Source organism: Pseudomonas sp. NA-150 (assembly GCF_044336365.1).
Classification (GTDB): domain Bacteria; phylum Pseudomonadota; class Gammaproteobacteria; order Pseudomonadales; family Pseudomonadaceae; genus Aquipseudomonas.
Genome location: NZ_CP172305.1, coordinates 4,055,001 through 4,283,363, shown reverse-complemented (window position 1 = coordinate 4,283,363; position 228,363 = coordinate 4,055,001). Strand labels below are relative to the sequence as shown.

Annotated in this window: 203 protein-coding genes and 9 pseudogenes (1 of these 212 cut by a window edge); 111 read left to right on the top strand and 101 right to left on the bottom strand. The window is 60.0% G+C overall.

Translation table 11 applies throughout. The annotated features are described in order from the left end of the window. Positions 1–206: 206 nt before the first annotated feature. Positions 207–858: pseudogene (locus ACF0H7_RS20255) on the bottom strand (tyrosine-type recombinase/integrase); the annotation flags it as partial. A 264-nt stretch (positions 859–1,122) separates the two neighbouring features. Between ACF0H7_RS20255 and ACF0H7_RS20250 the strand changes: the two are divergent. Then, positions 1,123–1,548: a hydrogenase gene (locus ACF0H7_RS20250; RefSeq protein ID WP_397448656.1), complete on the top strand. Its 426-nt coding sequence runs from the start codon at positions 1,123–1,125 to the stop codon at positions 1,546–1,548. 294 nt (positions 1,549–1,842) lie between these two features. On the opposite strand, the gene ACF0H7_RS20245 is transcribed toward ACF0H7_RS20250, so the two are convergent. The 10 genes and pseudogenes from ACF0H7_RS20245 to ACF0H7_RS20200 form a co-directional block, all read right to left on the bottom strand. Further along, positions 1,843–2,130 (bottom strand): hypothetical protein, encoded by a 288-nt coding sequence (locus ACF0H7_RS20245; RefSeq protein WP_397448655.1) that lies wholly within the window; start codon positions 2,128–2,130, stop codon positions 1,843–1,845. Positions 2,131–2,250: 120 nt separating this feature from the next. Beyond that, positions 2,251–2,445, bottom strand: a pseudogene (locus tag ACF0H7_RS20240) (DUF4411 family protein); the annotation flags it as partial. 67 nt (positions 2,446–2,512) lie between these two features. Continuing rightward, positions 2,513–2,716, bottom strand: coding sequence for a hypothetical protein (locus ACF0H7_RS20235; protein ID WP_397453962.1), 204 nt, complete (start codon positions 2,714–2,716; stop codon positions 2,513–2,515). A gap of 1,210 nt (positions 2,717–3,926) precedes the next feature. Next, the gene (locus tag ACF0H7_RS20230; protein WP_397448654.1) at positions 3,927–5,522 is read right to left on the bottom strand and encodes a gamma-glutamyltransferase family protein; all 1,596 of its coding nucleotides are present in this window, start codon (positions 5,520–5,522) and stop codon (positions 3,927–3,929) included. Between the two features lie 25 nt (positions 5,523–5,547). Beyond that, complete coding sequence (locus tag ACF0H7_RS20225; protein ID WP_397448653.1) at positions 5,548–6,420, bottom strand: ABC transporter permease; 873 nt, start codon at positions 6,418–6,420, stop codon at positions 5,548–5,550. After that, positions 6,420–7,364, bottom strand: coding sequence for an ABC transporter permease (locus ACF0H7_RS20220; protein WP_397448652.1), 945 nt, complete (start codon positions 7,362–7,364; stop codon positions 6,420–6,422). Before ACF0H7_RS20220 ends, ACF0H7_RS20225 begins: the two co-directional genes overlap by 1 nt. 43 nt (positions 7,365–7,407) lie before the next feature. Beyond that, a complete protein-coding gene (locus tag ACF0H7_RS20215) occupies positions 7,408–8,907 on the bottom strand; it encodes an ABC transporter substrate-binding protein (RefSeq protein ID WP_397448651.1) in 1,500 nt (499 codons plus the stop codon). Beyond that, complete coding sequence (locus ACF0H7_RS20210; protein ID WP_397448650.1) at positions 8,904–10,025, bottom strand: ABC transporter ATP-binding protein; 1,122 nt, start codon at positions 10,023–10,025, stop codon at positions 8,904–8,906. The genes ACF0H7_RS20215 and ACF0H7_RS20210 overlap by 4 nt, the downstream gene beginning before the upstream one ends. Further along, the gene (locus ACF0H7_RS20205; protein ID WP_397448649.1) at positions 10,022–11,029 is read right to left on the bottom strand and encodes an ABC transporter ATP-binding protein; all 1,008 of its coding nucleotides are present in this window, start codon (positions 11,027–11,029) and stop codon (positions 10,022–10,024) included. The genes ACF0H7_RS20210 and ACF0H7_RS20205 overlap by 4 nt, the downstream gene beginning before the upstream one ends. Then, positions 11,026–11,763: a FadR/GntR family transcriptional regulator gene (locus ACF0H7_RS20200; RefSeq protein ID WP_397448648.1), complete on the bottom strand. Its 738-nt coding sequence runs from the start codon at positions 11,761–11,763 to the stop codon at positions 11,026–11,028. The genes ACF0H7_RS20205 and ACF0H7_RS20200 overlap by 4 nt, the downstream gene beginning before the upstream one ends. A 763-nt stretch (positions 11,764–12,526) precedes the next feature. Here ACF0H7_RS20200 and ACF0H7_RS20195 point away from each other — a divergent pair. Both ACF0H7_RS20195 and ACF0H7_RS20190 read left to right on the top strand, forming a co-directional pair. Next, complete coding sequence (locus ACF0H7_RS20195; protein WP_397448647.1) at positions 12,527–13,087, top strand: YSC84-related protein; 561 nt, start codon at positions 12,527–12,529, stop codon at positions 13,085–13,087. 2 nt (positions 13,088–13,089) lie between these two features. Then, positions 13,090–13,245 (top strand): hypothetical protein, encoded by a 156-nt coding sequence (locus ACF0H7_RS20190; RefSeq protein ID WP_397448646.1) that lies wholly within the window; start codon positions 13,090–13,092, stop codon positions 13,243–13,245. Between the two features lie 66 nt (positions 13,246–13,311). Here ACF0H7_RS20190 and ACF0H7_RS20185 read toward each other — a convergent pair whose 3' ends face one another. After that, positions 13,312–13,590: a hypothetical protein gene (locus ACF0H7_RS20185; RefSeq protein WP_397448645.1), complete on the bottom strand. Its 279-nt coding sequence runs from the start codon at positions 13,588–13,590 to the stop codon at positions 13,312–13,314. Between the two features lie 103 nt (positions 13,591–13,693). Further along, positions 13,694–13,897: a hypothetical protein gene (locus ACF0H7_RS20180; RefSeq protein ID WP_397448644.1), complete on the bottom strand. Its 204-nt coding sequence runs from the start codon at positions 13,895–13,897 to the stop codon at positions 13,694–13,696. Positions 13,898–14,197: 300 nt separating this feature from the next. On the opposite strand from ACF0H7_RS20180, the gene ACF0H7_RS20175 reads away from it, so the two are divergent. After that, a complete protein-coding gene (locus ACF0H7_RS20175) occupies positions 14,198–15,061 on the top strand; it encodes an MBL fold metallo-hydrolase (protein ID WP_397448643.1) in 864 nt (287 codons plus the stop codon). A gap of 39 nt (positions 15,062–15,100) precedes the next feature. On the opposite strand, the gene ACF0H7_RS20170 is transcribed toward ACF0H7_RS20175, so the two are convergent. The 4 genes from ACF0H7_RS20170 to ACF0H7_RS20155 form a co-directional block, all read right to left on the bottom strand. Continuing rightward, positions 15,101–17,212, bottom strand: a complete 2,112-nt coding sequence (locus tag ACF0H7_RS20170; RefSeq protein ID WP_397448642.1) for a 3-hydroxyacyl-CoA dehydrogenase NAD-binding domain-containing protein — start codon at positions 17,210–17,212, stop codon at positions 15,101–15,103. Between the two features lie 47 nt (positions 17,213–17,259). After that, on the bottom strand, positions 17,260–19,062 hold the full coding sequence (locus ACF0H7_RS20165; RefSeq protein WP_397448641.1) for an acyl-CoA dehydrogenase: 1,803 nt from the start codon (positions 19,060–19,062) through the stop codon (positions 17,260–17,262). 197 nt (positions 19,063–19,259) lie between these two features. Beyond that, the gene (locus tag ACF0H7_RS20160; protein WP_397448640.1) at positions 19,260–20,630 is read right to left on the bottom strand and encodes a DUF1329 domain-containing protein; all 1,371 of its coding nucleotides are present in this window, start codon (positions 20,628–20,630) and stop codon (positions 19,260–19,262) included. 24 nt (positions 20,631–20,654) lie between these two features. Further along, positions 20,655–22,517 carry a DUF1302 domain-containing protein gene (locus ACF0H7_RS20155; RefSeq protein ID WP_397448639.1) on the bottom strand — a complete coding sequence of 621 codons (1,863 nt, stop codon included), beginning with the start codon at positions 22,515–22,517 and terminating at the stop codon, positions 20,655–20,657. Positions 22,518–22,757: 240 nt separating this feature from the next. Between ACF0H7_RS20155 and ACF0H7_RS20150 the strand changes: the two genes are divergently transcribed. The 8 genes from ACF0H7_RS20150 (at position 22,758) to ACF0H7_RS20115 (ending at position 32,670) form a co-directional block, all read left to right on the top strand. Continuing rightward, positions 22,758–23,882 (top strand): CaiB/BaiF CoA transferase family protein, encoded by a 1,125-nt coding sequence (locus tag ACF0H7_RS20150; protein ID WP_397453960.1) that lies wholly within the window; start codon positions 22,758–22,760, stop codon positions 23,880–23,882. Positions 23,883–24,026: 144 nt separating this feature from the next. Continuing rightward, complete coding sequence (locus tag ACF0H7_RS20145) at positions 24,027–25,214, top strand: lipid-transfer protein (protein WP_397448638.1); 1,188 nt, start codon at positions 24,027–24,029, stop codon at positions 25,212–25,214. A gap of 15 nt (positions 25,215–25,229) precedes the next feature. Continuing rightward, a complete protein-coding gene (locus ACF0H7_RS20140) occupies positions 25,230–25,670 on the top strand; it encodes a MaoC family dehydratase N-terminal domain-containing protein (protein WP_397448637.1) in 441 nt (146 codons plus the stop codon). Positions 25,671–25,680: 10 nt separating this feature from the next. Continuing rightward, positions 25,681–26,100 carry a MaoC/PaaZ C-terminal domain-containing protein gene (locus tag ACF0H7_RS20135; RefSeq protein ID WP_397448636.1) on the top strand — a complete coding sequence of 140 codons (420 nt, stop codon included), beginning with the start codon at positions 25,681–25,683 and terminating at the stop codon, positions 26,098–26,100. A 43-nt stretch (positions 26,101–26,143) separates the two neighbouring features. Next, positions 26,144–26,974, top strand: coding sequence for an SDR family NAD(P)-dependent oxidoreductase (locus ACF0H7_RS20130; protein ID WP_397448635.1), 831 nt, complete (start codon positions 26,144–26,146; stop codon positions 26,972–26,974). Between the two features lie 18 nt (positions 26,975–26,992). Next, the gene (locus ACF0H7_RS20125) at positions 26,993–28,144 is read left to right on the top strand and encodes an acyl-CoA dehydrogenase family protein (RefSeq protein ID WP_397448634.1); all 1,152 of its coding nucleotides are present in this window, start codon (positions 26,993–26,995) and stop codon (positions 28,142–28,144) included. 262 nt (positions 28,145–28,406) lie between these two features. Further along, the gene (locus ACF0H7_RS20120; protein WP_397448633.1) at positions 28,407–29,975 is read left to right on the top strand and encodes a long-chain-fatty-acid--CoA ligase; all 1,569 of its coding nucleotides are present in this window, start codon (positions 28,407–28,409) and stop codon (positions 29,973–29,975) included. A gap of 31 nt (positions 29,976–30,006) precedes the next feature. Then, positions 30,007–32,670: a LuxR C-terminal-related transcriptional regulator gene (locus ACF0H7_RS20115; RefSeq protein ID WP_397448632.1), complete on the top strand. Its 2,664-nt coding sequence runs from the start codon at positions 30,007–30,009 to the stop codon at positions 32,668–32,670. Positions 32,671–32,736: 66 nt separating this feature from the next. On the opposite strand, the gene ACF0H7_RS20110 is transcribed toward ACF0H7_RS20115, so the two are convergent. Both ACF0H7_RS20110 and ACF0H7_RS20105 read right to left on the bottom strand, forming a co-directional pair. Then, complete coding sequence (locus ACF0H7_RS20110; protein WP_397448631.1) at positions 32,737–33,762, bottom strand: DUF1254 domain-containing protein; 1,026 nt, start codon at positions 33,760–33,762, stop codon at positions 32,737–32,739. Positions 33,763–33,795: 33 nt separating this feature from the next. Beyond that, positions 33,796–35,223, bottom strand: a complete 1,428-nt coding sequence (locus tag ACF0H7_RS20105) for a DUF1254 domain-containing protein (RefSeq protein ID WP_397448630.1) — start codon at positions 35,221–35,223, stop codon at positions 33,796–33,798. A 309-nt stretch (positions 35,224–35,532) separates the two neighbouring features. Between ACF0H7_RS20105 and ACF0H7_RS20100 the strand changes: the two genes are divergently transcribed. The 4 genes from ACF0H7_RS20100 to ACF0H7_RS20085 all read left to right on the top strand — a co-directional run bounded on the left by ACF0H7_RS20100 (position 35,533) and on the right by ACF0H7_RS20085 (position 39,178). Further along, on the top strand, positions 35,533–36,864 hold the full coding sequence (locus ACF0H7_RS20100; RefSeq protein ID WP_397448629.1) for an alpha/beta hydrolase: 1,332 nt from the start codon (positions 35,533–35,535) through the stop codon (positions 36,862–36,864). Continuing rightward, the gene (locus tag ACF0H7_RS20095) at positions 36,861–37,265 is read left to right on the top strand and encodes a hypothetical protein (RefSeq protein WP_397448628.1); all 405 of its coding nucleotides are present in this window, start codon (positions 36,861–36,863) and stop codon (positions 37,263–37,265) included. The genes ACF0H7_RS20100 and ACF0H7_RS20095 overlap by 4 nt, the downstream gene beginning before the upstream one ends. Next, entirely contained in the window at positions 37,246–38,334 is a 1,089-nt protein-coding gene (locus ACF0H7_RS20090; RefSeq protein WP_397448627.1) for an alpha/beta fold hydrolase, read from the top strand. The genes ACF0H7_RS20095 and ACF0H7_RS20090 overlap by 20 nt, the downstream gene beginning before the upstream one ends. 73 nt (positions 38,335–38,407) lie before the next feature. Beyond that, the gene (locus ACF0H7_RS20085) at positions 38,408–39,178 is read left to right on the top strand and encodes an SDR family NAD(P)-dependent oxidoreductase (RefSeq protein WP_397448626.1); all 771 of its coding nucleotides are present in this window, start codon (positions 38,408–38,410) and stop codon (positions 39,176–39,178) included. Between the two features lie 73 nt (positions 39,179–39,251). Here the strand turns inward: ACF0H7_RS20085 and ACF0H7_RS20080 are convergent, their stop codons facing one another. After that, entirely contained in the window at positions 39,252–39,521 is a 270-nt protein-coding gene (locus ACF0H7_RS20080; protein ID WP_397448625.1) for a hypothetical protein, read from the bottom strand. A 379-nt stretch (positions 39,522–39,900) separates the two neighbouring features. On the opposite strand from ACF0H7_RS20080, the gene ACF0H7_RS20075 reads away from it, so the two are divergent. The 4 genes from ACF0H7_RS20075 to ACF0H7_RS20060 all read left to right on the top strand — a co-directional run bounded on the left by ACF0H7_RS20075 (position 39,901) and on the right by ACF0H7_RS20060 (position 44,285). Then, entirely contained in the window at positions 39,901–40,455 is a 555-nt protein-coding gene (locus tag ACF0H7_RS20075; RefSeq protein ID WP_397448624.1) for a helix-turn-helix domain-containing protein, read from the top strand. A 73-nt stretch (positions 40,456–40,528) separates the two neighbouring features. Further along, a complete protein-coding gene (locus ACF0H7_RS20070) occupies positions 40,529–41,296 on the top strand; it encodes a gamma-glutamyl-gamma-aminobutyrate hydrolase family protein (protein ID WP_397448623.1) in 768 nt (255 codons plus the stop codon). A 216-nt stretch (positions 41,297–41,512) separates the two neighbouring features. After that, positions 41,513–42,850, top strand: coding sequence for a glutamine synthetase family protein (locus ACF0H7_RS20065; protein WP_397448622.1), 1,338 nt, complete (start codon positions 41,513–41,515; stop codon positions 42,848–42,850). Positions 42,851–42,917: 67 nt separating this feature from the next. Further along, positions 42,918–44,285, top strand: a complete 1,368-nt coding sequence (locus tag ACF0H7_RS20060; RefSeq protein ID WP_397448621.1) for an aspartate aminotransferase family protein — start codon at positions 42,918–42,920, stop codon at positions 44,283–44,285. Positions 44,286–44,423: 138 nt separating this feature from the next. Here ACF0H7_RS20060 and nirD read toward each other — a convergent pair whose 3' ends face one another. Further along, on the bottom strand, positions 44,424–44,819 hold the full coding sequence (gene nirD, locus ACF0H7_RS20055; RefSeq protein ID WP_397448620.1) for a nitrite reductase small subunit NirD: 396 nt from the start codon (positions 44,817–44,819) through the stop codon (positions 44,424–44,426). Beyond that, a complete protein-coding gene (gene nirB / locus ACF0H7_RS20050) occupies positions 44,819–47,395 on the bottom strand; it encodes a nitrite reductase large subunit NirB (RefSeq protein WP_397448619.1) in 2,577 nt (858 codons plus the stop codon). The genes nirD and nirB overlap by 1 nt, the downstream gene beginning before the upstream one ends. Positions 47,396–48,002: 607 nt before the next feature. Between nirB and ACF0H7_RS20045 the strand changes: the two genes are divergently transcribed. The 6 genes from ACF0H7_RS20045 (at position 48,003) to ACF0H7_RS20020 (ending at position 59,297) form a co-directional block, all read left to right on the top strand. Further along, a complete protein-coding gene (locus ACF0H7_RS20045; RefSeq protein ID WP_397448618.1) occupies positions 48,003–51,785 on the top strand; it encodes a molybdopterin-dependent oxidoreductase in 3,783 nt (1,260 codons plus the stop codon). Between the two features lie 107 nt (positions 51,786–51,892). Continuing rightward, positions 51,893–53,329, top strand: a complete 1,437-nt coding sequence (locus ACF0H7_RS20040) for a PAS domain S-box protein (RefSeq protein WP_397448617.1) — start codon at positions 51,893–51,895, stop codon at positions 53,327–53,329. Further along, positions 53,253–55,853, top strand: coding sequence for a response regulator (locus ACF0H7_RS20035; protein WP_397448616.1), 2,601 nt, complete (start codon positions 53,253–53,255; stop codon positions 55,851–55,853). Before ACF0H7_RS20040 ends, ACF0H7_RS20035 begins: the two co-directional genes overlap by 77 nt. A 2-nt stretch (positions 55,854–55,855) precedes the next feature. After that, a complete protein-coding gene (locus ACF0H7_RS20030; RefSeq protein WP_397448615.1) occupies positions 55,856–56,791 on the top strand; it encodes a diguanylate cyclase domain-containing protein in 936 nt (311 codons plus the stop codon). 145 nt (positions 56,792–56,936) lie between these two features. Continuing rightward, the gene (locus ACF0H7_RS20025) at positions 56,937–58,058 is read left to right on the top strand and encodes a DUF2235 domain-containing protein (protein WP_397448614.1); all 1,122 of its coding nucleotides are present in this window, start codon (positions 56,937–56,939) and stop codon (positions 58,056–58,058) included. Positions 58,059–58,235: 177 nt separating this feature from the next. Further along, positions 58,236–59,297, top strand: a complete 1,062-nt coding sequence (locus tag ACF0H7_RS20020) for a HoxN/HupN/NixA family nickel/cobalt transporter (protein WP_397448613.1) — start codon at positions 58,236–58,238, stop codon at positions 59,295–59,297. Here ACF0H7_RS20020 and hypB read toward each other — a convergent pair. The 17 genes from hypB to ACF0H7_RS19935 form a co-directional block, all read right to left on the bottom strand. Beyond that, positions 59,289–60,149, bottom strand: coding sequence for a hydrogenase nickel incorporation protein HypB (gene hypB, locus ACF0H7_RS20015; protein ID WP_397448612.1), 861 nt, complete (start codon positions 60,147–60,149; stop codon positions 59,289–59,291). The two genes, ACF0H7_RS20020 and hypB, sit on opposite strands and share 9 nt — an antisense overlap. Continuing rightward, the gene (locus ACF0H7_RS20010; RefSeq protein ID WP_397448611.1) at positions 60,149–60,490 is read right to left on the bottom strand and encodes a hydrogenase maturation nickel metallochaperone HypA; all 342 of its coding nucleotides are present in this window, start codon (positions 60,488–60,490) and stop codon (positions 60,149–60,151) included. Before ACF0H7_RS20010 ends, hypB begins: the two co-directional genes overlap by 1 nt. Next, positions 60,490–61,587 (bottom strand): hydrogenase expression/formation protein HypE, encoded by a 1,098-nt coding sequence (gene hypE, locus ACF0H7_RS20005; RefSeq protein ID WP_397448610.1) that lies wholly within the window; start codon positions 61,585–61,587, stop codon positions 60,490–60,492. Before hypE ends, ACF0H7_RS20010 begins: the two co-directional genes overlap by 1 nt. Further along, positions 61,584–62,759 carry a hydrogenase formation protein HypD gene (gene hypD, locus ACF0H7_RS20000; protein WP_397448609.1) on the bottom strand — a complete coding sequence of 392 codons (1,176 nt, stop codon included), beginning with the start codon at positions 62,757–62,759 and terminating at the stop codon, positions 61,584–61,586. Before hypD ends, hypE begins: the two co-directional genes overlap by 4 nt. Next, positions 62,756–63,442 carry an SIS domain-containing protein gene (locus tag ACF0H7_RS19995; protein WP_397448608.1) on the bottom strand — a complete coding sequence of 229 codons (687 nt, stop codon included), beginning with the start codon at positions 63,440–63,442 and terminating at the stop codon, positions 62,756–62,758. The genes hypD and ACF0H7_RS19995 overlap by 4 nt, the downstream gene beginning before the upstream one ends. A 10-nt stretch (positions 63,443–63,452) precedes the next feature. Next, a complete protein-coding gene (locus ACF0H7_RS19990) occupies positions 63,453–63,728 on the bottom strand; it encodes a HypC/HybG/HupF family hydrogenase formation chaperone (RefSeq protein ID WP_397448607.1) in 276 nt (91 codons plus the stop codon). Continuing rightward, positions 63,719–66,121, bottom strand: a complete 2,403-nt coding sequence (gene hypF / locus ACF0H7_RS19985) for a carbamoyltransferase HypF (protein WP_397448606.1) — start codon at positions 66,119–66,121, stop codon at positions 63,719–63,721. The genes ACF0H7_RS19990 and hypF overlap by 10 nt, the downstream gene beginning before the upstream one ends. 34 nt (positions 66,122–66,155) lie before the next feature. After that, on the bottom strand, positions 66,156–66,263 hold the full coding sequence (locus tag ACF0H7_RS19980; protein ID WP_397448605.1) for a DUF6893 family small protein: 108 nt from the start codon (positions 66,261–66,263) through the stop codon (positions 66,156–66,158). Beyond that, a complete protein-coding gene (locus tag ACF0H7_RS19975; RefSeq protein WP_397448604.1) occupies positions 66,260–66,805 on the bottom strand; it encodes a hydrogenase maturation protease in 546 nt (181 codons plus the stop codon). The genes ACF0H7_RS19980 and ACF0H7_RS19975 overlap by 4 nt, the downstream gene beginning before the upstream one ends. After that, the gene (locus ACF0H7_RS19970; RefSeq protein ID WP_397448603.1) at positions 66,802–68,151 is read right to left on the bottom strand and encodes a hypothetical protein; all 1,350 of its coding nucleotides are present in this window, start codon (positions 68,149–68,151) and stop codon (positions 66,802–66,804) included. Before ACF0H7_RS19970 ends, ACF0H7_RS19975 begins: the two co-directional genes overlap by 4 nt. Continuing rightward, positions 68,148–68,798, bottom strand: coding sequence for a DUF6084 family protein (locus tag ACF0H7_RS19965; protein WP_397448602.1), 651 nt, complete (start codon positions 68,796–68,798; stop codon positions 68,148–68,150). The genes ACF0H7_RS19970 and ACF0H7_RS19965 overlap by 4 nt, the downstream gene beginning before the upstream one ends. After that, entirely contained in the window at positions 68,791–69,435 is a 645-nt protein-coding gene (locus ACF0H7_RS19960; protein WP_397448601.1) for a DUF5947 family protein, read from the bottom strand. Before ACF0H7_RS19960 ends, ACF0H7_RS19965 begins: the two co-directional genes overlap by 8 nt. A 41-nt stretch (positions 69,436–69,476) precedes the next feature. Beyond that, complete coding sequence (locus ACF0H7_RS19955; RefSeq protein WP_397448600.1) at positions 69,477–70,046, bottom strand: hypothetical protein; 570 nt, start codon at positions 70,044–70,046, stop codon at positions 69,477–69,479. Continuing rightward, positions 70,043–71,890, bottom strand: coding sequence for a nickel-dependent hydrogenase large subunit (locus tag ACF0H7_RS19950; protein ID WP_397448599.1), 1,848 nt, complete (start codon positions 71,888–71,890; stop codon positions 70,043–70,045). The genes ACF0H7_RS19955 and ACF0H7_RS19950 overlap by 4 nt, the downstream gene beginning before the upstream one ends. Positions 71,891–71,920: 30 nt before the next feature. Next, positions 71,921–72,988: a hypothetical protein gene (locus ACF0H7_RS19945; protein ID WP_397448598.1), complete on the bottom strand. Its 1,068-nt coding sequence runs from the start codon at positions 72,986–72,988 to the stop codon at positions 71,921–71,923. A gap of 143 nt (positions 72,989–73,131) precedes the next feature. After that, on the bottom strand, positions 73,132–73,776 hold the full coding sequence (locus ACF0H7_RS19940) for a response regulator transcription factor (protein ID WP_397448597.1): 645 nt from the start codon (positions 73,774–73,776) through the stop codon (positions 73,132–73,134). Continuing rightward, entirely contained in the window at positions 73,766–74,893 is a 1,128-nt protein-coding gene (locus ACF0H7_RS19935; protein WP_397448596.1) for an ATP-binding protein, read from the bottom strand. Before ACF0H7_RS19935 ends, ACF0H7_RS19940 begins: the two co-directional genes overlap by 11 nt. Positions 74,894–75,038: 145 nt before the next feature. Here ACF0H7_RS19935 and ACF0H7_RS19930 point away from each other — a divergent pair, with 145 nt between their 5' ends. Then, entirely contained in the window at positions 75,039–75,473 is a 435-nt protein-coding gene (locus tag ACF0H7_RS19930) for a DUF2231 domain-containing protein (RefSeq protein ID WP_397448595.1), read from the top strand. A gap of 150 nt (positions 75,474–75,623) precedes the next feature. Further along, positions 75,624–76,925 (top strand): MFS transporter, encoded by a 1,302-nt coding sequence (locus ACF0H7_RS19925; protein WP_397448594.1) that lies wholly within the window; start codon positions 75,624–75,626, stop codon positions 76,923–76,925. On the opposite strand, the gene ACF0H7_RS19920 is transcribed toward ACF0H7_RS19925, so the two are convergent. Further along, a complete protein-coding gene (locus tag ACF0H7_RS19920) occupies positions 76,905–78,122 on the bottom strand; it encodes a LysR family transcriptional regulator (RefSeq protein WP_397448593.1) in 1,218 nt (405 codons plus the stop codon). The genes ACF0H7_RS19925 and ACF0H7_RS19920 overlap by 21 nt on opposite strands. A 119-nt stretch (positions 78,123–78,241) precedes the next feature. Here ACF0H7_RS19920 and galB point away from each other — a divergent pair, with 119 nt between their 5' ends. From galB to ACF0H7_RS19890, 6 genes are all read left to right on the top strand, one after another. Beyond that, positions 78,242–78,976, top strand: a complete 735-nt coding sequence (gene galB / locus ACF0H7_RS19915; RefSeq protein WP_397448592.1) for a 4-oxalmesaconate hydratase — start codon at positions 78,242–78,244, stop codon at positions 78,974–78,976. Then, positions 78,973–79,689, top strand: a complete 717-nt coding sequence (locus ACF0H7_RS19910) for a 4-carboxy-4-hydroxy-2-oxoadipate aldolase/oxaloacetate decarboxylase (RefSeq protein ID WP_397448591.1) — start codon at positions 78,973–78,975, stop codon at positions 79,687–79,689. The genes galB and ACF0H7_RS19910 overlap by 4 nt, the downstream gene beginning before the upstream one ends. A 3-nt stretch (positions 79,690–79,692) precedes the next feature. After that, positions 79,693–80,811: a 4-oxalomesaconate tautomerase gene (locus ACF0H7_RS19905; RefSeq protein ID WP_397448590.1), complete on the top strand. Its 1,119-nt coding sequence runs from the start codon at positions 79,693–79,695 to the stop codon at positions 80,809–80,811. Positions 80,812–81,003: 192 nt separating this feature from the next. Beyond that, on the top strand, positions 81,004–81,756 hold the full coding sequence (locus ACF0H7_RS19900) for a 3-oxoacyl-ACP reductase family protein (protein ID WP_397448589.1): 753 nt from the start codon (positions 81,004–81,006) through the stop codon (positions 81,754–81,756). A 70-nt stretch (positions 81,757–81,826) separates the two neighbouring features. Beyond that, positions 81,827–82,423, top strand: a complete 597-nt coding sequence (locus tag ACF0H7_RS19895; protein WP_397448588.1) for a TetR/AcrR family transcriptional regulator — start codon at positions 81,827–81,829, stop codon at positions 82,421–82,423. Positions 82,424–82,663: 240 nt separating this feature from the next. Continuing rightward, positions 82,664–84,019: an epoxide hydrolase family protein gene (locus ACF0H7_RS19890; protein WP_397448587.1), complete on the top strand. Its 1,356-nt coding sequence runs from the start codon at positions 82,664–82,666 to the stop codon at positions 84,017–84,019. Between the two features lie 26 nt (positions 84,020–84,045). On the opposite strand, the pseudogene ACF0H7_RS19885 reads toward ACF0H7_RS19890, so the two are convergent. After that, positions 84,046–84,971, bottom strand: a pseudogene (locus ACF0H7_RS19885) (LysR substrate-binding domain-containing protein). Between the two features lie 124 nt (positions 84,972–85,095). On the opposite strand from ACF0H7_RS19885, the gene ACF0H7_RS19880 reads away from it, so the two are divergent. Further along, a complete protein-coding gene (locus ACF0H7_RS19880; RefSeq protein ID WP_397448586.1) occupies positions 85,096–85,800 on the top strand; it encodes an alpha/beta fold hydrolase in 705 nt (234 codons plus the stop codon). A 91-nt stretch (positions 85,801–85,891) separates the two neighbouring features. Here the strand turns inward: ACF0H7_RS19880 and ACF0H7_RS19875 are convergent, their stop codons facing one another. The 6 genes from ACF0H7_RS19875 to potA form a co-directional block, all read right to left on the bottom strand. Then, entirely contained in the window at positions 85,892–86,281 is a 390-nt protein-coding gene (locus tag ACF0H7_RS19875; protein ID WP_397448585.1) for a c-type cytochrome, read from the bottom strand. Between the two features lie 12 nt (positions 86,282–86,293). After that, positions 86,294–86,605, bottom strand: a complete 312-nt coding sequence (locus ACF0H7_RS19870; RefSeq protein WP_397448584.1) for a cupin domain-containing protein — start codon at positions 86,603–86,605, stop codon at positions 86,294–86,296. A 352-nt stretch (positions 86,606–86,957) separates the two neighbouring features. Beyond that, positions 86,958–88,070: a polyamine ABC transporter substrate-binding protein gene (locus ACF0H7_RS19865; protein WP_397448583.1), complete on the bottom strand. Its 1,113-nt coding sequence runs from the start codon at positions 88,068–88,070 to the stop codon at positions 86,958–86,960. Between the two features lie 194 nt (positions 88,071–88,264). After that, positions 88,265–89,164: an ABC transporter permease subunit gene (locus ACF0H7_RS19860; protein WP_397448582.1), complete on the bottom strand. Its 900-nt coding sequence runs from the start codon at positions 89,162–89,164 to the stop codon at positions 88,265–88,267. Next, on the bottom strand, positions 89,161–90,075 hold the full coding sequence (locus tag ACF0H7_RS19855; RefSeq protein ID WP_397448581.1) for an ABC transporter permease subunit: 915 nt from the start codon (positions 90,073–90,075) through the stop codon (positions 89,161–89,163). Before ACF0H7_RS19855 ends, ACF0H7_RS19860 begins: the two co-directional genes overlap by 4 nt. Continuing rightward, positions 90,072–91,214, bottom strand: coding sequence for a polyamine ABC transporter ATP-binding protein (potA, locus tag ACF0H7_RS19850; RefSeq protein ID WP_397448580.1), 1,143 nt, complete (start codon positions 91,212–91,214; stop codon positions 90,072–90,074). Before potA ends, ACF0H7_RS19855 begins: the two co-directional genes overlap by 4 nt. 545 nt (positions 91,215–91,759) lie before the next feature. On the opposite strand from potA, the gene ACF0H7_RS19845 reads away from it, so the two are divergent. The 4 genes from ACF0H7_RS19845 (at position 91,760) to ACF0H7_RS19830 (ending at position 96,747) form a co-directional block, all read left to right on the top strand. Then, the gene (locus ACF0H7_RS19845) at positions 91,760–93,136 is read left to right on the top strand and encodes a glutamine synthetase family protein (protein ID WP_397448579.1); all 1,377 of its coding nucleotides are present in this window, start codon (positions 91,760–91,762) and stop codon (positions 93,134–93,136) included. 35 nt (positions 93,137–93,171) lie between these two features. Then, a complete protein-coding gene (locus tag ACF0H7_RS19840) occupies positions 93,172–94,659 on the top strand; it encodes an aldehyde dehydrogenase (protein ID WP_397448578.1) in 1,488 nt (495 codons plus the stop codon). Between the two features lie 57 nt (positions 94,660–94,716). Next, positions 94,717–95,997, top strand: a complete 1,281-nt coding sequence (locus tag ACF0H7_RS19835; RefSeq protein ID WP_397448577.1) for an NAD(P)/FAD-dependent oxidoreductase — start codon at positions 94,717–94,719, stop codon at positions 95,995–95,997. Between the two features lie 201 nt (positions 95,998–96,198). Beyond that, positions 96,199–96,747 carry a cupin domain-containing protein gene (locus ACF0H7_RS19830; RefSeq protein ID WP_397448576.1) on the top strand — a complete coding sequence of 183 codons (549 nt, stop codon included), beginning with the start codon at positions 96,199–96,201 and terminating at the stop codon, positions 96,745–96,747. Between the two features lie 252 nt (positions 96,748–96,999). Here the strand turns inward: ACF0H7_RS19830 and ACF0H7_RS19825 are convergent, their stop codons facing one another. From ACF0H7_RS19825 to gspG, 10 genes are all read right to left on the bottom strand, one after another. Next, complete coding sequence (locus tag ACF0H7_RS19825; protein ID WP_397448575.1) at positions 97,000–98,184, bottom strand: type III PLP-dependent enzyme; 1,185 nt, start codon at positions 98,182–98,184, stop codon at positions 97,000–97,002. Then, on the bottom strand, positions 98,181–99,941 hold the full coding sequence (locus tag ACF0H7_RS19820; protein ID WP_397448574.1) for an IucA/IucC family protein: 1,761 nt from the start codon (positions 99,939–99,941) through the stop codon (positions 98,181–98,183). Before ACF0H7_RS19820 ends, ACF0H7_RS19825 begins: the two co-directional genes overlap by 4 nt. Beyond that, positions 99,938–101,080 (bottom strand): MFS transporter, encoded by a 1,143-nt coding sequence (locus tag ACF0H7_RS19815; RefSeq protein ID WP_397448573.1) that lies wholly within the window; start codon positions 101,078–101,080, stop codon positions 99,938–99,940. Before ACF0H7_RS19815 ends, ACF0H7_RS19820 begins: the two co-directional genes overlap by 4 nt. Next, positions 101,080–102,840, bottom strand: coding sequence for an IucA/IucC family protein (locus ACF0H7_RS19810; protein WP_397448572.1), 1,761 nt, complete (start codon positions 102,838–102,840; stop codon positions 101,080–101,082). The genes ACF0H7_RS19815 and ACF0H7_RS19810 overlap by 1 nt, the downstream gene beginning before the upstream one ends. Continuing rightward, the gene (locus tag ACF0H7_RS19805; RefSeq protein ID WP_397448571.1) at positions 102,837–104,036 is read right to left on the bottom strand and encodes an acetyl-CoA carboxylase biotin carboxylase subunit family protein; all 1,200 of its coding nucleotides are present in this window, start codon (positions 104,034–104,036) and stop codon (positions 102,837–102,839) included. The genes ACF0H7_RS19810 and ACF0H7_RS19805 overlap by 4 nt, the downstream gene beginning before the upstream one ends. A gap of 73 nt (positions 104,037–104,109) precedes the next feature. Beyond that, positions 104,110–106,203, bottom strand: a complete 2,094-nt coding sequence (locus tag ACF0H7_RS19800; RefSeq protein ID WP_397448570.1) for a TonB-dependent receptor family protein — start codon at positions 106,201–106,203, stop codon at positions 104,110–104,112. Between the two features lie 15 nt (positions 106,204–106,218). Next, the gene (locus ACF0H7_RS19795) at positions 106,219–106,989 is read right to left on the bottom strand and encodes an HpcH/HpaI aldolase/citrate lyase family protein (RefSeq protein WP_397448569.1); all 771 of its coding nucleotides are present in this window, start codon (positions 106,987–106,989) and stop codon (positions 106,219–106,221) included. Positions 106,990–107,351: 362 nt separating this feature from the next. Further along, the gene (locus ACF0H7_RS19790; protein ID WP_397448568.1) at positions 107,352–108,167 is read right to left on the bottom strand and encodes a gamma-glutamyl-gamma-aminobutyrate hydrolase family protein; all 816 of its coding nucleotides are present in this window, start codon (positions 108,165–108,167) and stop codon (positions 107,352–107,354) included. A 314-nt stretch (positions 108,168–108,481) separates the two neighbouring features. Beyond that, positions 108,482–109,669: a type II secretion system F family protein gene (locus ACF0H7_RS19785; RefSeq protein WP_397448567.1), complete on the bottom strand. Its 1,188-nt coding sequence runs from the start codon at positions 109,667–109,669 to the stop codon at positions 108,482–108,484. 18 nt (positions 109,670–109,687) lie between these two features. Continuing rightward, complete coding sequence (gspG, locus tag ACF0H7_RS19780) at positions 109,688–110,122, bottom strand: type II secretion system major pseudopilin GspG (protein WP_397448566.1); 435 nt, start codon at positions 110,120–110,122, stop codon at positions 109,688–109,690. 195 nt (positions 110,123–110,317) lie between these two features. On the opposite strand from gspG, the gene ACF0H7_RS19775 reads away from it, so the two are divergent. From ACF0H7_RS19775 to ACF0H7_RS19695, 17 genes are all read left to right on the top strand, one after another. Then, on the top strand, positions 110,318–110,926 hold the full coding sequence (locus tag ACF0H7_RS19775; protein ID WP_397448565.1) for a lytic transglycosylase domain-containing protein: 609 nt from the start codon (positions 110,318–110,320) through the stop codon (positions 110,924–110,926). Between the two features lie 192 nt (positions 110,927–111,118). Continuing rightward, positions 111,119–111,766: an SCO family protein gene (locus tag ACF0H7_RS19770; RefSeq protein ID WP_397448564.1), complete on the top strand. Its 648-nt coding sequence runs from the start codon at positions 111,119–111,121 to the stop codon at positions 111,764–111,766. A 360-nt stretch (positions 111,767–112,126) separates the two neighbouring features. Next, positions 112,127–112,660, top strand: coding sequence for a response regulator (locus ACF0H7_RS19765; protein ID WP_397448563.1), 534 nt, complete (start codon positions 112,127–112,129; stop codon positions 112,658–112,660). 84 nt (positions 112,661–112,744) lie between these two features. Further along, complete coding sequence (locus ACF0H7_RS19760) at positions 112,745–114,451, top strand: GspE/PulE family protein (protein ID WP_397448562.1); 1,707 nt, start codon at positions 112,745–112,747, stop codon at positions 114,449–114,451. Further along, on the top strand, positions 114,432–115,235 hold the full coding sequence (locus ACF0H7_RS19755; RefSeq protein ID WP_397448561.1) for a hypothetical protein: 804 nt from the start codon (positions 114,432–114,434) through the stop codon (positions 115,233–115,235). Before ACF0H7_RS19760 ends, ACF0H7_RS19755 begins: the two co-directional genes overlap by 20 nt. After that, on the top strand, positions 115,236–115,781 hold the full coding sequence (locus ACF0H7_RS19750; RefSeq protein WP_397448560.1) for a pilus assembly protein: 546 nt from the start codon (positions 115,236–115,238) through the stop codon (positions 115,779–115,781). After that, the gene (locus ACF0H7_RS19745) at positions 115,768–116,316 is read left to right on the top strand and encodes a pilus assembly protein PilO (protein ID WP_397448559.1); all 549 of its coding nucleotides are present in this window, start codon (positions 115,768–115,770) and stop codon (positions 116,314–116,316) included. The genes ACF0H7_RS19750 and ACF0H7_RS19745 overlap by 14 nt, the downstream gene beginning before the upstream one ends. Further along, positions 116,316–116,843: a hypothetical protein gene (locus tag ACF0H7_RS19740; protein WP_397448558.1), complete on the top strand. Its 528-nt coding sequence runs from the start codon at positions 116,316–116,318 to the stop codon at positions 116,841–116,843. The genes ACF0H7_RS19745 and ACF0H7_RS19740 overlap by 1 nt, the downstream gene beginning before the upstream one ends. Then, on the top strand, positions 116,840–118,672 hold the full coding sequence (locus tag ACF0H7_RS19735) for a secretin N-terminal domain-containing protein (protein WP_397448557.1): 1,833 nt from the start codon (positions 116,840–116,842) through the stop codon (positions 118,670–118,672). The genes ACF0H7_RS19740 and ACF0H7_RS19735 overlap by 4 nt, the downstream gene beginning before the upstream one ends. A gap of 3 nt (positions 118,673–118,675) precedes the next feature. After that, positions 118,676–119,149, top strand: a complete 474-nt coding sequence (locus ACF0H7_RS19730; protein WP_397448556.1) for a type II secretion system protein — start codon at positions 118,676–118,678, stop codon at positions 119,147–119,149. A 4-nt stretch (positions 119,150–119,153) separates the two neighbouring features. Then, complete coding sequence (locus tag ACF0H7_RS19725; RefSeq protein ID WP_397448555.1) at positions 119,154–119,528, top strand: type II secretion system protein; 375 nt, start codon at positions 119,154–119,156, stop codon at positions 119,526–119,528. Then, positions 119,503–120,060, top strand: a complete 558-nt coding sequence (locus ACF0H7_RS19720; protein ID WP_397448554.1) for a type II secretion system protein — start codon at positions 119,503–119,505, stop codon at positions 120,058–120,060. Before ACF0H7_RS19725 ends, ACF0H7_RS19720 begins: the two co-directional genes overlap by 26 nt. 254 nt (positions 120,061–120,314) lie before the next feature. Further along, the gene (locus ACF0H7_RS19715) at positions 120,315–121,775 is read left to right on the top strand and encodes a sensor histidine kinase (protein WP_397448553.1); all 1,461 of its coding nucleotides are present in this window, start codon (positions 120,315–120,317) and stop codon (positions 121,773–121,775) included. A gap of 172 nt (positions 121,776–121,947) precedes the next feature. Continuing rightward, positions 121,948–124,749, top strand: coding sequence for a multicopper oxidase domain-containing protein (locus tag ACF0H7_RS19710; protein ID WP_397448552.1), 2,802 nt, complete (start codon positions 121,948–121,950; stop codon positions 124,747–124,749). 9 nt (positions 124,750–124,758) lie between these two features. Continuing rightward, complete coding sequence (locus ACF0H7_RS19705) at positions 124,759–125,826, top strand: SCO family protein (RefSeq protein WP_397448551.1); 1,068 nt, start codon at positions 124,759–124,761, stop codon at positions 125,824–125,826. Between the two features lie 84 nt (positions 125,827–125,910). Then, complete coding sequence (locus ACF0H7_RS19700; protein ID WP_397453959.1) at positions 125,911–127,380, top strand: sensor histidine kinase; 1,470 nt, start codon at positions 125,911–125,913, stop codon at positions 127,378–127,380. Next, complete coding sequence (locus ACF0H7_RS19695) at positions 127,349–128,776, top strand: sigma-54-dependent transcriptional regulator (protein ID WP_397448550.1); 1,428 nt, start codon at positions 127,349–127,351, stop codon at positions 128,774–128,776. The genes ACF0H7_RS19700 and ACF0H7_RS19695 overlap by 32 nt, the downstream gene beginning before the upstream one ends. A 110-nt stretch (positions 128,777–128,886) precedes the next feature. On the opposite strand, the gene ACF0H7_RS19690 is transcribed toward ACF0H7_RS19695, so the two are convergent. Beyond that, positions 128,887–129,225, bottom strand: coding sequence for a hypothetical protein (locus ACF0H7_RS19690; protein WP_397448549.1), 339 nt, complete (start codon positions 129,223–129,225; stop codon positions 128,887–128,889). 381 nt (positions 129,226–129,606) lie between these two features. Here ACF0H7_RS19690 and ACF0H7_RS19685 point away from each other — a divergent pair, with 381 nt between their 5' ends. Together ACF0H7_RS19685 and ACF0H7_RS19680 are read left to right on the top strand one after the other, a co-directional pair. Further along, positions 129,607–130,230, top strand: a complete 624-nt coding sequence (locus ACF0H7_RS19685) for a transcriptional regulator (protein ID WP_397448548.1) — start codon at positions 129,607–129,609, stop codon at positions 130,228–130,230. Positions 130,231–130,384: 154 nt separating this feature from the next. Further along, positions 130,385–131,353 (top strand): threo-3-hydroxy-L-aspartate ammonia-lyase, encoded by a 969-nt coding sequence (locus ACF0H7_RS19680; protein ID WP_397448547.1) that lies wholly within the window; start codon positions 130,385–130,387, stop codon positions 131,351–131,353. A 486-nt stretch (positions 131,354–131,839) separates the two neighbouring features. On the opposite strand, the gene ACF0H7_RS19675 is transcribed toward ACF0H7_RS19680, so the two are convergent. After that, positions 131,840–132,895: a permease gene (locus ACF0H7_RS19675; protein ID WP_397448546.1), complete on the bottom strand. Its 1,056-nt coding sequence runs from the start codon at positions 132,893–132,895 to the stop codon at positions 131,840–131,842. An 89-nt stretch (positions 132,896–132,984) separates the two neighbouring features. Next, a complete protein-coding gene (gene lysA, locus ACF0H7_RS19670) occupies positions 132,985–134,223 on the bottom strand; it encodes a diaminopimelate decarboxylase (protein ID WP_397448545.1) in 1,239 nt (412 codons plus the stop codon). Between the two features lie 127 nt (positions 134,224–134,350). Here lysA and ACF0H7_RS19665 point away from each other — a divergent pair, with 127 nt between their 5' ends. Then, positions 134,351–135,262 (top strand): LysR family transcriptional regulator, encoded by a 912-nt coding sequence (locus tag ACF0H7_RS19665; protein WP_397448544.1) that lies wholly within the window; start codon positions 134,351–134,353, stop codon positions 135,260–135,262. A 120-nt stretch (positions 135,263–135,382) separates the two neighbouring features. Here ACF0H7_RS19665 and ACF0H7_RS19660 read toward each other — a convergent pair whose 3' ends face one another. Continuing rightward, on the bottom strand, positions 135,383–136,546 hold the full coding sequence (locus ACF0H7_RS19660) for an FAD-dependent oxidoreductase (RefSeq protein ID WP_397448543.1): 1,164 nt from the start codon (positions 136,544–136,546) through the stop codon (positions 135,383–135,385). Positions 136,547–136,693: 147 nt separating this feature from the next. Between ACF0H7_RS19660 and ACF0H7_RS19655 the strand changes: the two genes are divergently transcribed. Continuing rightward, positions 136,694–137,611, top strand: a complete 918-nt coding sequence (locus tag ACF0H7_RS19655; protein WP_397448542.1) for a LysR family transcriptional regulator — start codon at positions 136,694–136,696, stop codon at positions 137,609–137,611. Between the two features lie 516 nt (positions 137,612–138,127). On the opposite strand, the gene ACF0H7_RS19650 is transcribed toward ACF0H7_RS19655, so the two are convergent. The 24 genes and pseudogenes from ACF0H7_RS19650 to tnpB form a co-directional block, all read right to left on the bottom strand. Then, on the bottom strand, positions 138,128–139,270 hold the full coding sequence (locus ACF0H7_RS19650) for a DegT/DnrJ/EryC1/StrS family aminotransferase (RefSeq protein ID WP_397448541.1): 1,143 nt from the start codon (positions 139,268–139,270) through the stop codon (positions 138,128–138,130). Positions 139,271–139,579: 309 nt separating this feature from the next. Then, positions 139,580–140,443, bottom strand: coding sequence for a methyl-accepting chemotaxis protein (locus ACF0H7_RS19645; RefSeq protein ID WP_397453958.1), 864 nt, complete (start codon positions 140,441–140,443; stop codon positions 139,580–139,582). Then, positions 140,435–141,469 (bottom strand): annotated as a pseudogene (locus ACF0H7_RS19640) (methyl-accepting chemotaxis protein); the annotation flags it as partial. The pseudogene ACF0H7_RS19640 and the gene ACF0H7_RS19645, both read right to left, overlap by 9 nt. A 79-nt stretch (positions 141,470–141,548) precedes the next feature. Further along, on the bottom strand, positions 141,549–142,775 hold the full coding sequence (locus ACF0H7_RS19635) for a hypothetical protein (protein ID WP_397448540.1): 1,227 nt from the start codon (positions 142,773–142,775) through the stop codon (positions 141,549–141,551). A 431-nt stretch (positions 142,776–143,206) separates the two neighbouring features. Further along, complete coding sequence (locus tag ACF0H7_RS19630) at positions 143,207–144,166, bottom strand: PDR/VanB family oxidoreductase (protein ID WP_397448539.1); 960 nt, start codon at positions 144,164–144,166, stop codon at positions 143,207–143,209. Next, positions 144,166–144,606, bottom strand: coding sequence for a RidA family protein (locus ACF0H7_RS19625; protein WP_397448538.1), 441 nt, complete (start codon positions 144,604–144,606; stop codon positions 144,166–144,168). The genes ACF0H7_RS19630 and ACF0H7_RS19625 overlap by 1 nt, the downstream gene beginning before the upstream one ends. Further along, positions 144,606–145,625, bottom strand: coding sequence for a Rieske 2Fe-2S domain-containing protein (locus tag ACF0H7_RS19620; RefSeq protein WP_397453957.1), 1,020 nt, complete (start codon positions 145,623–145,625; stop codon positions 144,606–144,608). The genes ACF0H7_RS19625 and ACF0H7_RS19620 overlap by 1 nt, the downstream gene beginning before the upstream one ends. A 31-nt stretch (positions 145,626–145,656) precedes the next feature. After that, positions 145,657–145,878: a recombinase-like helix-turn-helix domain-containing protein gene (locus tag ACF0H7_RS19615; protein WP_397448537.1), complete on the bottom strand. Its 222-nt coding sequence runs from the start codon at positions 145,876–145,878 to the stop codon at positions 145,657–145,659. Position 145,879: 1 nt separating this feature from the next. After that, positions 145,880–146,197, bottom strand: a complete 318-nt coding sequence (locus tag ACF0H7_RS19610; RefSeq protein ID WP_397448536.1) for a hypothetical protein — start codon at positions 146,195–146,197, stop codon at positions 145,880–145,882. Next, the gene (locus tag ACF0H7_RS19605; RefSeq protein ID WP_397448535.1) at positions 146,197–147,171 is read right to left on the bottom strand and encodes a VOC family protein; all 975 of its coding nucleotides are present in this window, start codon (positions 147,169–147,171) and stop codon (positions 146,197–146,199) included. The genes ACF0H7_RS19610 and ACF0H7_RS19605 overlap by 1 nt, the downstream gene beginning before the upstream one ends. Then, a complete protein-coding gene (locus ACF0H7_RS19600; RefSeq protein ID WP_397448534.1) occupies positions 147,168–148,664 on the bottom strand; it encodes an aldehyde dehydrogenase in 1,497 nt (498 codons plus the stop codon). Before ACF0H7_RS19600 ends, ACF0H7_RS19605 begins: the two co-directional genes overlap by 4 nt. A 9-nt stretch (positions 148,665–148,673) precedes the next feature. After that, a complete protein-coding gene (locus ACF0H7_RS19595) occupies positions 148,674–149,477 on the bottom strand; it encodes an aspartate dehydrogenase (protein ID WP_397448533.1) in 804 nt (267 codons plus the stop codon). A 10-nt stretch (positions 149,478–149,487) separates the two neighbouring features. After that, the gene (locus ACF0H7_RS19590; protein WP_397448532.1) at positions 149,488–151,170 is read right to left on the bottom strand and encodes a thiamine pyrophosphate-binding protein; all 1,683 of its coding nucleotides are present in this window, start codon (positions 151,168–151,170) and stop codon (positions 149,488–149,490) included. Then, positions 151,163–151,960 (bottom strand): SDR family oxidoreductase, encoded by a 798-nt coding sequence (locus ACF0H7_RS19585; RefSeq protein ID WP_397448531.1) that lies wholly within the window; start codon positions 151,958–151,960, stop codon positions 151,163–151,165. The genes ACF0H7_RS19590 and ACF0H7_RS19585 overlap by 8 nt, the downstream gene beginning before the upstream one ends. Position 151,961: 1 nt before the next feature. Then, the gene (locus ACF0H7_RS19580; RefSeq protein WP_397448530.1) at positions 151,962–152,789 is read right to left on the bottom strand and encodes an IclR family transcriptional regulator; all 828 of its coding nucleotides are present in this window, start codon (positions 152,787–152,789) and stop codon (positions 151,962–151,964) included. Next, entirely contained in the window at positions 152,786–153,667 is an 882-nt protein-coding gene (locus ACF0H7_RS19575; protein WP_397448529.1) for an alpha/beta fold hydrolase, read from the bottom strand. The genes ACF0H7_RS19580 and ACF0H7_RS19575 overlap by 4 nt, the downstream gene beginning before the upstream one ends. 5 nt (positions 153,668–153,672) lie before the next feature. After that, entirely contained in the window at positions 153,673–154,212 is a 540-nt protein-coding gene (locus ACF0H7_RS19570; RefSeq protein ID WP_397448528.1) for a cupin domain-containing protein, read from the bottom strand. A 30-nt stretch (positions 154,213–154,242) separates the two neighbouring features. Further along, on the bottom strand, positions 154,243–155,007 hold the full coding sequence (locus ACF0H7_RS19565) for an SDR family oxidoreductase (RefSeq protein WP_397448527.1): 765 nt from the start codon (positions 155,005–155,007) through the stop codon (positions 154,243–154,245). Further along, positions 155,007–155,783 (bottom strand): ABC transporter permease, encoded by a 777-nt coding sequence (locus ACF0H7_RS19560; protein WP_397448526.1) that lies wholly within the window; start codon positions 155,781–155,783, stop codon positions 155,007–155,009. The genes ACF0H7_RS19565 and ACF0H7_RS19560 overlap by 1 nt, the downstream gene beginning before the upstream one ends. A 29-nt stretch (positions 155,784–155,812) precedes the next feature. Next, positions 155,813–156,799 (bottom strand): ABC transporter substrate-binding protein, encoded by a 987-nt coding sequence (locus ACF0H7_RS19555; RefSeq protein ID WP_397448525.1) that lies wholly within the window; start codon positions 156,797–156,799, stop codon positions 155,813–155,815. A 40-nt stretch (positions 156,800–156,839) separates the two neighbouring features. Then, positions 156,840–157,667: an ABC transporter ATP-binding protein gene (locus ACF0H7_RS19550; protein WP_397453955.1), complete on the bottom strand. Its 828-nt coding sequence runs from the start codon at positions 157,665–157,667 to the stop codon at positions 156,840–156,842. 548 nt (positions 157,668–158,215) lie between these two features. Further along, a pseudogene (locus ACF0H7_RS19545) lies at positions 158,216–158,356 on the bottom strand (transposase); the annotation flags it as partial. Positions 158,357–158,888: 532 nt separating this feature from the next. Continuing rightward, positions 158,889–159,515 (bottom strand): annotated as a pseudogene (locus tag ACF0H7_RS19540) (transposase); the annotation flags it as partial. Between the two features lie 188 nt (positions 159,516–159,703). Further along, positions 159,704–159,988 carry an IS66 family insertion sequence element accessory protein TnpB gene (gene tnpB / locus ACF0H7_RS19535; protein ID WP_397448524.1) on the bottom strand — a complete coding sequence of 95 codons (285 nt, stop codon included), beginning with the start codon at positions 159,986–159,988 and terminating at the stop codon, positions 159,704–159,706. A 932-nt stretch (positions 159,989–160,920) separates the two neighbouring features. Between tnpB and ACF0H7_RS19530 the strand changes: the two genes are divergently transcribed. Beyond that, entirely contained in the window at positions 160,921–162,732 is a 1,812-nt protein-coding gene (locus ACF0H7_RS19530) for an ABC transporter ATP-binding protein (RefSeq protein WP_397448523.1), read from the top strand. 105 nt (positions 162,733–162,837) lie between these two features. On the opposite strand, the gene ACF0H7_RS19525 is transcribed toward ACF0H7_RS19530, so the two are convergent. Together ACF0H7_RS19525 and rclC are read right to left on the bottom strand one after the other, a co-directional pair. Beyond that, entirely contained in the window at positions 162,838–164,271 is a 1,434-nt protein-coding gene (locus ACF0H7_RS19525) for a catalase (RefSeq protein WP_397448522.1), read from the bottom strand. A 292-nt stretch (positions 164,272–164,563) separates the two neighbouring features. Further along, a complete protein-coding gene (gene rclC, locus ACF0H7_RS19520) occupies positions 164,564–165,136 on the bottom strand; it encodes a reactive chlorine resistance membrane protein RclC (protein WP_397448521.1) in 573 nt (190 codons plus the stop codon). Between the two features lie 274 nt (positions 165,137–165,410). On the opposite strand from rclC, the gene ACF0H7_RS19515 reads away from it, so the two are divergent. Together ACF0H7_RS19515 and ACF0H7_RS19510 are read left to right on the top strand one after the other, a co-directional pair. Beyond that, entirely contained in the window at positions 165,411–166,058 is a 648-nt protein-coding gene (locus tag ACF0H7_RS19515) for an ATP-binding cassette domain-containing protein (protein WP_397448520.1), read from the top strand. Further along, on the top strand, positions 166,058–166,858 hold the full coding sequence (locus ACF0H7_RS19510; RefSeq protein WP_397448519.1) for an ABC transporter permease: 801 nt from the start codon (positions 166,058–166,060) through the stop codon (positions 166,856–166,858). Before ACF0H7_RS19515 ends, ACF0H7_RS19510 begins: the two co-directional genes overlap by 1 nt. Positions 166,859–167,015: 157 nt before the next feature. Here the strand turns inward: ACF0H7_RS19510 and ACF0H7_RS19505 are convergent, their stop codons facing one another. After that, positions 167,016–167,861 carry an oxidoreductase gene (locus ACF0H7_RS19505; RefSeq protein WP_397448518.1) on the bottom strand — a complete coding sequence of 282 codons (846 nt, stop codon included), beginning with the start codon at positions 167,859–167,861 and terminating at the stop codon, positions 167,016–167,018. Between the two features lie 169 nt (positions 167,862–168,030). Between ACF0H7_RS19505 and ACF0H7_RS19500 the strand changes: the two genes are divergently transcribed. Continuing rightward, entirely contained in the window at positions 168,031–168,981 is a 951-nt protein-coding gene (locus ACF0H7_RS19500) for an AraC family transcriptional regulator N-terminal domain-containing protein (protein WP_397448517.1), read from the top strand. A gap of 115 nt (positions 168,982–169,096) precedes the next feature. Then, the gene (locus tag ACF0H7_RS19495; protein ID WP_397448516.1) at positions 169,097–169,858 is read left to right on the top strand and encodes a glycosyltransferase; all 762 of its coding nucleotides are present in this window, start codon (positions 169,097–169,099) and stop codon (positions 169,856–169,858) included. Between the two features lie 97 nt (positions 169,859–169,955). Here the strand turns inward: ACF0H7_RS19495 and ACF0H7_RS19490 are convergent, their stop codons facing one another. Beyond that, the gene (locus ACF0H7_RS19490) at positions 169,956–171,101 is read right to left on the bottom strand and encodes an aldose epimerase family protein (protein ID WP_397448515.1); all 1,146 of its coding nucleotides are present in this window, start codon (positions 171,099–171,101) and stop codon (positions 169,956–169,958) included. Positions 171,102–171,402: 301 nt separating this feature from the next. Between ACF0H7_RS19490 and ACF0H7_RS19485 the strand changes: the two genes are divergently transcribed. The 5 genes from ACF0H7_RS19485 to araH all read left to right on the top strand — a co-directional run bounded on the left by ACF0H7_RS19485 (position 171,403) and on the right by araH (position 176,835). Then, positions 171,403–172,137: a FadR/GntR family transcriptional regulator gene (locus ACF0H7_RS19485; protein WP_397448514.1), complete on the top strand. Its 735-nt coding sequence runs from the start codon at positions 171,403–171,405 to the stop codon at positions 172,135–172,137. 56 nt (positions 172,138–172,193) lie between these two features. Beyond that, positions 172,194–173,072, top strand: coding sequence for an SMP-30/gluconolactonase/LRE family protein (locus ACF0H7_RS19480; protein ID WP_397448513.1), 879 nt, complete (start codon positions 172,194–172,196; stop codon positions 173,070–173,072). Positions 173,073–173,203: 131 nt separating this feature from the next. Further along, positions 173,204–174,205, top strand: coding sequence for a substrate-binding domain-containing protein (locus tag ACF0H7_RS19475; RefSeq protein WP_397448512.1), 1,002 nt, complete (start codon positions 173,204–173,206; stop codon positions 174,203–174,205). A gap of 92 nt (positions 174,206–174,297) precedes the next feature. Continuing rightward, entirely contained in the window at positions 174,298–175,812 is a 1,515-nt protein-coding gene (araG, locus tag ACF0H7_RS19470) for an L-arabinose ABC transporter ATP-binding protein AraG (RefSeq protein ID WP_397448511.1), read from the top strand. Positions 175,813–175,869: 57 nt separating this feature from the next. After that, on the top strand, positions 175,870–176,835 hold the full coding sequence (gene araH, locus ACF0H7_RS19465) for an L-arabinose ABC transporter permease AraH (protein ID WP_397448510.1): 966 nt from the start codon (positions 175,870–175,872) through the stop codon (positions 176,833–176,835). A gap of 296 nt (positions 176,836–177,131) precedes the next feature. On the opposite strand, the gene ACF0H7_RS19460 is transcribed toward araH, so the two are convergent. Together ACF0H7_RS19460 and ACF0H7_RS19455 are read right to left on the bottom strand one after the other, a co-directional pair. After that, complete coding sequence (locus tag ACF0H7_RS19460) at positions 177,132–178,244, bottom strand: alkene reductase (RefSeq protein ID WP_397448509.1); 1,113 nt, start codon at positions 178,242–178,244, stop codon at positions 177,132–177,134. 116 nt (positions 178,245–178,360) lie between these two features. Further along, positions 178,361–179,269 (bottom strand): LysR family transcriptional regulator, encoded by a 909-nt coding sequence (locus ACF0H7_RS19455; RefSeq protein ID WP_397448508.1) that lies wholly within the window; start codon positions 179,267–179,269, stop codon positions 178,361–178,363. A gap of 227 nt (positions 179,270–179,496) precedes the next feature. Between ACF0H7_RS19455 and mrdA the strand changes: the two genes are divergently transcribed. From mrdA to ACF0H7_RS19440, 3 genes and pseudogenes are all read left to right on the top strand, one after another. Then, the gene (mrdA, locus tag ACF0H7_RS19450; RefSeq protein ID WP_397448507.1) at positions 179,497–181,389 is read left to right on the top strand and encodes a penicillin-binding protein 2; all 1,893 of its coding nucleotides are present in this window, start codon (positions 179,497–179,499) and stop codon (positions 181,387–181,389) included. 460 nt (positions 181,390–181,849) lie between these two features. Beyond that, positions 181,850–182,884, top strand: a pseudogene (locus ACF0H7_RS19445) (cache domain-containing protein); the annotation flags it as partial. 93 nt (positions 182,885–182,977) lie between these two features. Next, positions 182,978–183,742: a methyl-accepting chemotaxis protein gene (locus tag ACF0H7_RS19440; protein WP_397453954.1), complete on the top strand. Its 765-nt coding sequence runs from the start codon at positions 182,978–182,980 to the stop codon at positions 183,740–183,742. Positions 183,743–184,091: 349 nt separating this feature from the next. Here the strand turns inward: ACF0H7_RS19440 and ACF0H7_RS19435 are convergent, their stop codons facing one another. Then, positions 184,092–184,997, bottom strand: coding sequence for an alpha/beta hydrolase (locus ACF0H7_RS19435; protein WP_397448506.1), 906 nt, complete (start codon positions 184,995–184,997; stop codon positions 184,092–184,094). Positions 184,998–185,227: 230 nt separating this feature from the next. On the opposite strand from ACF0H7_RS19435, the gene phnC reads away from it, so the two are divergent. From phnC to phnP, 13 genes are all read left to right on the top strand, one after another. Further along, entirely contained in the window at positions 185,228–186,061 is an 834-nt protein-coding gene (phnC, locus tag ACF0H7_RS19430) for a phosphonate ABC transporter ATP-binding protein (protein WP_397448505.1), read from the top strand. Positions 186,062–186,115: 54 nt separating this feature from the next. After that, positions 186,116–187,120 carry a phosphonate ABC transporter substrate-binding protein gene (phnD, locus tag ACF0H7_RS19425; RefSeq protein ID WP_397448504.1) on the top strand — a complete coding sequence of 335 codons (1,005 nt, stop codon included), beginning with the start codon at positions 186,116–186,118 and terminating at the stop codon, positions 187,118–187,120. A gap of 77 nt (positions 187,121–187,197) precedes the next feature. Next, positions 187,198–187,986, top strand: a complete 789-nt coding sequence (gene phnE / locus ACF0H7_RS19420) for a phosphonate ABC transporter, permease protein PhnE (RefSeq protein WP_397448503.1) — start codon at positions 187,198–187,200, stop codon at positions 187,984–187,986. 33 nt (positions 187,987–188,019) lie between these two features. Beyond that, positions 188,020–188,724 carry a phosphonate metabolism transcriptional regulator PhnF gene (gene phnF, locus ACF0H7_RS19415; protein ID WP_397448502.1) on the top strand — a complete coding sequence of 235 codons (705 nt, stop codon included), beginning with the start codon at positions 188,020–188,022 and terminating at the stop codon, positions 188,722–188,724. Between the two features lie 14 nt (positions 188,725–188,738). Next, complete coding sequence (gene phnG / locus ACF0H7_RS19410) at positions 188,739–189,194, top strand: phosphonate C-P lyase system protein PhnG (protein WP_397448501.1); 456 nt, start codon at positions 188,739–188,741, stop codon at positions 189,192–189,194. After that, a complete protein-coding gene (phnH, locus tag ACF0H7_RS19405) occupies positions 189,194–189,808 on the top strand; it encodes a phosphonate C-P lyase system protein PhnH (RefSeq protein WP_397448500.1) in 615 nt (204 codons plus the stop codon). The genes phnG and phnH overlap by 1 nt, the downstream gene beginning before the upstream one ends. Beyond that, on the top strand, positions 189,808–190,899 hold the full coding sequence (locus ACF0H7_RS19400) for a carbon-phosphorus lyase complex subunit PhnI (protein WP_397448499.1): 1,092 nt from the start codon (positions 189,808–189,810) through the stop codon (positions 190,897–190,899). The genes phnH and ACF0H7_RS19400 overlap by 1 nt, the downstream gene beginning before the upstream one ends. Then, a complete protein-coding gene (locus ACF0H7_RS19395; RefSeq protein ID WP_397448498.1) occupies positions 190,896–191,771 on the top strand; it encodes an alpha-D-ribose 1-methylphosphonate 5-phosphate C-P-lyase PhnJ in 876 nt (291 codons plus the stop codon). Before ACF0H7_RS19400 ends, ACF0H7_RS19395 begins: the two co-directional genes overlap by 4 nt. Next, positions 191,768–192,580, top strand: a complete 813-nt coding sequence (phnK, locus tag ACF0H7_RS19390) for a phosphonate C-P lyase system protein PhnK (protein WP_397448497.1) — start codon at positions 191,768–191,770, stop codon at positions 192,578–192,580. Before ACF0H7_RS19395 ends, phnK begins: the two co-directional genes overlap by 4 nt. Positions 192,581–192,635: 55 nt before the next feature. Continuing rightward, positions 192,636–193,352 (top strand): phosphonate C-P lyase system protein PhnL, encoded by a 717-nt coding sequence (gene phnL / locus ACF0H7_RS19385; protein ID WP_397448496.1) that lies wholly within the window; start codon positions 192,636–192,638, stop codon positions 193,350–193,352. Beyond that, positions 193,346–194,491 carry an alpha-D-ribose 1-methylphosphonate 5-triphosphate diphosphatase gene (locus ACF0H7_RS19380; RefSeq protein ID WP_397448495.1) on the top strand — a complete coding sequence of 382 codons (1,146 nt, stop codon included), beginning with the start codon at positions 193,346–193,348 and terminating at the stop codon, positions 194,489–194,491. The genes phnL and ACF0H7_RS19380 overlap by 7 nt, the downstream gene beginning before the upstream one ends. After that, positions 194,491–195,060 carry a phosphonate metabolism protein/1,5-bisphosphokinase (PRPP-forming) PhnN gene (gene phnN, locus ACF0H7_RS19375; RefSeq protein WP_397448494.1) on the top strand — a complete coding sequence of 190 codons (570 nt, stop codon included), beginning with the start codon at positions 194,491–194,493 and terminating at the stop codon, positions 195,058–195,060. The genes ACF0H7_RS19380 and phnN overlap by 1 nt, the downstream gene beginning before the upstream one ends. Further along, a complete protein-coding gene (gene phnP / locus ACF0H7_RS19370) occupies positions 195,051–195,794 on the top strand; it encodes a phosphonate metabolism protein PhnP (RefSeq protein WP_397448493.1) in 744 nt (247 codons plus the stop codon). Before phnN ends, phnP begins: the two co-directional genes overlap by 10 nt. Positions 195,795–195,876: 82 nt before the next feature. Here phnP and ACF0H7_RS19365 read toward each other — a convergent pair whose 3' ends face one another. Next, the gene (locus tag ACF0H7_RS19365) at positions 195,877–196,785 is read right to left on the bottom strand and encodes a VTT domain-containing protein (protein ID WP_397448492.1); all 909 of its coding nucleotides are present in this window, start codon (positions 196,783–196,785) and stop codon (positions 195,877–195,879) included. 123 nt (positions 196,786–196,908) lie between these two features. Here ACF0H7_RS19365 and ACF0H7_RS19360 point away from each other — a divergent pair, with 123 nt between their 5' ends. From ACF0H7_RS19360 to ACF0H7_RS19345, 4 genes and pseudogenes are all read left to right on the top strand, one after another. After that, complete coding sequence (locus tag ACF0H7_RS19360) at positions 196,909–197,583, top strand: type 1 glutamine amidotransferase domain-containing protein (RefSeq protein WP_397448491.1); 675 nt, start codon at positions 196,909–196,911, stop codon at positions 197,581–197,583. 226 nt (positions 197,584–197,809) lie between these two features. After that, the gene (locus tag ACF0H7_RS19355) at positions 197,810–198,160 is read left to right on the top strand and encodes a hypothetical protein (RefSeq protein WP_397448490.1); all 351 of its coding nucleotides are present in this window, start codon (positions 197,810–197,812) and stop codon (positions 198,158–198,160) included. A 238-nt stretch (positions 198,161–198,398) separates the two neighbouring features. Continuing rightward, a pseudogene (locus ACF0H7_RS19350) lies at positions 198,399–199,124 on the top strand (methyl-accepting chemotaxis protein); the annotation flags it as partial. Positions 199,125–199,136: 12 nt separating this feature from the next. Beyond that, positions 199,137–199,580, top strand: a complete 444-nt coding sequence (locus tag ACF0H7_RS19345) for a CZB domain-containing protein (protein ID WP_397453953.1) — start codon at positions 199,137–199,139, stop codon at positions 199,578–199,580. 108 nt (positions 199,581–199,688) lie between these two features. Here ACF0H7_RS19345 and ACF0H7_RS19340 read toward each other — a convergent pair whose 3' ends face one another. After that, positions 199,689–200,561 carry a LysR family transcriptional regulator gene (locus tag ACF0H7_RS19340; protein ID WP_397448489.1) on the bottom strand — a complete coding sequence of 291 codons (873 nt, stop codon included), beginning with the start codon at positions 200,559–200,561 and terminating at the stop codon, positions 199,689–199,691. A gap of 122 nt (positions 200,562–200,683) precedes the next feature. On the opposite strand from ACF0H7_RS19340, the gene ACF0H7_RS19335 reads away from it, so the two are divergent. The 4 genes from ACF0H7_RS19335 to ACF0H7_RS19320 all read left to right on the top strand — a co-directional run bounded on the left by ACF0H7_RS19335 (position 200,684) and on the right by ACF0H7_RS19320 (position 204,311). Then, positions 200,684–201,856, top strand: a complete 1,173-nt coding sequence (locus tag ACF0H7_RS19335) for a mandelate racemase/muconate lactonizing enzyme family protein (RefSeq protein WP_397448488.1) — start codon at positions 200,684–200,686, stop codon at positions 201,854–201,856. 113 nt (positions 201,857–201,969) lie between these two features. Further along, positions 201,970–203,301, top strand: coding sequence for a C4-dicarboxylate transporter DctA (gene dctA, locus ACF0H7_RS19330; RefSeq protein WP_397448487.1), 1,332 nt, complete (start codon positions 201,970–201,972; stop codon positions 203,299–203,301). 98 nt (positions 203,302–203,399) lie between these two features. Then, positions 203,400–203,735: an SPOR domain-containing protein gene (locus tag ACF0H7_RS19325; protein ID WP_397448486.1), complete on the top strand. Its 336-nt coding sequence runs from the start codon at positions 203,400–203,402 to the stop codon at positions 203,733–203,735. 81 nt (positions 203,736–203,816) lie between these two features. After that, positions 203,817–204,311: a hypothetical protein gene (locus ACF0H7_RS19320; RefSeq protein ID WP_397448485.1), complete on the top strand. Its 495-nt coding sequence runs from the start codon at positions 203,817–203,819 to the stop codon at positions 204,309–204,311. A gap of 104 nt (positions 204,312–204,415) precedes the next feature. Here ACF0H7_RS19320 and ACF0H7_RS19315 read toward each other — a convergent pair whose 3' ends face one another. Further along, positions 204,416–204,733 carry a YqjD family protein gene (locus ACF0H7_RS19315; protein ID WP_397448484.1) on the bottom strand — a complete coding sequence of 106 codons (318 nt, stop codon included), beginning with the start codon at positions 204,731–204,733 and terminating at the stop codon, positions 204,416–204,418. Positions 204,734–204,899: 166 nt separating this feature from the next. Here ACF0H7_RS19315 and ACF0H7_RS19310 point away from each other — a divergent pair, with 166 nt between their 5' ends. Beyond that, positions 204,900–205,154, top strand: a complete 255-nt coding sequence (locus tag ACF0H7_RS19310) for a hypothetical protein (RefSeq protein WP_397448483.1) — start codon at positions 204,900–204,902, stop codon at positions 205,152–205,154. 2 nt (positions 205,155–205,156) lie between these two features. Here ACF0H7_RS19310 and ACF0H7_RS19305 read toward each other — a convergent pair whose 3' ends face one another. Beyond that, a complete protein-coding gene (locus ACF0H7_RS19305) occupies positions 205,157–206,062 on the bottom strand; it encodes a LysR substrate-binding domain-containing protein (protein WP_397448482.1) in 906 nt (301 codons plus the stop codon). An 83-nt stretch (positions 206,063–206,145) separates the two neighbouring features. On the opposite strand from ACF0H7_RS19305, the gene ACF0H7_RS19300 reads away from it, so the two are divergent. Next, the gene (locus tag ACF0H7_RS19300; RefSeq protein WP_397448481.1) at positions 206,146–207,072 is read left to right on the top strand and encodes a carbon-nitrogen hydrolase family protein; all 927 of its coding nucleotides are present in this window, start codon (positions 206,146–206,148) and stop codon (positions 207,070–207,072) included. 9 nt (positions 207,073–207,081) lie between these two features. Here the strand turns inward: ACF0H7_RS19300 and ACF0H7_RS19295 are convergent, their stop codons facing one another. Beyond that, positions 207,082–207,564 (bottom strand): LEA type 2 family protein, encoded by a 483-nt coding sequence (locus ACF0H7_RS19295; protein WP_397448480.1) that lies wholly within the window; start codon positions 207,562–207,564, stop codon positions 207,082–207,084. A gap of 249 nt (positions 207,565–207,813) precedes the next feature. On the opposite strand from ACF0H7_RS19295, the gene ACF0H7_RS19290 reads away from it, so the two are divergent. From ACF0H7_RS19290 to ACF0H7_RS19260, 7 genes are all read left to right on the top strand, one after another. Beyond that, positions 207,814–208,116 (top strand): putative quinol monooxygenase, encoded by a 303-nt coding sequence (locus tag ACF0H7_RS19290; RefSeq protein ID WP_397448479.1) that lies wholly within the window; start codon positions 207,814–207,816, stop codon positions 208,114–208,116. Between the two features lie 100 nt (positions 208,117–208,216). After that, positions 208,217–209,227, top strand: a complete 1,011-nt coding sequence (locus tag ACF0H7_RS19285) for an AraC family transcriptional regulator (RefSeq protein ID WP_397448478.1) — start codon at positions 208,217–208,219, stop codon at positions 209,225–209,227. A gap of 173 nt (positions 209,228–209,400) precedes the next feature. After that, the gene (locus ACF0H7_RS19280) at positions 209,401–209,637 is read left to right on the top strand and encodes a hypothetical protein (RefSeq protein WP_397448477.1); all 237 of its coding nucleotides are present in this window, start codon (positions 209,401–209,403) and stop codon (positions 209,635–209,637) included. A 376-nt stretch (positions 209,638–210,013) separates the two neighbouring features. Further along, positions 210,014–210,823 carry an alpha/beta fold hydrolase gene (locus tag ACF0H7_RS19275; protein WP_397448476.1) on the top strand — a complete coding sequence of 270 codons (810 nt, stop codon included), beginning with the start codon at positions 210,014–210,016 and terminating at the stop codon, positions 210,821–210,823. Further along, complete coding sequence (locus ACF0H7_RS19270) at positions 210,820–211,674, top strand: alpha/beta hydrolase (protein ID WP_397448475.1); 855 nt, start codon at positions 210,820–210,822, stop codon at positions 211,672–211,674. Before ACF0H7_RS19275 ends, ACF0H7_RS19270 begins: the two co-directional genes overlap by 4 nt. Before the next feature lie 127 nt (positions 211,675–211,801). Then, on the top strand, positions 211,802–212,608 hold the full coding sequence (locus ACF0H7_RS19265; protein ID WP_397453952.1) for a DUF4892 domain-containing protein: 807 nt from the start codon (positions 211,802–211,804) through the stop codon (positions 212,606–212,608). A gap of 86 nt (positions 212,609–212,694) precedes the next feature. Beyond that, positions 212,695–213,756, top strand: a complete 1,062-nt coding sequence (locus ACF0H7_RS19260; RefSeq protein ID WP_397448474.1) for an AI-2E family transporter — start codon at positions 212,695–212,697, stop codon at positions 213,754–213,756. Positions 213,757–213,800: 44 nt separating this feature from the next. Here ACF0H7_RS19260 and ACF0H7_RS19255 read toward each other — a convergent pair whose 3' ends face one another. Both ACF0H7_RS19255 and ACF0H7_RS19250 read right to left on the bottom strand, forming a co-directional pair. Then, positions 213,801–214,859 (bottom strand): sensor histidine kinase, encoded by a 1,059-nt coding sequence (locus ACF0H7_RS19255; protein WP_397448473.1) that lies wholly within the window; start codon positions 214,857–214,859, stop codon positions 213,801–213,803. Then, a pseudogene (locus ACF0H7_RS19250) lies at positions 214,856–215,609 on the bottom strand (response regulator). Before ACF0H7_RS19250 ends, ACF0H7_RS19255 begins: the two are co-directional and overlap by 4 nt. A 412-nt stretch (positions 215,610–216,021) precedes the next feature. Here ACF0H7_RS19250 and ACF0H7_RS19245 point away from each other — a divergent pair. From ACF0H7_RS19245 to ACF0H7_RS19235, 3 genes are read left to right on the top strand one after another with little or no spacing between them, the layout of a single operon-like run. Further along, on the top strand, positions 216,022–217,263 hold the full coding sequence (locus tag ACF0H7_RS19245; RefSeq protein WP_397448472.1) for an MFS transporter: 1,242 nt from the start codon (positions 216,022–216,024) through the stop codon (positions 217,261–217,263). Then, complete coding sequence (locus tag ACF0H7_RS19240; protein WP_397448471.1) at positions 217,256–218,914, top strand: thiamine pyrophosphate-binding protein; 1,659 nt, start codon at positions 217,256–217,258, stop codon at positions 218,912–218,914. Before ACF0H7_RS19245 ends, ACF0H7_RS19240 begins: the two co-directional genes overlap by 8 nt. Positions 218,915–218,940: 26 nt before the next feature. Continuing rightward, the gene (locus ACF0H7_RS19235) at positions 218,941–220,521 is read left to right on the top strand and encodes an aldehyde dehydrogenase (NADP(+)) (RefSeq protein ID WP_397448470.1); all 1,581 of its coding nucleotides are present in this window, start codon (positions 218,941–218,943) and stop codon (positions 220,519–220,521) included. On the opposite strand, the gene ACF0H7_RS19230 is transcribed toward ACF0H7_RS19235, so the two are convergent. After that, positions 220,511–221,467 carry a LysR family transcriptional regulator gene (locus ACF0H7_RS19230; RefSeq protein WP_397448469.1) on the bottom strand — a complete coding sequence of 319 codons (957 nt, stop codon included), beginning with the start codon at positions 221,465–221,467 and terminating at the stop codon, positions 220,511–220,513. The genes ACF0H7_RS19235 and ACF0H7_RS19230 overlap by 11 nt on opposite strands. Before the next feature lie 186 nt (positions 221,468–221,653). Then, entirely contained in the window at positions 221,654–221,938 is a 285-nt protein-coding gene (locus ACF0H7_RS19225; RefSeq protein WP_397448468.1) for a hypothetical protein, read from the bottom strand. A gap of 240 nt (positions 221,939–222,178) precedes the next feature. Here ACF0H7_RS19225 and ACF0H7_RS19220 point away from each other — a divergent pair, with 240 nt between their 5' ends. The 5 genes from ACF0H7_RS19220 to ACF0H7_RS19200 form a co-directional block, all read left to right on the top strand. Beyond that, positions 222,179–223,183: a 2-keto-3-deoxygluconate permease gene (locus ACF0H7_RS19220; RefSeq protein WP_397448467.1), complete on the top strand. Its 1,005-nt coding sequence runs from the start codon at positions 222,179–222,181 to the stop codon at positions 223,181–223,183. Then, the gene (locus ACF0H7_RS19215) at positions 223,180–224,436 is read left to right on the top strand and encodes a four-carbon acid sugar kinase family protein (protein WP_397448466.1); all 1,257 of its coding nucleotides are present in this window, start codon (positions 223,180–223,182) and stop codon (positions 224,434–224,436) included. The genes ACF0H7_RS19220 and ACF0H7_RS19215 overlap by 4 nt, the downstream gene beginning before the upstream one ends. Positions 224,437–224,467: 31 nt before the next feature. Continuing rightward, positions 224,468–225,466 (top strand): 4-hydroxythreonine-4-phosphate dehydrogenase PdxA, encoded by a 999-nt coding sequence (pdxA, locus tag ACF0H7_RS19210; RefSeq protein ID WP_397448465.1) that lies wholly within the window; start codon positions 224,468–224,470, stop codon positions 225,464–225,466. Between the two features lie 186 nt (positions 225,467–225,652). Then, the gene (locus ACF0H7_RS19205) at positions 225,653–226,426 is read left to right on the top strand and encodes a DeoR/GlpR family DNA-binding transcription regulator (protein ID WP_397448464.1); all 774 of its coding nucleotides are present in this window, start codon (positions 225,653–225,655) and stop codon (positions 226,424–226,426) included. Between the two features lie 154 nt (positions 226,427–226,580). Then, positions 226,581–228,363, top strand: partial view of an EAL domain-containing protein gene (locus ACF0H7_RS19200; protein WP_397448463.1) — the 5' portion only. It continues 1,130 nt past the right edge of the window; the window shows 1,783 of its 2,913 coding nt (coding positions 1–1,783); its start codon is at positions 226,581–226,583; the stop codon falls past the right edge of the window.

The following is a 228,363-nucleotide window of genomic DNA, read 5'->3' as shown; positions in this document are numbered from 1 at the left end:
CACCGCTGGAGCTCAAGTAAATACTAGCTTATAAAAATCCAGAGTGAAATTTTGGAATCTTTCAAGAAGTATGAAAAAGGAGATGGGGTGCTAGGGGTCGAGTGTTCGAATCACTCCGTCCCGACCATATTTTTCAATGACTTAGGCCGATATTTACCGTATCGGCCTTTTTCATGCACGTGAGTTTTGCGTGACTCGTCGATTTTTCATGCCTGCCTCCGCTTCAGAATCGTCAGCACCGGGCCGCGCGAATCGGTTGCTGATCCCCTGTTCGCAGCTTCAATCAGATGCCCGAGCTCAGCGCCCGAGTAGTGACTGGTGATGCTGCCGTTCTTGTGCCCGAGCAAGGCCTTGCGGTCTTCCTCTGTGACACCCGCCGCTCGAAGGCGACGGCCAAACGTGGGTTTCAAGTCGTGAATCCTGATCGACAGATAGCCAGGGTGAGCGGGGCGAAGGTTTTCCTCCTGCCAGAGTTTCGCCGCGCGGATCCTTGCTTTTCTTCCAGGCTGAATCGTTCATCAGGTGCATTGCGTTGCCCTTGTAGGGGGAAACCCATTCCGTGCTCAGGCCAGCGCTGCTGGTCAACGATCGATTTGGCCACGCTGCTCAGTACTACCAAGCGCTCATCGCCGTTCTTCACTCCAGACTTTTCATGTCTCCCGCCAGAATCAGGAACACACTCGGGCCAAGCTCCGGAACTGAAATCTCCCAATCCCACCTCAGCTTGCAGACCTCTTGTTCGCGACACCCAGTGTTCACCTTGAACAGGGCCATCGTTTGCAGGTGGGCCGGCAACGCTCCGATAAGAATCGACTGCTCTTCCCACGACATCGGGTAGGGCTTGCGACTTCTTCTCTTCCAGCTTCGTCAGCATCGCCTTTACTGCGGCCGTGATGGATTCCATGAATTTGCTCATGACTTTCTCCATTCGTTATTTACCAAACCCTTTCCACCACACCATCGCGCACAGACAGTTGCCTGAGGGCGCCGTGGGATGGGGTGGTGGGGAGAGTTCGGAGCGTGGTACGTCACGCAGGATTGAGCGCTGCGTTTTGTTGGGAACGACTAGAGTTGTTGAGTGCTGAACCTCTAATTCAGCGAATCACGGGAGGCCCCACGGCCATGGTCGACAGTCGCCGTAGATTGCTCTGGCATGGCATGCTTTTGTTCTTCCTGGGACTCTGTACGGGCCTCATCGAACAGCAGTTCAGCAATCCACGTATGGGTCTTGCGGCTCACCTTGAAGGGGTGATGAATGGAATCCTGCTTCTGGCGATAGGTGCTGTTTGGATGGAGGTACATCTCTCCGCACGCAACAAGGCAATCGCATACTGGACCGTGCTTTACGGCACCTATGCAAACTTAGGGGTTACAGCACTCGCTGCCGTTCTGGGAACGGCTGCCATGTCTCCGTTCACTGGCGCAGGACGCGCAGCTGAACATTGGCAGGAGAGCTTAGTGACGGTGGGTTTTGCGAGTGTCGGAGTTGCCATGATTGTTGCTGCGCTGCTCATTCTCTGGGGCTTGCGCCAAACGTCCACTCAGTAAATGACCCGAGCTGAGCCTTTTTATGTGGTTCCCAGGCCCGCTACTGGCGACGGCCTGGGTTTGCTGCATCAGCAGTGTATTGTCGCGAGGGTTGGGCCTATCGGTATTCCAGTTGATGCGCGGTGACATCGACGACCCTGCTGTCTGCTGTCTGCTGTCTGCTGCCTGCCAGGTGACGGATGCATTCGAGCGGGAAGAGGCGGGCTCATCTATTTATGGGTGCGTATCAGGTGGAAGGGAAAACGAAAAGCCCGGCGCCGAGGAAGTGAGCCGGCGACACTGACTATTCAGTCGTTAGGGCTTATTTCCCTGCTGAGTTGAAGCACCGTCCTTCTTGCCACTGGAGGTGTCCATATCCTTTTCCATCATCTCCGCATCAGCGCCGGAGTTGCTGCCCGATGCTTCCTCTCCCTTCTTGGATGCCTTGTCCTCTTTGGATTCGGCTCCACGTGCCTGATTACTCCCTGGTGCCGAGGTTGTCGGGGCGGGAGATCCTGCCGCTGTCTTCTCGGCGGCGAGCGCGACGAACGAACACGATGAGAGCAGACCCGTGAGGACGATCGCAGTAATTTTTCTGTTCATGGTTTGAATCTTCCGCGCAGGGGTGTGCTGCATTGGAAGATCGGGAAAGGGTAAGGTGCTAGCCGCCGGACGAGTGGCGGATACGAAAAGCCCGGCGCTGGACCGGGCTCAAACGTTGGGCTATGGGTTAATTTTATCCCAGCCGGTTTCGAAATCTAGTGCGCACATCATACTGAAGACATCGCAACACTGTGCGCCCAATGCCTTACGTACATCAGGAACTTTTCTATTCTGTCTTTGTGCAGAAGGTTTAGAGGTTTCAAGAGACACAACGCATCGATCTACAGAGCTGGATAGAGCGTACGATATCAAGAATGGATCTCGTAGAGTCTCAACATTTCAGCGCCAGGTGGTGAGCCCCACGATAACCTCCTAAAAAGCCTTAATGGAGAACCCTGCGACTTTCGCCGATCCTGATCCGATCCAGCGCCCGGTTTAACGAATCCAAGGCATCGAGTAGGGCTTTCGCCTCGGCCTCGCGGCCATCCCCCCAAAGGCGTTCAGCCATTTTATTCAGCGCCTGGATGGATCTTTCGATCTCGGTAGCGGTTGCTGTCGTGGTGTCTGTCGGCTGCTTCTTTGGCATTTTTAGATCTTCTGCAACGCTTGGCTTGCTCGCTTGGGTCAAGGCCGTGCTGATTGGCGAAGTTTTTTTGTGACGCTCCACCATTACGGCCTTGAGTGCGTCAACCCTGATTTTGTTGATATCCATCCCCGAATGATCCCTTTCTATTAGCAAACAGTAAATTACTGTTTGCTAATACTTGCCTCATTAGCGAACGCTAATCTGTGAGCTGACAAAGGAGGTGTATGTGAGCCCAATGGTTTACGGCACCGTGCGCAAAATAACCACCCGATGCGGCATGGCCCCTGCGTGACAAGTGGCAGCATCTAAGTGGCGCCGAGGTTTTTTTGTCAATGCTGTGGTATTTCTCTGCCCATTTTGGACTTTCGCATGAAAATGTTGCCTATGCGGGTCGCCGATAGTCATCAGTGAATGGACTTCACTGATGATCTTGGCAGCAACTTCGTAACACTCGGTACGCGTTAAAAGTTCACTATCTCTCTTTAGGTAGCCGGCCTTTGCGGTGGACAGCGCCAATGCTGAGAAGATGCTTCGGATGGCAGCCGTCTGGCATAACATAGGCGAAAAATAATTTCCCGACTCTAGAACAGATGCACTTCGCGCTGCTTTATTGCGGGTGATTCAGTACTGAGCACATGACGCTACATAGCCGAGCCCTCGCCCCACCCGGGCGCGCGGATATCCCTCCCTATTCTGAATACCACCTCTCTCAAGAGGGTCCTGCCGAGATGGATGAGTACTTCCATCGGGTGAGCTACCTCAGCAAGGCGGCAACCTTGGATTACGGCAGTCAATGCCGTGCGTTTGGTTGCAACATAGGTGAACCACAGCGGGTCCACCAGATGTCCTGAAAGGGACGATTGCTTACCAACGCCCATTCAAAAAATGCTGGCGTCAGAGGCCACGCCAGCGGATGGTTATCTTTGGTCTGGAGCCAACCGGGTCGAGAGGGCGGAGTGCCAGATCAGTCGGCTTCAATGAAGCGGATGAATGATTGTTTGTCGTCTACGGTTTTCAGTAGCTTGTACGGTTAAGTCGTTAGCTCAAATCCGGATGCTAGAAGCCCATGCCCAAGGCGCAGTGACAAGTCATAGCCCGCTATGGCGAGGAACAGCAACACAGGATATGGCTTCTGGCGCCGAAGTTGACCAACAGAACTAACCACACAGGCCACTAGCGATTGTATGAAGACGGCGCGCTCAGTAATGAATCAATACACGGCCACCACCCCGTCCTTCCTCGGATCGGTGCCGCCGACATACCCGTGGGCCGTGCGCTGGATGATCTGTGCACCACCAAAGGCAAATACGCCACTCGGTTCTTCCACTACGATGTCATGCCCTTTGGCGCGCAGTTCTTCAACCACCTGTCGATCAAATGAACGCTCCACAGCCACCTTCAGCCCGGATTCGATCCGCCAGCGCGGCGCATCGGCGGCGGCTTGTGGATTCTGTTTGTAGCGCAGGATGCGCATCATCATCTGCAAATGCCCCTGGGCCTGCATCGGGCCGCCCATCAGGCCGAAGGACATCAATGGCGTGCCGTCGGCGTTCATCACGAAGCCCGGAATGATGGTCTGGAAGGGCCGCTTGCCCGGTAATACGCAGTTGACGTGCTCTGGGTCTAGGGTGAAGCCCGCGCCGCGGTTTTGTAGGCTGATGCCAGTGCCTGGCACTACCACGCCAGAACCGAAGCCCATGTAGTTTGACTGGATGAACGAAACCATCATGCCGTTCTCGTCTGCCGTCGACAGGTACACCGTGCCGCCTGCCTTGGGCGAGCCATGCTGCGGGTCAGCGGCCTGTTCATTGACTTGAGCCGCACGCTTCATTAGATACGTCGGGTTCAGAAGATCTTTGGACGTGACACGCATGTGATCGTGGTCGGCAACGTGCTGATTGAGGTCGGCCAGCGCCAGTTTCATCGCCTCCAACACCGGATGCACAGTTTCGACGCAGTCCACCGGATGCTCGCCGACGCCCAGCGCTTCGAGCAGGGTCAGCCCGGCCAGGGTCGCGATGCCTTGGCCGTTAGGCGGCAGCTCATGGACCACCGCGCCGGCGTATGGCACCGACAGGGTGTCGATCCAGTCGACGCGGTGTGTGGCCAGATCGTCGAGGCTCATCACACTGCCATTGGCGTTGGCATGGGCGACGATGGCCTGCGCCAGTTCGCCGCGATAGAACGACTCGCCCTTGGTTTCGGCGATCAGTTCCAGGGTCTTGGCGTGATCCTTGAGCGTGATCTTTTGTCCGGCGGCCGGTGCTTTGCCGTCGGGTAAAAAGCATTCGGCAAAGCCCGGTTGATCCTTCAACAGCTCGGCGCCACGCCGCCACAGCTCGGCAATGATCGGCGTGACCTGATAACCATCCCGGGCATAACCAATGGCAGGACCTGCGAGCGTGGCGAAAGGCAGTTTGCCGTAACGCTCGGACAGCGCGACCCAGGCCGACACTGCCCCCGGCACGGTCACCGAATCCCAGCCACGCTGGGGCATTTCTTTCTGACCTGCGAAATACTCTGGCGTCCAGCCCTGAGGCGAGCGGCCAGATGCATTCAGGCCCTGCAGTGCTTTGCCGTCCCAAACGATGGCAAATGCGTCGCTGCCAATGCCGCAGCCGGTGGGCTCGACCACGGTCAGGACCATGGCCGCGGCAATGGCGGCGTCCACCGCGTTGCCGCCCTGGCGCAGCATGGCCAGGCCGGCCTGGGCTGCCAATGGTTGCGAGCAGGCGACCATGTTGTTGCCCATCACCGGCGAGCGGGCGGACGCATAAGGTTGGCTGTAATCCAGATCATCGAACATGAATTCGTCTCTTCTTGGCTGTTGATTAGCTTTTTGGGTCGAGGGCGTCACGCAGGCCGTCGCCCAACAGGTTGAAGCAGAGCACGGTGATGTAGATCGCTACGCCCGGCGCGATGGACATCCACGGCGCCTGCTCCATGAAGTTTTTTGCGGTGTTGAGCATCGAGCCCCAGGACGGCGAAGGCGGTTGCTGGCCCAGGCCGAGGAATGACAGGCTTGCCTCGGCCAGAATCGCCGAAGCGATGGTCAGCGTCGCTTGCACCACGAGCGGCGATAGCACGTTGGGCAACACGTAACGCACGATGATCCAGCGGTCCGGCAGACCGATGGCGCGAGCGCCTTCCAGGTAATCTTCGTGACGAATCGCCAGCACCTGACCGCGAGTCAGACGCGAGAAGATCGGCATCGCCGACAGGCCGATGGCGATCATCGCGTTGCTCAGACTCGGGCCGAGAAACGCCCCCAGGGCAATCGCCAACACCAGAAATGGACAGGACAGCAGCGCTTCCATAATGCGTGAAATCACGGCGTCCAGCTTGCCGCCGAAATAGCCGGCCAGCAGGCCCAGCGGCACGCCGATCATCATCGCGATGGCCACCGATACACCACCGGCCAGCAACGAACTGCGCGCCCCCCACAACAAGCGCGAGAAAAGGTCGCGGCCCAGCTCATCAGTACCCAGCCAGTGCAACATCGATGGCGCTTTGCGCACGGCGAGGAAGTTCGCTTTCAGCGGGTCGTAGGGCGCGATCCACGGCGCCAGCAGCGCGGTGAGGATGAACACAATCAAGACTGCGGCGCCGAGCACCGCGCCTCTGTTGGCGAGGAACTTCTTCACGAACGGAGAGCGGGTGCGCGGCTTCAGCACCGGCAGAGGCGTCACGGCAATCGAGGTCATCAGGCAGTCCTCAGGCGCGGGTTGATCAGGCGGTAGAGCACGTCGGCGAGCAGGTTCAGCAGCACGAAACCAATCGCTACGCAAAGCACCACGCCTTGCACCACGGCGTAGTCACGATTGAACACGGCGTCGACGATCATCTTGCCGAAACCGGGAATGCTGAACACTTGCTCGGTCAGCACCGCACCGCCCAACAGTTCGCCAAACAGCAACGTGGTCAGGGTGACGATGGGCATCAGGGCATTGCGCAGGGCATGCTTGAGAATCACCGTACGCGGGAACAGCCCCTTGGCCCGTGCGGTGCGCACATAGTCAGCGCGCAGCACTTCAAGCATGGCGCTACGGGTGTGGCGCATCAGCACGCCGGACAGCCCGGCGCCGAGCACGAATGCTGGCAGGATCAGGGTCTTGAGGTTTTGCCCAAGATTTTCATCCATGGGCACAAAGCCGGAGGCAGGCAGCCATTGCAGCTTCACGGCGAAGATCATGATCAACACGATCCCCAGCCAAAAGTGCGGAATGGAAATGCCCGACAGGGCGAATACGTTGGCCCCGTAGTCAACGGCGGTGCCTTTGCGCACCGCTGAAATCACCCCGGTAGGAATACCGATCAGCAAGGCAATGATCAACGCCAGCACTGCCAGCTCGATGGTCACTGGCAGCTTTGAAGCCAGTAGCGTGGTCACCGGTTGTTCGGTGCGCAACGAAGTGCCGAAGTCACCCTGCAACACGTTGCCGACCCAGTGCACATACTGCAGGGGGAGTGGATCGTTGAGCCGGTATTTCTCGCGCAGGTATTCCATCACCGCCGGGTCGCGCTCTTCGCCGGCCATGGCTTGCACTGGGTCACCCGGCAACAGTTTCTGCAGGGTGAAGACAAACAGCGAGACCAGGATCAGTGTCGGGATCGCACTGAGCAACCGGCGCAAAATGAACATCAGCATGGCGAATCCTCGCGGCCGAATTGGTTATGCGAAGGAGCCGTGATCATTTGAAGGCGACGTTGGTCAGGCGAATCAAACCGTCGGGACTCGGCACGAAACCGCTGATGTTGTTGCGCATGGCGATGATCCGTGGGTCGAAATACAGATAGCTGCCCGGTACATCGTCGGCGAGCTGGCGCAGCGCCTGGGAGTACAGCGCCTGACGCTGGGCCTGGTCATTGGTCACGCGGGCCTTGTTCAACAATTCGTCGAGTTTAGGGTCGCAGAAGTGGCTGTCGTTCTGCCCACCCTTGCAGGTCACGAATGGGTGAATATTGCCGTCCGGATCAGGACGGCCTGACCAGGCAATCATGCCGATCTGAAAGTTGCCGGCCTGTTGTTCGCTGAGCAGCGTGGCATATTCAGTGGCAACCAGATTGACCTTGAACCCGGCTTCCTCGGCCATGGACTGGATGATCTGACCGACCTGTTGGGCGATAGGATTGTTGGCCACTTTCAGTTCGACGTTGACCGGCAATTTCACCCCGGCTTCAGCCAGCAGCTTTTTGCTCGCATCAACATCGCGGACCGGAACCGGCAAACTCTTGTCGTAGTAAGGGCTGCTTTTCGGAAACGGCTGGGCGCTCGGTGCATACAGGCCTTCGAACACCACTTGGTTGATCGCATCGCGGTCGATGGCCAGCTCGAATGCCTGGCGCACGCGTTTGTCCTTGCCCACTGGGTTGTTGGCTTTTTCACCATTATTGGTGTTGTACATCAGCTGCATATAACCCAGCCCTGGCGTGCTGAACACCTGCACCTTGCTGTCGGCCTTGGCGGTTTTCACATCGGTGGGCGCCACCCGCTCGATGATGTCCAGGTCACCCGAGCGCAGGTTGGCCAAGCGCACCGAGGTATCGGGAATCGGCAGGTAAATTACCTTGTCGAAGTGGTAAGCCTGCTTGTTCCAGTAGTTGTCGAAACGCTCCAGGACGATGCGGTCCTGCTGCACGCGCTGGACGAACTTGTACGGCCCTGAGCAGACCGGTTTCAAGGTGACATCGCCTGTTGAGGCCTTGGGTGCGAGCATCATCCCGGCGCGGTCGGACAATTGCGAGATCAGTGTGGCGTCCGGTTGCTTGACCTTGATTGCCACGGTCTTGGCATCGATCACATCGACGCTTTCCACTGACGCCAGTTCGCTCTTGCGCAGTGAGTCGGGCAGGGTGCGGGCGCGGTCGAGGTTGAATTTCACGGCGGCAGCATCGAACACTTCACCGTCGTGGAAGGTTACGCCGTCGCGCAGGGTCATGGTCAGGGTCTTGCCGTCTTCGCTCCAGCTCCAGGCGGTGGCCAGTTGCGGCACGTAGGTCAGGTCCGGACTGACATCCACCAGCTTGTCGCACAGTGCGGTGTAAACCAGGCGGCCTGAGTAGGTGCGCGAGCGATGCGGGTCGAGCATGTCCGGGTCATCCTGGATGCCGATGCGCAGGGTGGTTTCGGCGAAGGCAGCATTCGCGGCCAGCAGTAACAGCGTGGTCGTCATCAGGTGGGCGAACTTCATGGCTGACTCTCCAGAGAAAGGGCTTGATGGCTTTTGAACAGACTCAGGCGCTGCGTGTAGGCCGCGCTGGGTGTCGGGACGATCAGTGAACCCGCGCCGGCATTGGCGATTTCGCGCCAGTAATGGCAGGCCACCTGACGCTGCGGTGCGACGGTTTCGAACACCGGTTTAATCTCGCGACACACGGATTTGGCGTGGGGGCAGCGGGTGTGGAAACGGCAACCCGATGGCGGTTTGCTCGGGCTTGGCATGTCGCCGCCCAGCAGCGGGCGCGGGCGACGCAGGTCCGGGTGGCTGACCGGCACCGCGGCCATCAGCGCCTGGGTGTAGGGATGAAACGGCGTCTCGAACAGCGCATTGACCGGCGCCAGCTCGACGATCTCGCCGAGGTACATCACCGCTACGCGATCACTCATGTGGCGGATCACTGCCAGGCCGTGGGCGACGATGACCAGGGTCAGACCGAATTGACGCTTGAGGTCTTCCAGCAGATTGACCACTTGTGCCTGCACCGACACATCCAGCGCCGAGACCGGCTCATCGCCGAGGATCAAACGCGGCTCAGAGGCCAGGGCGCGAGCGATGCCGATGCGCTGGCGTTGACCGCCGGAAAATTCATGGGGAAAACGGCTGCCATGTTCTGGCGCGAGGCCTACGGTGCGCAGCAGTTCGGCGACCTTGTCCTGCCGCGCACTACGACTGTCGTCGCGGTGCAGCCAGATCGGCTCGCCAATGATCGACTCGACGCTCATCCGTGGATTCAGCGACGCGAAGGGGTCCTGAAAGATGATCTGCAGATCGCGGCGAACCCGGCGTAGTTTTTCCGGTGGAAGGTTGCCGAGGTTGCGGCCTTCGTAGATCACGTCACCGGCGGTGGGTTTGAGCAGGTTGAGCAGTACTCGGCCGAGGGTCGATTTACCCGAGCCGGACTCGCCCACCAGCGCCAGGGTTTCGCCCCGACGCACTGCAAGCGACACCTCGTTGACCGCCTGCACGGGTGGTTTCTTGCGTTGGAAAAGACCGGTTTCACTGCTGAAATGTTTGCTCACTGCGATGCTTTCAAGAATCGTCGTGGAGGTCTCAGGCTGCGGTGGCGTGTTGCTGTGCGGCAGGCTCATGCACTGACTCCCAGATGCTGTTCCAGTGGCGCGCGGATGCAGGCGGCGAAGTGGCCGCTGGAGATCTCCAGCAGGGCTGGGCGTTCTTCGCGACAGGCCGCGATGACGAACGGGCAACGGCTGGCAAAGCGGCAGCCCGAAGGCATTTCTGCGGGTGTCGGCACGCGTCCGTTGATAGTGGCCAGGCGTCCTTCGCGCGGGCCGACCGAAGGCATCGAACCCATCAGACCTATGGTGTAGGGGTGCTGTGGATCATCGAACAGGGTCTTCACCGAGCCGCTTTCCACCACGCGACCGGCGTACATCACCATCACCTCGTCGGCGACTTCAGCGACCACAGCCAGATCGTGGGTAATGAGGATCATCGAGGTGCCGGTCTCGGCCTGCAAATTGCCCACCAGCGAAAGGATCTGTGCCTGAATGGTCACGTCCAGCGCGGTGGTCGGCTCGTCGGCGATGATCAGCGCCGGGGCGTTGGCCAAGGCCATGGCGATCATCACGCGCTGGCGCATGCCGCCGGAGAGTTCGTGGGGGTAGGCATCCAGGCGTTGTGTGGCGTCGGGTACGCGCACCTTTTCCAACATCTCCAGGGCCCGTTGCCGCGCAGCGTTGGAAGACAGGCCCTGATGACGGATCACGCTTTCGGCGATCTGCTCGCCGATGGTGAACACCGGGTTGAGCGAGGTCATGGGTTCTTGAAAGATCATCGCCATGCGGTTGCCGCGCATCTCTAGCAAACGCGTATCAGACATGCCCACTATCGGCTCGCCGAGCAGGCTGGAAGCACTGGCGCTGACCGTGGCCGTCTCGGGCAACAGCCCCATCAAGGCCATGGACGTTACGCTTTTGCCACAGCCAGATTCGCCGACGATGGCCAGGGTCTTGCCCGGCTGCACCGAAAATGACACGCCATCGACCACGTTGGCCGGGGCGTCCTTGAAACGCACGATGAGGTCGCGGACGCTCAATACCGGGCGTTGAATGTCTGGCGTCTGCTGACTCATAAACTGGCCTCAAGGTCTTGGTATATAACGTGATCAAGGGCTTGCTGCAGTGCGCGCAGATGTCCGCGCATGGCGGTGGCTGCCTTGACCGGGTCACGGGCTTGAATGGCGCTGACGATGTCGTCGTGGTCGTGGCTGTAGGTGCTCAGGCGATCAGTGCTACGCGCCCGTTGCCGCAGGTCGCGCCAGATCGGATCGAGGCGAATGGCGTCTAGCATTTCGAAAATGTCCAGCATCAGGCGGTTGCCGGCGGCTTCGGCGATGCCACGGTGCAGCGCGCTGTCCCACAGCTCCAGCGCCTCGGCGTCGACCTCACAAGCGTCCTGCTGGTGAGTGGTGCGTTCTGCCAGCCGGCGCAGAATCGCCATCTGTTCGCCGCTGGCGTGGAGGGCCGCCAGGGCCGCCAGAGCTGGTTCCAGATGTAGCCGCGCTTCCATCACCTCGCTGAAATTGGTTCGGCCTGACAATTTGGCAAAACTCATCAACGCGCTGGGCGGGCTAGGGCCGACAAAAGTACCTTTGCCTTGTCGCCGCCAAACATGCCCTTCGGCTTCGAGCACCGCCAGGGCACGGCGAATGGCCCGTCGACCGACGCCAAAATCCACCGCCAGTTCACGCTCGGTAGGCAAGGCCCGCTGGGGGAACGCCGCATACTGGGCAACCATCTGACGCAGGGCGTCCAGGGCCAGCTTCGACGCGTTGTCGTGGGGCGCATCAGTCTCGAACCTTTCCATGATGGTCTCCCGTGACAGGCTGAGAACAGGGGGCAATTTGCAGGGCATACCCGCACTCTGCGAAACAGAAAGGTTTGCAACGGTAGTGCCAATAAACATTGGTTCGATGATGAAATCGCCTGATCAGGCGAGGGGAAGGCTGGGATAACGCTGGGTTGGGCTAAACACCAAAGGTTTAGCCGACGGGTTCACGGTGCAGGAGTACATTGGTTTGGCGATAGGTGAACCAATTTTTATCAGGTGGTGCGCAGATGCCTGATTATGGTTCGGCTGACCTATTAAAGGGCAGAGATTTGTGGGTATTGGACGGTCTGAATCGCCCCGGATTTCGTAGTGTCCCACGTCGACAACCGAGCGCAGACAACCTGACCCGCCCAGGGTCTGCTGGTGGCCTGGTCCAACGGGGTGATGTGGTTCTACGACCCGTCCGCGATTCGAGGCTCTCCACCGCTATGTCCACCCCGACACGCCATTGCCATTGCAGATTAGGCTCTATCCGAAATACGCCTTCACCGTCGGGTTCGCGATGGCTCTTCAGCATGGTCAGAGATTCGTGATTAGCGGCGAACCCGGCTCTTACACAGTGGTCAACACAAGTGATGGCATCGCGACTGCTCAGTGGCCATGGCCCTGCTTCATTCAAGCGAAGCTTGCGATTCACACACTTTAGGGCGCACTCGATAACTGTCAGTAGGTTCGGTTCCTGTCTAGCGCAGGCACGGACTGCTGCTAACATTCAGTTCTCCCTTATCGGAGTACACAAATGACTCAATCAATGCGGTTCTTTCTATCGATCCTCCTTGCGATAGCATCATTGGCATCGACGAGCGTCCTGAATAATGCAGGCGCGGCCACCGCCGAGGACTTGAATGCCGATTCTCGGCAAGCATTGCAAATTCTCTATAAATCCTCCCCACTTGCCGAATCAATCTCGCACAAAGCCAAAGCGGTGCTTATCTTCCCCAAAATCATCAAGGCAGGCCTTGTGTTCGGCGGCAGCTATGGCGAAGGTGAGTTATTGGAGGGCAAGAAAGTAGAGAATTATTACAACTCAGTCACCGGGTCATGGGGGCTGCAGGCGGGGGCCCAATCGTATGGCTATGTGGTTTTTCTGATGAGCGACAAAGCCTTGAAATATGTACGTGAAACCAAGGGCTGGGAAATCGGTGTAGGACCTACTGTTGTCGTGGTTGATGAAGGGATTGCGAAGAACCTGTCCAGCTCGACGCTGAAAGACGACGCGTACGCGTTCATCTTCGACCAGGAAGGGTTAATGGCTGGGGTCAGCATCGAAGGATCGAAAATTTCTCTGATCAAGCGCTAGACTTGCTGAGTGAGCTGAGTGAGCTGAGTGAGCTGAGTGAGCTGAGTGAGCTGTGTGAGATGGATCTTGACCCGGAAATGGCCGAGCGTCTGTCTCGGGCCACGCGGGCTGTAGATCGCTTCGACTTCGATCTAGCCCTGGAATTACTGAACGGCTAAAGCAAGGGGGGCGTTTGGGTTGGAAAGTTCGCCAGGCGAGTGAGCGCCTAAACGCCCACCCATCAACTACTCCGCACTGTTCTCAATGTAATACGAAATATCCTCCCCCAGCTGCGCGTAGCTCTCAACATCATTTTCGAACGTCTTGGCATCTTTCTCCCGATATTCGCCAAGGCCCAGAACGATGGCCTCACGAAAGTTCTCGAAGGATATCGGCGTGCCCAGTTTGTCGAATGCCGACTTAAGTGCTTTGTGAAAGCGTTGTTCATCCAGCGCATGGCCGGTGTGCCAGGTGTCGGTGGCGAGCCACGGCTTCAGCGATGCTGTCAGTTGCTCAATATCCATCGTATCTCCCTGTAAACCCGCCGTGGGTGGCGGGTTGTCCTAAAGTGCCTGCTTGAGCGGCTTCTGACAAGTTCGGCCGCGAGGTTGGGTCGTACGCCCCAATTTACGCCGAATAACTCCCAACCTGCCCCAGGTGACCGTCCTGCACCCCGACAATAATGTGCAGTGGCATTTCCTGCTCTTGCATGGTGGTCACTTCAAAACCGCCCACGATGTGGGGTTGTAGTTCATTCAAACCGGTAGATGCTTCTGCCCGTGCCTGGGCCATTCTGGCGTGGTTTGCTGCGATTTCGTGGAGGGTTGACACGGTACATCTCCCGGTGACTGGCCTAGCGTTTCGCTGGAGTCCTTAAGCGTTGATTGAATGGCTGCCGCGTCAGAATTATGTCGTTCTGGGGCTGCTACTGGCGTGCTGTGCAATCCTTAAGCCATGCGGGGACCTGTCATTGGCACTGCCTTTTCCGATGCGACGAGTGGTTGAGGAAGCACCTGTTTAGAGGGGTTTCCCACCCTTTCAGGGGGGCGTCGAAACGCTGGGGGGACGTTACTGTATCGAGTCTAAAAAGGCGTGCGGCGTGTCGTCGCCTGGTTTCAAGAGGTTATAACGGTGAGCCGTAGACTTTCTGTAGTGTCCCCCAGCCCGCGCAAGCTGGATGGCGGCATGATGTTCGGTGGTACTCCGCGCCAGATTTGGCGGGAGTGGATCAAGCCTGATGAGAATAATCTGATCGATCTCGCGTCCCGCGGTTTGCTGGTGCAAGAGGAGGGCCTGAATGTGTTGGTGCTTGCCGGCTGCGATGGCCTGCTGGCGCCCGCGCCGCGCACCTGCCGTTGCCAGCAGCACCACAAAGGCTTGCTCGATAGCCTTGCGCGGCTCGGCCTGGGCGAGAACGATATCCATGCGGTGGTGCTGACCCACCTTCATGCCATGCTCGGCGCGGAGCTTATCGAGACCTTGAAGGACGGCGATGCTCCGCGCCTGCTGTTTCCGAATGCGCGTTACATAACCAGTGCCCGCCAGTGGTCGCGGGCCCGGCGTCCGCATCCGCTGGACCGCGAGTTGTTCGTCCCGCAGATCCTCTGGCAACTGGAAGACAGCGGGCGCATGGAGTTGCTGGAGACGCCGCAGTGCGAGTCGTTGGGCAGCGGTTGGAGTTTTCATGTGTGTGATGGCTTTACACCGGGGCAATTGCTGCCGGAGATTGCCATGCCGGGTGGCCCGGTGCTGTTCGCCGGCGACCTGGTGCCGGGCGTGCACTGGCTCAAGTTGGACGTGACGTCGGGCTATGATCGCAACGCGGAGTGCCTGATCGGCGAGAAGGAGCGCTTGCTGGATGACCTGGTGGCCAACCGTGGCCGTCTGTTTTTGACCCGCGATCCGGAGCATGCCTTGATCAAGGTGATGCGTGATCGGCAGTCGTGTTATCGGCCTTACGACCATCGGGCGTCGCTCAATCGATTGGACTGCTGAGTGAGTGCAGCCACCGCAATGCCGGTGGCCGCACTCGGGTCAGGCTTTGGCGATGCGTGTTTGGCCAGTCGCGACCAGGCGTTCAAGCAAGGGCGCCGGCTGGAACCACATCTCGCCATAGCTGCCCAGGGCCTGGCGGTAATCTTGGATGCCCGCCAGCAATTTTTCCAGGCCGATCTGTTCGGCGTAGTGCAGGGGGCCGCCGCGCCAGGCCGGGAAGCCATAGCCGTTGATCCACACCAGGTCGATATCGCTGCTGCGTTCGGCGATGCCTTCGTCGAGCAACTGGATGCCTTCGTTGATCAGCATGAACAGGCACCGGTCGTGGATTTCCTGATCGCTGATCGGGCGTCGATTGATGTTCAGTTCCGCCGCCAGGCGTTCGGCGAGTGCCACGACTTCGTAATCGTCTTTGCGCAGGCGACCTTCGTAGCGATAGAAGCCACGCGCGGTTTTCTGGCCATAGTGACCGAGGGCGTAGATTTCGTCGGCGATTTTGCAGTAACTCGGGTCGTGAGCAATTGCATCACGACGCGACTCTCGCACCAGGAAACTGACATCGATACCCGCCAGGTCGTGCATCGCCATCACCCCCATGGCCAGCCCGAGGTCGGTCAATACCTTGTCGATCTGTGCCGGGGTCGCGCCTTCCAGCAACAGGCGATGCGCTTCGCGGGAGTAGGGTTCGAGCATGCGGTTGCCAATAAAGCCGAAGCACACGCCTGATACCACGGCAATCTTGCCGATGCGTTTGGCGATGCTCAGGGTGGTGGCCAATACATCAGCGGCCGTGGCTTTGCCGCGTACCACTTCGAGCAAGCGCATCACGTTGGCCGGACTGAAAAAGTGCAGGCCGATCACATCCTGTGGCCGACGGGTCGCCGCAGCAATGGCGTCGACGTTCAAGGTCGAGGTATTGCTGGCGAGGATCGCGCCGGGTTTGCAGACCTCGTCGAGGGTGCGGAACACCTGCTGCTTGATCGGCAGGCTTTCAAACACCGCTTCGATGACCAGATCGCAGTCGGCGATATCGGCGTAGTCGAGGGTGCCGGTGAGCAACGCCATGCGCTGTTGCAGCTGGGCCTGGGTCAGTTTGCCGCGCTGGAGGCCGGTCTGGTATTGGCTGTGAATCTGCGTCAGGCCGCGCTCGAGTGCATCGGCCTTGAGCTCCAGCAACATGACCGGAATACCGGCATTGGCGAAGTTCATGGCGATGCCGCCACCCATGGTGCCGGCGCCGATCACGGCAACCCGGTTGATTGGACGCACAGCGGTGGTCGCGTCGACACCACGCACTTTACCGGCCTCGCGCTCGGCGAAAAATACATGACGCAGTGCCCTGGATTCGCTGGACGCTTCGGCCGCTTTGAACAGCGCTTGCTCCTCGGCGAGGCCGTCGTTGAGCGACAACGCACAGCTCGCTTCGATGGCCGCCAGCACCCGCGCAGGCGCCTGCTGACCCTTCCAGCGTGGCGCGTTGTGGGCGCGATAGTCAGTAAAAAAATCTGCGGCGAGTTCATGGCCCGGATCAGGTTTCGGCCATGCAGGAAGGGCTGGTGCGGCACTGTGGATCAGCTCGCGGGCGTACTCGCAGGCATCGCCCAACAGGCTGTCATCGGTATTTGTCAGACGATCAATGGCGCCGAGTTCCAGCGCACGAGCGGCGCTGAAAGGTTGCCCACCGGCAATGATCGCCAGCGCGGCTTCAGCGCCGATCAAGCGCGGCAGACGCTGGGTGCCACCGGCACCGGGCAGCAAGCCAAGCTTGATTTCCGGCAGGCCGAGGCGTGCGCCTGGCGCGGCGATGCGATAACCGCAGGCGAGCGCCAGTTCCAGGCCGCCGCCCAAGGCGAATCTGCCGAGGGCGGCAATCACCGGCTTGTCCAGCTGTGACAGGTAGCGCAATAAATCAGGCAGCGAAGGGCTGGCGTGGGAAGCCTCGGTGCCGAATTCGCTGATGTCGGCGCCGGCGCAGAACAGGCCATGCTCGCCGTGGATGATCACTGCCTTCACTGCAGGATCGGCGGCAGCGCGTTCACAGGCGTCGAGGATGGCGGCGCGCAGTCCCTGGCCGAGGGCATTGACCGGTGGCCGGGCCAGACCGATCAGCGCCAGGTTGTCTTCGGTGCGGTAGTTAACCAGTGTGTTCATGGTGATTCCTTGCTGCTTTGATGTAAACGATGAGGTCGGCGACGCGATCAAAACCAGCGGTCGTGCATGTCGAGGCAGACGCGATTGGCGTTCTTCAATAGCCGCGCCTGGCTTCCCAGCGAGGCCAATTCCCAATCCATGAAGTAGCGCGCCGCTTGCAATTTGCCCTGGTAAAAATCGGCTTCGCTGCCCGTGGCGCCGGCCCGTAGTGCTCGGCTGGCGACCAACGCCTGACGCAGCCACAGCCAGCCGACGACCACGCGACCGAAGATATCCAGGTAAGGGGTGGCATTGGCCAGGCCCAGATCGACGTCGGCCGCGACCTGTGCCTGTAGCTCAACAGTCAGTGGTTTGAGCGTGTTCAACGCATTGCCCAGCGCGGCGGCCAGCGGCAGACAGTGGGTATCGACGCTTGCCAGTTGCAAGGTGCCTTGCACGGCGTCGAGGAACAGGCGATAGCCGTCGCCGCCGCGCGGGCCGAGTTTGCGCCCCAGCAGGTCTATCGCCTGAATGCCTTCAGTGCCCTCGTGAATCGGGTTGAGGCGGTTGTCACGGTAGAGTTGTTCCAGCGGATACTCACGGGTGTAGCCCGCACCGCCCAGCACCTGGACGCCGATTTCCGAAGCCAGCAAGCCGTAGCGTGAGGGCCAGGATTTTACCGTCGGCGTCAGCAGGTCGAGCAGTTCGGCGGCGTCGTGGCGCTGCGCTTCGGTCGGTGCCGTGTGGGCGTCCTCGACCAGGCTGCTGGCATACAGACACAGCGCCAGGCTGCCCTCGGCATAGACCTTTTGCTGCAACAGCATGCGCCGGACATCGGCGTGCTGGATGATCTGCACCTGTGGCGCCAGCGGGTCCTTGTTGCTAGCCAGACGTCCTTGCGGCCGCTCGCGGGCATAGTTCAGTGCGTGCAGGTAGCTTTGATAGGCGAGGCTGGCAGCGCCGAGACCGACACCGATGCGCGCTTCGTTCATCATCTGGAACATGTAACCCAGACCTTTGTTCGCTTCGCCCACCAGGTAACCGACGGCACCGCCATGTTCGCCGAAACTGAGCACGGTGGAGGTGGTGTTGCGGTAGCCCATCTTGTGCAGCAAACCGGCCAGCGCTACATCATTGCGCGCGCCAATACTGCCGTCGGCCTCAAGCAAAAACTTCGGCACCAGGAACAGCGAAATGCCTTTGACCCCGGCCGGTGCACCCTCGATCCGCGCCAGTACCATGTGCACGATGTTCTCGGTCAGTGCGTGATCGCCGCCGGAGATAAACATCTTCTGACCAAACACCCGGTAGCTGCCGTCGGCCATGGCGCGGGCGCTGGTGCGCAGGTCGCCGAGTGCGGAACCTTGGCCGGCTTCAGTCAACGCCATGGTGCCGCTGAAACGACCGTCCAGCATCGGCGTGAGGAATTGCTTCTGCAGCGCGGCGCTGGCGAAGCTTTTCACCAGATTGGTCGCGCCGATACTGAGGAAGGAGTAGGCAACGGTGCTGATATTGGCGGCGTTGAAATACGCCATGCAGGCGCGCAGCACCACTTCGGGCAACTGCAGGCCGCCGTCGGCGTAGTCGTGGTGAGCGGCAAGGAAACCGGCCTGGGCAAAGGCATCCCAGGCTGCCTTGGTCTCGGGGATCAGGTGCACGCGCTCGCCATCGAAGGTCGGCTCGTGGCTGTCACCCTTGTGGTTATGCGGGGCAAAAAAGTCGGTGGCGATCTGGCGTGCAGTGTCGAGGGTGGCATCGAACACCGCGCGGTCGTGCTCGGCATAGCGCTCGCGGGTGAGCAGGGCCTGGGTATCCAGCAACTCGTAGAGCTGGAAACTCAGCTCGCGTTCGTTGAGCAGGAGGTCTGTCATGGGACATCTCTTGGGGCGGTAGTCGTGGGGATGGGCCGTTGGCCAGGACTTTTGGCCCAGCCAGGTACAAACCCTCTGTAGGCGCTGCCGCAGGCTGCGATTACTCTAAATCGCGAAGGTCGTTCCGACCTTTTCGCAGCCTTCGGCAGTTCCTACAGCGGGGAGCGCGCAGGAGCCAACGGGGGAGGGCTCGCCGATCAGCGAATGCCGTCAGCGCGTAACGCCGCCGGGGTGAAGTCGCTCATCTTGGCTTGCGCGCCGAAGCTCGTTGCGAGCTTCGATTCGTTGGTCATCGCCAGCACGTTGTAGCGCCCGGCGATCAGGTCGTAGATGCCCATCATCGCGTAGTACGGCGAGCGACTGTGGTAGTCGTTCAGCGCGTAGCCTTCGCCGACCCGCCACAGTTGGCCGCGGCCGTCGTAGTGATCAACCTCGGCCAACTGCCAGGTGTCTTCATCGAAGTACATATCGCGCTTGGCGTAGACATGCCGTTCGCCCGGCCTCAGGGTCGCGACCACGTGCCAGACCCGGTGCAGCTCGTAGCGGGTCAGGTCCTGGTTGATGTGACCAGGCTTGATGATTTCGTCGTACTTGTGTTTCGGCGATTGCAGCTCGTAGTTGTTGTACGGGATGTACAGCTCCTGCTTGCCCACCAGCTTCCAGTCGTAGCGATCCGGCGAGCCGTTCATCAAGTCGGTGTTGTCGGCGGTGCGCATGCCGTCGGAGCCCGAGCCTGGCCCGTCGTAGGAAATCTGCGGCGCACGACGAACGCGGCGTTGACCGGCGTTGTAGACCCAGGCCATGCGCGGGTCCTTGAGCTGGTCGATGGTTTCGTACACCAGCACCACGTTGCCGGCCAGGCGCGAGGGGGCGGTGATTTCCTGCTTATAGAAGTACAGCACGTTCTGGGTTTGTGCCGGGTCGGCGCCATCGGTCTTCTGCGGGAACGCCAGCGAGTCGTTGTACTCGACAATCGCGTAGGAGCCATTGGTTTGCGGCGCAGCCTGAGCGGCCTGACGCACCATGTTGCCGCCGCGATAACGGTTGGTGTGGTTCCAGTAAACCTCGACCCCGCTTTTCGGAATCGGGAACGGGTAGTAACGGGTGTCGGTGAAATTCGCCAGGCCGGTGCCGTCATTGATCAACTGCGTGGTCACCGCACTTTTCTTGGCGATGTCGTAGATATCCGAGGGCAAGGCAGCGGTGCGTTGGCTTTTGTACACCGGGATTTTATAGCTGTCCGGGTAACGCTGGAACATCGCCAATTGGCCGGGCGTCAGCTTGTCTTTGTACTTGTCTACAGTGGCCGCCGTAATCACGAACAGCGGTTTTTCACTGGCGAAGGGGTTGCCGAGAAAACCATTGGCATCCAGCGGCGCCGCGTCGGGCTTGAGGCCGCCGGTCCAGGCCGGGATGCTGCCATCGGCGTTGCCTTCTTTCTGCGCACCCAATGGCGTGAGGGTGGTGCCCAGTTGTGCCGCTTCCTGTGGCGAGACCGCGGCGATCACGCTGGTCGCCAGCAGCGACAGGGCCAGTGCGCTGGTGCGCAGCATTGTTATTGTTTTCATGGGTATTTCCTCTGCCGGTGTGGCTTAGAAGTTCACGCCAACACTGAGGGCGACGTAGTCGCGATCAGTCATGGTGTTGAAGTGCCCGCCGAAGTAGTCCGTGTAACTCAGGCTGGCGGTGTAGGTGTTCTGGTAATCGGCGTTGAGGCCGATGCTGACGGCCTTGTCGCCTTCCTCGAATGTCGGACCGAAGCCGTTGACGTCGTGGGAGAAGGCCATGTTTGGCGACAGGTTGATGCCGGCAATCACGTTGGGATAGTCCAGCTGGCCGCGCAGGCGGTAGCCCCACGAGTTGCTGGTGTAGTAGCCGTGGCTGTTGCATTCCTGCTGCGGGTTGCTGGCGGCCGGGGTGCCCGCGCCAGTGCCGATACACGAAGCATTCGCCGCGCCCGGCAGTTCGCCGGAACCAAACACCGGATTACGCCCGAATCGCAGGTCGGTGCCGTCGGCGCTGCCGATCCCGCTGATGTGGTCGTAGCCCACTTCGCCGATAACGGTCAGGCGATCAGCCCCCAGCACCTGGTTAAACAGCTTGGTCACGGTGACCTGGGCCTGGGTAAACGGCATGCGCTTGTAGCCGTTGATCACCGAACCTGGATTGACACTGTCTTCGCCACTGACGAACACCGGCGAGGTGCGGCTGCCGGCGGCGGCCGAAGTCAGGTCGGAGGTGGTGATCTGCATCGGCATGTTCGGCCGGAAGCTGATCTCACCGCCCACTGACATGTCGGCCAGGGTGGTGGTGAAGCTCAGGCCGTAGAGGCGGATGTCTTCCGGGTAGTCGACGAAATAGTTGGCGGCACGGATCGCCGCGAACTGTCCCAGCGCCGCATTGGCCGCAGCGGGCAGTGCCGGGTTCGGGGCGAAGGTCGAGGTGGTCTGGGTTTCACTGACGAACGGGTTGCGGCTGTGATAATTCAGCGCATAGGCGCCCAGCTCAGTGTCATTCAGCGAAGGCAGCAGCCAGTGCAGCGCCAGGCCGAACTGGCCGCCGTCGCGCGCGTCATGGTCTTTGCCGCGCGGCAGGTAGACGTCGTCGGTACCCGCTGCGATGGCCGCCAGGCCGCCGGTGTTTTTCGCGACACCCGGCGCCAGATCCGCGCCAGCCACTACGTTGCGGTCGTTGCAGCCTTTGGCTATACCATCGATGCCGAAGAAGGTGCCGCAGTTATCGACCACGGTCGGTTTCCACTGCAACTGATAGAAGCCTTCGGCAGTGAGGTTCTCGGTGATGCCTTGGGACAGGTAGAACATCTGCACCGGAACCAGCGCTTCCTTGACCTCGGCGCCTGGGCTGCGCAGAGCGCTGACGTCGACCGGGTTGATCGAGTTGATGCCGTTGGGGATGAAGGTGCTCTCACCCCAGCTCACCACCTGCTTGCCCAAACGCACGTTGCCCGGCAAGTCGGCGATGCTGTAGCGGTGGTAGACAAACGCATCCAGGATCTCAGCGCCTCGGGCACTGGCAGCCTGGTCGCGGCCCTTGTCAGAGATGTTGTAGAAGTGCTGATCGCCGTCTTCTTGCTCGAAGTCGTACCAGTATTTGCCACGCACAAACGCACCGCTGTCGCCGTACTTCAGCTCCAGTTCATGCACGCCCTTGATCACCGTAGAAAAGTTCTCACCGGCCTTGAAATTCTCGCGCCCGTCATCGATCACCCGCGCCGAGCCTTTGCCGTTGAAGCCCTGGGTATTGTTGTTGGAGATGAATTTCGAGTTCGGGCTGGTGGTCGACCAGCTGCCGCCGAAGGTCAGCGAGGAATCGAACTTGCCTGTGACCTCGCCAAGGGTGAAATCGACAGCGTAGGCCGGGGAGCTTGCTGCAACAGCGACGGCTAGCGCCATAAGACTGGGCGGGAATGCCTTGCACAGTGGTGTTCTTGTCATGCGTCGCTCCAAATGCTGGTGCAATGCCAGCAGGGTTTTTTGTAATTGTTATTGCCGGGACAGCGACGCAATCCTAGGGCGGTGCTCGCCGGTTGTTCCCACTCAAGAGGGGTGGAAGGGGGGTGGGGGTGGTTGGGTGAAGGGTGGGCCGGTGGGCGACCCACTCCACAGGAGTAGGTGGGTGGCGCGGCCTGAATGCCTAGAGTGGCGTGGCAACTACCTAATAAGAGAGCACGAGTGATGGGCCCACTAGCCGGTATCAAGGTCATTGAAATGAATGCGATCGGCCCTGCGCCGTTCGCCACGATGTTGCTGGCGGACATGGGGGCCGAGGTGATCCGCATCGACCGGCAGGTGTCGGGATTTTTGAACGGCGACGGCAGCGTCATAGGTCGTGGCCGACGCAGCCTGGGCATTGATCCGCGCAAGCCGGGCGCCACCGACGTGCTGTTGCAACTGATCGACAGCGCCGACGTGTTGGTCGAAGGCTTTCGTCCGGGTGTCATGGAGCGCCTGGGGCTCGGTCCTGACGTGTGCCTGCAACGTAATCCGCGACTGGTGTACGGGCGAATGACCGGCTGGGGCCAGACCGGACCGCTGGCGCAGGTGGCGGGGCACGATTTGAACTACCTGGCCCTGACCGGCGCGTTGCACGCCATGGGCCACGCTGATCGGGAGCCGACACCGCCGCTGCACCTGGCCGGCGACATGGGTGGCGGTGCGATGTTCCTGGCCTTCGGCATCGTCAGTGCGCTGGTGGAAGCGCAGCGCTCCGGCAAGGGCCAAGTGGTGGATGCGGCGATCAGCGACGGCGCGGCTTTGCTGAGCACCCTGTACTACGAAATGAAACAGAGCGGCGAATGGCGCGAACGCGGCAGCAATATCTTCGATGGTGGCGCGCCGTTTTATGGCTGCTACACCTGCGCCGACGGCGGTTTCATCTCGTTGGGAGCGATTGAGCCGCAGTTCTACGCGCTGTTCCTGCAAGTGTGCGAAATCGATGACCCTGCGTTCGAGCGGCAGTGGCAGCGTCAGGAATGGCCGGCACTGCGCGGCAAACTCGAAGCGATGTTCCTGACCCGCAGCCGTGAGCAGTGGTGCCGGTTGCTCGAAGGCACTGACGTGTGCTTCGCCCCGGTGCTGGATTTCAACGAAGCCGCTGACCACCCGCACCACCAGGCGCGTGGCACCTTCATGCACAGCGACGGTGTGCTGCATCCCGCCCCGGCACCGCGCTTGAGCCGGACCCCGGCCGTCGCTGGCAAGGTTGGGAAAAACGGCGAGCAGAGCCTGGAGATCCTGCGCGAGCTGGGCCTGACCCCGGCGCAGATCGCTGAGCTGCGCGCGGTTGGCGCCATCGGCTAAACGCCTTTTCTACCCCACCCCCCACCCCATTTCCACCCGGTGCGGGCGGGGGACAGGTGCAGGTGGTTGCGTGACCATGAACCCTCGAAATTGCTCGCCACGCGGCGACGACCCAAGCCCCGTTAACGCTCGTTGGAGAAAATGATGTCTCAGAAAACTTACGTCGCCGGCGTCGGCATGATTCAGTTCGCCAAGCCAGGTGCCAGCGGGTCTTACATCGAGATGGGCGCCGAGGCCGTGCGTCTGGCGCTCAAGGATGCCGGTCTGGACTTCGGCCTGGTACAACAGGCTTATGCCGGCTACGTCTACGGCGACTCCACCTGCGGCCAGTCGGCACTCTACGAAGTCGGCATGACCGGTATCCCGGTGATCAACGTCAACAACAACTGCGCCAGTGGTTCGACCGCACTGTTCCTCGCGCGTCAGGCAGTCGAGAGCGGTGCGGTGGACTGCGCGCTGGCATTCGGCTTCGAGCAGATGCAACCCGGTGCGTTGAAGAACTTCTGGACCGATCGTCCGTTGACCATGGGCAAAGGCTTCGACGCTGCCGCTGAAGTGTTCCCGGAAGGCGTCGGCATGCCCGGCGCGCTGATGTTCTTCGGCGGTGCCGGTAAAGAGCACATGCAGAAATACGGCACCAAAATGGAAACCTTCGCCGCCATTCGCGCCAAGGCCAGCCGTCACGCGGCCAACAACCCGCTAGCGGTGTTCCGCAAAGTCCTGACCACCGAAGAAGTCATGGCAGATCAGGTGATTTGGGAAGGCGTCATGACCCGTCTGATGGCCTGCCCACCGACCTGCGGTGGCGCAGCAGCGATTATCGTGTCCGAGCGTTTTGCCAAGAAACACGGCTTGCGCACCGACGTGACCATCCTCGCCCAGGCGCTGACCACTGACACGCCAGAAGCCTTCGATCCACCGTCGATGATCAGTATCGTCGGTGTTGGCATGACCGCATCGGCCGCGCACCAGGTCTACGAGAAAGCCGGTGTCGGCCCGGAAGATATCCGCGTCTGCGAACTGCACGACTGCTTCGCCCACAACGAATTGCTGACCTACGAAGGCCTGGGTTTCTGCCCGGTGGGCGGCGCCGAGAAGTTCGTCATGGACGGCGACAACACCTACGGCGGCCAGGTGGTGGTCAACCCGTCGGGCGGCCTGCTGTCCAAGGGGCATCCATTGGGCGCTACCGGTCTGGCGCAGTGCTACGAGCTGACCAACCAATTGCGTGGCAACGCCGACGCGCGTCAGGTCGATGGGCTGCAGCATGCCTTGGCGCACAACCTGGGTCTGGGCGGCGCGGGCGTGGTCACGCTCTACGGTCGCGGCTAAAAGGAGCGCACGGACATGGCAGATAAAAGTCTGATCGGCCGCTCCATCGGCGTCACCACCGCTGAAGTGGAAAAGGGTCGGCTGCGTTTTTTCGCCAAGGCCATTGGCGAAACCGACCCGGTCTACGTTGACGAAGCAGTGGCCCAGGCGGCGGGGTACAGATCCCTGCCGGTGCCGCCGACTTTCCTGATGTGCCTGGAGGGTGAGGGCCGCGATGCGTTGCAGATCGTCGAGGGAGTGCTGGGCTTCGACATCGCGCGGATTCTTCACGCTGAACAGGAGTTCATCTATCACGCGATGGCCTTTGCCGGTGATGTGCTGACCTTCGACACGCGGGTGGCCGACGTTTATGAAAAGAAGAACGGCACCCTGACCTTCGTCGTTCAGGAAACCCGCGTGACCAACCAGGATGGCGAACACATCGCCGATATCCGCTCGTCGCTCGTGCAGCGCTAAGGAGACACGGATGAACATCCCGCTATTCAGTGATGTGCAAGTCGGCGACGCGTTGCCACTGATCAAACTGCGCCCGGTCAACCGCACGATGCTGGCGCTGTACGCCGGCGCCTCCGGTGATCACAACCAGATCCACATCGACATCGATTTTGCCCGCAAGGCGCGGGTGCCCGATGTGTTTGCCCACGGCATGCTCTCGGCGGCCTACCTGGGGCGCCTGCTGACCAGTTGGGTGCCACAGCAGCAGATCCGGCGCTTGGCCATGCGTTTTACCGGCATCACCCAAATCGGCCACATCCCGCACCTCACGGGGCACGTGGCGGAAAAGTTCGAGGTCGACGGCGAAAAGCGCGTCCGCCTGCACATCAAATGCAGCAACCAATATGGCGAAGACAAGCTGGTCGGTGAAGCCGTCGTGGCATTGGCCTGAGCCGCTGTACGCCAACACAATAAGAACTCAAAGGTACTGAATGATGAAAAAGCTTGAAGGCAAAGTCGCGCTGATCACGGGCTCCGGTCGGGGGATCGGTCGCAGCGTGGCATTGAAACTGGCCGCTGACGGCGCGCGCGTGGTGGTCAACGACCTGGACGCCGGCCCGGCCGAAGAAGTGGTCGCGGAAATCCGTAACGCCGGTGGCGAGGCCGTGGCGTGCGTGGGCAGTGTGACGGCGGTGGATTTCGCCGAGCGCTTCGTCAAGACTGCTGTCGATGCGTTTGGCGGCATCGACATCATCGTCAACAACGCCGGCTACACCTGGGACAACGTTATTCAGAAAATGTCGGATGAGCAGTGGTACGCCATCATCGACTGCCACCTGACCGCGCCGTTTCGCATCCTGCGTGCCGCTTACCCGGTGATCAGCGCGGCCGCCAAGGCTGAAGCCGCCGTCGGCAAAGTGGTGCACCGCAAGGTGGTCAACATCTCCTCGATCGCTGCTGCCGGCAATGCCGGGCAGGCGAACTATTCCACGGCCAAGGCCGGCATTCTTGGCATGACCAAGACCATGTCCAAGGAGTGGGGCCGCCATAAAGTCAACGTCAACGCGGTGGCCTACGGTCATATCGAAACGCGCATGACCCAGGCCCTGGCCGGCGACGCGAGCAAGACCGTGAACATCGAAGGCCGCGAGATCAAAGTCGGCATCCAGGCGGCTGCCATTGAGGCCAGCAAGCAGATGTGTCCGCTGGGCCGTCCGGGCACGCCGGACGAAGCCGCTGGCGCCGTCTACCTGTTCTGCATCCCTGAATCCGACTATGTCTCCGGCCAGGTTCTGGTGTGCGGCGGCGGTCTGGGCACAGTCTGACTTCTCGAGGAATACAGCATGCAACTTGAACATTACCGCTCGCCGTGGATGGACGAAGACCTCTCTACGTTCCGTGACAACCTCCGTCGTTTCATCCGCGAGCAATTGGTGCCCCACGAAGACAAGTGGCGTGAGCAGAAGCGCTCCGATCGCTCGGCCTGGCTGGCCTGTGGCGAGATGTGCATGATCCTGCCGGACATGCCCTCCGAGTACGGCGGCGCTGATGGCACCCCGGCGCACTACGCCGTGGCCATGGAAGAGCTGACCTATTCCGGTGTGATGAGTATCGCGCTGAGCATTAACCACATCGTCGGTCACTACATTCTGGCCAGCGGCACCGAAGCGCAGAAGCAGCAGTGGCTGCCGAAAATCGCCTCGGGCGAGTGCATCACCTCGATCGCCATGACCGAACCCGGCACCGGCTCGGACTTGCAGGGCGTGCGCACCCGCGCGGTGAAGAAGGGCGACCACTACGTCATCAGTGGCTCGAAGACCTTTATCAGCAATGGTCAGAATAGCGACATGGTGGTGGTGATCGCCAAGACCGACCTGGAAGCCAAGGGCTCCAAGGGGATCTCGCTGTTCATCGTCGACACCAAGACTCCGGGCTTCATCCGTGGCCAATGCCTGGACAAAATCGGCCTGCCGGGCCAGGACACCTCGGAGATGTTTTTCGACGAGTGTGAAGTGCCGGCGGATTGCCTGATCGGCGAGGTCGAAGGTCAGGGCTTCATTCAATTGATGCAACAACTGCCCTACGAGCGCGCGGAAATCGCCATCCAGGCAGTCGCCGCCATGGAGCGCGCCCTGGCGCTGACCGTGGACTACACCCGCGAGCGCAAGGCGTTCGGCAAGGCGATTCTCGACTTCCAGAACACCCGTTTCACCCTGGCCAACGTCAAAGCCACGGTGACCGCCTCTCGGACCTTCGCCGACCTGATCATCCAGCGCTGGATCGACGGCACACTGGATTCCGCCACGGCTTCGATGGGCAAGTTCTGGCTGACGGACCGTCAATGTGAAGTGATGGACACCTGCCTGCAGTTCTTCGGCGGTTTCGGTTATATGAACGAGTACCCGATCGCCCGTATGTTCGCCGACTCACGTGTCGCGCGGATCTACGGCGGGGCCAACGAAATCCAGCGTGAGCTGGTCGGACGTTCGCTGTAATAGCGAAGGGCTGCGGGCGCCGCTCATCCACGAGAGTGTCGCCCGTGTCGCCAGGGATGGCTTTATTATTGAGTTTTAGGGGTGCGAGGTGTGAGCCAGAGGACGAAAATCCTCAAACTCCGCCGCGAACCGCCGCCCGGTCGGGTGGTTGCCTATGCTTAGGCTTGCAACCGCAGACCCTTTGTATGTGATGTGTCGGCCATGACGCCGCCGTGATCCGCCGCCCGAAACACAGCTAATAAAAACAAGATTGGAGATTCAGATGTATATCACTCAAGGGCTACACCGCCATATGCAGCAGCGTCCCCAGGCGACTGCCATACGTTACCAGGGCCGCAGTGTGACGTTTGCCGAGCTGGGCGCGCGGGTTGCCCGGCTGGCCGGTGCGCTCAAGGCGTTGGGGCTGGCCAGCGGTGATTGCATTGCCATGCTGTCGCGCAATTCGCAGCGCTACATCGAATACAGCCTCGGTGTGCCGTGGGCGGACGGTGTACTGAACCCGGTCAATACCCGTTGGAGCGTGGCTGAGATTGTCTACTCGCTGGACGATTCGCAATCGACCCTGCTGATCGTCGATGACACGTTCAAGGCCATGGGGGAGACGATCGCGGCCCAGTCCAAGAGCATTCGCCAGGTGATTTATGCCGGTGACGGCGAGACGCCGCCGGGGATGCTTTCCTATGAAGCGCTGCTGGCGCACGCCGAGCCCGTCGAAGATGCGCGTCGCAGTGGCGATGCGTTGCTCGGGTTGTTCTATACCGGGGGCACCACCGGTTTCCCGAAAGGGGTGATGATCAGTCAGAACAACCTGGCATTCGCCTCGCTGGCTTCGCTGTCCAGAGGCTTTTTTGGCAAAGACGCGATCTTCTTGCATGCGATGCCGATGTTCCACCTGGCCGACTTTTCTGCCATGTACGGCCTGCTGGTCACCGGTGGCGTTCACGTGGTGCTGCCGGCGTTCAGCGGTGAGGCGGCGATGCAGGCCATCGTCGAAGAAGGTGTCGGCGAATTGATGCTGGCGCCGACCATGATTCAAATGCTGCTCGATGCCCGCGAAGCCAACCCGGTGTTGTCCGATGCCGACCTGTCCTCAATCACCCGCATTGTTTACGGCGCTTCGCCGATTTCCAAGGCGCTGCTGGATCGCGCCTGCGAGGCGTTCCCGGCTGCGCAGTTTATCCAGGGTTACGGCATGACCGAGCTGACCACGGGCGGCACCATGCTCGACGCCGAATATCACTGCGTCGAGCATCAGCTCAGTGGCAAGATGTACTCCGCCGGTCGCCCGATCACCTGCGTGGAACTGAAAATCATCGACGCAGAAGGCCGTGAAGTGCCCCACGGCACAGTGGGCGAAATCATCGTGCGCGGGCCGAATGTGATGCTGGGCTACTGGAACAATCCGCAGGCCACGGCGCAAGCCCTGAAAGAAGGCTGGATGCACACTGGTGATGGCGCGTACATGGACGACGACGGTTTCGTCTATATCGTTGATCGGCTCAAGGACATGATCGTCAGCGGCGGCGAGAACATCTATTGTGCGGAAGTCGAGAACGCTATCGCCAGTCATCCAGCGGTCGCGCAATGCGCGGCTATTGGTATTCCGTCCGACAAGTGGGGCGAGACGGTGCATGCGATTGTTGTGCTCAAGCCGAACAGCCATGCCACTCAGGACGAAATCGTTGAACTCTGCCGCTCACGGATCGCCGGTTATAAGTGTCCACGAAGTGTAGAGTTTCGCGAGGCGATGCCGCTGTCCAGCGTCGGCAAGATCTTGAAGCATGAACTGCGCAAGCCGTTCTGGGCCCACCACGGCCGTAATATTGCGTAATTGGACGCTAACCACGAAGTGACTCACCCGCATGAACTTACCCTCGTTGCTGCTCTCCACCAAATTTGTCCCGCCGCGGATTGGCAGTCAGGCGATCAGCCGCGAGCATTTGCTTGAGAAGCTGCACCTGGGGCAGGACAACCGGCTGCTGTTGATCACCGGCAGCGCCGGCTTTGGCAAAACCACCTTGCTTGCCCAGTGGCGGCAGATGTTGATCAAGGACGGCGCGCTGGTCACCTGGCTGTCGTTATCCAGCGACGACGCCGGGTTCGAGAGTTTTTGCAGCAACCTGTTCGGCTCATTGAACCAGGCGGGGCTGCCGTTCGAGGAAAACCTGTTGTTGCTGAGCGGGTCGCAGGCGATTGCTTCGCTGTTGATCAATGCCTTTGCCAAAGTGGACGGCGAGCTGTTCCTGATTATTGACGATTTCCATCACGCGACTGATGCGCGCATCGCCCAGTTGCTGCAAGCCGTGGTGGAGGGCGCACCCCACAACCTGCATGTGACGTTGTCCTCGCGAACTACCCCGCCGTTGCTGTTGGGGCGGTTACGCGCCATGGGTGCCTTGTGCGAGATAGAAAGCGCCGAATTGGCGTTCGATTTTCAGGAATCGCTGGCCTTTCTCAAGGCCCACCTGAGCGAGGGCCTTGATCTGGATGGCGCACACGCCATTCATGAACGGACCGATGGCTGGCCCATCGGCTTGCAGCTGATTTCCATCGCGCTGAAGGGCAATTCGAAGAAGCTGGCCAAGGGCATGGGGCTGCTGCCCAGTCGCTCCGAGCTGTCGGCGTATCTCTCCGAAGACGTGGTGGCGGGATTGCCGGTGGAGCTTTTCGAGTTCTTGCAGAAAATCTCGATCCTGCGCCGCTTCAACTCTGGGGTGGCCGCCTATATCACTGAAACGCCACAGGCGGCGGCGCTGATCGCTTCCATTGAAGAGCGCAACCTGTTTATCCAGCCGGTCGATCTGCCAGGCAATTGCCAGTGGTATCGCCTGCATCCTCTGTTCATCGACTTTCTCCAGCAGCGTTTATTGGCCTCCGATACGGATGTCGCCAGCCTGCACCGACGGGCCACCGAATGGTTCGAGCGAGCGGGGCTGGTCCAGGAATCCTTGCGCCATGCGCTGCTGTGTGAAGACCTCGACGGGGTCGTGCAGATACTCGGCCGGGTACAACCTTCCCATCGCAGCATCAGTCACCTGAGCCAGTTCATGCGCTGGCTTGACCAAGTGCCGCTGAACCTGTTGGTCGAGCAGCCGTCGTTGTTGCTCATGGGCATCTGGGCGGCCGTGCTGACGTTGTTGAGCGACAAGGCGCGCGCCTGGATCGCGGCCTTTGAAAGCGTGCCGCAGGCGCCACTGTGGACCCCGCAATTACTGCTGATCAAAGCCTCGATGGCCCTGCAGCGCGATGACATCACCGGATGCCTGGACGGGCTCGGGCAAGTCGATGCGTCGGTGCTGGGGCATCCGTTTCTCGAGCAAATACACGCCGGGTTGTCCATTACCTGCCTGAGTTTGATGGGGCAGCACGCCCAGGCGCGTCATGTGTTTAACGCCCGCACTGCGCGCTGCCTGCGTTCGAGTAACGATGAGCTGGCGCTGATGGGCATCGTCACCGTGGCCAACGCCGCGCTGCTGGAAGGTAAGGTGCTGGAAGCCGAGCGCATCGGCACGCCGGTGCTGGCCCAGGCCGAGAAGAGCCACGGCCGCCGCTCGGTCAGCGCCAGCAGCAGTGCCGCGATCATGGCCGAGGTCTATTACGAACTGGACCGGGTCGACGATGCCCGGCAAGCGCTGGCCAATCGGCTGGACATTCTGCGCTTTTCCGCGCCGAGCTACATGATCGGTGCCGCCCTCTGTTACGCGCGTTTGCAGGGCTTGCAAGACTCACCGCGTGCGGCGCTGGATTATCTGGAGCAAAAGGTCGAGCACTTCCGCGGCCTGGAACTGGATCGCGGGGTGGCCACCATGTTGGCCGAGCAACTGCGCATCGTGTTGGCTTGCGGTGATTGGCGCCATGCCGAGACATTACAGGTTGCCTTGGACGAACTGGTCCGCAAGCACCGCGATGCGACGCCTTGCGATGCCGAAATCATGACCCTTGCGGCTTTTTCCCAAGTCCGTCTGGCGCTGGCCCGACAGCAGCCCGAGGCGGCGTTGCAGGCGCTGGACATTGCCGACCACCGAGCCAGTGAATTTGCCAGAGGCCAGTGGCGGGTCAAGGTCGATGTGCTGCGGGCGATGGCCCTGGACGCGTTGGGACGAGACAGCGAGGCCATGGAAAGCCTGAGCGCGGCGGTTGCCTGTGGTTATCGGTTTGGGCTGGTGCGGACTTTGCTCGACGAGGGCGAACCGGTGCTGAGGCTGCTGCGACGCCTGGACCTGGAAGAGGGCGCAGCGGTGAGTGACTATTGCCGCAGCTTGTTGGCCGAGGTTTCTCCACTGCCCGCTGTCGCTCTTGCGCCGGCCAGCAGCGGTATTCACTACGAGCAGCTGTTGACCCGGCGCGAGCAAGAGATCCTCGAACTGCTGGAGCAGTCGATGTCGAACAAACGCATCGCCCTGACGCTGAACCTCAGCCTGCAAACGGTGAAATGGAACCTAAAGAATATCTTCGTCAAATTGGCGGTTTCCAGCCGTTATGACGCAATTATCGCCGCGCGAAAACTGAAGGCGCTGGACGCTTGAGCTGATCTGAAAAAGCCCGCTGATCGCGGCGCTGTGCAGCGAATCAGAGGGCTTGAGCGGGGCGCTTCAGTTTATCGGCCGGGCCTCGGGAAAGTTCCAGCTTGCATTCAATAACTCAGCCCGTGGGCGATACAACCGCACCATGTAATTCCAGCCCTGGGCGATCGGCAGACAGTTGCTGCTGTGCGCGTCGCAGCCACCGAACTGCACGGCCACCGCGCCCGTCGAATCGCGCTGGGCGGACAGACTGTTCAGGGTATAGGCGTTGAACGCATTGGGCTCGAAGTAACCCTTGGCGTTGTAGACGCTGATCGACCAGAACGCATCCACCGGCACGTCTTTCACCGTGAGGCGGTACGGGGTCTTGCCGTCGTCGTCTTTCGGGGTGACGGTCAGGTACATCGCGTCTTTCTGCGGATTGCCGCCCCAGGCCGTGGCCGTGCCAATCAGGTGCCGCACAGGGGAGACCTGCTCGCGACTGCCGAACATGTCTTTGGTATCCGGCAGCGTCGACCCGAGTACCCACAGCGCCTCACGCACGGTTTTTTGACTGACCGGGTCCCACGATGGCACCTCGAAGCTGCCGGTGGCCGCCTGATTAACGGTTATCGCGTCCTGCAAGGCATGGACCTGATCGATGTCTCCTGGCGTGCTCGGGTCCAGCAGCAAGCGCACGCCAATGATCACGTAACGCGTGCCAACCTGTTCGCGAGTAAACCTGTGGCTCCCGGCGCCATACGCCACCGAGCTGACGTAGTGGTCTTCGTCGATGGCCTGCAATGACATGAACCGCTTACCCGCATCTGGCAAGGTAACGGTCACCGGTCCGGCCTCCAGGTCGAAGACGCCTGACGAATAAAGCGTGTCGCGATTAGGGCGCACCACGGTTTGTTTGTCGATGGACATCGGTTCGCGGTGATGAGTGAGCTTGCCGAAGCCACCTTGCTTAACCGCAACGCTGAAATACCGGTCGGTTTCGGCGCGGGTGAAGTTATCGGCGGTGACCTGTATCGGCCCGGTAACAGGCTCGCCCTGCGACAGTGCCGGCAGCGCGAGCAGAAGGGTGGCAGCCCATGGGAGACTGTGTTTCATGGCGATTTCCGTTTGTCGAAGAGTGCTGGCGGGTTAATCAAGGCGTTGCAGTGCGGGGCGTTTCCATTGGCCGTTGATCACGTCCGGTTTTGGCCAATACAGGCGTAGCGCCAGGAAGAACGGGCCTTTGGGGGCGGGCAACCAGTTGCTTTCCAGGTTTTTGCCGGGGGAATCGTGTTGCACATACAGGGTCAATCCTCCGTCCGCGTCGCGCTTGAGATCGGGCAGCATTGGCGAATTGATCAAGTAACGATTTAGCGGGTTGGCGCTTAGCATTCGCGAGGGCAGTTCATAGAGGGTCAGCGACCAGAACGCATTGACCGGCGGCAACTGCCCTGCATCGAAGTGCAGCTGATAACGGTGGTCTGCGGCCTCCAGTTTCTGCCCTTGGCCATCGACGAAATAGGACGGGTACAGCGCCTCTTCTTTGGAGTTGCCATAGATGCCGCGCACCGCCGCAACCATGCGATAGCCATAGTTGTTCTGCAGGAATTCACGGGTGCCGAACACATTGCTGCTGACCAGTTTGCCGGCGTTGGCTTGCTGTTCCAGATCGGCCTCCACCTGCCAACCGTCGGCCATGCCTTGTTCCACAGCCTTACGCAGTTCAGGGGTCAAGGATTGCGCGCTGAAGCTGCCGTGTGGACCGATGCCCAGCTTGGCGAAGCGCGCCATCAAGGCCTGCTCGGAGGGATGCGTCGGGCTCAGGCTCAGCAGGAAATTCAGTTCATGGAAAAACTCCAGTGAGCTGCGTTCCTGATCCGCGCTGAGTGGCACGGGAAAATCGAGTGCGGGCGCGGCGGCGGGTGCAGGCTGCCCGAGAAACGCGGACAGCGGTTGCACGCGATAACCGGCCTGGATCTGTTTGACCTGATCGATATCGGCGGGGTCGCGCAATTGCGTGCGATAGAACACGAAGGCCAGTTCGGTTTCCGAGTGAATCACCGCCTTGATCCCCGCTGGCGTTTCACCTTTCCAGTCGGGACCGGCGAGGAGGAAGTTGCCGGCTTCGTTACCCGTGGCACGACTGCCGACATACGCGAAGTTATGGGTATAGGCATCGACGAACTGCGCCGCGTAGTAACGACCGTTCTCCACGGCGGGCATGCTCAGCACCAACGGTTCGGCGCGTAAGTCCGCGCCCAGTTGCGAGTAGGGGGTGTCCGAATTGGGGGTCTGGATCGCCTTGTCGTCGGGGCTGTAGACCCGTGCGGTGTTATTCAACTGGTTCCACGGACCCTTGTATTCCGGGTTGTTGCGGTCGACGAAGTAGGCGTACTGGATGCGGTAATGGTCAACCATGGGATAACCGTAGACATAAGCGTCGCGCGCAATGCCTCGCGCCTCTTCGGAGGACAGTGCCTGGGCCTGTGCCATTTGGGCCAGTGCCGTGTGGGTCAATGCGCCCAGCAAGCCGAGGGAAAGTACCGTGGTAATGCCAAATACAATGCGCTTCGTCACGCGGTGAGCTCCTGATGAGAGTCGCCGAATCGCTGCCCGTCGACAGCCGGCGATAAGTGTAGATAGCTTCAACGCGCAGCCAACTGAAGGGCGTTGATTCGCGCAGAGTAGGCCAGACAACGCCTGTGCCGATCACCACTCGAAAAGGGTGGTCGGGCGTGCTGTCAGTCGTGGCCTTAGAGCTCGCAAATTGACGGTCCAGGCGGGCGCTTTAAGAGTGGGCGTTGCCCCCTGCTACAGGAGTGGGTGTTCTGCGTGCGGCGAGCGGTAGGCTGCTGGCAGGAGATCAACCAGCGGGAGGTGTGTGGGATGAAGGAGGCAAAAGGCCGTTTGGCCGACGATCAACAGAAACGCGGTAGCCCGTCGGATATCGGCATGCCGCATGTACGGCGGGCGCTTCAGCCGGACCGTGATGCGCGTGTGTTTCTACGTGTGCTGAATCTGGCCACCGGGATACGTCCGGTTGAGAACTACTCGCTACGCCAACTGCGCCAGGTCTGGCGTCTGACCGCCTTCGCGCTGGGCAGCAAACCCTTGGTCGGCACGGTGACAAATCTGGAGATCGAAGGCCCCGGTGGGCCGCTGGCGTTACGACTGTTCAACCCCAGGCCCGCAGGCGAGCCATTGCCGGCTTTTGTCTGGTGCCATGGCGGTGGGTTCATGGTCGGTGGTCTGGATACGGCCGAACCAATTTGTCGCAGCATTGCTCATCAGGCCGGTTGCATCACCATCGCCGTGCGCTATCGGTTGGCGCCCGAGCACAATTTGCTCGCCGGACGAGAGGACTTTCTCGCGGCGCTCGAATGGATCGCCGAACACGGCGCGTCGCTGGGCATCGATACCTCACGGCTAGCGATTGGCGGTGACTCGGCGGGCGGCAATATCAGCGCAGCGGTGGCTCAGGAAGCGTTGCGGCGCGGCGGGCCTGCGTTGTGTCTGCAAGTATTGGCCTACCCGGCGACCGACTTGCTGCAGCAGTTCCCGTCCTATGCCGAGAATGCCAGCGGCTACCTGGTGACCGACACCCTGCTGGAGCGCATTCAGCAATCGGTGGCCGGTTCACTGGAGACCCTCGACCCGACAACACCCTGGCTGTCGCCACGGCGTAATCCGGACTTGCGCGGCCTACCACCGGCCCTGGTGATCAGCGCCGGCTTCGACCCGATTCGTGACGACGGCCTGGACTACAGCGCCCGCTTGCGCGCGGCCGGTGTCAGCGTGGAACTGCTGCATTTCGCCGGGCAGTTTCATGGCTTTCTCAACTTCGACATGGTGCTCGGCGCGGGGCGCGAGGCATTGCAACAGATCAGCGCCGCGCTGGCCGCTGTGTTTCGCAACCAGCCAGCGCCGGACCGCACCCTCGAAATCGCCGAGCAACAAGCCGCCACCGCTTCAGCAATGTGCGTCGCGATGGGCGAGCTGGCGACCGCGTGCCTGGTCACCTCGATGGCCACGGCGGGTTGGAGCGACACCTTGCTGCGCCAGCTGTCACCCAAGGCTGCCCGTGTTTCGCGCCTGCTGCTCGCACCGTGGCTGAGCCCGGCCCGTTTGATGCGGCGCGTCCTGACCGCGCACCTCAACCCGCTGACAGCCGAGCAAACCTATCCGCACCTGATCGATTGCCAAGGAGTTCGACCATGATTTTCTCCAATCCTTTTCAGAGAGTGCGTGAAGCCGTGACCCTGCTCGAAGACGGGATCAATGCACTGGCTGCGCGAAAAATGGAGTCGAAACAGTTCGCCCAGGCGGCCAGTCAGATCGCCAGGGTTTCCCTCGGTGTGCGGCATGTTTTCGAGAAGACCCTGGCCTGTTCTTTCAAGCGCCTGGACATCCCCAGCCGCCGTGATCTTTTCGAGCTGAATTCCTTAGTGCGGCGGGTCGAAGACAAGCTGGACCATCTGCTGCCGCCACACGCCGTGCCGTCACTCGCCCCACGTCCGGCGCGTACCCGACGTCCGCCAGAGCCGCCAGCGAAAGTGGCACTCAAACCGGCCACCAAACGCAAGGTCAAGGAGGTGAAAGATGACGCTCTCCCGTCCTAAGCAGAACAGCGACCCCTCGCTGGCCGACCAACTGTGGACCGAAGTGGAGCGCATGATCCAGCGCAGCCTCAAGGGGCTGAGCTACATCGGTTCGCCGGGTCCAGCGGTGGGCATTACGGCGAAGACGCTGTTGCATCGACGCGGCACGCTGAGCCTGTACCGTTATCACGCCTCCACCGACGAGGTGTATCGGGTGCCGTTGTTGTTCGTGATGGCCACCACCAACAAGGCCTACATCTTCGACCTGGCCAAGCGTCAGAGCCTGATCGAGTTTCTGTTGGCTCGTGGTTACGACGTCTATGTGATGGACTGGAACGCGCCGACCCACGAAGAGCGCCAATTGAAGATCGAGAATTATGTGCTCGATTTCATTCCCGATTGCATTCGCCGGGTGCTGGCCGAGTCGGGCGTGGATCAGGTGACGTTGGTGGGGTATTGCATGGGCGGGGTGCTGTCGAGCATTTACGCGGCACTGAACCCCGATGGCCCGCTGAAAAACCTGGTGTGTTTCACCACGCCGATTGACTGGAAACAGATGGACTGGTCGCGCCGGCTGGCCGATCAGCGATATTTCGAAGTGGATCGGCTGGTGGATGCGGTGGGCATCATTCCCGGGCAGATGATCATCCGCGCCATCGATATGTTGCGGCCCGCCGGGCGCATCGCCGGGCAAATCCGCCTCTGGGACAACATGTGGAACGATGACTACGTCAAAGGCCACCGGATGATGACCCGCTGGGGCGCTGAGACCTTGCCGCTGGCGGGCGAGTATTACCGGCAGATCATCAAGGAACTGGTGTGGCGAAACGGGCTCTGCGACGGCGGCCTGTGCATCGGTGGGCAAGCGGTGGAGCTGGCCAACATCAAGGTGCCGCTGCTGCATGTCATCGCCGAGCACGACACGTTGGTGCCCCCTGCGTGCGCGCAGCCGTTGATAGACATGGTCGGCTCGCAGGACAAACAACAAATGGTCCTGCCGGGTGGCCACGTCAGCTTGGTGGCCGGACCCGCCGCCGTGAAACGCATGTGGCCGGAGCTGGATCAATGGCTGGCGAGCCGATCGGTATGAGCCATTCAGTGTTGCGCGGTCATGGCGATCACTTTCCATTCACAACGATTGATAACAACAACGGAGACACGGCATGAACATCGGGGCACTGCTCAACGGACAACGAATTCTGATCACTGGCGCGTCGTCGGGCCTGGGCAATCACTTCGCCCGGCTGGCGGCGCGCTGCGGTGCCGAGGTGGTGATCGCCGCACGGCGCAAAGAGCGGCTTGAATCACTGGCGGGCGAGTTGCAGGCACTGGGCGCGCAACAGGTCACGGTGATCGAACTGGACGTCGCGCAGGCGGCTTCAGTAACGAACGCCATCGGTACCATCACCGAGACCGGCAAGCCTCTGGATATCCTGGTCAACAATGCCGGTGTCGGGCGAGAAGGCTTTGCCATGAGCCAGAGCATCAAAGAGTTCGACGAGGTGATGGCGACCAATCTGCGCGGTGTATGGCTGATGTCGACCGAGGTCGCACGGGTGTGGAAAGCCGCGGGGCGCGGCGGGGTGATCGTCAACATTGCCTCGATTCAGGCCGAGCGCGTGATGCCCGGCGTCGCCGCGTATTCCGCGTCAAAGGCAGCGGTGGTGCACCTGACCAAGAGCCTGGCGCTGGAGTGGGCGCGTCACGGTATTCGGGTCAACGCGATTGCGCCGGGCTACATCAACACCGAAATGACCCAAGAGACTTGGGACACGCCGCACGGCGCCGCGCTAATCCAGCGCATTCCGATGCGACGGCTCGGCAATCCCGAGGAACTGGACGGTGCGTTGCTGTTGTTGGCGACGCAGGCGTCATCGTGGATGACGGGGTCGGTGGTGACGGTCGATGGCGGGCATGTGGTGTCCGGGCTCTGACCTCAACGCCGAAGCGCGCTGGCTGCAGACACCTTGGGTGGGTCATGCCTTTCCCAGGGTGTGGCTCACCTTTTCAGCCTTGCTCGCGGCGTTTGGCTGGCAGCGGATACACCGGCTCGGTGCGCTTGCCCAATTCTGATCGAATCCGTGAAATCTCCGCGCGGATTTTATCGCGGACTTCTTCCTGGCTGGTGGCCGGTAAAGAGTCATACCAACGTCGTTGGTATTCCCGATCGTTCGCGCGCTGATCCTGTGCGCCCGCGGTCAAAATCATCTCTGCCGTGAAATCGGGAAGCTGCTCCTCCGCGTCGTCGGATAGAGGTCCCTCTGGAAGCAGATCCATTGTTGTTATTGCTCCTGCTCAGGAAGTTTTTTTGTGTGGGTCTGGCGGTACTGACATGGGGGCAAACTTTACCGCAAATGAAAACGATTTGTCGTTTGTAATAGATCTTTTGAGGGTGGTCTGAGCGATTACTCATGCGTAATCGCGATAAATGTTAGCTCAATTCGATTTATCCCGGATCTTTCGTAAAAAAGCCCGTGTTTGAGCCATTGTCGACGAATCAGTTGTCATTACTGCGGCTGCACTAGACCTGAGCAGATTTTGAGAGGGTGACGGTGTCCATGAAAATTTAATCTATTTATTTCATGAAAACTCTCGCATAATAATTCACCAAACGCATCTGCCATCAACCTGATGTAACCGATTTGAGGAAGTGTGAATGAACATGGGCGAGGAGCTTGAAAGCCTGTCGATTCTGATCCGCGACCTGCGTGAGCACAAAAACGTGACGCTGGGTGTATTGTCGGAAAAAATCGGTCGCTCGGTGGGTTTTCTATCGCAAGTGGAGCGCGGGATTTCTCGTCCCACGGTGGCCGACCTGACCGCGATCAGTGAGGCGTTGGGCGTGCCGACCACCTATTTTTACAGCCTGTCCAAACCGCGCGCGGTGTCCTGGGTCACTCGACCGGACGAGCGCCGGACCTTGTATTACGCCGAAGGCATCACCGACGTGCTGGTGTCGCCGAAGATGTCGGCCGGCTTCTCCATGCTTGAAAGCCATCTGGCGCCCGGTGCAACCAGTGGCAAGGGGCATTTGGACGACAGTTCCGAACAGGGCGGCTTTGTGTTGGAGGGCGAGTTGACGGTTTGGCTGGATGAGCAGGCGCCGGTCACGCTGTACCCCAACGACAGCTTCCAATTGCCGGCCCATGCGCCGTTCAAGTACGCGAACCTGTCAGACAAACCTGCGCGGGTGCTGTGGGTGTTTACCTGATTGCGGCTGTGCATCGGCGCAGTGTTCAAGCCTTCTTTTAATGATCTGTTGCTGCTTTTTCGAGGTGACTCTGATGAATTTAAAACCAGTGGTCGGCGTTTCTGCGTGCGTCAAAAACATCGGCCAGTTTGCTTACCATGTCACGGGTGACAAGTACCTGCGCGCGGTGACGCTGGCCGCCAACGGGCTGCCGATGATTCTGCCATCGCTGGCGGAGTTGACGGACATTGAAGCGCTGTTGGCGAACCTGGATGGCCTGCTGCTGACCGGTTCGCCGTCCAACGTCGAGCCCGCGCATTATCAGGGGCCGGACAGCGAAGCCGGCACTGCCCACGATCCGGCCCGGGACGGCACCACGCTGCCGCTGATTCGCGCGGCGGTGGCGGCCGGTGTTCCGCTGCTGGGCATCTGTCGGGGCTTTCAGGAGTTGAACGTTGCCTTCGGTGGCAGTCTGCATCAGAAGGTGCATGAAACCGGTGCGTACATGGACCATCGCGAGGCGGATGATTCGAGCCCTGCGCTGCAGTTTGCCCCGGCTCACGCAATGCATATCCAACCGGGTGGGGTATTTGCCGCCCTTGGTTTGCCAGCGGTTATTCAGGTGAACTCGATCCACTCGCAAGGCATCGACCGCTTGGCGTCGTGCCTGCGGGTCGAGGCTGTGGCACCGGATGGGTTGATCGAAGCGGTCTCGGTACAGGACAGTCTGGCGTTTGCCGTCGGTGTGCAATGGCATCCGGAATGGGAGGTGCTGTCCAACCCGCCGTACCTGAGCATTTTCCAGGCCTTCGGCGATGCCTGTCGCCAGAGGGCTGCGTTGCGTTTGGGTAGGGCTGCCTAAGTTATGTGAAGTGATGTCCCTTGTTCGCGTCTTCACTGTGCTCGTCAATTATTTAAAACGTTTTCATTCATAAATCTGAATATGAGCCAAATCTGTTTGAAAATATTGACGATGTGAAATTTATCAGCTATTTTTTCATGAAATTATCTTAAGAATTATTCATGAGATGGCCTGTCGTCTGACTCGCCGCTCGCCCAAGACTGAAGGATCATTACGATGAACGCCGATTTGTTGGCTGAAGTTCAGGCCTTTCGCCAACGCTATCCCGAGGTGCGCTACGTCGACCTCATTGCCCTCGACATTCCCGGGCACTTTTATGGCAAGCGCTACCCGGTGGAGATGCTTGAGAAAGTCGCGGCGGGCAGTGCGTTGAAGTTGCCGCAGAACTGCGTGTTGCTGGGCGTGCAGGGTGGCTTGTTCAAGATTGGCGATTATTGTTTCCATGATGGCGACCCGGATGTCCTGCGGCGCCTGGTGCCGGGAACGCTGAAGCCGGTGAGCTGGGAAACCCAGCCCATGGGGCAAATGCTGATCACCTCGGACGGCACGGCGGCACCGATTGAGTTCGAGCCGCGTGAAGTGCTGGCCAGTGTGCTGAAGCGCCTACGCGATAAAGGCATTTACCCGGTGGTGGCGTTCGAACTGGAGTTCTACCTGTTCGATAAAAAGTTGAACGACGGCCTGCCGCAATTCCCCCGTGATCAACTGTCCGATGACAGCGACGATCAGCCCAACATGCACATCGAACGCTTGTCTCGCTTCTCGCCGGTGCTCGACGACATGGTCGAGACCGCACGCGAGCAAGGCGTCGACACCACGGTGGTCACCGCCGAAATCGGCCCGGGGCAATTCGAGATCAATTTCAGCCACCTCGACGATGGCCTGAAAGCCGCCGACTGGGCCGCCTTGTTCTGTCGCAGCACCCGCGGCGTGGCGTTGAAACATGGCTACCGGGCCAGCTTTATGGCCAAGCCTTACCTGCAGCATCCGGGCAGTGGCATGCACGTTCACGTAAGCCTGTATGACGAAGCGCGCAACAACCTGCTGACCGCCAACGATCAGCAAGCCTTGCGTCACGCCGTGGCCGGGTGCCTGGATCTACTGCCGCACTGCATGCCGATCTTTGCGCCGAACCAGAATTCCTACCGCCGCCTGGGCGGCACGGTGAACGCGGCCACGCGCGCCAGTTGGGGGTATGAAGATCGCGACGCCTGCATCCGCATTCCGGAATCGGACGCGAAAAATCTGCGCATCGAATATCGCCTGCCGGGCGCCGATGCCAACCCATACCTGGTGCTGGCGGCGATCCTCGTTGGTCTCGAACACGGCCTGGAGCAGCGGCGTGAACCGATCGCGCCGCTGAACGAGGATCGCAACAGCGGCATTGATTTTCCGCTGGACGTGCTGGACGCCGTGCGCGCCATGCACCAGCACCCACAGGTATGCGCCGGCCTGGGCGCCGAGTTCGTCGATGTCTATTGCGCCAACAAGCGCCAGGACCATCAGGCGTTCCTGCAAGACATCAGCACCCGCGAATACCGCTGGTTCCTTTAATTCCGCGTCCCGGTGACAACCAGTCGCCTTCCCAGACAGCGCGCTATACGACGTTACGGAGTCCATCATGAGCAACTCGCAGACCCTGAAATGGCAGTCCCTGAGCAATGACCATCACCTGGCGCCGTTCAGCGATTTCAAGCAGTTGAAGGCCCAAGGCCCGCGGATCATCACCCATGGCAAAGGCGTCTACATCTGGGACAGCGAGGGCAACAAGATTCTCGACGGGATGGCCGGGCTGTGGTGTGTCGCGATCGGTTACGGGCGTGACGAACTGGCCGATGCAGCCAGCAAACAGATGAAGGAACTGGCGTTCTACAACACCTTTTTCATGACCGCTCACCCACCGGTATTGGAGTTGGCCAAGGCCATCGCCGATCTGGCGCCGGCGCACATGAACCACGTGTTCTTCACTGGCTCCGGTTCCGAAGGCAACGACACCGTACTGCGCATGGTGCGTCACTACTGGGCGCTCAAAGGCAAGAAGGACAAGAAAGTCATCATTGGCCGCGTCAACGGTTACCACGGCTCGACGGTGGCCGGTGCCAGCCTGGGCGGCATGTCGGGTATGCATGAGCAGGGCGATCTGCCGATTCCCGGTATCGTGCACATCGCGCAGCCTTACTGGTTCGGCGAGGGCGGCGACATGACCCCCGAGGCATTCGGCATCTGGGCCGCCGAGCAACTGGAGTTGAAAATCCTCGAAGTCGGCGAAGACAATGTCGCGGCCTTCATCGCCGAGCCGATCCAGGGCGCGGGTGGGGTGATCATTCCGCCGGCCAGCTACTGGCCGAAGATCAAAGAAGTCCTCGCCAGGTACGACATCCTGTTCGTCGCTGACGAGGTCATCTGTGGCTTCGGACGCACAGGCGAATGGTTCGGCTCCGACTACTACGACCTCAAGCCAGACCTGATGACCATCGCCAAAGGGCTGACCTCCGGTTACATCCCGATGGGCGGGGTCATCGTCAGCGACAAGGTGGTCGAGGTGCTCAACGAAGGCGGCGACTTCAACCACGGCTTCACTTATTCAGGCCACCCGGTGGCGGCCGCGGTCGCCCTGGAAAACCTGCGGATCCTGCGTGAAGAGGAAATCCTCGAAAAAGTACGTGCGCAGACAGGGCCGTATTTGCAGCAGCGCTTGAGCGAACTGAGCGATCACCCGTTGGTTGGCGAGGTCCGTGGCGTGGGCATGCTCGGCGCCATCGAACTGGTCAAGGACAAGCAGACGCGCGAGCGCTTCAAGGACAAAGGCGTCGGCATGATCTGCCGTGGCCATTGCTTCAACAACGGCCTGATCATGCGCGCGGTGGGCGACACCATGATCATTTCCCCGCCGCTGGTGATCAGCAAGGAAGAGATCGATGAGCTGGTGAGCAAGGCGCGGTTGTGCCTGGATCTGACGTTGGCCGAGCTTGAGGCGAACGTCGCCTGATACGACACAAGACCCCTGTAGGAGCTGCCGAAGGCTGCGATCGGTTTGGGCCGCTCCAATAATTGCTGAAGGTTCTACGAACCTTTTTGCAGCCTTCGGCAGCTCCTACAGGATTGCGGTATCACAATCGCGCAACCGCTAAACCCGCACCACCCCAATCTCCACCGAATCCCCATTCAAGCGCACCGGCCACACCTTGAGTGGCTGCTCCGGGTACTCCACGCACGAGCCGTCGTGCAGACGGAAGTGCTGTTTGAACATCGGCGAAGCCACCACCAACTCGCCACCCATTTCGCCGATCAACCCGCGACCAATCACATTGGCCCCGGATTTCGGGTCGCGGTTGGCCACGGCGTAGAGCTGTTCGCCGTCTGCGGTGTGCGGCAGGTGGAACAGGGCGATTTGCGCGTCATCGAGCAGGGCGACCACGCCGGAATTGGCGATCAGGTCCCAACGGCTGCACAGTGAGCGCCAGTGCGTGTGCGGCTCAATGGCCTGACGTGGCTCGGCAATTGCGCTAGTGGACTGGCCCATCAGAGCACCTCTTCGAAGAGTGGAATAAGGGAAAGTTCGGACGCCTTGACCGGGCGCCGCTGTTCTCGTTCACGGACGAAATGGATATCCGGGTCGGCGCCTTTGTCGTTGACGAAAGTGCGGAAGCGTTTGAGTTTTTCCGGGTCGTTGAGGGTGTTGGCCCATTCGCATTCATAACGGTCGACCACCAGTTGCATCTGCGCTTCCAGTTCATCGGCAAGGTCGAGGCTGTCATCGATGATCACTGCCTTGAGGTAATTCAGGCCGCCTTCCAGGGTTTCGCGCCATACCGAAGTGCGCTGCAATTTGTCGGCGGTGCGGATGTAGAGCATCAGGAATCGATCGATGTAGCGGATCAGCGTTTCATCGTCGAGGTCGGTGGCGAACAGTTCGGCATGGCGCGGACGCATGCCGCCGTTGCCGCACAGATACAGGTTCCAGCCTTTCTCGGTGGCGATGATGCCGACGTCCTTGCTCTGCGCTTCGGCGCACTCGCGGGTGCAACCGGACACCGCGAATTTCAGCTTGTGCGGCGAACGCAGGCCCTTGTAGCGATCCTCGATCCGCAGCGCCATCTTCACGCTGTCTTGCACGCCATAACGGCACCAGGTGCTGCCGACGCAGGACTTCACGGTGCGCGTGGACTTACCGTAGGCGTGGCCGGTTTCGAACCCGGCGGCGATCAGCTCGGCCCAGATGTCCGGCAGTTCGTGCAGTTGCGCGCCGAACAGGTCGATGCGCTGGCCGCCGGTGATCTTGGTGTAGAGGTCATATTTTTTCGCTACGGCACCGATGGCGATCAGGCCGTCCGGGGTCACTTCGCCGCCCGGAATCCGTGGCACCACCGAATAGGTGCCGTTCTTCTGCATGTTGGCCATGAAGGTGTCGTTGGTGTCCTGCAACGGCACCAGCCATGGCTCCTGGATCGGCCGGTTCCAGCATGAGGCGAGGATCGAACCCACCACCGGCTTGCACAGATCGCAGCCGTGTTCACCGCGACCATGGCGCGCGAGCAGGGCGTCGAAGGTTTCGATGCCTTCGATGCGCACCATCGAATACAGCTCCTGACGGGTATAGGAAAAGTGCTCGCAAAGGCTCTTGTCCACCACCACGCCGCGTGCGCTCAACTCATGCTCGAAGACTTGCTTGAGCAGCGCCGAGCAGCCGCCACAACCAGTGCCGGCCTTGGTCTGGCCCTTGAGGCTGGCGAGGTCGCCGCAGCCGCTGTCGATCGCCGAGCAGATCGCGCCTTTGCTGACGTTATGGCACGAGCACACAGTGGCGGCCGCAGGCAGTGCATCGACGCCCAGGGTCGGCGCGCCTTCGCCACGGGGCAGGATCAGGCTGGATGGATCGGCGGGCAGGGCGATGCCGTTCTGCGCATATTGCAGCAGCGTGTCGTAGTAACTGTTGTCGCCCACCAGTACTGCGCCGAGCACGGTTTTGCCGTCGGCGGAGACCACCAGACGCCGGTAGCTGGAGGTGGCTTCGTCGATAAAGCGGTAGCTGCGCGAGCCTGGCAAGGCGCCATGGGCATCGCCGATGGAGCCGACATCGACCCCGAGCAGTTTGAGTTTGGTCGACATGTCGGCGCCGAAGAACGGCTCGGCATCCTGCTCGCACAGTTGTGCGGCGACGTTACGCGCCATCTGATACCCAGGCGCGACCAGGCCGAAGACGCTGCCGTTCCACGCCGCGCATTCGCCGATGGCAAAGATGTCGGCGTCGCTGGTGCGGCAATGCTCGTCGATGGCGATGCCGCCGCGTGGGCCGAGTTCCAGCTTGCACTGGCGGGCCAGCGCGTCCTGCGGACGAATGCCGGCCGAGAACACAATCAAGTCGGTTTCGAGAAACTCGTCGTTGGCGAAATTCATCCGGTAGCGATAGTCCTCGCCGGCGCTGATCGATTGAGTGGCGCGGGATAGGTGCACGCCGACGCCCAGGGTTTCGATGCGCGCCTTCAGCGCCGCGCCGCCAAAATCGTCCAGTTGCACTGGCATCAGGCGTGGGGCGAACTCCACCACGTGGGCTTCGAGACCCAGCGATTTCAGCGCATTGGCCGCTTCCAGACCCAGCAGGCCACCACCGACCACCACGCCACGGCGCGCCTGGTTGGCCGCGGCGCGGATGGTGTCGAGGTCGTCGAGGGTGCGATAGACCAGCCGCGAATTGCCCTCGGCGCCTTCAATCGGTGGCACGAAGGGGTACGAGCCGGTGGCCAGCACCAGGGTGTCGTAGGCGAAGCAGCCGTGGGCGGTGATCACCTCGCGGCGCACGCGGTCGATCTCCAGCACCGGCACGCCGAGGTGCAGCGTCAGGCCGTTTTGCTGATACAGCGAAGCGTCACTCATGGCCAGCGACTCGGCGTCGCGACCGCCGAAGTATTCGGACAGGTGCACGCGGTCGTAGGCGCGCTGGGGTTCCTCACCGAACACATGAATCTGATAGCGATTCAGCGCACCGGCAGCGATCAACTGTTCGACGCAATGGTGACCGACCATGCCGTTGCCAATCACGATCAGGGTCTGCAGCGGGTTAACAGAAGCGGGGTCGAAAGCAGCGACGATGGAATTCATAAGACGTCCCGGCCAAAGCCAATCAGGTTTTTCGAAAGCAAAAAAAAAGCGCCCGGAACCTTTCGGTCCCAGGCGCCTTTGCCTGTTGATTCATGGGTGTCACCGGGCCACGCTGCCGGGTGCACCTGATTAGCCCGTGGCCCTTATTCAGGGCTGGCGATCTTCGTTGATCGACCGGGCGCTCCTGCCAGATGTTCATGGTGGGGCTGGTGAAGCTTATGCAGAGCTTGTGCCAGTTATGCGTGAGTCCCCTGTAGGAGCCGCCGAAGCCTGCGATAACCTCAGGATATTCACCGCTTTTTAGTACCTGTCTCAGCCTTCGGCAGCGCCTACGAAATCTATGCTTGCATCAGGTTTTTGCGTTGGCTTGGTGCGCCGACAGGGGGCGTCGCTTTAAATCCGTGCATCCGCCGTGCTGTTTGATTCGCGGTTTTCAACCGCCACCCCGCTAAAAATCGCCCTATGGCCACTCTGGCGTGTGCTTTGCAAAGCACCTCGCACAGGTAGTCAACGCCGATTGCCATCTTCACGACAAAGGCGCCGTGCAGTCCCCGTTTCGACGGAGGGCTGCAGGGCGCTTTTTTTTGTTCTCGATTAGGGGTGATCCATGGCGAATAAAACAGTGCGCAGCGTGTGTCCTTACTGTGGTGTGGGGTGCGGCATTGTCATGCAGGTCGCCGATAACCGAGTGGTCAAGGTCACCGGCGACACGACCCATCCGAGCAACTTCGGGCGCCTGTGCACCAAGGGCACCACCAGTGGCCAGGCCATCGCCGACTCGGGCCGGATGGAGTACGCGTACCTGCGTCATGAGCGCAGCCGCGACCCGGTGCGCACGCCAATCGACCAGGCGATCAGCGAAACCGCCCGGCGCCTGCGCGGCATCCTCGACCAACATGGCCCGGACGCGCTGGCGTTTTATGTGTCGGGGCAAATGTCGCTGGAGGCGCAATACCTGGCCAACAAATTGGCCAAGGGTTTCGTGCGCACCCCGCACATCGAGTCCAACTCACGGCTGTGCATGGCCAGCGCCGGCAGTGGTTATAAGTTGTCGCTGGGCGCCGATGGGCCGCCGGGCTCTTATGAAGACTTCGACCATGCCGAGCTGTTCTTCGTCATCGGCGCCAACATGGCGGACTGTCACCCGATCCTGTTCCTGCGCATGATGGATCGGGTCAAGGCCGGGGCGAAGTTGATCGTGGTCGATCCGCGCCGCAGTGCGACGGCGGACAAGGCTGGGCTGTTTTTGCAGATCAAGCCGGGCACCGATCTGGCGCTGCTCAATGGCCTGTTGCATCTGCTGTTGAAGAACGGCCATACCGATCCGGCGTTCATTGCCTCGTTTACCGAAGGCTGGGAGGCGATGTCCGAGTTCCTCGATGATTACTCGCCGGAGAAAGTCGCCGCGATCACCGGCATTCCCGAGCACGACATTCGTCAGGCCGCGCAGTGGATCGGCGAAGCGGCCGAGTGGATGAGCTGCTGGACCATGGGCCTCAACCAAAGCACCCACGGCACCTGGAACACCAATGCCCTGTGCAATCTGCACCTGGCCACCGGCGCGATCTGCCGGCCGGGCAGTGGGCCGTTTTCCCTGACCGGCCAACCCAACGCCATGGGTGGGCGCGAGATGGGCTACATGGGCCCCGGCCTGCCGGGACAACGCTCGGTGTTGGTCGACGCTGACCGCGATTTCATCGAAGACCTGTGGGCAATCCCCCACGGCAGCCTGCGCCAGGACGCCGGTGGCGGCACCATCGAGATGTTCGAACAGATGCGCGCCGGCACGATCAAGGCCTGCTGGATCATCTGCACCAACCCAGTGGCCTCGGTGGCCAATCGGCAGGCGGTGATCGAAGCGCTGCAACGGGCCGAGCTGGTGATCGCTCAGGACGCCTATCTGGATACCGAGACCAATCGTTACGCCGACATCCTACTGCCTGGCGCGCTGTGGGCCGAGGCGGAAGGGGTGATGATCAATTCAGAACGCAACCTGACCCTGATGCAGAAAGCCGTGGACGCCCCTGGCGACACGCTGCCCGACTGGCAGATCATCGCGCGGGTGGCCTGTGAAATGGGCTTCGAACAGCACTTCAACTATGCCGACGCCGAGGCGGTGTTCGAGGAAATCAAGCGCGCCTGGAACCCCGCCACCGGCTATGACATCCGCGGTGCCAGCTATCCGCAACTGCGGGAGAAATCGCGCCAATGGCCCTGTGGCGAGGGCGCCGGGGACCGCAATCCGATCCGTTACCTCACGCCCGATAACACTGCGCCGATTGTGTTCCCCACACCGAGTGGCAAGGGCGTGTTCCTCCCGCGCCCGCACATGCCGCCCGCCGAAATGCCCGATCAGGCGTTTCCCTTCGTCCTCAATAGCGGGCGGTTGCAGCATCAGTGGCACACCCTGACCAAGACCGGAAAAGTACCGACGCTGAACAAACTGAACCCCGGACCCTTTATCGAAATTCATCCCGAGGACGCGGCCAGCCTTGGTATTCGTGACAAGGATCAGGTGGAAATACGCTCCCCGCGCGGGCGCGCGGTGCTGCCAGCGGTGGTCAGTGATCGGGTGCGTCAGGGCAATTGTTTTGCGCCGTTTCATTGGAACGATGTGTTCGGTGAGCAACTGGCGATCAACGCGGTGACCAACGACGCCGTTGACCCGATTTCCCGGCAACCGGAACTCAAGTTCTGCGCGGTGGCGTTGCAGCGTGTCGAACTGATCCCCCATCGGACCTTTGCGATTCCGGCGCCGATAGCGATCAGCGATTCTTTGGCAGCCTCTGAGGAACCGGGACTGACCTTGCTCTGGGCCTCGCAAACCGGCAACGCCGAGGCCCTGGCCGAAGCCTATGCCGCGCGTTTGCGCGATGCCGGGCTGGTGGTGGCGCTGAGTGCCATGGCGGATTACCCGGCGAGCCGCTTGAGCCGAGGCGGTAACGTCGCGCTGATCAGCAGTACCTTTGGTGACGGCGATGCTCCAGACAACGGCCAGGCCTTCTGGCAAGCGTTGAGCGATGACAGCTTGCGTCTTGAATCACTGCGTTATGCCGTGCTGGCGCTGGGTGACCCTAATTACGATCAGTTCTGCCAACACGGCAAGCAGCTGGATCAACGCTTGCAGGCGTTGGGCGCGACGCCGTTGCTGGCCCGGGTCGATTGCGATAGCGACTACCAGGCGCCTGCCGATGCCTGGTTGGCCGTTTTGCAGCAGACGCTGGGCGTCGCGCCGTCAGCCACCGAGGCGAGGGCCAACGCTTGGTTGGCCAATGCGGTGGAAACGCCGAGCAAGGCGCGTCCGCACGCGTCACGGTTGCTGACCAATCGTCGACTCAACAGCCGCAGCGCGAACAAGGACACACGCATGTTCGCCCTGGACCTGGCCGATTCCGGCCTGCATTACGAGGCGGGCGATGCCTTGGGCGTGTGGCCGCGCAATTGCCCGGAATTGGTCGGCGAGGTGCTCGGGCTCACCGGGCTGGGCGTCGATACCCCGGTGCGCGTCGGTTCGCTGGGCGAGCTCGCGCTGGGTCAGGCGCTGAGCGAGCACTTTGAAATTGCGCGGCCTAGCCACGAGACGTTGGCCTTTATCGCCGAACGCAGTGCCAATCCGGGCCTCAAACGCCTGCTTGCCAGCGAAAACAAAGCTGAACTGAAAGACTGGTTGTGGGGGCGGCAACTGGCGGATGTGTTACAGGCGTATCCGCTGGTGTGTGACGCCGACGAACTGCTGACCACGCTCAAACGCTTGCAACCCAGGGTGTACTCGATCTCGTCCAGCCCCAAGGCACACCCGCAGGAAGTGCACCTCACGGTTGCTACCGTCCGTTATGGCCAGCGCAAGGGAGTGTCCTCGACCTTCCTCGCCGACCGCGCGCACAGTGCTCAGGTGCCGGTGTTCGTGCAGCCGTCGAAGCACTTTCGACCTCCGGTCGATGGCAACCTGCCGACCATCATGATCGGCCCCGGCACCGGGGTGGCACCGTTTCGTGCCTTTCTGCAAGAGCGACGGATGCGCGGTGATCAGGGCAAGAACTGGTTGTTTTTTGGCGAGCAGCACGCGGTGACTGATTTTTACTACCGTGAAGAGCTGGAAGGCATGCGCGACGATGGGCTGCTGACGCACCTCAGCGTGGCGTTCTCTCGGGATCAGGCGCACAAGATCTATGTCCAGGACCGCATTCGCGAGCAGGGCGCCGAGCTGTGGCGCTGGTTGCAGGACGGGGCGCGTCTGTATGTCTGCGGCGATGCCAGCCAGATGGCCAAGGATGTCGACCAGGCACTGCGCGACGTCGCACGTCAGCAAGGCGGATTGAGTGAGGAGCAGGCCGGCGAACATATCCGCGAGTTAGTCGAGCAAAAACGCTACTTGAGAGATGTTTACTGAGCCATTTGCGACATCCCCGGGATTTTCCGCGCCAATAGTTTGCCGGGTATCGACCTTTGATCCAGACTGCCAGATCAATAATCGATTCTCATCTCGGGAACGCATACGTGGCACAACGGTTTTCGCTGACCTTCCGAATGACGTTGTTCATTTCCATCATGTGCACGTTACTGGTGGGGACCGATATTTGGCGCAGCGTGGCCTCGCGCAAGGTGCAGCTGGCCGAGATGACCACCGCCACGGCAAACCTGGCGCGGGCCATGGCGCAGCACGCCGACGACACCTTCAAGGAAGTCGACACCGTGCTCGGCGGCATCGTCGAACGGGTCGAGCACGACGGTGTATCCCCGACGGCTCTAGAGCGATTGCATCAGCGATTCATTTCACGCCTGGGAGAACTTGAGCAAGTCAGTGGCCTGTTTTTATTCAACAGCGATGGCGACCTGGTCATCAATGCATTGCCAGGGCCTTTAAACAGCCATAACAACGCTGACCGCGAGTATTTTGCCTACCATCGCGATCATACCGATCGCGGCGCGCACCTCTCGCCTCCGGTGCTGAGCCGGACCTCGGGCAAGTGGGTGATCCCGGTGTCACGGCGAATCGACGCCGAGGATGGCAGCTTTGCCGGCGTGGCGTTGGCAGCCATCGATGTTGATTTCTTCCTGCAGTTCTACAACCACCTCGATATCGGCCACGAAGGCGCGGTGGTGCTGGCGTTCAACAATGGTGTGATGGCCGTGCGCAGGCCTTACGAAGAGCGCTTTGTCGGCGCCGGCATGCTCAACACCATGCTGTTCCGCGAACACGTGGCCCAAGGGACGTCCGGGACCTTCTCCACCCAGTCGTCGCAGGACGGTGTGCTGCGCCTCAACAGTTTTCGCAGTTTGCATAACTACCCGTTGTTCGTCGCCGCAGCCCTGTCGCAGGATGAAATCCTCGCCACCTGGTGGACCGATACGCTGTGGCATGCCGGCGGCATCGGTCTGCTGGTGTGCGTGTTAGCGATCTTTGGCTGGCGGCTGATTCGGCAGGTCAACCTGCAAGGCAAAACGGAAAAGGAACTGGCGGCCAGCCTGGAAACCACCCGAGCGATCCTCGACACCGCCGTCAACCCGATCATCACGGTGGACAGCGAAGGGCGGGTGCGCTCGGTCAACCGCGCCGGGCAACGGGAGTTCGGTTACGAGCCACAGGACATCATCGGGCTCAGTGTCCGTGATCTGGTGCCGGATTCGCATCTGCAGGCGTATCAGGAGTACAGCGTGCAGTTCGCCGAGAACGGTTTCACTGACGCGGGCAGCGGCGTGGAATTGGCCGGAATGCGCAAGGATGGGTCGGTGTTTGCCGCGCACGTGTCCACCGGCGCGATGCGCGGAGCGGGCGAGCGGCGCTTTGTCTGCGTGATCACGGATATCTCGGAGCAAAAAAAGCAACGCCAGCGATCTGGCGGCCACCCGCGATCACATGTTGTTGGCCGCCGACATCGCCGAGCTGGGCATCTGGTCATGGAACCTGAGCGACGGCACGGTGCAGTGGAATGACCAAATGTTCGAGATCTATGGTTATTCGCCGGCTGAGGTCGGCACAGCGCTGACCTTCGAGCTGTGGAGCTCGCGGGTTCACCCGGAAGATGTCGACAACGTGAAAAAGGCGATCGATGCGGTGCTGGACGACCGACAAAACTTTCTACCATCCTTTCGCGTAGTACTGCCCGATGGCCGCGTGCGGCATGTGGAGACCGGCGTTCGGGTCCAGCGTGACAGCTGGGGCACCCCGGTGCTGATGACCGGGATCAACCACGACGTCACCGCGCAACACGAACTGCAAGTCAATCTGCGCCGGGCCAAGGAACACGCGGATGCCGCAAGCGCGGCCAAATCCTCGTTTCTGGCCAACATGAGCCACGAGATCCGCACGCCGATGAACGCGGTGCTGGGCATGCTGCACCTGGTATTGTTGACGCCGCTGAACTTGCGCCAGCGCGACTATGTGAACAAGGCGCAGACCGCGGCCAAATCACTGCTCGGCCTGCTCAATGACATCCTCGACTACTCGAAGATCGAGGCCGGCAAACTGCAGCTCGACCCCCATCCCTTCGACCTCGAATCCTTGATGCAGGACCTGAGCGTGGTGTTGGCCGGCAATCAGGGCCAGAAAGAAATCGAAGTGTTGTTCGACCTTGATCCGGCGTTGCCCAGCGCGTTGATCGGCGACAGCCTGCGATTGCAGCAGGTGTTAATCAACCTGGCCGGCAACGCGTTGAAATTCACCTTGAAAGGCCAGGTGATCGTCAGCCTGGAGCGCTTGAGCTACACGGGGTCGACGGTGTGTATCCGGGTGGCGGTGACGGACAGCGGGATCGGTATCAGCCCCGAGCAGCAGGCGCGGATCTTTGACGGGTTCAGTCAGGCCGAAGCCTCGACGTCGCGGCGCTTTGGTGGCTCGGGCCTCGGGCTGGTGATCTGCAAGCGTCTGGTGGGTTTGATGGGCGGCGAGCTGCAGGTGCAAAGCCGACCGGATGTCGGCAGCCGCTTCTGGTTCGACCTGTGGCTGGATATTGATTCGTCGGTGCCGGTGGCCGTCGCTGATGGGCGTCTCGCCGCCGAACCGCCCATGCGCCTGCTGGTGGTCGACGACAACCCGATCGCTGCCGAACTGCTGGTGCGCACGGTGACCGCGCTGGGTTGGCAGGCCGATCTGGTGAGCAGCGGCATCGACGCGGTCACCCGCATCAGTGAAACAGTCAACGAAGGCGAGCGCTATGACGCGGTGTTGATGGACTGGCGTATGCCGGACCTGAGCGGGATGAACGCGGCGAAGCTGATTCGCGAGGTAAAAGGCCGAACCCCGCCGCCGGTGGTGGTGATGATCACCGCCTATGGCCGCGAAATTCTTGCCGAAACCTACGAGCGGGGCGATGCGCCGTTCGCCGGTTTCATCACCAAGCCGGTGACGCCACGGCAACTGACCGAGGTGGTGCTGCGCGCCTTGCACGGTTACGTGGGGCCGACCGAAGGCAAGGTGTTGCCGCGCAAACCCGCGGCACGTCTCAAGGGGCTGCGGCTGTTGGTGGTCGAGGACAACGCGCTGAACCGCCAGGTCATCGAAGAATTGCTCAGGACCGAGGGCGCCCAGGTGCAACTGGCCGATGGCGGGCTGGAAGGGGTGAGGTGCGTGACCCTGGCGCCGCACGCCTTCGACGCGGTGCTGATGGACGTGCAGATGCCAGACATCGACGGCTACGAGGCGACCCGGCGGATTCGGGCCAACCCGCGCTTCGCCACGTTGCCAATCATCGCGATCACCGCCAATGCCTCCGCCATCGACCGCCAAGCCTGCCTGCAGGCGGGCATGAATGGCCATGTCGGCAAACCCATCGATCTGGCGTCGCTGGTCTCGGTGATCCGCACCCAGGTCGACAGCCAGCGGCCACCGATGTTGGCCCACGGCGATTCATCGATGATCACTGAGTCGTTGATCGAAGCGCGTGCCTCCATCGTTGAGCGGCTGGACGGTAATCTGGATTTGATTCGCAGTGTGCTGAGAATTTTTGGTCCCGAAACCGAGAAGCAGCTGTCGAGCCTTGAAGAACAGATCACCAGCCATAATGGGGTGGCGGCGGTGAGCGTGTTGCATGCGATCAAGGGCAGTGCCGGAACCGTGGGTGCCAAGGCGCTTTCCAGCAAAGCCGGGGACCTTGAGCAGGCATTGAACGAAGGCGAGGCGTCGGCGATCACCGAGCGGTTGGCCGCTGGCACCGTCGCAGAGTTGAGGCAACTGCTCAATGCCAGCGTGCAACAACTGATGAGTGCGTTTGCCGAACCGGATGAACAGGACGCATGGGTCGAAGACGAGCTACCGTTGGCCGAGTGGCGCGTTCAGTTGAGCAGCATCCTGACCTTGCTCGATGCGTCCAACCTGCGCGCCATCGCGGCAGCCGAAGCGCTGGCGGCGCGGACACAGCAACAGCGCTCTGCACGATTTGAGCTGTTCCTCAAACAGGTGAGGGCATTGGATTTCACCACGGCGGCACTCAGTGCTCGCGATATGTTGGAGCAACCGTAGCCATGGAACGCATTCTCGAGAGTTGGCTGCTACACGCCAATCGGCGCCCGAAAATCCTGATCGCCGATGACCAACCGACCACCATTCGGGTGCTGCACGAACTGTTTTCCGCGCAGTGTGACGTGTTCATGGCCACCAGCGGCGCACAGGCGCTCAAGGTGTGTCAGGCCGAGTTGCCGGACCTGATCCTGCTGGACGTGGTGATGGATGACATCGACGGGCATGAGGTGTGCCGCCAGCTCAAGGCCGATCCTGCGACCAGCACCATTCCGATCATTTTTATCACGGCGCAGAACCAGGAAGCCGACGAAGTGGTCGCCCTCGGTTTGGGCGCGGTTGACTTCATCACCAAGCCAATCAACTCGGTGATCGTCCGGGCTCGGGTCGGTACTCAACTGACAGTTAAGCTGCAAGGTGATCTGCTGCGCGCCAGTGCGCTGCTGGATGGCCTGACGGGCGTCGGCAACCGGCGCAAGTTCGACGACGACCTGCTGACCAACTGGCGCCAGTGCCTGCGGGAAAAAAACCCGATCTCGCTGGTGTTGCTCGATATCGATTATTTCAAGCGCTACAACGACCATTATGGGCACCAGCGCGGCGATGCTTGCCTGAAGCGAGTGGCGAAAGCCCTGTCCGAAACCCTGCGACGCCCCTATGACAGCGTGGCTCGCTATGGTGGCGAAGAGTTCGCCTGCATCCTGCCCAGGACCGGGCTGGAAGGTGCGCTCGGCATGGCTGAAACGATGCTGGCCAATATCCGTGAACTGGAGATTGAGCATAAGGGCTCGGACATCGATCGGGTAATCACCGCATCGCTGGGCGTCGCCACCCTGACACCCACCACCGGTTCCGGTCCCGAAGCGCTGCTGGCGGCGGCGGATATCCAACTGTACCAGGCCAAACGCAGCGGCCGCGGACGGGTTTGCCCAAAATTGTAGATACCGTCTTGACCCTCTGTGGCAGGTTTGCCTGGCGGCGGCACTGAGACACCGCTTTCGCGAACCTACTTGCTGAATGTCCGCAGCGTGCTGTAATCCCCAATGAAAAACTTGAATCCACCGCTCATTTCATTGGAACGCTGCCATGGCCCGACAGTTAGTGGTTTGCCTCGACGGTACAGGGAATCGGTTCAGTCACTGTCCGACCAACATCATCAGATTGTTGCGCTCGCTGTCGAGCAACCCGGATCAAGTGCTGGCTTACTATGATCAGGGGGTCGGCACCTTTGGCATGAAGGAAACCCTGTTCGACTGGCAGAAAGTGCCGTCGCGGGTGCTCGGCCTGGCGTTCGGCTGGGGCTTTCAGCGCACCATCGAAGGGGCGTATCGCTTCATTGCCGAAAATCTCGCTGCCGGCGATGAACTCTATATTTTCGGGTTTTCCCGGGGTGCCTACGCCGCCAGGGCACTGGCCGCCTTGATTCGCGCGGTCGGGGTGGTGCCGGCGCACCAGGCGCATTTGTTCGACTACGCCTGGGCGATGCTGTTGGCACGAGAGGGGCCGAAAAAAGCGCCGGACTTCGAACTGCAAGCACGCTTTAAAACCACCTTTGGCAAACCGGTGAATGTCCGCTTTCTCGGGCTGTTCGATACCGTCAAGTCAGTGGGTTGGGTCTACGATCCCCTGATCATTCCCTACACCGCCAGTAACGCTATCGTCGAAGTGGTGCGCCATGCGGTGGCGATTGACGAGCGCCGTTGTTTCTTTCGCACTAACTTGTGGGGGGTCAACTCAACCGTCACAACCGACATCAAGGAAGTCTGGTTCCCCGGTGTGCATTCGGACATTGGCGGTGGCTACGCGCCGGAAGAAGCGCAACTGGCCCTGGGCGCGCAGCGCTGGATGCTGGGGGAAGCCATGGCCGCCGGCTTGCACGTTGACTTTGACCAGGCCAAAGAGCAATTGAAAGCCACCCAAAATGTGGTCGGGGATGCCATGGGCCCGATGCACGATTCGATGACCCAGCCCTGGAAAATTGCCGAGTGGGTGCCGCGATTGGTGTGGAACGGTGACGACGCCAAGCGCGAGTGGCGCATCGGACGAATGCCGCCGATTGGAGAGCCCGAACCACGGCATATCGAACCCGGCATCCAGGTGCATCGCTCGGTCCAGCAACGGCTGGATGGCTTGCTGACCTATCGCCCGCCTAACTTGCCGGAGCACTATTCGGTGGTGGATGACGACCCGAGTGTGGCGCAGTTGTAATCGCTGTCGTCACCCTGTGCAGGGCGATGTCCTCTCATCGGGGCAGTGCGCAAACCAAGGTCTTTCGTAGGACGTTTTTGTAAAAAAGTATTACCATCAATCAACGCCTGAAACAGCTCTGTCAAGTCAGTCTGCCGCAGCATTTCCTATGGTTCCTTGCGATCCTTGGAGAGTCTCATGACAACACCAGTGAAGGCCTTGTTCGGTGATGAAAGTGGCCGGCTGAAGCAGAAAATTTCGGCGATCTATGCGCTGCTGATTATCTGCAATGCGGTGGCATGGATATGGGCTTTCACTGCGTTCCATGATTACCCGCTTTTCATGGGCACCAGCCTGCTCGCTTACAGCCTCGGGCTTCGACACGCGGTGGATGCAGACCACATTGCCGCGATCGACAATGTGACCCGAAAACTGATGCAGGCCGGTAAGCGTCCCGTCACCGTAGGGCTGATGTTCTCGCTTGGGCACTCCACCATCGTGGTCCTGGCCTCGGTGGTGATTGCGGCGACGGCCATGGCGATGCAAGACAAGGTGGCCGGGTTCAAGGACGTCGGCGGGTTGATCGGTACCCTGGTGTCCACATCTTTTCTGTTTGCGATTGCTGTGATGAACCTGGTCATCCTGCGCTCGGTGATCCAGACCTTCCGCCGAGTGAAGCGCGGCGAACGTTACGTCGAAGAAGACCTGAACCTGCTGCTGGCCGGCGGCGGCCTGCTGGCGCGCCTGTTCCGTCCGCTGTTTGGGCTGATCACAAAAAGCTGGCACCTGTATTTTCTCGGCTTGCTGTTCGGCCTGGGCTTCGACACCGCGACCGAAGTCGGGCTGCTGGGTATCTCCGCCGCCAGCGCCGCGCAAGGCATGCCGATCTGGTCGATCCTGGTGTTCCCGGTGCTGTTCATGGCGGGCATGACGCTGATCGATACGACGGACAGCATCCTGATGCTCGGCGCCTACGGCTGGGCCTTCGTCAAACCGATCCGCAAGCTGTATTACAACATCACGATCACCTCGGTTTCAGTGCTGATCGCATTGTTGGTCGGGACCATCGAGGGGCTGGGCCTGTTGGTCGAGAGGCTCGAACTGAGGGGTGGATTCTGGGACCTGGTGGGCGCACTGAACGACCACTTCGGCATCATCGGTTACCTGATCATCGGCGTGTTCATCCTGAGCTGGCTGGTGTCGGCGGCGATTTATCGATGGCAGCACATTGAAGACATCAAGGTCGAGAAATCACTTTGATGAGTGTGCTTCGTTCGGCCTTTGCCTGCGCAACCAGGCGTACCAGTCGACCAGCCCCTCGCCGTGGGTGGCGGAGAGCTGCAACACCTCGATGTCGGGGTTGATCCGGCGCGCGTAAGCAATGCAGGCGGCCATGTCAAAATCCACATAGGGCAACAGGTCGATCTTGCTGACGATCATCAGGCTTGAAGCCCTGAACATATGCGGGTATTTGAGCGGTTTGTCGCTGCCTTCGGTGACCGAGAGGATGACCACCTTGGCGCGTTCGCCCAGATCGAACAGGGCAGGGCAGACCAGATTGCCCACATTTTCCACCATGACCAGCGAATGGGCGGCGGGGGCGAGTTGCTCAAGCGCAGCGGCCAGCATCGCGGCTTCCAGGTGGCAGCCGGTGCCGGTATTGATCTGTACCGCGCGACATCCCGTGGCGCGGATACGCTCGGCGTCGAACAGGGTTTCCTGATCACCTTCAACCACACTGATCGACATCTCAGCGGCAAGGTCGCGCAGGGTGTGTTCCAGCAACGTCGTCTTGCCCGCACCCGGGGAACTCACCAGGTTCAGCGCCAGAATGTCGCGTGCGCTCAGCCATTGGCGATTACGCTCGGCCAGGCGGTTGTTCTTGGCCAGTACGGCCTGTTCCAGCTTGACCTGCTTGAGACTGACCGTCTGGCTGTGAGCCTGTGCATGCAGCTGCGCGGCGTCGGCGTCATGGCGGGGCGCTGGATGGGGTTGCTGCATACGGATGTAGGCGCCGTGCAGGTCTTGCTCGGCAACCGGTTGCAGGGTCGCGGTGGTCAGGTCGGTGATTCTCGCTTTGACGCCATTGGAGCAACCACAGGTGGCACACATCAGGCCGCCTCCTCTATTTCTATCGATTTGATCAGAAGCTGGTCGCCGCCTTGGGGGCGTTCCAGGTTAACCGACCCGCAGCTGCAACGTGAAAGCAGGTCGAGCATTTGCACGGGCGCACCGCAATCGCGGCAACGGCTGAGGCCGGGCAGGGTAATAATCTCAAGCGTCGAGCCCTGCAACGGCGTGCCCTCGGTGACCACGTCGAAGCAAAAGCGCAGAGCGTCCGGCATGACGCACGACAAGCGGCCGACCTCCAGCGTGACGCGCAGCACCCGGGCGCCCCCCGCGCGCTCGTTACAGGCCTCGACGATGCTCTGGGTGATGGACAGTTCATGCATCAGCAGATCCTCGGCAGTTGTTCGCCGATCAGCATGTCGACAATGCGTTCGCCGCCGAAGGCCGTGTGCATGATCACGCAACCCACCGGGCCGTCACTGATTTCACCGATGATCGCCGCGTCGATGCCTGCCGGGTGCGCGCGCATCGCGGCCAGTGCAACCTCGGCGTGCGCGGCGGGAATCACTGCCACCAGCTTGCCCTCGTTGGCGAAGTACAGGGGATCAAGGCCGAGAATTTCCGACACCCCCCTGACCGCCTCGCGCACCGGCAGAGTCGGTTCATCGAGGTTGACGCACACATTGGCCGCCTGGGCGAACTCGTTCAACACCGTGGCGATGCCACCGCGCGTGGCATCGCGCAGGCAGTGCACGTCAGGGCAGGCCTTGAGCAGCGCAGCGATCAGGCCGTTCAAGGGCTGGCAGTCGCTCTCGATCGGCACTTCCAGCGCAAGGTCGTCCCGCGCCGAGAGGATGGCCACGCCATGGTCGCCGATGTAGCCATTGACCAGTACCTTGTCGCCGGGCCGGGCACGGGTGGCGGCGATGTTGACGCCGCGCGGAATAACACCAATGCCACTGGTGTTGATAAACAGCTTGTCGACCGCGCCGCGCTCCACCACCTTGGTGTCGCCGGTGACGATCGTTACCCCGGCGACCTCGGCCGCCTTTTGCATGGAGGCGACGATGCGCCGCAAGTCGGCCACGGCAAAACCCTCTTCGAGAATCACTGCACAGGACAGGTACAGGGGCAGGGCGCCAGAAACGGCAAGGTCGTTGACCGTACCGTTGACCGCCAGATCACCGATATTGCCCCCGGCAAAAAACAGCGGATCGACCACGTAAGAATCCGTGGTGAACGCCAGGCGGTCGCCGTTGCTGGCCAGGTCGCTGAGTGCGAAGCGGGCCTGGTCCTCCAGCGGCGCCAGCAGCGGGTTGTTGAAGGTCGCGACGAACACATCATCCACCAGGTCGCGCATGGCCTTGCCACCACTGCCGTGGGCCAGGGTGATGGTGTCGCCGCGCACCTTGCCGCTGCGCTGGCGGATGCGCGGCGGCGAAGGATCGATGGCCAGATCGACGGGTCCCGGTAGGGTCATGTCTGTTGCTCCCTGTGCGGTTGCGTTTCGGCGGCTTCGCGTTTTTTCAGGATGTCGACCAAATCGATGCGGCCGTAGTTGTACACGGCGGCACAGGCGCCTTCGCTGGAAACCATCAATGACCCCAGGGGCATCTCCGGGGTGCAGGCAGTACCGAACACCTTGCATTGCCAGGGCTTGATCACACCCTTGAGGACTTCGCCGCACTGGCAGGCCTTGGGGTCGGCGATTTTCAGGTTGGGGACCGGGTACTTGCGCTCGGCATCGAAGCGGGCATACGCCTCGCGCAGCTTGACGCCCGAATGGTCGATCGAGCCCAGACCGCGCCATTCGAAGAATTCGCGCAACTGGAAGACGGTGTGCACTGCGTCCAGGGCCGGGTTGTTGCCGCCTTCGGGGACCACGCGGCGGTACTGGTTTTCAACCTCGCAGCGGCCCTCGGCCAGTTGCTTGACCACCATCCACAGCGACTGGAGGATATCCAGCGGTTCGAAGCCGCTGATGACCACCGGCTTGTTGTAGTGCCGGGCAATGAATTCATAGGGCTCGCTGCCGATCACCATGCTGACGTGGCCGGGACCGAGGAAGCCGTCCAGGGTCAGCTCCGGTGAGTCGAGGATTGCCTTGATCGTCGGGATGATGGTGATGTGATTGCAGAACACCGAGAAATTGTCGAGGTTCTCGGCGTCGGCGCGCAGGACAGTCAGGGCTGTGGACGGCATCGTGGTTTCGAAGCCCAGGGCGAAGAACACCACCTCGCGGGTCGGGTTGTCGCGGGCGATCTTCAGCGCGTCCATCGGCGAGTAGACCAGACGTACATCGGCGCCCTCTGCCTTGGCCTGCAGCAGGCTCTTTTTCGAGCCGGGCACACGCAGGGCGTCGCCGAAGGTGGCGAAGATGATATTCGGGTGTTGCGCCAAAGCCACGCAATCGTCCACCCGGCCCATTGGCAGGACGCACACTGGGCAGCCGGGGCCGTGTATCAGCTCGATGGCCTCGGGCAGCATCTGTTCGATGCCGTATTTGAAGATCGAGTGGGTGTGCCCGCCGCAGACTTCCATCAGTTGTAGCGGGCGTTGACGGCACGCCGGAATCTGCAGCACCAGTTCCTGGATCTTGGTCAACAGCACTCGAGCCTTGGCCGGGTCGCGGAACTCGTCGACGAATTTCATGAGGAGACCTCCAGGCCGCCGCGCTCATCGGCGAGCAGGGTGTGCACCAGGTCCCAGAGGATGTGGTAGGTGGCGACATGCACTTCCTGGATCCGATGGATGCTGTCGGTGGGCACCACCAGGCAGTGATCGAGGTTGGCCGAACGCGCCATTTCACCGCCATCGCCACCCGCCAGGCCAAGGGTGGTCATGCCCATCTCCCGGGCTTTGGCGTAGGCCTTGAGCAAGTTGCCCGAGTTTCCACTAGTGGAAAACCCGACCAAGCCATCCTCGGGCCTACCCAGCGCGATCAGTTGACGAACGAAGATATGGTCGAAGCCGACATCATTGCCTACGGCGGTCATCATGGCCGGGTCGGCTGTCAGGTTAGTGGCGGTCAAGGCTGGTCTGCCAGCCGTGATTGGGTGTAGGAACTCGACGGTAAAATGCGCGGCGTCACAGGAGGAACCACCGTTACCCATTGCCAGCATTCGTCCTCCGCGCCGGTACACCTCGGCAATGGCGCGGGCGGTCGCCACCACGGCCTGTGCGTTCTCGGCGAAAAAACGTTGTTTCACCTCAACGCTGTGCGCGGCTTTTTGTTGCAGCGATTCGAGCAGGGCCGCATCGACGGCGTCGGCCGCTTGCTTGTCGCCGTGCAAGAAGGGGTACAACCCACGCAGTGGGCTATCAGCTTGGGACATACGTGCCTCGCTATCGCGTGTCTTGCATCAGTTGCAGTTCTTCACTCATTTCACCCAGCGCCTGCAGCAGTTCGAGGGTCTTGAGCGCTTCATCCTCATCGATTCGGCTCATGGCGAAGCCGACGTGGACCAACACCCATTCGCCGACGCAATCGGCGTGGGTGCGACCGTCTCCCACCACGCAGGCGATGTTGATGGCCCGGCGGATGCCGCCAATTTCCACCGTCGCGGTGTCGGTTGCGGCATCGACGATGTCGACGATTTGTCCAGGGATACCTACACACATGGCGGTCGATCCTCCTGTGCAGCAAGGGTTCGCGCCGCGGCGATCGCGGCTTGACCCAGGCTCAGCCCTCCGTCGTTGGCCGGCACGCTTACATGGCGCAGCACCTGTAAACCCAGGGCTTCGAGGCGTGGGACCAGCTCGGCATTCAGCACCGCGTTCTGCAACACGCCGCCCGACAGTGCGATGCGCCCGGCCCAGCAATCGCCGTGTTGCTGCGTCAAGTGTTCGACCATCTGCACCAGTGCCTGCGCCAGTCCGACATGAAAACGCGCGGCGATCACCCCAGGCGTTGTACCGGCGCGCAGATCATTCAGCAGGGCGAGCCACATCGGTGCCGGTTCCAGGTGCAGCAAACCGTCGTTGGTCACGATGGCAAAGGCATAGCCCTGGTTGTCGCGTAACGCCGAGGTGTCGCTGGCGGCCTCCAGCTCGATGGCCGCTTGGCCTTCATAGGTGATTTCCTGACAAACACCGATGGCAGCCGCCACCGCATCGAACAACCGCCCGCAAGAGCTGCTCACAGGGCTGTTGAATCCCGAACCGAGCATGCCGTCCAGAGTGGCCAGCGGTTTGTCCGCCAGCGCCCGGAAATAAGGCAACTCGCCAAATTCGGCCTCCAGCGTTTGCCAGTCCGAGAGACGCCGGAGGTGGGCGAAGGCCATGCGCCAGGGTTGCTGGATGGCCCGTTCGCCGCCGGGCAACGCAACCGGTGACAGGCTGGCGAGGCGCCGATAGCCGCGGTAGTCGGCCAGCAGGAATTCGCCGCCCCACAGCGTACCGTCATCGCCATAGCCGGTGCCGTCGAGGGCGATGCCAAGCACCGGTGGGCTGTCCAGGTCGATGCCATTGTCGGCCAGGCAGGCCGCGATATGCGCGTGGTGATGCTGTACCTCGATCAACGCAAGGTGTTGCGTTGTAGCCCATTCAGCCCCGATCTTGCTCGTCAGGTACTCGGGATGGCAGTCAATTGCCAGCACCTGCGGGTGATGCTCGAACAGGCGCTGGTACAGGGCCAGGGTTTGCCGGTAGGCGATGTTGGCCGTGGCATGGGCCAAATCTCCCAGGTGCGGGGAGAGAAGCGCCTGGCCATCCTTGATCAAACAGAAGCTGTTCTTGAGTTCGCCGCCCAGGGCCAAAATCGCCGGCGCGGCGCGAAAACCTGCGGGCAGCTTCAGCGGCGTGGGCGCATAGCCCCGAGCTCGACGCAACAGCACCGGGGCGTCGAGCATCAGCCTGCTCACTGAGTCATCGAGGCGGTTGACGATTTCCCGGTCGTGCAACAGCAGTGCGTCGGCGATTTCACCCAGGCGTTCACGCGCCTCATCGTTGCCAATACACTGCGGCTCTTCGCTGCGGTTGCCACTGGTCAGCACGATGGGTGCGTCCAGGCCATCCATCAGCAGATGGTGCAGGGGCGAATAGGGCAGCATGAAGCCGTAGCAGGATTGTCTGGGCGCCACGCCGTCGGCCAGTCGCTCGGGCCCTTCGATGGTCAGCAGGACAATGGGCGCAGCCGGCTGCTGAAGCAGGGCTGTTTCTGCCGGGTTCGGGTTGCAGTAACGGCGGATCATCAGCGTATCGCGCGCCATCAGGGCGAAGGGCTTGTGCGCGCGCCGTTTGCGTTGACGAAGGCGATCGACCGCGCCGGCATTGGACGCATCGCAGGCCAGGTGCACGCCACCGATGCCTTTGATGGCTACGATATACCCGGCTTGCAGCAAGCGTCGGGTCGCTGTGATCGGGTCACCGCTGCAATCGACCGACTCTCCGGGGGCAGCCTCCAGCCATAGGTGCGGCCCGCAGTCAGGGCAGGCATTGGGTTGTGCGTGGAAGCGCCGGTCGGCCGGGTCCTGATACTCGGCCAGACAGGCCGGACACATGACGAATGCACCCATACTGGTCGTGTCGCGATCATAGGGAATGGCGCGAATGATCGACATGCGTGGCCCGCAATGGGTGCAGTTGGTAAAGGCATAGCCGTGGCGGCGATTGGCAGGATTACGCACGTCGCTCAAACAGGCTGCACAGGTCGCCGCGTCGGCCACGACGGCGGTATGCACGCTACCGGTCGAACTGTTGACGATACGAAAATCGCTTATCGGCGATTGACCGGGTAACGCGGTGGTCTCGACCGCATCAATTCGCGAAAGCGGTGGGGCTTCTTCAAGCAGGCGCGCGAGGAACCGCGCGCTGGCCGAGGGCTCGCCCCAGATATGGATCAAGACTCCCTCAGCGTCGTTGCGCACGTCTCCACGCAGGCCGCAATCACGCGCAATACGCCAGACGGTAGGGCGGAAACCCACGCCTTGCACCAGCCCTCTGACGCGGATCGCTTTACCACCCCAGGCGGCGGTGTGCGACACAGGGTCATGCTGTTCGCCTGCGATTGACATGGTTGTCTCCCAGTCCCGAACCTTGCGACCGAGATCACATGTTGCGAATTTTGATATAGCGTTTTAGGTCGTGCAGGTTCACCCACACCAACGCGACGATCGCCACTATCACCAGAAGCCAGAAAATCGTCCATCCACTCATATCAACCCTCCCGGAGCTGTCGCACTCCTGGTTTTGTCTTGCAAAAAAGAGGGGCTGCCTGCCACTAGATCGCTTAGCAGCGCGAGCACTTCGGCGACCGCTTTTTCGATGGCCTGTGCAACCGCATCACTCAACCCCATGTGCCCCTGTTCGCCCCCCAGGTACTGCGGCTGGCAACCGACTATCCATACACGCGGGTGCCGCTGTCCCAGCGATGCAATGAACCGCAGGACGCTGGCCGGGTCCATGCCATGGGGCGTCATCAGCGGCTCATCAGACGTCCGGGCGGAGACTTCCTCTACGTCAGGCTCGATCAGATAAAGCGTGCCCGGCGCTTCACCACGGTCCACCGTGTCGATCAAGATCAACACATCGAAAACGTCGTCCATCAGGGTATAACTCAGGTCCAGGCCACGGATGCCGAAGTCCACTACGTCGACCCCAGCGGGGAAGGTTTTCTGGCTCAGTCGTTGGGCCACTTCACAGCCAAAGGCGTCATCGCCCATGAAGACATTGCCGATACCGGCCACCAGTATTTTCATCGCGGCGTCCTCGTGGGTGGCTCGGGTTCCAGTGCTTGAATTTCTTCGGGCGAGAAGAAGAAGCGGTGCCCGGGCATCCGTTGCAGGCCCCACTCACGGCCGGGATCATCATCCACCGTGACCGCCACATGCACCCGATCCTCGAAGTCCCGCTCAATGGCTTCGATCACCGCAGTTTTACCCGCGAGCACCAGGTCCATGGTGTCGCCGCCACCCTTGGGTTGCAGACGTACCCGATCACCGACCCGTAGCGGCGTGCCGCTGTTGCGGTCATACACCAGGCGCGGGGCAATGGGCTGGGCCTCACGCAAGACCCCGTGCAGACGCATGAAGCTGTCGCCGTCCAGCGCCTCGGTGCGTGCCAGCAATGCCGCCGTGCGTGGGTCAAGGGCCGCCATTTCGCGTTTTTCCGCATCGGACATGGCCAGAATCCGCAAGCTGAGAATTTCGTCGATTTCGGTGGAATCGAAAAACTCACCGGGACTTTCCGGGGCGACTTGTGGGTAGTCGTAAAGAATGATTGGCGATGAGAGCAGGGTGTCGTGGTCGCCTGGCTCCCCTATCAACACCGGGTAGGTACCCTGATTGTCGCAACTGGCGGCGGCGTCCTGAAGTGTCGCTGGCGGGTCCATCAGGCTGACAAAGCTGCCGTCCTGCACTGCGAGGAGGGTGTGGGTGGACGCGAAGCTATAGAGGCTCGCGTGCTCACGGTCAGTCACGCTGGCAGGGTCCATCTGCGTATGGTTTTCGATGCCCACTGTCAGTCGGTAGGTCTGCTCGCCCAGGGGTTCGAGTATGAGTGCTACACAGCCCTCGACCGCGCACTGATTGCGCCAAAGCACACCCTGCAATACGCCCTCGTTGTGCAGCGGCGCCCGCTCATGCTGCCCTTCGAAAGCGAACGGGAAACGGCGTTCGGCGACCAGCAGTTCGCTCAATAGACAGTCGGCGACCCGAAGGTCGCGCTCCACCGCTTCCTGCCAGCAATGAAACTCTCGGTCACCCAGGCTCAGCGAGGGCACAGGGTTGAAGTGGGCGTCGTCGAGCCCTTGCCCGTCGATAGGTTCAGCCGTTGACCCCGGTTGCAATTGGCCGACTTCGCGTGCCAGAGGGTGCAAAAAGCGTACGCGCACCTCCAGTCGGGTACCGAGGTGGCCCTGCACCAGGCACTGGGTCTGCATGTGCCAGGGTTCGGCACCTTCGGTGGCATCGTAATAGACCTTTGGGTAGATGCCGCCGAAGGTCCAGCGCTGGCGGTTTTTCGCCGAGGTGGAACGGTAGGGGTAGAGGACATAGCCCTCATAGAGGACTGCATCAACCACAGGCTGCAACTGTGTCATGTTCATGAGGCGGCCCTCTTGACGTCGGCCAACAGGCTGAGCAGCGCCTCGTCGAACCCTGGATGTCCACACTGGCGCTTGTAGTCGTACAGGGCTTCGAACACCTGGCGGTTCACGCGCAACCAGCTCTGGTTGGGATAGTAGAGGTCCATCATGTCCTTCCAGACCTGCACCGGCAGGGCGTAGCGGGCTTCTTCATTCCAGGAGATCAGGTCCATCTCCAGCGCACCTTCGTCGTTGCGATAGAACACCGTCCCCGAATACAACAACAGCAGCGGCACTACGCCCTGATCCAGGCCGTGGAAGTATTTGGTTGCGGCGAGGTTGAAATCAAAGCTGCACGGCACCGGCAGGTTGATCTGGCTGCACTCGCCGGAAAACGCCGGGACCACAACGCTCGCGTGGGTCCAGAGCAGGCTGCGCAAGGTCTGGCTCCAGCGCGACGGCTCGCCGAACAGATCGCTCAGTCGGGCCTGCTCGGCCGGGTCGTAATGCCGTCGGGTGGTCTCGATGCGGATCTGGCACTGCAGCGAAATGCTCTGGATCGGCACGGGGCATCCACGCTGTTGGATGGCTATCGCCAGTTGCAGGGTAGGGGCGGCGGCATACTTGTCGGGTGTGGCGCCCTGGACGGTGAAATTCAACTCAGGCATCGACATGGCCTCCTGAGCCTGTTTCACGGCGCAGGCGCTCAAAAAAACGCAGCTGCATCGCCTGGACTTCCTGGCCTCCGGCCAAACCGTGCCAATGAGTGCGAATCAAACCGACCAACTCATAGCAGCGGTCAATCGGAACGCGGTAGTACTCGCGCGCGCCTTGCATGCGGTTGGCGAGCAAGGCTTCGACGTCTTGTTGCAGTTCGTTGAGGACGGGGTTGGCGTCGGCCAGTTGGCCCCAGCTCTGAAGGGAAAGTGTTGATTCGGTGGCGCCGGCGGGCCCAGGGTAAAGGGCCAGCACTCTCGACTGGGTTGAGCTGCGCACGAAGAAGGCCAGGTTGATCGGAATCAGCAAGGCGTCCCATTGGCCATCGGTGATGTCGAAACGCTGCAGACGCGTCACTCTCCGAGGCACTCGGCGGTAGCGGCGTGCGTCGGGGCTGTCGAACAACAGTGCGCAACCCTGGCAGGCGCAGAGCAGTCGGCGGGTGTCCGGCTCGATGAGATGATCATGGTCACTCGCAATCTCGGCGTAGCACAACTCGCAGTGCTCCACCGGCTTGCGCTCGATGCCGAGGAAGCCCTTGAGCGAGGTCACCCAGTCATCTGGTTGCTGTACGCTGACCACTGTCATCGTTTGGCCCTCGATAGGCGTGCGTTCCTACTGTAAAGCGCTCACTCGCCGGCCACCTCTGGCTGGTTGACCCAGATCAGTGGGACAAAGCCGGCATGGGCGCTCAGGGTGTCCAGCCCCTCGATCACTAACTCGTCGGCATCGGGAACCATCTCCAGCAGCACCTCTTCGATTTCCTGGCGCAGAACCGCAGCCGTTGGCAATACACCGTTCGGGTCAGTGGCACTGACCCTGATCCGCACCACCTTGCCCTCCACCCCTATGAGGTCGGCGCGCACATTCTTCACGCCTAGGTGCGGATGCAGGCGCTCGACCGCTTTGCGCGCACGGGTCTCCAAGTCCTCGGGGTGCAGATCGTGCAGCAGTAGCAATCCGCGCACGCGTGGGTTGGCCGTGAAGCGTGGCAGCAACGTATCGGCCGGCTGGCTACCGGTGTCGCGAACGATGTCCAGCAAGTCAGCCAGGCCCAGGCTGTGCAGCCGGATCACCACCCGCAGCAGCTCCTGGGCGGCGTTCCGCGCGGCGGGGTCTGCAAGCTGGTCCAGTGCGCTCAGCAGCGTTTGCAGACGCGCCACTTGCTCATCGAGCTCCTGCTGTCGGAAGTCGTTCACGGTGTCGATTCCTGGTCATCGGTCTCCAGTGGCTGACCGAAACCGCCGTTGAAGGGCGCGTGAATCATCTTCAGGGTTTTGCCGTTACCCAGGTACATATGGACGCCGCAAGGCAAGCACGGATCGAAACTGCGCACGGCGCGCATGATGTCAATGCCCTTGAAATTGTCAGGGCCGTTTTCTTCGAATATCGGCGTGTTCTGTACAGCGTCCTCATAGGGGCCGGGTGTGCCGTAGATATCCCGGGGGCTGGCATTCCAGGGGGTCGGCGGGTAGGGATGGTAATTGGCGATCTTGCCGTTTCTGATCACCAAGTGATGGGAAAGCACCCCGCGAACGGCTTCGTGGAACCCGCAGCCGATGGCTGAGTCAGGGACCGTGAATTCGGTCCAGGTTTTGGTGTGACCGGCCTGCAGCTCGCCCAGCGCCTTCTCGACAAAATGCAGGGCGCAGCACGCGGCATAGACCTGGAAGTAAGTCCGGGCGCGATCGCGCTCAATGGCGTTACTCCACTTGGGCACGTGCCACTCGAACTCCACTTCGGGCTTGAGCGCGGTTTGTGGCAGGTACATTTTGACGCTCTTGCCGGTCGACTTGATGTAGCCGATGTCGACCAGCCCGGCCAGTGCCGTGGCCCATAACCGGGCCAGCGCTCCACCGCCAGTGTCCAGCGCCAAGTGTTCGCCGGTGCGTTTGTCCAGCCAGCGCGGCGACATGACCCAGGAATACTTGTCATCGAAATTGCGCTTTTGCGGGCGCGGCACGGTGGTCTGGTTCCAGGGGTGGTTGATGTCCACTACATTGCCCAACGGGTCGCGCTCGACCAGCCGCGTGCGGTTTTCCCAGCTTTCGTAGTAGGAACTGCCGAGCAGGATGCGCATCTGCAAGTTGATTTCCACGAGATCAGTCGTCACCAGCTCGCCGTCGACCACGACACCCGGCGTGACGAACATGGCCCGTCCCCAACTGGTCATGTGCCGGTACTGATAGTCGCAGTGGTCGGGGTCGTTAAACGATCCCCAGCAGCCAAGCAGGATGCGTCGCCGGCCGACTTCCTCGTAACCGGGCAGGGCTTCGTAGAAGAAATCGAAAATGTCGTCATGCAACGGCAAGCAGCGCTTCATGAACTCGCAGTACTTCATCAGCCGTGTCAGGTAGTCGGTGAACAGCTGTACCGTCGGCACGGTGCCGACACCGCCGGGGTAGATGGTGGAGGGGTGAACGTGGCGCCCCTCCATCAGGCAGATCATTTCGCGGGTGTAGCGCGAGACCATCAGCGTTTCGCGATAGAACTCGCCTTCGAACGGGTTGAGCGCGGTCATGATGTCGGCGATGGTCGCGTAGCCGTGTTTGTCGGCATTCGGTGCCGGGGTGTGCAGTGCTTGCTGCCAGACGCCGGGGTTGGTTTCCTGGACCATCTTCGCGCAGAAATCGACCATCAACAGATTGTCCTGGAAGATGTTGTGGTCGAACATGTATTCGGCCGCTTCACCCAGGTTGATGATCCACTCGGCGATGGCCGGAGGCCTGATGCCATACGCCATGTTCTGCGCATAGACCGAACACACGCAGTGGTTGTCCCCGCAGATGCCGCAGATACGGCTGGTGATGAAGTGCGCGTCGCGCGGGTCCTTGCCCTTCATGAACACCGAATAACCGCGAAAAATCGATGAGGTGCTGTGGCACTCGGCGACCTCGCGGTTCTCGAAGTCGATTTTGGTGTAGATGCCCAGGCTGCCGACAATCCGGGTAATCGGGTCCCAATTCATCGATATCAAGGTGCCGGGTTTCTTTTCGGTCGTACCGGTGGGCTGCGTGGCAATGCCATTCTCGGTGATCGCCATGGGATATTCCTCCTGGCTCAGTGCTTTGGCCTAGCGACGAATTTCTGGGGGTGGGTCGGTGGTCAATTCCGGCCGGTTATGGCGCCATTTCGGTTCTTTGTTGAGGGTGTCGGTGGTGAAACCGCGCAACCACTTGACCAACTTGCCGTAGGGCCTGACCAGATTGGACGAGAACACCGCACCCGGCGGCTCGTCCATGAACGGCATGAACTTGTCGGGAAAGCCCGGCATGGTGCAGCCGATGCAAATACCGCCGACATTTGGGCAACCGCCAATGCCATCCATCCAGCCGCGTTTGGGGACATTGCATTGCACCACCGGCCCCCAGCAGCCCAGCTTGACAAGGCACTCCGGCTGGCCGTACTCCTTGGCGAAAGTGGCCTGCTCGTAGTAGCCCGCACGGTCGCAACCTTCGTGCACCGTCTTGCCGAACAACCAGGTCGGCCGGCCCGCATCGTCCAGCGGAATCATCGGCGCGACGCCGGCGAGTTGGCGAAGCAGATACAGCAGCGTTTCCATGAAATTGTCCGGCTGCACCGGGCACCCCGGGACATTCACCACCGGCAAGCCGGCCTTGGATTTCCACTTCCAGCCCAGGTAATCGTTGACACCCATGCAGCCGGTGACATTGCCCTGCATGGCGTGGATGCCGCCATAGGTTGCGCAGGTGCCGCAGGCCACCACCGCCAATGCCTTGGGTGACAAGCGATCCAGCCATTCGGGAATGGTGATCGGCTCACCGGTCTGCGGGTCGTTGCCCATATAGGCCCAGTAACCGTCACCACTGAGGTTTTCGTTGGGGATGGAACCCTCCATCACCAGCACGAAATCGATCTCGCCACGCGCGGCCTGGTGCCAGTATTGCATCAACTCCTCGCCCACCTCGTAACACAGGTCGGGGTTGTGCAGGTGTACCTTGGGCAAGCCCGGAATTGCCCCCAGCACCACGTCTTCGATGCTGGGCAGGGTGGCGGCGGTGATCGAGATCGAATCGCCATCACAGCTCATGCCATCGTTGATCCAGATGATGTGGACTTCTTTGAGGTCGGGTTTGCGTTGCGTCTTGCGTCCGTAGGGGACGCTGCTCATCTCAGCCATGATTGGCCTCCTGATTGCACGCATTCATGCCTTGCAGGATTCGGTCGATCGCAAAGCAGGGGGCGCGATCTGACCGGGCTACAATCTTGGGACTGTAATCCAGAGACCAGGGTGTGGCTAAGCGTGCGGCTACCTAGGGAATGCTACCCAGGGAGAGGGGGCGGGCACAGGTGCAGTTCGTGAATGCCGCACAGCACCGCCATGGTGATGAGTTCCGCCGTCGAGTGCGCATGCATTTTTAGCATGAGGTGCTCGCGGTGATGTTCGACGGTGCGCGGGCTGATCATCAGGTCCCGGGCAATTTTCTTGTTCGGAAGGTCCGATACCACCAGGGCGAAGACTTGCTGTTCACGCGGCGACAGGTTGCTGAAACGCTGCTGCACCAGGGCCTGTTCACGGGCTAGCCTGCGGTCGTTGAGGTCTTTTTCCAGGGCAAGCTGGACGCTGGCCATCAGGTCTTTTTCGCTGAAAGGTTTTTCCAGAAAATCGATGGCACCGCACTTGAGCGCGGTCACTGCGGTGCTGGCGTTGCCATGGCCGGTAATGAAAATGATCGGCAGGCGCACCTGCATTTCTTTCAATCGCCTCTGCAACTCCAGGCCACCCATGCCCGGCATGCGCAGATCGGTGATCAGGCAACCGGGCTGCTGGGGGTCGAAGCTGTCAAGAAAGGCATTGGCGCCCGTATACATGCGCACCTCAAGTCCGGCGACGCTGAGGGTGCGCTTCAGTGCGGCGAGAAACAGTCGATCGTCATCGACCACATGGATGACCTGATCAGTCGTCATGGTCATCACCTTGAAGGACCGGCAGGGTGAAGTGCAGCGTAGCTCCGACGGTGGTAGTGGCATCCGCCCACAGCGTGCCGCCATGGGCCTCGATGATGGTGCGACTGATAGACAGGCCCAAGCCCATGCCAGTGCATTTGGAAGTATAAAACGGAGTGAAAATACGTTCGATTTGTTTATGGTCGATGCCTGGGCCCGTGTCTGCCACGCTGACCTGAATCTGTCCCGTGGGTTGCTCACGTGCTTTGATCATCAAACGGTGGCCAATGCCGCCCTGTTCGCGCATTGCTTCAATACTGTTATGCGCGAGGTTCACTAACACCTGACCGATCTGAACCGGTTCGACTCTCACGTAGTGCATGCCTCGCTGGATATCCAATTGCAGATCTATTTCACTGTCTCTGGCGTCGACTTCTATCAGCGTCGACACCTCTTGGAGCAGGGACAGGAACGTGCAATCGGTGTAGATATCACTGTCGTTTTGCAAAAAGCCGCGCAGGTGACGAACCACGCCACTGGCAAAAACGGCAGCCTCCTTGGCTTGAATCACCGCGGCCATGAACTCCGGTGTCTGGGCGTCGTTGGCGATCAACAGTCGCAATGCAACTTCGCAGTTGAGCACCACGGTTCCCAGGGGCTGATTCAGCTCGTGCGCGAGGCTCGAAGCCAGCTCACCCGCGGTGTTCAGCCGTGCCAGTCGGGTCAGTTGCGATTGCAGGCTGCGCAGCTTACGTGCCGACTCCTGCTCACCGGATACATCGATCATGGCGGTGCGAAAACACTGGGTGTGGTGCGAGGGATCAGCCACGTTGTCGCTTTTGAGCCACAACGTCGCAATCCGTCCCTGGCGGTTTTTCACCCTTAATTTGTGACTGATGCAGCTGTCGGTAGTTCCCAGCTTGCTGAGGTGAGCATGAAACTCATACTTGTCGGCGCTCAACACCCAGCGCGCGAACGGTTTTCCCGCCAGCCAGTGTGCGTCCCAACCCAGTAACGTGGCGCCCGTCTGGTTGATCGTGCGAATGCAGCCGGCGGTGTCCAGCAACACGTAGCCAATCGGCGCATGTTCGAACAAATCCTGGTAGTCAAACGTCGGTGGCAGCAGTGGGTTCGACATAGGGTGTACGCTTTAGGGGCGCCGAGATACGGTATCCGTCGCTGTTTGGCTAACCTTACAATTGTAGACGCCTGGCAGCGCCAAGCGTGCAGCCGTCCCGACAGGGCTAAACTGCCCCGGCGCTGGTCTGGAATGAGGGTTCACCATGCGTTGGCCGCGACACGTTCTGGGTCTTCCTCTGCACCCGATGCTGGTGCATTTCCCACTGGTGCTGTGGCTTGGCGTTCCATTCTTCGACGGGCTTGCGCTATGGCGAGGCGCATCAACCTGGTGGGGGATTGCGCTGGGCGCCACGGCGGTCGGTGCAGCGTTTGGCCTGTTTGCCCTGATTACCGGCCTGATGGAATACATTCACCTGTCCGAAACTGGTAACAATGACGTCCGTCTCGCGGCCCGCCATGGTGTGCGCACGACCTTGGTATGGTGTGTGATGAGCCTGAAACTGTTGGTCGTCAGCCTGTCAGAGAGCGGCTCCGGGCTGATTCTGATGTGTCTGGTGATTGACGTTTCGGCATGCGGGTTGTTACTGCAAGGGGCTTTCTTAGGCACCGAAATAACCTACGGCAGGTACAAGCCCTGAGTGACCGAACAGGGCCGATGAATCTCCATCCCCGATTTCAAACCGCATTAACAAAACCGATACCTCCATAAAACCTTCGCGCCCTGCCTGTTACGCTTGATGGATAGGATGAGCCCAAAGAATTCCTCCTATAAAAACAACAGGTGATTTATGCGACTTGGCTGGTATTCCGATTTGTCTGTGGGTGAACGGCGCACCTACTGGGCCTGTTTTGGCGGGTTCACCCTTGATTCGATGGATTCGACCATTTACGCGCTGGTAATGCCGGTGCTGCTGACCATCCTCGGCCTCAGTAAGTCCGACGCCGGAATACTCGGTTCCGTGGCGTTGATTGGCAGCGCCGTTGGCGGTTGGGGCGCCGGGATGCTGGCTGACCGTTATGGCCGAATCAAAGTCATGCAACTGACGGTCGTCTGGGTTGCCACCTTCACGTTTATGGCCGCTTTTTGCAGCAGCTTCTGGGCCTTTCTGCCGATCCGCTTTCTGCAAGGCATCGGCTACGGCGGCGAAGCGGTGGTGGGCGCGGTGTTGATCAGTGAAGCGATCAAACCTGCCTTGCGCGGTCGAGTGGCGGCGTCGGTGCAAAGCGGTTATGCCGTGGGTTACGCTATTTCCCTGGCGGCCATGCCGATCGTGTTTTACCTGTTGCCTGAGCAAGTCGCCTGGCGTGCGTTCTTCGCCATTGGCTTACTGCCGGCGCTGTTGGTCTGGTTCATCCGCCGTTTGGTCCCGGAGTCGGACCTGTTCAACAAGGCCAGCAGCCGTTCGAAGAAGATCGACGTGCGGCGGATCTTCAGCGCCGAGCACCGTCGCATTACTGTGATAAGTACCATTCTGGCCACCGGGATCTTCGGCGGCGCCTACATCATGATCACCTGGCTGCCGACCTACATGCGCCTGGAGCTTGGCCTGCCGGTGGCTTCGACTTCAGGTTACCTGGCAGTAAACATTCTCGGTTCGCTGGTAGGGCCGTTCGTCTATGGCCTGATCAGCGACAAGATCGGCCGCGGCAAGACGTTCATGCTGTTCCTCTGCTGCCAGGCGGTGGTGGTGTCGGTGTACATGTTCGCCCACATCGACCTGAACATTCTGTTGTTGCTGGGCTTTTTCCTCGGCGCATTCCAGGGTGGTTTGGCGTCAGGTTTGCCGCTGGCATTTTCCGAACTGTATCCGACGCATATTCGCGCCAACGGTGCCGGTTTCTGCACCAGCTTCGGCCGTGGTCTGGGCTCGATCATGCCGGCCACCGTCGGTTTCGCCTCCGGGCATATCGGCCTGGGCGCGGCGATGGGCAGCATTGCCATCGGTTCGTACCTGATCGGCTTTATCGCCGCGTTGTGCCTGCCTGACGCCACCGGTATTGACTTGGCTGAGGTCGATGCGCAGTCCGCCGAGTCGTACACCAAGGACGTCGAGCAGGCGCCAGCCCATTCAGCCGTTGGCTTGCACTGATCGATCGTTGATGACCTGGCGGATCTCGGCCATCAGCGCCTTGGCCGCCGGGGAGTGCAAGCCACCCACTCGATACGTCAAACCGATCGGGCGGTGGGTCCGGGGCAGTTGCACCTGCAATTGCTGCAGCTCGCCGGAGGTGATTTCGTGCAGCAGTTGATGGGCCGACACCGCCGCGATCATCTCCGAGTCCAGCAGCAAGCCCCTGATCATCGCCAGGTCGCCGGTTTCCACCACCGGCTCCGGGGCGGCGATGCCCAATTGCGCAAACAGCTCGTCGAGCAAACGCCTGGCCGGCGACCCGGCACGCGGCAGCACCCAACGCGCGCGCTCCAGATCGGCAATGTCCAGCGCGCGCCCTGACAACGGGTGACCCTTGCGCGCCAGGACCACCATGTCTTCGGTCAACAACTCCTCACCCTGCAAGTCACTGGCGAATTCGTGGGGGCGTAGCGCACCGAAAATAAAGTCCACATCACCGGCGCGCAGCTCGGTGGCGAGCAAATCGAACGGGCTTTCGTTGGTGGCGATGCGGATATTCGGATGCGCCGCCGTCAGCCGGATAATCGCCTTCGGCAAAATGCTGCTGCGGCCCAGGGGCAGGGCGCCGATGGTCACTGCGCCCAACAACGAGCCGCGCAAGGCCGCGACGTCGCCATCGATATGCCGCAGCTCGTTCAACGCCCGGCGGATGGGCAACAGGATGTCGCTGCTGGCGCGGGTCGGTTGCAAGCCACGCGACGAGCGCTCGAACAACACGCAGCCGCTGCCACTCTCCAACACCTTCAATGCGGTGCTCACCGCCGGTTGGGTCAGGCCGAAGGTGGTGGCCACGGTCTGCATGTGCCGGGTTTCGCAGAGTTTGATAAACAGCGCCAGCCGTCGCGCGTTCAACAGGTACAAGGGTTCCGCCGCATGCCCGGCGACATTGCCCAGCAGCCGTGGCACCTGCGCCAGTTCCTCCAGCGCCCGCCGAGCCCGGGGCAGCACGTGTTTGCCGTATTCGGTGAGCAACATGCCGCCGGCGTGACGCTCGAACAGCGGCACTTCCAGCCGTTGTTCCAGATCACGAATCGAGCGGGTCACCACCGACTGCGCGCGGTACAGCGCCTCCGACGCGCGGGACACACTGCCATGCTCGGCCACGCGCACAAACGCACGGATGTGCAGCAGGTTGGGGAGTTCGTCGATGATCATCGGGGCGGCGGCTCACGCAGTGATAAGTAAAAAGTATACCTGCCTTAGCTGAATGAATTACCGCGAAAAAAGCCCGCATGACAGCATCGTCGAAACAATGACAACCAGAGGGTTTCTTCATGACGGGTTCCAGCAAATCGGCATTGATCGTCAGCGCACATTCTGCGGATTTCGTCTGGCGCGCAGGTGGCGCGATTGCCCTGCACACCAAACAGGGCTACGCGGTACACATCGTCTGCCTGTCGTTCGGTGAGCGCGGTGAGTCGGCCAAGCTGTGGCGCAAGGGCGAAATGACCGAACAACGGGTCAAGGACGCACGCCGCGAAGAAGCCCAGGCCGCCGCCGACATTCTCGGCGCCACTGTGGAATTCTTCGACATCGGCGACTACCCGATGCGCGCCGACAAAGACACGATTTTCCGACTCGCCGATGTCTACCGTCGCGTGCAACCGGAATTCGTCCTCAGCCATTCGCTGAAAGACCCGTACAACTACGACCACCCGCTGGCCACCCACATGGCCCAGGAAGCGCGGATCATCGCCCAGGCCGAAGGCTACAAGCCCGGCGAAAAAATTATCGGCGCGCCACCGGTGTACTGCTTCGAGCCACACCAGCCGGAACAGTGCGACTGGCGCCCCGACGTGCTGCTGGATATCACCGAGGTGTGGGACACCAAGTATCAGGCGATCCAGTGCATGGCCGGCCAGGAACACCTGTGGGAGTACTACACCCGCGTGGCCCAGCAGCGTGGCGTGCAGGCCAAGCGCAACGTCGGCATTACCTCGAGCAAAAACATCCAGTACGCCGAGGGCTACCAGAGCATCTTCCCGCGTGTGACGGAGAACCTGGCATGAGCTACGTCATCGGCCAGACCGGCATCTGCGTGCGCAGCATCCAGCGCGCCAATCCCGACGTGATCGACGAACTGGCGCGCTACGGCGTCGCCACCGTCCACGAGTCCCAAGGCCGCAAAGGCCTGCTCGGCCCCGACCTGCGTCCGATTCAGCAAGACCACGGCATCAGCGGCTCGGCGGTCACGGTATTGGTGTCCCCCGGCGACAACTGGATGTTCCACGTTGCGGTCGAACAATGCCAACCCGGTGACATCCTGGTGGTCACCCCCAGCTCACCGTGCATCGACGGCTACTTCGGCGACCTGCTGGCCACCTCGCTGCAATCACGCGGTGTGCGCGGGCTGATCATCGACGCCGGGGTGCGCGACACCCGCACCCTGCGCGAAATGGGCTTTTCGGTCTGGTCCCGCGCGGTCTACGCCCAAGGCACCGTCAAGGAAACCCTCGGCTCGGTCAACGTGCCGATCATCTGCGGCGGCCAACTGATCAACCCCGGCGACGTGGTCGTGGCCGACGACGACGGCGTGGTCATCGTCCGCCGCAACGACGCACAGCAGGTGGTCGAAGCCAGCCGCAAACGCGCCGCGCTGGAAGAAGAAAAACGCCTGCGCATGGCCAACGGCGAACTCGGCCTGGATATCTACAAGATGCGTGAACGACTGGCCGAAAAAGGGTTACGGTATGTCGATACATTGGAGTCATTAGAGGACTGATACGTGCGTCAGACGCAGATTCGTTGCATGCAGATCCGGGGCGGCACTTCCAAAGGCGTGTACTTCCTCGCCGCCGACCTGCCCACCGATTCGCACCTGCGCGACCGCGTCCTCCTCGCCGCCCTGGGCTCCCCCGACGATCGCCAGATCGACGGCCTCGGCGGCGGCAACACCCTCACCAGCAAAGTCGCCATCGTCCAGCCGTCAACCCGCGAAGACGCCGATGTCGACTACCTGTTCGCCCAGGTGCTGCTCAACGAAGCCCGCGTCGACTACGGCCAACCCTGCGGCAACCTCCTCGCTGGCGTCGGCCCCTTCGCCCTCGAATGCGGCCTGGTGCCCATCACCGACGACCTGACGTCGGTCCGCATCCACATGACCAACACCGGCCAAATCGCCATCGCCACCGTGCAAACGCCTGAAGGCGAAGTGCGCTACGACGGCGACACGCGGGTCGATGGCGTGCCGGGCAGCCATGCCCCGATCCTCATCGAATTCAAAGACATTGCCGGGTCCAGTTGTGGCGCTCTTCTGCCGACAGGAACTGCTCGCAATGTCATCGATGGCGTGGAGGTGACCTGCATCGACAACGGCATGCCAGTGGTGCTGATGCGCGCTACGGACGTTGGATGCACTGGCTATGAAAGCCCGGCTGAGCTGGAGGCGGATGAGGTTTTGAAGGGGAGGGTGGAGGCGATTCGGCTGCAGGCTGGAGTGATGATGAACCTCGGCGATGTGAGGGAACGGAGCGTGCCGAAGATGTGTTTGGTGGCGCCGCCCCGGGATGGCGGGGCGGTGTCGACGCGGACGTTTATACCGCATCGGTGCCATAGCTCGATTGGGGTGTTTGGGGCGGTCAGTGTGGCTACGGCGTGTTTGGTTGAAGGGTCGGTTCTGAATGGTCTGGCGGTTTTGCCAGAGGGTGATTGCAAGACGTTGTTTGTAGAGCATCCGACGGGGGCGTTGACAGTGCAGATGCAACTCGACAAGGGCGTAGTGGTTCGTTCTGGCTTGGTTAGGACGGCGCGGGTTTTGGCGTATGGGCAGGTATGTATTCCGAGGAGCATTTGGGTAGGGGTACAGGAACAGTGTCAATCAGTTAGAACGAGCGCTCCCTCGTAGGAGCTGACGAAGGCTGCGATAAAGCCAGAACACACACCGTTTTTTCGCCAATCCAGCCGGGATACGCGAAAAAATACGAGGGCCTAGGTTTAGCGGATTAAAAAATCTATAATCAGGTTGATAATTCTTCAGATGTTGGGTAGATTTTTCAGGATATATTAGATTAATTAATCCACAAAGAGAATCTAACCCATGTCCATCATCCCAACCCGTTTCGCAAACAAAATAGCCCTCGTCACTGGCGGTTCACGCGGTATCGGTGCCGCTATCGTCCGGCGCCTGGCTCAAGAGGGCGCGGCTGTGGCGTTCACCTATGCAGCGTCGACGACCAAGGCCGATGCGTTGGTCGCCAGTATTCAGGCAGAAGGTGGCAGGGCGTTGGCGATCAAGGCCGACAGCAAAAGCGCGTCGGACATCGAACGCGCGGTGGCGACCACCGTCGAGCAGTTCGGCGCGCTGAATATTCTGGTCAACAACGCCGGCATCCTGGGCCTGGGCTCCGTGGATGATTTCAGTCTCGAAGCCTTTGACGAAATGTACGCCGTCAACGTGCGCGCTGCGTTTGTCGCGGCCAAGGCCTGCTCTCGGGTGATGACCCGCGGCGACCGAATCATTGCCATCGGCAGTGTCACGGCAGAGCGCTCCGGGTTCCCGGGTTCCAGTGCTTATTCGATGACGAAGGCGGCGATGGTCGGTATGATTCGCGGCCTCGCGCTGGATTTCGCGTCGCGTGGGATCACGGTCAACAACATCCAGCCTGGCCCCGTCGCCACCGACATGAACCCCGAGGATTCACCGTACATGGATAAGATTCTCGGCCTTCTACCGGTTGGCCGCCTGGGCATGCCAGAGGAGATCGCGTCCATGGCGGCCTATTTAGCGAGTGACGAGGCGAGTTTCGTCACCGGGTCGAGCCTGACCATCGACGGTGGTTATCTGGCCTGACTGCGCGGACGGCCAAGCACCCGGCTGCTCAACCCCGACAGCTTCACTTTGAATCGCCCCGAGGCACGCAATGGCAAGACCGAGACAATTCGACCGTGACCAAGCGTTGCTGCAGGCGATCAAGGTGTTCTGTGACAAAGGCTTCGCGGCCGCGTCCACCGAAGAACTGATGAACGCCATGGGTTTGAGTCGGCAAAGCATGTACAACGCGTTTGGCGACAAACGCCAGTTGTACCTGCACGCCATGCAGCAGTATCAGGCCAACAGTGTCAGTGATCTTATCTGGCGATTGAGCAAGGACGCGACGCCGCTGGAGTCCTTGCGCAACACACTCTTGTCGTTCGCTTCGCGGGCGGAAAGGGAAGGCACGGCAGGCTGCATGGGCGTCAATGCCGTCTGCGAATTCGGCCTCTCCGACGACGAGGTCAACCAACTCACCGACAGCAGCGCCAGAACCCTGCGCTCAGCGCTCGAACGCACCTTGCGCGACGCGGTGGAGCAACAGCAGATCGCCGCACACACCGACATCCCGGGCGCCTGCATTTTTTTGCTGTCGACCCTCAGCGGCATGAAAGTCAGCGCCAAGGCAGGCGCCAGCGTCGAGCAGTTGCAGGCGATAGCCGGTTTTGCAATTCAGGGACTGACGCCAGTTGAATGGGTCGATTGAGCGCGGGTTACATCTTGCCTATGCCAGTCATTTGAGCCGGCGGCCCGAAAATCCGAAATCCCCCAGCCTTTCTGCACTACAGTTCACATACGCAAGCGCAACGCAGCCCCTCCAGGAATCAACCACAGCACCCCCTCACACCGCGCGCCCTGCGCCCTGCGCCGACTATGGCCGCCGATGCCTGATGAAATCGGGTTGCCATTCATTGGTAACCTGGCGTCTTCGCCACTCGGAGTCTGTATGTCAAATAACCACCCACCCGAATCGCCGTCTCGCCGTCTTTTCGTGGGCATGGCCGCAACGACGCTTGCCGCTGGCTCGTTGAGTCGGCTGGCATTTGCAGAGTCCAATCAAGCGATCACTTCGGTTGCCCAGGCGAAGGGCGGCGACAAGACGGCGGTGCGCCCATTGCGGGTGCATGTGCCGGAGTCACAGTTGGTCGATTTGCGCCGGCGGATCAAGGCGACGAGGTGGCCGGAGCAGGAGACGATTGCTGATGATTCGCAGGGCGTGCCGTTGGCGATGGTTCAGGCGCTCGCGCGGCAGTGGGCGACGGGGTATGACTGGCGCAAGTGCGAGGCCAGGCTGAATGCGTTGCCGCAGTTCGTGACCGAGATCGATGGGTTGGACATTCATTTCATCCACGTTCGTTCAAAGCATGCAGACGCGATGCCGCTGATCGTCACCCACGGTTGGCCCGGTTCGGTGATCGAGATGTTCAAGATCATCGATCCGCTAAGCAATCCCACGGCCCATGGCGCCAGTGCGGCGGATGCTTTCCATCTGGTGATTCCGTCGTTGCCCGGCTATGGCTTTTCCGGCAAACCCACCACCACGGGTTGGGGGCCGGAGCGTACGGCGCGGGCCTGGGTCGAGCTGATGAAGCGCCTTGGCTACACCCGATTTGCCGCGCAGGGTGGTGATTTGGGTGGGGTGGTGACCAATGTGATGGGTAAGCAGGCCGCGCCGGAGTTGTTGGGCATTCACGTGAACTTTCCGGCGACGATTCCTGCCGAGATTGCCAAGGCGCTGCAAGCCGGAGATCCCACACCGGCCGGTCTAGGGGAAGAGGAAAAGCACGCCTACGAGCAACTGAGCAGCGCCGCCAAAAAGCGCCGCGCCTATGCATTGGAAATGGGTACACGCCCGCAAACGCTCGTCGGACTGACGGATTCACCTGTTGGGTTGGCGAGTTGGTTGCTGGATCACGGCGACGGTTATGTCCAGCCGGCGGCGGCACTGACTTCAGCGGTGTTCGGCAAAGTGGTGAATGGAGAATCCGCGGGCGAGTTGACCCTCAATGACCTGCTCGACGACTTCACGCTTTACTGGTTGACCAACACCGGAGTGTCCTCGGCGCGCTTTTACTGGGAGTCGCATTTCAACTTCCTGGCCGCCGCCGACGTGTCGATCCCGGCAGCGGTGAGTGTCTTTCCGCGCGAGAATTACCAGGCGCCGCGCAGTTGGACGGAGCAGGCGTATCACAACCTGATTTATTACAACCGGACCGATAAAGGTGGGCACTTTGCAGCCTGGGAGCAGCCGCAGTTGTTTGCGCAGGAGGTGCGCGCTGGGTTGAGGTCGTTGCGTAAGTAGCGGACGCCATCGTTATGATGTTCCTATCACCGGCCCTCAAGTAGCGCCAGAAACTCGTGCTTTTGCATCCCGCGTTCAACCAGCTCATCCGCCCGCGCCAGAAATCGCTTGAGCAGTGCCGAGGTATTCGATTTGTTGTAGCCCATCATCAGGTCGATGGTTGGCACTTCTCCCTCCAGCGGTCGCGCAACAACCGACGGAATCAGCATGTTTTGCACATACAGCGGAAGCAGGGTAATCCCGCCGGTGGAGGCCACCAGTGACATGCCGCCGGATACGTTTTCCGCGTCGTAGGCAGGCCTCAGCGTGATCCCCGCTTTGGCTGCGTAGTCGTCGATGACAGCCTTCAGCACCGGTGCGATTCGCGCCGGGCTGATGAAGGTTTCGCGGGCCAGGTCCTGGGGGATATGGCCTTGCGCGCCGCGAGGGGGTGGTCGCTGGGCAGGATTGCGATCAGCGGTTCCTTGATCAGAAAGTTATAGGCGAGGCCGGTGGTCTGTGGTTCGTGCCGAAGCAGGGCGACGTCGACTTTGCCCTGCATCAACGCATCGGCGAGTTCGGGTGAGGATTTGGTCGAGAGGGTGATTTCGACGTCGGGCGCTTCTTCGCGCAGGATGCGCAGCGTCTCTGACAACCAGACGACTTCTTGTCCGGCGAGAAAGCCTACGACAAATCCCGGCTTTTCCGGCTGCTCGGCACGACGTGCTGCTTCGCAGGCGATTTCGATTTGCATCAATGCCATGCGTGCATGATCGAGGAACACCCGGCCGGCCGGGGTGAGGGCGATCCCACGCGCCTTGCGCTCCAGCAGCTTGACCCCGACTTCCAGTTCGAGGTCGCGGATTTGTCGGCTGAGCGAAGGCTGTGCGGTGTAGAGTCGTTTCTCGGCAGCAGTGGTCAGGCTGCCTTCTTCGGCGACGGCAATGAAGTAGCGTAAATGCCGTAGTTCCATGTTCGCTCACCTATACTTTTAAAGCATGCCTCGAGCATACAAAGTCTTGGTTGTGGTCTCAAGGGAAGAGCAACGTATGTCTCGAGGACAACACTCATGTTGTCCCTTACAAGGTGCACTTTATATGTCTACGCAACGCAAACCGAGCATCGTGTTCGTTCACGGCATCTGGGCCGATGGCTCGTCCTTCAGCAAACTGATTCCGGCGCTGCAGGCCGAAGGCTACGAGGTGATCGCGGCTCAGTATGGCCTCGACACCCTCGCCGCCGATGTCGCGGGTGTCATCAGCACGTTGGCCCGGGTCAGCAGCCCGGCGATTCTGGTCGGTCATTCCTACGGCGGTACGCTGATCACCGCCGCCGGGGCAGATCCGCGGGTGGCCGGGTTGGTCTACATCGCAGCACTGGCGCCGGACGCTGACGAAACGTCGCAGAGCCTGCAAGCCAAGTTCCCGGTTACCGAGGTGTTTTCCCACATCGAGGTCACCGACGGTCGCGTTTGGGTGAAACCAGAAGGCGTCGCGTGTTTTGCCGGGGATTTGTCTGAGGCGGAGCAAAAGCTGGTCTGGGCTACCCACGCCGCGCCCGCCGCAGATTTGTTCGGGCAACAGGCTGAAGGCACGGCCTGGCGCTCAAAACCAAGTTGGTACATCGTGGCCAACGACGACCAGACTGTTCACCCCGAGCTGCAACGCTTTGTTGCCAAACGCATGGGTGCTACCACGGTCGAGACCAACAGCAGCCACGTGCCAATGCTGTCCCAGCCTGAGTTTGTGCTGGAGGTGATTCGTAAAGCTGCACAGTCGGTTCAGGAGGCCATGACCGCGTAAAAAGTAGCGAAAAGCGGGACAGGTTTATTCCAGGAGCTGTGCAGTAGCCCTTATCAATAAACCTGTCCCCATCGATTTGCCTCGCAATGCCTTACTTCGCCTGAAATGTCTGCAGATAAGCCAACAGATTGGCGATTTTTTCCGGATCGCTGAGCCCCCAGAAACTCATGCGAGTCCCGGGTACCACGGCACTGGGGTCCTGGACGTAGGCGGTCAGCGTTTCTCGGTTCCAGACAATGGATGAGGCTTTCATGGCGTCTGAGTATTGGTAGTCTGTGGTGCTACCGGCCTGGCGCCCGAAAATACCATTGAGCTGCGGGCCGAAAGAGCTCCGCGCGTTCCGGCCGATGTAATGGCAACTGCTGCACAGTTTTTTGAACAGCATCGCTCCCGCTTCGGCATCACCCTCCGCGTGTGCCTGAACGCTGAGTAATCCTGCGCTCAACACCAGGGCGGCGGTCAGTACGGCAATTTTGATCATGGTGGGTTTCCGTCAGACGCTGCCTTCGCTTTCCACCACCAATATCCGCGCCTGGCCTATCGGGTGGGCGACGTGCGCGGTGCCCACGGAGGCATAAAAAATGTCGCCGGTTTCCAGCACGGTTGAGCGCTCGACGCCGTTTTCCTTGTAGTGCATTTCCACACGGCCATCGAGCACGGCGAACACCTCTTGTCCGTCATTCACATGCCACTTGTAGGGCTGGTCGGTCCAGTGCAGGCGGGTGGTGATCCCGTTCATGTTGGCGATATCAAGCGCGGCCCAGGCACGGTCGCCGGTGAAGGCCTTGCTGCGGATGATGTTCATGAGGGCCGTTTGGGTGAGGGAATGAGGCAGGTAGATTACTGGATGAGACCGAATGATCATACTGCGATAGCAGGGTATGTTTGATGATGTGCCGGGGCAGGCGCCGAGTGAGGTGTTCAGGTTTCATCGGCGGTGATTTTGGCAATGGGTTTTGCGGCGTCTGATGGTCAGTCTTCGCCAACGTGTTGGCGAAGGCTATCTGACAGGCGAACCAAAAAAAGCGCCCGAAGGCGCTATAAAAATCCCACCCGTACCGAGGAAGGCCAGGCAGGCCCGTTCTTTCCCCCGTGGCGTTGGTAAGTCGCCACAAGAACGGATTTCCGAATCGCGTCCTATATGAGCGCGATATAAATCATTTACCCAACTTGACCCGCGTCCACCCCCGCGTCATCAAGCGTTGGGTGGCAATCGGCATGTCCGGTATCGCGTACAAGGTCGCCATCACTTCCTGCTGCGGATATAAGCCTGGATCGTTGCGGATCGACTCGTCCACCAACGGTGTAGCCGCCGAGTTGGCGTTGCTGTAGCCGACGCTGTTGGTGATTTCGGCCATGACGTCCGGGCGCATCAGGAAGTTCATGAACTTGTACGCACCTTCGACGTTGCCGGCGTCGCGTGGGATGGCGACCATGTCGTAGAAGCTGCCGGCGCCTTCTTTGGGGATGCTGTAGCTGACGTTGACCTTATCACCGGCTTCGACAGCGCGAGCCTTGGCCTGGTAGATGTCACCCGAATAACCGACCGCGACGCAGAGGTTGCCGTTGGCCAGGTCGGAGATGTACTTGGACGAATGGAAGTACGCCACCGAGGGGCGGATTTTCATGAACAGCGCTTCGGCTTCGGCGATCTGTTGCGGGTTTTGCGAGTTCACCGGGTAGCCGAGGTAGTGCAGCGCCAGTGGCAGCATTTCCGTCGGTGAGTCGAGGAAGCTGATGCCACACGACTTCAGTTTCTCTGCGTTTTCCGGTTTGAACAGCAGGTCCCAGGAGTTGATCGGTGCATCCTTGCCCAGTACTTGTTTGACCTTTTCCGGGTTGTAGCCGATGCCGATCGAGCCCCACATATAAGGGAAGGCGTAACCGTTGTCGGGGTCGCTGGCGGCGGCGTTTTTCAACAGCACCGGGTTGAGGTTTTTCCAGTTGGGCATTTTTGACTTGTCCAGTGGCTGGTAGACCCCGGCCTTGATTTGCTTGGCCAGAAAGCTGTTGGAGGGCACGACAATGTCGTACCCGGACTTGCCTGCGAGCAACCTGGCTTCAAGGGTTTCATTGCTGTCGAACACGTCGTAGACGACGGTGATCCCGGTTTCGTCTTCGAACTGCTTGACCGTGTTCGGGGCAATGTAATCGGACCAGTTGTAGACCCGCAGGACCTTGTCATTGGCCAAGGCGCAGTTATTGATTGCGCTGAACAAGGACACGCCCAGTACAGAGACGGCAAGGACGGTCCTGCCAAACATTTTCATGCGTACCACTCCATTTCTTTTAACGTCCAGCTACAGGCTGTGTGAAAACTGCTGCGCTCGGCATAACTGCGTTAAAAACAGGCTCGGAATGCTCATTTAGGTCCCTAAACTCCGCTTCCTCGCCTATTTTTGCCTTGTCCTGCCTTCGCTCGCTACGTTCTCACACAGCCTGTACAAGGGTGAAGCACAGCCGCTTATGCGGCTGCACCTACCAATTGCGGTTTGACGACTTTCTTCTCAGGCTGCGAATACGCTTCGTTGGCCATCGATTCCATGGCGTCCTGAATCGCACGTTTGCGGGCGGCTTCTGCGCGGCGGCCGAAGTACCAGATCATGAAAGTCACCAGCGACACGGTCAGCAGGATCAGGCTGGCGATGGCGTTGATTTCTGGTTTCACGCCCAGTCGCACGGCGGAGAACACTTCCATCGGCAACGTAGTCGAGCCAGGGCCGGAAACGAAGCTGGCGAGTACCAGGTCGTCGAGCGACAAAGCGAAGGACATCATGCCGCCGGCCGCCAGTGACGGCGCGATCATCGGTACGGTGATCAGGGCGAAGACTTTCCACGGGCGGGCGCCGAGGTCCATCGCCGCTTCTTCGATCGACATGTCCAGTTCACGCAAGCGTGACGACACCACCACCGCGACATAGGCCGAACAGAAGGTGGTGTGGGCAATCCAGATGGTCAGCAGGCCACGCTCTTGCGGCCAGCCGATGATCTGCGCCATGGCGATGAACAACAGCAGCAACGACAGACCGGTGATCACTTCCGGCATCACCAGCGGCGCGGTGACCAGGCCACCGAACAGCGTGCGGCCCTTGAAGCGGGTAACGCGGGTCAGCACGAACGCCGCCAGCGTACCCAGTGCCACGGCGGAGATGGCGGTGTAGAACGCCACTTCCAGCGAGCGCACCACGGAGCCCATCAGTTGTTTGTTGTCCAGCAGGCCGGCGTACCAATGCACCGACCAGCCACCCCAGACCGTCACCAGTTTCGAGGCGTTGAACGAGTAGATCACCAGGATCAGCATCGGCAGGTAGATAAACAGCAGGCCGAGGATCAGCATCATTCTTGAAAATCCGAAACGCTTCATGCCCGTCCCTCCATCTCTTTGGCTTGGCTGCGACTGAAGAGCAAGATCGGTACGATCAGGATCGCCAGCATGATCACCGCCAGGGCCGAGGCCACCGGCCAGTCACGGTTGTTGAAGAACTCTTGCCACAGCACGCGGCCGATCATCAGGGTTTCCGGGCCGCCCAGCAGTTCAGGAATCACGAACTCACCGACCACCGGAATGAACACCAGCATGCAGCCGGCGATGATGCCGTTGCGCGCCATCGGCACGGTGATTTTCCAGAAGCTGTTGAAGGTACTGGAACCGAGGTCCGATGCCGCTTCCAACAGGCTTGGATCGTGCTTGACCAGGTTGGCGTACAGCGGCAACACCATGAACGGCAGGTAGGCGTAGACCACACCGATATAAACAGCGGTGTTGGTATTGAGGATTTCAATCGGGCTGGACGTCAGCCCCGTCCACATCAGGAATGCGTTGAGCAGACCGTTGTTGCTGAGGATGCCCATCCACGCATAGACGCGGATCAGGATCGCGGTCCAGGTCGGCATCATGATCAACAGCAGCAGCACGGTTTGCGCTTCCTTGCGCGATTTGGAGATGGCGTAGGCCATTGGGAAACCGATCACCAGGCACATCAACGTGCTGAAAAACGCCACTTTCAATGAGCCGAAGTAAGCCGAGATATACAGCTCATCTTCGCCCAGCATCCCGTAGTTGCTCAGGTTCAGCAGCAGCTGGAATTTCTGCTCGACGAAGCTGTAGATCTCGGTATACGGCGGGATCGCCAGCGCAGCTTCGGCGAAGCTGATCTTGATCACGATAAAGAATGGCAGCATGAAGAACAGGCACAGCCACAGGAAGGGTACGCCGATAACCACTTGCCGGCCGCTTGGAAGCAGGCGCATGAAACGCTGATTGAGAGTACTCATGAGCGCAGTACCACGCCGCTGTCATCCTCCCACCAGACGTACACGCTGTCGTCCCAGGTAGGGCGCGTGCCACGGCGTTCGGCGTTGGCCATGAACGACTGGACGATCTTGCCGCTCGGCAATTGCACGTAGAACACCGAGTGACCGCCGAGGTAGGCGATGTCGTGGACGATCCCTTGCGACCAGTTGTAGCGGCTCTCGGGTTTGAGGGTCGAGACCAGCATTTTTTCCGGGCGGATGGCGAAGGTTACGGCCTTGTCTTCCACCGAAGTGCTGACGCCGTGGCCGACATAAATGCACTGCGCCAGGTCCGGGCTCTGAATGATCGCGTGACCTTCTTCGTCTTCGGTGACTACACCTTCGAAGGCGTTGACGTTGCCGATGAACTCGCACACCAGGCGGCTGACCGGGGCTTCATAGATGTCGACCGGGCTGCCGGTCTGGGCAATCCAACCCAGGTGCATGATCGAGATGCGCTGGGCCATGGTCATGGCCTCTTCCTGGTCGTGGGTCACCATCACGCAGGTCACGCCGACGCGTTCGATGATTTCCACCAGTTCCAGCTGCATCTGTTGGCGCAGCTTTTTGTCCAGCGCACCCATCGGCTCGTCGAGCAGCAACAGTTTCGGCCGCTTGGCCAACGAACGGGCCAGGGCTACGCGCTGACGCTGGCCACCAGACAGTTGATGCGGTTTGCGTTTGGCGTACTGGCTCATGTGTACCAGCTTGAGCATTTCTTCAACGCGGGCTGCTATCTCGGCGGCCGGCAAACGGTCCTGCTTGAGGCCGAAGGCAATGTTCTGCGCCACGGTCATGTGTGGGAACAAGGCGTAGGACTGGAACATCATGTTGATCGGCCGCTCGTAGGGCGGTAGGTCGGTGATGTCGACACCGTCCAGAAGGATGCGGCCTTCGGTCGGACGTTCGAAGCCGGCGAGCATGCGCAACAGCGTCGATTTGCCCGAACCGGAACCGCCGAGCAGGGCGAAGATTTCACCCTGGCGGATTTCCAGGGACACATCGTCCACGGCGACGGTCTCGTCGAACTTCTTGGTCACGCGATCGATTTTAACCAGCACCTTTTTCGGGTGCGGGTTGCCTTCAAGGGCCTTCCTGTAAATGCTGGAGGCGTTAGCCATGGGAAACTCCGCTTCTTGTTTTCATATGCTTTTGATTACGAGCTGACCGCACACCATGAATCAGGGCGCGCATTGATGCGTGGCTCACTGAGGCGTGGCTTGGCATTGCTGAGTGTTGTCGTGCGTGATGAATAGAGCGCCTTCGCGTCACGCAGGAGGGGTGATCTCAAACTGGGAGTCGTGGGCAGCGAACGGGGTTCGCCTGTACAGAGTTTCGCTTACGGAGCAGGGATCCAGCGCAGGGGCCGATACACACGCTTTGACGTCGACGAATGGCTTGGTTGCCATTTTTATCACCTCGAAGAACAGACTGAACGAGTTTTTCCGGAGCTTAGCGTTGTTGATTTTGTTTAACAACCTCCATGTAAAAAATTCCACACGAAAACGTTTAACCGTTCAGGGAAAGCCACAAATTAGCGTTTACAAACCGACTATTGCACCTTGTTGGTGCGTTAATGCTGCTATTGACTTCCTCTGACGGTTCGGATTGACTGAACTAGTGAAAGGGCGGTGCATATTATTTTTAACATCAAAGGTGTTCCAACATGTCGGTACCTCTGCGTGCCGTTCAGCTCAACGAAGCGAACGCATTCCTTAAGAAACATCCTGAGGTTTTGTACGTCGACCTTCTGATTGCAGACATGAACGGTGTAGTGCGTGGCAAACGTATCGATCGCACCAGCCTGCATAAGGTGTACGAGCAAGGCATCAACCTGCCTGCCTCACTGTTTGCCCTGGATATCAACGGCGCAACAGTAGAAAGCACCGGCCTGGGACTGGACATCGGTGATGCTGACCGAATCTGTTACCCGATTCCCAATACCCTGAGTGTCGAACCCTGGCAAAAGCGCCCGACCGCGCAACTGCTGATGACCATGCACGAGATCGAAGGTCAGCCGTTTTTCGCCGATCCTCGTGAAGTTTTGCGTCAGGTAGTCAGCAAGTTTGACGAACTGGGCCTGACCATTTGCGCGGCGTTCGAACTGGAGTTCTACCTGATCGATCAGGACAACCTCAATGGTCGTCCGCAGTCGCCACGCTCGCCGACTTCCGGCAAGCGTCCGAGCTCGACCCAGGTGTACTTGATCGACGACCTGGACGAATACGTCGACTGTCTGCAGGACATTCTCGAAGGCGCGAAAGAGCAGGGCATTCCTGCCGACGCCATCGTCAAGGAAAGTGCGCCGGCGCAGTTCGAAGTCAACCTGCACCACGTCTCCGACCCGATCAAAGCCTGTGATTACGCAGTGCTGCTCAAGCGCCTGATCAAGAACATCGCCTACGACCATGAGATGGACACCACCTTCATGGCCAAGCCTTACCCGGGCCAGGCGGGCAACGGTTTGCACGTGCACATTTCGATTCTCGACAAGGAAGGTCGCAACATCTTCGCCAGCGAAGATCCTGTGCACAGTGCGCCATTGCGTCATGCGATTGGGGGTGTGCTGGAAACCCTGCCGGCGCAGATGGCGTTCCTGTGTCCGAACGTCAACTCGTACCGTCGTTTCGGTGCGCAGTTCTACGTGCCGAACTCGCCGTGCTGGGGCATCGACAACCGTACCGTGGCGATCCGCGTGCCGACCGGTTCGCCGGAGAACGTGCGCATCGAGCACCGGGTCGCCGGGGCGGATGCCAACCCGTATCTGCTGATGGCCTCGGTGCTGGCCGGTATCCACCACGGGCTGACCAACAAGATCGAGCCAGGCGCGCCGGTTGAAGGCAACTCCTACGAGCAAAACGAACAAAGCCTGCCGAACAACTTGCGTGATGCGCTGCGCGAGCTGGACGACAACGAAGTCATGGCGCGTTACATCGACCCGCTCTACATCGATGTGTTTGTCGCCTGCAAAGAAAGCGAGCTGGCGGAGTTTGAAAACTCCATCTCTGACCTTGAGTACAACTGGTACTTGCACACGGTCTAAAGCTTGCCCATAACCCCTGTGTCGAGTTTATAAAAATGAACAAAAATCGCAGCGACTGGGAGCAGTACTTCCTGTCCCTCACCCTTGAAGGTCGGGCATTCATTGACGGCGAATACTGCTGGGCCGCCAGCGGTGAAACCTTCGACAGTCACAGCCCGGTGGATGGTCGTTTCCTTGCAGCCATTGCCAGCACCGACGCCGCCGATGCCGACCTCGCAGTTCTGGTCGCCCGCCGCACTTTTGAGTCGGGTGTCTGGTCACGCCTGGCGCCAGCGGAGCGCAAGCGCACGCTGATTCGCTTCGCCGATTTGATCCTCGCCCACAAGGACGAGCTGGCGTTGCTGGAAACCCTGGACATGGGCAAACCAATCAGCGACTCGTGCGCCATCGACATCCCGGCGACCGCCAACGCGATCCGCTGGAGCGCCGAGGCCATCGACAAGATCTACGACGAAGTCGCGCCGACTGCGCATGACCAATTGGGCCTGATCACGCGTGAGCCTATCGGTGTCGTCGCGGCCATCGTGCCGTGGAACTTCCCGTTGATCATGGCCAGCTGGAAATTTGCGCCTGCATTGGCGGCGGGTAACTCGTTCATTTTGAAACCGTCGGAAAAGTCGCCACTGACGGCGATTCGTATCGCCCAGTTAGCGCTGGAAGCCGGCATTCCAAAAGGCGTGTTCAACGTCCTGCCGGGTTTCGGCCATACCGTGGGCAAGGCGCTGGCGCTGCACATGGACGTCGACACCCTGGCGTTTACGGGCTCCACCGCCGTGGCCAAGCAACTGCTGGTTTATGCCGGGCAAAGCAACCTGAAAAGGGTGTGGCTGGAAGCCGGCGGCAAGAGCCCGAACGTGGTATTTGCCGATGCTGATTTACCCGTCGCGGCCGAGGCTGCTGCGGCGGCTATTGCGTTCAATCAAGGCGAAATGTGCACCGCCGGTTCGCGGCTGTTGGTCGAGCGTTCGATCAAGGATCAATTCCTGCCAATGGTGATTGAAGCGCTGAAAGCCTGGAAGCCCGGGCATGCGCTGGATCCGGCGACAACCGTGGGTGCGTTGGTCGATTCACGTCAGCTGGAAAACGTACTGCGCTATATCGGTATCGCGCAGGAGGAGGGTGCGCAACTGCTGGTCGGTGGCCAGCGCACGTTGGAAGACACCGGTGGCCAGTACCTTGAGCCGACAGTCTTCGACGGCGTGACCAATGCCATGACCATCGCCCAGGAAGAAATCTTCGGCCCGGTGCTGGCGGTGATCACCTTCGACACCGTGCAAGAGGCGCTGGCCATCGCCAACGACAGCATTTTCGGCCTCGCCGCCGGTGTCTGGACCCGTGACTTGAGCAAGGCGCACACCTTCGCCCGTGGCCTGCGCGCCGGCAGCGTGTGGGTCAATCAGTACGACGCCGGCGACATGACCGCGCCGTTTGGTGGGTTCAAACAGTCTGGCAACGGGCGCGACAAATCCCTGCATGCGTTCGACAAGTACACCGAACTCAAAGCGACCTGGATCAAGCTTTAACTTTTATTGAAGAGTCGGGTGCGTGCCTGCGCGCGTAACCCACCAAGGAATACAACGATGCAAGCTTATGTAAACAGCTACTACGCCGCGACCCGTAACAAAGGTGCCGATTACCCGATGCTGGAAGAGGTGATCGACTGCGACGTGTGCGTGATCGGCGCCGGTTACACCGGTCTGTCTTCGGCACTGTTCCTCGCCGAAGCCGGTTACAGCGTCACCGTGCTGGAAGCCGCCAAAGTCGGTTTCGGTGCCAGCGGGCGCAACGGCGGGCAGTTGGTCAACTCCTACAGCCGTGACGTCGATGTGATTGAACAGCGTTATGGCGACAAGTCGGCGCAGATGCTGGGCAGCATGATTTTTGAAGGCGCCAACATCATCCGTCAGCGCATCAAGCAGTACGACATCCAGTGCGACTACCGTCCGGGCGGGATTTTTGCTGCGCTGAACAAGAAGCAACTGAATGGTCTGGCTGAGCAGAAGAGCAGCTGGGAGCGGCATGGCAACGATCAACTGCGCATGCTGGACGCCGCCGAGATCGGTCAGGAAATCGGCTCGAAGCGCTACGTCGGCGGCTTGCTCGATATGTCGGGTGGGCACATTCAGCCACTGAACCTGGCCTTGGGCGAAGCGGCGGCGATCACTCGTCTGGGCGGGCGTATTTTCGAACAGTCGGCAGCGACCAACATCGCTTATGGCGAACCGAACGTGATCAGCACCGCGCGCGGTCGAGTGCGCGCCAAATACCTGCTGATCGCCGGTAACGCGTACCTGAGTCAGGACCTCGATCCACGGGTGACCCGCAAGAGCATGCCCTGCGGTTCGCAGATCGTGGTCACCGAGCCGTTGTCGGACAAGGTGGTCAAACAGCTGATCACCAACAACTACTGCGTCGAAGACAGCAACTACCTGCTCGACTACTACCGCATCACCGGCGACAACCGCCTGCTGTACGGCGGTGGTGTGGTGTATGGCGCGCGTGAACCGGACGATATCGAAAAAATGATCGTGCCGAAGATTCTCAAGACCTTCCCGCAACTCAAAGGCGTGAAGATCGATTACCGCTGGACCGGCAACTTCCTGCTGACCATGTCGCGCATGCCGCAATTCGGTCGCGTGGAGAAGAACGCCTACTACATGCAGGGCTACAGCGGCCACGGCGTGACCTGTTCGCACCTGGCGGGCAAGTTGATCTCGGAAATGATCCGTGGCGACGCCGAGCGTTTCGACGCCTTTGCCTCGCTGCCGCACATGCCGATGCTCGGCGGTCGCACGTTCCAGGTGCCGCTGACGGCGATGGGTGCCGCGTATTACTCGATGCGCGACCGTTTCGGCATCTGATAAACCCTTGCTCAAGGCGGGCACAGCGCAATGCTGTGCCTGCCTTTTTTGCGGTCATTTGTGCAATCGGCTGAGCTGCGAGCATAAACATGATTTAATACTCGACGCCCAATCCTTTGGGGCAAGAAACTGGCGACTGTTATCTAATATTGCCAACCTTGCTCCCGCGATACCCTTGAGTATTTTTCATATAAGGCTGCTATGGACACGGGGACACGACTCAAACTAGTGCGCGAAAGCTACAAGATGTCTCAGCGCGAGCTGGCCAGGCGCAGCGGCGTCACCAATGCCACGATCTCCTTGATTGAGCAGAATCGTGTAAGCCCCTCAGTGAGCTCGTTGAAAAAGCTGCTGGAAGGCATACCGATGTCGTTGGCCGATTTCTTCACCTTCGATCAACCGCCACGGGAAGACCGTTATGTCTTCCGCGCCAACGAACAACCCGACCTCGGCCGCGATGGTTTGCGTCTGCTGTTGATCGGTGCAACGGTGCCCAGCCGGCAGATGCGCTTCCTGCGTGAGCAATACGCGCCTGGGGCGAGCTCCGGTGAAGAACCGATCGTGCACGCCGAAGGCGAGGAATGCGGGCTGGTAACGCGCGGTACTGTCGAACTGACGGTGGATGGCCAGGTCAGCACGCTCAATGCCGGCGATGGCTACTACTTCTCGACCACCTTGCCCCATCGCTTCCAGAACATCGGGCAGGACGAGGCAGAGATCATCAGCGCCAACACCCCGGCGAATTTCTGATTGCCGGGTGTCAGGCCGTTGTTCGGTGCCTGATGCTCTGTCTTCGCAGCGGTGCGGCGATCCGACAAGCCTGCTCACAGACCCTGTGCCAGGCACAAATTTACTGTAGGAGCTGCCGAAGGCTGCGATAAATCGACATCGCGAAGGCCGTTCCGGCCTTATCGCAGCCTTCGGCAGCTCCTACGGGGTCAAGTGTGTTGTCTGAGAACTCCCACAGGAAACCGCATTCTTTGCGGGAGCAGCCTTGCGTCATCAGTCCTCGATGAACACCTTCAGTGGCGGCTCATGCATCAGGAAGTTCTGGTGCGAGATATTCCAGGCATAAGCGCCGGCCAGGGTGAACACCAGCAGGTCGCCAATGGCCAATTCTGCCACCGGCTGCTGCTTCGCGAGTACGTCTTTGGGCGTACACAGTTGCCCCACCAGCGTGACGGGTTGATCGTTGAGTTGAGCAGGCTGATTGCCCCGGATCACGCTGAACGGGTGGTCATGCCCTTGGGCTGCGGGTGTGCGGAAATGATGAGTGCCGCCGCGCCCAATGGCGAAGAACTGCCCGTGGCTGCTTTTGATGTCCAGCACTTGCATAACGTAGTAGCCACACGCGGCACTGATGAAACGACCGATCTCGAAGCGCACGCAAGTAGCGCCCATCTCGTGCTCGTCGATCAACACCTTCAAGCCCTGACAAAACCTTGGCCAATCGAAAGACTGAGCGGCGTTCTGATAATTAATGCCCATCCCGCCGCCGACATTCAACACCGGCAGTTGTAGGTCGTGATCGGCGCACAATTGGCGGAACGTCAAGAAGTAGCTGCGAATCAGTTCAAGGTGCGCATCGACATCCAGTTGGTGCGACAACAGATGAAAATGCAGGCCTTTAAGCTCCAATGAGGGTTCTTCGCGGACCAATTGCAACGCGGCTGCCAGGCCTTCGTCGTCCAGACCGAAAGGCGTCGGTATGCCGCCCATGACCAGCCGACTTTGCGGTGCCTGCGCCAGTTTCAGATTGAGCCGCAGCATCACCGGAGCGCGCACGCTGCGCTGCCGTGCGATGCGGGCAAGGCTGCGCAACTCGGTCACGCTCTCCACATGGAACGCCGAAATCCGGTATTCCATGGCAATTTCCAGTTCGTGGTCTAGCTTGCCGGGGCCACCGAATATCAGCGGTTGGCCGGGGCATTGTTCATGCAGCCAACTTAGCTCTCCGCCGGAGGCTGCTTCGAAACCGTCCACCCAGTGCGCCAATGTTTTCAGTACAGGCGCTTCCGGATTGGCCTTGGCGGCATAGAACAGTTCGCAGTTTGACGGCAGTATCTGGCGCAGGGCTTTTACGTGCTTTTCCAGCGCTGGCAGATCATAGACATAGGCGCATAGTGGCGCGTTATGGTCAGCCTTGAGCTGGCTGATGCGACGACTGACGGATGCAGGAAGGCTCATGCGCAGTGCCTCTTTTCGCTAGGGGCCAGAGGGCTGGGCAGGCAGGTGTAACCGGCTTCTCGGTCGGCTCGCATCATCAAGCGGGTCATGAAGTTTTCCTTGCTCGGTAAGGGCGCGCCGGCACACAGCTCAATCAACTCTGCCGGACTGCCCAAACGTGTGGCCTGCGCCTGCAGTAAGCTACTGATCTGTGCCCAGAGTTGCTGCTCCAGCAACTCACTGCCATTGGCCAGATGGAAGATCGCTTCGCCGAGGTTGTTCACCAGTGCGCAATAGCCAACCCGTTTCCATGCTTCTTGCGCGCTGTAAAAGACCGAGCGACGGGTTCGCTCATTCAAATCGCTCAGGCGCTCGACTGGCCAGATTTCCGGAACCAGCTTGGTGCCTTCAAGATCGCGTATCCAGATGTGGGTAGGCAGCCCGTCCTCAGCAAATCCGACGATCGTGTTCTGCAAATGCGGCTCCAACGCGATGCCCTGACGGAACAGGCAATAGAGCACGCCGCCGAGCATCTGCCCGGCATAGGCGTCCAGCCAGCGCACAGTGGCTTGCTCAATATTCAGCCCAGTGTTGTCGGCGTAACGTTGAACCTGGTGTTGGCAGACGCTGCGGCCTTGGTGATCCCAGGTGAACAGGGCCATCGCCACTTTCGGTTGATAGCGGTCGCGGTCAGCAGCGGGCAGGTTTTCCCGGTAGACGATGCCGAAGCACTCCGTGACCTCGCGCGCCTCTTCCAGTGTGCCCAGCGCGCTGAGGTCCAGGCTGGTAGCGCTGGGTTCCGGCATTAACATAAAACCCGGTTGGTGTGTTTTCAGCTCGGTCATGATCGGGCCTAGCAAGCGGGTAAGGGCAACCGCGCTGTCGAGTTCGTACCAGGCGTTCTTGCGCACGCAGTTGGTCAGGCGCACGTGCACCGAGAACTTCATGAAGTACGCCAGTTGCGGATGGTAAAGCGTGCGCACTGAAGATGTCGGGTACATGGCCTGACCCAGCGGCCCGAGGTATTCGATCAGCCCGTGTTGTTGAGCGCGGCGCACCAACGGGTCGGCCAGTATGCGGGCGACTTCCCAGGGGTGACAGGGATAGGCATCGTCGCGTTGCGACAGTTGGTGCAATGTGCTGCGTGGGTCGTCGCCTTGATGACGAATCAAGGCCGGGTCGACTTTGAACCAGTGCAACTGGAATCGTGCGCCGATCTCCGGCGAGCAGGCCAGCAGGTCGTCGTGAGAAATGCCCTCACGACTTTTCGGCGTCGGGTGCAGGGCATGGCCCCACAGTTGGTGCTGTTCGGAGGCTAGCAGGCTGTCGGCAGCGTCACTGGCCGGGCGTGAATGATGCAGAAAGGTACGGGTGATCTGCAGGCTGTTGGCGACCTGTTGCACCATTTCTGTAACCCGCTCCGCCTTGCTCAGTGGCGTGCACAGCAGGCGCGCAAGTTCGATGGCATCCAGCGGTCGCCAGCTGTGGTTGTCACTTTTGAAATAGGGTGCGCTGCTGAAATGACAGCGGCCCAACAGACTGGCGCGGTCAATACGTATCGCCAGACAACCATTGAGCAGGCGAATCCTGATGCAACGACCACTGGCCTGGCGCAGGCTCATCGGTAGATCCTGTTCTTGGTCGTTCAGGTTGGCTTCGTCGCGTGGCAAGGCGTATTCGCGCAAGTAGCAGTTGAGCAAGCATTCGATGGCGTGACGTTGCGCCTCGCCATCGAGGGCATGGTCTTGGAGGGATTCGATGTTCAAGGCCTGATTCATGCTGGAATTTCCCGGGAAGTCATCAAAAGAGGGCGCGCCAGCACCAGGGCCGCGATTGCCGCCAGGCAGGCCGCAAGAAAGGGTGAGGCGATGCCAAAGGTCTGGGTGACAAAGCCTGCGGTGACACCGGCAGCGGTGCCGGCCCATTTGGCGCTGGCGTCGAACCAGCCAAACAGGCGCCCGGCGGCGCCTTTGCGGCTGCGTTGGCTCAGGCATCGATGCAAGCCAACGAAACTGAGCAACATCCCGGCGCCACTGAGCAGGCGCAGAACAAACAGCGGTTCGACCTGAACGTTCCAGAATTGCAGCCCATTACTGAGTGCCAACAGGGCAAGTCCGGGCAGCAACAGATTGCCTGGGTGCCGTTGGGCCCAAGGCAAGACGAGCAAGTAAACCAAGTGCGGGAGGCTGTAGAGCAAACCGATCAATGCGTCATTGCCGATGCCAAGTTTTTCACCGAAGGGCACGAAGTAAGGAAAGGTAACAACCATTGCAAAGCTGAACAGAAACTGCACCGACAGCAGACGCGATATGTCTTCAGGCAACTCGCCGAGCGCCTGGGTTTTCTGACTGCCTGACGCGTGCCTGGGGGCATCGCTGGGCAGCGGCAGAATGAGCACGAAGGCCAGCAGCGGCAGCCACATCAGGTAGCGATACAGGCTCAGCCCCAGGCCTTGCGAGGTCAGCAGCCCCAGCAGAATCGGTCCGCTAATCATCGCAAGGCGCGCTGAATACTGTGTCCAGTTCAGGGCACGAGACAGGCCGCCGTCCTTGAACTGGGTCGACAGGTAAGCGTTGGACGCCGCCATCGCGCCGCCGAAGGTGCCTTGAATGATCAAAGCCAGCACGAACACCGGCAGGTTGGGACTGAAGCCTGCCAGCAGGAAACCCGCGAACAGGCCGGCATGAGCACGCAGCAACGACGGTCGACAGCCATTGCGATCAGCCCAGCGTCCCCACAACGGCGCCACCATCGCGGTGCAGAGGGTTGGCAGTACGAAGAGCACGCCGATGGCCCAGCCAGGGGTGTCAGGAGCCAAATCAGCGAGAATACGTGGCAGGTACAGCGGAATGCCCAGTGCGGTGAAGGCCGACAGATAGTGCCCCAGCAAGACGCTGGTGATCAGGCGACGTTGCATCAGCGATCCTCCCGCAGAAAATTTGATGCGCTGTATCCGTAAAACTTGTTGATGTCGCTGGCACCCGAATGCGCCTTGCTGAACAAGCTTCCCGCACTGAGCAGGTATTTCACCGGCAGCTTCGGGCTTTCCAGTAGCCAGTGGTGCGCGTCGTGGCAATCGATGCCTTGTGCTTCAAGTTGTTCAAGGCAGGTCATGAGTCGCAGATGCAGGGTTTCATACAGGCGTGTACGTGAAGCCAGACCCGCTGCTGCGATGGCTTCCAGAATCGCTACGATGTTCAACTGCAGGGTGATGGTGCAGAACATCTCGGCCAATGGTGTGCCGCTGTCGACGCGAATGCGTTCGTCCTGCAAGGCGACCGGAAGATCCGCGAGGTCGGGACAGGCTTCACTGAAGCGCTGAGGCCACAGGCGGGCGGCGTCGTTGTCTTTCATCAGCAGGCGCAAGGGTTGCGCCTGGATGAACATCAACACGGCGTTTTGCTGATTGGCCTCCAGAGCAATGCCGTAACGCAGCCACAGGCGCAGATGGACCTGCAGTAACACGTCCAGGTAATCCTCCAGCCAGTGTTGCAGCGAACCGGCGTAGAAGCGCTCGACCAGTTGTTCGAGAAACAGACGACCGTCGGCGAGCGGGCTGGCCAGGGCCGCAACCGGCACCAGCGTGGTGTCGTCCAGGCCATCGGGATAGCGGCGTACGATATACGTCAGGTGTCGGTTCTCGTCGGCGTGGCCGCCGTGTTTTTCATCGACGTGCACATAGCGTGATGCCAGTGCGGGGTCGCGTTCAGCCAATGCCAACAGCGTGGTTTGAAACCAATACCCGTCGTAGAGCGTGCTGGGCTTGATCAAGCGCAAATTGCGTGCGCCGAGTGTGCTGACCAACAGCGGAAGTTTGATATGCCACTGAGGCTGATCTACGCAACCCACCGTGCGCACCGACAGCGTGGGTTCGACTTGCATGGCTGTCCTGGGCGCTTTAAATGTGCCTTCGGGCAAGCCGTGATGCTCAAGGTCTGGCCAGGTTAGCGGATGAACCGGCAGCAGTACGTGGCTATGTTGCAGCGTTGGCGACAACCCGACCTCTTGAAAGTCGGGCCAGTGTGCGGGTTGCGGACTGGTCAGGGTGATGACGCTACGGGGTATCGCCAGCCAGTTGAGTTCAAAGCGTGGCGAGAACTCTGGTGCATAACCTTTCAATGCAGCGGCGTCGAAACCGCTTTTGGCTCGGGCCGTTGGGTAGAACGGATGATCAAGATAGCTCGCCAGTTGGTCGATTCTGATCAGTCGTTGCGACCAATGCTTCAAGCTCAGTACATCAATCAAGGCTGGCGCTTGCCGGGCGTAGGCTTGATTGCATAGCGTTCGGTGCTCGGTCGCGCAATCGGCCTCTTTTTGATACGCCGCGAACAGCGCCAGGCTTTCTTCGTCGAGACCGTGGCTCAGGTGTTCCAGCCAACGTGTATAACCGCGTTGAACCACGGCGTTGTGTGGTTTTGCTACCTTGATCCAGGCATCTTGCGCGCTGATCCAGTCTTGCAACGGATGCCCCTTGGTCACCGGCAGCCAGAGTTCGTCAGGGCCCAGATGAGTGATTTGCAACCAGCAAGCATCCGCCGGGCTGGGCAAGTGTCGGGTCAACGCCTCGGGGGGCGGGCAAATGCGACCCAGACTCACCAGACCGCGGATATCTTCGCGCAGGCAGCAATCGATAATGCGTCGGGTAATGATGGCCTGATCGGTGGTGTCGAGGCTCATGCCATCACCCATTTCAGGTCGTTCAGGGTTGAGGTGAGTTGCGACTCAAGGCTGGTGTTGTCGGGCGCGATCAACCGCAGCACACCCAGATAATCCTTATTGGAATGGCTGATGGTCAACGTGTCACCCTGGGTGTACAGCGCCCGATAGTCACACCAATGACCATCGCGTTCATGGTTGAAGCTGGCGCTGGCCTGATCCAGACGCCCGGAGCGATCAGCCACCAGATAATGGACCGCCGCTTGAGCGTCAGCCGGCTGGGCGTCGAGCAATGTTTCCCCCAGGTGCAGGGCAACGATGCGATCGAACCAGCCCTGTGGCAGCAGGCGATCAAGCAGGAATTCACGGCCATCGCCGATACTGCGGTAGTTGATCTCAACCAGCACAGGGCCTTGCACTGTGAGGATGAACTCACTGTGGCAAACTCCGAAATTGATGCCGAATGCGGCCACTTGAGCCAGCGCAGCGTCACGGTAGGTGCGGCTGATTTCGCCATTCCAGCGAGCAGCCAACTCAACGAAATGGGGCGGTTGCGACAAGGTCACGTCAAAGCCACCGATGGCTTGCAGGTTACGGCCGTCACCCAGAGTCTCGAGCGTAAACAGCGAACCCTCCAAGTACGCCTCTAGCAAAAGTGCACGGTTGGGATGCCGCTCCCAGAACTGTTCGCAGTAACCGGCCAGATCGTTGGCGTTTTGACAGAGCCTGACGTCTAAGCTGGCAACACCTTCCCGTGGTTTGGCGACCACAGGCCATGGCGCATCGGTCGGCAGTGTCGAGTCTCTGGTGAGAATCTGAAACCAAGGCCCGGTGAGCCCCAGACGTTGCATGCGTTCACGCATGGCCGCCTTGTTTTTGGCCGCATAACAGAGGCGCCAGTCTTTGCCTGCACATTCGAATGCTTCAGCCACAATCGCGGTTGCGGTCTGAAGGTGATCACTGTTGGAGAACACGGCTGCAGGTCGCACCCCGTAACCGGTGAGCGTCTCTATAACCGCCAGCGGGTTGAACACATCACATTCGACAACCTTTAGGTGTTGCGGCGAAATGTCGGAGCGGGCGAGCAATCTCCTGTGCTCTTGAGCGTGATCGGTAATTAGCAAAACCGGCACGCCGCGTGTGTGCAGGGACGGCAGGAAACCCTCGAGAACGGCAGGGTGGGGGACATGGGCAAGTAGCACAAATGGACGTTGCATGGCAGGTTCCTGAGGACAGCAGTTGCCCGTCCCTGACGAAAGGGCAACGCGTGTGTTAGCGCAGTTGCGCGGTTTAGAAGCGGTAATTGACGCCTAGGGTGAGCGAGCGCTCTGGCGCTGGCTGTCGACCCCAAGGGCTGGTGTCGATGCCGCGGAAGTAGTACTCGCGGTTGAACAGGTTGCTGATACCCGCCGAGGCGGTCAGAACACTTTCATTTGCGAGCTTGAACTCTCGCTCCAGAGCGGTGTTCCAGACCCAGTAGGCGGGCAATTTGCCGACGCTGGCCGTGGCGTCTTCGCTGCCGGAATTTGCGGCATCGGTATAAGCACTGCTGACATACAGGCCGTCCAGGTTGTAGGTCCAATGCTCGGCAAAGCGATAACGACCGTCGACGGTGAACTGGTTGCGCGAGGAGTACGGTACTTCATTGTCCTTGAACGTGCCGTTGCGTTGCCGGGCGTCCAGGTAAGCGAAGCTCGCGTGCAGATCCAGGTTGTGCATGGCTTGCGGCGTCCAGAAGATCTCAGTTTCGAAACCTTGATGACGCGTACTGCCGATGTTGTCGAATCGGTCAGTGGTCGCGTTGTAGATGATCTGATTATCGAAATCAATGCGGTACAGATCGAAGTCCATGCGCAGGCCTTCCCAAGGCGTATAGCGCACACCAGCCTCGTAATTCCACGCCAGTTCAGCGCCGACATCGCCTTCCTTGACGATCTGGGTGACCTGCGGCGGACGCAGGGATTTCTGGGCGTTGGTGTAGACGAACCACTTGTCGGTAGCTTGATAGCCAACGGTCAGGCCCGGCAGCCACTCCTCGGACTTGTTTTCCTGAGAGACGCCCGTGATGCCGTCGCTGTAGTCCATGCGAGCGTTTTCGTAACGTACACCGGGAGTTATTGTCAGGCGATGGTCAAGCAGGCTGATGGCATTACTGAGGTAAAACGCGCGAGCGTCGTCATCGAACTTCCAGTCACGGAACGGCGTGGTACGGCCGGTTGCGAGGCTTTCGCGGTTGACCTTGTAGTCGATGTCTTCGCTGACGTAGCGGGCACCCAGCAGCCAGGTCTGGCCGACCGTGTCGCCGTCGATGGTCGCACTGATACGTGGTTCGGAGCCCCATACTTTGAAGTCACGTGGGCCGTCCTGCTTGGTCGCGGCAGTGCCATCCGGGGTAAACGGCAGGCCGACCACGAAGTTGCGGTAGCTGTCGTGGGCGAAGTTGGTCCAGCTGTATTCAACCGAATCGAACGGCCCCATGGCGCCCAGGCGCTGGGTGTAGGTGCCCCAGACACGGTTGGTGTCGCCCTCGAAACGGTCGAGTGGACGGGTCGATTGTCGTGGGTCGTCCTTGTAATCCTTGACACTAAGGGCGCCGGCGAGATCCATGTCGGCCTTGTAGCGTTGGATGCCGAAGCTCAGATCGCGATCATCGTCGATGTTCCACTGGCCACGAAGGCGGTAGTTCTGCACATCGGTGTCGGAGTGTTCGCGGCCGTATTCGCCGCTCAGGGTATTGAGGTCCAGTTGCAGGCCGAAGGTATCGGTCAGGTAGCCACCGGTGCCCATGTAGGTGTCCCACAGCTGGCGGCCGCCCGCGTTGAACGTGGTCTTTTCCTGTAGCGTGGTTTCCCATTTGTGCGGGATCGGCTTGCTGATGAAGTTGATCACCCCGCCGACGTTGTTCGGACCGTATTGCACCGCGGCGCCCCCCCGCACGATATCAACCCGGTCGACCGTGGCCATGGTCATCGGAAACAGTGACAGACCTGTCTGGCCATAAGGCGCCAGCGCCAACGGAATACCGTCCGACAGGGCCTGTATTCGACCGCTGCGACTTTCGTACAGGCCTCGCACCGAAATCTGCGGCAGGGCCCCCGTACCGGTTTCGTCGAAAATCTTGACCCCCGGCACTCGTTGCAGCGCATCGTCGAGACCCCGAGCGCTGGCCTTCTGCAAGTCGGAGGAGTCGATCACGCTGCGGCTGCCCGCATAGGTGCGTACGTCCTGATCGCTGGCGGCTCCAAGAACGTCTCCTTGAATCACTATGGGTGCCAGCGACATTTCGCCGGGCACTGCGGCTTGTTGATCGGCGGCCATGGCACTGTGGCAGATGCCCAGCGTGACAAGGCTGAGTGAAAAGTAGTGGGGTGTTGTTATTTTCATCTGGACTTCATTTGCTCAGTATTGCTGTTGGAGAGAGTGCAGGCGGGCTTTCAGGGCGTTGTGCAGCAGGCCCCGGTCTTCACCGGCCAGAAAGCTTCGAATCCCGCGAGCGCGCCACAAGGTGTTCTGTTCAGCGGTACGGGGATTGGCGCAGAAGGGAACCCCTGCGCTCAGGCAGGCATCTGCCATGTATTGCAGTGCCTGCCAGACCTGAGGGTTGAGGGGGTCGGGACCCAGGTTCAGATCGAGGGACAAGTCCAGTGCGCCTTCCATGACCATGCCGATACCCGGCAACTGAAGAATTTCAGCGAGGGCCTCGACCCCGGCGACACTCTCGATCATCGGGATTATCGGTGTCTGGCGATTGGCCAAGTCGATATATTCAGGCAATGAGATACGCCCGAAACCGGTCATTCGCCCGCCAGATATGCCGCGTTTGCCGAGCGGCGGAAAGAAGGCCGCGTCAATGGCGCATTGAACCTGTTCGGCATTTTCAGTGCGTGACAGGACGATGGCTTCGATACCCGCATCCAGTGCGCGACCTATCAGCTTCGGGTCCACCTGCGGTATGCGCAGCCAGGGAGAAATACCTGCCGCTTCACAAGCGCGAATGCAATGCATGATGTCTTCTTCGGAGCGCAGCGAGTGTTCAAGGTCGAGAATCAGGAAGTCGTAGCCCGCAGACGCGAGCATTTCGCAAAGCAGAGGGGAGGGCAGAGAGTTGAGCAGTCCGTAGACATTTTCTCCCTGTTGCAAACGGGAAAAAACAGAAGAATTTTTTATCACTGACGCAGATCCATTCGGTCAAAGCGAATCGCAATGATAATCATTCTTGAAAATTCGTAAAGTTGTTTTTTATTCCTGTGTAGGGCACTCATGCTGGCATCTGAGCGAAAAGCGCCAGCAATCCGCGCCTGGAGCGAATTCCCATCGCTTCCAGAACATCGGGCAGGACGAGGCAAAGATCATCGGTTCCAACACCCCGGCGAATTTCTGATTCGCGCAGGAACCCTGTAGGAGCTGCCGAAGGCTGGGCCTCCCGGCCGTATGGATCGCAGCCTGCGGCAGCTCCTACAGGTGATTTGTGATCAGCCCGCCCATAAAAAAACCCGGCATTTCGCCGGGTTTTTTATTCATGCTTCAGTGCATCAAGCAGCGGTATCGAATTTCTCTTTTACCGACGTCTTCATCACTTGCCTACGGCACGCGTCACCGAACGCCTGAAAGATCTTCACCGAATCAGGGTTCTGCGCCGCTTGCCATTCCGGGTGCCATTGCACTGCGAACAGGAACGGCGAAAGGCTTGGTGCATGCACCGCCTCGACCAGCCCGTCTTCCGCATGGGCCAAAGGCTCAAGGCCTTTGCCCAGGGTTTTCAGGCCCTGGCCATGCAGCGAGTTGACGCGGATTTCATCGGTCTGCAGCAACTTGCGCAGCCAGCTGTCAGCGGCCAGACGAACACCATGCGCCGCAGCGTATTGCACTGGCACCGGATCTTCAGGGTTTTCCCGATGATCGTTGAAGCCAGGCTCGGCATACAGCTTCTGGTAAATGTCGCCGCCCAGCGCCACGTTGATTTCCTGCATCCCTCGGCACACGCCGAAGATCGGAATGCCACGGGCGATGGCAGCGTGGATCAGCGGAAGGTCGAACAGATCGCGATCCTGGTCCTGCGCTTTGCCGGGCGTTTGGTTTTCCTGGCCATACAGCGCCGGGTCGATGTTGCTGCCTGCGCCGGTGAGGTACACACCGTCGACCATATCCAGGTACTGCTCGATATCGTCAGGCCCGCAGCAGGTCGGCGCCAGCACCGGTACACACCCGGCCAGCTCAACCAACGGAACGATGTATTTGTGGGTCATCACTTGATAGTCATGGCCTTTGCGCTCTTGAGCGCCCATGGACATCAGGACAACGGGTTTGCGGAGTTTTTGATTCTTATTGCCAATGTTGCTGTTGGACATATGTCACCTTGGGACAGGCGCGGCGGCCTATCATTTTTGTGCAGGCGCGTCCGTGAAAACCGACGCTACCTGAGGTCTCGAGCACTGCCGGAAATTCGAAGCGAATGCTGATTTCCGGTCGAGAACCTGTCGCCTAGACTGCCAGATCCGTTGGTTATGTCAAACGAAATGGGTGGCTTTCGTAAAACATAATGATCATTTGTGGTGAATTTTTAGTGCTCAATACCTTGATAGGTAAGGGGTATTCACGATTTTACTGATTTGATTGGTTAATTATATTTATCGGCTGCGGGTGATCCGGAAAATCCGCCTTTTCAATGAATACTCGACGCCAACTCAAAAATCGGCATGTACATCAGGATCACGATCAACCCGATCAACAAACCGATGAAGGTCATCAACAGCGGTTCGAACAGGCGCACGAACCATTCGATCCAGCGGCTGATTTCTTCGTCATAGAAGTCGGCGCTGTGTTCCATCATCTGTCCGAGGTTGCCGGATTGTTCGCCGGCGCGCAGCAAGCGCAGGGACACCGGGGTGACCAGGTGGTTGGCTTCCAGCGCGGCCGATAACGATTGGCCTTCGCGCACCCGTTCGCAGGCCTGGTCCAGGCGCGTGCGTGAAGACACCGTGAGCAGGGCGCGGACCATGCTCATGGCGGTGAGGATCGGGATGCCGCCTTGCAGCAGGATGCCGAGGGAGCGATAGAAGCGCGCCAGTTCGTACATGAAGATCCGTTGATGCACCGCCGGGACTTTTTCGATCAGGCGATCCAGCCCGCGGCGAAAGCCCGGTTGGCGCTGGACGATGCCGAGGGTGACGATGGCCGCCGCGATGCCGCCGAAAAACTCCAACTGATGGGTATGCAGGAACATGCCGATGTTCATCAGCATCTGCGACAACCACGGCAGGTCTGAGCCCAGGCCTTCGAACACCAGGCTGAAACGCGGCACCACGTAGCCCATCAGGAACAGCACCACGCCGCCACCGACGATCAACAGCAGTACCGGGTAGATTGAAGCACTGACGATTTTTTGCCGCACTTCGTCCATGCGTTGGCGGTAGGAGACGTAACGCGACAGGGCATCGCCGACTGCCCCGGTTTTTTCACTGGATTGCACCAGCGCCACGTACAGCGGCGGAAATACCGATGACAGCTGATTGAGGGCCTGGGAGAAGGACTTGCCTTCATACAGCAGGCGGATCAGCTCGTTCAGGGTCTTGCGGGCGTGGGGCGCGCCTTCTTTTTCCGCGAGGCTTTCCAGCGCATCGATCAACGGCAGGCCGGCGTTGAGCAGGGTGGTCAGCTCCTGGCTGAACAACACCAGCGGGAACTGCTCCTTGCTACGCAATTTGAGGCTCGACCAATGCCGTTCGGCACGCACGCTGACCACCCGCAGGCCTTGATCCTCGGCGATGCGCAAGGCTTCGCTCTGGCCCTGTGCCTCGACGGTCAACGACACCACCGCGCCGTTGCCCACGGCCTTGAGATGAAAGCGCATGGCGGTGCTCCTCGCTGGCTACCAGTTGGTGATTTCGGCGTTCTCACCCTCGCCGCCGGGCTGACCGTCCTTGCCCATCGACGTCAGGTCGTACTCGCTGTTTTCCCCTGGGTAGCGGTAGATATAGTTGCGACCCCAAGGGTCTTGCGGCAGTTTTTTCTGCAAGTACGGGCCGGTCCATTTGGTTTCGTCGGCCGGGGCGGTGACCAGGGCCTGCAAGCCCTGCTCGGTGCTCGGGTAGTGCCCGACTTCCAGCCGGTACAGGTCCAGTGCCTTGCCCAGGCCTTCGATCTGCGCCTTGGCGACTTTGACTTCGGAACGGCCTAACTGAGCAAAGTACTTCGGCGCGACGATGCCGGCCAACAGGCCGAGCACCACCAGCACCACCAGCAGTTCGAGCAGGGTGAACCCGCGTTGCGGGCGTGGGGTAGCGCAGATGAGGTGACGATTCATGATGACCTCTCGGAGTTGGCAGCAGGGACACTCATCAGGCTTATGCAATAGCCATGCTCAGCCCCGGGCATTGCCCGCAAGCCCCCGTAGTAGTGGCGTGTGAGCGTTCGGCACAGTGCTTGCGTAAGGCTGTTTTGCCCTTGGCGACTGGGGCATAGCCCCCACTTTCAGGGGACAGCGAGGGGAGGGTCGAGCATGCACCTAGTGACGGCAGGACTACTGGCAGGGTTGGCGCTGTCGAGCGTTGCTCAGGCCGATGTGTATATCTCGACGGATGCCAACGGCGGCTACGTGCTGTCCAATGTGCATCGCCCCGGACGGCACTATGCGCGGGTGATTCACGAGCCAGCCTATGCCGCGGCCCGCGCTGAAGACATGCCGCAGATGATTGCCGACCGGCCTTACGCAGAGATCGTCTCGGCGGCCGCGGCGGCCAATAAATTACCGGCGGCGCTGTTGCATGCGGTGATCCAGATCGAGTCGCATTACAACCCGTCCGCGCTGTCGGCTAATGGGGCGGCGGGGCTGATGCAATTGATGCCCGAGACCGCTCGCGACATGGGCGTGAGCAACGTCTACGACCCTCAGGCCAACATCCAGGGCGGCGCCCGTTACATGAAGCATTTGATGACCCTGTTCAACAACGACATCACCCTCGCCGTGGCCGCCTACAACGCGGGGCCGGACGCGGTGATCAGCCGGGGCCGGGTGATTCCGCCGTTCGCCGAAACCCAGCGCTACGTGCCCAACGTGCTGCGTCAATACCGCCGGTTGCAGGGGCTCGCAGTTGACGCTCCGTTGTAGGGGGCGTGTAAAGCACTGGGGAATCTCCCCCCGACAATGGGGAAAGTCACCACCGCCGGGAAAGTGGGGAGGAAGTGGGGCAAGTCCCCCATTAGCTTCGTGGGTTAACCGATTGAAAGTAAACACAATGGTATTTGGCTCAGGAATTGCTGTTACCTGAATATCGAGAACTGTTCCCAAGAGGTGTCCGATATGACTCGATTCGATACCAGCTGTGCGCTGACGTTTTGTTTGTTGGCCGGATGCACCGGCCAGACCACAGCCCACTCGGTCGATGAAAACGGACAGGCCGACGCACTCGCCACGCACCTGGAAACCGCGCAGGTGAAAATCGTCGATGTGCCGCTGGTGGATCAGGACGGTAAACCGGTGCGCCTTGAGAAGGACCTGGTGAGCAACAAGATTGTAGTCATGAGTTTCATCTACACCCATTGCACAGAGGTATGCCCGCTGGTGTCCTCGATCATGGGCAAGGTGCAGACGCAGTTGGGTGCGCGGGTCGGCGGTGAGGTGCAGTTGGTGTCAATCAGCATCGATCCGCTACATGACGACCCGCAACGGCTTGCCGATTATTCGCGAGATTTTCAGCACGGCCCCGGCTGGAGCTGGTTGACCGGCTCTGAACAGTCGGTCAACGATACGCTGAAGGGGCTGGGCGGCTGGACTCAGGATATCAAGGACCATCAACCCTTGATTCTGGTGGGTAATGGCAACAGCACCCGCTGGACCCGTTTCTATGGTTTGACCGATCCGGGCATCCTGGTCAGTGAGGTCGAGAAGCTCAGTGGCGAACGCATCCATGCCAGACACACGGCGATCGCGCTGGAAAGCCAGCCGTGAATGGCCAGGCGCAACGGGCCGTGGCCGAGGTATTTTTGCTCGCAGGCGAACCAGTTACCGGTGTGTGGGGTCGTAATTTTACGGGGCCTTGCTATGGTCAGGGGATTACTCGGAAAAAAGAGCAAGCTAATCATAAGCACGCTCACTCCCCAACAGTGGGGAATGCCTCAGGGGAAACGCGAAGGCTCCCCCCGCATGTGGGCAGTGCTGGTTCGGGAAGAACATTATTTTTCATAAAAATCAAATAGATGGCACCTTTAATCATCCGCCGATGAGCATGGCATGAAGTGTGCGTAAGCCTAAGTAGGGTACGCACTCCCAGGTTCGAACAACGGATCTGTCAGTTTCAAGGAGTCCACCTTGTTAAACAAAGTACTGGTTGTCGAAGACGAACAGATCCTGGCGCAGAACCTCGAGGTTTACCTCGAAGCGCAAGGCCTGGATGTCAGGGTTGCCCATGACGGTGCCAAAGCCATCTCGATTGCCGAGGGTTTTGCACCCGAAGTAGTGGTGCTTGATTACCGTTTACCCGATATGGAAGGTTTTCAGGTGCTCGATGCCGTTCGCCAGAACAGGGACTGTCATTTCGTGTTGATTACCGCGCATCCGACCAGTGAGGTCTGTGATCGCGCTGTACAACTGGGTGTCAGCCACATCTTGTTCAAACCCTTTCCGTTGGCGGAATTGGCACGTGCAGTCTGCGATCTGCTAGGGATGAAACGGGAACCGAAATCCGGGGTGATCATGTCCGAGGGGTTTTTCGAACGACGCCATAGCAGGACCGATAAGTTCCCGCTGCAGTTGTACGATGGCAGTTGGGTGTTGGCAGATCGCCGGCGCATAGCCGCGGCCCTCCTGGCACCAGACGACGGACAATTGCTCACCGGGGAGTAGTGGCGCGATCAGACGTTCCGGCACCTGCCGTGATGGCCTGCCGCGCCGTCAGGGCCCCGGGCCCCGGGCGTTGGAGAGCAAGCCATGGAACGTCTGTCCCTTGCCGTCGAGCCGACGTTGTCGGTACGTACCCCCACTCGATTTGCCAGTGAGCAACTGTCACAGGCCAGAACTCAGGCCGCCAGCTCAGGCGAGCGGATGCTGGCGTCGCTCCAGGTACTCAGTGGCCTGGAACCCATGGACTTCATTCAGTGCCTGGGCACCACCCTGCATTACCCGGTGCTGACCACCGATGCCTTGTTCGAGTCTACCCCCGTGTTTGATCGGGTCACCCTGGCCCAGTGCATCAAGCGCGAATTCATTCTGCTGCGCCACGCCGACACCGTCATCGGTGTATTCGCCGACCCCTTCGACAGCGGCCGCCTGGCCTGGATCGACGACTGCCTGCACGGCGCGCCGCTGTACCTGGTGCACGCTGACGACCTGAAGGCCTACCTGGCCCGCCACGAAGAAAGCTTCCACGCGGTGGAATCGCTGAACGCCCAGGCCGACACCTGCGTCGAGTCCGACAAGCTGCAAAGCTTGTCCCTGACCAGCATCAGCGAAGACGCCAGCGTGGTGGTCAAACTGGTCAACTCGACCCTGTACGACGCGCTGAAAATGCACGCCAGCGACATCCATCTGGGCACCACCGGCAATGGTCTGGTGATCAAGTACCGGATCGATGGGGTGCTGAACAACATCAGCAAAATCCAGGGCGCGGAATTCGCTGAACAGGTGATTTCCCGGGTCAAGGTGATTGCCGAGCTGGACATCGGCGAGAAGCGCGTTCCCCAGGACGGTCGTTTCAAGATCGGCATCAATGGCCGGCAGATCGACTTTCGGGTGTCGATCATGCCCAGTATTTTTGGCGAAGACGCAGTGCTGCGGGTACTCGACAAACAGGACCTGGCCGACAAGGTCAGCGGCGTGCAATTGCAGGCGCTGGGCTTCGAAGATGAGACCCTGCGCTGCCTGCGTCGCCTGGCTGCCGAACCCTATGGCATGGTGCTGGTGACCGGCCCCACTGGCAGCGGCAAGACCACCACGCTGTACGCGATGATCACCGAGATCAACCACGGCGTGGACAAGATCATCACCATCGAAGACCCGGTGGAGTACCAATTGCCGGGCGTGCTGCAAATTCCGGTCAACGAGAAAAAGGGCCTGACCTTCGCCCGTGGTCTGCGTTCGATCCTGCGTCACGACCCGGACAAGATCATGGTCGGTGAAATCCGTGACCCAGACACCGCGCAAATCGCTGTGCAATCGGCACTCACCGGGCACCTGGTGTTCACCACTATCCACGCCAACAACGTGTTCGACGTGATCAGTCGTTTCACCCAAATGGACATCGACCCCTACAGCCTGGTCTCGGCGTTGAACGCGGTGTTGGCCCAGCGCTTGATTCGTCTGGTGTGCAGCAGTTGCAGCACGCCGGTCACGCCCAGCGATGAAGACTTGCAGGTCTCGGGACTCGATCCGAAACAAGTCGGCCACTACCACTTCGTGCATGGCAAGGGCTGCGGAAATTGCCGGGGCACCGGTTATCGCGGGCGCACCGCCATCGCCGAACTGCTGCACCTGGACGACGAGCTGCGGCAAATGATCGTCGAGCGCCAACCGATTTCCAAGATCAAGGCCCTGGCCTGCAGCCGTGGCTTGCGCCTGTTGCGCGAGTCGGCGCTAGAGCTGGTGCGTGATGGCCGGACCACGCTGGAGGAGATCAATCGTGTCACTTTTATCGCGTGATCGGTATATCGCCGTGCTCGGCGCCAGCGGTGTTGGCCTCGGGCAGCGGCGGGGCAGCGAAACCCGTTGGCTGGGCAGCGTCGGCTTTATCGACGAAGGCTTTCTGGCCTGGAGCGTGGCGCTGGAAACCCTCGATCGGCTGTTGGCGGAATATGCCAGCAAGCGTGCCGACGTCTGCGTGCTGGTCTCCGGACACTTCAGCCGTTATTGCCTGGTGCCCTGGAGCGAACAGATCGGCAGCCCCGACGAGTTGCTGGGCTTTGCGCAGCTGTGTTTTGAAGACCTCTACGGCGTACCGTCACAGCCCTGGAAAATCGTGCTGTCGGCGGAAGCCGGCGGGCTCGACCGGATTGCCACGGCCTTGCCGGAAGACTTGCTGGTGCGCCTTACCAGCCTGATCAGTGCCCGTGGCCTGCGCCTGAGTTCGGTGCAACCGTACTTGATGGCCGCCTACAACCGCTTCGAGCGGAGCCTGGGCAATAACGATTTTCTGTTCGTGGTGGCCGAGCCAGTGCGCAGTGTCCTGCTGCTGGCCCGTGAAGGTCGCTGGTCCTCGATTCGATCGGTGGGCGGCAGCGACAGCGATGCGGCATTGACCGCGTTGATCGGCCGTGAGCGCGAACTGCAAGCTTCCTCCAGCGAACGCCCGCTGAATGTCTATCTGCATGCCCCCGCGCGGATGGAACCGATGCCGGACGTTCCCGGTGTGCACCTGCGCACCCTGGAGGAAGACCCGGCGCCGGTGCGCGACGGGCTGTACGTCATGTCGCGGGCGGTGGCTTAAATGCGCCCGCTGACGCTCGACTTCCAGCCTCACCGGCGTTCCGGTCTCCTGAGTGGGTGTCTGCTGTTGCTCGGTGTGACGCTGGCGGCGGTGTGCCTGGTGGCGCAACAGCACCTGGACCAGCAGGCCGAACAACAGCAAGGCAGCTTGCAACACGCCAAGCATGTCCTGACCGGCGACAACGGCGGCAAGCTCGAGCTGACCCCTGCCGAAACTCGTGAGCAGGCGCAAAACCTGGCGGAAATGCGCAAGGTCTCGCAGCAACTGCGTCGCCCGTGGGAACGCCTGTTCGCCATGCTCGAAGGGCTGCCGCACAACGACGTGGCGCTGCTGATCCTGACCCCGGACGCGCGTAAAGGCCAACTGCGGATCAGCGCCGAAGCCCGCAACCTGGAAGCCATGCTGGCGTTCCACCGCCAGTTGGAAGCCAGCGGCGAACTGGCCGACGTCTCGTTGCTCAACCACGAAATCGACGCGCAATCGCCGGAGCATCCGGTGCAGTTCAACCTGTCGGCTACCTGGGAGATTGGCGATGCGAATCCCTAAATTGATCGTCCACGAATACCTGCAAGGGTTGGGCGTAACCGGCCTGGCCGGCTTGGCGCTACTGGTGCTGGCGTTGGGTTATGCGGCAGTGGGTTTGTTGCCCGGCTGGCGCGCGCTGGAAAACCTCAGCCAGCAAACCCGCGACGCCAGTGCCTACCTGGCCAAGGTCGAGGATGGCACGGTCGCCGCGCCGGTGGTGCCGCAGCGGCAGCTGGACGATTTCCGCAACAAGCTGCCGTCGCAACCACAAGCCACCCTGGCCATCGACAAGATCTATGCGATGGCGGCCCAAGAGCAAATCACTCTGGCCCGTGGCGAATACGCGCTGGGCGTCGATCCCAAGACGCATCTGGCTCGTTATCAAATTCTGCTCCCGGTGCGCGGCAGCTACCCGCAGTTGCGGCGCTTCCTGCACGCGTTGCTCAGCCAGTTGCCGGCTGTGGTGCTGGAAGATGTCGAGTTCCAGCGCAAGCACATCGCCGATACCGAGCTGACCGGGCGGATTCGTCTGACTCTTTATCTGTCGAGGTCATGATGAACAAAAAGCGCGTAACGGGGTGGGTAGCATTTCTGGGCGTGGCGGCAACGCTGGCCTGGTACCCCGAGCTGTTCATCAAACAAGACGACGGCCAGTCGCCCGACGGTGCGCCCAAGGTCGCGGCCAAGGCCAGGAATCATGGCGGCATGGCGGCCACCGGCGCTGGCCAGGCCTCCGGCGAAGTCAAAGACCTGAGCCCCTCCGGCGACCTGTTCGCCGCCCAGAGTTGGACCCCGGCACCGGTTGTCGTCAGCCTCAGTGCCGAAGATGTCGCCCGCCTGGCCGCCGCTGCGGCCGCGCAGCCGGTGGGTGCGCCGGCGATGCCGTTTCAGTTCATCGGCAGGCTCAATGACCAAAGTGACCTGCAAGTGTTTTTACAGAATGGCGAAAAAATATACGTCGTACGCAAGGGAGATGTAATTGACAAAACCTGGCGGATCGAGGGGATTTCCGATGTGGAACTGCGCCTCGTCTACTTGCCTCTGCATTTATCCCAGACCTTGTCTGTGGGGAGCGCTCAATGAAAAGCCCTCGTTTGCTGTTGTCCCTGATAAGCCTGTGTATCGGGCTGGCCGCCTGCAGTTCGGCCCAGGTTGCGAATAAAGAGAGTTCTGCCTTGATGGAGCAGGGGCAGTACGAGGCGGCCATAGCGCGTGTCGAACAAGGATTGCGAGAGAACCCCCGGGACACCGATTTGCACCTGGCTTTGATCGGTGACCGCACCCGTGCGGTCAAGACCTTGATGGCCCAGGCCGACCAGGACCGCGCTGCGCGTGAGTTCGGCAAGGCGCGTCAGGGCTACAACCGGGTGCTTTATTTCGAACCGGAAAACCGCCGCGCCCAGGACTCCCTGCGGCAATTGGACTACCTGCGCAGCATGGATGAGAAGCTTGAACTGGCCAAAGGCGATTTGCGCCGTGGCGATATCTTCGGCGCCGACCGGCAGGTCCAGCAGATCCTCGAACTGGACCCGAAAAACGATGGCGCCCTTGAGCTGCAAGGCAGCATTCAGATGGTCAAAAGCCGCAACGTGGTGCCGTACCCACAACTGCGTACCCGACTCGATCGCCCGGTGACTCTGGAGTTTCGCGACGCCAACCTCAAGGTGATTTTCGAAGTGCTGTCGCAGGTCGCCGGCCTGAATTTCATCTTCGACAAAGACCTGCGCCCGGACATGAAAGCGACGATCTTTGTGCGGGAAGTGCGCATCGAAGACGCGGTGGCGCTGTTGCTGCAACAGAACCAGTTGCACCAGAAAGTGGTGAACGAAAACACCATCCTGATCTACCCCGACTCGCCGCAGAAGGTGAAGGATTATCAAGAACTGGTGATGCGCACCTTCTACCTGACCAACATTGATGCCAACACCGCGCTGAACATGATCAAGACCATGCTCAAGACCCGTGATGTGTTTGTCGATGAGCGCCTCAACACCCTGACCATGCGCGACACCGAAGACGCAGTGCGCATGGCGGAAAAACTGCTGCAGGCGCAGGACCAGTCCAACCCTGAAGTGGTGCTGGAAGTGGAAGTGATGGAAGTCTCCCGGCAACGGATTCTCGACCTTGGCCTGCAATGGCCAAACACCTTCGGCGTGATCAACTCGGATGGCACCGCGGTCAGCGTGCTCGATCAACTGCGCGGCATCAATTCCAGCCGGATCACGATCTCGCCGTCGCCGCAGGCGAAAATCAACGCCCAGGACAACGACATCAACACCCTGGCCAGCCCGGTAATCCGCGTCAGCAACCGTGAGCAGGCGCGGATCCACATCGGACAGCGCGTGCCGATCATCAGCGCCACCTCGGTGCCGTCGACCCAAGGCCCGGTAATCACTGAAAGCGTCACCTACCTCGACGTCGGTCTCAAGCTGGAAGTGCAACCCATCGTCCATCTGAACAATGAAGTGGCAATCAAAATCGCGCTTGAGGTGAGTAACGCGACCCCGCTGCCACCGACCCAGAACGGCACCATTCCGGTACAGGTCGACACCCGCAACGCGCAAACCACCTTGCGTTTGCATGATGGCGAAACCCAGGTGCTGGCCGGTCTGGTGCGCGACGACCATGGCGCCAGCGGTAACAAGATCCCTGGCCTGGGTGATATTCCCGGCCTTGGGCGGTTGTTCGGCAGCAACAAGGACACCATCGCTAAATCGGAACTGGTGCTGTCGATCACCCCTCACATCGTGCGCAACCTGCCGTACCAGAGCCCATCGGACATGGAGTTCCAGACCGGCACCGAGACCAGCATGCATATGCAGGCCCCGGACCGTGGGTTTGAGTCGGCCCAGCAGGCCAAACCCTTGGCCACTACGCCGATTGCCGCCCACGTTGTCGTCGAGAAGCCTTGAATCATGAAACGCCCGGCCCGTGGTTTCACCTTGATCGAAGTGGTGGTGACGCTGGCGCTGATTGGTCTGCTGGCGGGCATGGCCGCGCCGCTCACTGAAACCATAGTGCGCCGGGGCAAGGAGCAGGATCTGCGCACTGCGCTGTATCAGATCCGCGACGCCATCGACGCCTACAAGCGGGCGTTCGATGCCGGCTACATCGAGAAGACCCTGAACAGCAGCGGCTACCCACCCAACCTGCAGGTGCTGGTCGAAGGCGTGCGCGATATGCGCAACGCCAAGGGCGCCAAGTTCTACTTCCTGCGACGCCTGCCCCGCGACCCGTTCTCCACGGCTAAACGTGACGACGCCGGTGGCTGGGGCCTGCGCGCCTATGACAGTTCGGCTCAAAACCCGCGCGAAGGCGAGGACGTGTTCGACGTTTACTCGCGCACCCGGGGCAAGGGCCTCAATGGAATCGCCTACCGCGAGTGGTGAGCTTATGCGCCGGAACAACGGGTTTACCTTGCTGGAACTGATGGTGGTGATGGCGATCATCGCCACCTTGATGACCATCGCCTTGCCGCGCTATTTCAACAGCCTGGAGATCTCCAGGGAGACCACCTTGCACCAGAGCCTGTCGGCCATGCGCGAGGCCCTCGATCACTACTACGGCGACACCGGTCACTACCCCGAATCGCTGGAACAGTTGGTGGAACAACGCTACCTGCGCAACCCGCCGATGGACCCGATCACCGAGCACACCGATCAATGGGTGCTGGTGCCACCGCCGGACGGTGTGGCGGGCGGGGTGGCCGACATCAAGAGCGGTGCCAGCGGGAGGGCGCGCGATGGCAGCCTGTACGCCGACTGGTAAGCCGCGTGCCGAGGGTGGTTTCACCTACCTCGGCGTGTTGCTGATGATCGTGCTGATGGGCATGGCCATGGCCAGCGCCGGCGAGCTGTGGTCGACCGTTTCCCGGCGCGATCGCGAGCGCCAGTTGCTGTGGGCCGGTACCCAGTATGCGCAGGCGTTGCACAGTTACTACCGCAGTTCGCCGGGGGTGGCGCAATACCCGAAAGACCTGGATGAGCTGCTCAAGGATGATCGCTTTCCCGCACCGAAACACCACCTGCGCCAGCTCTATCCCGACCCGATGGGCAGCAGCGGCGTGTGGGGCTTGTTGCGCGGTTTCGACGGACGCATCACCGGCGTGTACAGCCAGTCGCAGGTGCTGCCGCTGAAGCAGACCGACTTCCCCAGCCAATGGTCGGACTTCAACGGCATGGTGCATTACTCGGACTGGCAATTCGTCGCCGAGAAAGTCACTGCCGACGGGCCGGCGGCGCCACTCAACCCGGCGAATCCGCAGGCGCCGTCAGCGGCGGTCGGAGAGCAGGCGCAATGAACCGTCTGAGCGAGAGCCGTGAACGCCAGCGCGGACTCGGTTTTAGACAATAAAGGGTGCATGAGTTATCCCTCTCCAAGGCCCAGCAGCGTGGCGACTGGCTGCGCGGCGTCGGTTTTAACCTCCGCGGGCAGCTGTCCCCGGTAGTGGGGATGGATGGGGAGCTGCGAGTGATGGCTGCGCTAATGGCATTAGGCCAAGCAAACCCTGTGCAGTCGGCTATAACCCTATAGCAAGGCTCCGGGAATAAACGCATGACCAGCCCTGAACGCACGCTCCGCCAAGACAGCGAAAACCCCCGTTCGGTTGCCCCGATACGGGGGTTTAACCTGTTGCGCTGGTTTTCGATCATCAGTCTGGGGATCATCGCCTCGGTGGCCATCGGCCTGGGTGCGGTGTCGACGCGGTTTGTGATTGTCGAGAGTGTGGAGCGCGATGCGCTGCTGACGGCCCAGTTCATTCAGTCGATTGCCATCACCGAAGTGCTGCACGCGGCGTTGCCCAAAGAGCGAACCATGGGCGAGCTACTCGATGCCCGCGATGACCTGGATTACCCCGAAGTCGACCCCCACGAACGGGTCACGGTGCGTTTCGAATTCCTTGACCACGTCGCCCACCTTCCGGATGTGCTGCTGGCCAACGTCTATGCCCCCGACCGCACGGTGATCTGGTCAACCAACCCGGCGTTGATCGGCACCAAGGTGCAGTCCGATGACGATCTGGATCGCGCCTTCGACCTGAGGATTCCGGTGTCCGCCAGTTATCATCATGTCGACCCGATGCGCATGGAGCAGAAGTTCCTGACCCCGCCGCATCTGCTGTTTATTGAGAACTACGTGCCGTTGTTCGACGCCAGTGGCAACACGGTGGTGGCCATGGTCGAGATCTACAAGGAGCCCAAGGACTTGATTGGCCGCATCGAGCGCGGCTTGTGGACGATCTGGGTCGCGACTGCGGCGGGCGGCAGCCTGATCTACTTCGGTCTGTACTGGATCGTGCGCCGGGCGGCGAACCTGCTGAAGGTGCAGCAACAGCAATTGGTCATGAGCGAAACCTACGTGGTGCTGGGCGAGATGTCGTCGGCGGTGGCCCACAGTCTGCGCAATCCACTGGCGACCATTCGCTCCAGCGCGGAGCTGGCCATCGAGTTCGACGACGGCGCGGCCCATCGCAATATCAACGACATCATCAACCAGGTCGATCGCATGTCAAAGTGGGTCCGCGAGCTGTTGCAATCATTGCGCCCGCTGACCGATGACCCCGAGCCGGTGAATCTGGTGGCGGCGGTGCATGACAGCCTGATGGTCTTCGAGCATCAGATCGCCAGGGCCGGGATCCGGGTGGTGTTCCAGCCGCAGCAGACGCCGATGGTGTTGAGCCAGCAGATGCACCTGGCGCAAATCCTCAACAGTCTGTTGGCCAATGCTCTGGAGGCGATGGAATACGGCGGCACCCTGACCCTGGCCCTGGAGTCCATGGACGGGCAGCGGGTCTGCCTGATCGTCTGTGATACGGGCAAAGGCATGAATGATGAACAACTCACAATGGCGTTTCGGCCGTTCTTCACCACCAAGCAGGGCGGGCTCGGTGTGGGCCTGGTGCTGGTCAAGCGCATCATGGAGCGTTTTGGTGGCAGCGTGGCCCTGAAGGGGCGTGAAGGTGAGGGCACTTTTGTGTACCTGTCGTTCAAGTTGGCCCCCACTAATCTGGTGTGAACTTTCCCCGGTAGCGGGTGTCATTCCCCAGTCGATTTTGCAAAAAATAGAAAACACGTAATTTAAAATGTTGTTTTAATTCATGTTTTATTTTTGACACTCAAGTAGTCAGGTCTGGCGAGCTAATTGCTAAATAGCTAATACCTCCTCTATACCATCGAGGCGTATGGCAATGAAAAGCAAAGCTCGACACATATTGACAGGCCGGTTGGCGCCGCTCAGCGTCGTGTTGGCCATGATGATGGGATCAACAGGGCTGCAAGCCAGTCCGGTTGATGACGAAAGCCCACCCCCTGCCTCCGACCCTTCGGCGTATCAGAATGAGCCGGCGAATGAACCCGCGGCACTGAATGACCTTCTCGTGGAACCCGAGGCTAACGAAGGTGCCCTTGATCTGCCCAACGGGGTGGCGGGGACCAAAGCCGAGACACGGGTCGAGAACGTTCTGCCGCCCAAGGCCCAGACCAGTTTCAACTACCCCACCAATGGCAAGCCCAGCCCGTTGTTCGGCGCGCTTCCATTCACTCAGCAGATACTGCTGTTTGAAGAATTCGGCCCGGTCAAACTGGACCCTGCCACGCCTTCGGCGCCATTGCCGTTCCCGGCGCCGACCATTGGCCCGGCGCCGGGGCAAGACCCCACCAGCGTCGCTCGCAGTTCACCGCCCAGCGCGGCACTGGATGCATTCCTGCGCCAACCGGGGCTGACACCGTTTCCCAGCCAGTTCTCCAATACGGTTGATCGCAACCCGTGGCAGGCGCAGATCGAATACTTCCTCAACCGCCACATCGGTTCGTCGGCCGAAGGCCGGCCGCCAGGAAAAGGCTGGTCGCACCAGCGCTGGAACGAATTCTACCCGCAGATCGCCTACAAGACGGTGCAGACCGGTGTCAGGACCAACAACGGCTTGCGCGACACCGTACAGGGGCACGGCTACAACAAGGGCGAATTCGGCTCGGGCGGCCTGTACTACAACACGGCCGGGGAACCGGTGACCAACGGCACCGCCAAAGGCGTGCAGCCGCGCTTCCACCCCAACATGCCGGTGCAGAACCACAACTCGGTGTGGACCTTCGACGGCACCTTGCCGCCGAAACTGCTGATGGTGCGTTACGGCCAACCGGTGCTGATGCGCCATTACAACGGCTTGCCGATCGACCCGTCGGCGAACAAGGGCTTTGGCATCCACACCATCACCACCCACGAACACAACGGTCACTCGCCCGCAGAAAGCGACGGCTTCGCCAACGCATTTTTCTTCCCAGGGCAGTATTACGATTATCGCTGGCCGATGCAGTTGGCCGGCTACGACACCATTAACACCAAGGCCGAGGACCCTCGCGCTGCCTTTCCTTGCGCACCGGGCGAAACCTTGTGGGTCAACGATTCGACCCCGGGGCTGAAGACCTGCGACCACGGCACCATCAAGATTCGTGGCGACTGGCGTGAAACCATGAGTACTCACTGGTTCCACGATCACATGCTCGATTTCACCGCGCAGAACGTCTACAAGGGCAACGCGGCGATGATGAACTACTACAGCGCCCTGGACCGTGGCAACGAAGCCATCGACGATGGGGTCAACCTGCGCTTTCCCAGCGGCAGTGCGCTGGCCTGGGGTAACCGCGATTACGACGTCAATCTGGTGGTGGCCGACAAGGCCTGGGATCAAGACGGCCAGCTGTGGTTCAACCCGTTCAACACCGATGGCTTCCTCGGTGACCAGATCCTGGTCAACTGGCAGTACAAGCCCTACATGAACGTACGGGCGCGCAGTTACCGCTTCCGGATCCTCAATGGCTCGGTGTCGCGTTACGTGAAACTGGCCATGGTCCGGGAAATCAAGGGCACCAGCGGCGAGTTCCAGGGGCCGAAGAATTCCGGCCTGTCGTATAGCCGCGTGCCGTTCCACATGATCGCCAATGACGGCAACATCATGGAGCACAGCGTGCCATTCGACGGCAGCATGGACCTCGACGCCGACGGCGATAAACAGAACCACAACGCGATCCTGCCGACCCAGGGCATCGCCGAACGTTTCGACATCGTCGTCAACTTTGCGAAGAACGGTATCAAACCGGGCGACAAGATCTACCTGTTGAACGTCAAGTCCTCCGACGACGGCAAAGGGCCGAAGGAAGACATCGCGCTGGCGGACATCCTGTCAGAGAAATACCTGGCGGTGATCAAGCAGACCAGCAAAGGACCGCAATGGGACAAGGGTGACCCGGCGGTGGGCAAGATCCTGCAGTTCGTCGTGATGCCTTACAGCGGTCAGGACCTGGCGATGGACCCGGCGCTCTACGAACCGGCCAAACCAGGCAAGGCTGAAGGCAAGGTGATGGTGCCGCTGAAGATCCACCGCGACAATCCGGCTGATATGGCGCTGCTGGCCAAGGCCCGTCACCGTACCTTCATCTTCGGTCGCGCCGACGGCACCGACAAGGCGCCCTGGACCATCAAGACCGACGGTGGTTTCGGCTACAACATGGACCCACGGCGCTTGAACGCAGCCACCCAACTGGCCAATGGCCCGACCGACGCAGGTGCAACCGGTTTCGGCACCCTGGAAGTGTGGAACATTCGGCTGGGCGGTAAGGGTTGGAGCCATCCGGTCCATGTGCATTTCGAAGAAGGGATTATTCTTAGTCGTGGCGGCAAGGCGCCACCAGAGTGGGAAAAATGGGCGAGGAAGGACGTCTACCGGATCGGCTCGGAAGCCGACGGCCTGGACAACGTCGAAATGGCGATCAACTTCCGCGAATTTGCCGGGACCTACATGGAGCACTGTCACAACACTCAGCATGAAGACAACTCGATGCTGCTGCGCTGGGACATTGAACATCCGGGGCAATTCCAGTTGATGCCAACGCCACTGCCAAGTTGGGATGGTGTGCGCTACGTGAACTCCGCCGCATTGCCAACCTTCCGTACCGGCGATGCCATGGGTCCACAAGTCAAAGTCAGTAAATGAGGTGATGACATGAAGTTGCAGCCACCACGTTCAAGCGCGCTGAGCCTACATCTGGTGATGGTCATGATGGTTTGCCTGTTGGCCAGCGAACTGTTGGTGGCGCAACCGGCGAAACCTGCCGCTAAACCTGCCGCTGAGGAATCGGCGACACCCTGGGGGAGTGATTACTTCCCCAACACCCTGCTGATCAACCAGGACGGGCACCAGGTGCGCTTTTTCGATGACCTGATCAAGGACAAGGTGGTGGTGATCAATTTCATCTTTACCTCGTGCACGGATTCTTGCCCGCTGGAGACCGCACGCTTGCGTCAGGTGCAGAAACTGCTGGGGGATCGGGTCGGCAAGGACGTGTTCTTCTACTCCATCACCATCGACCCGGAGACGGACACTCCGGCGGTGCTCAAACACTATGGCGACAAGTTCAAGATCGGCCCGGGCTGGCAGTTCCTCACCGGCAACAAAGAGGAAGTGACGGAGTTGCGGCAGAAACTCGGGTTGTTCATCGAAGGGGTGGATAACGGTCGCAGCAAGGACCACAACCTGAGCCTGATCGTCGGTAACCAGGCCACCGGCCGCTGGATGAAGGCGTCACCCTTCGAAAATCCGTGGGTCCTGGCCGATCAACTGGCCAACACCCTGCAGAACTGGAAGCATGCCAGCGCCGAACAAAGCTATGCCGACGCCCCGGTCATCCGGCCGCCGAGCAACGGCGAAGAGTTGTTTCGCACCCGCTGCGCCTCCTGCCACAGCCTCGGCCCGATGGATGGCCAGGGCCTGGGCATGCGCAGTCTGGGCCCGGACCTGATCGGCGTGACCCGTCAGCGCGACCCGACCTGGCTGCGGCGCTGGATCAAGGAGCCTGACCGCATGTTGGCGGAAAAGGACCCGGTGGCCCTGCAGTTATACGAAACCTTCAACAACATTGCGATGCCCAACCTGCGCCTGGACGACGCCTCGGCAGTGGCCATCCTGCGCTTCCTCGAAGATGAGACCGAGCGCCAACAACCCGTCAACGCGCCGTTGGCGGACGGTTCCATGGAGCCTATGCATCATCAGGGTGCCAATGATGGCGATTGAGTATTCGGTTGGCCTAAGTGTCGACTAAGGTTAGATAAAAAGCATCCAGGAGTTCCTCCGATGCAGGTGCTGAAAAAACTACACATGTCCGAGCGTGAGCCGCAGACCATCGAACGCCGAAACTGGCGTGGGCCGTTCAATCTGTTGCGCTGGTTTTCCCTGGCCAGTTTTTTCATCATCGGCGCGGTGGCGCTGGGGCTGGGTTATATCTCGACGCGCTTCGTGGTGACGGAGAGCGTCGAGCGTGACGCGTTGCTGACCGCGCAGTTCATTCAGGCCATTGGTGCCGCTGAGCTGCGCCATGTATCGATTAGCGATCTGCGGACCATGGGTGATCTGCTCGATCCTCGGCAGGACGGCACGTTTCCCGATATCGACCCGTTGGCACGCTCGGCGGCGCGCAATGAATTTCTCGATCATGTGCAGCACTTGCCGGACATCTTGCTGGCCACCGTCTATGCACTGGACCGCACGGTGGTCTGGTCGACCAACCCGGACCTGATCGGCGTGCGCTTCGCCGATGATGATGAACTCAACGAATCCTTTGAAATGAAGGTGCCGGTTTCCTCCAGTTATCACGAGATCGACGAGGAGCGTCCCGAGCAGAAGCTACTGCGCGAACCCAAGTTCCTGTTCATCGAGAATTACATTCCGATGTTCAACGCTGACCAAAGCAAAGTGGTGGCGATGGTCGAGATCTACAAGGAACCCGAGGACCTGGTGGAACGCATGCAGCGTGGCTTCACCTCGATCTGGATAGCGACCATCATCGGCGGGGTGCTGATCTACCTCGGCTTGTTCTGGATCGTGCGCCGGGCTGCGCTGTTGTTGCAGACGCAACAGCGGCAATTGGTCACCAACGAAACCTTTGTCGCCCTGGGCGAAATGTCCTCGGCGGTGGCCCACAGCCTGCGCAATCCGCTGGCGACCATCCGCAGCAGCGCCGAACTGGCCCAGGAAGTGGCCAGCTCGACGGCACAGAAGAACATCGGCGACATCATCAGTCAGGTGGATCGTATGTCGCGCTGGGTGCGCGAGTTGCTGGTGTCGTTGCGGCCGATGAGCGATGACTTCGAAGCCGTGGACCTGGTGTTGGCCATCGACGACACCCTGAGTGCCTATGAACCATTGATCAGGCGCTCGAACGTCGAGGTGCGTTTCATCGCGCAAAGTCATCCACCGGTGGTCAGCCAACAGGTGCTGTTGACGCAAATTCTCAATAGCCTGTTTGCCAATGCGCTGGAGGCCATGCCCAAGGGCGGGGTGCTCAGCATCGACATCGCGCCGCCACAAAACGGGCGGCTGCAGATGACCTTGAGCGACACCGGCAAAGGCATGAGCAAGCAACAGGAACAAATGGTATTTAAACCGTTTTTCACCACCAAACAGGGTGGCCTCGGAGTGGGTCTGGCATTGGTCAAACGGATTATGGATCGCTTCGACGGCGCCATCGTATTGACCAGTCAGGAACAGGAAGGAACCCGTGTCAGTCTCAACTTCAAAGTGGCAACGGGAGGGGGCTATGGAGCACAGCATACTGCTGGTCGAGGATGATGAAATGCTCGCCGGGAACATCCAGACCTATCTGGAGCGCAAGGGCTTTGACGTCACAGTCTGCCATTCGGCCGAGGACGCGTTGAGCCAACTGCGGATCTTCGAGCCTGACGTGGTGCTCACCGACAACTCGCTGCCGGGCATGAGTGGTCACGACCTGATCCAGAAGCTGCGCGTGAGCGCGCCGGAACTGAAAGTGATCATGATGACCGGCTACGGCAACGTCGAAGACGCCGTCACGGCGATGAAGGAGGGCGCCTTTCACTACGTGACCAAACCGGTGGCGTTGCCGGAACTCAAGTTGTTGCTGGACAAGGCCCTGGCCACGGAAAAGCTCGAGCGCACCTTGTCGTTTTATCAGGAGCGTGAAGCGCAGAAATCCGGGGTGCAGGCGTTGATCGGCGAATCCAGGCCGATGCTTGACCTCAAGAGCACCATCGGCCAATTGCTGGATGCCGAGCGGCGCATGGCCAACACCGATCTGCCGCCGGTGTTGGTGGAAGGCGATACCGGCACCGGCAAGGAACTGGTCGCCCGCGCACTGCACTTCGATGGCCCGCGCAGCAAAGGGCCGTTCATTGAATTCAACTGCGCCTCGATTCCGTCGAACCTGCTGGAGTCCGAGCTGTTCGGTCATGAGAAAGGCGCCTTCACCGACGCCAAGGACCGTCGCGTCGGCCTGGTGGAAGCGGCCGATGGCGGGACGCTGTTTCTCGATGAAGTCGGCGAGATGGACCTGCTGTTGCAAGCCAAACTGCTCAAGCTGCTGGAGGATCGGACGATTCGCCGGGTGGGGTCGGTGAAAGAGCGCAAAGTCGATTTGCGGATCATCAGCGCCACCAACTGCAACCTGGAACAGATGGTTCAGCAAGGCAAATTCCGCCGCGATCTGTTCTTCCGCCTGCGCATCATTTCGATCAAGGTGCCGCGCCTGTATTTACGGGGTGAGGACATCCTGTTGTTGGCCCGGCACTTCCTCGCCAACCACGGCAAACGCTATGGCAAGCCGAATCTGCACTTCAGCAACCAGGCAGAAGAATTGATGCTGGCTTACAGCTGGCCAGGCAATGTCCGTGAGTTGCGCAACATGCTGGAGCAGACGGTGTTGTTGGCGCAGAGCGACACCATCGGCGCCAGCCAACTGAATGTGTGCCAGGGGCTGGTCGACGAGAATCTGCCGCCACGTGAACCGATGATGAGCGAGCCGCGTGCTTTGTACAGTGGCATGGAAAACATGAACCTGCCGGAAGTCGAAAGAGACATGGTGCGCAAGATGCTCGACAAGACCGACTGGAACGTGACCAAATCGGCGCGTTTGCTGGGCCTGAGTCGCGACATGCTGCGCTATCGGATCGAGAAATTGGGCCTGGAACGGCCGGACAAACGACAGTGGTAGGGCGTCGTGTATAGCCGCTACGGACTTCTATGCGGCCTATTGCCGTGACCCGGAAGGCAACAAGTTGTGCTTTGTTCACACGCTGGACTTCGATTGCTGAGCAGCCTGCCTCAATAGCCGCCGGACTCGGCGGCGTCCTGATCGCCCTCTTTCGGTGGCTCCGTTCCATAAGCGCCCGCGCCTTGCGGTGTGCCTTGGCTGGCATTAATCCCCGGTTGACTGTCCATTCCGCTGACGGGGGTTTTGTCGAGGAATTTGCCATCGGCATCGCCACCGTTTCCACCCGCCTGACTGCTCGTGTCGGGATTTACGGGAGACCCGATGCTGACCGCACCGCCGGTTTCAGAGGTGGCGGGGGCGGTTTCGCCTATGGGGGTGATCGGCGTTGCGGCGTAACTGGCGAGGCTCAACACCAGCAGTCCAGTGACGGCCAGCAGTGACTTGATCATGACGGTCTCCTTGTTCAGACACGTACCTGATAGTGATTAGCGTAGGCGATGTTTGGTGCCCAAGGCGGTGACCAGAGGTGGGAAATTCTATGTTCCCGGGCAACACACAGCCTGTGTAGGAGCTGCCGTAGGCTGCGATCAATAGTCATCGCGAAGGTCGTTCCGACCTTATCGCAGCCTCCGGCAGCTCCTACAAAATGGGGCCAACCGTAAATTTTTGTCCAACAGCAAATCCCTGTGCGAGCCAACGTGTTGGTGAATGGCGAAAACTTTTTTATCTAAAAATAGATAAAAAGTAAATATCGAGATATTTTGTAAATTAGACCGGAACAGGCTACGGCCGTAGCAGGGACCGCGAATCATAGGTTTGAGAGCATTGTCATGAAAAAAAGAACACTCGAAAATCAAAACCTGTTGGAGCAACTGAAACAGGTTGCCCAAGGCTTGGGTGAGACCTTCGCGCCATTTTGCGAGGTGGTGGTGCATGACCTGCAAGACACCGAGCATGCCATTTACGCGATTCACAACAGTATTTCAGGTCGTCAGGTCGGCGACCCGGCGACCGAACTGGGGCTGGCGCGAATCGCTGATCCGCAGTACCCGGAAATCATCAGCAACTATGCCAATCACTTTCCTGACGGGCGCCAGGCGAAAAGCACCTCGATTGGTATCAAGGACTCTGAGGGGCGATATGTCGCGGCCCTGTGCATGAACGTCGACCTGACACTGTTCCAGAGTCTGCAAACGGCCATGGGCCAGTTCACCAGCGTGGAGGCACGGGTCAGCGAGAATCTCGATACTGGCAACGCCGAAACCATCAGGGCGCGTATTGATCAGTTTGCGGCGCGGGTCGCCAGTACCCCGCGTTCGCTCAAGCCAGAAGAGAAGCGCGCGCTGTTTCGCGAACTGAAAGAGTCCGGGTGTCTTGAAATTCGTAAGTCAATGGAGATCATTGCCCAACACATCGGCGTATCGCGCGCCGCTGCGTACAACTACGTCAAGTGAGCTGACAGGGCGCATCGTTGCGGTGGGCAGTTTTACGTTCTACAGCGTTGAAATTTCTCTCATGGACGCCGAGGCGACCTGCGCCTGAGCTGATTCCGAATCCGGGTTTTGAGCCCCAACATTGCTCTGTTTTCTCAACACATTGAAGGTACCTATGGAAACGTTAGTGCTCCCGACTTATGCCGATGTTGCTGCTGCCGCCGAACGCATCAAAGGCCACGCCCATCACACCCCGGTCCTGACCTCACGCACAGCCAATCGCACCCTCGGTGCCGAGGTGTTTTTCAAATGCGAGAACCTGCAGCGCATGGGCGCGTTCAAGTTTCGCGGCGCCTTCAATGCCTTGGCGAAGTTCGATGAGCGTCAGCGCAAGGCCGGGGTGATTGCCTTCTCTTCGGGCAACCACGCGCAAGGCATCGCGCTGTCGGCCGCCCTGTTGGGGATTCCTGCGACCATCATCATGCCCCACGACGCACCGGCGGCGAAAAAGGCCGCGACCGCTGAGTACGGCGGCAATGTGGTGATCTACGACCGTTACAGCGAAGACCGCGAAGCGATCGGGCGCAAGCTGGCCGAGCAACACGGTTACACCCTGATTCCGCCGTATGACCATCCCGACGTGATTGCGGGGCAGGGCACGGCGGCCAAGGAGTTGTTCGAAGAAGTCGGTCCGTTGGATGCGCTGTTCGTCTGCCTCGGTGGCGGCGGGTTATTGGCCGGTACCGCGTTGTCGACCCGTGCCCTGGCCCCGGACTGCAAGTTGTACGGGGTCGAACCTGAAGCGGGTAACGATGGCCAGCGCTCGTTTCGTTCCGGCAGCATCGTGCATATCGATACCCCGGACACCATCGCTGATGGCGCGCAGACGCAACATCTGGGCAGCTACACCTTTCCGATCATCCGGCGCGACGTGAACGACATCCATACCGCCACCGATGCGGAGTTGGTGGACTGCATGCGTTTCTATGCCGAGCGCATGAAGATGGTGGTCGAGCCTACCGGCTGCCTCAGTTTTGCGGCGGTTCGCGCGTTGAAAGAACAGTTGAAAGGGCAGCGGGTTGGGGTGATTGTCACGGGTGGCAATATTGATCTGGCGCGCTATGCGGCGTTGTTGGCGGGGTGATCAGTGGCGGCGTGATGCAGGGTGCACGTGCCGCGCTCTTGATCCTTACGATCTCCCTGACGGAATACATATATCGCCCCGTTCCCAGTAGGCCGAACGCAGGTCCTGTTCCGGGGGATGCTCGACATGGATGTCGAGCAAGCCGCGACCCCCGCCAGGGATGGCGGGTCGCGGCGTGCCCCCGGAACAGGACCGGAGTGAGGGCAGTCCGAGCCTAAGCGAGGACCCGTATGGCGGGGCAAGGACCTTTTGCTTACTTTTGGGGCTGTTTGCCAAAAGTGAGCCGCCGTAAGGGCGGAACCATAATCCCAGCTAAACGCAAATAACGGATATTCACACCCAAAATCAGCAAAACCCAACCAAAGCCTTCGCCAACAAGTTGGCTTGGAATGTACACAGAGGTCTGCCTCAATGTTGCAAACCGACAGCGCGGCGTCTGAACGGGAAATCTCCTAAAGCGAAGGCGGCGTTTCGGTCAGGCGCTGATTACCAAATCGCCGCCGCCACCAGCCCGCTGATAATCCCCACCAGCGCAGTCAATACCCCGACCACCACCAACACCTTGGCGTCGAAGGATTTGCGCAGCATCAGCAACGACGGCAGGCTCACGCTTGGCAGGGTCATCAGCAGCGCCACACCCGGGCCAACACCCAGACCCAACGCCAGCATGGTTTGCACGATCGGGATTTCCGCAGCGGTCGGGATCACGAACAGCGTACCGATCACCGCAAAGGCCACCAGCCATACCAAACTGTTGCCCATTGACGCATCGACATGCGGGAACAGCCAGACTCGCGCCGCGCCAAGGATCAACACCGCGACCACGTAGATCGGGATGGTGCTCCAGAACAGCTGCCACAGGGTCTTGCCCCAGCGCAGGAAGAAGTTCGACTGATCCGTGGTACTGGCGTCCGCCACCGCTTCCAGTGCCGGTTCAGGCACTTGTTCCGGGCTGGCGATACGTTGCGCGATCAGTGACACGCCCAGCACCAACACCAGACCGGCCACCAGCCTCAGCGCGGTGAACTGCCAACCCAGGACGAAGCCCATGAACACCAGCGTCGCCGGGTTCAACATCGGGTTGGCGATCCAGAACGCCAGCGCAGCACCCACCGACACTTGCTGTCGACGCATGCCGGCTGCCACCGGCGCGGCGCAGCAACTGCACATCATCCCCGGCAAGGCAAATAAGCCACCGCGCAGGGTCGAGCCAAAACCGGCGCGGCCGAACAGGTTGAGCAACCAGTCCCGTGGAATCAACACCTGCAGTAGCGAACCAAGGATCACCGCCAATACCGCGGCTTTCCAGATCGCCAGGAAGTACACCTGGGCGTAAGCCAAAGCAGCGCTGAGCGGTGTGCTTTGGTCCGCACCGAGGATCGAGCCGCCGATGCTGTGGCTGTCAGCGGCAACGAAGGACTTGAGGTAGTAGGGCGACCACTTGACGTAATACAGGCCGACGGCCGCTAGGATCAGGAACAGGAGAGGCTTCCACCAGAGTGACAGCCCCCGTTGTGGGATAGCACTGGGCATCGTGGACATACAGAGATTTCCGAACAAGAGAATATGGGCGTAATGATAGCCCAGCTTGTTCTGTGAACATTGAGCTATTCATCACGCCATGCCCTTGTTCAGAGATCCAGTTCCAGCGCCAGCAGGTCGGACAACGGTTGTGCGCGACGAATCAATTTCGCCTGGCCGTTGTCGATCAGCACTTCAGGCAGCAAGGTACGGCTGTTGAAGTTGGACGACATCGCGGCACCGTAAGCGCCGGCGCCGTGAATCACCAACAGATCGCCCACCTGCGCTTCAGGCAGCAGGCGCGGGGCCAGGCCGTGTTCGTCCTGGGTGAAAATGTCGCCGGATTCGCACAGCGGGCCACCGACCACGCATTCCTGTTGTGGACGATTCACCGCCGCGCCCTGGGCGTCGAGCACTGTCATGTGGTGATAGGCGCCGTACATGCTCGGGCGCATCAAATCGTTGAAGCCGGCATTGACCAGCACGTAATGACGGCTGCCGGCCGTTTTCACCGCGCGGACTTCGGTCACCAAATAACCCGACTCGGCCACCAGGAAGCGCCCCGGCTCGATTTCCATGCGCACTGCATGGCCCAAAAAGGCTTCGATCTGCTGCCTAGGCTGACGCCAGGCTTGCGCGTAACGCGCCAGGTCTACGGGCTCATCGCCCGGACGGTACGGCGTCGACAGCCCGCCGCCAATGGAGAAGGCTTCGATGTCATGGTCCAGCGCCTTGACCGCGTCGACCATCGCTCCACCGACCTGCTCCAGGTGCGCGTAATCGACGCCGGAACCGATGTGCATGTGCAGCCCCACCAGTTTCAGACCGTACTGACGCACCACGCCCAGCGCGTCCTGAATCTGCTCGTACCAGATCCCGTGCTTGCTGTTTTCGCCACCGGTATTGGTCTTGCGGCTGTGGCCGTGGCCAAATCCAGGGTTGATGCGCAGCCACACGCGGTGGCCGGGGCTTTTTTCACCCAACTGACGCAGCATGTCGATGGAGCCGGTGTTGACCTCGATGCCCAACTCGACCACGCGCTTCAGCGTTGGCACGTCGAACAGGTCGCAGGTCAGCACCACACCGGCGGGCTCACCTTGCGGGCTGTAACCGGCCAACAGTGCACGCTCGACTTCGCCCACCGACACCGCATCGACCTTCACCCCGTGCTCGCGCATCAACCGCAGCACGTGCAGGTTGGAGTTGGCTTTCTGGGCAAAGCGCACGACGTCGAAGTCTTTCAATTGCGCGATGCGCTCGCGAATGGTCTGCGCGTTGTAGACCCACAGTGGCGTACCAAATTGTTTGGCGGCATCGGTCACAGATTGGAAGGCAGTGGTGTTCGGCATGGGGAGTCAATTCAGGTCAAAGAGAAGACCCTATGATGGCGGATTGTACGGCATTCAATAAAATACCTATTCTTTGCCTGGCTATTCAGTTTTGATATGTCTATTCCAGCTGGCAACCGAGGTAATCGTGACCATCTCCATTCGGCACATCGAAGTGTTTCGCGCGGTCATGCAGGCCGGCAGCGTGACCGGCGCCGCGCGTTTGCTGTTTACCTCGCAGCCCACTGTCAGCCGCGAACTGGCAAGGCTGGAGAGTTTGTCCGGACTGCGTCTGTTTGATCGAGAAGGCGGGCGGTTGCTGCCAACGGCGCAAGCGATGATGTTGCTGGAAGAGGTCGAGCGCTCGTATGTCGGCCTTGAAAGGATCAACAGCGTGGCGCAATCGATTCGCCGTTTCGAGCATGGTCAGTTGAGCATCACCTGCCTGCCGCTGTTTTCCCAGGCGTTGCTGCCCAGAGTCTGTAAGCATTTCCAGCAACAGCACGGCGGGATCGGCCTGAGCATCGCGGCGCAGGAGTCGCCGTCCCTCGAAGAGTCGCTCAGCGCCCAGCGTTATGACGTGGGCCTGACCGAAAGCGAGCAGGCACCGCGCGGCACCCACGGCGAGTTGTTGTTCAGCGCCGACATGGTGTGCATCCTGCCCGAGGGGCATCCACTGTTGGCAAAGGCACGCTTGCAGCTGGAGGATTTTCGCGACATCGATTTCATCAACCTTTCGGGTCTGGACTTCTACCGCCAGACCCTCGACGAGCACTTCCGTCAGGCCGGAGTCGATCGCCGCACCGTGATCGAAACCACCAACGCCGCCTCGGTGTGCGCCATGGTTCGACAGCGACTGGGCGTGGCCATCATCAACCCGTTGAGCGCCATGGATGAATCGGGTCGCGGCTTGGCGATTCGACCGATTAACGTGTCGATCCCTTATAAGGTCAGCATGATCCGCCCTGATTATCGACCGTCCTCGACCTTCATCGACGCTTTCCAGGAATCCTTGCGGGAAGAGGGCGCGCGGCTTGCGCAGGCTGTCCGGCAAAACTAAGTGGCGCGATTAGCTACGCTTCTCCGTGGATTGACCGTGCGCCCCCTGCATAGCAGGGCAAACAGCCGATATTAGGCGTTAACGATGGTGTTACGTGATGTGACCCTGGCGCGGCACAGCTTACCAGAGGAATTCAGCCAATTTGACGTAGAAACCATCGACCTTGATTTGGGCATTAAGCTTCATTGAATCGTCCCGCCGCCGACACGCCTCCTCATCTTCATTAGCTCCGGCTTGGCCGACCGCGCGCGATGCATCCTGTACAAACTTGCACATCAGGTAACGCTGAGTGCCGAATTCTGTCAAAGTTTCCTCAAGTGGTGCAGTTGATGTCAACATGCGGGCCAATATGACGGCATCCATGACAGCCATGGCTCCTCCTTGTCCCATAAATGGTGTTGATGCATGAGCGGCATCGCCAATGAGCAATATCCGACCGCTATGCCATGGGAGAGGCAATATTATCTCTTCTACTGCGGTATAGAGCACTTCCGATTCTGCGTTGAGTTCATCTAGGAACTGCCGCGCGGGGCCGTTGAATTCCTTAAATTCTTCGCGCATGAGCGCCGGCCACTGATCTTTGTCGTGCCAGGGTTTGTCAGGTGCAGCGATGGTCCCAAAGACGTACAATTTGCATTCACTGATTGGCAGTATACCGAGCCGCTTACCAATACCCATTTGCATGATTTTCTTTGTAAGTGACGATGGGCGGCGGTGGACACTGCGCCATACTCCGAATCCGGAGTACTGCGGCTCCATCTCTCCTTTTATCAGTGTCCTCACCCGCGAACGCAAACCATCAGCGCCAATTACCAAATCAAAACTTTCCCATTTTCCATCGGTGAGAAGTACTTGCACCGACGAACCTGAGGTGTCGCTGATAACTTGCTCAACAGAGGTGGACAGGTGCACAGTGGCGCCGAGGGTATCCATTCGAGCCTTCAACACCCGATGCATCTCTGCACGCTTGATTCCAAAGATTGCGGGAATGGTCGGGGCTGGACGCGGATACTGGACGTTGACAATCTCTTCGCCTTGATGCGTAAAGTAGAGGTTTTCGTCGTCCTCAATCGCAAACCCGCTTTCGAGCATTCCCGGCAACACGCCGAGGTCATCGAATAATTTTAGCCCATTGCCGTAAACGAAAATGCCGGAGCTGGCAAACTCCCAACGAGCTGCCTTTTCAACGACCTTTACGTTGATGCCGTTTTGACGCAAGGCTATGGCTGCGCTGCAGCCGGCGATTCCGGCACCAACGATTAGTACATTCTGAACCTTGGACATAGAGCCTCCCAGAAAATTTATCGATATGAGCTAGAGCGCTTGGCCATCTGCCAAGCCAGCGCTCTATGTTTTTGATGATCTCACTGCTGGATGGTGAATAAAGAAATATCAGTTTAACCTGTGGTTAAATCGTCAAGGGTAAATGCCATGGACCAAGACCAAATCACAGCCCGTCATCTCGAAGTTTTTTTTGCTTTAATCACCAGCACGGGCCTGAAGGAGGCAGCTGAAAAGCTCAATTGCTCAATACCTGCCGTAAGTAAGACTATCCGTTTCTTGGAACGGTGCTCTCAAGCCCCACTTTTTATTAAGGTTGGAGGACGGCTACAGGCGACCGCTGAAGCAGAAGCGTTAATGCCCTCTATTCGAACGGCTCTTGAGCATATGGAGTTTGCCAAGCGCGAATTGCTTAATGCATCTAAGACCGAAGTGCCTAGATTAAGAGTGGGGGTGGGCGGTGGAGCTTTGCCTTACCTTGTGCCAGAAACGATAAGGCGCTGCAGAGAAGAAATGCCCAATTTAGTAGTGGAAATGATCACTAACCCTACCCAAAGGTTATTGTATTTAATTTCGAACCACCAAATTGATTTGGCCGTGACAACTCCGCCACCACAAAATACTGATATTAACTTGCTATCTCTGTGCGATTTTACAGAAATAACTGAGACTCCATTGGTGGTCGTCGTTCCCAGATCACATGCCTTAACCAAGCGCAGCGTGGTAAGACCGCACGACCTCATCGGAAATCCTCTGATTACTCTTTATGAAAAGTCGCCGACAGTGAGTTTGGTAAGTGCTGCGTTTAGAGACGCTGGTGAAAAGCTTGAAGTTTCGATCCAAGCAAATAACAGTATCTCGGTATGCTACTTGGTAAACACAGGGGCCGGGGTTGGCCTGATTCATCCCGAAGCTCTCGGAAGAGGGGCGTTTCCGAATTTGGTAAAGATAGACTTTCTGCCAAGAATATCTATGAAGACTTTTTTGTATTTGCCAAAAAATCAAGTGAGGACAGAACTTACAAGTTTTTTTACGTCCATACTGAGGGGTGTCTGCGCAAATCAATAGTCCAGAAATCCTTGGATATAGCGACTGAAGCATCTGCGCTGGTTTCTCATTCTGCTGCTGAAACACCACTCCAACGCCACGATCGGCTTGTGTAGGTCGGCTGCCGTCGGTAGCGACGGGCCGCTATGGGTCGATTCTGCTGAAAAAGTCGATTTTTCAGGATACGTGTACCTCGGTCTGTTGCCGCTGACCACAAACTGACCCAGTAACGACTGTTCTACCGATTCAAATCCTCCCCATTTATTCAACCACTCCTCCCTTGTTTCCGAGTGGGAGGACACGGGCCGGCAGGCGCAGGTTAAGCAATCCGATCTGGGTCACGTTTTAATCGGCAGGGCCAGCTTTTGATCAGCGGCAACAGGCAGGTAACTGCCATTCCTACAGAGACCGAAGATTCCGCCTCTACAATTCGCATGCCCGACCCTTGCTGATCAGATTCAGATGCCCTGCCAGCGGAGTCGAGCCCGAAAGCGCTGTCACTATGTGGTGTTTGCGATATTACTTTTTCTCTGGCGCTCAGCGAGGTTGTAGTACTGCTTTTACTGCTTCCACCGAGCGTTCGACATCCCCTGTTGTCATGGCATTGAACATCGGCAGCGAAACGATCCGGCGGCCAACCCGTTCTGCAATCGGGAACATACCTTCCTTGAAGCCGCGCGCGCGGTACAAGCTCAGTAAGTGGATCGAGGGGTAGTGACAGCCTATGCCGACACCGAGCTTTTGCATCTGCTCCATAAACGTTGCGCGTGCCGGCTTACCGTCCTGACGCGCTGGCAGCACTAGCTGAAACATGTGCCAGTTGCTGTTATCGAAATCGGCGATAGGTAATTGAGCACCGTATTTCGCTTCGAAATCACTGCCGAAGCACTCGAAATAGTGTTTAGCCAACTCTCGACGATGGGCAGTGATCGCGTCGATATGCGCGAACTGGCCCAGACCAATGGTGGCAGCAATGTCGGTCATATTGAATTTGCCGCCCAGGACATCAACATCCAAACCGTCGAAACCGCTGCGAGTGACACCTTGCAACCGGTATTTCTCGGCAAGACGTGCCTCTTCAGCATTATTCAGAACCAGGCAACCGCCTTCGGATGAAGTGATGTTTTTGTTGGCTTGAAAGCTGAAGGACACAAAATCACCAAATGCCCCAATGCGCTCGCCTTTCCAGGATGAGCCCAACGCTTGTGCAGCGTCCTCCACCACTCGCAGGTTGTGTTTTTTCGCCAGCAAATACAAACGATCCATATCCAGCGGGAGACCCGACAGATAGACCGGAATGATCGCCTTGGTCCGCGGCGTGATCGCAGCTTCGAGTTGGGCCAGATCGATATTGCGCGTGACTGGATCAATGTCGACAAAAACAGGGGTCGCGCCCACTTCAATGATTACGTTGGCCGTTGCAACCCACGAGATTGGAGTGGTGATGACTTCGTCACCTGCACCGATACCCGCAATGCGCAAGGCGATCTCCATGGTGCAGGTTCCGGAATTGAACGTCCGTACCGGGCGTCCGCCAAAATACTCCGAGAGCTGCGCTTCGAATAACTGGACCTTGGGCCCACTGGTAATCCAGCCAGAGCGCAAGACGTCGCCGACGGCTGCGATCGTGGCTTCGTCGATCGTGGGTTTGGTAAACGGCAGGAAGTCTGGGTGGTTCATGATGGTCGTGAAATCCTATATTTGTCGGAGTAATCGACAGTCTGTAAATAAAGAGCTGGCGATACTGCGTGAATCGCTCCGGGTGTCGTAGATACCCATTACACATGGCGATGCTACGTAAATGGGCGGTACCAGGTACAGGGTATTTGCCACCAGTTTACTCGGCGGAGTGTGAAGGTGCTTCACCTCATCACGCCCCGAGCCCTGGACGAGAGCATCGCTGGTGAGGTAAACGTCACGCCTGCGTGATCTGGACTTGTCCCTCGAGGATCTTGCCGATGGAGGTGTACTGCGCGGTACGTCCGGGGGTCAAACCCGAAAATGCCCGATCCGCTCCTTTAGCTCATGTCCTAGCCGCGCAAGATCGCTGCTCGAGTCGGCTATCTGCTTACTGGCTATGGTGTTTTGCTCGGCGTCGATGCAGACGCTGGTTACCCCACGATTGATCTCTTCGACTGCCGCGCTCTGCTGCTCGGTTGCTGCGGCAATTTGCAGATTCATGGCCTGGATCGAGCCGATGGCCTGGCTGATTCCGGCCAATGCACCGCCGGCATTACGAGCCAGATCGACACTGTGATGAGTACGGTCATGACTCTGCTGCAAGCTGTCAGCAGCAGTTCGAGCCTTGCTCTGAAGGTTGGCAATCAGGCCTTCGATGTCGCTGGTAGAGTTCTGTGTGCGTTGTGCCAGCGCCCGAACTTCATCGGCGACCACGGCGAAACCACGTCCGGCCTCACCGGCTCGCGCGGCTTCGATGGCGGCGTTGAGTGCCAGCAGATTGGTCTGCTGGGCAATCGATTTGATCACATCGAGCATGCTGCCGATCTGTTCGCTCTCGTGTTGCAGGTCGGACATGATTTGCGCGGTGTTGGCCGTCTCGCGGGCCATCGACTCGATGCTGGTGACGGCCTCATCCACTACCCGGCTACCCTGATTCGATTCGCGGTCGGCGATTTGTGCGGCTTCGGCAGCCTGTTCGGCGTTCTGCGCGACTTCGTGGACGGTGCTGCTCATCTGCTGGATCGCCGTGGCCACCTGAGCAGTTTCCTGTTGCTGGTTGAAGGCGCGGATGCGGGTCTGTTCGGTCACCGCCGAGAGTTGTCCGGCAGCACTTGCGATCTGCTCGACGCCTTGACCTATACGCCCCACCAGTTGGCGCAGGCTGCTGCTCATCAGTTGCATGGCCTGCTGCATCTGGCCGATTTCGTCACGGCGCTGGCTGTGCAGGTCCTGGCTCAGGTCGCCTTTGGCAATGCGTTGGGCCACGCTTAGCGCCTCGAGTAACGGCTGCACGATGGCGGCGGTGATGCGCCAAGCCACCAACAGTGCGCAAAATACCGCCAGAGCGGTGATCAGCATCAGTTGCTGACGGGTGCCTGTAGCTGCGGCGTTGCGCGAGACGAGGTGGGCTTCGTTCAGTTGTTCGTTGAGCTCCTGCATGTGTTCGGCGCTGCTGGCCAGAGTTTGCTGGGCAGCGCCCATCTTCTGGCTGGTCAGATGAATGTTTTGCAAGGCGCTCTCGAATGTTCCGAGGGCCAGCAGGGTTTCATCAAGAGTCTTGCCGCTTTGCTCGGGCAGTTGACCCTGCAGTTTCTGCGTATTGCTGCGTACTTGTTTGAGGCTGGTGAACACTGCGTCGGCTGCGGCTTCGGTCTCTAGGCGGGTGTAGTTCAATGCCAGCAGGCGCAGTTGCATGAATTGGGTGTGCAGCGCAGCGACGTCACCAATTTGGTCGAGTAGCGCATGCAGCTCGTAGGTCTGCTCGAGTTCGTCGAAGTACTGCTTGTTTAGACGATCGAAACTGCCCAGGCCGAGCTCGCCGGCCTTGACCCCTTGCGATCGCGCCTCGTCCCGGGCCAGGCGCGCCTTGACCAATTGATCAAAGGTGCGCCGATAGTCGTCGGTCGCCTGTTCGATCGCCGCCAGCTGCTTTTGGCTGGAAGGGTCGTCCAGGCGCTGTTTCAGCTCGTCAGCCTGCTGCAGGATGGCGTTTATGCCTTGCTCCACACCTTGGCTGGCTTTTGAATCAGTGGCGTTGTTGTAGCTTTGCAATTCGACCCGGCTGCGAGTGAACAGCTCCTTGAGCTGTGCACTGGCAAGGATCTCATTACTGCGCTGGATCATCGAATCGACACTGCGCAGCCCCGCCTCGGCGATCAACAAGGTCAGCGCCAGGACCAGGCCGAAGCCCAACAGCATTTTCTTGCTTAGGGATAAGTCGCCCAGTCGACGGGCACACCACGCATACATAGGGCAGGATCCTTGCCGGGTCGGTTGATCAGAAGTAGTAACCAATGTTCACATTGGTCCGGTAGACCCACTGGTTGCTGAGGCTGGAACTGGTGCTGGTGAAACCGGTGCCGTTTTCCGCGCCGCCGTAGGGGTTGGCGTTCTTGCCCCAGGTACAGTCGACCCACGCCATAATCGGCATCGCAATAAACTGTGCGCCGACGGTATACATCTGCGAGTCGTCCCAACCGCTCTTGTCTTTCATCATGCGGCTGTAGTCGTTGTAGATTTTGATCTTTTTCAATTGTCCCAGGCGTGGTGTGTAAATGTCATAACCGATGTTAAGCGACGCCAACGTGGCCTTGGCGGCGATCAGATACGCGGGTGTCAAACCATTGCTACCCATGAGTACCGAGTCATTACTGACACCTGTGGGGTTTTTCGGGTCGTACTCGTAGCGAATACCTTCCGCGGTAGCAGTCCATGGTCCGTTACTGATGATGGTATGCACACCGGCCGCCCAATAGGAGCCGTTGTCGTCGGTGGTTGCGTTGTAAAGCTGCGAGGCCGCCAATGAAGCGCCAACTTCGGTCTTCCAGTCACCGTTAACAAAGTTGCGTGCAACTCGAGCGTTGACCTGATTGCGCTTCTCGTTGTCCTCGCGCGACTGTGTGAACGCGATAGCATTATCCTTCAGGTCTGCGTAGCGACCGACTTCAGGTGAGTAGCGGATGTCGCTGGGCAGCATGCGCGGGAAATAACCGAGTTGCAGATCCCAATCCTTGTCTTTATAGGCGTACTTCAACCCAACTCCGGCGCTGACTCCATACCCCATGAAGAATGGAATGTGGTAACTCCAACCGAACTGTGGATAAGGCTCAAGGCCGAACGGTTTGAAGGGGGCACCCAACTGCAGGTTTGAGGCGTTATCGAATTTGTAACCGGCGAACCCATGATCAACGGAGTGTTTGCCATCATCCTGGAACCAGTAGCCCACATCGGCGTAGGTTTTTTTATACTTTGCCTGCACATCCAACCGAAACGTATCGAACAACCAGCGATCGTGGTTTTCCGACGTGTCCCAATGCTCATCACGAAAGTTAGTTCGCAGTGCGCCACCGACGTCGAGACTGGCATCGCCGTCGTCACTGACCCAGGAAATATGAGGGAAGGGTTTTTTCACCACTGGGGTTACATCTGGTGTAGCGGGGCCGGGCTCCGCCAGGATCAACCCACTGCATGCCATTAGTCCTACACCCAGAATCAATTTGTTCATTTCAATTTCACCCGGTAGTTCGCGATGTTGTTAGGTGATACGCAACAGTTTTCCACCCACCCGGTGTCGATATTGGAAGGGCGGTACCGCTGTTGACATCCATTAATGTGCGTTTCGTAGGTGAAACATTGCTTTATCTGCGAATCGCAATAAGTATAAGCAGAAACTGTGCCAGCGCATTGGGGTTTCACTTTAAAATATAAAAGCTATATAAAACAATGTATTAAATGTGAAACGAGCGGGTGCGTGTTGCAGGTAAAACCGTTTTTAGTTCTGGTTACTTATGTGCACGTTTATCTTGCAGAAACGAGTCACAATGAAGCGCAAGCGGGTTCCTATTTGTTTTGCAGGTGAACAGCTAGCTGGATAGGCAGGTTTTTTCAGGCAAAAAAAAGCCGACGGGCGTCGGCTAAAATTCACGTTGAAACCTTTTAGATATTCAGTACTAACCGTCGGCTTTTGCAGCCTGAGACGCAGACCATCATTGAGGTGTTGGCCGCACGCTCCGCTTTGGTCAAAACACCGTCACGGTGGTCAATATCGCCCTCCAGCACCTTCGTCTCGCAGGAGCCGCATACCCCTTCACGGCAGCTAAAGTCGATATCGCAACCAGCCTCGAGCAATACGTCGAGGAGGTTGAGCCCCGGCTCCACCGTCAGGGTCTTGCCAGTTTTCTTCAGTTCGACGCTATAGCTGGCCTGGGCATCCTCGGCGGGTGGCAGTTCGGCAGCGGCGAACCGTTCGATGTGCGCGTGCGGGTAGCCTAGGGCTTCGCATGTGCTCTCGAAGGCATCGAGCATCGGCGTTGGGCCGCAGCAATAGAAATGCGTATCCGTGGGTTGACCGGCCAGGTAGGTCGTCAGGTTTGGGAATGTGTCTTTCTCATCGTTGAAGTGGAAGCGGACCTTGGCGCCCAAGCCGCTGATTTGTTCAACCAGTGCCGCTTCCTTGCGAGTGCGTGCGCAGTAGATAAGCTCGGCGGATTTTCCCAGCGCCAGCAACTGCCGAAACATGCAATAGATAGGTGTGATGCCAATGCCGCCGGCTACCAGAACGCTATGGCGGGCATTCTCATCAAGGCTGAAGTTGTTGCGTGGCTGCGAGATTGTCAGCGTTGTTCCGACCCGCAGTTGGGTGTGGATAAACTCCGAGCCGCCTCGGCTCTTGCGATCACGCAAAATACCGACCACATACCGGCCTTGGTCCGTTGGCGAGTTGAGCAGCGAATAGCTGCGGATCAGGCCGTTTTGCAGGTGCAGGTCGATGTGCGAGCCGGCCTCGAACGGAGCGAAGACAGTGTCGCCCCAAGGTCGTAACTCCACACTCATGATGCCTTCGGCTTCATGGCGCAGTGTGTGAACCAGTGCGGTCATGGTGGATGAGTTCGACATCATTGATTCTCCGGTGCAGTGCGCAGGTCGATGTCCAGGCGGGCGCCGGCTTCGATTTCTACCAGTACCTCGGCAAACACCAAGGCACTGACTTCGACCAGGGTCGACGTTGGATAGATGGCGAAGCCTTCGAAGAAGTCGCGCCGGGCGCGACCCACTTCGTTCTTGTCGGCAATGTCGGTGACGTACACCGTCAGACGATAGATATTGCCGATGTGGCCGCCTGCGGCCTCGACCACAGCACGAATCTTGTTCAGGACCAGCAGCGTCTGTTCATAGGCATAGAGTGGGCTACCGGCTTCTTCGGCTTTGCGAGTGTCGGGATGTCCGGTCATGCCGGACATCACCACTTCATTACCCAGTACCAGGGAACTGGACCAAGTGGCGTTGGCCAACGCAGGTATTGCACTGGTCTGGACACGGAGCGCGGTTGCGTTCATCAGACGTGCTTCGCCTCGATCAGTGCCAGTTGTTCCTTGGCTTTGCTCTTGAGATAGCGCCGGATGCGTACCACGCCCAAGTCATGCTGGTAGAGGTTTTCACGTTGGTTCGCGTCAGGTTCCATGAACTCTAATAGCACCCGATCCTGTTCCAGCACGGCCCAGTGACGCGCTTCCAAGCGGTTTTTGTAGAGGAAGCGCCAGGTGTCGCGCTGCCATCCGGTCAGCGGGCGCGCGCGCCAATGAAACACTGCGCTCATGCCATTGGGGCCGGGGGTGTAACTACCGATGATGGTGAAGTTGCCACCCGGGCCGCCGGTTTTCGGATAGGGGATTTCAAGACGCAGCCAGTGGCAGCCGTTGTCGAGGAATTCCGTCCAGTCGAAGTTGACGCCGCGCTGCCCTTCCTTCTCGAAGAAGAAACCTTGGTCGGTGTCACGGGTCATGAATTTGGCGGTAGCTTCACCCTCGCTCATGGAGTGCGACATCTTGTGCAGATAGGTGCCGTGCATCGGGTCCATGACGTTGTCGATGACGTAGCGGTAGTCGCCTTGCCATTCGGTGTAGCAGAGGAAGCTGCTCCACTCTGGGGAGGTCAGTTGTTCAGGCAGCACCAGCGTCGGCGGCTCGGGCAGGTGCGGGTCAGTGGCATTGAACAGGAAGATGGCACCGGCCACTTCACGGACGTGGAACATTCGTGTCGGGCGGCTGCCTTCGAGCTTGCAGCCGGGGCTGCCAGGGACGCGGGTAACGGTGCCGTCGTGGCGTACTTCGACGCCGTGGTAAGGGCACTGGAGGCGATCGCCCAGTACCGGACCTTGTGACAGCGGAGCACCACGGTGCGGGCAGTGGTCTTCCAGCGCGTGGACGCTGCCATCGTTGTCGCGCCACAAGGCTATCTTGTAGCCCAGTCGGCGAATGGAGACTGGCTTGTCGCCCAACATGTGGCCGGGCAAAACAGGAAACCAGAGGTCTTTCAGGCCATTGGTGAGTGCGTGTTCAACAGGATCGGAGTTCAATTGGATAGTCACGGTCTTTCTCCTCTGACGTTCAGGCGCCAAGTTTGGCCATCAGGGTGCTGTAGGTTTCAGCGGTCCATTCACCCGTATTAAGGGGGCAGGGTGGGCCGGCCAGGTTCAGGTGCTCCAGCAGGCTTGGCAGGTCATATTTTCCTGCGCCGAATGCTCGCTCGATGGAGTCGCCGAGCAGGTCTTCGAACGGCGTGTTCGGCCGTTGGCGGGTCTGATGGGTTTCGTTGTAAAGAGTGCTCATGTCATTGATCTCCATTACGCACCCGTTCGCGAATTCGTTCGCGCACCGGGACAAAGTCATATGTGGGGTAACACTCGGTGCTGAACACGCTCCAGGCGGAACGCTCCAGCTCGACATTCAGTTTGGGCAGCAGAGCGGGCGGCAGGTGCAGCGTCACGATTTGGCCCAGGCCCATGGCGACAGTCCAGGAGACCACCTCCACGCCCTCCACAGGAAAACGCTCCCACCAATCCATTTTTTTCATGTGCGCCTGGATATCCTCCAGGTTCTTGGATTGGTCGTGCTTGAGCAGCACGGTCAGAAGCATCTTCTCGCTCATCACTTGGTCTCGGGCTTGGGTTTGTCGGTGAGGAACTTGCCTTGCGGGGCTTCGACGTCCTTCTGCCGGCGGGTGTTGCCGTCAATGCCACCGGCGATTGCCCATTCTGCGAACACTGTGGGGCCCGGCTCGAATTCCCGTGGTTCCCATTCGGCAGTCAGTTGGTCTTCATCGGCGTAGTACTCCACCAGCGCCCCGGCGGGGTTCTTGAAGTACCAGAAGAATGCCGAAGACACCGGGTGCCGGCCGGGGCCGATCTCGGTGGTCCAACCGCTACGGGAGATGTGCATCCCGCCGCCGAACACTTCATGCACGTCGCGCACGGTGAAGGCCACGTGATTCAGGCCGGCGCGTGGAGCGGGCAGTTGCAGCATGAAAATATCGTGGTGGCCGCCTTCGTCGGCGGTGCGCATAAACGCCGCGCGGTTGGGGTAACGGTCCGAGGCACGGAATCCGAAACGGTCGGCGTAGAAGGCTTCGCAGGTGACCACGTCTTTGACGAAGAACACAACGTGGCCGACTTCCACCGGAGTCGCGCGCTCATAGATCGGCGCCGCCTTGTTGATCCGACCCTTGGTCTGCCAGGTATTGTGCCCGCTGCATTCCAGCTCGATTGCACGCTTGCGGGTGACCTGCAGACGAATCGCCAGGCCGTTAGGATCGGTGCAGCCTACTCGCTGACCGGCTTCGATGAAGCCCGGGTCATTGGCGATGCGGGTGCTGTAGTGAGCCAGGTCAGCTTCGCTTTCGACGCCCCAAACCACCTCGCGCACGGTCGAACCGCTCTCGATGGCCGGTGGCAGACCGGCCTTGTTGATGTCGGCAACGATAACCCGGCAGCCGTTGAGTGTTTCGAATACCACCTCATCAGGTTGCTCACTGACTACCGCCAGGCCCCAGTCCTGGAAAAAGCGCACGCAAGTGGGCAAGTCTTCCACACCGTAGGTGATTTCATCGATACCCAAGACACTCATGACACCACCTCATCGTGCTCACGGGCCCAAGCCAGTGGCTGTTCGTTCATGCCCCAATAGAGGCTTTTTTGTTCCATGTACTGCAGGATGCCTAGGCGACCTTTTTCCCGGCCCAGGCCGCTGTCGCGCCAGCCTCCGAAGGGGGTGGAAATGGAAAACTGCTTGTAGGTGTTGATCCAGACTGTGCCGGCCTGGATCTTCCTGCCCAAAGCCCAAGCACGCTTGTAGTCACGGGTCCAGATACCGGCAGCGAGGGCGTAAAGACTGTCGTTGGCCTGTTCGATCAGGTCGGCTTCGTTATCGAAAGGCATGGCTACCAGCACCGGGCCGAAAATCTCTTCCTGGCAAGTCTGCTGGTTGTTGGTCAAGCCTTCGAGGATCGTCGGCGGGAAGAAGAAGCCCTTGTCATACAAACCACCCGTGGGGCGCTGCCCGCCCAGGCGCAGGCGGCCGCCTTCGGCCAGGCCGAGGGCCACGTAGCGCTCTACGGACTCACGGTGCGCGGCGCTGATCAGTGGTCCCATTTGGGTATTTTCGTCGGCCGGGTCACCGAGGCGAATATTGGCGGCCGCCGCAGTCAGGCGCTGCATGAAGGGTTCATACAGCGATCTCGCGACGAACAACCGTGAGCCTGCGATGCAGGCTTCGCCCGAGGAGCTGAAGATACCGTAGAGCACGCCGGCTACGGCGTGGTCGAGGTCAGCGTCATCGAGGACGATGGTCGGCGACTTGCCGCCCAGTTCCAGCGACACCGGCATCATCTTGTCGGCGGCAATGTGAGCAATGTGTTTGCCGGTTTTGGTGCCGCCGGTGAAGGACACGCGTTTGATTAGCGGGTGCTGGGTCAATGCATCACCCAGTACCGAGCCCTTGCCGGGCAGCACGCTGATCAGGCCTTTTGGCAAGCCGGCGGCTTCGCAGATGCGGGCCAGTTCAAGTGCCAGCAGCGGAGTGATTTCAGCTGGCTTGACCACCACCGCATTGCCGCCTGCCAAGGCCGGCGCAATTTTTTGCGCTTCGCTGGCGATGGGCGAATTCCATGGAGTGATGGCCGCTACAACGCCCATGGGTTCGTACACGCTCATGGTGATAAAATCGCCACGGGATGGGGTGATGGTTTCTTCCAGGGTTTCACAGGCAGCGGCAAAGAACTGGAAAGTGCCAGCGGCGCTGGCCACCAAGGCGCGAGTTTCACCGATCGGTTTGCCGTTGTCCTGACGCTGCAGTTGCGCCAACTCTTCGGCTTGCTCGCGGATCAGTTGGGCGATGCGGTACAGCACACCGGCACGTTCGTGTGGTTTGCGTTGGGCCCAGCCACTGTGCAGGAACGCCTGTTGCGCGCCTTGCACGGCGTCTTCGACATCCTCCAGGCTAGCCGCGTTGAGCCAGGCCACCGGCTCCCCGGTGGCAGGGTAGCGGGTCGCGTAACGCTCCCCGCGGCCAAGGCGCCATTGGCCGGCGATGCAGATGGGTAAAGTTTGTTCGATTGTCATCATGGTTTCCTAGATGGAAATCGCGTGAGCGTGGTTGCCAAGGGCTCGCACGACGCTGTAAACGGTTAGCGCAGAGGTCTTCGGGTTGGCCACCAGCGGCTTGCCGCGCAGGTTCATGTCGAAGCCGCCAAAGGCACCGCGAGCTTCGTAGTGATGCACGTTGTCGTTGCTGTTTGGGTCAGCGATAAGCGTGACTTGAGTGCGATCCAGACCCAGGCCAGCCAATGAAAGCGTTGCGGCGACGTTGGCGTTCTTGGGGTAGAGCCGAGCAGCCTCGCGAGCGGAACCCTGGAAGATCACCGTGGCTTCGGTGATGGTGTCCAGATTGCAAACCAGTTCGCCTGGCGTGTTTTTCCAGGCGCGTGCCGGCTTGCTGCCGGTGTAGCAGACCGAATCGAGGCCGCCGACCTTCGCGGCCGACAGCGCGTCAATGCCTCCGATGGCGCCGGGTAGCAGTTCGATACGAGTGTTGCCGCGCTCCGCGGCCATTTCCAGGCGCTCCACCAGACCCACTTCGGAAAGCGCACCGACAGACACGATCAAACAGGCGATACCGCGCTCGAGGGCTGGCAGCACATGTTCCTCAATGGCACGGTGACCGGCGCACTCGACGAGCAGATCGGGGCGCGCGTCAGCCGGCAGCGCCGTAAGCACCTGCGGTGGGCGTTTGAAACTGGCCAGGCGCTGACGCACGAGGTCTTCGGAGCCAGCCGAGGCAATGACGTAGTCGACGCAAAGCTGGGGGTCGCTTTCCAACAGTTCGAGCACGCCGACGCCAATAGCGCCGCAGCCGATCATGGTGATATGCAGCATGGTGCGTACCTCAGGCCGTCGCCTTTTGCGCTTTGGTTTCGCTGTTGGGAGGGCCCGCGAATTGGGTGGCGAAGCCGCCAACGGCGAGCATGTCGACTTCCAGCAGGAACGGGCCGGGCTGGTTCAAGGCGCTTTCGAGCACAGTGCTGAAGTCCTTGAGGTCACTGACCAGGCCATGGCGGATACCCATGGATTCGGCCAGTTGTGTGTAGTCCGGGGTATGCAGTTCGACGTAGGCGTGGCGGGCACCGTAGATGGCGTCCTGGATGTTGCGGATCACGCCGTAGCGCTGGTCGTTCATCAGGAAGATCACGACGTTGGCTTTTTCCTGCACCAGCGTCGCCAACTCACCGAGGTTTAGGATGAAGCCGCCGTCGCCAGCCAAGGTGAAGACTTTGCGGGTCGGATCGTTTTCGGCGGCGGCGATACCGGCACCAATACCCATGGCCAGGCCCTGGCCGATACCGCCACCGAGGGCGTGTACACCGGCTCGCGGGTGGTAGAGGTTGAGCAGGCGGTTGCCCCAGATGCTGTTGGACAGGGTGACGTCGCGGACCCAGGAGAAGTTGCGCCCGGTCAGTGTCTGCAGTTGCTCGACCATGGCCGAGTACGGGCCCAAATCGGCAAGCAGTTGAAGACGGGATTTGGCCCGCACGTCTTTGAGTTCGATGAGGAACTGCGGGTCAGTATTCAGGCGCCCCTGGAGACGATCGGCGAGTCCGCTCAGAGCCAGCGCTGAATCACCGCAGACGAACATGTCGCTGGAGTAGCTGCGACCTTCGATGGCCGGGTTAGCGTCAATGCGCAGTGTATTGGCCGGCAATTTCAGGGCGTACTTGAAGGTTTCATTACTGCGAAGACGCGACCCAGCGATCAGCAGGGCATCGCAGGTCTGCATGAAGCTTTCGACTAAACGGTTTTGCGAGAATGCGCCGAGGCAGCGTTCGTCGTCTTCATTGACCACCCCGCGGCCCTGGGTGGAGGTGATCACCCCTAAGCCCATGTTCAACAGGCGATTGACCGCTGCTCCAGCATGGCGCGCACCGCCACCGAGCCACAGCAGTGGGCGTTTGGCGTTGAGGATACGCTCGGCGAGTGCGTCCAAAGCCTCTTCGGCAGGGACGGCTACCGCGATGGGCAGTGGCGACAGGTCGGCCGGCATGCTGATGAAGGTGGACTGAATGTCGATCGGGATTTCTACGCTAACCGGACCGGTGGGCGCAGTCAGCGCGGTCTGAACGGCCAGCTTCATGGTGCTCAGCGCGGTCTCTACGCTGCGCACGCGGAACGCTGCCTTGGACACGGCTTTGAGCATGGTCAACTGGTCACGGGCTTCGTGAATATAGGCGAAGTCCTGATCCAGATACGGGGTTTCGATCTGCCCGGTGATGTGCAGCAGAGGGGTGCCAGCGGTAAGCGCTTCAACCATTGCCCCGGCGGCATTGCCAGCAGCGGTACCGGTGGAGGTCAGGCACACGCCCAAACCGCCAGTGGTGCGGGCATAGGCATCAGCCATGTTAGTGGCGCCGGCCTCACCGCGCGCCATCACGAAGCGGATGTTGCCGCGTACGGCAAAGGCATCGAGAATGGGCATGTTGTGAATCGAAATCACGCCGAAAGCGGCCTTGACGTCGCATTGCTCAAGAAACGCGGTAATGGCCGCGCCAACAGTGACTTGGTTATCGTTAAGCATAACGGGACAGACCTCCAGAAACATCTATATGGCTGCCTGTGGTGTAAGCCGACAGTGGCGAAGCCAGGAAAAGAATCGCTTGTGCCGCTTCTGAGGGCAGGCCAAGTCGACCCAGGGGGATTTGTTTGCGCAGGGCTAACTGTGCGGTCCATTGCGACCAGTTCAGTTCACGTTCTTCTCGGCCATCGAAGCGTCTGCGCCATTGGCCTGATTCGACCAGGCCAATGAGGATGCCGTTGACGCGGATGTCCTTGGGCGCGAACTCCACGGCCATCGATCGCACCAGGTTTTTCAGTCCGGCACGTGCGGCGGAGGTCGCTACCATGTGCGGTTCTGGCTGATTGGCCAGAAGCGAGTTGACGCACACGATGGCGGCACCTGGTTGGCTTTCGAGCTGAGCCATGAAGGCGCGCACTGGATTGATGACTGAAAAAAATTTCAGGTTCAGCTCCTCGCTCCACGCCTCATCGCTGGTGTCGGAAAATGTCGAGACGCGACCTTGCCCTGCGTTATTGATCAAGACCCGGGCCGGGCCCAGCACTGCGGAACTGGCCAGGGCAAAGGCTTTCACGGAGTCTGCATCGAGCACATCGCACACCTGAGCAAGCATGCGAGCCTGCGGGAAACGGCTGCGCAAGCTCGCTTCAGCGCTGTACAAGCGTTCGGCGTTCCGACCACAAAAGGCGACGTAAGCTCCGCATTCGAGCAACTGCTCTACGCACGCCAGGCCAATGCCGGATGAGCCACCCGTGACAATGACGGTGTTGCCCGTCAGTTGATAAAGGCTCATATCAGTCCCTCATCAGCGCGGTCACCCGGCTGGTCCCAAAACCAGGGGTGTAATTGAGCAGGCGCGACAGTTCGTCGGCGTTGCGGCGAACCTGGTTAACCAGCTCCTCGAAATTGACGTGGCCGATCTGGGTTGTCGGAATAGTGACACCCAGGGCTGCGACAACTCCGCCACTGTGGTCCCGCACCGGGGCCGCGATGGTTGAAATGGTTGATTCGAAGAAGCCCTCTCCGCTGACGTAGCCACGCTGATGGTCTTGTTGAACCAGGTTGAACAAATCCAGGACTGTGCGAGGGGTGCTGGATGAGTGCTGTTCCAGATGGTCTTCCGGATACAGCTCGCGCAGCTCTGCCAAAGACATATCTTCGAGTAAGACACGTCCCAGTACTGTTGCGTGTGCAGGCAGCCGGGTGCCGACGTTGACCGCACTAGAAAACACTGAAGGTGGTGAGACTTTGGCAACGTAAACAATCGAGCGACCGTCGCGCACCACAAGATTGGTCGGGTAGTTGAGCCTGTCGCACAAGCGTGCGAGCAGTGGCTGGCCCAGTTCAGTCAGTTCGAGCGAGGCAAGGTATTCGAAGCCCAGACGCAATACCGACATGCCCAGTCGATATTCTTTGCCGCTGCGGGTGACGAATCCCATGGTTTCCAGGGTTGTAAGCAGCCGGAAAATAGTTGAGCGCGGCAGTTGCAGGCGGCGTGCAAGTTCCGGTGCCGTCAGCGTGCGATTATGTCGGCTGAACTCGCACAGCAGCAGCATGCCGCGCTCCAGTCCTGGAACAATATATCTGTCCAGCGCGTCTTTACTCTGGTCGGAGTCATTCATTGGGCGTCACCTTTCATTGATTCCATGAGGGCATGGGCCAGTCGGCCCGCCACCAAGAGAGGTTGTTCTATTGGGCTTGCGTGCCCGGCATCCGGTATCAGGTTGAAGTTGGCATTGAGTGCCTTGGCCAACGTCAGGCAGTCCTGAGGTGCCGTGATCGTGTCGGCTTCACCGCAATGCACTTCGCAGGGCATGGACAGTGGTGAGTAGCGCAGCAGGTCATCGCCGCACAGCAGCTCTACTGCCTGACGGTAACCCCCGGTGTTGAGCCTTGACATGTTCCAGCGCACCCACTCCAGAGCCTTGGGGCTGGGGCGGGGCGAGAGCATGTGAGCGCTGCGTTGCGCTGCCATTTGCTCAATGCCCAGTTGCTCCAGGGCGTCGAGGCGCTTTTTGCGTACCTGAGCGCGCTGCAAGTCCCGTGTCGGCGCACCGTAACCGCGCGCCGGGCTGATCAGTACCAGGCGGCTGACCCGCGCCGGATGAGTCTGAGCAAATGCGGTAGCGGTCAATGCGCCGAGTGAGTGGCCGACCAACACGCATTGCTCGATGCCCAGTGCATCCAGAACTTGGCACAGGCGCTCGGCGTAGTCCTGAGCTGTCGGCCGGATTTGCGCCAACGGTATCGAGTCGCCATAGCCTGGTGCGTCCCATGCCACCACCCGGGCGTGCTGGCTCAGTTGTAACGCCACTTCCAGCCAGGACGCGGCACCCGAACCGATGCCGTGCAACAGCACAATGGCTGCACCTTTACCGCACTCGCGCACGGCCTGGGGGCCGTCAGGCAATGCCAGCGTGAGCTGAGGCAAGCGATTTGCGAGCTGCTGTTCCAGCTCTGCGGTTGGGTGTACGGCGGTAATGTCAGTGGCGTGCAACATAGGGTTTATCCGCGCTTGATCGAGGCCAGAGGGTGTTCTGGCGGGTAAGTCGGGGTGATCGGCTTCTTGGCTCCGAGCATCACGCACATCAAGGCGTCTTCATCGCCAATGTTGATTTCTTCGCGGTATACGCCTGGTGGCACCGAGATCACGTCGCGGTCGGTGAGGATGGTTTCATAACGCTCACCGTCCTTTTCGATCACCACCTTGAGCTTGCCGCGCAGCACGAAGAACACTTCTTCGACATCGGTGTGCAGGTGTGGTGGGCCTTCGTGGCCAGCCGGGATCACCATGGTGGAAAAGGTGAAGTTCTCCGACGGGATGGTGTTCATGTCGGTGCTGACGCCAGTGCCGCCGGTGCCGATGTAGCGCATTTGCGCGCGGCGGAACTTGGGGTCGTAGTCAGCCTGGAATTTCAGTGCGTCCCAGTCGTATTTACGGGTTTCGTAGCGGGCGACACGGGCTTGCATCCAGTCTGCGAGGCTGGCGCCTTCTGGGCGCTCCCAGCTTTTCGGGGAATCTTGTTGGGCGGCTAAATCAGTCATGGCTGTCTCCGGTTTCCTTTGACACAAGGCTTAGGGCATAACAAACCCGCCGTTGACCGGCAGGGTTTGTCCAGTGATGAAGCGGGCGAGGTCGCTGAGGGCAAATACCACTGCGCCACAGACATCCTCGGGAAGTTGCGGGCGCTGAATAGCGCGCTGTTCGGTGTACAGACGGTGGCGCGCCTCAGGCACATAGGCGGTTGCTTCCACCAGTACCAGTCCTGGGGCGATGGCATTGACCGTGATGTTGTCGGTGCCGAGTTCGCGAGCCAGACTGCGGGTCATGGCGATGATCGCGCCCTTGCTGGCGACATAGGCGAGCAGATTCGGCGCACCCCACAGCGGGGTGTCGGAAGCCAGGTTGACCACCGCGCCGTTGCCGCTGGTGCGCAGAGCCGGCAGGCAGGCCATGGTCATCAGCCAAGTGCCGCGCACATTGACCTGCATCACCTGGTCCCATGTTTCTATGCTCAGCTCTTCACAGGTCTTGCCGCCGGAGTTGGTGACCGAGGCGTTGTTGACCAGGCAATCCAAACCACCCAGTACTTCACCGGCGGCCTTGGCGCAGGCGGTGATGGACTCGGGGTTGCCCAGGTCCACTGTCAGGCCGGTGACGTCCAGGCCGAGCGCGCTCAGCTCACCGGCGGCCTGCTGGACGCGGTCGGCCAGAATATCGGCGATCACTACCCGGGCACCGGCCTGGCCAATGGCCTGAGCAAAGGCAAAACCCAGGCCGCGAGCACCACCGGTGACCAGCACACGGCGGCCCTGAAGCAAATGTTTGGCTACGTTCATTATTGGGTACTCAACATGGCTTTGGGCATGTAGTGCAGCACGCGCTTCTCAGCCCAGACCACGGCGCCGTAGGCCAGCACACCGATCACGGTCAGCATGACGATCGCGACGAATACCCCGGCGGTGTTGCCCTGGCCTTCGGCATCCACCAGCAGGAAGCCCAGGCCCTGGTTACCGCCAACCAACTCACCAACGGTGACGCCGATCACTGCCAGGGTCGAGGCGATGCGCAGGCCGGAGAACAGCGCAGCCATGGCCGAGGGGAACTCCACCAGACGGAAGATCTGGAAGCGGGTGGCATTCATGGTGCGCACGAGGTTGATCATGTCCGGGTCGACCGTGCGGATGGCCGACAGAACGTTAATCATCACCGGGAAAAACACGATCAGGATGGCGATCAGGATCTTGGGGTAGATGGTGTAGCCCAACCACATTACGAACAGCGGGGCGAAAGCCACTTTCGGGGCAATCTGCAGCGCCAGAATGTACGGCGACAGCATGGCTTCGGCCGAAGGCGAAAGCCCCAGCGACGTGCCAATCACAACGCCAAGCAGGGCTCCCAGGCCGAAGCCGACAATAATTTCGAACCCTGTGATCAGGGTGTGCTCCAGCAGGTTGCTGGAGTGCCACATCACCAGGCTTTCCTGGGCCACGCGGCTCAGGTTGGGCATGACGAATTCGGGCATGCCGAGGGCGGCAGGCCCCCATTGCCACGCGGCCAGGAACAGCATCAGCAACGCGAGGCTGCCGAGCATGGAAGGATTAAGGTTTTTCATCAGGTCAGTACCTTGTTGTTACCCGCGACTTACTGGGTGGCCGTCGTGGTTTCGATGAACTGGTTGGTGTACAGGTCGTCAAGTTTCGATTCTCTGCTAACGATGCCTTCGTTCACGTAGAACTGACGCACGTTATCTAGGCGAACGGGGTCGATCTTGCCGAGGACTGCCTGGTTGGCGTAGACGTGTTCGACGTACAACTTGAACGTCTTCTCCACCATGGCCTCCTTGCCTGCGTAGGCCGGGACAGCCTTGACGAAGGTGGCAGCAGCGGCTTTCGGATCGGCGATGATGTCGCGCATGCCTTTCAAGGTGGCTTGCACCACGCCACGGACCACATCAGGGTGATTCTTGATGGCGTCATCGGAAGCCATGATCGACTGGGCCATGCTTTCGAAAATCTGATCCTGAGGGATCAATTGCACGTTCACACCGGACTCTTCGGCGTTCACCACAAAGTCCGGCACACCGGCCATAGCGTCGGATTTTTTCGCCGAGAACAATTGCCATACACCCGCGGGACCGGCGGCCTGGATGTTGACGTCGGTTATATCCAGGCCAGCCTTGCGCAACGACGCCAGCAGAGCGTAATAAGTGGTGTCGGAGTAAGACATCACGGTCAGGGTCTTGCCCTTGAGGTCTTTGATGGAGTTGATTTTTTTGTCGCCATCGGTGGCGATCATGGTGACGCCGCCCGCGCCAAGTACGGCTACGTCACGTACCGGGATACCGTTGGCACGGACAATGATAGGCGTGTCGCCAATGGCTCCGCCGACCATGGCATTACCTGCGCCGATCTGCTTGGCGACGTCGACTCCGCCCTTGGCAGCGATGAACGTTACGTTCAGGTTCTGCTGCCCGTAATAGCCCTTTTCCTTGGCGATGATCCACGGCGCGAACGCTGGCGAGTTCGGCGGCGCAGGCAGCAGGTAGGTCACGTCGGTAGCGGCCTGGGCACCCAAGGCAAAGCCCAGGCCCAGGGCCACTAGCGAGGTTTTGAACACAGACTTGAACATGGTTAACTCCTGAATCCGTTGATAGGGCGGTGGACAGAGATCAATGCAGTTCGGTGTCTTCGCCAACTTTAAGCAGTTGCATCAGGCGCCCGGCCAAGGGACCGATTTCCGGCAGCTTGCGACGTTCCAGCGGATTTTCGCGATGCGGCAGGTCGACTACGATTTCCTCGACTATCGTGCCGGGGCGAGCACTCATCACTAGTATTCGGTCGGACATCGCAATCGCCTCGACTAGGTCGTGGGTGATGAACAGAGCTGTTTTCTTTTCGTCGTACAGCATCTTCGCCATGTCTTGCTGCAGGATCATCTTGGTCTGTGCGTCCAGGGCAGAAAACGGTTCGTCCAGAAACAGAACCTGCGGGTCCATTGCCAGCGTGCGGGCAAGCGCCGCGCGTTGGCGCATACCGCCGGAAAGCTGAAATGGGTAGTGCTCAGCGAAACCATTCAGGTGGCAGCGATTGAGTAGGTCCTCGGCGATGGCGGACCTTTCAGCGGCTGGCATTCCCTGTATTTCCAGACCCAACTCGACATTGCGGCGGATGCTGCGCCATGGCATCAGCAAGTCTTTTTGCAGCATGAATGCGACTTTGCGCACTGGGCTGGTCACGGCCTCGCCGCCTACAAAAACCTCGCCTTCGCTTGGCCGATACAGCCCCGATCCCATATTAAGGATCGTGCTTTTGCCGCATCCGGAAGGTCCGATGATGGATACAACTTCACCTCGACGAATTTTGAAACTCACATCGCGGATGGCAAAGGGCGCATCACTCTTTCCTTTGGCAGGAAAGCATTTGCCGACGTTCCGAAATTCAATTTCGATGGGAGCCGATGCTGCCAGTTGGGTCGGGTCGACCCACGTTGGGTCCATTGCGTAAATCTTTTTCACAGCCATTGGGGAAGCTCTCTGGTCTGTTTTGCTGGTGAGACAGTGTTTAGAGCATGAACAATGCCAATTCCCGCATTGAAAAGTATTTTGATAAAAGTACATATTATTCAACGGCTTATTTACTTAAGTATAAAAATTTGGCGTTTCATAGGTAAAACATTGGTTTGTATATGATACGAATAGGCTCAAAAAAGTGCACGCTTGTTGTTTTTTGTATTCCCAAGGTGCATTTAGGTAACAGCTGGAGAATTAATGAAGGTGGGCAGGGGAAACGGTTTGCAGATCGGTCGGTTATTCCATTTGCCTTGCTTATCTGGGCGCCTGGATGCTGAATGCTGAATGCTGAATGCTGAATGCTGAATGCTGAATGCTGAATGCTGAGCAATGGCGTGGTCGAGAAAAGCTGCTGCGGCGCGCCGAAAGGCGCTTGGCTGTCGTCTTTGAACACCGAACAGTTGCACGCTTTGGTGTTGGCGTTCAGGGGGGGCGGATGTGCGTGGAATGGGTGGCCGGATGGCTGCGGAATTCGCAACTTCATCCTCCAGGCTCAACCGGCAGAACCAGCGATACGGCAGGTTCAAATGGGCCTCTTCGCACAGCCGCCGCTCGGAGCGAATGCCATAGCAGTAGCCCACGATCAGCATGCGGATCATCAACTCAGGATCAATCGAAGACCCCCAATCGGGCTGTAGGAATCGACGAGGTACTGAACACTCCCACCCGAGTTGTAAGCACAAATCTAAAATTTTTAAGGTAGAAGCCGCGCGTAGATTGGATACGACGACGCACTTATGGTCCTCATTGAGATGAGGCCAGCATGAACAGCTAGTATATCTAGCTGTTCAGCGAGGATTGTCAGAGACAAGCTTGTCTTCCGTAACTGACTGCGTCTCAATGGTAATCAATTCCCCACCATTCGCTTTACGCTGACGCGTTACGGTCATCCCTGCATCGTCTGGGTACAGAAAAGTCTCACCTTCAGTGGTGCGTATCCCGAGCATTGGTGGGCGACCCAAGATTGCTTGATCGGTAGGAAAAATTAAATTTTCTATTTTCGCGGAGCGTATTTTTCGACGAGCCGTATTTTGTACTCTGGTGATGACTCTCTCATCGTCGGGGCTGCCAAAGGCAGATGCGCAGCATCGACCATGCTTCAAGTTTTTGTCTTTGTTGACGGAGCAAGTCGAGTGCTTTTCCGCTGCGGATAACTCGACTTTCGAGCAACCGGTCACGCATCAAGTTAAGCAGCGGCTGGAAGTGCTCACCGCACTGGATGACCCAACACGCCAGCGTTTGACGCGGGATATCGATGCCGTGACGACCCAGTACTTTCTCGAAGCGATGAAGGATTAAACCGCCCACGTACTTGGTGGTCAGCAACATCGCCAGGACACTCGGGCTGGCCATGCTTTTTTCGATCAGTTGCGCGAGCTTGTCCGCAGTGACCGGTGCGCTTTGGCAATCGCGACACGCATAGACCTTGCGTACATGTTTGATCACGCGGATCTGCATCGGCACGATGTCGAGCTGCTCGCTAACTTCTTCGCCGATGCGGTGCTTGCGGCAACCGCAAGCACAAGTCAACTCATGCTCGGGCAGTTCGTGGATGACTTCGATGCGCGGCAGATCGGCGGGCAGAGGTTTGCGTTTGCCACGGCGCTTGGTCGGCGCAGCGACTTCTTCTTGCTCGTCATCGGCAACGGGATCGGCAACGCTTTCTGCTTCGTTGAACAGGGCCAGTTGCGGCGTCGCCGGATCAACTGTTTGTTCAGACTTACGGCCGAAGTGGCGCTGACGCAGCAGCGCATTTTCTTCTTGCGGATGGACGATCTTGCCCTTGCCCGACTCGCGCTAACTGAGCATCTGCGCAAGCAATTGCTTGAGCAAAACAGGATCATCAGGAAGGTCTTTGGACATGGAAATCATGCCCTGGATTATACCGAATCAGGCATCAAATCGCGGTGTTAAAACTTGATGAGGGCGATTACGCCAGAGGTCGAAACCGTCGAGCAACCAGTTCAATTCCTGCACTGTGAGTACAATTGCTTCGTCGGTGACTTCGGGCGATGTTTAAACCGTTCCGACTCAAGGAGCTTGAGCCACAGGCAAAAGCCGTTGCGCTCCCAATAAAGGATTTTCACTCGGTTGCGGGGTTTGTTGAGAAAGACAAAAAGCACGGGGTCGAACACCGCGACCTTGATATCCAGTTCGACCAAGGCAGCCAAGCCGTCGATGGATTTTCTGAAGTCCACAGGCTTGGGGTAGAGATAGACTTTTTCGATTTTAGCATCGGGTCGCATCATGAGGTGCTGGCTCCAGAAGAGATAGGGAGCACAGCATGGGGGATCATCTAAGCGCTTTGAATGTGGGGTTCATGGAGCGCTTACTCCGAAAACGACTGGAAGTCCAGGAATCGTGTCCTTGTACGACTCGAAGTCCACGATTTCTGTCATTTGACTGCGTTTACCCCGTCAAGATGGGGTAATAGTCCAGGACTTGCGTCGGTGCGGGGCGCCTCCACAAGTCGCCTGTTGTGCTCAGTATTTTTATAAGTCGTCAGCATGGATGTACGATCTGCGTCCGCCGCGGGTCACTGCAATTGCTTCGGATCAGCGGGATCAACGTTGGCGTTTTGGTCCATGTGCGTACGCTTACACTCGACAACACGATAAAGCGGGAAAGTATTGACCGTCACAGAATTGGAGCTCGAGTGGGATAGCGTTTGGTGTCTGCTCGTGAGTTGTTTCGATGGTGTATATGTTTTCTGAGCATACGAGGCATAAGTTTGGTATGTCCTAGTAAACTAGATTGCGGCTCCAGGCACAGTGGAAAGCTCGGCATAACTTGAAAATCACTCTATACATTTCAGGGTGTCCACCAAGAATCCGAATCGCTTGGCCATCGCGAGCTGAAATCCGAAATTATTGCTAAGAACGCACAGGTCGCCAACGGCGAGTGGAAGTCCAGGGATTATGTTTGGGGACGACATCAAGTTCACGCATTGCGTCTGCGACCGACTGCTCCTCCCTTAAAAAAAGGGTATCAATTCAGAAATTGTGCCGATAGGGGGGGTGTTAAATTTATTTATCGTATAGCCTGTATCAGTCCTTATAGTTTCGGTTGGCCCCATCTTGGTGCGAAAATTTCAGGTTGTTTTGACATTCTGTCAGAGCTTCGTGACAAATGGGGATTGTCATTAATCTGTTGCACCTTCCTGTCCTGGGTCCTGCCACACATGCCTGTCGTCGGTCGTTTCGTTGCCTTTTTCGATCAAGCGAAACGCGCCCAGAGTTTGGTGTGGAGCACCTCGCGCGGACTGTCTCTCGGGCTGGTGCTGGCAACGCTGGCAGCGGGTGTTCTGCCGGCCTTGGCCGCCTGGCTCGGGCAACGCATCGTCGACGCGGTGGTGGCGGCCATGCAATTGCACGCCAGCCAGGGCAGCGCGCCGCTGTGGCCGGTGTTGCGTTATGTGCTGTTTGAAGCCGGTGTTCTGGCGTTATTGGCAGCGGCGCAACGCGGGTTGTCGGTGCAACAGTCGCTGTTGCGGGTGCAGTTGGGGCAGAAGGTCAACACCATGATTCTGCAGAAGGCCCAGACCCTGTCTCTGGAGCAATTCGAGAATTCGGAGTTCTACGACAAGCTGGTGCGGGTGCGCCGCGAAGCCTCAACTCGGCCCTTGGCATTGGTCACCAAATCCCTGGGGTTGACCCAAAACCTGATTTCCCTGATCAGCTTCGGCGTACTGCTGGTGCATTTTTCGCCGTGGGCGCTGGTGATCCTGGTGCTGGGAGCGTTGCCGGTGTTTTTTGCCGAAGCGCATTTTTCCGGCAACGCGTTTCGCTTGTTCACCCGTCGCGCCCCGGAAACCCGGCGCCAGACTTACATCGAAACCTTGCTGTCCCACGAGGGCTACATCAAGGAGGTCAAGCTGTTCGGCTTCGCGCCGCTGCTGCTGCAGCGTTATCGCGAGACCTTCGAGCGGTTGTATGCCGAGGACCGGCGCCTGACCCTGCGTCGCGACGGCTGGGGTTTTCTCCTCGGCCTGCTCGGCACCGGCGCGTTTTACCTGGCCTATGCTTGGGTGGTGGTCGATACCGTGAGCGGCTTTATTACCCTGGGCCAGATGACCATGTACCTGGTGCTGTTCAAGCAGGGGCAGGCAGCGGTCAGCAGCAGCTTGAGCGCGATCAGTGGGCTGTACGAAGACGGGTTGTACCTGTCCGATCTCTACGAGTACCTGGCACAGCCGGTGATCGCCGAGGCCAGAGGCCTGACCCAAGGTGTGTTGCCGGGCGATGGTTTGCGCTTTGAAGGCGTCGGCTTTCGCTACCCGGATTCCAGCCACGCAACCCTGGAAAACATCGACCTGCATCTGCGGCCGGGGCACAGCGTGGCCTTGGTGGGCGAGAACGGTTCGGGCAAGACCACGCTGATCAAGTTGTTGACCCGCCTGTACCGGCCTGATCAGGGACGCATCCTGCTCGATGGCAGTGACCTCAACGACTGGGACGAAGACGCTCTACGGCGGCGGATCGGGGTGATTTTTCAGGACTACATTCGCTACCAGTTGATCGCCGGCGAAAACCTCGGCGTCGGCGACACTGATGCGTTCAACGACGAAAGCCGTTGGCGTGAAGCGGCGACCCAGGGCATGGCTGCCGAATTTATCGAAGGTCTTGATCAGGGTTATGCGACTCAACTGGGGCGATGGTTTGCTGGCGGGCAGGAATTGTCGGGCGGTCAATGGCAGAAAATCGCCCTGTCACGCGCCTACATGCGGCGCAATGCTGACATCCTGATCCTCGACGAACCCACCGCAGCATTGGACGCAGCGGCTGAGGCGACGGTATTCGAACACTTTCGCGAACATGCCAGGGAGCGCATGACATTGCTGATCTCTCATCGATTCTCCAGCGTGCGCAGTGCCGATCATATTGTGGTGCTGGATCAGGGGCGGGTGCTGGAACGCGGCGATCACGAAAGCCTGGTGGCGGCGGGTGGGCGTTATGCGCAGTTGTTTGATTTGCAGGCGCGTGGATATCGGTAGCATCGAGGAAGTGTAGGAGCGGGCTTGCCCGCGATGGCGATAGACCTGACACTCCGTGCCGAATCGATCGCGGGCAAGCCCGCTCCTACACGCTGCGACAACCCATCAACGCAACCGATTGATTGCCTCTCTCACGCCCGCGCCATACGCCGGATCGGCCTTGGTGCAGTTGGAGATGTGGCGCTCGACGATCATCTGTTCAACACCCTGAATCGCACGCGCGGTGTTATCGAACAGCGCCTGTTTTTGCTCGGTGGTCATCAAACGGAACAGCGCACCTGGTTGCGAGTAATAGTCCTCGTCCACGCGATGATTCCAGTGCGCGGCAGCACCTTCGATGCTCAGCGGCGGCTCGGCATATTCCAGCTGATCCGGCCATTCCCCGTAGCTGTTCGGCTCGTAAGAGGTGGTGCCGCCGAGGTTGCCATCCACGCGCATGGCGCCGTCGCGGTGGTAGCTGTGCACCGGGCATTTCGGGCTGTTGACCGGAATGAACGAGTGGTTCACGCCCAGACGATAGCGCTGTGCATCGCCGTAGGAGAACAGCCGACCCTGAAGCATTTTGTCCGGCGAGAAGCTGATGCCTGGCGGCACGTTGGCCGGGTTGAAGGCCGCTTGCTCGATTTCGGCAAAGTAGTTCTCGGCGTTGCGGTTGAGTTCCATCACCCCGACTTCGATCAGCGGATAGTCCTTGTGCGGCCAGACTTTGGTCAGGTCGAACGGATTGATGTGGTAACTGCCGGCTTCGTTCTCCGGCATGATCTGGATGAACAGCGTCCAGCGCGGAAAGTCACCGTCTTCGATGCTTTCGTACAGGTCGCGCAGGTGAGTCTCGCGGTCGCCGCCGATGGCTTGACCCGATTCGGCATCCGTCAGGTTCTTGATGCCCTGTTGGGTTTTCAGGGTGAACTTGACCCAAAAACGCTCGTTGGCCGCATTGATGAAACTGAAGGTGTGGCTACCAAAACCGTGCATATGACGGAAAGTGGCCGGTATCCCACGGTCGCTCATGACGATGGTGACCTGGTGCAAGGCTTCCGGCAGCAGGGTCCAGTAGTCCCAGTTACTGTTCGGGCTACGCAGGCCAGTGCGTGGGTCGCGCTTGACCACGTGGTTCAGGTCAGGAAATTTCAGCGGGTCGCGAATGAAGAACACCGGGGTGTTGTTGCCCACCAGGTCCCAGTTGCCTTCTTCGGTGTAGAACTTCATGGCAAAGCCACGGATATCACGCTCGGCATCCGCCGCACCGCGCTCGCCGGCCACGGTGGAGAAACGCGAGAACATCGGCGTCTGCTTACCGATTTCCGAGAAGATCCTGGCCTTGGTGTAGCGGGTGATGTCATGGGTGACAGTGAACGTACCGTAAGCGCCAGCGCCCTTGGCGTGCATGCGGCGTTCCGGGATCACTTCACGGTCGAAGTGCGCCATCTTTTCCAGGAACCAGACGTCTTGCAATAGCGCCGGGCCACGAGGGCCGGCGGTTTGAATATTATTATTATCTGCAACGGGAGCGCCAAACGCGGTGGTGAACTTTTTCATGCGGCCATCCTATCAATCAGTGTGTTTTGCAAGCAGAAGCGACGAGCATGGATAGTGGCGAGTACACGCCACCTTCTCAATGACCGAGAACGACTGAATTCGGACAAACAACAGTGAAATCCTGCCAGGCATCCAATTACCTCATCAGGGCAGCAGAACGGGGCTCGCAGCCTGAGCTGCAAACGCCGGTCTAGAGCCGGTACTGACTGTAGATGAGATTGCGGACGCAGGGATTATACGCTTGGGATTTTGACGTTTGGACGTGAGTGTTCGGCGCGTCAGGAGGGCTCGACTAGCGTACTTTTTCTTGCAAAATCCGCCGCGCCGAATCGGCAATCATCGCCACCCCACCGGCCAGCATCAGCGTGTCTTTCAACACCAGGCGACCACCGCCGGAGAGGTAGGGGAAACCAAACTCGGTGTCGCCGCCGTGGCCGACCCAGGCTTCGGGTGTGGTCACCAGAAACGACAGGGTGACGATGGGGGTGGCGAACGCCAGCAGTGAGCCAACCATGCCCAGGCGTCGGGAAAAGAAGTGCGACAGGATGAACAGGCCGATCAGGATTTCAACGGTGCCCAGGCCGTTGGAGAAGGCGTAGGTGTTATTGGCGGTCTGCCATTCGCGCTTGACCGGGTTGAGTTCGCCTTCGTGGGTCAGGTGTTCTTTGTATTCGGTGGGGTGGGCATAGAAGAACGACATCACCGGGCTGTTGGCCACGAACGGGGTGATGCTGTCGGCTTCATACGGCACGAACTTGAGCAAGCCGATCCACAGGAAAACAATGGCGCAGGCGATGCGAATCAAACTGACACCCAGCGTGTCCAGTTTGCTCAGGCGATGAAGGGTGGCGTGTAAGTTTGGCATGGCGGAAAACCGTTTTGAAATGAGGTGGCCCATATTAGGGGGATGGGTTTTTTCACTCTTGTCGGTTGCGCTCAACCTTTTGTTGCATCGGATCAAGTGGGAAGGTGTGGTGATTAATACCCGGCAGGCTCGACAGGCGCGCAGCGAATCCCTTTAATGGCGGACTGTGCGGACACTGTCCCTGAATCGAGTCGGACGAAAATTTAATCCCATGACACCCTCCATAAAGATCACGAGCGCAACGGATAACGCGCTGATTACGGCGACCGGACTCATGCGCCTGGATGCGAAAACCGGCGCCCAGCTACTCAAGCCAACCGATTTCATCCTCGACGCGGGTGACCGGGTGGCGCTGACCGGGCCGTCGGGTTCCGGCAAAAGCGTGTTCCTGCGCGCCTTGGCCTTGCTCGACGGCCTGGAAGGCGGGCAACTGCTGTGGCATAACGGGCCGGTGGCGGACGTGGGCATCCCGAGGTACCGGCGCCACGTCAGCTACATCGCTCAGCGTCCGGCCATGCTCGAAGGGACGGTGGAGGACAACCTGCGGTATCCCTTCAGCCTCAAGGTCTACCAGGACCGGCGTTTCGACCGAGTGGAAGCCCTGCGGCTGGCTGGGCTGGCGGGGCGGGGTGATGGTTTTCTCGATAAACAGTCCAGCGAGCTTTCAGGCGGCGAAGCGCAGATCGCAGCGTTGATTCGCGTGCTGCAATTGAATCCCGACGTGCTATTGCTCGACGAGCCGACAGCCGCGCTGGACCCCGAATCTTCCCGGGAAATCGAGTCGCTGGTGTCTGCCTGGTTCGAGACCGAGATGCCGCAGACCCGCGCCTATATGTGGATTTCCCACAATCAAGAGCAGGCTCTGCGCATGAGCAAACGGCGCCTGACCATGAACGCCGGAACCTTGAGTGAGCAATCGTGATGGATTACCAAAACCTGTCATTGCTGGACATCGCTATTGCCTCGTCGCTGATCTTGATCAACGGTGTGCTGTCGTTGCTACTGAAGCTCGATCTGGAACGCAAGCTGGCATTGGCGGCGGTGCGCACGGTGGTGCAACTGCTCGCCATCGGCTACGTGTTGGGTTGGGTGTTCCAGTTTGGTCAGTGGTACGTGGTGCTGCCGCTGATGGCGGCCATGACTCTGATTGCCGGTATTTCAGCCTCCGGGCGTGGCAAGCGCACCTATGCCGGGCAACAGGTCGACAGCATTGTCTCGATCTGGATCAGCTCGTGGCTGGTGGCGGCGGTGGGCTTGTTCGCGATCATCCGCATCCATCCGTGGTACGAGCCGCAATACGCTATCCCTATTCTCGGCATGATCCTCGGCAACACCTTGACCGGTGTGTCGCTGGGCATCGAGCGCATGACTCAGGAGCTGACCGCCGGCCGCAACGTCGTGGAAATGAGCCTGGCCCTCGGTGCCTCGCGCTGGGAAGCGGCACAAGGCCCGGCACGCCAAGCGGTGCGCGCGGGGATGATCCCGACCTTGAACCAGATGACTGTGGTCGGTCTGGTCAGCCTGCCCGGCATGATGACCGGACAGGTGCTCGCGGGGCAGTCGCCGATTCAGGCGGTGCGTTATCAGATCATCATCATGTTCTTGATTGCCGCAGGGTCGGGGCTCGGGACCGTATTTGCGGTGCTGCTGACCTATCGCCGGCTGTTCTCGGCGGATCACCGGTTTCTGGCGGGGAAGTTGCTGGTGCGTGGGGCGAAGTAGACGGATTGATTGTCAAGCCGCGTTCTCGCAGGTTCGGTATGTAGGAGCCAACTTGTTGGCGAGAGGCTGGATGTGGTGTATCAGGCACACCGCCTCGCTAACAAGTTAGCTCCTACAGTGGATTGCGTAATCGGTAGCGGGCGACAGCGGTATTAGCTCAACCGCTGAAATCCGTCGAGCAGGTCAGGTCCTGCCACTGCTCGATCTCATCCGCCAACGACGCCAGCTTGTCGCGCACCAGCCCCAGCGCATCACTGCCCAACAACACGTGCTGCGGTGGATTATCGGCCTCCACCAGCGCCAACAATACCTGAGCAGCCTTGGTCGGATCGCCGGCTTGCTTGCCGCTCTTCTGCTCGCGGGCCTGGCGGATCGGTTCGAACAATTCGTCGTAATCGCTGATGCTGCGATCACTGCGGACCATCGAGCGACCCGCCCAGTCAGTGCGAAACGAACCCGGCGCCACCGCCGTGACCCGCACGCCGAAGTCCTTGACCTCTTTGGCCAGCGCCTCGGAAATACCCTCCAGCGCAAACTTGCTGCCACAGTAAAAACTGATGCCGGGCATCGTGATAAACCCGCCCATCGAGGTGATGTTGAAAATATGCCCCGAGCGGCGCGTGCGCATGCTCGGTAGCACGGCTTTGATCATCGCCACGGCGCCGAACACATTGACCTCGAATTGATGGCGCAATTCGTCCATCGACGATTCTTCCAGAGTCCCTTCATGGCCATAACCGGCGTTGTTGACCAAGACGTCCACCGGGCCGATGTCCCGGGTAATACGCTCGATAGCCGGGTTGATCGCGTTGAAGTCAGTGATGTCCAGCACAATGGCCTGCGCCCGCCCTGGCGCTGATTGTTCAAAGGCCTGCTGCGCGGCAGTCGTGCGTACAGTTCCGACGACCCGATGTCCGGCCTGCAACGCCGCCTCGGCGAAGGCCTGGCCGAAGCCGGAGCTGACGCCGGTGATCAGAAAAAGCCTGGATGAAAGGTTGCTCATGTCGGTGTCCTCGTTGACGTAGGGGATGACCGCCATGCTCGCCGGATAACCTGCAAGTGCGAAGGCCGGGAAATCTGTGTCTCTAGCCTGATCCTATAAATCGATGGCATCGAACGGCAGAATCGCGGAAAGTCCTGCAAGGCACGCCTCACCGACCAGGGCCCCGACCATGAACCTGCCGCAACCAATGGCAAGCGATGTTGAACAACGCATGATTGCTCGACTGAGCGCCCTGGCGCCCGTCGAAGGCTATAACCTCAGTGCGCTGCCGGATGTGCGGTTTCTTCGCTCCAACCGGCCGTTGAGTCGAACACCGGTGCTGTATGAACCTGGAATCGTCATCGTTTGTCAGGGCCGCAAGCGTGGTTTTCTCGGTGATGATATTTACGTCTACGATGCGCAACATTACCTGGCCGTTGCCGTGCCGGTGCCATTCACCATGGAGACCGACGCCAGCGCCGAACAGCCCATGCTCGCGATCTACCTGCGTCTGGATTTTCAGGTGGTCGCCGACCTGTTGTTACAGCTGGAAGAGATGCACTGTGTAGTCGACGCCGCGCCTAAAGGCCTGTTTTCCACGGCGATGGATGCACGAATGGGCGAGTCGGTCGTGCGCTTCCTTGAAGCCATGAGCTCGCCACTGGAAGCCTGTTTGCTGGGGCCGGCGTTGATCCGCGAGATCTACTTTCGGGTGCTGACCGGTGAGCAGGGCGCTTCGATGCGGGCGGCACTGACCAACAAGGGGCAATTTGGCAAAGTCGCTACGGCATTGCGCCGGATCCATCGCTGTTACAGCGAGGACTTGAGTGTGGAGCTGTTGGCGAGGGAGGCCAACATGAGCATCCCGTCCTTCCATGCTCACTTCAAATCCGTCACCAACACTTCACCGATGCAATACCTCAAATCCACCCGGCTGCATCAGGCCCGGTTGCTGATGGTGCGCAATGATATGCCTGCCGCCACCGCCAGCAATCGCGTGGGCTACGAAAGTCCGTCGCATTTTGGCCGGGAGTTCAAGCGTTTGTTCGGACGTACGCCGGTGCAAGAGGTCCAGTGGATGAAGCGCACCTTTGCCTATCCGGACCCGGGGCCCTCGGAGTTGTATGTGTCGTCTCACTGAAATGTGAAAACGTTCTTCACATACATGTCAAAAAGTTCATGCTGCGGGGAACCGGCTGCAATGCGCGGGGCTTCAGGATAAGCGTAAGCCTACCCAAACCCGCGAGCCCAACCCCATGAGCGCCCCGTACAGCATTGCATTGGTCAACTATAAAACCCTGGAACTTACCAAAGCCTGTCTGGAACTGTTGCGCGAAGGATTGCAAGGAACCCACGTCCCGGTCGTTGTGGTGGACAACTATTCCAACGACGAAAGCACCGAATACTTGCGTTCCCTGGACTGGATCACCTTGATCGAGCGGGAAAGGGGCGAAGCCGAAAGCGGCAGTGCTGCCCATGGCCGGGCGCTGGATCTGGCGCTGGCAAAGGTCGACACCGATTATTTGTTTGTGCTGCACACCGATACGTTCATCTATGATTTCGATGTGTTCCGCATGATGATGGAACAATGCCGCGGGTCAAACGACGTGGCGGCGGTGGGCTGCCGGGAGCAACTGGATCGCGGCATCGTGCGCGCCACCTGGCGTCTGGTCAGTCGCTTGTGCAAGCACTACAGCCGGCGCAGCGTGCGAGCCATGGGAATGCACGGCAAAGACCCGAAACCGTTTCGTGAAACACACCTGAAAAGCTTTTGTGCGCTGTGGAATGTGCGCTTGATGAAAAAACTGGGATTGCGCTTCTCAATGGACAAACGCAACCCCGGTTACGAGGCGCAGGAGCGGATGCAGGCGCTGGGGTACAAGGTCCGGTTTTTATCGCCGAGGAAGGTATTCAGCTACCTGGATCATATTCAGAGTGGCACGGTGTCGGCGATGGGCGGCTATTCGACGAATCACCGACGGGTTCATATGTATAAGCAGTTGATGGGTGGTTTGTAGGTGGGGTTAGGCACGCAGTTCCATGTAATTACAGGGAGATGTGAATCCACCAGTTGTCACCACCCCGCCACTAATGAGCGGGGTAGTACCCTCTCTCTTACAAAAACTTGAATACCGTCGTCTGCGTATAGACCTTGCCCGGATCGAGTCGCGTGCTGAGGAATTTCGGCTGGTTCGGCGCATCCGGGTAGTGCTGGGTCTCCAGGGTGAAGGCGCCCCAGTGCGGATAGACCTTGCCAGCCTTGCCGACCACCGTGCCGTCGAGGAAGTTGCCCGTATACAGCTGCACCCCAGGTTCGGTGGTGAACAGTTGCAGATGGCGACCGGATTCAGGATCACGCACGTCCGCCGCGAGTTTGCCGACGTTGCCCTTGGTATCGAGCACCCAGTTGAAGTCGTAGCCACCTTGTTTCGCTTCGGCGAATTTCAACTGCGGATGGACGGCCTTGATGTTCTTGCCGAAAGCGGTGGGCTTGAGGAAGTCCATCGGAGTGCCGACGACCGGGGCAATTTCGCCGGTCGGAATCAGCGTGGCATTAACCGGGGTGTAGTGCGAGGCGTGCAGGGTGGCCACTTGTTTGAGGATGTCGCCGTTGCCCGCGCCCGCCAGGTTGAAGTAGCTGTGGTTGGTCAGGTTCAGCACCGTCGGTTTGTCGGTGGTGGCGCTGTACTTGATGCGCAGCTCGTTCTTCTCGTTGAGGCTGTAGGTGACGTGGGTTTCCAGTTTGCCCGGGAAGCCCATTTCGCCGTCCGCCGAGACGTAGGTCAGGGTCACGCCCACCCAGTCTTTTTCCTTGCTCGGTTCGGCTTTCCATACGCGCTTGTCAAAACCCTGTGACCCGCCATGCAGCGAGTTCGGGCCATCGTTGAGCGGGATCTGGTAACTCTTGCCGTCCAGCTTGAAGGTGCCGCCGGCGATCCGGTTACCGAAGCGACCGATGGTGGCGCCGAAGTACACGGTGCCGTTCTTCTGATAACCCGCCACATCGTCGAAGCCCAGGACCACGTCATCGGCCTTGCCGTTTTTGTCCGGCACGATCAGCGATTGCAGGACGCCGCCGTAGGTGATGATGCTGGCGTGGACGCCGTGGCTATTGCTTAAGGTGTATTTGTCGATGGCGGTGCCGTCGGCGGTGGTACCGAAGGCGCTGTGCTCGCTGGACAGACCGGCTGCGTGGGCAGAGAGGGTGGCGATCATTAAGGACAGTCCAAGGCTGCTGAGGATAAACCGGGGTTGCATCATCTCTATCATTCCCTTTTTTTATTGTTTGAAAAAGCGATGGTTTGCAAAGCACTGATTGCGCGGCGGTGGGCGTTCGGGCTTTCTCCTATTGGTAAGACTATATAGAGCAATTTAAACGCTGGAATGACGTTTATAGTCCAAAAAAGCCCACTTGAAAAATGAATTGTAATACTATTTAGTAGTGGTCATGGCGAAGGCGGCATAAACCGGCCTTCGGCAGCATAGCGTAGCCGTTTGACAGTCAATCATATGATGATTAGCCTCGAATTGCGGAAATAGCCGCAGACAGGGGCGCAACAGGATGAGCAGTAATTTCCATGCGTCGACGGTGGATTGGCTGGGCACGTGGATTGCTGCGGGCACGGTCGAACCCGGGCAGACGTTGAAGGTCGAGGCAGCGCTGTGTGAAGAGCTGGGCGTCAGCCGCACGGTGATTCGCGAGGCGATCAAGACCCTGGTGGCCAAGGGCATGCTGGAAGTCGGGCCGAAAGTCGGCACCCGGGTATTGCCAGTGCGCAGCTGGAATTTGTTTGACCCGCAGGTGGTGGGGTGGCTGGCGAAGAAAGGGTTGCCGGAAAAGTTCGTGATGGACTTGCTGGACCTGCGCCGGACCATCGAGCCGATGGCGGTACGTTGGGCGTGTGAGCGGGCCAGTCCGGAGCAGATCACCGAAATCCTGGCAGCGTACGTTGAGCTGGAGGCGTCGTTGGGCGACAAGGGCGATTACAACCAGGCTGACCAGCGTTTCCATGAAGCGGTGTTGGCGGCCAGCCATAACCAGTTCATCGAGCAGATGTTGCCGGCGCTGGGCACCTTACTGGCAGTGTCGTTCGAGGTGTCCTCGGCGGCGCCGCAGGAGTTGGGCAAGACCCTGCCACTGCACAAGGAATTGGCAGACGCTATCGCCACTCGCGATGCCGCGCGTGGGGTGTGGGCCTGCATGAGTTTGATCGAACAGGCGACCGTGACCATTTCGCATTATTACGCCATGCGAACGCTGTCGCCCGTCACGCAGTTAGCGCTGGAACCCGCGTAAACGCAGGTGGCCGGTGTGAAATGAATAGCAGTAAACAATAAGAATAAGGACATGTTATGCAATGGCAGCCTGTATCTGAACGCCGCTTCAAGCTGGCCGAAGGCCCGTTTTGGGACCGCGAAGAAGGGGCCCTGTACTGGGTCGATATCGCCGGTTTCCTGGCCTGTCGCATGAGCCACGGGCGTTACCACCAATGGCGTTTTGCCGAGCCGGTGTCCGCGTTCATCCCTTGCGATCAGGGCGATGCGCTGGTGACCCTGGCCAGTGGCGTGTACCGCCTGGACCTCTCCTCACCTGCCGAGCAACCACGCCTGACCTTGTTCTGCGTGGCCGATCCGATTTCTGGCAATCGCGCCAATGAAGCGCGTTGCGACGCCCAAGGCCGACTGTGGCTGGGCAGCATGCAAAACAACCTCGATGAACAGGGCGGCGACCTGCCGTTGCTGCGTCGCTCGGGTGGTTTGTTTCGCGTCGATCATGACGCCTCGGTCACGCCGTTGCTCAGCGGGCAGGGCATCGTCAACACCCTGCTCTGGAACGCCGAAGGCAGTGTTGTGTATTGCGCCGACAGCCTCGACGGGGTGATTTACCAGCATCCACTCAAACCCGATGGCAGTCTCGGCAGCCGCAGCATCTGGGCCGCCGAACAGCCGCGTGGCGTGCCGGACGGTTCGGCGATGGATGCCGAAGGCTACGTCTGGAATGCCCGTTGGGACGGCGACTGCCTGATTCGATTCGCCCCGGACGGAAGTGTTGATCGCGTCGTCGAGTTACCGGTCAGCCATCCCACCAGTTGCGTGTTTGGCGGCCCCGATTTGACCACGTTGTACGTTACCAGCGCGGCGCCGGCTTCGGCTCGGCAAGCCCTGGATGGCGCGTTGTTGATGGCTGAAGTCGGGGTCAAGGGAGTTGCATGTCACCGCTTTGCGGGCTAGGGGTGACACTACGTTACGTTCAGTCTAATCATAATATGATATGACTGATTTCTGAGTTTCTGACTGTGCGGTTGGTTGGAAATCTTAAATGCTGGACGCTGTAGCTATTCAATAAAAATAAGGAGTTAGCTATGTTGAGTCGCCACGGGATTCGTTCCCTGTGCTGTGTTGCTGTTGCCACTGCCATCATGGGATTCGGCACCACCGCATCCGCTGAGACGGTAAAAATCGGTTTTCTGGTCAAGCAGGCTGAAGAGCCGTGGTTCCAGACCGAATGGCAATTCGCCGAAAAAGCTGCGAAGGACAAAGGTTTTGAACTGATCAAAATCGCTGTTCCGGACGGTGAAAAAACCCTGACCGCTATCGATAGCCTGGCCGCCAACGGCGCCAAAGGCTTCGTCATTTGCCCGCCAGATGTGTCCCTCGGTCCTGCCATCGTCGCCAAAGCCAAGGCCAACGGTCTGAAAGTCATGGCCGTGGACGACCGTTTCGTCGACGCCAAAGGCAAGTTCATGGAAGACGTCCCGTACCTGGGCATGGCCGCGTTCGAAGTCGGCCAGCAGCAAGGTGCGGCCATGGCTGCCGAAGCGAAAAACCGCAGCTGGGACTGGAAAGACACCTACGCGGTGATCAACACCTATAACGAGCTGGACACTGGCAAGAAGCGCACCGACGGTTCGGTGGACTCGCTGGAAAAAGCCGGCCTGCCGAAAGACCACATCCTTTATGCGCCACAGAAAACCCTGGATGTGCCTGGCAGCATGGACTCCACCAGCGCAGCGTTGCCCAAGCTGCCAAGTAATGTGAAAAACCTGATCATCGGTGGCATGAACGACAACACCGTACTGGGTGGCGTGCGCGCGACCGCCGGTGCCGGCTTCACCGCCGACAACGTGATCGGCATTGGCATCAACGGCACCGACGCCATCGATGAACTGAAGAAAGGCCACAGTGGCTTCTTCGGCTCGATGCTGCCAAGCCCGAACCTTGAAGGCTACAACACCGCCGCCATGATGTACGAGTGGGTCACCACCGATAAAGAACCTCCGAAATACACGGCGATGAAAGACGTGACGCTGATCACCCGGAAGAACTTCCAGCAAGAACTGACCGCTATCGGTCTGTGGAAGTAAATCCCGATCGGTTCCGGCACGCCTGAGCAACGCTCGGGCTGACATCTGCAAGACCTCGCTCCGCACGTCGGAGCGAGGGGAGAGGTGGTTTCATGGTTGAGCAACAAGTGACGGGCGCGAGCCTGCGTTTCAATGGCATCAGCAAGAACTTTCCCGGCGTACGCGCGCTGTCGGACATCAGTTTTGCCGCTCACCCCGGCACGGTTCACGCGCTGATGGGCGAGAACGGCGCAGGTAAATCGACGCTGCTGAAGATTTTGGGCGGTGCCTACCAACCGAGCAGCGGCGACCTGCAGGTCGGTGACCGGACAATGGCCTTCAAGTCGGCCGCCGACAGCATCTCCAGCGGCATCGCGGTGATTCACCAGGAATTGCATCTGGTCCCGGAAATGACCGTGGCCGAGAACCTGTTGCTCGGGCATATGCCGGCGCGCTTCGGCCTGGTCAATCGCCGGGCCATGGTGCGCACGGCCCGTGAGTTGCTCAAAGGCCTGGCCGACGAAATCGACCCGAATATGCGCCTTGGCGATCTGTCGCTGGGGCAACGGCAATTGGTGGAAATCGCCAAGGCCATGTCGCGCAACGCTCACGTCATTGCTTTCGACGAACCGACCAGCAGCCTGTCGGCGCGCGAGATTGACCGCTTGATGGCGATCATCAGTAAGCTGCGTGATGAAGGCCGAGTGATTTTGTACGTGTCGCACCGCATGGAAGAAATCTTCCGCATGTGCGACGCGGTGACGGTGTTCAAGGACGGCCGCTACGTGCGTACCTTCGAAACCATGGCCGAACTGACCCACGATCAGTTGGTGACCTGCATGGTCGGCCGCGATATTCAGGACATCTACGACTATCGCCCCCGCGATCACCTGGGGACGGCGTTGTGTGTCAAAGGTTTGCTCGGGCATGGCCTGCAGGAACCGGTAAGTTTTGAAGTCAGCAAGGGCGAAGTGCTGGGCTTTTTCGGCCTGGTGGGTGCCGGTCGTACCGAACTGTTGCGCCTGCTCTCCGGGCTGGCCCGCAGCAAGGCCGGTACGCTGACCCTGGATGGCAAGCCGTTGACGCTGAGGTCGCCGCGCGACGCGATTGCCGCCGGGGTGTTGCTGTGCCCTGAAGACCGCAAGAAAGAAGGCATCGTGCCGCTGGCCAGTGTCGCCGAGAACATCAACATCGGCGCGCGCGCGCACCATGCGCATTTCGGTTGCCTGATCGAGGGCAAGTGGGAGAGCGAGAACGCCAAGAAACAAATTCGCGCGCTGAACGTTAAAACCCCGTCGCCGGAACAGCCGATCAAATTCCTCTCGGGCGGTAATCAGCAGAAGGTGATCCTGGGCCGCTGGCTATCGATGTCGATGAAAGTGCTGCTGCTCGACGAGCCGACGCGCGGTATCGACGTCGGCGCCAAGGCCGAGATTTACCAGATCATCCATCGACTGGCGGCGGACGGCATCGCCGTGATCGTGGTCTCCAGTGACCTGATGGAAGTCATCGGTATTTCGGACCGCATCCTGGTCATGAGTGAAGGCGCCATCACTGGCGAACTCATGCGTCACGAAGCCAATGAATCGAAACTCTTGCAACTGGCGCTGCCGCGTTCGCGCGGTTAAATCGCCATGAATCACGAACAGAAATCAGCTGCTAATAAAAAGAACGAGGTCAACACCATGGCACACGAAACTAGCCTGCAGGCTCCACGGCAGAAGCTGAACCTGCGTCGGTTTGTCGACGACTGGGTCATGCTGCTGGCAGCCCTGAGCATCTTCGTGCTCTGTACGCTGTTCATCGATAACTTCATGTCGCCGCTGAACATGCGTGGCCTGGGCCTGGCGATCTCCACCACCGGTATCGCTGCGTGCACCATGCTGTATTGCCTGGCGTCCGGGCACTTCGACCTGTCGGTAGGCTCGGTACTGGCTTGCGCCGGGGTGATCGCGGGGATTGTCATTCGTGATACCGACAGCGTGTTCCTCGGCGTGTCGGCGGCGTTGGCCTTGGGGCTGGTGGTCGGTTTGATCAACGGCATCGTGATCGCCAAGCTACGGATCAACGCGCTGATCGCGACCCTGGCGACGATGCAGATCGTGCGCGGTCTGGCTTACATCTTCTCCAGCGGCAAAGCGGTCGGCGTTTCGGACGAAGGCTTCTTCATCTTTGGCAACGGCCAGCTGTTCGGCGTGCCGGTGCCGATCCTGATAACCATCGCCTGCTTCATCTTCTTCGGCTGGCTGCTCAATTACACCACCTACGGTCGCAACACCATGGCCATCGGCGGTAACGAAGAGGCTGCGCTGCTGGCAGGGGTTCACGTTGATCGCACCAAGATCATCATCTTCGCCGTGCATGGTTTGGTGGGTGCGTTGGCCGGCGTGGTGCTGGCGTCGCGCATGACCTCGGGGCAGCCGATGATCGGCCAGGGCTTCGAACTGACGGTGATCTCGGCCTGTGTACTCGGTGGCGTGTCGCTCAGTGGCGGTATTGGCATGATCCGCCACGTGATCGCCGGGGTGCTGATCCTGGCGATCATCGAAAACGCGATGAACCTGAAGAACATCGACACCTTCTACCAGTACGTGATCCGCGGCACGATCCTGTTGATTGCGGTAATCATCGACCGTTTGAAGCGGCGTTAAGCGACCTGCGATTATCGCAAATCTGTGATCGCGGCGAATCTGACATACCGAGTCAAGCCATTCGCCAACAAGTTGGCCCCCACAGGGTTCCTGGCTGACCACAGATTTTGCGGCAGGCTGAGATTTCTGTGGGAGATTCTATGTTCGCAGGCAACACACAATCCCTGTAGGAGCTGCCGCAGGCTGCGAACAATAGCCATCGCGAAGGTCGTTCCGACCTTATCGCAGCCTGCGGCAGCTCCTACACAATTGGGGCCAACCGTGGATTTTTGTCCAACCACACATCACTGTTTAAATCAGGCCATCGCCGGGTAGTCGATGTAGCCACCCGCGCCGCCACCGAAGAAGGTGTTGCCGTCGCCGCTGTTAAGCGCCTGATCACCTTGCAAGCGCGCAGGCAGATCCGGGTTGGCGATGAAGGGTCGGCCAAACGCGATAATGTCGGCCCGACCGCTGGCCAATGCCTGTTCGGCAGTTTCGCGGGTATAACCACCGGCCAGCATCAACACGCCCGGATAGTCGGCGCGCAGTTGATGGATGATGGCGTCCCAACGTGGGTTGTAGTTGTCGTCGACCACGGTGCCGACCATCGCCGGCTCCACCAGGTGTAAATACGCCAGGTCCAGCGGGGCCAACTGGCGGACGATATAACCGAAGGTCGCCTCCGGGGTGTCATCGCCCATGCCCATGAAGCGCCCCATTGGCGTCAGTCGCACCGAGACGCGTTGAGCGCCCACTTCAGCGACCACCGCGTCGACCACTTCCAGTAAAAAACGCGCACGATTTTCGCTGTTGCCACCGTAGCTGTCAGTGCGATGGTTGCTCTCGCTGTTAATGAACTGGTCCAGCAGGTAACCGTTGCCCGCGTGAATTTCCACACCATCCATCCCGGCCAGCATCGCGTTGCGCGCAGCGGCTCGGTAGTCCTCGATGATCGCGTGGATGCCGTCGATGCTCAGTGCCTGTGGCACCGGCACATCGCCCCACACGCCGTTGCCATCGGCGTCGATGATGAACGTTTTGCCAGGTACGGGCAGAGCGCTGGGCGCGACCGGCAGGCCGCCGTTCGGTTGGAAGATCGGGTGCGAAACACGCCCCACATGCCATAACTGCAGGAACATCTTGCCGCCTTCGGCGTGTACCGCGTCGCTGACCGCTTTCCAGCCGCGAACCTGCTCTGAGCTGTGGATGCCCGGGGTCCAGGCATAACCTTGGCCTTGCTGCGAAATCTGCGTGGCTTCGCTGATGATCAACGCCGCACTGGCGCGCTGACGGTAGTACTCAACGTTCATCGGCGATGGCACGTTGCCCGGTTGCGCGGCCCGCGAGCGGGTCAGCGGCGCCATGGCCACGCGATGGTTCAGGGACAGTTGACCGAGTTGGATCGCGCTGAAGAGGTGCTGAGTCATGGTGGCGGTTCTCGTAAGGGATGAGTTGTTCGACACCCCCAAGGTAAGTGTCAGGGCTCATTCGGAGAATCCACCGGCTGCGCAACGTAGCGTTGCGCAGAAGGCAACGCCGCGGGTTATTGGACTTGCAAGGCCATGATGTCGGACACGAACTCGATGAACGCATTGATCCGCCGCGAACCGCGATGGTTGGGCAGGTACAGTGCTGAAATCGCCGCGCTGGCGCTGTTGGGATTGACCACAAAGGATTCGAACAGCGACGTCAGGCGTCCACTGTTGATGTCCTGGTCCACCAGCCAGTTGGGCAGCAGTGCGAGGCCGACATCCGCCAGTGCCGCTTCGCGCAATACGTCGGAGTTGTTGCTTTTCATCCGGCCTTTGACCGGCACCCGGGTTTCTTCGCCGTCGCGGACAAAGGTCCAGACCTGTTGTGGTGGGCCGTAGCTGAAACGCAGGCACTGGTGATCGAGCAGCTCCAATGGCTCGCCTGGAATTCCGTGAAGGGCCAGGTAACCGGGGCTGGCCACCACCCGACGGCTGAACTGGCCGAGGGAGCGGCTGATCACGCCGTCCATCGGCGCCGCGCTACCGAGGCGAATCGACAGGTCCACGCGTTCGCCGATCAGGTCGACGATGTCATCGGACAGCGTCATGTCCAGTTCCAGCTTGGGGTAGCGCGCCAACAGCGTACCCAGGTGCGGCGCAATGCAACGCCGACCCAGTTCAACCGGCACCGATATGCGCAAAACACCCGCCGGCTCTTCACCCCGGTCAGTAATCTCGGCGTCGGCGTCAGCCACGTCTTCGAGAATCTGCCGGGCCTTGAGGTAATACGCGGCGCCGGCTTCGGACAATGTCACCTGACGGGTCGAGCGATTGAGCAGCACCGCGCCCAGTTCCGCCTCGAGGTTGTCGATCATCCGCGTCACCGACGAAGTGGCCAGCCCCAAGTGCCGGGCCGCAGCGGAGAAGCCCTTGGCGTCGACCGCTTCGACGAACATTTTCAGGGCCAGCAGTTTGTCCATGGGACGCTCCGTCCAATAAAGCTGAAACCGTTCATTAATAGCCCAGTGATATCAGACCTCCGGGCGAATAGACGGTTTTTTTCTGTGGGAATTGCGTAAAATTCGCCCCGAAATATTGCAACGGCAGGGCCGCCGTTGATCAGAGGTGCGATATCCTGCGGCACTTCTTGGTATCGTGCGTCACAATTTGCAACATCTAGCCTATTTTTCAATGAGAAGCTGTAGAAATGCCTGATCCAATTCCGTTAAAGGACCACGAAAAAGAAACGCGGATGGTCAACAAGAGACTGTTGGCCTGCGGCATCGTTGTGGCCGTGCTGAGCTGCATCCTGGTCGGCCGGATGTATTTTCTGCAAGTCACCGAATACACGTACCACTCGACCATTTCCGAGAACAACCGGGTCCACGTGCTGCCGATCCCTCCGGAGCGCGGCATTATTTATGACCGTAATGGCGTGGTCCTGGCCGACAACCGCCCCAGCTTCAACCTGATCATGACCCGTGAGCGTTCCGGGGACTGGAGCGAGGTGCTGGACTCTCTGATCAGCATCCTCAACTTGCCAGTCGAAGACCGGATCCTGTTCGACAAGTCGCTGAAGCAGGCGCGCCATCGCTTTGACCCGGTGACGTTGCTGTACGAACTGAGTGAAGAGCAGATCGCCCTGATCGCGGTCAACCAGTTCCGCTTGCCGGGGATCGACGTCGAGCCGCAGTTCGTCCGGCATTACCCGCTGGGTGCACATTTTGCCCACTCGATTGGCTACGTCGGACGGATCAACGAAAAAGAATCCAAGCAACTGGATTCGGTGGACTATCGCGGCACTCAATCCATCGGCAAGACCGGGATCGAGAAATTCTACGAGTCCGAGCTGCACGGGCGCGTGGGTTATGAAGAAGTTGAAACCAATGCCCAGGGCCGCGTGTTGCGCGTGCTCAAGCACACCGACCCGATTCCTGGCAAAAGCATTGTCCTGAGCCTCGACGTGCACCTGCAGGAAGCCGCCGAAGACGCGCTGGGCGATCGTCGTGGCTCGGTGGTGGCATTGGACCCGGAAACCGGCGAAGTGCTGGCGATGGTCAGCAAACCGAGCTTCGATCCCAACCAGTTTGTGACCGGCATCAGCTTCAAGGAATACGCCGCGCTGCGTGACTCGGTGGACCGACCGCTGTTCAACCGTGTACTGCGTGGTTTGTATGCGCCGGGTTCGACGATCAAGCCCGAGGTGGCGATTGCCGGCCTCGACAGCGGTGTGGTCACGCCGCAGGCGCGGGTGTTCGACCCCGGTTACTTCCAGCTCCCGGATTACGACCACAAATACCGCAACTGGAACCACAGCGGCGACGGCTGGGTGGACATGGACACTGCGATCATGCGTTCCAATGACACCTACTTCTACACCCTCGCGCATAAGCTGGGCATCGACCGCATGCACGACTACATGACCATGTTCGGCCTCGGGCAGAAGGTCTCGCTGGACATGTTCGAAGAAGCGCCGGGCCTGATGCCGTCCCGCGAATGGAAGCGCGCGACCCGGCGTCAGGTGTGGTTCCCCGGCGAGACGGTGATTCTCGGCATCGGTCAGGGCTACATGCAGGTCACCCCGTTGCAACTGGCCCAGGCCACGGCGCTGATTGCCAACAAAGGTGTATGGAACCGCCCACGGCTGGCGAAAACCGTGGACGGCGTAGCGCCGGTGGACGAACACCCGATGCCAAATATCGTGCTGCATAACAGCGCCGATTGGGATCAGGTCAACCGTGGCATGCAGATGGTGATGCACGACCCGCGCGGTATCGCCCGGGCGGCGGCCGTCGGTGTGCAATACCGGATTGCTGGCAAGAGTGGTACCGCGCAGGTGGTGGCGATCAAGCAGGGCGAGCGTTACGACCGTTTGAAAACCGCCGAGCGTAACCGCGATAACGCCTTGTTCGTTGGCTTCGCCCCGGCTGGCAAGCCGAAAATCGCCGTCTCGGTGATGATCGAGAACGGCGAGGCGGGCGGTCGGGTTGCCGGCCCGGTGGTGCGCCAGATCATGGACGCCTGGCTGCTGGACAGCGAAGGCCACCTGAAGCCGCAATACGCGGTGCCGGCCAAGGCACCGGGCGATCCGCACGTTTAATGGACGTCGCGCGGTACATGTAGGAGCTGCCGAAGGCTGCGATAAGGTCTGAAAGACCTTCAGCGATCTTGCTAATGATTGCAGCCTTCGGCAACTCCTACACGATCAGCGTCTTTAAAGCTCTAAATTGTCTTTATCCCCCTTCGATTAAAGAACAGTCGCGCCTGGCCGAGACGGTTGTCATAAGGCCAGTTTGTAAACTCGGGCCTGTAAGAAACTTGCTTCATAATGCCACTTGCACAATAACTAATATCAAAGTGACATTGTTCGAGGCGCGCCTGACATTCTGGCGCTAAGCCGCCTGCCATAGGCCTTTTGGCTGATGGGCGGTACGCAAAACTTCAATTAAACCGGTGACTTCCCTTTTACGGGAGAAGTCCATAAAACGCTGCATCGCCATTTCCAATGTCCGCCCTAGTTGCGGTCACGCCGTTGTCATTTTTACGCGGGATGTATTCGCATGATTAAAAGTATGGGCTTTAGCAAAAAGATCTTGCTGGCTGCCACGGTTATTATTGTTGTTGCCTTCACCTGTTTCATTCTGGTGAACGACTACCGGGAGCGCGCAACGTTGAAGGCCAATGTCTTCACTGAACTGAAACAGTCCGGCAGTTTGACCACGCGCAACATTCAGACCTGGCTGGAAAGCCGCACCCAATTGCTGCAATCGATGGCCCAGCAAATCGCGGTCAACGGCAAGGCGCCGGACGATCTGAAGCGCGCCATCGGCCTCGGGGCGTATCAGGACAACTTCCAGTTGAGCTACTTCGGTGCCAATGATGGCGTGATGTTCTCGATCCCGACCGGCAACCGTCCTGCGGATTACGATCCACGCCAGCGTGGTTGGTACAAGGCAGCGGACAGCGCTCAGACCACTATCGTCACCGAACCCTACATCGCCGCGTCGTCGGGCAAGATGGTGGTGACCCTGGCCACCCCGGTGCGGCATGACAATCAGTTCATCGGCGTCGCCGGGGCTGACATCGCGCTGGACGCCATCAGTGACACCATCAATTCGCTGAACTTCGGTGGCCACGGCTACGCGTTCATCGTCAGCAGCGACGGCAAGATCCTGGTGCACCCCAACAGCAAGCTGGTGCTGAAAAACATCAGTGAGGCCTACCCGCAAGGCACGCCGAAAATCGCGCCGGGCGTCACCGAGGTCACCACCGACGGCAAGACCGAAATCGTGTCCTTCACCCACGTCGATGGCCTGTCCTCGGCCAACTGGTACGTGGCGCTGGTGCTGGATCAGGACGCGGCCTACGCGATGCTCAGTGAATTCCGCACCTCGGCATTTACCGCGATGATCGTGGTGGTGCTGTTCGTGGTGCTGTTGCTGGGCCTGTTGATCCGCATGCTGATGCAACCACTGCACCTGATGAGCCGTGCGATGCAGGACATCGCCGCGGGCGAGGGCGACCTGACCAAGCGGTTGTCGATCCACTCCGAAGATGAGTTCGGCGCACTGGCGCATGCCTTCAACCGCTTCGTCGAGCGTATTCATGGTTCGATTCGCGAAGTGTCGGGTACGGCGGCGCAATTGAGTGAAGTGGCGGCGCGGGTGGTGTGTGCGTCCAACTCATCGATGGTCAACTCCGACGAACAAGCCAACCGCACCAGCAGCGTTGCGGCGGCGATCAATCAACTGGGCGCCGCCGCGCAGGAAATCGCGCAAAACGCCGCGCTGGCCTCGCAGCATTCCAGCGATGCCAGCCAACTGGCCGGCGACGGACAAAAGGTGGTGCAGCAGACGATTCAGGCGATGAATCAGCTGTCGGAAAACATCAGCGGTTCGTGCGTCAATATCGAGAGCCTGAACAGTAAGACGGTGAACATCGGGCAGATTCTCGAGGTAATCACCAGCATTTCGCAGCAGACCAACCTGTTGGCGCTCAACGCCGCCATCGAAGCGGCCAGGGCAGGGGAGGCCGGGCGCGGGTTTGCCGTGGTGGCGGACGAAGTGCGCAACCTGGCGCACCGCACTCAGGATTCGGCGCAGCAAGTGCAGGGCATGATTGAAGAGTTGCAGGTCGGCGCGCGGGAAGCGGTGGTGAACATGACCGAAAGTCAGCGTCAGAGCGAAAGCAGCGTGATCATTGCCAACCAGGCGGGTGATCGCTTGAGCAGTGTGACTGGGCGCATCAGCGAAATCGATGGCATGAACCAGTCAGTGGCCACGGCGACCGAGGAACAGACGGCGGTGGTGGAGTCGATTAATGTCGATATTACTCAGATCAATTCGCTGAACCAGGAAGGCGTGGAAAACCTGAAGTCGACGCTGGAGGCGTGTGCTGATCTGGAGCGGCAGGCGACGACGTTGCAGCAGTTGGTGGGAACGTTTCGGATTTGATTTGGACTTGGTTTAACTGGGGTTTGGGGTACATATCCGTTTTTGGCGTTTAGCTTCGATAGTGGTTCCGCCCTTACGTTGTGTCCCTTTTTCAAGAGCCAAAAAGGAACCAAAAGGTCCATCCCCGCCATCCGGGTCCTCGCTTAGGCTCGGACTGCTGGGAACGGGGCGATAGTGGGTTTCGTCAGTTGCATCGCGAAGATCAAGATCAAAATCAGAAGCTGTTTTTGTAGGAGCTGCCGAAGGCTGCGATCGATCTGGGCCACATTCGGTGGCACCGGTCGCCGCGTTTTAATGCCCTCGTCCGAGTGCGGACCAATCCACACCGCGTCAAGCGGCTCGCGGGCAATCAAGGCGCTTCCTGCAACCCCGCGGCGATCCGCAATGCCGGGTGCAGCGCCGCGTCGAACACTTCGCCATGGGTCAGCCCCGGGTATTCCTGATAACTGACCCGCATCCCCGGCACCGAGGCCAAGTGCTGGGCCAGTCGCCGGTTGGCGTCAGGCGGCACGCTGAGCATGGCGTTTCTGCGCTCAACTGAACCGCCATCGAATTGGTCGATCGGCGGTTTGCCTTCCTTTGAGCCGCGCACGATCAATACCCGGCGCGCCGGGCTTTGTTGGGTGCCCTGAAAGTGATTGCCTTTGGTGAAGGTCTCCGGCTGAAACCACAGCGACGGGCTGGCCGCGACCCAGGTCTGGAACGCGCCGGGATTTTCCAGCAGTGCATACAGCACGAACAGTCCGCCGAACGAGTGGCCCCAGAGCATCTGCTGCGTCGGGTCGACGGGGTATTGCGTCTCCACCAGGCGCTTGATTCGCGTCTGAATCAATTGCAGGAAGTTTGCCGAACCGGGCCCGGTGTAGTCCTCGGTGCGTTGGTCCATGTCATAGCGTTCGGTGGTGTCGTAGCCAATCATCACCAGCACTGGTGGGTGGCCGGCGTCCAGTTCGGCCAGCCACGTCTCCTTGAGTTCGGCCAGCGCGTTGTTACCGTCCAGCAGGTACACCACTGGGTAACCGGTGGCCGGCGCAGTGCGCCGGGGTATGGCGATGTCGAGGCGGTAGTAGCGGTGGCGGTCATTGCCGGCGACAAACAAGCGTTCAAAGCGGTAATACGCCGAGCCGCGTTCGGCCACGCTCAATTCGGCGCCGGGTTGCAGCACTGGTGGGGTAAACAGGTCGGCCTGGGCGAACAGCGGCAGACTGCTCAGGAGCAGGATCGATAGCAGCTTCAAGCGGTACAACCGGTTCATGTGCTGCCACCTGCGGTCAGATATTCGCTAGTTATGGGTATAGCAAAACAACTTGTATAGCACTGCATAGTCATGCCTGACGGGCGCCACGCCGGACCGGCATCAAACCGTCATCCACGCGCTGCTGAACTGTAATAAACGATTCATGGACCTGAAATACACCCTCTCTACTGTCGGCATCACTAAACGCAGCCGGCGCAGGCTGTTCAACCAGCCAGACAGAGAAGCCCATGAACGCAGCTATCCATGTCGACCGTCTGAACAAGACTTTTGCCCGCAAGACCGCCTTGATCGACTTGGCGTTGTCTATACAACCCGGCGAAATGGTAGCCCTGATTGGTGCTTCCGGGTCCGGCAAATCTACGCTGTTGCGGCATATGGCGGGCCTGGCGCGTTGTGACAAAAACAACGGCGGCAGCGTTCAGGTGCTGGGTCGTGAAGTGCAGAACTCGGGTCGCCTGAATGGCAAAGTCCGGCAGTTGCGTGCCGACATCGGCTATATCTTCCAGCAATTCAACCTGGTCAATCGCCTTAGCGTGATGGACAACGTCTTGCTCGGTTGCCTGGGCCGCATGCCCAGCTGGCGCGGCAACCTGGGTTTGTTCAATGCCGAAGAAAAGCGTCGGGCGATGGAGTCGCTGGACCGCGTCGGCCTGGCTGACCTGGCCGCTCAACGAGCGTCGACCTTGTCCGGTGGTCAACAGCAGCGCGTGGCGATTGCCCGTGCCTTGACCCAGCGGGCCGAGGTGATTCTGGCCGACGAACCGATTGCTTCGCTGGACCCGGAGTCCGCGCGCAAGGTCATGGAAATCCTCGCTGATATCAACCGGCGCGACGGCAAGACCGTGGTCGTGACCCTGCATCAAGTGGATTACGCCGTGCGTTATTGCCAGCGCGCCGTGGCCCTCAAAGGCGGCCGCATTCATTTCGACGGCAGCGCTGAAGCCCTCAGCACCCAGTTCCTCAACGACCTGTACGGCGCGGACCTGGACACCAGTCTGTTGTTCTCCGACAAGGCACGCAACGTCGACCAGCCGATCCAGCTGGCCTTGGCGCGCGCCTGATCACGCCCTTGCTTTAAACCACCCACACGCCACTCAACTCTCGGGAATCCTTACATGTTGAATCGTATCGGTCGCGTTTTTGCGTCTGCCGCTTTGCTGGCTAGCTGCGCCATGGGCACCGCCCACGCAGAAGAGAAAGTCATTAATTTCGGCCTGATGTCCACTGAGTCCTCGACCAACCTCAAGAGCATCTGGCAACCGTTCCTCGACGACATGACGAAGAAAACCGGGCTCAAGGTCAACGCCACCTTCGCCTCTGACTACGCCGGCCTGATCCAGGGCATGCGCTTCAACAAGGTCGATATCGCCTGGTTGGGCAACAAGGGTGCGATGGAGGCGGTGGACCGTTCCAACGGTGAAATCTTCGCCCAGACCTCCGCGCCAAACGGCGACGCCGGTTACTGGAGCCTATTGATCGTGCGCAACGACAGCCCGATCAACTCGGTTGACGACATGCTGAAAAACGCCAAGAACCTGACCTTCGGTAACGGCGATCCAAACTCCACCTCGGGCTACCTGATTCCGGGCTACTACGTGTTCGCCAAGAACCACGTCGATGCGTCGACCGCGTTCAAGCGCACGCTGAACTCCAGCCATGAAGTGAACGCCCTGAGCGTGGCCAAGGGTCAAATCGACGTCGCCACCTTCAACACCGAAAGCATGGACCGCCTGAAGGTCACCCAGCCTGCCGAGGCCGCCAAGCTCAAGGTGATCTGGAAATCGCCAATCATCCCGGCCGACCCAATGGTCTGGAGCAAGAGCTTGTCGGACGCCGACAAAACCAAGATTCGTGAGTTCTTCGCCACCTATGGCGACACCGACCACGAGAAGGCTGTGCTGAAAGAGATGCAACTGGGCCGGTTCAGTATGTCTTCCGACGACCAGTTGCTGCCGATTCGTCAGATCGAGTTGTTCAAGCAGCGTAACGAAGTGGTCGGCAGCACCACCCTGGACGCCAAGGAAAAAGAAACCCGCCTGAAAGAAATCGACGCGGGCCTGGCCAAGCTGCAAGACCGTATCTCCGAGCTTGAGAAGAAGAACACCGCCAGCGCCGGCTAACCCCGGTCGACGTGGCGCGCACGGACGCGCGCCTCGTCAGCGCTGCCTTTGAACGCTGATTTTTTCGAGAGCTGTTTATGACTTCCCATGCTGCACACGCCGAAGCCGTCGGCAAACGCACCTGGCCACAGTACGTCGGTTGGGGCCTGGTCCTCGCCGTGCTGGTCTGGTCCTGGCACGGCGCCGAAATGAACCCGCTGCAGCTGTATCGCGACTCCGGGAACATGGCCACCTTCGCTGCTGACTTCTTCCCGCCTGACTTCCACGAATGGCGTTCGTACCTCAAGGAAATGATCGTCACGGTACAGATCGCTGTGTGGGGCACTGTGCTGGCGATTGTTTGTTCCGTCCCGCTGGGCATCCTGTGCGCCGACAACATCACCCCGTGGTGGATTCACCAGCCGCTGCGTCGGGTGATGGACGCCTGCCGCTCGATCAACGAAATGGTGTTCGCGATGTTGTTCGTGGTCGCGGTCGGCCTTGGTCCTTTCGCTGGTGTCCTGGCGTTGTGGATCAGCACCACCGGCGTGCTTGCCAAGTTGTTTGCCGAAGCCGTTGAAGCCATCGACCCAGGTCCGGTCGAGGGTGTGCGGGCTACCGGTGCCAGCGCGTTGCAAGAAGTGATCTACGGGGTCATCCCGCAAGTCATGCCGCTGTGGATTTCCTATGCTCTGTATCGCTTCGAATCCAACGTTCGTTCGGCGACGGTGGTGGGCATGGTCGGTGCTGGCGGGATCGGCGTGATCCTCTGGGAGAACATCCGCTCGTTCGCGTTCGTTCAGACCTGCGCCGTGCTGCTGGTGATCATCTGCGTGGTGAGCCTGATCGACATTTTCTCGCAACGCTTGCGTAAACAGTTCATCTGACGCGGAGGGTGCCTGTCGGCATTTTTTTTAACCATGCAGTTGTCTAGACAAATCGAACCTGTATACCGCGAACTGGCCGACACCTTGCGCCAGGAACTGAGCGAATACCGCCCAGGCGATTACCTGCCAGCGGAAATGCGCCTGGCCGCGCGCTTTGCGGTCAACCGCCACACCGTGCGCCGCGCCATCGATGAGCTGGTGGCCGAAGGCAGCGTGCTACGTCGCCAGGGCAAGGGCACGCAAGTGCTGGAGCGCCCGTTAATCTACCCGATGGCAGCGGAAAGCGCGTACAGCCAGTCGGTATCGGCCATGGGCCACGGCGTCGAAGCGCGTTTGTTGCAGCGTCGCCTGTGTGTCGCCAGCCGCGAAGAGGCCGAGCACCTGGGCCTCGCCGAAGAAGCACCGCTGATCGAACTGCAAACCTTGCGTTTGGTCGATGGCCAACCCGTGAGCCTGATCCGACACCGCTATTGCGCCAGCCGCAGCGACTTGCTGGCGGCCTACACCGGCGGTTCGCTACGACGTTTTTTCGCCGAGCACGATCAGCCGCTGATTCGCACTTTCAGCCTGATCGGTGCGCGTTTGCCGAGCCGTGAAGAGGCCAACCTGTTGCTGATGCCCCGGCACTTGCCCGCGCTCAGCGTCCTCACGCTTTCCCGCGACCGCAGCGGCCAACCGGTGGAGCTTGCACAGTCCACCAGCCGCTCGGACCGCTTCCAATACCAGGTCATCACATGATGGAGATGTCGACGATGAACCCCGCTCCTGACGCCAGCCACGCCGCCCGCCAACAGTGGATCGGCACATTGGCCAAAGCCCGCAGCACCGAATTGAGCCCGCACGAAGCCGCCTTGCGCGACACCGACTACCAACTGATCCGCGCCCCGGAAATCGGCATGACCCTGGTGCGTGGCCGAATGGGCGGCACGGGCGCGCCGTTCAACGTCGGCGAAATGAGCGTCACCCGCTGTGTGGTGCGCCTGGCTGACGGCCGCACCGGTTACAGCTACCTCGCCGGTCGCGACAAGCTCCACGCCGAACTCGCCGCCCTGGCCGACGCGCACCTGCAAGGCACGCAACAGGCGCACTGGCTGAGCCAACTGATCGAGCCCCTGGCCCGTGCGCAAGCTGAGCGCCGCGCCGCCAAAGAGGCTGATACCGCAGCGACCAAGGTGGAGTTTTTCACCCTGGTCAGAGGAGAAAACTGATGAGCACAACCCTTCTGCAACCGGCTTTTGCCGACCCGGTGCTGGATTCCGTGCGCAGTTTCCGCGCCGCCCTTAAAGCCCTTGCCGGTCCGGGCGTGGTGCAACCGCTGGAACAGGCTACTGCACTGGATGGCCTGGCGCCGGCCACCTATGCGCTGTGCCTGGCGCTGTTGGACATCGACACCCCGCTGTGGCTGGCCTCGGCGTTCGACACCCCGGTGATTCGCGCCAACCTGGCGTTCCATTGCGGCTGCGCCATCGTCAGCAGCCGCGAACAAGCGCGCTTTGCCTTGCTCGACGACAGCGAACTGAGCGACCTGCGCGGCTTCGACCTGGGTAACGACCGTTACCCCGATCAGTCCTGCACCTTGCTGGTCCAGTTGCCTGATCTGGACGGCGGCCCGACGCACGTCTGGCGTGGCCCCGGCATTCAGAGCGAAAACCGCGTCACGTTACCGGTGAACAAAGCGTTCTGGAACGAGCGTGATTCCCGCAACGATTTCCCCCGTGGTCTGGACGTGTTTTTCCTGTCCGGTCACAGCGTGATCGGCCTGCCGCGCAGCACCCGCGTCAGCCCGGCCGCATCCCTTGTTTTGGCCGAGGAGCTTGCCTGATGTACGTTGCCGTCAAAGGTGGCGAACAGGCCATCGACAATGCCCACCGTCTGCTGGCGAAAAAACGCCGGGGCGACACCTCGATCACTGAACTGAGCGTCGAACAGATCCGTCAGCAACTGCCGTTGGCGGTCGCGCGAGTGATGACCGAAGGCTCGCTGTACGACGAACAACTGGCCGCGCTGGCGATCAAGCAGGCCGCTGGCGATCTGGTGGAAGCGATCTTCCTTCTGCGCGCCTACCGCACCACCTTGCCGCGCTTCACCGGCAGCCTGCCGATCGATACCTCGGTGATGCAATTGAATCGTCGTCTGTCGGCGACCTTCAAAGACGTCCCCGGCGGCCAATTGCTGGGTCCGACCTTCGACTATACCCACCGTCTGCTGGACTTCGCCTTGTTGGCTGAAGGCGAGTATCCGGGCCCGCAAGTAGAGCAGGGCGCAAGCCTTGAACCTTGCCCGCGGGTGTTGGGTTTGCTGGCCAAAGAAGGCTTGATCAAAAACGAAGCCGCCAGCAACGCCAGCGTGCCGGACATCACTCGCGATCCGCTGGAGTTCCCGTCCAATCGTGCCCAGCGCCTGCAAGCCCTGGCCCGTGGCGATGAAGGTTTCCTGTTGGCATTGGGGTACTCGACGCAGCGTGGCTACGGTCGCAACCACCCGTTCGCCGGGGAAATTCGCATCGGTGCAGTCGAAGTCTGGATCGAGCCGGAAGAGCTGGGTTTCCCGATTGCCATTGGCTCGATCGAAGTCACTGAGTGCGAGATGGTCAACCAGTTCGTCGGCTCCGGCACCGAGCTGCCGCAGTTCACTCGCGGCTACGGTCTGGCCTTCGGTCATGCCGAGCGCAAGGCGATGGGCATGGCGCTGGTTGATCGTTCGCTGCGCGCTGCAGAGTTCAACGAAGAAATCGAGTCGCCGGCACAGCGCGAAGAGTTCGTCCTCAGCCACTGCGACAACGTCGAGGCCGCCGGGTTTGTCTCGCACCTCAAGTTGCCGCACTACGTCGACTTCCAGTCCGAACTGGAACTGATCCGCAAGCTGCGCAAACCCGCCGCCGCTGAAGCCAGCGCGCAGGAGAATCAGCAATGAGCCAAACCACCCAAGCTCGCCCGGCACGGGACGAAGCCTACAATTTCGCTTACCTCGACGAACAGACCAAGCGCATGATCCGTCGCGGCCTGCTCAAGGCGGTGGCGATTCCCGGTTATCAGGTGCCGTTCGGTGGCCGTGAAATGCCGCTGCCGTATGGCTGGGGCACGGGCGGCATGCAGATGACGGCTGCGATTCTCGATGCCGACGACGTGCTCAAGGTCATCGACCAGGGCGCCGACGACACCACCAACGCGGTGTCGATTCGCCGTTTCTTCGCCCGCACCGCCGGCGTTGCCACCACTGAGCGCACCCCGGAAGCCACGGTGATCCAGACCCGTCACCGAATCCCGGAAACCCCGCTGCACGCCGATCAGATCATGGTTTACCAAGTGCCGATCCCGGAGCCGTTGCGCTTTATCGAGCCGTCGGAAACCGAAACCCGGACCATGCACGCGCTCAACGACTATGGCGTGATGCACGTTAAGCTCTACGAAGATATCGCCACCTTCGGCCACATCGCTACCAGCTACGCCTACCCGGTGATGGTTGATGAGCGCTACGTGATGGACCCGTCGCCGATCCCGAAATTCGACAACCCGAAACTCGACATGAGCCCGGCGTTGATGTTGTTCGGCGCTGGTCGCGAAAAGCGTCTATACGCGGTGCCGCCGTACACCCAAGTGGTCAGCCTCGACTTCGAAGATCACCCGTTTGAAATCCAGAAGTGGGAAGAGTGCTGTGCGATCTGCGGCAGTCGCGAGTCGTACCTCGACGAACTGATCCTCGACGACGCCGGCACCCAAAGCTTCGTCTGCTCGGACACCGACTATTGCGCCCAGCGCGTCATTGAACAGGGAGCGGGCCAATGAACAGCGCCGTGAAATTGCAGGCCCGTCAGGCCGATCGCGCCGAGCCGTTGCTCAAAGTCCGTGGCCTGTCGCGTTTGTACGGCCCGGAGAAGGGCTGCGATGACGTCAGCTTCGATCTGTATCCGGGCGAGGTGTTGGGCATCGTTGGCGAGTCGGGCTCGGGCAAGTCGACCTTGCTCTCGCTACTCAGCGGCCGCTGCCCGCCGGACAACGGCAACATCGCCTATCGCGGCAAGGACGGCGAATGGCTCGATCTGTACAGCGCCAGCGAAGCCGAACGTCGCACCTTGCTGCGCACCGAGTGGGGCTTCGTTGAACAAAGCCCGCGTGACGGTTTGCGCATGGGCGTCTCGGCCGGCGCCAACATCGGCGAGCGGTTGATGGCTCAGGGCGTGCGCAATTATTCGCAATTGCGTGCGGCGGGCATCGACTGGTTGAGCCAGGTGGAAATCGACCCGCTGCGCATCGATGACCTGCCGCGCACCTTTTCTGGCGGCATGCAGCAGCGTCTGCAGATCGCTCGCAATCTGGTGTCTGGCCCGCGTCTGGTGTTCATGGACGAGCCGACCGGTGGCCTTGATGTGTCGGTGCAGGCACGTTTGCTCGACCTGCTGCGCGGCCTGGTGCGGGAGCTGGATCTGGCGGTGGTGATCGTTACCCACGACCTCGCCGTGGCGCGTCTGCTGGCGGATCGTTTGATGGTGATGCGCCGTTCGCGGGTGGTGGAAGCGGGGCTGACTGATCAGATCCTCGATGACCCTCAACATCCTTATTCGCAGCTGCTGGTGTCGTCGGTGCTGCAACCGTGATTCAACCGGCGACCGGGCGGTCCCCGGTCGCCGCCGTCTTTTTGGGGTGTGCTTGATGAATACGCTGATCGAGGTCCGCGACCTCTCGAAAACTTTCACCCTGCACCAGCAAAACGGTGTGGTACTTAACGTGCTGGACGACCTGAGTTTCAGCGTCAGCGCCGGCGAATGCCTGGTGCTGCACGGGCAATCCGGCGCCGGTAAAAGCACCTTGCTGCGCACGCTGTATGGCAACTATCTGCCAGCCGGCGGCAGCATCCGTGTGCGCCATGAAGGCGAGTGGCTGGAACTGGTCGGCGCGCAACCGCGCGAAGTGTTGTCAGTACGGCAGCAGACGCTGGGTTACGTCAGCCAATTTCTGCGCGTGATTCCACGGGTCTCGACCCTGGACGTGGTAATGGAACCGGCCCTGGCGCGTGGCTGGTCGAAAGAACAGGCCAAGGATCGTGCCGAGCACCTGCTGGCTCGCTTGAACATTCCGCAACGCCTGTGGCAACTGGCGCCGGGCACTTTCTCGGGTGGCGAACAGCAGCGGGTCAACATCGCTCGCGGGTTTATGGTCGCCTGGCCAGTGATGCTGCTCGACGAACCGACCGCCTCGCTGGACGACACCAACCGCCAGGTGGTGCTGGAGCTGATGCACGAAGCCAAAGCGGCTGGTGCCGCGCTGATTGGCATCTTCCACGACCGTTTGGCGCGCGAAGCCGTTGCAGACCGTCACCTCGACATGACCCCCAACGCCCCGATTGCCAAGGAAACCTCGCCATGCTGAACGAACTTATCCTCAGCAACGCTCAAATCGTCACCGCTGACCGCGTGTTCCACGGCACCGTGGTGCTGCGCGACGGCCTGATCGCCGAAGTCGACGACGGCATCAGCTACCTGCCGCAAGCGCAAGACTTGCAGGGCGACTACCTGTTGCCGGGCCTGATCGAGCTGCACACCGACAACCTTGAACGGCACATGACCCCGCGCCCCGGCGTTGACTGGCCGTCGACCTCGGCGGTGATGAGCCATGACGCACAGATCATCGCGGCGGGTATCACCACCGTGTTCGACGCGCTGTCCATCGGCGACGTCAACCCCAAGGGCAACCGCATGCAGAAACTGCCGGCGATGCTCGAAGCCATCGCCGCGGCCAACGCTTCTGGCTTGACCCGTGCAGAGCACCGTCTGCACCTGCGTTGCGAACTGTGCCACCCGGACACCCTCAGCGTGTTCCGCGATCTGGTGCAGCATCCGCTGGTGCAACTGGTGTCGGTGATGGACCACTCGCCGGGCCAGCGTCAATTTGCCCTTGAATCCAAGTACCGCGAGTACTACATGGGTAAGTACCACCTGACCACCACGCAAATGGACGAATTCATCGTCCTGCAAGTGGCCAACTCCAAGCTGTACAGCGACCGTTACCGTCGGGCGATTGTCGAAGATTGTCTGGCCCGTGGTTTGTCGGTGGCCAGCCACGACGACGCAACCCTGGCCCACGTCGAAGAATCGGCAGGCTTCGGCATGAGCATCGCCGAGTTCCCGACCACCCTGGAGGCTGCGCGGGGTTGCCATCGTATGGGCATGAGCGTGTTGATGGGCGCGCCGAATATCGTGCGGGGCGGTTCGCACTCGGGCAACGTCGCGGCGGCGGACCTTGCTAAAGAAGGGCTACTGGATATTCTGTCCAGCGATTATTATCCGGCCAGTCTGCTGCAAGCGGCGTTCATGCTGGCGGCGCAGGATAATGACTGCACGCTGCCACAGGCGGTGGCGATGGTCAGTCGCACGCCGGCGCACTCTGCCGGATTGAAGGACCGTGGTGAAATCGCTGTCGGCTTGCGCGCCGACCTGATCCACGCGAAAAACCTGAACGGTCTGCCGGTGATCCAGCAGGTCTGGCGAGAAGCGAAGAGGGTGTTCTGATGGCGGGCAGGTTGATCTATCTCATCGGGCCTTCGGGTTCGGGCAAGGACAGCCTGCTTGACGCTGCACGCGATCCGTTGGCCGCACACGGCTGCCGGATCGTGCGGCGGGTCATCACCCGCTCGGCGGAAGCGGTGGGTGAGGCGGCGCAGGCGGTCAGCGTCGAGGAGTTTGCGACGTTGCAGGCCCAGGGCGCGTTTGCCTTGAACTGGCAGGCCAATGGGTTGTTCTACGGCATTCCCAAGCAAATCGATGAGTGGCTGGCGGCCGGGCTGGACGTGCTGGTCAACGGTTCGCGGGGCTATTTGCCGCAAGCGCGCGAACGCTATCCTGATCTGCTGGCGCTGTTATTGACGGTTGACCAGGACGTGTTGCGCCAACGCTTGTTGGCCCGTGGTCGTGAGTCGTTGCCGGAGATCGAGGCACGACTGGCGCGTAATGCCGACTTCGCCGCGAGCTTGATGGCGAGTGAGCATAAGGGCCTGTGGCTGCTGGATAACTCCGGCCCCCTCTCACAGACCCTTGAGCGCCTGTTGCAACTGATCGGCAAGGAGTCAGCATGCGTCTGACGCTACTCGGCACCGCCGATGCGCGTCAGGTTCCGGTCTACGGTTGCGAGTGTTCTGCGTGTGCTGCGGCGCACGCGGATCCACGTTTGCGCCGACGACCGTGCAGCGCGTTGATCGAATGCGGCGACCAGCGATGGCTGATCGACTCCGGCCTCACCGACCTCACCGAGCGTTTCCCTCCGCGCAGCTTCAACGGCATTCTGCAAACTCACTACCACGCGGATCATGCGCAGGGCCTGTTGCACCTGCGTTGGGGGCAGGGGCTGGTGATTCCGGTGCATGGCCCGGTGGATGCAGAGGGTTTGTCCGATCTGTACAAACACCCGGGGATTCTCGATTTCAGCCAGCCGTTTGCCGCGTTTGAAACACGGCAGTGGGGCGCGCTGAGCGTCACGGCGTTACCCTTGCTGCACTCGAAACCGACCCTCGGCTATTTGCTGGAAGGCGACGGACGACGGATCGCCTATCTCACCGACACTGTCGGTTTGCCGGACCATACGCGGATATTTCTTCAACGCCAGACGTTGGATGCAGTGGTGCTGGATTGCTCGATGCCACCACAGCCGCAGGCGCCGCGTAATCACAACGACCTGAATCTGGCACTGGCCTGCATCGCCGAGTTGCAGCCTGATTTGGCGGTGTTGACCCATATTGGGCATACGCTGGATGTGTGGTTGCAGGACAACCCGTTGCCCGCCCATGTGATCGTGGCGCGGGATGGGATGGTGGTCTGAAAGACTGCGTTCACGTGTAGGAGCCGGGCTTGCCCGCGATTGGGGCTTGCCTGACACACCGCCATCGCGGGCAAGTCCGCTCCTACAGGGCCTGTGGCTGCACATTACGCCAGGCCGCCAACCCGCCCTTGAGCGCAAAAGTCCGCGCCGCACCGTTGATGCAGAGCCGCTCCGCTACCAGTGCCGCCGAAATTTCCCGAGGGCAGGAGCAGTAAACCACGATGACCCGTTGCGCCGCGTCTTGCGGCAGGGCGTCCAGGGTGACGTCATAGTTGACCATCACCGAGTCAGGAATCGGATCGCTGAGGCGTTCTTCGGGGCTGCGCACATCCAGGATCAACGGCGGCTGTTCCCAATTCAATAGTTCTTCGGCGGAGACCCGTGGCACGCGCAGCATGCGTTGCAGCAGACGGCGGCGGTTGTACAGGCGCCAGCCGAGGAACAGCGCAAACACCAACACCACGCCTGCAATGCCATACGGCAGGTAAGCGCCCAGCAGGTCCAGCCCGCGCTGCACTGAGTTGCGAAAAATGATACCGAGGAACAACGCCGAACCGGCCCAGATCGCCGAGCCCGCCAGATCGTAGGCGATGAAGCGTCGATACGGGGTGCCCATCATCCCGGCCAGCAAGGTAGAGAGCGCGCCTGCGCCGGGCAGGAATTTACCGACCAGCAGCAGGCGCGGACCGACTTGCAGGTACAGGTGCTTGTTCTTGCGCACGCAACTGTCAGGCGACAGCGAAATCTTGCACGCCGTGCCCATCAACCAGCCGCCGTAACGCCGTCCGGCCCAATACCAGGCGCTGTCCGCCAGCAGGCAGGCCAGCACTGCCAGCCCCCAAACGCCGCCGAGCATCGCCCCGGAGTCATTGAAGGTCAGGGCTCCCGCTACCACCAGTGCCGGATAGGCCGGGATCGGCAGCCCCGCCTGTTCACAGAGCACGTTGAGGAACAGCAAGACCCAAGCGTGGCTTTCCAGCAATGCAGTCATTGAAGCTCCCTTGAGATAAATGGTTACGGCGCTCGTCGGGAATTAGCTTTACTGATTTACGCGGCCTACGACAAGTCGTATGTATCAATGTCGACCTGTGCACCCCATGTAGAGGATTTCGTTATGAAGATTCTGATGGTTGTCACGTCCCACGATAAGCTCGGCAACACCGGGGAAAAGACCGGTTTTTGGCTTGAAGAGTTTGCAGCACCGTACTACGCATTTCTCGACGCTGGCGCCACGATCACCGTCGCCTCGCCCAAGGGCGGGCAGCCACCCCTTGATCCGAAAAGCGACACCCCCGACGGGCAGACGGACATGACCGAACGCTTCAAGAAGGACCCGGCCGCGCAGAACGTACTGGCGACCACGGTCAAGCTGGCGGACGTGCAGTCCGGCGGATTTGATGGCGTGTTCTATCCCGGTGGACACGGGCCGTTGTGGGACCTGGCGGAAGATCGCAAGTCGATTGCCTTGATCGAAGAGTTCTACAAAGCGGGAAAACCGGTGGCAGCAGTCTGCCATGCGCCCGGTGTGCTGCGGCATGTCATGATCGATGGCAAACCGCTGGTCCAGGGCAAGCGTGTGTCAGGCTTCACCAACTCGGAAGAAGAGGCGGTGGGCCTGACCAAAGTCGTGCCGTTCCTGGTGGAAGACGAACTAAAGCGGCTCGGCGGCAAGTTTGAAAAAGTTGAGGACTGGGCGGTGTTGGCGATTACCGATGGCCTGTTGGTGACCGGACAAAACCCGGCATCTTCGACGGCGGCGGCGAAGGAGTTGCTCAAACTTCTGGCCTAAGCTTTGCGCCACGAACCCCGTAGCAGTCCGGCTTGTCGGCGATGGCGGATTTTACAGACGCCGACGCCGGCAAGCCGGAAGTTACTAGTCGTTTTACTCTAGGGTTTATTTCCAATAAGTATCGCCGGAAGGAGGATGTTGCTGTCTTACCTATGGCGACGTCGAAACGCCTGTCCTACGCTCAGTAAGTCGATTCGATTCAACGATTCATCAAGGGAGTGTGAACATGGACACGGAATCAGAAACGAATAAAGAGTCATCAGCCAGCACACCGACTCTTTCTGCAAGACTCAGCGCAATCTACGCTGATCAGCAATTAAGCCCAACCGAGTATCAGGCACTGCGTGATGATGCTGACGTCGTCATGAGCGCCCTCATCAAGCAATTTCCGAATGTTGGTTACTTAGGCATATTTCAGACGTTGGCCGATCTGATTGCGCAATCCATGCAGTTAGGCATCATTGAAATTAGAAAGACCAAGCCTTCACCCGAAGTAAAAGTACAGGTCAAGGAAAGCTACGCCTATCAGGTTGCTTACATAAAAGCCTGTCTGGATATTTTTACGCAGCGGTTATGAATGTAGCGGAGCGTCTGTCTGTAAAACAAACGGGCGCCCCTGGTTCTGCTGAAACTCATCCATGTAGTATTTCAACCGTTGACGGTTAAGTGCTGCGAGGCGGGTGATAGAAAAGTCTCGGGCAAAGGTTGCTCCTCGTGGTCAAAACGACAGCCGGGGTCAATTAGACCTCAACTTTCCCGTGTCAAAAAGACTTCATGTTTTTAACCTACTGAAATATAAGTATATTTTTTGAGGCATGAAACTTGTATGGGATAACGAAATTGTCCAAAACCTGATACGGGTTATCCAACATATGATTTTCGTGAGTGCCAGCAAATATCAGTCGCTTCAGTCACAGAACGCGCAACTTCAGGCTGATCTGGACGCCGCCCGCCAGCGCATCGCGCAGCTCGAAATTGAAGCCAGTGCCACGTCGGTCAAGCAGTCAGCAGAGTCGGACTTCAAGTTCTACAAGGGCCTGGCCGGCAATATGCTGAAGTTCGGGCGTTCGATTGCGCCGGTAGGGGATTCGTTCAGTTACCTGAATTCGCGCCTGGAAGAGAACAATCATCGGGCGCAAAGCGTGGCCACGGCGGCGATTCAGAACAAGCAGAAATTTGCGGTGCTGCAAGAGCAAACTCATGCGATGGAGAGTGGCTTGGCCTCGCTCAACGAGCAAATCTCCCAGTTGGTGATCAGAGCCAGTGAGATCGACCGCATCGTCGGCATCATCAGTTCGATTGCCAAGCTGACCAACCTGCTGGCGCTCAACGCAGCCATTGAAGCTGCACGGGCAGGGGAGTCGGGGCGCGGTTTTGCCGTGGTCGCCAGTGAGATTCGCGATTTGGCGGAAAAAACCGCCAGCGCCACCACCGATATCGTCCGCGAAACCGCCGACATCAAGAACATGATCCAGGTGGCGCAAACCAGCATCCAGCAACAAGCTGCCACCGCCAGCGAATTCCACGGCAGGACCAACGAGGCGGGCAGTTCGATGTATGAGGTGTTCAACCTGGCGCAACGGATGCAGGTCGAGATGAGTCAATCGTGCTTCCGTGCCGGTATTGAACTGGCAAACCTGGCCGAGCTGGGGTTGAAGGTAGCGGTGTACGAAGGCGTGCTCAGCACCGATGGGCATCCGGACCTGGCACTGATCGGCGACCACGATTGCCCGTTCGGCCAGTGGTACTACGGCGAAGGCAATCAGCGCCTGAAAAGCTACAAGGCCTTCAGCCGAATCGAGCGCCCGCACGCGTTGGTCCACCAGTCAGGCGTCGATGCGCTGGCCGCTCACGATCAAGGGCTGCTCGACGAAACCCTTGCGCACCTGGACATGATGGAACGTTCCAACCTGGAAGTGATGGATATCATCAAACACGTGCTGATCGAGCATGAGCGGACGTTGAATACCGAGCCGTTGGAAACGGCTCAGGGCTGATCATGGCCGCAACACCTGAGCTGCCGCAGGCTGCGATAAGGTTCGCAGGACCTTCAGCAAGGTCAAGAACACGACCGATTCTCGGTCGATCGCAGGCTTCGGTAGCTCCTACAGCCCTGCCCAAAAGTCCTCGGCGAAATCGCTCAAGGCGGCTGTCGGCCGAAACAGGCGGATTTCCACCGGGATGTCCCAGTGCTCGTCCAGCGCCCGCACCAGCTTGCCATTGGCGAGGTCTTGCTCGGCGAGGATTCGCGGCAGCCAGGCGATGCCTTTGCCTTCCAGCGCCATGGACAACAGCACCGCTGACAGGTGGGAGCTGAACACCGTGTTCAACGCCGGCGGTTGTTGTTCGCCCTTCAACCTCGCTGCGACGATCCGACCCAGGCCGGATTCAGCGGTGTAGGCCAGGTGCTCATACACGCCATTTTCGCCGATGACCCCTTGCGCACTCGCTGCTCGCAACGGCATCAGCACGTCACTGCCCACGGTCTTGGACTGAAATTGGTCAGCGGTCAGTCGCGGCGGGACGTCCGGGTGTTGATGGCAGAGCATGAACTGCGCCTCGCCATGCAACAGCATTTGCTCGCAGACCATCATGCTGTCCGACAGCAAACGAATCGCCTCGATGGGCGCATCGCCGCCGATGCTTCTGATCCAACCGGGAAAGAAGGTAAACGATAACGAATGAGTCGCGGCGAAGTGCAGGGTGCGCACTTGTTTGCCGGCCACTTCGCGGGCGTCGAGGCGCATCTGATACAGGCGTCGGGTCATCTCCTGCGCGCTGGCCAGCATGTGTCGCCCGGCCTCGGTCAAGGTCGCGCCCTGGGTGGTGCGTTCAAACAGGTCGACCCCGACCCAATTCTCCAGCGCGCGTATCCGCCGGCTGAACGCCGGTTGTGTCACGTGTCGCAGCTCGGCGGCACGGGAGAAATTCCCGCTGTCCGCGAGCGCGTTGAAATCTTCCAGCCAGACCAGTTCCATCGCAATGCCGTTAATGCATGAAGTGCGGTGTTTTTAGCATTGGCCGCGGCGCAACGTCCAGTTCTAAGGTGGCGCTAGTTCAAACATGACAACTAACAAGATCACTCAAGAGGCCTCACCCCATGCGCATCGTGGACATTCGCGAGAAGACGGTTTCCATCGCATCCCCTATTGCCAACGCCTATATCGATTTCTCGAAAATGACCTGCTCGGTCGTCGCCGTGATCACTGACGTGATCCGAGATGGCAAGCCAGTGATCGGTTACGGTTTCAACTCCAACGGTCGCTACGGTCAAGGCGCTCTGATGCGCGACCGCTTCCTCGCCCGCGTGCTGGAAGCCGACCCGGAAAGCCTGATCGACAAGGAACACGACAACCTCGACCCGTTCGCCATCTGGAAAGCCTTGATGACCAACGAAAAACCAGGCGGCCACGGTGAGCGCTCGGTGGCGGTCGGCACCATCGACATGGCGGTCTGGGATGCCGTGGCGAAGATCGAAGGCAAACCGCTGTACCGCGTGCTGGCCGACCGTTATCGCGGTGGCGTGGCCGACGACAAGGTCTGGGTGTATGCCGCTGGCGGTTACTACTACCCGGGCAAGGACCAGACCAAGCTGCAGGCAGAAATGCGCAGCTACCTGGATCGCGGCTACGACGTGGTGAAAATGAAAATCGGCGCGGTGCCGCTGGACGAAGACCTGCGCCGTATCGAAGCGGTACTGGAAGTGGTCGGTGATGGCCAGCGTCTGGCCGTCGACGCCAATGGCCGTTTTGACCTCAAGACCTCCATTGCCTACGCCGAAGCCATCAAGCCCTACAACCTGTTTTGGTACGAAGAGGCGGGCGATCCGCTGGATTACGCGTTGCAAGCCGAACTGGCCAATCACTACGACCTGCCGATGGCCACGGGTGAAAACCTGTTCTCCCATCAAGACGCGCGCAACCTGCTGCGCCACGGTGGCATGCGTCCGGATCGCGATTTCTTGCAGTTCGACTGCGCATTGTCATACGGCCTGGTGGAGTACCTGCGTACCCTCGATGTGATGAAGGAACTCGGTTGGTCGTCGCGTCGCGTGGTGCCCCATGGTGGTCACCAGATGTCGCTGAACATCGCTGCCGGCCTGCACCTGGGCGGTAACGAGTCGTACCCGGACGTGTTCCAGCCGTTTGGTGGTTTCGCCGATGGCATCCGAGTCGAGAACAGCTACGTCGGTCTGCCGGATATTCCGGGCGTCGGTTTCGAAGCCAAGTCCGCGTTGTATGCGGTCATGCGCGAACTGGGCGAGGGCGTCTGATCCGTCGTCCCCGCTGACTTTCGCGGTTCGGCCCCTGCCATAAGGGCCGAGCCGCGATCTCGCGTCGCACGCTCTACCGCTTCCTCATAAAACTACAATAGTGAGGTACTCCCGTGGACAAGGCACCGGCCCGTTGGTATGGCCAACTGTATATTCAAGTGCTGATCGGCATCGTCATTGGCGGCGCCATCGGCTTCTTCATTCCTGACCTCGGCGCCAAGCTGCAACCGCTGGCCGACGGCTTTATCAAACTGATCAAGATGCTGCTGGCGCCAATCATCTTCGGCACCGTGGTGGTCGGCATCGCCAAAATGGGTAGCGTTAAAGAAGTCGGACGGATCGGTGCCAAGGCGCTGATCTATTTCGAAGTGTTGTCGACCATTGCGCTGGTGATCGGCCTGGTGGTGGTCAATATCCTCAAGCCGGGTGTCGGGATGAACGTGGACATCACGACCATCAACGGCGCGGCGATCAGCAACTACACCCAGGCTGCGGCTGCTCAAGGTGGCATTGTTCAGTTCTTCCTCGACATTATTCCCAACACCCTTTTCGATGCCTTCGCCAAGGGCGCGATGCTTCAAGTGATTCTGGTCTCGGTGTTGATGGGGATCGCCCTGGTGCAGCTGGGCGAAACCGGCAAGCCGCTGGTGTCGGTGATCGACATGCTGTTGCAAAGCCTGTTCCGTATCGTTGCGATGGTCATGCGTCTGGCGCCGCTGGGGGCGGGTGCCGGCATGGCGTTCACCATCGGTAAATACGGGATCGGCACGCTGCTGTCGCTGGGGCAGTTGTTGGTGGCGCTGTATGTCACCACGCTGATTTTCATCGTGGTGGTGCTGGGCACCGTGGCGCGATGGTCGGGGCTGCCGCTGTTGCAGTTCTTGCGCTATTTCAAGGACGAGATCCTGGTCACGCTGGGCACCTGCTCCACTGAAGCGGTGCTGCCACGGATGATGGTCAAGCTGGAAGCCTTGGGCTGCGAGAAGTCGGTGGTCGGGCTGGTGTTGCCTACCGGCTATACCTTCAACTCCGATGGCACCTGCATTTACCTGACCATGGCGGCGATCTTCGTGGCCCAGGCGACCAACACGCCGTTGACCCTGATGGACCAACTGGTGGTACTCGGTGTGCTGTTGCTGACCTCCAAAGGCTCAGCGGGCGTGGCCGGAGCCGGGTTTGTCACGCTGGCGGCGACCTTGTCGGTGATTCACGCGATACCGTTGGTGGGCCTGGTGCTGCTGTTGGGTGTCGACCGCTTCCTCAACGAAGCGCGGGCGGTGACCAACCTCATCGGTAACGGCATCGGCACCATCGCCATCGCCAAATGGGACGGTTCATTCGACCAGGCCAAGGCTGCAAGGGCTTTGCAGGCAATGAACGAACCACAGGGCGACTCCGCATTGGCAACGCCATTGGTCAAGGCTCACGCCGATAAAACCGCGTGAATACGCCGCTGCCCCGTGCGTCTGCTGCAGACACCGGGGCAGGTTGACTTGCAGCCGGCTCAGGAGTGTTAAACTCTGCGCACTTCACACGCGAGGAAATGATTGTGCGCGGATTGCTCTTGATGGTTGCAGTATTGGCATTGGCGGGATGTGGTGCAGGCGAGGATAAACCGGCGAAAGTGCAGGCCGCGGCCGCGGCGGTCAGCCAGGCGGCTGCGCCCCAGTGGGATCTGCTGATCAACGACCCGAAAGCGGTCAGCGACCTGACCGATCGCCTGATGGAGCACGGATTCGCCGCGTTCGTCTCGGTGCGTGATGGCAAGGAGCGCGTACTGCTCGGGCCGTTTAGCTCCAAAGCGGCCGCCGAAGAGAAGCGCGCGCAGCTGGCACTGAAGATGAGCTACGAGTCGGAAATCGTCGACCATAAGCTGTAACTGAGTCAGGCGCTGTTGGTCATGGAGCTGAGGGTGTGTTATCACCTTCGGTTCGATGTACGAACGACCGAGGATGCACAGATGGACGAAGTACAGCGGTTAGGCGAGCTACTGGACGCCAACAAACGCAACGAAGAACGCAAGCATCAACAGTTTCAGGACGATTTGGTCCATTGGGAATCGAGCATTTCCAGCTTATACGAGCAGATTGAAGGCTGGTTGGCCCCACTGAAAAGCAGCGGCCAACTGCAGTTCGAATATGAGCCGCACCTTGCGCAAAGCAAGGGCTATCCGGATGAACACTCACCGTTTCGCACCCAACGCATGACCCTGAGCTTTGCCGCACGGCAAGTGGTGTTCGTGCCCGACGCGATGGGGGCCAAGGGGGTGGTGTCGATCGGTGTCACGGGGCTGAGCCTGCACGCACAAGAACAGATTTCCCTGAGCCTCGCGCCACAGGCCCACGACTGGGAACTGACCAAACGCATCGGTCTGAAAGAGTCCAGCAGCCACGCGTTTACCCTGGATTATTTTGCCAAGCAATTGCAGACGCTGGTGCCACCGAGTTTGGTGTAGGCCACTCGTTGTAGGAGCCAACTTGTTGGCGAGGGATAGAACTCGGTGTATCAAATGCATCGCCTCGCGAACAAGTTCGCTCCTACAGGGAAGTCTGTGAAAGCTTAACGACGCCCCAACAACAACCCCACCACCAAGCCAAACCCGGCAGAAATCGCCACGGTCTGCCATGGATGGCCGCCAATGTAGTTCTCGGTGGCCTCGACCGCAGGTTGGGTGCGTTCGCGAACGCTGGTGACCGATTCCAGGGCTTGTTTCAGCTTCAGGCTTAGTTGAGCACGCAGGGTTTCGGCGTCTTCGCCGACCAGTGCCGCGCTGTCCTTGAGCAGCTTTTCAGAATCTTCGATCAATGACTGCAGCTCGCTGAAAGCCTGGTCCTTGATTTGGTCGGCGACGTTTTGAGCGGCGGTTTTACGGGCCATGGTGTCTTCCTTTCATTTGTTGACGACAGTGAGCAATGGAGTCCGTGGTGGACGAAAAAGTTGCAGTCTTTTTCTGTTCGTCGGTCCGGTCGGATCACAATATCAGCTAAGAAACTTCCGACAGCAGTGTAAGATGCAAGCGTTTTTTAGCCACAGGTGATCCCGTATGAGCTTCAACCTGGCCAACCGGCCCATCGCTGAGCGTGCAGCGCTTGAAGATGAAAAATCCCGACTGTTCGACCTTTGGCAGAGCAACCTGGGCAAAGCCAAGGGCGACGGCGCGCGCCTGTTCGGCGAACGCGCCAAGCGCAAAGGCAAATGGGCCGAGTGGGTGCGTTCCGAGCTGGACGCCATGTCGCCCCCGGAATACGCGAACATGGTCCGCAGTGAAGTCAATCGCTTGATGGCGGCCAACAAGTAAGCCTAGAACAGCTCGGCAATAGCCTCGCGCACCTTGATCACCGCCGGGTCGATCAGCGCGCTGGTGCGCCAGCCGAGTTCGATCGGATAGCGCGGCATGGGCAGCGGGCAGGGTAGCAGGCTCAGCCCGGTCAAGGCGGCAATCGCTTCGGCGGCGTGAGCGGGAATGGTCGCTAGCGCCTGGGTGCCCTTGAGCAAATACGGCAGTGCCGCGAAATGCGTGGTCGAGGCGCAGACCTGACGGGTCATGCCCAAAGTGGCGAGTCCCTCGTCGACAATCCCGATAAACCCGCCCGACGACACCAGAATCTGCTGGCGAGCGACGAACTCTTCCAGCGTCAGTTGGTTTTGCCCGGCGCGCAGGCTGGCCGGGTCCGCCAGGCACAGATAGCCGCCTTCGCCTAACACCCGGCGACTCAGCAGGCGATCGGCAAATCCACCCGAGGTGATCGCCAGGTCGATGCTGCGCTCCAGCAATGCTTCGGCGACGATCTGGCTGTGGCTCTGACGGAAGATCAAGCGCAGTTTCGGTGCGCGGGTTTGCATCAACTGCATCAAGCGTCGACCAATGGCAATTTCGAAGTCATCGGACAGGCCGATGGCCACGGAGCGGCCTTCATAATGGCCTTGGTTCGGGTCGACCATCGCCAGACTCTGCCGACACTTGTTCAGCGCATCGCTGACCACCGGTTTCAGCTGATTGGCGCGCAGCGTCGGGGCCAGCCCTCGTCCGGTGCGAACAAACAGCTGATCGCCATACAGCTCCCGCAACCTTCGCAGCGCCGCACTGACGGCGGATTGGGTGACCCCGAGGCGCAACGCCGCGCGGCTGGCGCTGGCTTCGTCATGCAGCGCTTCAAACACCTTCAGCAGGTTCAGGTCGACATTGGCGATATTCATTTGGCTCATATCATTCAGCACTGAAGTGGGCTTTATTCATGATCGGCTGTGGTTCCACAATGCGCAACACCCCCACATCAGGAGACGCTGAAATGCCTAAGTCCATAGTTGCCGCGCTGCAGATCGGCTCATCGCCCGAGGGCAAGGCCGAGACGCTGGCACAGATTCTGAGTTACGAAGACGCGATCATCGAATCCGGCGCCAGTGTGGTGGTGATGCCGGAAGCCTTGCTGGGTGGTTATCCCAAAGGGGAAAGCTTCGGCACGCAACTGGGTTACCGCCTGCCGGAAGGGCGTGAAGCCTTCGCCCGGTATTTCGCCAATGCCATTGACGTGCCTGGCGTTGAAACCGAGGCATTGGCCGGGTTGTCGGCGCGCACGGGCGCCAGTCTGGTGCTGGGCGTGATCGAGCGCTCAGGCAATACCTTGTACTGCACGGTGTTGTTCTTCGAACCGGATGGCGGCCTGGTGGCCAAGCACCGCAAGTTGATGCCGACGGGCACCGAGCGCTTGATCTGGGGCAAGGGCGATGGTTCGACCCTGCCAGTGATCGACGCCCGGGCCGGGCGCCTTGGCAGCGCCGTGTGCTGGGAAAACCACATGCCTTTGCTGCGTACCGCGATGTATGCCAAGGGCGTGGAGATCTGGTGTGCGCCGACCGTCGATGAGCGCGAGATCTGGCAGTGCTCGATGCGCCACATCGCCCATGAAGGTCGTTGCTTTGTGATCAGTGCCTGTCAGGTGCAACCGTCGCCCCAGGCCCTGGGCATCGAGGTCAAGAACTGGCCGTCCGAGCGGCCGCTGATCAATGGCGGCAGCGTGATTGTCGGACCGTTGGGTGAGGTGCTGGCCGGGCCGCTGGTGGGTGAGTCCGGGTTGCTCACCGCCGAAATCGACACCGACGAGCTGGTGCGTGCACGGTATGATTTCGACGTGGTCGGCCACTATTCGCGGCCGGATGTGTTTGAACTGGTGGTGGACCAACGGGCCAAGCCCGGCGTGCGCTTCATTCAAGACTGAGGCGGGTGCTTACCAACCGCCGTTCAGCGACTTCGGCATGCTCAAGGTGCCGCTGTCGCTGAAACGCATGGTGCCAAACAATCCGCCCGCCAACTTGCCGTGCAGCACATACGGCAGGTTGTTGATCACGTCCTGGTTGTCCGCCAACCCCACAGCCTGGCGCAAGGCGCTGAACGCTGAAACGGTGATCGGCACCACCAGTACCGCCTCGGAGAAGCGGCCGATGGTGCCTTGCTGATCGCTCACGCCAGACGCCAGCAGCCGGCCGTTGACGTCCAGATCGAGGGCCACGCCGGTGTATTCAATCGGTGTTTCGTTGGGGTTCTGCAAGCGCAGTTTGACGGCAAAGCGCACTTCGAACCCCTGGCTTTCGAGCGGTTCGATACCCACCACGTTGATAGTCAGCGGATCGCGGTTGGGCAGCAGCGCACAAGCGCTCAGGGCCAGCAGCAACAGGCAGGTGAGCAGAGTGCGGATAGGGTGTTGCGGCATCGGTGAACTCCCGTGAGCCAGGCAAAGGCTGTCTGAATAGACTAGCGGTACTACCCTGCGACCGCCTGGCCGTAGGGAGGTTCGTTTTTACCGGGTGATCATGTGTGTCGGATTGCGTCGCGGGCCAAGCAGTGTAAAGTCGGCGGTTGAGGGGGCAATGGCGAAATTATCGGCTTATCCGGCGTTTCGGATGACTGAGGGTTTTGACACTATGCTTCGTTCACCGGCCGTCAGCGAAGAGAACACACCATGAACAACGCTATCACTGTCACGCTGCAGATGAAGGTAAAGCCATCGTTGAAAGACGCATTTCTCGATGAACTCACTGTGCGGGTCGCCGAAACGCTGGCTTTTTCAGGGTCGCTGTCGATGCAGGTGGTACGCCAGCACGATGACCCGTGCACCGTGCTGTTCATCGAAAAATGGGAAAGCACTGATGCCTTTAACCTTTATCTCGCCTGGCGCAGCCAGCGGAATGATATGTGGCGCCTGGGCGAAATGTTGTCCGAGACGCCGCTGATGAATGTCTGGTCCGAGGTGGAGGTGGCTTAGACGGTTGACCGTTAAAGCCCGTGTTTAGCTGGCGTTTTGCAATACGTTGCCTAAGATGGCCGGCAATCATGCCTCTCGCTATCACGGACCCGCGGTACTCATGTCAGAAAAAGACACCATCTCCATGCACATGGTGCGCGAAGCACTGTTGCAGTGTTGTGCGCCGGGAGCAGCCACTGACGAGGTATTGACCAAGGTCGGCATTGCGCCGGCGTTGTTTGCTCAAGCGGATGCGCGGGTGCCGGCGACAGCCTATGCGAGGCTATGGCGACTGCTGGCGCGACGCCGGGATGACGAGTTTTTCGGCATGGACCCACGGCGGCTAAGGTCGGGCAGCCTGGGGTTTTTGTGTCGTTCGTCCATGGCGCAACCCACGCTGGCGGCCGGGCTGGAGTCGGGGTTGAGCTTTCTGTCACTGATGCTCGAAGGCTTTCAGGCCGGGTTGGTGCGTCAACAGAGCCTGGCGGAAATCGTTCTCGATGAAGGTGACACAGCAGCGCGACGGCCGTTCACCTATTTCACGTTCTGGATGATCGTGCATGGCGTCGCCTGTTGGCTGGCGGGGCGGCGAATACCGATCCTGGCCATCGAGCTGCGCTGCGCCGCACCGGATTTTTGCGAAGACTATAAGGTGATGTTCTCCGAAAACCTGCGTTTCGATCGACCGCGCACCCGGATGATCTTCGCCGCCGACTGCCTCGACCTGCCGATCAAGCGCAGCGATGAAGAACTGACACGCTTTCTGGCGCGGGCGCCGGCCAATATCCTGGTGAAATACCGCGATCCGGAAAGCTTCGCCAGCCGCATCAAAAATGAACTGCGCACCCTGCCCGCCGAGCAATGGCCTGAGACTGAAATGCTGGCGCAGACTTTATGCATGTCGGCCTCCACTTTGCGCCGTCGCCTGGCGGAAGAGGGGCAAACGTATCAGGCGCTCAAGGACAGCGTGCGCAAGGAGTTGGCGATTGTCTGGCTGGCCGAGCCAGACCTCAGCTTTGCCGACATTGCCGCACGGCTAGGCTTTGCCGATACCAGCTCGTTCTACAAAGCCTTTCGCAAATGGTCCGGGTCCAATCCCGGGCATTACCGGAGCCTGATCCTCGGGCTCTGAGGTTGCCGGTAGAGCGCTCTTTGTGGTGCATAGTCCTGAAATGACTACATTTTTCGCACTATCAATTCCAGCGATATCGGCTAGCACTCCGATTGACTTCTTAATAACGGGGCTCCGCGTAGAATCCACCCCATACCCACTAACAACTTCTAAACCATTGCGGAGCACCAAACATGAACACTTCTAAATTCATCTTCGGTCTGGCTTTTACGGTACTGGCTGGCGCAACTTTCGCAGTACCAGCCTTCGCAGAAAACGGCTCGGCACATATCCACTCGGCACATGTAGCCGCTGATGGTGCAGATCATGTTGGCGCGAACCGTGTAGCGGCTGATGGTGCAGATCATGTCGGCGCGAACCGTGTTGCTGCCGATGGCGCTGACCATGTGGGTGCAAACCGCATCAGCTAAGACAGCCCGCTTCACACCCAGCCCGGCATTAGCCGGGCTTAATTTTGGGTGCTACAAAAGTAAAGTGGTGCTCTTGCTGGCCTCTTCGCCACAAGGATTTATGGTTGGACAAAAATCTACGGTTGACCCCAGTTTTGTAGGAGCTGCCGCAGGCTGCGATAAGGTCGGAACGACCTTCGCGATGGCTTTGTTCACAGCCTGCGGAAGCTCCTACGCAGGATCGCAATCCTGTTTGCGGGCCGACATGCGGGTGCATGGTTTGATGCCCCCATCCATAGCCTTGACCTAAGTGTCATCATTCCTGGCCGTTACAGTCATTGCCGTGCCGTAGGCGGATGCGCACAATTGCCACTGGTTTTGTTTTGGACGCGCTCGCATGTCGCAACAGGTGTTTTTCGCTCACGCCAATGGCTTTCCATCCGCCACCTACAGCAAGTTGTTCAATGCGCTGGGGCCGAACTATGCCGTGGCGCATCTCGAGCAGCATGCCCATGATCCGCGGTTTCCGGTCAACGATAACTGGCTGAGTCTGGTCGACGAGTTGATCCATCACCTGCGCCTGCAGCCAGAGCCGGTATGGGGCGTAGGGCATTCACTTGGCGGGGTGTTGCATTTTCATGCAGCGCTGCGTTGTCCTGAGTTGTATCGCGGGGTGGTGATGCTCGATTCGCCGGTGCTGACACTGGCCGATCAGTTGATGATTCGTGCCGCCAAGCGCTTTGGTTTCATCGACCGCATCACCCCGGCCGGCCGCACGCTGGGGCGTCGTGAGCTGTTCACTGATCTGGACGCCGCGCGCCAGTATTTTGCGGGCAAAACGCTGTTTCGCCGTTTCGACCCCGAATGCTTTGATGCGTATCTGGAACACGGCCTGCAGCAGGACGGCGATCAATTGCGCCTGCGCTTTGACCCTGCCACTGAAATCAGTATTTATCGCAGCGTGCCGCACACCAGTCCGGGTCGCACGCAGCAGTTGCAAGTGCCGCTGGCCGTGGTGCGTGGGCGTCATAGCCGGGTGGTCATGCGCCATCACGCCAGTTCGGTGAAGCGCCTGCCGTTGGGCGAGTCCTTGTCCATGCCTGGAGGTCATATGTTTCCGTTGGAGCGTCCGCAAGCCACCGCCGATCTGCTCAAGTCGCTGTTCATTCGCTGGGATGCGCGCAACGCTGAGCGAGAGTGCGCATGAGCCGGCCCGTCGAGGAAGTTCGCCTGAGGCTGCCGCATATCGAATTGGCGGCCCATTTGTTTGGCCCGGAAGACGGTCAACCGGTGATCGCCCTGCATGGCTGGCTGGATAACGCCAACAGCTTTGCGCGCCTGGCCCCCAAATTAAACGGTTTGCGCATTGTCGCGCTGGACATGGCCGGCCATGGTCATTCCGATCACCGTCCGATCGGCGCCGGTTATTCGCTGTGGGATTATGTGCATGACGTGCTGCAAGTCGCCGAGCAGTTGGGCTGGCAGCGCTTTTCGCTGATGGGCCATTCTCTGGGGGCGATTGTTTCGGTGGCGTTGGCCGGGGCGTTGCCCGAGCGAGTGACGCGTCTGGCGCTGATCGATGGCGTGGTGCCGCCCACGGGCGAAGCCAGCGGCGCCGCCGAGCGTCTGGGCATGGCCTTGCAGGCACAGCTGAACCTGTCGGACAAACGCAAACCGATCTACAGCGATATCGATCGCGCCGTGGAGGCACGAATGAAAGGCGTGGTCGCAGTCAGTCGGGAAGCGGCGGAACTGCTCGCACAGCGCGGTCTGATGCCGGTTCCGGGTGGCTACACCTGGCGCAGCGACAGCCGTTTGACCTTGCACTCACCGCAACGTCTGACCCACGAACAGGCGATGTCTTTCGTCAAACGCATCAGTTGTCCCACCCAACTGGTGGTGGCGCAAGACGGCATGTTGGCGCAACACCCGGAACTGTTGTCGCAGTTGCCCTTCACCGTTACACCCTTGCCAGGCGGGCATCATTTGCACTTGAACGACGAGGAGGGGGCAAGCGCTGTTGCAGACTGTTTCAATCGCTTTTATGCCGTTCCTTGACTTGCAGCGGTCAACTGTCGAGGCTGGGCGGATTGAAACAGGAGATGACCTTGATGGACCACTGTATCGCCAGCCCTTGCCACGCGCTTGAATGCACTTTCCCCCGGTCGACCCGATGAGCACACCTATGCGTTTATTCGGTGTTTTTATCGGTTTGTCGTTCAGTACCTTGTTGCATGCCGCCGATGTCCCGGACAGCCATGATCTGGCGGTTGTGCCACGCTTGCTGGATGCCGAAATCATCGACTACCGGCCGACCACCGCCCAGGAGCGCATCTACCCGCTGGGTTCGATTCGCAAGATCAGCGGCCAGTTGCGCTTCGATGGGCAGATCAACGCCAAGGGCAATGTCACTTCGGTGACCTATGAGTTGCCCACCGAGCACACCTCCGATGAAGCCTTTACCGCTGCGCGCGAGGCCTTGCAGCAGCAGGGCGCCGAGTTGTTATTCTGGTGTCAGGCTCGGGATTGCGGCGAAAGCAGCCTGTGGGCCAACGAAGTCTTCGGTAACGCCAAGTTGTACGGTGCCGATGATCAGCAGGCCTATCTGCTGTTGCGCCTGGCCGCGCCGAAGCACGACACTCTGATCGCGCTGTACAGCATCACTCGGGGCAATCGTCGGGGCTACCTGCACGTCGAACAATTCGACGCCGCTGCACCGTTGGGTGACCTGCTGCCGACCTCCGCGACCTTGCTGCGCCAGCTGAAAAGCACCGGCAAACTGGACTTTCCGGCGCTGACCGGTGACCCGCAGGATGTCTGGACGACCTTACTGTCGCGCGGGCTCAATCTCGACAGCTCCCTGCGTGTCACGCTTTCCGGGGCCAACGCCGAAGCCTGGCGTGAGGCGTTGATCGCCAAGGGGGTGCGTGCCGCGCGCCTGGAGGCGGGCAGCCCGGCCACGCCGGAACTGGCGCTGGAAGTGATTCGCTGAGTAGCGTTTGCCAACGGTCGAGCACTAATGCGGTTAGAGTTCGCCGTTATGCTCAGTCCATTCGTTTGTCTTTTACGGGGTAACCCATGCTCAATAATGATCGCCTGTTGGTGCAGATTCTGCTCCTGGCGCTACTGGGCGCTGTGCTGTGGGTGATGGCGCCGTTCTGGTCGGCGTTGTTCTGGGGCGCGGTGCTGGCATTTGCCAGTTGGCCGTTGATGCGCCTGATGACCCGCTGGCTGCACGGTCGCGAAACGTTGGCCGCCGGCGTGCTGACGCTGGTCTGGATGGCGGTGATGGCTGCACCTTTGGTCTGGTTGGGGTTCAACCTCGCGGATCACATTCGCGACGCACTGAGTTTCATCAAGGACGTGCAGGTCGATGGTTTACCTGCGCCGCCCACCTGGTTGGCGGGCGTGCCGTTTGTGGGCGGGCGACTGATCGGCTACTGGAACACCATTGATCAGCAGGGCGCGGCGGTGCTGGTGGCGGTCAAACCGTACCTTGGGCAGGTCGGTAACTGGTTGATCGCGCGCAGTGCGCAGGTGGGCGCCGGGATTCTCGACCTGACCTTGAGTCTGGTATTTGTGTTTTTCTTCTACCGCGACGGGCCGAGGCTGGCGGCCTTTGTGCTCGGCTTGCTGGAGCGGCTGATCGGCGATCGCGCCGGGTATTACCTTGAACTGGTGGCGGGTACCGTGCAACGGGTGGTCAACGGGGTGATCGGCACCGCCGCAGCGCAGGCGGTGCTGGCGTTGATCGGGTTCCTGATCGCCGGTGTGCCGGGCGCCCTGGTGCTGGGGATCGCCACGTTCCTGCTTAGCCTGGTGCCGATGGGCCCGCCGCTGATCTGGATCCCGGCCACGGCCTGGCTGGCGTGGAAGGGTGAGTACGGCATGGCGGTGTTTCTGGGCATTTGGGGGACGTTCATCATCAGCGGCGTCGACAACGTGCTCAAACCCTACCTGATCAGCCGTGGCGGTGATTTGCCGCTGGTGATCGTGTTGCTCGGGGTATTCGGCGGCTTGCTGGCGTTTGGGTTTATCGGCCTGTTTATCGGCCCGACCTTGCTGGCCGTGGCCTACAGCCTGTTGATCGATTGGACCTCGCCCAAGGTTCAGGGACAGGGGCCTGCGGATAAACGTTGATCCGCCGCGCTGCTGTCGTAGCGCTGGCTGAGGGCAGCCACCCTTTAGGGTCGCGGCAGGTCGAAGAGTACGGTCAGGCCGCCGCCGGGCGTGTCTTCCAGCTTCAGGTCGCCGCCCATGCGCCGCGCGGCGTCGCGGGCGATGGTCAAACCCATGCCGACGCCGCCGGAATTGCGGTTGCGTGAGCCTTCGACGCGGTAGAAGGGTTCGAACACCACCTCGCGTTGGTCGGCAGGGATGCCGGGGCCATGGTCGATGACGCGCAATTGCACGCGGTTCGAGCAGTCCTGTATCTCGATGTGAGTGTGCCCGGCATAGCGCAAGGCGTTGTCGATCAGGTTGCTCAGACACGAACGCACGGCCATTGGCTGCACCATCAGTGGCCGACAATGACCGCTGCTGTGGGCATCGTGGCCGTGGTCCTGAGCGTTTTCGGTGAGCGATTCGATCAGCGCCTGCACATCGAACAGTTGCAGTGCTTCACTGGTGCGCTGGTCATGCAGGTAGGTCAGGGTGGCATCGAGCATGCCGATCATGTCGTCCAGGTCCTGGGTCATCTGCCCGTGCAGCTTGCTATCGTCGATCTGCTCGACCCGCAACTTCAGGCGGGACAGCGGCGTGCGCAGGTCATGGGACATAGCGGCGAGCATGCGCCCGCGTTGTTGCACCTGTTCGCGGATGCGTTGTTGCATCAGGTTGAAGGTCTGCGCGGCCTGCCGCGCCTCACGGGGGCCGGTGATCTCCAGGGGCGGACTGTCGAGGTTCTCGCTGATGCGCTCGGCGGCTTCGCCCAATCGCCGGATCGGCCGGCTCAAGGCTTTGGCGCCATACCACGCGGCAACCACCAGGGTGATCAGCTGGAATACCAATGGCACGAGCGGCCCGCCGAACAGCGGCGGCCGTCCCGGAGGATGCTTGTGCGGATGTTCGGTGTCGAAGCCCGGCGCCTGAAGTGCGAAGCGCTCCTCCATCTGCGGCGGGGGCGGCGGATGCGGAAAACCGTAATGGGTGAACCAGATGAACGCCAACAGGTGCGCAAGCAGAATGGCCAGCAGCGCGCCGCCGAACAGCCGGGCGAACAGCGTGTCGGCCGAGCGGATCAACCGATGTCCCTGGCGTCGAACAGATAACCTTCGCCGCGTACGGTTTTGATCAGTTGCGGTGATTTTGGATCGTCGCCGAGTTTTTGCCGCAAGCGCGAGACCAGCAAATCGATGCTGCGGTCGAAGGCTTCGATACTGCGTCCGCGCGCGGCGTCCAGCAGCTGCTCGCGGTTCAGCACGCGACGTGGGCGTTCGAGGAATACCCGCAGCAGGCGGAATTCGGCGTTGGACAGTGGCACCACCAAACCATTAGGCGCGGTCAACTGACGCATCACACTGTTCAGGCGCCAGGCGTCGAAGCGGATATTGGTGCGTTGTTCGCTGCGGTCGTCACGCACCCGGCGCAGTATGGTTTGAATTCGCGCAACCAATTCCCGAGGCTCAAAGGGCTTGGCCATGTAATCGTCGGCGCCCAGTTCGAGGCCGATGATGCGGTCGGTGGGTTCGCCAGCGGGCCGTGAGCATCAGAATCGGAATGTCCGACGTGCCACGCAGCCAGCGACACAGTGACAAGCCGTCTTCGCCGGGCAGCATCAGGTCCAGGACTACAACGTCGAAGGTTTCTTCCGACAGCACCTGACGCATGGCCATGCCGTCGGTGACCCCCACGCACTGGATGTTGAAGCGTGCCAGATAATCGCAGAGCAATTCGCGAATCGGTACATCGTCATCGACGATCAGCGCGCGTACGTTCCAGCGACGATCTTCGGCCGAGGCGTTGTCGAGACTCATAGGGGTAACTTCTTGCATGGTGCGATTGCCGCCTGAAGATTGCCGCCATTGCTGGCCGGTAGTGAAACAACGCTGCCCGTCATGCTACTTCGCGGACAGGCGGGGCGGAAGGCTGTTCTATCCGAGTGTCGGGCGGTTGTCGGAAATGTATCGGGGTTGGTACAAATGATCGCTGCACCACATCCGATGCAACCCCTGTAGGAGCTGCCGAAGGTTGCGATCGGCAGCGGGGCAGTCGCGGCGTTTCCGGCCGTCTCGCGGCCTTCGGCAGCTCAGAGGATTTGTGCCATGGCTTGAGACGTGCCCCCGCAACTTCGCCCTACCTGCTATGCACCCCACGCCCTTCGGCCCGCAGCGGCTTGCTCACATACTCGGTTCTGTCTTCTGACCTATAAAACTAACAAGCGCAGTCGCGCAATGGAGAGAGTCTATGCAGTCCTGGTACCACAGCATGGCGCCTAATCAGCGGCGAACCTTCTGGGCGTGTTTCCTCGGATGGGCGCTGGACGCGATGGACGTCCAACTGTTTGCCTTCGTCATCCCCACACTGCTGACCGTCTGGGGCATGACCAAAGGTGAAGCCGGTGTCATCAGTACGTCGGCCTTGATTTCTTCGGCCATCGGCGGGGTGCTCGCCGGTGTGCTTGCTGACCGTATCGGCCGGGTCAAAGTGTTGAAGCTGGCGATCCTTTGGTTTTCCCTGTTCACCGGACTGTCGGCGTTCACCGATTCCTTCCATCAACTGTTGCTGACCCGCAGTCTGCAAGGACTGGGCTTTGGCGGTGAGTGGGCGGCCGGTGCGGTGCTGATCGGCGAAGTGGTCGACAAACGCATTCGCGGTCGCGCCGTGGGCTCGGTTCAAGCCGGGTGGCCAGTGGGTTATGCCTTGGCGGCGTTGGCGTACTGGATCATCTTCAACCTGATGCCGGAGGCCGATGCCTGGCGCGTACTGTTCCTGTTAGGGGTGTTGCCGGGCCTGCTGGTGGTGTGGATGCGCCGCAATATCAGCGAATCCGAGGCGTTCGAAGCCGCCTCCCAATACCGGGAAAAGACCAGCCCGTTGAAGACCTTCGCGCTGATTTTTTCGCCGACGATTCTGCCAAGCACAGTCATGGCGTCACTAATGGCGGCGGGTGCCCTGGGTGGTAACTACACCATCCTGACCTGGCTGGTGACTTACCTGCGGGAAACTCAGGGCCTGACGGTGAGCATGACCTCGCTGTACCTGGCGGTGAATATCTTCGGTTCGTTTTGCGGCTATGTCGGTATGGCCTACCTCAGCGATGGCATCGGCCGACGCAAGACCTTCGCGCTGTCTGCCGCCGGTGCAACCCTGACCGTCCTGGCCTATACCCAATTCCACCTGCCGATGAGTGCATTGCTGCTGCTCGGTTTTCCCTTGGGTTTGTTCCAGTCGGGGATCGTCTCCGGGATGGGCGCCTGTTTTACCGAACTGTTCCCGGCGCAGATTCGCGGCACTGCCGGTGGTTTTTCCTACAATTTTGGTCGGGGCATTGGCGCTCTGGTACCGGCGGGCGTGGGCATGACCAGCGCCTCGATGGGGTTGGCGGTGTCCATCGGGGTATGGGCCGCCTGTTCCTATTTACTGGTATTCGCCGTCGCGTTGTTCCTGCCTGAAACCCGTAACAAGGAGCTTGAAGTTTATGTCTGAAGTTACCCAACCCCGTAATGGCGGGCAAATCCTGGTCCAGGCGCTGCTGCAAAACGCGGTCGACACCGTGTTTTGCGTGCCCGGCGAAAGTTATCTGCCGGTGCTTGATGCGCTGCACGACGCTCAGCCGATTCGCACCATCGTCACCCGCCACGAAGGCGCCGCCTCGAACATGGCCGATGCCTACGGCAAATTGACCGGTCGGCCGGGGATCTGCTTTGTGACCCGAGGCCCCGGCGCGACCCATGCCAGCAATGGCGTGCACACCGCCAAGCAGGACTCGACCCCGATGATCCTGTTCATCGGCCAGGTCGAAGGCGGCTTCATGGGGCGTGAAGCGTTTCAGGAAGTGGATTACCGGCAGATGTTCGGCGGTCTGGCCAAGTGGGTGACCGAAATCGACAGCCTCGAGCGAATTCCGGAAATCGTCGCCAAGGCCTTCAGCATTGCGATGTCGGGGCGTCCAGGGCCGGTGGTGATCGGTTTGCCGGAAGAAGTGCTGTTTGGCTCCGGTCTGTGTGCCGATGCGCTGCCCGTTCGAATTGCCCACGCGATGCCCGATCCGACGGCACTGGACGAGCTGCACGCGATGCTCAGCACCGCGCGCCAGCCGTTGGTGGTACTCGGTGGCACGGCCTGGGATGAGGCGTCGTGCCAGGCGATCAAGCGCTTCGTCACAGCGAATAACCTGCCGGTCGCCGCGTCGTTCCGCCGTCAGGACCTGTTCGATAACCGTGACCCGCATTACGTCGGCATGCTCGGTCTGGGGGTTTCGCCGAAGCTCGCAGAGCGCCTGAAAACAACTGACCTGTTGCTGGTCATCGGTTCGCGGCTCAGCGAAACCGTGTCCGGCGGCTATTCGCTGATTAAAAGCCCGTTGCCGACGCAGCCGCTGGTGCATGTGCACCCCGACCCGCAGGAGCTGGGCCGCGTGTATCAGGCGCGCTTGCCGATTCTGTCGTCGCTGCGCGGTTTCGCCCATGCGCTGGAACGGATGCCGGCGCTGAAGGCGCAACCGTGGAGGGACTGGACCGAAGCTGCGCGCGCCGACTACGTGCAGCATTCGACGCCGCCCCAGCCGCACCCGCAGCTGGTCGGGGTCGATCTGGCGCAAGTGGTCGCGCATTTGAATGACGTGCTGCCCGACGACGCGGTGATCAGCAACGGCGCCGGCAACTACACCGTCTGGGTACATCGCTTCTATCGCTACCGCCATCCGGGCACTGAACTGGCACCGACCAATGGCGCCATGGGCTACGGATTTCCGGCAGCGATCGCCGCCAAACTGCAACGTCCTGAGCGTAGCGTGGTGTGCTTCGCCGGCGACGGTTGTTTCATGATGTACCCGCAAGAGTTGGCCACCGCCGTGCAATTTGGCGCGCCGCTGGTGGTGATTGTGGTCAACAACGGTATGCTGGGCACCATTCGTATGCATCAGGAACGCGAATACCCCGGTCGAGTCTCGGCGACTGAGTTGGTCAACCCGGATTTTGTAAGCTTCGCCCGGTCGTTTGGCGCCCATGGTGAGTTGGTCGAGCGCACCGAAGATTTTCCGGCGGCCTTGCAGCGTGCCCAACAGGCCGGGGTGCCCGCGTTGATTGAATTGCGTACGGACTCTCGACAGATTTCTCCCCAGGCACGCCTGGACTGAGCCGCTTTTTTCGATTGAGGACCACTATGCAGATTTCAGGTGAAATGATCATCGGCCACCGCGCCGTCAAAGGGCAGGGCGGCGACGTCTTTGCCATCGCTGCGGTGTCCGGTGAGGCGCTTGAGCCGGCGTTCGGCGCTGCGTCGGCCCACGACATTGACCAGGCCTGCGAGCTGGCGGAGTCGGCATTCGATACCTATCGGCAGTTGCCGGACGAGCGCCGTGCCAGTTTTCTCGACGCTATTGCCCAAGGGTTACTCGATTTAGGCGACAACCTGACCGAACGCGCGCATCTGGAAAGCGGCTTGCCCAAGCCGCGTCTGGAAGGCGAGCGCATGCGTACAGTCACCCAATTGCGCTTGTTCGCTACGCTGTTGCGTGACGGTCGTTGGCACGGCGCGGTGTTGGACAGCGCGCTGCCTGAGCGCGCGCCGTTGCCTCGCGCCGATCTGCGTCAGCGCCGCATTTCCGTCGGCCCGGTCGCGGTGTTCGGTTCCAGTAACTTCCCGCTGGCGTTCTCGGTGGCCGGTGGTGATACCGCCTCGGCGCTGGCCGCTGGCAGCCCGGTGGTGGTCAAGGCGCACAACGCGCACCTGGGCACTTCCGAGCTGGTGGCGCGCGTGATTCAGCAAGCGGCCAAAGACACTGGCATGCCTGAAGGCGTGTTCTCGCTGGTACTGGGTACGGGTAATGACATCGGCCAGGCGCTGGTCAGTCATCCGGCGATCCAGGCCGTGGGCTTCACTGGCTCGCGTCAAGGCGGTCTGGCCTTGCTGCGCGCCGCTCAGGCACGTGCGGTGCCGATCCCGGTGTATGCCGAGATGAGCAGCGTCAACCCGGTGTTCCTGATGCCGTCGGCGTTGCAGGCCCGTGGTCCGGCCATCGCCAAAAGCTTCGTCGATTCGTTGGTGTTGGGCGCGGGGCAGTTCTGCACCAACCCGGGCCTGCTGATCGCAATAGAAGGCGAGGCGCTGGAAGTGTTCGTCAAAACCGCGGCCAACGAACTGGCCGCGCGTGCGCCGACCACCATGCTTACGCCCGGCATCCATGGTGCTTACTGCCAAGGCCTGAAGCGTTTGCGTGACAGCGCGGACGTGCAGCCGGTGGCCGAGGGCCTGGCACCCAAAGGTTTGTTTGAAGCGCAGCCGGCGGTATTCCGCACTGACGCCAAGGCGTTCCTCGCCAACCCGACGCTTGAAGACGAAAACTTCGGCCCAAGCTCGCTGCTGATTGTGTGCCGCGATTTTGCCGAGATGCGCAAGGTGGCTTCGCGTCTGGCCGGGCAATTGACCGCGACCCTGCAACTGGATCAAGCCGATCATGCGCAAGCCGCTGAACTGCTGCCGACCCTGGAACGCAAGGCCGGGCGTATTCTGTTCAACGATTTCCCGACTGGCGTCGAAGTCAGTTACGCCATGGTCCACGGTGGTCCGTTCCCGGCCACCGCAGATAACCGCACCACCTCGGTGGGCGCGGCGGCCATTGAGCGGTTCTTGCGTCCGGTGTGCTACCAGAACGTCCCTGACAATCTGTTGCCACCGTCGCTGACCGACGCCAACCCACTGAACCTCTGGCGCTTGCGCGACGGCGAACTGGTCAAGGGTTAAGCCGGCTGTCGTCGCTGGCCGTTTGCAGGATTGCATCCGGCCAGTGACCTTGGTGCACCAGTTCTGCGGTGCGCTGACGGATGATCTGCGTCACTGCCCATAAGCCATTGGGGGTGACGCGGTTCTTGGGCCAGACAATCGCGACATTGCGGCGAATTTCCGGGTTCTCCAGGCGGAAGCTTTTCAAACGACCGGCCGCCACTTCTTCGATGACCGCTGCTGAAGGCAGCACCGTACAACCACAGTTGGCCAGCACCAGACGCTTGGTAATTGAAATCGAGCCGTCGCACTCCAGCGCAATGTTCGGCGAAAAACCGTAGCGCGCCGCCAGCGATTCGACCATCACCCGCAAACCATGATGGGTGCTGGGCAGGATCAATGGAATCTCCCCCAAATCACGCACTGACACCGCATCGCCGTGCAGCGGATAATCCGCCGGGGTGATCAGGTGGATTTCTTCGCTGAGCAATAAATCGAACTGCAAGGCGCCGGGATGCTCCGGAAGGTAGAGGATTGCAATGTCGACCTCGCCATCACTCAAACGCCCCAGTACCTGACTGGCCAGTCCTTCGACGAAGCGTACCTGGGTCAGTGGATAGCGCTCTTTCAGCGCATGGCCGAGGCTGCCAAACAAGATGCGCGCGATGGTCGGTTGCGCGGCGATACACAAGCGCGCTGGCCCTTGTTCGGCGCTGTCGCGCATGCCTTGCTCGGCCTCGCTGAGGGTTTGCGCCACGCTGTTGGCATAACCGAGCAACTGTTGGCCACGTTCGGTCAGGCTCACGCCGCGACCACTGCGGTGGAACAGGCGCACGCCGAGCTCCGCCTCCAGTAAGCCGATGCGCCGACTCACGGTGGATTGGTCCGCGCCCAACTCCATCGCGGCGCGAGAGATGCTGCCGCTGGCGGCCACTTGCGCGAACAGGCCGAGATCATCCGAATTCATTGAGGCTCCAGTGTGGGCAGGGTCGCGTCGAGCATAGCGATGGCGGGGTGATCCGTGAAGCCTGGAGCAGCGTCCAAGCGGCAGTTGAGTTGTGGGAGTTGGGCAGCCTGCCGTTGTCGTATCAGTTATTGCGCGCTGTTGCCATTTCGCCAACCAGTTGGCGAAATGGCAACAGCGCAGACGCTTCTAAACAAACGCCTGATCCTTGAACCCTCTTGGCAAGCGCTGCAGGCCAGGCAGATCGGTCAGGCGCTGTTGCCAGGCGCTGCGCCAATCCGTCGCCACGTGCGTGATGCGATTTTTACGTGATGCCCGACGCGCCGCATTTCGCGCGTCTTTACGTGCTTGTTTGAACACATCCGTGTTGCGGCAACTGCGGCATTTCACCCGTGCCAGTTCGCTGGTGGAGGTGAGGTTGCTGCCATGGTGTCCGCACGCCAGGTGCCCGGCAGTTTTGTAGTGAATAACCATGAATCAATCTCCTCGGGGGACGACCCCTGTAAGGATTTCGACCTCGGCAGAAGGCACTCGTTCGAGTGTGGGGGATAGACTGCAAACGGGGGGTAATGCTTGAAGTGAGCATCTTTAATGATTGGTTTGCGCAAGTAAGATGAATGTTCTACTCTGTTTTGACTGAATCGATCATTTATGTGCTCGTTTCAGTCATATTCAGGGTTCAGCGTCAGACCAAACAATTATAAGGAGAGCCACGTGGCCCAAATTCCTATCAAGCGCAGCATTGAACGCATTCCCGGCGGGATGATGATTGTCCCGCTGCTGATCGGTTCGCTCGTCGCGACATTCATGCCGGATATGCCGAAATTCTTCGGCTCGTTCACCAATGCCTTGTTTACCGGGGCGCTGCCGATCCTCGCCGTGTTCTATGTGTGCATGGGGGCGAGCATCGATGTCAAAGCCACGCCTTATCTACTGAAGAAAGGCGGCGCGCTGTTTGCCACCAAGGTTGGCGTCGCGGTGATCATGGGCGTGGTCTTTGGTCACTTCTTGGGTGAACAGCCGATCTCCTCCGGAATCTTTGCCGGGGTGTCCACATTGGCCATCGTCGCGGCGATGAACGATACCAACGGCGGCTTGTACATGGCGTTGATGGGCCAGTACGGGCGTTCGGAAGATGTCGGCGCCTACACCGTGATGTCGCTGGAGTCGGGCCCGTTCCTGACCATGGTCACCCTCGGTGTTGCCGGTCTGGCAGCGTTCCCGTGGCCGACGTTGCTGGGCAGTATCCTGCCGCTGTTGGTGGGCATGTTGCTGGGTAACCTTGATCGTGACATGCGCGATTTCCTGGCCAAGGCCGTACCGGTGATGATTCCGTTTTTTGCCTTGGCGCTGGGTGCCAGCCTTGACTTGCAGAATGTCTGGCGCGCCGGCCTGCTGGGTATCGGCATGGGCGTAGCGGTGGTGATCGTGACCGGTATTCCGCTGTACTTTGCTGACCGTTTCACGGGTGGTACCGGGGTCGCCGGGGTGGCGGCGGCCAACACCGCGGGCAATGCCGCTGCGGTGCCGGCGTTGATCGCCGCTGCCAATCCGATCTATGCCGACGCCGCGAAAAGCGCGACGCTGCTGGTCGCCGCCTGCGTGGTGGTGACGGCGATTCTGTCGCCTATCCTCACCGCTGCCATCGCCAAGCGTTATCAGGAACGGCAGCAGGCCAGGGCTCAGGCGCGCGTGGTGCGAGAAGAGGTCACTCGATGAGTATGTTGATCATCGCCGACGATTTGTCGGGGGCAGCGGACTGTGCCATCGGTTTTGCCAGCTGCGGCTTGCACACCGTGGTCGCGCTGGACCCGATGTCCGCCAGCGCTGAAGCGCAGGTGACTGCCGCCGACACCGATACCCGGCGCTTGTCGCCGGCCGAGGCGGCGGCGCACACCCGCGCCGCGTTCGAGGCGCTGATCAAACCGGGTCAGCGCTTGTACAAGAAAATCGATTCGACATTGCGTGGTAACTGGGCGGCTGAAGTTGCGGCCCTGCAACCCTTGGCCGGTCTGGCGATTGTTGCGCCAGCGTTTCCGGCCACCGGTCGCACCCTGCAAGGCGGGCGGGTGTTCGTCAACGGCGAGCCGCTGGAAAGCACCGAGACCTGGAAACTGGAAAATGCCGATCGCCCGGCGGATGTTGCCGCGATGCTGGTGGCTGCCGGGTTGCAGAGCCAGTTGCTGGATATCGAGACGCTGCGCAGTGATCCCGAAGCGTTGGCCGCGCGTATTGTGGCTAGCGCCAACAGTGGCGCCCAGGCATTGATCGTCGATGCCCACACGGCGGACGATCTGCTGCACCTGGCTCAGGTGACGGCGCACATGGACCTGCCGTTGTTCTGGGTCGGCTCGGGCGGCCTGGCGCGGGAAATTGCCAAACTGCCGGATTTCTTTCGCGCCGCGCCTCAGGGCCATGCTGCGGTTGAACGCGCCGTTGTGGCAGATCGGCGCGCGCCGATTCTGATCATGGTCGGCAGCTTGTCCGCGGTATCGGTCCGTCAATGCGATTTGCTCAAGCAACGCAGCGAGGTGATCGAGTTGATCGTACCGCCTGCCGTTCTGCGTCCAGGCTCCAGTCATGGCGACTGGGCGAGCTGGCGGTCACGGATCGGCGCAACCCTCGATGCGGGGCACGATTTGCTGCTGCGCATTGGTCGCGACGAAGCGTTTGACCCGCAGGAAGGCGCGCACCTGTCCAACGTGCTGGCCGCGTTGGTCGAACCTCACTTTGCCAAAGTCGGTGGGCTGATTGCCACTGGCGGCGAGACGGCGCGCGCGATGCTGACCACGGTCGGCATCGGCAGCCTGCAATTGCTTTGCGAAATCGAAGCGGGTGTCGCCTACGGCAGGCCCATCGCCAGCCGCCACGGCCATTGCCCCGGCGTCATCACCAAGGCCGGCGCCTTCGGTACCGAGCACGCGCTGTATGCCGCGTGGTTGCACCTGAGTGCCACCGTTGAAGCGCATTAACGTTCACGAACCCAAGGCTCGAGCACCTATTATGAGTAACTACCTTCCTGTCATCGGTATCACCATGGGCGACGCCACCGGCGTCGGTCCGGAAATCATCGTCAAAAGCCTGACCCACGACATCGTTTACCAGCAATGTCGTCCGTTGGTGGTTGGCGATGCCCGTCGCCTGGAGCAAGCCAACACGATCGTCGGTGGCAGTGCCAAGGTGCGTCGCATCAAAGAGGCCTCGGAGGCGTTGTATGAGGCCGGCACCATCGACTGCATCGACCTGGATTTGATCCCGGACGATCTGCCGTTCGGCGTGCTGTCGCCGGTGGCAGGCGATGCGGCGTATCAATACATCGCCCGTGCGGTGGAACTGGCTCAGGCCAACCAGATCGACGCAATCTGCACCGCGCCGCTGAACAAAGAAGCGCTGCACGCCGGTGGCCACAAGTACCCGGGCCACACCGAAATGCTGGCGCACCTGACCAACATCGATGAAGTGTCGATGATGCTGGTGGCGCCGCAATTGCGCGTGATCCACGTCACCACCCACATCGGTATCATCGACGCGATCCGCAAGATCGAGCCGGGTCTGGTTCAGCGCACCATCGAACGCGGCAACGCGACGTTGATCAAGGCCGGCATCGCCAGGCCGCGTATCGGCGTGTGCGGCATCAACCCGCATGCCGGTGAAAACGGCCTGTTCGGTTATGGGGAAGAAGAAGAGAAGATCATCCCGGCGGTGAAGCTGCTGCAAGAGCGTGGCCTGGATGTCACCGGCCCGTTGCCGGCCGACACCTTGTTCTTCCGCGCCGGACGTGGCGACTTCGACCTGGTGGTGGCGATGTATCACGACCAAGGCCATGGCCCGGTCAAGGTGTTGGGCCTGGAAGCCGGGGTCAATGTCACCGTGGGGCTCGACGTGATTCGCACCTCGGTCGACCACGGCACCGCGTTCGACATCGCCGGCAAGGGCATCGCCGATGAGCGCAGCTTGCTGGAAGCCTTGCGCCAGGGCGCGGAATTGGCGACACGTCGCTGATTGACTGCAGTGGTAGACAGTTGGTCTGTAGGAGCCAACTTGTTGGCGAGAGGCTTGATGCGGTGTTTCAGGTATACCGCCTCGCGAACACGTTCGCTCCTACAGGGGCTCACCTTGTTGGCGAAGGCGTCACACCGCCTGCGCTCGTGTAAGATCGGCAACCGTCCCTGACCACGAGACCTGTTTATGAAAGCTTCCGAACGCCATCGCGCCATCCTCGAACTGGTTCGCACCCGCGACACCAACGTCGAGCAGTTGAGCGCCGCGCTCGGGGTTTCTGAGGCGACGGTACGCCGCGATCTGACCATGCTCGCCAAACAGCGGCATCTGGTACGGACTTACGGCGGCGCCACCGCGTTGGTCGGCTCCCATGAGCCGGAAGCCTCATTGGATGAGCGCAAGACCACCCAGCGCGATCAAAAAGAGTTGATTGCCCAGGCCGCAGCCGCCCATGTGCACGACGGCGACACCGTGTTGCTGGACGGCGGCACTACGTGCGCCGCCTTGGCCCAGCACCTGTTTTCGCGGCAAGACGTGCATGTCGTGACCAATAACCTGCTGGCCGTCATGACCCTGGCCAACGCGCCGGGTGTGCGCCTGACTTTGATCGGCGGTGATCTACGTGGTTCCAGCATGAGCACCCTCGGCCCATTGGCCGAACTGACCCTCAGTCGCCTGAGCGTCGACAAGGCATTCCTCGGTGCCGACGGCGTAGTGGCCGAGTTCGGTTTGTGCGAGGCCAGCGCGCAACAGGCCTATCTTAAAGAGTGCATCATCAAACGCGCGGCCGAAGTTATTGTATTGGCCGATTCGGATAAATTGGGACGTGCGCGGCAGCAACATTGGACGCCCATCGAACGGGAGTGGCGCCTGATCACCTGTTTGACCAATAATGAGGCCGATTTAGCGCCTTTCCGGATGATCAAGCACATCACCGTCGAAACAGTTAGTTTCTGTTAGTTTGTGACGCAGGACTCATCATCCGACCGCTGACTGTACTAAAGCGCATAAAACATTTGAAAAAATGAGCTATAAGCTTTAAACGGAAGCATGTTGGCACATTGCTAGCAGTCAGCAAGATGAGTACCGCCAGTTTCTGGCTCAGGGAGCAGTGATGAGTGTTCGTCCATTGACCGACGCCCCGCGGCAATCGAACGATTGCGACTCTGTCGCATCTCAACCTTCAGGGAACCCGGATGTTTCCAGGATGATACCGGCCGCCAGTGAAAACACCCTCGAATCCTTGCTGGACACAGCGCGTGGCTGGGCTCACACCACGGCGTGGGTGGTCTACCGCGCCGGTGAGCAAATGCATCTGGTGGGGCAGGGCGACCCCCGCGTGCAGTGGCCGGCCAGCATTGCCAACGAAGAGTTCGATGCGTTTTGCCTGACCTGGCGCCTGCACCGATGGCCGACCGGAGCCGGAGAGAGCGTGCTGGGCTGGTTATTGGCGCCCGTTAGCGATGCATCCGAACCCGCCCTTGCTGAATTTGCCCTGTGCCTGGGCATTCAGGTGCAGACCGACACCCTGGCGCGGGCGCAAAGTACGCAGCGGGTGCTCTACGACATTACTTACCTGGCCAGTTCGACGCGCGATCGATCGAAGTTTCTGGTGGGGGTGCACCAGTTACTCGCCAGCCTGATCGACGCTGAAAACTTCTACCTTGCGTTGTATAACCCGCAAACCCGCAAGATTGATTACCCGTACTACGTCGACATTATCGATGTCGATGCACTGGAAGCCGAGAACTACGAGTACCTCGATCCCGATCACCTCTCGCTGACCGGGCAAGTGTTGACCAGTGGTCAGCCATTATTGATCGATTCGGCGGGGATTCTCGCCGCGCAAGCCGAAGGCCGATTTTATTGCGTGGGTGATCGTCCGGAGTTCTGGATGGGCGCACCGCTGAAAAATGCCTCCGACGAAGTGTTCGGCATGCTGGCGATGCAGGTGTACGAGCTGTCGCGAGCCTACAGCGCTGAAGACAAAGCACTGTTTCTGGTGGTGGTGCGTCACGTGGCCATGGCCTTCGACCGAATCCTGCATCGGGAAGACCTGGAACAAACTGTACTGCGGCGCACATTGGAGTTGTCCGAACTCAACGCTGCACTGCGTCAGGAAGTTGCCGAGCGTGAGCGCGCCGAGCATCTGCAGAGCGCACTGTTCCAGATTGCCGAGCTGTCGAGCCAATCGGGCGACATGGCCGAGTTGTTTCATGGCCTGCACCTGATCGTCGGCGAGCTGCTGTTTGCGCGTAACTTCTATATCGCCCTGTTTGACGACGCTATCGGCGAGGTGACCTTTCCGTATTATGTCGACGAACGTTTAACCACCCGTCCCAAGGCGCGGCGCGGCCGGCGCGGGTTGACCGAGTACGTCATCCGCCAGCGCCGACCTTGCCTGATCAGCCCGGTAGACGCCGAGCGATTGGCCACGGCCGGTGAGATCGAAGTGGCCCATGAGTCAGTGCGTTCGCATTCGTGGCTGGGCATTCCGCTGTTTGAGGGCAATGTGGTGCGCGGGGTGCTGGCGGTTCAGAGCTACACCACCGAGGTCAGCTATACCCAGCGCGATCAGGAGTTGCTGACGTTTGTTTCGCGGCACATCGACACCGCGTTGTCGCGACGTAGCGCGGCGGAAGCGATCCATGCGGCCAACGTCAAACTGGAGGCGCGGGTTCAGGACCGTACACGTGAACTGGATTACGCCAACGCCAAGCTTCAACACGAAAACTTCCATGACGCGCTGACCGGGCTGCCGAACCGCACCTGTTTGCAGCAGCGATTGAATCGCGCCTGGTCACAATTTCGCGAGGAAGGGCGGCAGTTGGCGGTGATGTTCATCGACCTCGATCGTTTCAAAATGGTCAATGACAGCCTGGGTCACCACTTTGGCG

What these genes read in the sequence shown, in the direction of transcription:
- ACF0H7_RS20250 (WP_397448656.1), top strand. Translation starts at nt 1,123, where the DNA reads ATGGTCGACAGTCGCCGTAGATTGCTCTGGCATGGCATGCTTTTGTTC.
- ACF0H7_RS20245 (WP_397448655.1), bottom strand. Translation starts at nt 2,130, where the DNA reads ATGAACAGAAAAATTACTGCGATCGTCCTCACGGGTCTGCTCTCATCG.
- ACF0H7_RS20235 (WP_397453962.1), bottom strand. Translation starts at nt 2,716, where the DNA reads ATGCCAAAGAAGCAGCCGACAGACACCACGACAGCAACCGCTACCGAG.
- ACF0H7_RS20230 (WP_397448654.1), bottom strand. Translation starts at nt 5,522, where the DNA reads ATGTTCGATGATCTGGATTACAGCCAACCTTATGCGTCCGCCCGCTCG.
- ACF0H7_RS20225 (WP_397448653.1), bottom strand. Translation starts at nt 6,420, where the DNA reads ATGACCTCGATTGCCGTGACGCCTCTGCCGGTGCTGAAGCCGCGCACC.
- ACF0H7_RS20220 (WP_397448652.1), bottom strand. Translation starts at nt 7,364, where the DNA reads ATGCTGATGTTCATTTTGCGCCGGTTGCTCAGTGCGATCCCGACACTG.
- ACF0H7_RS20215 (WP_397448651.1), bottom strand. Translation starts at nt 8,907, where the DNA reads ATGAAGTTCGCCCACCTGATGACGACCACGCTGTTACTGCTGGCCGCG.
- ACF0H7_RS20210 (WP_397448650.1), bottom strand. Translation starts at nt 10,025, where the DNA reads ATGAGCCTGCCGCACAGCAACACGCCACCGCAGCCTGAGACCTCCACG.
- ACF0H7_RS20205 (WP_397448649.1), bottom strand. Translation starts at nt 11,029, where the DNA reads ATGAGTCAGCAGACGCCAGACATTCAACGCCCGGTATTGAGCGTCCGC.
- ACF0H7_RS20200 (WP_397448648.1), bottom strand. Translation starts at nt 11,763, where the DNA reads ATGGAAAGGTTCGAGACTGATGCGCCCCACGACAACGCGTCGAAGCTG.
- ACF0H7_RS20195 (WP_397448647.1), top strand. Translation starts at nt 12,527, where the DNA reads ATGACTCAATCAATGCGGTTCTTTCTATCGATCCTCCTTGCGATAGCA.
- ACF0H7_RS20185 (WP_397448645.1), bottom strand. Translation starts at nt 13,590, where the DNA reads ATGGATATTGAGCAACTGACAGCATCGCTGAAGCCGTGGCTCGCCACC.
- ACF0H7_RS20170 (WP_397448642.1), bottom strand. Translation starts at nt 17,212, where the DNA reads ATGAACACACTGGTTAACTACCGCACCGAAGACAACCTGGCGCTGATC.
- ACF0H7_RS20165 (WP_397448641.1), bottom strand. Translation starts at nt 19,062, where the DNA reads ATGACAGACCTCCTGCTCAACGAACGCGAGCTGAGTTTCCAGCTCTAC.
- ACF0H7_RS20160 (WP_397448640.1), bottom strand. Translation starts at nt 20,630, where the DNA reads ATGAAAACAATAACAATGCTGCGCACCAGCGCACTGGCCCTGTCGCTG.
- ACF0H7_RS20155 (WP_397448639.1), bottom strand. Translation starts at nt 22,517, where the DNA reads ATGACAAGAACACCACTGTGCAAGGCATTCCCGCCCAGTCTTATGGCG.
- ACF0H7_RS20150 (WP_397453960.1), top strand. Translation starts at nt 22,758, where the DNA reads ATGGGCCCACTAGCCGGTATCAAGGTCATTGAAATGAATGCGATCGGC.
- ACF0H7_RS20145 (WP_397448638.1), top strand. Translation starts at nt 24,027, where the DNA reads ATGTCTCAGAAAACTTACGTCGCCGGCGTCGGCATGATTCAGTTCGCC.
- ACF0H7_RS20140 (WP_397448637.1), top strand. Translation starts at nt 25,230, where the DNA reads ATGGCAGATAAAAGTCTGATCGGCCGCTCCATCGGCGTCACCACCGCT.
- ACF0H7_RS20135 (WP_397448636.1), top strand. Translation starts at nt 25,681, where the DNA reads ATGAACATCCCGCTATTCAGTGATGTGCAAGTCGGCGACGCGTTGCCA.
- ACF0H7_RS20130 (WP_397448635.1), top strand. Translation starts at nt 26,144, where the DNA reads ATGAAAAAGCTTGAAGGCAAAGTCGCGCTGATCACGGGCTCCGGTCGG.
- ACF0H7_RS20125 (WP_397448634.1), top strand. Translation starts at nt 26,993, where the DNA reads ATGCAACTTGAACATTACCGCTCGCCGTGGATGGACGAAGACCTCTCT.
- ACF0H7_RS20120 (WP_397448633.1), top strand. Translation starts at nt 28,407, where the DNA reads ATGTATATCACTCAAGGGCTACACCGCCATATGCAGCAGCGTCCCCAG.
- ACF0H7_RS20115 (WP_397448632.1), top strand. Translation starts at nt 30,007, where the DNA reads ATGAACTTACCCTCGTTGCTGCTCTCCACCAAATTTGTCCCGCCGCGG.
- ACF0H7_RS20110 (WP_397448631.1), bottom strand. Translation starts at nt 33,762, where the DNA reads ATGAAACACAGTCTCCCATGGGCTGCCACCCTTCTGCTCGCGCTGCCG.
- ACF0H7_RS20100 (WP_397448629.1), top strand. Translation starts at nt 35,533, where the DNA reads ATGAAGGAGGCAAAAGGCCGTTTGGCCGACGATCAACAGAAACGCGGT.
- ACF0H7_RS20095 (WP_397448628.1), top strand. Translation starts at nt 36,861, where the DNA reads ATGATTTTCTCCAATCCTTTTCAGAGAGTGCGTGAAGCCGTGACCCTG.
- ACF0H7_RS20090 (WP_397448627.1), top strand. Translation starts at nt 37,246, where the DNA reads ATGACGCTCTCCCGTCCTAAGCAGAACAGCGACCCCTCGCTGGCCGAC.
- ACF0H7_RS20085 (WP_397448626.1), top strand. Translation starts at nt 38,408, where the DNA reads ATGAACATCGGGGCACTGCTCAACGGACAACGAATTCTGATCACTGGC.
- ACF0H7_RS20080 (WP_397448625.1), bottom strand. Translation starts at nt 39,521, where the DNA reads ATGGATCTGCTTCCAGAGGGACCTCTATCCGACGACGCGGAGGAGCAG.
- ACF0H7_RS20075 (WP_397448624.1), top strand. Translation starts at nt 39,901, where the DNA reads ATGAACATGGGCGAGGAGCTTGAAAGCCTGTCGATTCTGATCCGCGAC.
- ACF0H7_RS20070 (WP_397448623.1), top strand. Translation starts at nt 40,529, where the DNA reads ATGAATTTAAAACCAGTGGTCGGCGTTTCTGCGTGCGTCAAAAACATC.
- ACF0H7_RS20065 (WP_397448622.1), top strand. Translation starts at nt 41,513, where the DNA reads ATGAACGCCGATTTGTTGGCTGAAGTTCAGGCCTTTCGCCAACGCTAT.
- ACF0H7_RS20060 (WP_397448621.1), top strand. Translation starts at nt 42,918, where the DNA reads ATGAGCAACTCGCAGACCCTGAAATGGCAGTCCCTGAGCAATGACCAT.
- nirD (WP_397448620.1), bottom strand. Translation starts at nt 44,819, where the DNA reads ATGGGCCAGTCCACTAGCGCAATTGCCGAGCCACGTCAGGCCATTGAG.
- nirB (WP_397448619.1), bottom strand. Translation starts at nt 47,395, where the DNA reads ATGAATTCCATCGTCGCTGCTTTCGACCCCGCTTCTGTTAACCCGCTG.
- ACF0H7_RS20045 (WP_397448618.1), top strand. Translation starts at nt 48,003, where the DNA reads ATGGCGAATAAAACAGTGCGCAGCGTGTGTCCTTACTGTGGTGTGGGG.
- ACF0H7_RS20035 (WP_397448616.1), top strand. Translation starts at nt 53,253, where the DNA reads ATGTTGTTGGCCGCCGACATCGCCGAGCTGGGCATCTGGTCATGGAAC.
- ACF0H7_RS20030 (WP_397448615.1), top strand. Translation starts at nt 55,856, where the DNA reads ATGGAACGCATTCTCGAGAGTTGGCTGCTACACGCCAATCGGCGCCCG.
- ACF0H7_RS20025 (WP_397448614.1), top strand. Translation starts at nt 56,937, where the DNA reads ATGGCCCGACAGTTAGTGGTTTGCCTCGACGGTACAGGGAATCGGTTC.
- ACF0H7_RS20020 (WP_397448613.1), top strand. Translation starts at nt 58,236, where the DNA reads ATGACAACACCAGTGAAGGCCTTGTTCGGTGATGAAAGTGGCCGGCTG.
- hypB (WP_397448612.1), bottom strand. Translation starts at nt 60,149, where the DNA reads ATGTGTGCCACCTGTGGTTGCTCCAATGGCGTCAAAGCGAGAATCACC.
- ACF0H7_RS20010 (WP_397448611.1), bottom strand. Translation starts at nt 60,490, where the DNA reads ATGCATGAACTGTCCATCACCCAGAGCATCGTCGAGGCCTGTAACGAG.
- hypE (WP_397448610.1), bottom strand. Translation starts at nt 61,587, where the DNA reads ATGACCCTACCGGGACCCGTCGATCTGGCCATCGATCCTTCGCCGCCG.
- hypD (WP_397448609.1), bottom strand. Translation starts at nt 62,759, where the DNA reads ATGAAATTCGTCGACGAGTTCCGCGACCCGGCCAAGGCTCGAGTGCTG.
- ACF0H7_RS19995 (WP_397448608.1), bottom strand. Translation starts at nt 63,442, where the DNA reads ATGTCCCAAGCTGATAGCCCACTGCGTGGGTTGTACCCCTTCTTGCAC.
- ACF0H7_RS19990 (WP_397448607.1), bottom strand. Translation starts at nt 63,728, where the DNA reads ATGTGTGTAGGTATCCCTGGACAAATCGTCGACATCGTCGATGCCGCA.
- hypF (WP_397448606.1), bottom strand. Translation starts at nt 66,121, where the DNA reads ATGTCAATCGCAGGCGAACAGCATGACCCTGTGTCGCACACCGCCGCC.
- ACF0H7_RS19980 (WP_397448605.1), bottom strand. Translation starts at nt 66,263, where the DNA reads ATGAGTGGATGGACGATTTTCTGGCTTCTGGTGATAGTGGCGATCGTC.
- ACF0H7_RS19975 (WP_397448604.1), bottom strand. Translation starts at nt 66,805, where the DNA reads ATGAAAATACTGGTGGCCGGTATCGGCAATGTCTTCATGGGCGATGAC.
- ACF0H7_RS19970 (WP_397448603.1), bottom strand. Translation starts at nt 68,151, where the DNA reads ATGAACATGACACAGTTGCAGCCTGTGGTTGATGCAGTCCTCTATGAG.
- ACF0H7_RS19965 (WP_397448602.1), bottom strand. Translation starts at nt 68,798, where the DNA reads ATGCCTGAGTTGAATTTCACCGTCCAGGGCGCCACACCCGACAAGTAT.
- ACF0H7_RS19960 (WP_397448601.1), bottom strand. Translation starts at nt 69,435, where the DNA reads ATGACAGTGGTCAGCGTACAGCAACCAGATGACTGGGTGACCTCGCTC.
- ACF0H7_RS19950 (WP_397448599.1), bottom strand. Translation starts at nt 71,890, where the DNA reads ATGGCGATCACCGAGAATGGCATTGCCACGCAGCCCACCGGTACGACC.
- ACF0H7_RS19945 (WP_397448598.1), bottom strand. Translation starts at nt 72,988, where the DNA reads ATGGCTGAGATGAGCAGCGTCCCCTACGGACGCAAGACGCAACGCAAA.
- ACF0H7_RS19940 (WP_397448597.1), bottom strand. Translation starts at nt 73,776, where the DNA reads ATGACGACTGATCAGGTCATCCATGTGGTCGATGACGATCGACTGTTT.
- ACF0H7_RS19935 (WP_397448596.1), bottom strand. Translation starts at nt 74,893, where the DNA reads ATGTCGAACCCACTGCTGCCACCGACGTTTGACTACCAGGATTTGTTC.
- ACF0H7_RS19930 (WP_397448595.1), top strand. Translation starts at nt 75,039, where the DNA reads ATGCGTTGGCCGCGACACGTTCTGGGTCTTCCTCTGCACCCGATGCTG.
- ACF0H7_RS19925 (WP_397448594.1), top strand. Translation starts at nt 75,624, where the DNA reads ATGCGACTTGGCTGGTATTCCGATTTGTCTGTGGGTGAACGGCGCACC.
- ACF0H7_RS19920 (WP_397448593.1), bottom strand. Translation starts at nt 78,122, where the DNA reads ATGATCATCGACGAACTCCCCAACCTGCTGCACATCCGTGCGTTTGTG.
- galB (WP_397448592.1), top strand. Translation starts at nt 78,242, where the DNA reads ATGACGGGTTCCAGCAAATCGGCATTGATCGTCAGCGCACATTCTGCG.
- ACF0H7_RS19910 (WP_397448591.1), top strand. Translation starts at nt 78,973, where the DNA reads ATGAGCTACGTCATCGGCCAGACCGGCATCTGCGTGCGCAGCATCCAG.
- ACF0H7_RS19900 (WP_397448589.1), top strand. Translation starts at nt 81,004, where the DNA reads ATGTCCATCATCCCAACCCGTTTCGCAAACAAAATAGCCCTCGTCACT.
- ACF0H7_RS19895 (WP_397448588.1), top strand. Translation starts at nt 81,827, where the DNA reads ATGGCAAGACCGAGACAATTCGACCGTGACCAAGCGTTGCTGCAGGCG.
- ACF0H7_RS19890 (WP_397448587.1), top strand. Translation starts at nt 82,664, where the DNA reads ATGTCAAATAACCACCCACCCGAATCGCCGTCTCGCCGTCTTTTCGTG.
- ACF0H7_RS19880 (WP_397448586.1), top strand. Translation starts at nt 85,096, where the DNA reads ATGTCTACGCAACGCAAACCGAGCATCGTGTTCGTTCACGGCATCTGG.
- ACF0H7_RS19875 (WP_397448585.1), bottom strand. Translation starts at nt 86,281, where the DNA reads ATGATCAAAATTGCCGTACTGACCGCCGCCCTGGTGTTGAGCGCAGGA.
- ACF0H7_RS19870 (WP_397448584.1), bottom strand. Translation starts at nt 86,605, where the DNA reads ATGAACATCATCCGCAGCAAGGCCTTCACCGGCGACCGTGCCTGGGCC.
- ACF0H7_RS19865 (WP_397448583.1), bottom strand. Translation starts at nt 88,070, where the DNA reads ATGAAAATGTTTGGCAGGACCGTCCTTGCCGTCTCTGTACTGGGCGTG.
- ACF0H7_RS19860 (WP_397448582.1), bottom strand. Translation starts at nt 89,164, where the DNA reads ATGAAGCGTTTCGGATTTTCAAGAATGATGCTGATCCTCGGCCTGCTG.
- ACF0H7_RS19855 (WP_397448581.1), bottom strand. Translation starts at nt 90,075, where the DNA reads ATGAGTACTCTCAATCAGCGTTTCATGCGCCTGCTTCCAAGCGGCCGG.
- potA (WP_397448580.1), bottom strand. Translation starts at nt 91,214, where the DNA reads ATGGCTAACGCCTCCAGCATTTACAGGAAGGCCCTTGAAGGCAACCCG.
- ACF0H7_RS19845 (WP_397448579.1), top strand. Translation starts at nt 91,760, where the DNA reads ATGTCGGTACCTCTGCGTGCCGTTCAGCTCAACGAAGCGAACGCATTC.
- ACF0H7_RS19840 (WP_397448578.1), top strand. Translation starts at nt 93,172, where the DNA reads ATGAACAAAAATCGCAGCGACTGGGAGCAGTACTTCCTGTCCCTCACC.
- ACF0H7_RS19835 (WP_397448577.1), top strand. Translation starts at nt 94,717, where the DNA reads ATGCAAGCTTATGTAAACAGCTACTACGCCGCGACCCGTAACAAAGGT.
- ACF0H7_RS19830 (WP_397448576.1), top strand. Translation starts at nt 96,199, where the DNA reads ATGGACACGGGGACACGACTCAAACTAGTGCGCGAAAGCTACAAGATG.
- ACF0H7_RS19825 (WP_397448575.1), bottom strand. Translation starts at nt 98,184, where the DNA reads ATGAGCCTTCCTGCATCCGTCAGTCGTCGCATCAGCCAGCTCAAGGCT.
- ACF0H7_RS19820 (WP_397448574.1), bottom strand. Translation starts at nt 99,941, where the DNA reads ATGAATCAGGCCTTGAACATCGAATCCCTCCAAGACCATGCCCTCGAT.
- ACF0H7_RS19815 (WP_397448573.1), bottom strand. Translation starts at nt 101,080, where the DNA reads ATGCAACGTCGCCTGATCACCAGCGTCTTGCTGGGGCACTATCTGTCG.
- ACF0H7_RS19810 (WP_397448572.1), bottom strand. Translation starts at nt 102,840, where the DNA reads ATGAGCCTCGACACCACCGATCAGGCCATCATTACCCGACGCATTATC.
- ACF0H7_RS19805 (WP_397448571.1), bottom strand. Translation starts at nt 104,036, where the DNA reads ATGCAACGTCCATTTGTGCTACTTGCCCATGTCCCCCACCCTGCCGTT.
- ACF0H7_RS19800 (WP_397448570.1), bottom strand. Translation starts at nt 106,203, where the DNA reads ATGAAAATAACAACACCCCACTACTTTTCACTCAGCCTTGTCACGCTG.
- ACF0H7_RS19790 (WP_397448568.1), bottom strand. Translation starts at nt 108,167, where the DNA reads ATGTCCAACAGCAACATTGGCAATAAGAATCAAAAACTCCGCAAACCC.
- ACF0H7_RS19785 (WP_397448567.1), bottom strand. Translation starts at nt 109,669, where the DNA reads ATGCGCTTTCATCTCAAGGCCGTGGGCAACGGCGCGGTGGTGTCGTTG.
- gspG (WP_397448566.1), bottom strand. Translation starts at nt 110,122, where the DNA reads ATGAATCGTCACCTCATCTGCGCTACCCCACGCCCGCAACGCGGGTTC.
- ACF0H7_RS19775 (WP_397448565.1), top strand. Translation starts at nt 110,318, where the DNA reads ATGCACCTAGTGACGGCAGGACTACTGGCAGGGTTGGCGCTGTCGAGC.
- ACF0H7_RS19770 (WP_397448564.1), top strand. Translation starts at nt 111,119, where the DNA reads ATGACTCGATTCGATACCAGCTGTGCGCTGACGTTTTGTTTGTTGGCC.
- ACF0H7_RS19760 (WP_397448562.1), top strand. Translation starts at nt 112,745, where the DNA reads ATGGAACGTCTGTCCCTTGCCGTCGAGCCGACGTTGTCGGTACGTACC.
- ACF0H7_RS19750 (WP_397448560.1), top strand. Translation starts at nt 115,236, where the DNA reads ATGCGCCCGCTGACGCTCGACTTCCAGCCTCACCGGCGTTCCGGTCTC.
- ACF0H7_RS19745 (WP_397448559.1), top strand. Translation starts at nt 115,768, where the DNA reads ATGCGAATCCCTAAATTGATCGTCCACGAATACCTGCAAGGGTTGGGC.
- ACF0H7_RS19740 (WP_397448558.1), top strand. Translation starts at nt 116,316, where the DNA reads ATGAACAAAAAGCGCGTAACGGGGTGGGTAGCATTTCTGGGCGTGGCG.
- ACF0H7_RS19735 (WP_397448557.1), top strand. Translation starts at nt 116,840, where the DNA reads ATGAAAAGCCCTCGTTTGCTGTTGTCCCTGATAAGCCTGTGTATCGGG.
- ACF0H7_RS19730 (WP_397448556.1), top strand. Translation starts at nt 118,676, where the DNA reads ATGAAACGCCCGGCCCGTGGTTTCACCTTGATCGAAGTGGTGGTGACG.
- ACF0H7_RS19725 (WP_397448555.1), top strand. Translation starts at nt 119,154, where the DNA reads ATGCGCCGGAACAACGGGTTTACCTTGCTGGAACTGATGGTGGTGATG.
- ACF0H7_RS19720 (WP_397448554.1), top strand. Translation starts at nt 119,503, where the DNA reads ATGGCAGCCTGTACGCCGACTGGTAAGCCGCGTGCCGAGGGTGGTTTC.
- ACF0H7_RS19715 (WP_397448553.1), top strand. Translation starts at nt 120,315, where the DNA reads ATGACCAGCCCTGAACGCACGCTCCGCCAAGACAGCGAAAACCCCCGT.
- ACF0H7_RS19710 (WP_397448552.1), top strand. Translation starts at nt 121,948, where the DNA reads ATGAAAAGCAAAGCTCGACACATATTGACAGGCCGGTTGGCGCCGCTC.
- ACF0H7_RS19705 (WP_397448551.1), top strand. Translation starts at nt 124,759, where the DNA reads ATGAAGTTGCAGCCACCACGTTCAAGCGCGCTGAGCCTACATCTGGTG.
- ACF0H7_RS19700 (WP_397453959.1), top strand. Translation starts at nt 125,911, where the DNA reads ATGTCCGAGCGTGAGCCGCAGACCATCGAACGCCGAAACTGGCGTGGG.
- ACF0H7_RS19695 (WP_397448550.1), top strand. Translation starts at nt 127,349, where the DNA reads ATGGAGCACAGCATACTGCTGGTCGAGGATGATGAAATGCTCGCCGGG.
- ACF0H7_RS19690 (WP_397448549.1), bottom strand. Translation starts at nt 129,225, where the DNA reads ATGATCAAGTCACTGCTGGCCGTCACTGGACTGCTGGTGTTGAGCCTC.
- ACF0H7_RS19685 (WP_397448548.1), top strand. Translation starts at nt 129,607, where the DNA reads ATGAAAAAAAGAACACTCGAAAATCAAAACCTGTTGGAGCAACTGAAA.
- ACF0H7_RS19680 (WP_397448547.1), top strand. Translation starts at nt 130,385, where the DNA reads ATGGAAACGTTAGTGCTCCCGACTTATGCCGATGTTGCTGCTGCCGCC.
- ACF0H7_RS19675 (WP_397448546.1), bottom strand. Translation starts at nt 132,895, where the DNA reads ATGTCCACGATGCCCAGTGCTATCCCACAACGGGGGCTGTCACTCTGG.
- lysA (WP_397448545.1), bottom strand. Translation starts at nt 134,223, where the DNA reads ATGCCGAACACCACTGCCTTCCAATCTGTGACCGATGCCGCCAAACAA.
- ACF0H7_RS19660 (WP_397448543.1), bottom strand. Translation starts at nt 136,546, where the DNA reads ATGTCCAAGGTTCAGAATGTACTAATCGTTGGTGCCGGAATCGCCGGC.
- ACF0H7_RS19655 (WP_397448542.1), top strand. Translation starts at nt 136,694, where the DNA reads ATGGACCAAGACCAAATCACAGCCCGTCATCTCGAAGTTTTTTTTGCT.
- ACF0H7_RS19650 (WP_397448541.1), bottom strand. Translation starts at nt 139,270, where the DNA reads ATGAACCACCCAGACTTCCTGCCGTTTACCAAACCCACGATCGACGAA.
- ACF0H7_RS19645 (WP_397453958.1), bottom strand. Translation starts at nt 140,443, where the DNA reads ATGAGCAGCAGCCTGCGCCAACTGGTGGGGCGTATAGGTCAAGGCGTC.
- ACF0H7_RS19635 (WP_397448540.1), bottom strand. Translation starts at nt 142,775, where the DNA reads ATGAACAAATTGATTCTGGGTGTAGGACTAATGGCATGCAGTGGGTTG.
- ACF0H7_RS19630 (WP_397448539.1), bottom strand. Translation starts at nt 144,166, where the DNA reads ATGTCGAACTCATCCACCATGACCGCACTGGTTCACACACTGCGCCAT.
- ACF0H7_RS19625 (WP_397448538.1), bottom strand. Translation starts at nt 144,606, where the DNA reads ATGAACGCAACCGCGCTCCGTGTCCAGACCAGTGCAATACCTGCGTTG.
- ACF0H7_RS19615 (WP_397448537.1), bottom strand. Translation starts at nt 145,878, where the DNA reads ATGAGCACTCTTTACAACGAAACCCATCAGACCCGCCAACGGCCGAAC.
- ACF0H7_RS19610 (WP_397448536.1), bottom strand. Translation starts at nt 146,197, where the DNA reads ATGAGCGAGAAGATGCTTCTGACCGTGCTGCTCAAGCACGACCAATCC.
- ACF0H7_RS19605 (WP_397448535.1), bottom strand. Translation starts at nt 147,171, where the DNA reads ATGAGTGTCTTGGGTATCGATGAAATCACCTACGGTGTGGAAGACTTG.
- ACF0H7_RS19600 (WP_397448534.1), bottom strand. Translation starts at nt 148,664, where the DNA reads ATGACAATCGAACAAACTTTACCCATCTGCATCGCCGGCCAATGGCGC.
- ACF0H7_RS19595 (WP_397448533.1), bottom strand. Translation starts at nt 149,477, where the DNA reads ATGCTGCATATCACCATGATCGGCTGCGGCGCTATTGGCGTCGGCGTG.
- ACF0H7_RS19590 (WP_397448532.1), bottom strand. Translation starts at nt 151,170, where the DNA reads ATGCTTAACGATAACCAAGTCACTGTTGGCGCGGCCATTACCGCGTTT.
- ACF0H7_RS19585 (WP_397448531.1), bottom strand. Translation starts at nt 151,960, where the DNA reads ATGAGCCTTTATCAACTGACGGGCAACACCGTCATTGTCACGGGTGGC.
- ACF0H7_RS19580 (WP_397448530.1), bottom strand. Translation starts at nt 152,789, where the DNA reads ATGAATGACTCCGACCAGAGTAAAGACGCGCTGGACAGATATATTGTT.
- ACF0H7_RS19575 (WP_397448529.1), bottom strand. Translation starts at nt 153,667, where the DNA reads ATGTTGCACGCCACTGACATTACCGCCGTACACCCAACCGCAGAGCTG.
- ACF0H7_RS19570 (WP_397448528.1), bottom strand. Translation starts at nt 154,212, where the DNA reads ATGACTGATTTAGCCGCCCAACAAGATTCCCCGAAAAGCTGGGAGCGC.
- ACF0H7_RS19565 (WP_397448527.1), bottom strand. Translation starts at nt 155,007, where the DNA reads ATGAACGTAGCCAAACATTTGCTTCAGGGCCGCCGTGTGCTGGTCACC.
- ACF0H7_RS19560 (WP_397448526.1), bottom strand. Translation starts at nt 155,783, where the DNA reads ATGAAAAACCTTAATCCTTCCATGCTCGGCAGCCTCGCGTTGCTGATG.
- ACF0H7_RS19555 (WP_397448525.1), bottom strand. Translation starts at nt 156,799, where the DNA reads ATGTTCAAGTCTGTGTTCAAAACCTCGCTAGTGGCCCTGGGCCTGGGC.
- ACF0H7_RS19550 (WP_397453955.1), bottom strand. Translation starts at nt 157,667, where the DNA reads ATGGACCCAACGTGGGTCGACCCGACCCAACTGGCAGCATCGGCTCCC.
- tnpB (WP_397448524.1), bottom strand. Translation starts at nt 159,988, where the DNA reads ATGATGCGACCCGATGCTAAAATCGAAAAAGTCTATCTCTACCCCAAG.
- ACF0H7_RS19530 (WP_397448523.1), top strand. Translation starts at nt 160,921, where the DNA reads ATGCCTGTCGTCGGTCGTTTCGTTGCCTTTTTCGATCAAGCGAAACGC.
- ACF0H7_RS19525 (WP_397448522.1), bottom strand. Translation starts at nt 164,271, where the DNA reads ATGAAAAAGTTCACCACCGCGTTTGGCGCTCCCGTTGCAGATAATAAT.
- rclC (WP_397448521.1), bottom strand. Translation starts at nt 165,136, where the DNA reads ATGCCAAACTTACACGCCACCCTTCATCGCCTGAGCAAACTGGACACG.
- ACF0H7_RS19515 (WP_397448520.1), top strand. Translation starts at nt 165,411, where the DNA reads ATGCGCCTGGATGCGAAAACCGGCGCCCAGCTACTCAAGCCAACCGAT.
- ACF0H7_RS19510 (WP_397448519.1), top strand. Translation starts at nt 166,058, where the DNA reads ATGGATTACCAAAACCTGTCATTGCTGGACATCGCTATTGCCTCGTCG.
- ACF0H7_RS19505 (WP_397448518.1), bottom strand. Translation starts at nt 167,861, where the DNA reads ATGAGCAACCTTTCATCCAGGCTTTTTCTGATCACCGGCGTCAGCTCC.
- ACF0H7_RS19500 (WP_397448517.1), top strand. Translation starts at nt 168,031, where the DNA reads ATGAACCTGCCGCAACCAATGGCAAGCGATGTTGAACAACGCATGATT.
- ACF0H7_RS19495 (WP_397448516.1), top strand. Translation starts at nt 169,097, where the DNA reads ATGAGCGCCCCGTACAGCATTGCATTGGTCAACTATAAAACCCTGGAA.
- ACF0H7_RS19490 (WP_397448515.1), bottom strand. Translation starts at nt 171,101, where the DNA reads ATGATGCAACCCCGGTTTATCCTCAGCAGCCTTGGACTGTCCTTAATG.
- ACF0H7_RS19485 (WP_397448514.1), top strand. Translation starts at nt 171,403, where the DNA reads ATGAGCAGTAATTTCCATGCGTCGACGGTGGATTGGCTGGGCACGTGG.
- ACF0H7_RS19480 (WP_397448513.1), top strand. Translation starts at nt 172,194, where the DNA reads ATGCAATGGCAGCCTGTATCTGAACGCCGCTTCAAGCTGGCCGAAGGC.
- ACF0H7_RS19475 (WP_397448512.1), top strand. Translation starts at nt 173,204, where the DNA reads ATGTTGAGTCGCCACGGGATTCGTTCCCTGTGCTGTGTTGCTGTTGCC.
- araG (WP_397448511.1), top strand. Translation starts at nt 174,298, where the DNA reads ATGGTTGAGCAACAAGTGACGGGCGCGAGCCTGCGTTTCAATGGCATC.
- araH (WP_397448510.1), top strand. Translation starts at nt 175,870, where the DNA reads ATGGCACACGAAACTAGCCTGCAGGCTCCACGGCAGAAGCTGAACCTG.
- ACF0H7_RS19460 (WP_397448509.1), bottom strand. Translation starts at nt 178,244, where the DNA reads ATGACTCAGCACCTCTTCAGCGCGATCCAACTCGGTCAACTGTCCCTG.
- ACF0H7_RS19455 (WP_397448508.1), bottom strand. Translation starts at nt 179,269, where the DNA reads ATGGACAAACTGCTGGCCCTGAAAATGTTCGTCGAAGCGGTCGACGCC.
- mrdA (WP_397448507.1), top strand. Translation starts at nt 179,497, where the DNA reads ATGCCTGATCCAATTCCGTTAAAGGACCACGAAAAAGAAACGCGGATG.
- ACF0H7_RS19440 (WP_397453954.1), top strand. Translation starts at nt 182,978, where the DNA reads ATGGTCAACTCCGACGAACAAGCCAACCGCACCAGCAGCGTTGCGGCG.
- ACF0H7_RS19435 (WP_397448506.1), bottom strand. Translation starts at nt 184,997, where the DNA reads ATGAACCGGTTGTACCGCTTGAAGCTGCTATCGATCCTGCTCCTGAGC.
- phnC (WP_397448505.1), top strand. Translation starts at nt 185,228, where the DNA reads ATGAACGCAGCTATCCATGTCGACCGTCTGAACAAGACTTTTGCCCGC.
- phnD (WP_397448504.1), top strand. Translation starts at nt 186,116, where the DNA reads ATGTTGAATCGTATCGGTCGCGTTTTTGCGTCTGCCGCTTTGCTGGCT.
- phnE (WP_397448503.1), top strand. Translation starts at nt 187,198, where the DNA reads ATGACTTCCCATGCTGCACACGCCGAAGCCGTCGGCAAACGCACCTGG.
- phnF (WP_397448502.1), top strand. Translation starts at nt 188,020, where the DNA reads ATGCAGTTGTCTAGACAAATCGAACCTGTATACCGCGAACTGGCCGAC.
- phnG (WP_397448501.1), top strand. Translation starts at nt 188,739, where the DNA reads ATGAACCCCGCTCCTGACGCCAGCCACGCCGCCCGCCAACAGTGGATC.
- phnH (WP_397448500.1), top strand. Translation starts at nt 189,194, where the DNA reads ATGAGCACAACCCTTCTGCAACCGGCTTTTGCCGACCCGGTGCTGGAT.
- ACF0H7_RS19400 (WP_397448499.1), top strand. Translation starts at nt 189,808, where the DNA reads ATGTACGTTGCCGTCAAAGGTGGCGAACAGGCCATCGACAATGCCCAC.
- ACF0H7_RS19395 (WP_397448498.1), top strand. Translation starts at nt 190,896, where the DNA reads ATGAGCCAAACCACCCAAGCTCGCCCGGCACGGGACGAAGCCTACAAT.
- phnK (WP_397448497.1), top strand. Translation starts at nt 191,768, where the DNA reads ATGAACAGCGCCGTGAAATTGCAGGCCCGTCAGGCCGATCGCGCCGAG.
- phnL (WP_397448496.1), top strand. Translation starts at nt 192,636, where the DNA reads ATGAATACGCTGATCGAGGTCCGCGACCTCTCGAAAACTTTCACCCTG.
- ACF0H7_RS19380 (WP_397448495.1), top strand. Translation starts at nt 193,346, where the DNA reads ATGCTGAACGAACTTATCCTCAGCAACGCTCAAATCGTCACCGCTGAC.
- phnN (WP_397448494.1), top strand. Translation starts at nt 194,491, where the DNA reads ATGGCGGGCAGGTTGATCTATCTCATCGGGCCTTCGGGTTCGGGCAAG.
- phnP (WP_397448493.1), top strand. Translation starts at nt 195,051, where the DNA reads ATGCGTCTGACGCTACTCGGCACCGCCGATGCGCGTCAGGTTCCGGTC.
- ACF0H7_RS19365 (WP_397448492.1), bottom strand. Translation starts at nt 196,785, where the DNA reads ATGACTGCATTGCTGGAAAGCCACGCTTGGGTCTTGCTGTTCCTCAAC.
- ACF0H7_RS19360 (WP_397448491.1), top strand. Translation starts at nt 196,909, where the DNA reads ATGAAGATTCTGATGGTTGTCACGTCCCACGATAAGCTCGGCAACACC.
- ACF0H7_RS19355 (WP_397448490.1), top strand. Translation starts at nt 197,810, where the DNA reads ATGGACACGGAATCAGAAACGAATAAAGAGTCATCAGCCAGCACACCG.
- ACF0H7_RS19345 (WP_397453953.1), top strand. Translation starts at nt 199,137, where the DNA reads ATGTATGAGGTGTTCAACCTGGCGCAACGGATGCAGGTCGAGATGAGT.
- ACF0H7_RS19340 (WP_397448489.1), bottom strand. Translation starts at nt 200,561, where the DNA reads ATGGAACTGGTCTGGCTGGAAGATTTCAACGCGCTCGCGGACAGCGGG.
- ACF0H7_RS19335 (WP_397448488.1), top strand. Translation starts at nt 200,684, where the DNA reads ATGCGCATCGTGGACATTCGCGAGAAGACGGTTTCCATCGCATCCCCT.
- ACF0H7_RS19325 (WP_397448486.1), top strand. Translation starts at nt 203,400, where the DNA reads ATGATTGTGCGCGGATTGCTCTTGATGGTTGCAGTATTGGCATTGGCG.
- ACF0H7_RS19320 (WP_397448485.1), top strand. Translation starts at nt 203,817, where the DNA reads ATGGACGAAGTACAGCGGTTAGGCGAGCTACTGGACGCCAACAAACGC.
- ACF0H7_RS19315 (WP_397448484.1), bottom strand. Translation starts at nt 204,733, where the DNA reads ATGGCCCGTAAAACCGCCGCTCAAAACGTCGCCGACCAAATCAAGGAC.
- ACF0H7_RS19310 (WP_397448483.1), top strand. Translation starts at nt 204,900, where the DNA reads ATGAGCTTCAACCTGGCCAACCGGCCCATCGCTGAGCGTGCAGCGCTT.
- ACF0H7_RS19305 (WP_397448482.1), bottom strand. Translation starts at nt 206,062, where the DNA reads ATGAGCCAAATGAATATCGCCAATGTCGACCTGAACCTGCTGAAGGTG.
- ACF0H7_RS19300 (WP_397448481.1), top strand. Translation starts at nt 206,146, where the DNA reads ATGCCTAAGTCCATAGTTGCCGCGCTGCAGATCGGCTCATCGCCCGAG.
- ACF0H7_RS19295 (WP_397448480.1), bottom strand. Translation starts at nt 207,564, where the DNA reads ATGCCGCAACACCCTATCCGCACTCTGCTCACCTGCCTGTTGCTGCTG.
- ACF0H7_RS19290 (WP_397448479.1), top strand. Translation starts at nt 207,814, where the DNA reads ATGAACAACGCTATCACTGTCACGCTGCAGATGAAGGTAAAGCCATCG.
- ACF0H7_RS19285 (WP_397448478.1), top strand. Translation starts at nt 208,217, where the DNA reads ATGTCAGAAAAAGACACCATCTCCATGCACATGGTGCGCGAAGCACTG.
- ACF0H7_RS19280 (WP_397448477.1), top strand. Translation starts at nt 209,401, where the DNA reads ATGAACACTTCTAAATTCATCTTCGGTCTGGCTTTTACGGTACTGGCT.
- ACF0H7_RS19275 (WP_397448476.1), top strand. Translation starts at nt 210,014, where the DNA reads ATGTCGCAACAGGTGTTTTTCGCTCACGCCAATGGCTTTCCATCCGCC.
- ACF0H7_RS19270 (WP_397448475.1), top strand. Translation starts at nt 210,820, where the DNA reads ATGAGCCGGCCCGTCGAGGAAGTTCGCCTGAGGCTGCCGCATATCGAA.
- ACF0H7_RS19265 (WP_397453952.1), top strand. Translation starts at nt 211,802, where the DNA reads ATGCGTTTATTCGGTGTTTTTATCGGTTTGTCGTTCAGTACCTTGTTG.
- ACF0H7_RS19260 (WP_397448474.1), top strand. Translation starts at nt 212,695, where the DNA reads ATGCTCAATAATGATCGCCTGTTGGTGCAGATTCTGCTCCTGGCGCTA.
- ACF0H7_RS19245 (WP_397448472.1), top strand. Translation starts at nt 216,022, where the DNA reads ATGCAGTCCTGGTACCACAGCATGGCGCCTAATCAGCGGCGAACCTTC.
- ACF0H7_RS19240 (WP_397448471.1), top strand. Translation starts at nt 217,256, where the DNA reads ATGTCTGAAGTTACCCAACCCCGTAATGGCGGGCAAATCCTGGTCCAG.
- ACF0H7_RS19235 (WP_397448470.1), top strand. Translation starts at nt 218,941, where the DNA reads ATGCAGATTTCAGGTGAAATGATCATCGGCCACCGCGCCGTCAAAGGG.
- ACF0H7_RS19230 (WP_397448469.1), bottom strand. Translation starts at nt 221,467, where the DNA reads ATGAATTCGGATGATCTCGGCCTGTTCGCGCAAGTGGCCGCCAGCGGC.
- ACF0H7_RS19225 (WP_397448468.1), bottom strand. Translation starts at nt 221,938, where the DNA reads ATGGTTATTCACTACAAAACTGCCGGGCACCTGGCGTGCGGACACCAT.
- ACF0H7_RS19215 (WP_397448466.1), top strand. Translation starts at nt 223,180, where the DNA reads ATGAGTATGTTGATCATCGCCGACGATTTGTCGGGGGCAGCGGACTGT.
- pdxA (WP_397448465.1), top strand. Translation starts at nt 224,468, where the DNA reads ATGAGTAACTACCTTCCTGTCATCGGTATCACCATGGGCGACGCCACC.
- ACF0H7_RS19205 (WP_397448464.1), top strand. Translation starts at nt 225,653, where the DNA reads ATGAAAGCTTCCGAACGCCATCGCGCCATCCTCGAACTGGTTCGCACC.